At 72.0% G+C, this 210,155-nt stretch carries 194 protein-coding genes, 2 tRNA genes, 8 pseudogenes and 1 riboswitch; of the genes and pseudogenes, 81 read left to right on the forward strand and 123 right to left on the reverse strand.

Annotation, left to right across the window (positions count from 1 at the left end):
* Window positions 1-152: 152 nt before the first annotated feature.
* The 4 genes and pseudogenes from AB0M99_RS09995 to AB0M99_RS10010 all read right to left on the reverse strand — a co-directional run.
* A pseudogene (locus AB0M99_RS09995) lies at window positions 153-269 on the reverse strand (Clp protease N-terminal domain-containing protein); the annotation flags it as partial.
* The gene (locus tag AB0M99_RS10000; RefSeq protein ID WP_365918514.1) at window positions 269-478 is read right to left on the reverse strand and encodes a helix-turn-helix domain-containing protein; all 210 of its coding nucleotides are present in this window, start codon (window positions 476-478) and stop codon (window positions 269-271) included. The gene AB0M99_RS10000 and the pseudogene AB0M99_RS09995, both read right to left, overlap by 1 nt.
* A gap of 85 nt (window positions 479-563) precedes the next feature.
* Complete coding sequence (locus AB0M99_RS10005) at window positions 564-1,526, reverse strand: zinc-binding dehydrogenase (RefSeq protein WP_365918516.1); 963 nt, start codon at window positions 1,524-1,526, stop codon at window positions 564-566.
* Between the two features lie 395 nt (window positions 1,527-1,921).
* Complete coding sequence (locus tag AB0M99_RS10010) at window positions 1,922-3,124, reverse strand: NADP-dependent malic enzyme (protein ID WP_365918518.1); 1,203 nt, start codon at window positions 3,122-3,124, stop codon at window positions 1,922-1,924.
* A 524-nt stretch (window positions 3,125-3,648) separates the two neighbouring features.
* Between AB0M99_RS10010 and AB0M99_RS10015 the strand changes: the two genes are divergently transcribed.
* Genes AB0M99_RS10015 through AB0M99_RS10025 form a run of 3 tightly spaced genes read left to right on the forward strand, consistent with a single transcriptional unit; the run spans window position 3,649 to window position 6,337 of the window.
* Window positions 3,649-4,593, forward strand: a complete 945-nt coding sequence (locus tag AB0M99_RS10015; protein ID WP_365918520.1) for an ABC transporter substrate-binding protein — start codon at window positions 3,649-3,651, stop codon at window positions 4,591-4,593.
* A gap of 29 nt (window positions 4,594-4,622) precedes the next feature.
* Window positions 4,623-5,573, forward strand: a complete 951-nt coding sequence (locus tag AB0M99_RS10020; RefSeq protein ID WP_365918522.1) for an amino acid ABC transporter permease — start codon at window positions 4,623-4,625, stop codon at window positions 5,571-5,573.
* 11 nt (window positions 5,574-5,584) lie between these two features.
* Window positions 5,585-6,337 carry an amino acid ABC transporter ATP-binding protein gene (locus AB0M99_RS10025; protein WP_326593562.1) on the forward strand — a complete coding sequence of 251 codons (753 nt, stop codon included), beginning with the start codon at window positions 5,585-5,587 and terminating at the stop codon, window positions 6,335-6,337.
* Between the two features lie 115 nt (window positions 6,338-6,452).
* Here the strand turns inward: AB0M99_RS10025 and AB0M99_RS10030 are convergent.
* Window positions 6,453-6,569: pseudogene (locus AB0M99_RS10030) on the reverse strand (SAM-dependent methyltransferase); the annotation flags it as partial.
* 68 nt (window positions 6,570-6,637) lie between these two features.
* On the opposite strand from AB0M99_RS10030, the gene AB0M99_RS10035 reads away from it, so the two are divergent.
* Window positions 6,638-7,267 carry a CGNR zinc finger domain-containing protein gene (locus AB0M99_RS10035; RefSeq protein ID WP_365918524.1) on the forward strand — a complete coding sequence of 210 codons (630 nt, stop codon included), beginning with the start codon at window positions 6,638-6,640 and terminating at the stop codon, window positions 7,265-7,267.
* Here AB0M99_RS10035 and sodX read toward each other — a convergent pair.
* Window positions 7,171-7,590, reverse strand: a complete 420-nt coding sequence (sodX, locus tag AB0M99_RS10040; RefSeq protein WP_365918525.1) for a nickel-type superoxide dismutase maturation protease — start codon at window positions 7,588-7,590, stop codon at window positions 7,171-7,173. The two genes, AB0M99_RS10035 and sodX, sit on opposite strands and share 97 nt — an antisense overlap.
* Window positions 7,591-7,758: 168 nt before the next feature.
* Between sodX and sodN the strand changes: the two genes are divergently transcribed.
* Together sodN and AB0M99_RS10050 are read left to right on the forward strand one after the other, a co-directional pair.
* Window positions 7,759-8,154 carry a superoxide dismutase, Ni gene (sodN, locus tag AB0M99_RS10045; protein WP_030709803.1) on the forward strand — a complete coding sequence of 132 codons (396 nt, stop codon included), beginning with the start codon at window positions 7,759-7,761 and terminating at the stop codon, window positions 8,152-8,154.
* Window positions 8,155-8,599: 445 nt separating this feature from the next.
* Window positions 8,600-8,971 carry a hypothetical protein gene (locus AB0M99_RS10050; protein WP_365918527.1) on the forward strand — a complete coding sequence of 124 codons (372 nt, stop codon included), beginning with the start codon at window positions 8,600-8,602 and terminating at the stop codon, window positions 8,969-8,971.
* On the opposite strand, the pseudogene AB0M99_RS10055 reads toward AB0M99_RS10050, so the two are convergent.
* Window positions 8,952-9,110, reverse strand: a pseudogene (locus tag AB0M99_RS10055) (haloacid dehalogenase); the annotation flags it as partial. The gene AB0M99_RS10050 and the pseudogene AB0M99_RS10055 overlap by 20 nt on opposite strands.
* A 333-nt stretch (window positions 9,111-9,443) precedes the next feature.
* Between AB0M99_RS10055 and AB0M99_RS10060 the strand changes: the two are divergent.
* Window positions 9,444-9,587: pseudogene (locus AB0M99_RS10060) on the forward strand (NADP oxidoreductase); the annotation flags it as partial.
* 282 nt (window positions 9,588-9,869) lie between these two features.
* Here the strand turns inward: AB0M99_RS10060 and AB0M99_RS10065 are convergent.
* A pseudogene (locus tag AB0M99_RS10065) lies at window positions 9,870-10,769 on the reverse strand (LysR family transcriptional regulator); the annotation flags it as partial.
* A 210-nt stretch (window positions 10,770-10,979) separates the two neighbouring features.
* Between AB0M99_RS10065 and snpA the strand changes: the two are divergent.
* Window positions 10,980-11,636, forward strand: a complete 657-nt coding sequence (snpA, locus tag AB0M99_RS10070) for a snapalysin (RefSeq protein WP_365918529.1) — start codon at window positions 10,980-10,982, stop codon at window positions 11,634-11,636.
* Window positions 11,637-11,674: 38 nt separating this feature from the next.
* Here the strand turns inward: snpA and AB0M99_RS10075 are convergent, their stop codons facing one another.
* From AB0M99_RS10075 to AB0M99_RS10095, 5 genes are all read right to left on the reverse strand, one after another.
* Window positions 11,675-11,878 carry a hypothetical protein gene (locus tag AB0M99_RS10075; RefSeq protein ID WP_365918531.1) on the reverse strand — a complete coding sequence of 68 codons (204 nt, stop codon included), beginning with the start codon at window positions 11,876-11,878 and terminating at the stop codon, window positions 11,675-11,677.
* 45 nt (window positions 11,879-11,923) lie between these two features.
* Window positions 11,924-12,508 (reverse strand): dihydrofolate reductase family protein, encoded by a 585-nt coding sequence (locus AB0M99_RS10080; RefSeq protein ID WP_365918532.1) that lies wholly within the window; start codon window positions 12,506-12,508, stop codon window positions 11,924-11,926.
* Between the two features lie 110 nt (window positions 12,509-12,618).
* A complete protein-coding gene (locus tag AB0M99_RS10085) occupies window positions 12,619-13,212 on the reverse strand; it encodes a GNAT family N-acetyltransferase (RefSeq protein ID WP_365918534.1) in 594 nt (197 codons plus the stop codon).
* A 138-nt stretch (window positions 13,213-13,350) separates the two neighbouring features.
* Window positions 13,351-14,436, reverse strand: a complete 1,086-nt coding sequence (locus AB0M99_RS10090) for a family 2 encapsulin nanocompartment cargo protein polyprenyl transferase (protein WP_365918536.1) — start codon at window positions 14,434-14,436, stop codon at window positions 13,351-13,353.
* 38 nt (window positions 14,437-14,474) lie between these two features.
* Window positions 14,475-15,881 carry a family 2B encapsulin nanocompartment shell protein gene (locus tag AB0M99_RS10095; RefSeq protein WP_365918538.1) on the reverse strand — a complete coding sequence of 469 codons (1,407 nt, stop codon included), beginning with the start codon at window positions 15,879-15,881 and terminating at the stop codon, window positions 14,475-14,477.
* Between the two features lie 228 nt (window positions 15,882-16,109).
* Here AB0M99_RS10095 and AB0M99_RS10100 point away from each other — a divergent pair, with 228 nt between their 5' ends.
* The 4 genes from AB0M99_RS10100 to AB0M99_RS10115 all read left to right on the forward strand — a co-directional run bounded on the left by AB0M99_RS10100 (window position 16,110) and on the right by AB0M99_RS10115 (window position 19,566).
* A complete protein-coding gene (locus AB0M99_RS10100; protein WP_365918540.1) occupies window positions 16,110-16,574 on the forward strand; it encodes an Rrf2 family transcriptional regulator in 465 nt (154 codons plus the stop codon).
* Between the two features lie 160 nt (window positions 16,575-16,734).
* Window positions 16,735-17,931 (forward strand): globin domain-containing protein, encoded by a 1,197-nt coding sequence (locus tag AB0M99_RS10105; protein ID WP_365918542.1) that lies wholly within the window; start codon window positions 16,735-16,737, stop codon window positions 17,929-17,931.
* A gap of 131 nt (window positions 17,932-18,062) precedes the next feature.
* A complete protein-coding gene (locus tag AB0M99_RS10110; RefSeq protein WP_365918544.1) occupies window positions 18,063-18,653 on the forward strand; it encodes an N-acetylmuramoyl-L-alanine amidase in 591 nt (196 codons plus the stop codon).
* Between the two features lie 22 nt (window positions 18,654-18,675).
* Window positions 18,676-19,566, forward strand: a complete 891-nt coding sequence (locus AB0M99_RS10115) for a pyridoxal-phosphate dependent enzyme (protein WP_365918545.1) — start codon at window positions 18,676-18,678, stop codon at window positions 19,564-19,566.
* Between the two features lie 166 nt (window positions 19,567-19,732).
* On the opposite strand, the gene AB0M99_RS10120 is transcribed toward AB0M99_RS10115, so the two are convergent.
* Complete coding sequence (locus AB0M99_RS10120) at window positions 19,733-21,313, reverse strand: Na+/H+ antiporter (RefSeq protein ID WP_365918547.1); 1,581 nt, start codon at window positions 21,311-21,313, stop codon at window positions 19,733-19,735.
* Window positions 21,314-21,376: 63 nt separating this feature from the next.
* On the opposite strand from AB0M99_RS10120, the gene AB0M99_RS10125 reads away from it, so the two are divergent.
* From AB0M99_RS10125 to AB0M99_RS10135, 3 genes are all read left to right on the forward strand, one after another.
* Complete coding sequence (locus AB0M99_RS10125; protein ID WP_365918548.1) at window positions 21,377-21,637, forward strand: UBP-type zinc finger domain-containing protein; 261 nt, start codon at window positions 21,377-21,379, stop codon at window positions 21,635-21,637.
* A 215-nt stretch (window positions 21,638-21,852) separates the two neighbouring features.
* Window positions 21,853-22,266, forward strand: coding sequence for an anti-sigma regulatory factor (locus tag AB0M99_RS10130; RefSeq protein ID WP_214949331.1), 414 nt, complete (start codon window positions 21,853-21,855; stop codon window positions 22,264-22,266).
* Entirely contained in the window at window positions 22,263-23,309 is a 1,047-nt protein-coding gene (locus AB0M99_RS10135; protein WP_365918550.1) for an RNA polymerase sigma factor SigF, read from the forward strand. Before AB0M99_RS10130 ends, AB0M99_RS10135 begins: the two co-directional genes overlap by 4 nt.
* Window positions 23,310-23,322: 13 nt before the next feature.
* Here AB0M99_RS10135 and AB0M99_RS10140 read toward each other — a convergent pair whose 3' ends face one another.
* Entirely contained in the window at window positions 23,323-23,775 is a 453-nt protein-coding gene (locus AB0M99_RS10140) for a hypothetical protein (RefSeq protein ID WP_365918552.1), read from the reverse strand.
* Between the two features lie 84 nt (window positions 23,776-23,859).
* Between AB0M99_RS10140 and AB0M99_RS10145 the strand changes: the two genes are divergently transcribed.
* Window positions 23,860-24,825, forward strand: coding sequence for a diacylglycerol kinase family protein (locus tag AB0M99_RS10145; protein ID WP_365918554.1), 966 nt, complete (start codon window positions 23,860-23,862; stop codon window positions 24,823-24,825).
* A gap of 319 nt (window positions 24,826-25,144) precedes the next feature.
* The gene (locus AB0M99_RS10150) at window positions 25,145-25,402 is read left to right on the forward strand and encodes a WhiB family transcriptional regulator (RefSeq protein WP_003953983.1); all 258 of its coding nucleotides are present in this window, start codon (window positions 25,145-25,147) and stop codon (window positions 25,400-25,402) included.
* Between the two features lie 149 nt (window positions 25,403-25,551).
* Here the strand turns inward: AB0M99_RS10150 and AB0M99_RS10155 are convergent, their stop codons facing one another.
* Window positions 25,552-27,021, reverse strand: a complete 1,470-nt coding sequence (locus AB0M99_RS10155) for a PAS domain-containing sensor histidine kinase (protein ID WP_365918849.1) — start codon at window positions 27,019-27,021, stop codon at window positions 25,552-25,554.
* A 409-nt stretch (window positions 27,022-27,430) separates the two neighbouring features.
* Window positions 27,431-28,024, reverse strand: coding sequence for a TetR/AcrR family transcriptional regulator (locus AB0M99_RS10160; protein WP_365918556.1), 594 nt, complete (start codon window positions 28,022-28,024; stop codon window positions 27,431-27,433).
* A gap of 84 nt (window positions 28,025-28,108) precedes the next feature.
* Between AB0M99_RS10160 and AB0M99_RS10165 the strand changes: the two genes are divergently transcribed.
* Both AB0M99_RS10165 and nagB read left to right on the forward strand, forming a co-directional pair.
* Window positions 28,109-28,870: an SDR family oxidoreductase gene (locus AB0M99_RS10165; RefSeq protein ID WP_365918558.1), complete on the forward strand. Its 762-nt coding sequence runs from the start codon at window positions 28,109-28,111 to the stop codon at window positions 28,868-28,870.
* A gap of 111 nt (window positions 28,871-28,981) precedes the next feature.
* Window positions 28,982-29,767, forward strand: coding sequence for a glucosamine-6-phosphate deaminase (gene nagB / locus AB0M99_RS10170; RefSeq protein ID WP_365918560.1), 786 nt, complete (start codon window positions 28,982-28,984; stop codon window positions 29,765-29,767).
* Between the two features lie 76 nt (window positions 29,768-29,843).
* Here the strand turns inward: nagB and AB0M99_RS10175 are convergent, their stop codons facing one another.
* From AB0M99_RS10175 to AB0M99_RS10190, 4 genes are all read right to left on the reverse strand, one after another.
* Complete coding sequence (locus tag AB0M99_RS10175; RefSeq protein ID WP_365918562.1) at window positions 29,844-31,325, reverse strand: glycoside hydrolase family 3 protein; 1,482 nt, start codon at window positions 31,323-31,325, stop codon at window positions 29,844-29,846.
* A gap of 7 nt (window positions 31,326-31,332) precedes the next feature.
* Window positions 31,333-32,112, reverse strand: coding sequence for a carbohydrate ABC transporter permease (locus tag AB0M99_RS10180; protein ID WP_365918851.1), 780 nt, complete (start codon window positions 32,110-32,112; stop codon window positions 31,333-31,335).
* A gap of 107 nt (window positions 32,113-32,219) precedes the next feature.
* On the reverse strand, window positions 32,220-33,242 hold the full coding sequence (locus AB0M99_RS10185) for a sugar ABC transporter permease (protein WP_365918564.1): 1,023 nt from the start codon (window positions 33,240-33,242) through the stop codon (window positions 32,220-32,222).
* Window positions 33,243-33,386: 144 nt separating this feature from the next.
* On the reverse strand, window positions 33,387-34,673 hold the full coding sequence (locus AB0M99_RS10190; RefSeq protein ID WP_365918566.1) for an extracellular solute-binding protein: 1,287 nt from the start codon (window positions 34,671-34,673) through the stop codon (window positions 33,387-33,389).
* A 294-nt stretch (window positions 34,674-34,967) separates the two neighbouring features.
* Here AB0M99_RS10190 and AB0M99_RS10195 point away from each other — a divergent pair, with 294 nt between their 5' ends.
* The 3 genes from AB0M99_RS10195 (at window position 34,968) to AB0M99_RS10205 (ending at window position 38,298) form a co-directional block, all read left to right on the forward strand.
* Complete coding sequence (locus tag AB0M99_RS10195) at window positions 34,968-35,732, forward strand: GntR family transcriptional regulator (RefSeq protein ID WP_365918853.1); 765 nt, start codon at window positions 34,968-34,970, stop codon at window positions 35,730-35,732.
* A gap of 134 nt (window positions 35,733-35,866) precedes the next feature.
* Window positions 35,867-38,107 (forward strand): carbon starvation CstA family protein, encoded by a 2,241-nt coding sequence (locus tag AB0M99_RS10200; protein WP_365918568.1) that lies wholly within the window; start codon window positions 35,867-35,869, stop codon window positions 38,105-38,107.
* Complete coding sequence (locus AB0M99_RS10205) at window positions 38,104-38,298, forward strand: YbdD/YjiX family protein (RefSeq protein WP_365918570.1); 195 nt, start codon at window positions 38,104-38,106, stop codon at window positions 38,296-38,298. The genes AB0M99_RS10200 and AB0M99_RS10205 overlap by 4 nt, the downstream gene beginning before the upstream one ends.
* Before the next feature lie 63 nt (window positions 38,299-38,361).
* On the opposite strand, the gene AB0M99_RS10210 is transcribed toward AB0M99_RS10205, so the two are convergent.
* Window positions 38,362-38,946: a Uma2 family endonuclease gene (locus AB0M99_RS10210; RefSeq protein WP_365918572.1), complete on the reverse strand. Its 585-nt coding sequence runs from the start codon at window positions 38,944-38,946 to the stop codon at window positions 38,362-38,364.
* Window positions 38,947-39,057: 111 nt separating this feature from the next.
* Window positions 39,058-39,190: riboswitch (cobalamin riboswitch) on the forward strand.
* Between the two features lie 142 nt (window positions 39,191-39,332).
* Between AB0M99_RS10210 and AB0M99_RS10215 the strand changes: the two genes are divergently transcribed.
* The gene (locus AB0M99_RS10215) at window positions 39,333-41,726 is read left to right on the forward strand and encodes a ribonucleoside-diphosphate reductase subunit alpha (RefSeq protein ID WP_365918574.1); all 2,394 of its coding nucleotides are present in this window, start codon (window positions 39,333-39,335) and stop codon (window positions 41,724-41,726) included.
* On the forward strand, window positions 41,726-42,742 hold the full coding sequence (locus AB0M99_RS10220; protein WP_365918576.1) for a ribonucleotide-diphosphate reductase subunit beta: 1,017 nt from the start codon (window positions 41,726-41,728) through the stop codon (window positions 42,740-42,742). Before AB0M99_RS10215 ends, AB0M99_RS10220 begins: the two co-directional genes overlap by 1 nt.
* On the opposite strand, the gene AB0M99_RS10225 is transcribed toward AB0M99_RS10220, so the two are convergent.
* Window positions 42,694-42,903, reverse strand: coding sequence for a hypothetical protein (locus AB0M99_RS10225; protein ID WP_365918578.1), 210 nt, complete (start codon window positions 42,901-42,903; stop codon window positions 42,694-42,696). The two genes, AB0M99_RS10220 and AB0M99_RS10225, sit on opposite strands and share 49 nt — an antisense overlap.
* Window positions 42,904-42,984: 81 nt before the next feature.
* Here AB0M99_RS10225 and AB0M99_RS10230 point away from each other — a divergent pair, with 81 nt between their 5' ends.
* Complete coding sequence (locus tag AB0M99_RS10230; RefSeq protein ID WP_365918580.1) at window positions 42,985-43,953, forward strand: helix-turn-helix domain-containing protein; 969 nt, start codon at window positions 42,985-42,987, stop codon at window positions 43,951-43,953.
* Here AB0M99_RS10230 and def read toward each other — a convergent pair.
* The 8 genes from def to AB0M99_RS10270 form a co-directional block, all read right to left on the reverse strand.
* On the reverse strand, window positions 43,950-44,585 hold the full coding sequence (gene def / locus AB0M99_RS10235) for a peptide deformylase (RefSeq protein ID WP_365918582.1): 636 nt from the start codon (window positions 44,583-44,585) through the stop codon (window positions 43,950-43,952). The genes AB0M99_RS10230 and def overlap by 4 nt on opposite strands.
* Before the next feature lie 65 nt (window positions 44,586-44,650).
* Window positions 44,651-45,661: a hypothetical protein gene (locus AB0M99_RS10240; protein ID WP_365918584.1), complete on the reverse strand. Its 1,011-nt coding sequence runs from the start codon at window positions 45,659-45,661 to the stop codon at window positions 44,651-44,653.
* A 119-nt stretch (window positions 45,662-45,780) separates the two neighbouring features.
* Window positions 45,781-47,052 (reverse strand): HD domain-containing protein, encoded by a 1,272-nt coding sequence (locus AB0M99_RS10245; protein WP_365918586.1) that lies wholly within the window; start codon window positions 47,050-47,052, stop codon window positions 45,781-45,783.
* A complete protein-coding gene (locus AB0M99_RS10250; protein WP_365918588.1) occupies window positions 47,049-48,587 on the reverse strand; it encodes an HD-GYP domain-containing protein in 1,539 nt (512 codons plus the stop codon). The genes AB0M99_RS10245 and AB0M99_RS10250 overlap by 4 nt, the downstream gene beginning before the upstream one ends.
* Window positions 48,588-48,797: 210 nt before the next feature.
* Entirely contained in the window at window positions 48,798-49,115 is a 318-nt protein-coding gene (gene rsrA, locus AB0M99_RS10255) for a mycothiol system anti-sigma-R factor (RefSeq protein WP_365918590.1), read from the reverse strand.
* Entirely contained in the window at window positions 49,112-49,756 is a 645-nt protein-coding gene (locus AB0M99_RS10260) for a sigma-70 family RNA polymerase sigma factor (RefSeq protein WP_008741505.1), read from the reverse strand. Before AB0M99_RS10260 ends, rsrA begins: the two co-directional genes overlap by 4 nt.
* A 477-nt stretch (window positions 49,757-50,233) precedes the next feature.
* The gene (locus tag AB0M99_RS10265) at window positions 50,234-50,866 is read right to left on the reverse strand and encodes an alpha/beta family hydrolase (protein ID WP_365918592.1); all 633 of its coding nucleotides are present in this window, start codon (window positions 50,864-50,866) and stop codon (window positions 50,234-50,236) included.
* A 17-nt stretch (window positions 50,867-50,883) separates the two neighbouring features.
* Window positions 50,884-51,702 (reverse strand): SOS response-associated peptidase, encoded by an 819-nt coding sequence (locus AB0M99_RS10270; protein WP_365918594.1) that lies wholly within the window; start codon window positions 51,700-51,702, stop codon window positions 50,884-50,886.
* Window positions 51,703-51,755: 53 nt separating this feature from the next.
* On the opposite strand from AB0M99_RS10270, the gene AB0M99_RS10275 reads away from it, so the two are divergent.
* From AB0M99_RS10275 to AB0M99_RS10290, 4 genes are all read left to right on the forward strand, one after another.
* Window positions 51,756-52,469, forward strand: coding sequence for a M50 family metallopeptidase (locus AB0M99_RS10275; protein WP_365918596.1), 714 nt, complete (start codon window positions 51,756-51,758; stop codon window positions 52,467-52,469).
* 64 nt (window positions 52,470-52,533) lie between these two features.
* The gene (gene aroA, locus AB0M99_RS10280) at window positions 52,534-53,889 is read left to right on the forward strand and encodes a 3-phosphoshikimate 1-carboxyvinyltransferase (protein ID WP_365918598.1); all 1,356 of its coding nucleotides are present in this window, start codon (window positions 52,534-52,536) and stop codon (window positions 53,887-53,889) included.
* Between the two features lie 8 nt (window positions 53,890-53,897).
* Window positions 53,898-54,908: a ribosome small subunit-dependent GTPase A gene (gene rsgA / locus AB0M99_RS10285; protein ID WP_365918600.1), complete on the forward strand. Its 1,011-nt coding sequence runs from the start codon at window positions 53,898-53,900 to the stop codon at window positions 54,906-54,908.
* A 136-nt stretch (window positions 54,909-55,044) separates the two neighbouring features.
* A complete protein-coding gene (locus tag AB0M99_RS10290; protein ID WP_069921864.1) occupies window positions 55,045-55,368 on the forward strand; it encodes a multidrug efflux SMR transporter in 324 nt (107 codons plus the stop codon).
* On the opposite strand, the gene AB0M99_RS10295 is transcribed toward AB0M99_RS10290, so the two are convergent.
* Window positions 55,334-55,897 (reverse strand): TetR/AcrR family transcriptional regulator, encoded by a 564-nt coding sequence (locus AB0M99_RS10295; RefSeq protein ID WP_365918602.1) that lies wholly within the window; start codon window positions 55,895-55,897, stop codon window positions 55,334-55,336. The two genes, AB0M99_RS10290 and AB0M99_RS10295, sit on opposite strands and share 35 nt — an antisense overlap.
* A 123-nt stretch (window positions 55,898-56,020) precedes the next feature.
* On the opposite strand from AB0M99_RS10295, the gene hisN reads away from it, so the two are divergent.
* Window positions 56,021-56,824 carry a histidinol-phosphatase gene (gene hisN / locus AB0M99_RS10300; RefSeq protein ID WP_365918604.1) on the forward strand — a complete coding sequence of 268 codons (804 nt, stop codon included), beginning with the start codon at window positions 56,021-56,023 and terminating at the stop codon, window positions 56,822-56,824.
* A 140-nt stretch (window positions 56,825-56,964) separates the two neighbouring features.
* Complete coding sequence (locus AB0M99_RS10305) at window positions 56,965-57,360, forward strand: CBS domain-containing protein (protein ID WP_365918607.1); 396 nt, start codon at window positions 56,965-56,967, stop codon at window positions 57,358-57,360.
* Window positions 57,361-57,442: 82 nt separating this feature from the next.
* Here AB0M99_RS10305 and AB0M99_RS10310 read toward each other — a convergent pair whose 3' ends face one another.
* On the reverse strand, window positions 57,443-58,912 hold the full coding sequence (locus AB0M99_RS10310) for a catalase (protein ID WP_365918609.1): 1,470 nt from the start codon (window positions 58,910-58,912) through the stop codon (window positions 57,443-57,445).
* Between the two features lie 130 nt (window positions 58,913-59,042).
* Here AB0M99_RS10310 and AB0M99_RS10315 point away from each other — a divergent pair, with 130 nt between their 5' ends.
* Window positions 59,043-59,459: a Fur family transcriptional regulator gene (locus tag AB0M99_RS10315; RefSeq protein WP_365918611.1), complete on the forward strand. Its 417-nt coding sequence runs from the start codon at window positions 59,043-59,045 to the stop codon at window positions 59,457-59,459.
* A 114-nt stretch (window positions 59,460-59,573) separates the two neighbouring features.
* Here AB0M99_RS10315 and AB0M99_RS10320 read toward each other — a convergent pair.
* From AB0M99_RS10320 to AB0M99_RS10335, 4 genes are all read right to left on the reverse strand, one after another.
* Window positions 59,574-59,647, reverse strand: a tRNA-Met gene (locus AB0M99_RS10320).
* A gap of 107 nt (window positions 59,648-59,754) precedes the next feature.
* Window positions 59,755-61,611 carry a tetratricopeptide repeat protein gene (locus AB0M99_RS10325; protein ID WP_365918613.1) on the reverse strand — a complete coding sequence of 619 codons (1,857 nt, stop codon included), beginning with the start codon at window positions 61,609-61,611 and terminating at the stop codon, window positions 59,755-59,757.
* A 205-nt stretch (window positions 61,612-61,816) separates the two neighbouring features.
* Window positions 61,817-61,890: transfer RNA gene (locus AB0M99_RS10330), tRNA-Met, on the reverse strand.
* A gap of 63 nt (window positions 61,891-61,953) precedes the next feature.
* Window positions 61,954-64,863, reverse strand: a complete 2,910-nt coding sequence (locus AB0M99_RS10335) for a UPF0182 family protein (protein WP_365918615.1) — start codon at window positions 64,861-64,863, stop codon at window positions 61,954-61,956.
* A 114-nt stretch (window positions 64,864-64,977) separates the two neighbouring features.
* On the opposite strand from AB0M99_RS10335, the gene AB0M99_RS10340 reads away from it, so the two are divergent.
* A complete protein-coding gene (locus tag AB0M99_RS10340) occupies window positions 64,978-65,547 on the forward strand; it encodes a PPA1309 family protein (RefSeq protein WP_365918617.1) in 570 nt (189 codons plus the stop codon).
* A gap of 21 nt (window positions 65,548-65,568) precedes the next feature.
* On the opposite strand, the gene AB0M99_RS10345 is transcribed toward AB0M99_RS10340, so the two are convergent.
* The 4 genes from AB0M99_RS10345 to AB0M99_RS10360 form a co-directional block, all read right to left on the reverse strand.
* Window positions 65,569-66,657: a PDZ domain-containing protein gene (locus tag AB0M99_RS10345; protein WP_365918619.1), complete on the reverse strand. Its 1,089-nt coding sequence runs from the start codon at window positions 66,655-66,657 to the stop codon at window positions 65,569-65,571.
* Window positions 66,658-66,726: 69 nt separating this feature from the next.
* On the reverse strand, window positions 66,727-66,924 hold the full coding sequence (locus AB0M99_RS10350; RefSeq protein WP_365918621.1) for a hypothetical protein: 198 nt from the start codon (window positions 66,922-66,924) through the stop codon (window positions 66,727-66,729).
* Between the two features lie 147 nt (window positions 66,925-67,071).
* The gene (locus tag AB0M99_RS10355) at window positions 67,072-67,533 is read right to left on the reverse strand and encodes a molybdenum cofactor biosynthesis protein MoaE (protein ID WP_365918623.1); all 462 of its coding nucleotides are present in this window, start codon (window positions 67,531-67,533) and stop codon (window positions 67,072-67,074) included.
* Between the two features lie 197 nt (window positions 67,534-67,730).
* Complete coding sequence (locus AB0M99_RS10360; RefSeq protein WP_365918855.1) at window positions 67,731-68,795, reverse strand: SDR family oxidoreductase; 1,065 nt, start codon at window positions 68,793-68,795, stop codon at window positions 67,731-67,733.
* Between the two features lie 291 nt (window positions 68,796-69,086).
* On the opposite strand from AB0M99_RS10360, the gene AB0M99_RS10365 reads away from it, so the two are divergent.
* Together AB0M99_RS10365 and AB0M99_RS10370 are read left to right on the forward strand one after the other, a co-directional pair.
* On the forward strand, window positions 69,087-70,523 hold the full coding sequence (locus AB0M99_RS10365) for a zinc-dependent metalloprotease (RefSeq protein ID WP_365918624.1): 1,437 nt from the start codon (window positions 69,087-69,089) through the stop codon (window positions 70,521-70,523).
* Window positions 70,520-71,050, forward strand: a complete 531-nt coding sequence (locus AB0M99_RS10370; protein WP_365918626.1) for an NUDIX hydrolase — start codon at window positions 70,520-70,522, stop codon at window positions 71,048-71,050. Before AB0M99_RS10365 ends, AB0M99_RS10370 begins: the two co-directional genes overlap by 4 nt.
* Window positions 71,051-71,133: 83 nt before the next feature.
* Here AB0M99_RS10370 and AB0M99_RS10375 read toward each other — a convergent pair whose 3' ends face one another.
* The 4 genes from AB0M99_RS10375 to AB0M99_RS10390 form a co-directional block, all read right to left on the reverse strand.
* Window positions 71,134-71,889: an AIM24 family protein gene (locus AB0M99_RS10375; protein WP_365918628.1), complete on the reverse strand. Its 756-nt coding sequence runs from the start codon at window positions 71,887-71,889 to the stop codon at window positions 71,134-71,136.
* 17 nt (window positions 71,890-71,906) lie between these two features.
* Window positions 71,907-72,587 carry an AIM24 family protein gene (locus AB0M99_RS10380; protein WP_365918857.1) on the reverse strand — a complete coding sequence of 227 codons (681 nt, stop codon included), beginning with the start codon at window positions 72,585-72,587 and terminating at the stop codon, window positions 71,907-71,909.
* 29 nt (window positions 72,588-72,616) lie between these two features.
* A complete protein-coding gene (locus AB0M99_RS10385; RefSeq protein ID WP_365918630.1) occupies window positions 72,617-74,248 on the reverse strand; it encodes a TerD family protein in 1,632 nt (543 codons plus the stop codon).
* Window positions 74,249-74,388: 140 nt separating this feature from the next.
* Window positions 74,389-74,928 carry a M48 family metallopeptidase gene (locus tag AB0M99_RS10390; RefSeq protein ID WP_365918632.1) on the reverse strand — a complete coding sequence of 180 codons (540 nt, stop codon included), beginning with the start codon at window positions 74,926-74,928 and terminating at the stop codon, window positions 74,389-74,391.
* A gap of 231 nt (window positions 74,929-75,159) precedes the next feature.
* Between AB0M99_RS10390 and AB0M99_RS10395 the strand changes: the two genes are divergently transcribed.
* Window positions 75,160-76,296 carry a ThiF family adenylyltransferase gene (locus tag AB0M99_RS10395; RefSeq protein ID WP_365918634.1) on the forward strand — a complete coding sequence of 379 codons (1,137 nt, stop codon included), beginning with the start codon at window positions 75,160-75,162 and terminating at the stop codon, window positions 76,294-76,296.
* A 96-nt stretch (window positions 76,297-76,392) separates the two neighbouring features.
* Window positions 76,393-77,721, forward strand: coding sequence for an AarF/ABC1/UbiB kinase family protein (locus AB0M99_RS10400; RefSeq protein WP_365918636.1), 1,329 nt, complete (start codon window positions 76,393-76,395; stop codon window positions 77,719-77,721).
* Between the two features lie 47 nt (window positions 77,722-77,768).
* Here AB0M99_RS10400 and AB0M99_RS10405 read toward each other — a convergent pair whose 3' ends face one another.
* From AB0M99_RS10405 to AB0M99_RS10425, 5 genes are all read right to left on the reverse strand, one after another.
* Complete coding sequence (locus tag AB0M99_RS10405) at window positions 77,769-77,975, reverse strand: hypothetical protein (protein WP_365918638.1); 207 nt, start codon at window positions 77,973-77,975, stop codon at window positions 77,769-77,771.
* Between the two features lie 107 nt (window positions 77,976-78,082).
* The gene (locus AB0M99_RS10410; RefSeq protein WP_365918640.1) at window positions 78,083-78,415 is read right to left on the reverse strand and encodes a hypothetical protein; all 333 of its coding nucleotides are present in this window, start codon (window positions 78,413-78,415) and stop codon (window positions 78,083-78,085) included.
* Window positions 78,412-78,783: a WhiB family transcriptional regulator gene (locus AB0M99_RS10415; RefSeq protein ID WP_365918642.1), complete on the reverse strand. Its 372-nt coding sequence runs from the start codon at window positions 78,781-78,783 to the stop codon at window positions 78,412-78,414. The genes AB0M99_RS10410 and AB0M99_RS10415 overlap by 4 nt, the downstream gene beginning before the upstream one ends.
* A 181-nt stretch (window positions 78,784-78,964) precedes the next feature.
* Window positions 78,965-79,312 (reverse strand): hypothetical protein, encoded by a 348-nt coding sequence (locus tag AB0M99_RS10420; RefSeq protein WP_365918859.1) that lies wholly within the window; start codon window positions 79,310-79,312, stop codon window positions 78,965-78,967.
* A 179-nt stretch (window positions 79,313-79,491) separates the two neighbouring features.
* Window positions 79,492-81,657, reverse strand: coding sequence for an ATP-dependent DNA helicase UvrD2 (locus tag AB0M99_RS10425; protein WP_365918644.1), 2,166 nt, complete (start codon window positions 81,655-81,657; stop codon window positions 79,492-79,494).
* 158 nt (window positions 81,658-81,815) lie between these two features.
* On the opposite strand from AB0M99_RS10425, the gene AB0M99_RS10430 reads away from it, so the two are divergent.
* A complete protein-coding gene (locus AB0M99_RS10430) occupies window positions 81,816-82,076 on the forward strand; it encodes a mycoredoxin (protein ID WP_365918646.1) in 261 nt (86 codons plus the stop codon).
* A gap of 123 nt (window positions 82,077-82,199) precedes the next feature.
* Here the strand turns inward: AB0M99_RS10430 and nudC are convergent, their stop codons facing one another.
* From nudC to AB0M99_RS10455, 5 genes are all read right to left on the reverse strand, one after another.
* The gene (gene nudC, locus AB0M99_RS10435) at window positions 82,200-83,147 is read right to left on the reverse strand and encodes an NAD(+) diphosphatase (RefSeq protein ID WP_365918648.1); all 948 of its coding nucleotides are present in this window, start codon (window positions 83,145-83,147) and stop codon (window positions 82,200-82,202) included.
* A gap of 65 nt (window positions 83,148-83,212) precedes the next feature.
* Window positions 83,213-84,616 carry a dipeptidase gene (locus tag AB0M99_RS10440; RefSeq protein WP_365918650.1) on the reverse strand — a complete coding sequence of 468 codons (1,404 nt, stop codon included), beginning with the start codon at window positions 84,614-84,616 and terminating at the stop codon, window positions 83,213-83,215.
* 10 nt (window positions 84,617-84,626) lie between these two features.
* On the reverse strand, window positions 84,627-88,421 hold the full coding sequence (locus AB0M99_RS10445) for an ATP-dependent DNA helicase (RefSeq protein ID WP_365918651.1): 3,795 nt from the start codon (window positions 88,419-88,421) through the stop codon (window positions 84,627-84,629).
* Between the two features lie 59 nt (window positions 88,422-88,480).
* The gene (locus tag AB0M99_RS10450; RefSeq protein WP_365918653.1) at window positions 88,481-92,218 is read right to left on the reverse strand and encodes an ATP-dependent DNA helicase; all 3,738 of its coding nucleotides are present in this window, start codon (window positions 92,216-92,218) and stop codon (window positions 88,481-88,483) included.
* Window positions 92,219-92,467: 249 nt separating this feature from the next.
* A complete protein-coding gene (locus AB0M99_RS10455) occupies window positions 92,468-92,806 on the reverse strand; it encodes an MGMT family protein (protein ID WP_365918655.1) in 339 nt (112 codons plus the stop codon).
* 179 nt (window positions 92,807-92,985) lie between these two features.
* Here AB0M99_RS10455 and AB0M99_RS10460 point away from each other — a divergent pair, with 179 nt between their 5' ends.
* Window positions 92,986-95,802 (forward strand): lysylphosphatidylglycerol synthase transmembrane domain-containing protein, encoded by a 2,817-nt coding sequence (locus AB0M99_RS10460; protein ID WP_365918657.1) that lies wholly within the window; start codon window positions 92,986-92,988, stop codon window positions 95,800-95,802.
* Here AB0M99_RS10460 and AB0M99_RS10465 read toward each other — a convergent pair.
* Entirely contained in the window at window positions 95,799-96,521 is a 723-nt protein-coding gene (locus tag AB0M99_RS10465) for a YwiC-like family protein (RefSeq protein WP_365918659.1), read from the reverse strand. The genes AB0M99_RS10460 and AB0M99_RS10465 overlap by 4 nt on opposite strands.
* Before the next feature lie 187 nt (window positions 96,522-96,708).
* On the opposite strand from AB0M99_RS10465, the gene AB0M99_RS10470 reads away from it, so the two are divergent.
* The 7 genes from AB0M99_RS10470 to AB0M99_RS10500 all read left to right on the forward strand — a co-directional run bounded on the left by AB0M99_RS10470 (window position 96,709) and on the right by AB0M99_RS10500 (window position 107,578).
* Window positions 96,709-100,392, forward strand: coding sequence for a nitrate reductase subunit alpha (locus tag AB0M99_RS10470; RefSeq protein WP_365918661.1), 3,684 nt, complete (start codon window positions 96,709-96,711; stop codon window positions 100,390-100,392).
* Between the two features lie 4 nt (window positions 100,393-100,396).
* Window positions 100,397-101,920, forward strand: a complete 1,524-nt coding sequence (gene narH, locus AB0M99_RS10475; protein ID WP_365918663.1) for a nitrate reductase subunit beta — start codon at window positions 100,397-100,399, stop codon at window positions 101,918-101,920.
* Window positions 101,917-102,576, forward strand: a complete 660-nt coding sequence (gene narJ, locus AB0M99_RS10480) for a nitrate reductase molybdenum cofactor assembly chaperone (RefSeq protein ID WP_365918664.1) — start codon at window positions 101,917-101,919, stop codon at window positions 102,574-102,576. Before narH ends, narJ begins: the two co-directional genes overlap by 4 nt.
* Entirely contained in the window at window positions 102,576-103,301 is a 726-nt protein-coding gene (gene narI, locus AB0M99_RS10485) for a respiratory nitrate reductase subunit gamma (protein ID WP_365918666.1), read from the forward strand. The genes narJ and narI overlap by 1 nt, the downstream gene beginning before the upstream one ends.
* Complete coding sequence (locus AB0M99_RS10490; protein WP_365918668.1) at window positions 103,298-104,494, forward strand: TIGR04053 family radical SAM/SPASM domain-containing protein; 1,197 nt, start codon at window positions 103,298-103,300, stop codon at window positions 104,492-104,494. Before narI ends, AB0M99_RS10490 begins: the two co-directional genes overlap by 4 nt.
* Before the next feature lie 55 nt (window positions 104,495-104,549).
* The gene (gene hemG / locus AB0M99_RS10495; protein WP_365918670.1) at window positions 104,550-105,929 is read left to right on the forward strand and encodes a protoporphyrinogen oxidase; all 1,380 of its coding nucleotides are present in this window, start codon (window positions 104,550-104,552) and stop codon (window positions 105,927-105,929) included.
* A 98-nt stretch (window positions 105,930-106,027) separates the two neighbouring features.
* Entirely contained in the window at window positions 106,028-107,578 is a 1,551-nt protein-coding gene (locus AB0M99_RS10500) for an alpha/beta hydrolase (RefSeq protein WP_365918672.1), read from the forward strand.
* Window positions 107,579-107,627: 49 nt separating this feature from the next.
* Here AB0M99_RS10500 and moeZ read toward each other — a convergent pair whose 3' ends face one another.
* From moeZ to AB0M99_RS10550, 10 genes and pseudogenes are all read right to left on the reverse strand, one after another.
* Window positions 107,628-108,806 (reverse strand): adenylyltransferase/sulfurtransferase MoeZ, encoded by a 1,179-nt coding sequence (gene moeZ / locus AB0M99_RS10505; protein ID WP_365918674.1) that lies wholly within the window; start codon window positions 108,804-108,806, stop codon window positions 107,628-107,630.
* Window positions 108,807-108,867: 61 nt separating this feature from the next.
* Window positions 108,868-109,623 carry a spherulation-specific family 4 protein gene (locus tag AB0M99_RS10510; RefSeq protein ID WP_365918676.1) on the reverse strand — a complete coding sequence of 252 codons (756 nt, stop codon included), beginning with the start codon at window positions 109,621-109,623 and terminating at the stop codon, window positions 108,868-108,870.
* On the reverse strand, window positions 109,611-110,618 hold the full coding sequence (locus AB0M99_RS10515) for an NAD-dependent epimerase/dehydratase (protein ID WP_365918678.1): 1,008 nt from the start codon (window positions 110,616-110,618) through the stop codon (window positions 109,611-109,613). The genes AB0M99_RS10510 and AB0M99_RS10515 overlap by 13 nt, the downstream gene beginning before the upstream one ends.
* A gap of 108 nt (window positions 110,619-110,726) precedes the next feature.
* The gene (locus AB0M99_RS10520) at window positions 110,727-111,617 is read right to left on the reverse strand and encodes a hypothetical protein (protein ID WP_365918679.1); all 891 of its coding nucleotides are present in this window, start codon (window positions 111,615-111,617) and stop codon (window positions 110,727-110,729) included.
* Window positions 111,614-113,224, reverse strand: coding sequence for a GT4 family glycosyltransferase PelF (pelF, locus tag AB0M99_RS10525; protein ID WP_365918861.1), 1,611 nt, complete (start codon window positions 113,222-113,224; stop codon window positions 111,614-111,616). The genes AB0M99_RS10520 and pelF overlap by 4 nt, the downstream gene beginning before the upstream one ends.
* 193 nt (window positions 113,225-113,417) lie before the next feature.
* A pseudogene (locus AB0M99_RS10530) lies at window positions 113,418-113,837 on the reverse strand (ABC transporter ATP-binding protein); the annotation flags it as partial.
* Between the two features lie 21 nt (window positions 113,838-113,858).
* Window positions 113,859-114,134, reverse strand: a pseudogene (locus AB0M99_RS10535) (ABC transporter permease subunit); the annotation flags it as partial.
* 6 nt (window positions 114,135-114,140) lie between these two features.
* Complete coding sequence (locus AB0M99_RS10540; protein ID WP_365918681.1) at window positions 114,141-114,236, reverse strand: Ms4533A family Cys-rich leader peptide; 96 nt, start codon at window positions 114,234-114,236, stop codon at window positions 114,141-114,143.
* A 70-nt stretch (window positions 114,237-114,306) separates the two neighbouring features.
* Window positions 114,307-115,599 (reverse strand): DUF3152 domain-containing protein, encoded by a 1,293-nt coding sequence (locus AB0M99_RS10545; protein WP_365918683.1) that lies wholly within the window; start codon window positions 115,597-115,599, stop codon window positions 114,307-114,309.
* Between the two features lie 8 nt (window positions 115,600-115,607).
* Window positions 115,608-116,573 carry an alpha/beta hydrolase gene (locus AB0M99_RS10550; RefSeq protein ID WP_365918685.1) on the reverse strand — a complete coding sequence of 322 codons (966 nt, stop codon included), beginning with the start codon at window positions 116,571-116,573 and terminating at the stop codon, window positions 115,608-115,610.
* Between the two features lie 135 nt (window positions 116,574-116,708).
* On the opposite strand from AB0M99_RS10550, the gene AB0M99_RS10555 reads away from it, so the two are divergent.
* The 4 genes from AB0M99_RS10555 to AB0M99_RS10570 all read left to right on the forward strand — a co-directional run bounded on the left by AB0M99_RS10555 (window position 116,709) and on the right by AB0M99_RS10570 (window position 118,510).
* Window positions 116,709-116,924: a hypothetical protein gene (locus AB0M99_RS10555; RefSeq protein WP_365918687.1), complete on the forward strand. Its 216-nt coding sequence runs from the start codon at window positions 116,709-116,711 to the stop codon at window positions 116,922-116,924.
* Between the two features lie 147 nt (window positions 116,925-117,071).
* Window positions 117,072-117,710, forward strand: coding sequence for a TetR/AcrR family transcriptional regulator (locus tag AB0M99_RS10560; protein WP_365918689.1), 639 nt, complete (start codon window positions 117,072-117,074; stop codon window positions 117,708-117,710).
* A gap of 139 nt (window positions 117,711-117,849) precedes the next feature.
* Window positions 117,850-118,077, forward strand: coding sequence for a DUF3107 domain-containing protein (locus AB0M99_RS10565; RefSeq protein ID WP_365918691.1), 228 nt, complete (start codon window positions 117,850-117,852; stop codon window positions 118,075-118,077).
* Between the two features lie 130 nt (window positions 118,078-118,207).
* A complete protein-coding gene (locus AB0M99_RS10570; RefSeq protein WP_365918694.1) occupies window positions 118,208-118,510 on the forward strand; it encodes a hypothetical protein in 303 nt (100 codons plus the stop codon).
* A gap of 88 nt (window positions 118,511-118,598) precedes the next feature.
* Here the strand turns inward: AB0M99_RS10570 and AB0M99_RS10575 are convergent, their stop codons facing one another.
* Window positions 118,599-119,357, reverse strand: a complete 759-nt coding sequence (locus tag AB0M99_RS10575; RefSeq protein ID WP_365918696.1) for a ferritin-like fold-containing protein — start codon at window positions 119,355-119,357, stop codon at window positions 118,599-118,601.
* 467 nt (window positions 119,358-119,824) lie between these two features.
* Here AB0M99_RS10575 and AB0M99_RS10580 point away from each other — a divergent pair, with 467 nt between their 5' ends.
* The 3 genes from AB0M99_RS10580 (at window position 119,825) to AB0M99_RS10590 (ending at window position 122,889) form a co-directional block, all read left to right on the forward strand.
* Window positions 119,825-121,681 (forward strand): DEAD/DEAH box helicase, encoded by a 1,857-nt coding sequence (locus AB0M99_RS10580; protein ID WP_365918698.1) that lies wholly within the window; start codon window positions 119,825-119,827, stop codon window positions 121,679-121,681.
* A 95-nt stretch (window positions 121,682-121,776) separates the two neighbouring features.
* Window positions 121,777-122,637 (forward strand): alpha/beta fold hydrolase, encoded by an 861-nt coding sequence (locus AB0M99_RS10585; RefSeq protein ID WP_365918700.1) that lies wholly within the window; start codon window positions 121,777-121,779, stop codon window positions 122,635-122,637.
* Window positions 122,638-122,736: 99 nt separating this feature from the next.
* Window positions 122,737-122,889: a hypothetical protein gene (locus tag AB0M99_RS10590; protein ID WP_166663124.1), complete on the forward strand. Its 153-nt coding sequence runs from the start codon at window positions 122,737-122,739 to the stop codon at window positions 122,887-122,889.
* A gap of 82 nt (window positions 122,890-122,971) precedes the next feature.
* Here the strand turns inward: AB0M99_RS10590 and AB0M99_RS10595 are convergent, their stop codons facing one another.
* The 4 genes from AB0M99_RS10595 to AB0M99_RS10610 all read right to left on the reverse strand — a co-directional run bounded on the left by AB0M99_RS10595 (window position 122,972) and on the right by AB0M99_RS10610 (window position 125,988).
* Window positions 122,972-123,577, reverse strand: coding sequence for a MarC family protein (locus AB0M99_RS10595; RefSeq protein WP_365918702.1), 606 nt, complete (start codon window positions 123,575-123,577; stop codon window positions 122,972-122,974).
* A 63-nt stretch (window positions 123,578-123,640) separates the two neighbouring features.
* Entirely contained in the window at window positions 123,641-124,507 is an 867-nt protein-coding gene (locus AB0M99_RS10600) for a PHP domain-containing protein (RefSeq protein ID WP_365918704.1), read from the reverse strand.
* A gap of 181 nt (window positions 124,508-124,688) precedes the next feature.
* Complete coding sequence (locus tag AB0M99_RS10605) at window positions 124,689-125,333, reverse strand: DUF6758 family protein (protein WP_365918706.1); 645 nt, start codon at window positions 125,331-125,333, stop codon at window positions 124,689-124,691.
* Between the two features lie 70 nt (window positions 125,334-125,403).
* Window positions 125,404-125,988, reverse strand: coding sequence for a suppressor of fused domain protein (locus AB0M99_RS10610; protein WP_365918708.1), 585 nt, complete (start codon window positions 125,986-125,988; stop codon window positions 125,404-125,406).
* 367 nt (window positions 125,989-126,355) lie between these two features.
* Between AB0M99_RS10610 and AB0M99_RS10615 the strand changes: the two genes are divergently transcribed.
* Together AB0M99_RS10615 and AB0M99_RS10620 are read left to right on the forward strand one after the other, a co-directional pair.
* Window positions 126,356-127,480 carry a magnesium and cobalt transport protein CorA gene (locus AB0M99_RS10615; RefSeq protein WP_365918710.1) on the forward strand — a complete coding sequence of 375 codons (1,125 nt, stop codon included), beginning with the start codon at window positions 126,356-126,358 and terminating at the stop codon, window positions 127,478-127,480.
* 31 nt (window positions 127,481-127,511) lie between these two features.
* Window positions 127,512-128,024, forward strand: a complete 513-nt coding sequence (locus AB0M99_RS10620) for a hypothetical protein (protein WP_365918712.1) — start codon at window positions 127,512-127,514, stop codon at window positions 128,022-128,024.
* Between the two features lie 86 nt (window positions 128,025-128,110).
* Here the strand turns inward: AB0M99_RS10620 and AB0M99_RS10625 are convergent, their stop codons facing one another.
* Window positions 128,111-128,914 carry a hypothetical protein gene (locus tag AB0M99_RS10625; RefSeq protein ID WP_365918714.1) on the reverse strand — a complete coding sequence of 268 codons (804 nt, stop codon included), beginning with the start codon at window positions 128,912-128,914 and terminating at the stop codon, window positions 128,111-128,113.
* Between the two features lie 177 nt (window positions 128,915-129,091).
* Here AB0M99_RS10625 and AB0M99_RS10630 point away from each other — a divergent pair, with 177 nt between their 5' ends.
* The 3 genes from AB0M99_RS10630 to AB0M99_RS10640 all read left to right on the forward strand — a co-directional run bounded on the left by AB0M99_RS10630 (window position 129,092) and on the right by AB0M99_RS10640 (window position 132,263).
* Entirely contained in the window at window positions 129,092-130,363 is a 1,272-nt protein-coding gene (locus tag AB0M99_RS10630) for a CBS domain-containing protein (protein ID WP_365918716.1), read from the forward strand.
* Between the two features lie 160 nt (window positions 130,364-130,523).
* The gene (locus tag AB0M99_RS10635; RefSeq protein ID WP_365918863.1) at window positions 130,524-131,051 is read left to right on the forward strand and encodes a DUF1003 domain-containing protein; all 528 of its coding nucleotides are present in this window, start codon (window positions 130,524-130,526) and stop codon (window positions 131,049-131,051) included.
* A 96-nt stretch (window positions 131,052-131,147) separates the two neighbouring features.
* Window positions 131,148-132,263: an Mrp/NBP35 family ATP-binding protein gene (locus AB0M99_RS10640; protein ID WP_365918865.1), complete on the forward strand. Its 1,116-nt coding sequence runs from the start codon at window positions 131,148-131,150 to the stop codon at window positions 132,261-132,263.
* A gap of 69 nt (window positions 132,264-132,332) precedes the next feature.
* Here the strand turns inward: AB0M99_RS10640 and AB0M99_RS10645 are convergent, their stop codons facing one another.
* The 5 genes and pseudogenes from AB0M99_RS10645 to sigE form a co-directional block, all read right to left on the reverse strand.
* Window positions 132,333-133,052 carry a hypothetical protein gene (locus AB0M99_RS10645; RefSeq protein WP_365918718.1) on the reverse strand — a complete coding sequence of 240 codons (720 nt, stop codon included), beginning with the start codon at window positions 133,050-133,052 and terminating at the stop codon, window positions 132,333-132,335.
* A 138-nt stretch (window positions 133,053-133,190) separates the two neighbouring features.
* Window positions 133,191-133,646 carry a sec-independent translocase gene (locus AB0M99_RS10650; protein WP_365918720.1) on the reverse strand — a complete coding sequence of 152 codons (456 nt, stop codon included), beginning with the start codon at window positions 133,644-133,646 and terminating at the stop codon, window positions 133,191-133,193.
* 116 nt (window positions 133,647-133,762) lie between these two features.
* The gene (locus AB0M99_RS10655; protein ID WP_365918722.1) at window positions 133,763-135,085 is read right to left on the reverse strand and encodes a trypsin-like peptidase domain-containing protein; all 1,323 of its coding nucleotides are present in this window, start codon (window positions 135,083-135,085) and stop codon (window positions 133,763-133,765) included.
* Window positions 135,086-135,426: 341 nt separating this feature from the next.
* Window positions 135,427-135,864 (reverse strand): annotated as a pseudogene (locus tag AB0M99_RS10660) (zf-HC2 domain-containing protein); the annotation flags it as partial.
* On the reverse strand, window positions 135,861-136,640 hold the full coding sequence (gene sigE, locus AB0M99_RS10665) for an RNA polymerase sigma factor SigE (RefSeq protein WP_365918723.1): 780 nt from the start codon (window positions 136,638-136,640) through the stop codon (window positions 135,861-135,863). The gene sigE and the pseudogene AB0M99_RS10660, both read right to left, overlap by 4 nt.
* Window positions 136,641-136,829: 189 nt before the next feature.
* Here sigE and AB0M99_RS10670 point away from each other — a divergent pair, with 189 nt between their 5' ends.
* Window positions 136,830-137,492, forward strand: a complete 663-nt coding sequence (locus AB0M99_RS10670; RefSeq protein WP_030385883.1) for a class I SAM-dependent methyltransferase — start codon at window positions 136,830-136,832, stop codon at window positions 137,490-137,492.
* A gap of 101 nt (window positions 137,493-137,593) precedes the next feature.
* On the opposite strand, the gene AB0M99_RS10675 is transcribed toward AB0M99_RS10670, so the two are convergent.
* Window positions 137,594-137,761 carry a DUF3117 domain-containing protein gene (locus AB0M99_RS10675; RefSeq protein WP_003966491.1) on the reverse strand — a complete coding sequence of 56 codons (168 nt, stop codon included), beginning with the start codon at window positions 137,759-137,761 and terminating at the stop codon, window positions 137,594-137,596.
* A gap of 333 nt (window positions 137,762-138,094) precedes the next feature.
* Between AB0M99_RS10675 and AB0M99_RS10680 the strand changes: the two genes are divergently transcribed.
* The gene (locus AB0M99_RS10680) at window positions 138,095-138,898 is read left to right on the forward strand and encodes an enoyl-CoA hydratase-related protein (RefSeq protein ID WP_365918725.1); all 804 of its coding nucleotides are present in this window, start codon (window positions 138,095-138,097) and stop codon (window positions 138,896-138,898) included.
* A 13-nt stretch (window positions 138,899-138,911) separates the two neighbouring features.
* Here the strand turns inward: AB0M99_RS10680 and AB0M99_RS10685 are convergent, their stop codons facing one another.
* Together AB0M99_RS10685 and AB0M99_RS10690 are read right to left on the reverse strand one after the other, a co-directional pair.
* Entirely contained in the window at window positions 138,912-139,490 is a 579-nt protein-coding gene (locus AB0M99_RS10685) for a DNA-3-methyladenine glycosylase I (protein WP_365918727.1), read from the reverse strand.
* A complete protein-coding gene (locus AB0M99_RS10690) occupies window positions 139,487-139,804 on the reverse strand; it encodes a DivIVA domain-containing protein (protein WP_365918729.1) in 318 nt (105 codons plus the stop codon). Before AB0M99_RS10690 ends, AB0M99_RS10685 begins: the two co-directional genes overlap by 4 nt.
* Window positions 139,805-139,886: 82 nt before the next feature.
* Between AB0M99_RS10690 and folP the strand changes: the two genes are divergently transcribed.
* Window positions 139,887-140,747: a dihydropteroate synthase gene (gene folP / locus AB0M99_RS10695; RefSeq protein WP_365918731.1), complete on the forward strand. Its 861-nt coding sequence runs from the start codon at window positions 139,887-139,889 to the stop codon at window positions 140,745-140,747.
* A 67-nt stretch (window positions 140,748-140,814) separates the two neighbouring features.
* Here folP and AB0M99_RS10700 read toward each other — a convergent pair whose 3' ends face one another.
* Window positions 140,815-141,573: a TIGR00730 family Rossman fold protein gene (locus AB0M99_RS10700; protein WP_365918733.1), complete on the reverse strand. Its 759-nt coding sequence runs from the start codon at window positions 141,571-141,573 to the stop codon at window positions 140,815-140,817.
* 64 nt (window positions 141,574-141,637) lie between these two features.
* Window positions 141,638-142,717, reverse strand: coding sequence for a succinyl-diaminopimelate desuccinylase (gene dapE / locus AB0M99_RS10705; protein WP_365918735.1), 1,080 nt, complete (start codon window positions 142,715-142,717; stop codon window positions 141,638-141,640).
* Between the two features lie 87 nt (window positions 142,718-142,804).
* Between dapE and AB0M99_RS10710 the strand changes: the two genes are divergently transcribed.
* Both AB0M99_RS10710 and AB0M99_RS10715 read left to right on the forward strand, forming a co-directional pair.
* Window positions 142,805-143,779 (forward strand): hypothetical protein, encoded by a 975-nt coding sequence (locus AB0M99_RS10710; protein WP_365918737.1) that lies wholly within the window; start codon window positions 142,805-142,807, stop codon window positions 143,777-143,779.
* Window positions 143,780-144,053: 274 nt separating this feature from the next.
* Window positions 144,054-144,422 carry an ATP-binding protein gene (locus tag AB0M99_RS10715; RefSeq protein ID WP_365918739.1) on the forward strand — a complete coding sequence of 123 codons (369 nt, stop codon included), beginning with the start codon at window positions 144,054-144,056 and terminating at the stop codon, window positions 144,420-144,422.
* Between the two features lie 87 nt (window positions 144,423-144,509).
* On the opposite strand, the gene dapC is transcribed toward AB0M99_RS10715, so the two are convergent.
* Together dapC and fdxA are read right to left on the reverse strand one after the other, a co-directional pair.
* Window positions 144,510-145,607, reverse strand: coding sequence for a succinyldiaminopimelate transaminase (gene dapC / locus AB0M99_RS10720; RefSeq protein ID WP_365918741.1), 1,098 nt, complete (start codon window positions 145,605-145,607; stop codon window positions 144,510-144,512).
* Between the two features lie 118 nt (window positions 145,608-145,725).
* Window positions 145,726-146,061 carry a ferredoxin gene (gene fdxA / locus AB0M99_RS10725; RefSeq protein WP_365918743.1) on the reverse strand — a complete coding sequence of 112 codons (336 nt, stop codon included), beginning with the start codon at window positions 146,059-146,061 and terminating at the stop codon, window positions 145,726-145,728.
* A 117-nt stretch (window positions 146,062-146,178) separates the two neighbouring features.
* On the opposite strand from fdxA, the gene AB0M99_RS10730 reads away from it, so the two are divergent.
* Together AB0M99_RS10730 and AB0M99_RS10735 are read left to right on the forward strand one after the other, a co-directional pair.
* Window positions 146,179-147,168 carry a GNAT family N-acetyltransferase gene (locus AB0M99_RS10730; protein WP_365918745.1) on the forward strand — a complete coding sequence of 330 codons (990 nt, stop codon included), beginning with the start codon at window positions 146,179-146,181 and terminating at the stop codon, window positions 147,166-147,168.
* A gap of 8 nt (window positions 147,169-147,176) precedes the next feature.
* Window positions 147,177-147,956, forward strand: a complete 780-nt coding sequence (locus tag AB0M99_RS10735) for a transglutaminase-like domain-containing protein (RefSeq protein WP_365918747.1) — start codon at window positions 147,177-147,179, stop codon at window positions 147,954-147,956.
* 35 nt (window positions 147,957-147,991) lie between these two features.
* On the opposite strand, the gene AB0M99_RS10740 is transcribed toward AB0M99_RS10735, so the two are convergent.
* The 5 genes from AB0M99_RS10740 to AB0M99_RS10760 all read right to left on the reverse strand — a co-directional run bounded on the left by AB0M99_RS10740 (window position 147,992) and on the right by AB0M99_RS10760 (window position 153,100).
* Entirely contained in the window at window positions 147,992-148,609 is a 618-nt protein-coding gene (locus AB0M99_RS10740; RefSeq protein WP_365918749.1) for a response regulator transcription factor, read from the reverse strand.
* On the reverse strand, window positions 148,606-149,733 hold the full coding sequence (locus AB0M99_RS10745) for a histidine kinase (RefSeq protein WP_365918751.1): 1,128 nt from the start codon (window positions 149,731-149,733) through the stop codon (window positions 148,606-148,608). The genes AB0M99_RS10740 and AB0M99_RS10745 overlap by 4 nt, the downstream gene beginning before the upstream one ends.
* A 25-nt stretch (window positions 149,734-149,758) precedes the next feature.
* A complete protein-coding gene (locus AB0M99_RS10750) occupies window positions 149,759-150,514 on the reverse strand; it encodes an ABC transporter permease (RefSeq protein WP_365918753.1) in 756 nt (251 codons plus the stop codon).
* Complete coding sequence (locus tag AB0M99_RS10755) at window positions 150,511-151,470, reverse strand: ABC transporter ATP-binding protein (protein WP_365918755.1); 960 nt, start codon at window positions 151,468-151,470, stop codon at window positions 150,511-150,513. Before AB0M99_RS10755 ends, AB0M99_RS10750 begins: the two co-directional genes overlap by 4 nt.
* Window positions 151,471-151,609: 139 nt before the next feature.
* The gene (locus AB0M99_RS10760; protein ID WP_365918758.1) at window positions 151,610-153,100 is read right to left on the reverse strand and encodes a hypothetical protein; all 1,491 of its coding nucleotides are present in this window, start codon (window positions 153,098-153,100) and stop codon (window positions 151,610-151,612) included.
* A 403-nt stretch (window positions 153,101-153,503) separates the two neighbouring features.
* Between AB0M99_RS10760 and AB0M99_RS10765 the strand changes: the two genes are divergently transcribed.
* Window positions 153,504-153,935 (forward strand): hypothetical protein, encoded by a 432-nt coding sequence (locus tag AB0M99_RS10765; RefSeq protein ID WP_365918760.1) that lies wholly within the window; start codon window positions 153,504-153,506, stop codon window positions 153,933-153,935.
* A gap of 251 nt (window positions 153,936-154,186) precedes the next feature.
* On the opposite strand, the gene AB0M99_RS10770 is transcribed toward AB0M99_RS10765, so the two are convergent.
* The 16 genes from AB0M99_RS10770 to AB0M99_RS10845 all read right to left on the reverse strand — a co-directional run bounded on the left by AB0M99_RS10770 (window position 154,187) and on the right by AB0M99_RS10845 (window position 173,860).
* A complete protein-coding gene (locus tag AB0M99_RS10770; RefSeq protein ID WP_365918762.1) occupies window positions 154,187-154,570 on the reverse strand; it encodes a DUF6113 family protein in 384 nt (127 codons plus the stop codon).
* Entirely contained in the window at window positions 154,567-155,463 is an 897-nt protein-coding gene (gene mshB / locus AB0M99_RS10775; protein ID WP_365918764.1) for an N-acetyl-1-D-myo-inositol-2-amino-2-deoxy-alpha-D-glucopyranoside deacetylase, read from the reverse strand. Before mshB ends, AB0M99_RS10770 begins: the two co-directional genes overlap by 4 nt.
* Window positions 155,464-155,487: 24 nt before the next feature.
* Entirely contained in the window at window positions 155,488-155,682 is a 195-nt protein-coding gene (locus tag AB0M99_RS10780; protein ID WP_365918766.1) for a hypothetical protein, read from the reverse strand.
* A gap of 437 nt (window positions 155,683-156,119) precedes the next feature.
* Window positions 156,120-157,208 carry a dipeptide ABC transporter ATP-binding protein gene (locus tag AB0M99_RS10785; protein ID WP_365918768.1) on the reverse strand — a complete coding sequence of 363 codons (1,089 nt, stop codon included), beginning with the start codon at window positions 157,206-157,208 and terminating at the stop codon, window positions 156,120-156,122.
* Window positions 157,201-158,175, reverse strand: coding sequence for an ABC transporter ATP-binding protein (locus AB0M99_RS10790; protein WP_365918770.1), 975 nt, complete (start codon window positions 158,173-158,175; stop codon window positions 157,201-157,203). Before AB0M99_RS10790 ends, AB0M99_RS10785 begins: the two co-directional genes overlap by 8 nt.
* 12 nt (window positions 158,176-158,187) lie before the next feature.
* Window positions 158,188-159,204, reverse strand: a complete 1,017-nt coding sequence (locus AB0M99_RS10795; RefSeq protein ID WP_365918772.1) for an ABC transporter permease — start codon at window positions 159,202-159,204, stop codon at window positions 158,188-158,190.
* Entirely contained in the window at window positions 159,197-160,120 is a 924-nt protein-coding gene (locus AB0M99_RS10800) for an ABC transporter permease (RefSeq protein ID WP_365918774.1), read from the reverse strand. The genes AB0M99_RS10795 and AB0M99_RS10800 overlap by 8 nt, the downstream gene beginning before the upstream one ends.
* A gap of 30 nt (window positions 160,121-160,150) precedes the next feature.
* Window positions 160,151-161,779 (reverse strand): ABC transporter substrate-binding protein, encoded by a 1,629-nt coding sequence (locus AB0M99_RS10805; protein WP_365918776.1) that lies wholly within the window; start codon window positions 161,777-161,779, stop codon window positions 160,151-160,153.
* A 106-nt stretch (window positions 161,780-161,885) separates the two neighbouring features.
* Window positions 161,886-162,815 carry a GNAT family N-acetyltransferase gene (locus AB0M99_RS10810; protein WP_365918778.1) on the reverse strand — a complete coding sequence of 310 codons (930 nt, stop codon included), beginning with the start codon at window positions 162,813-162,815 and terminating at the stop codon, window positions 161,886-161,888.
* A 192-nt stretch (window positions 162,816-163,007) separates the two neighbouring features.
* Window positions 163,008-164,060 carry a dipeptide ABC transporter ATP-binding protein gene (locus tag AB0M99_RS10815; RefSeq protein ID WP_365918780.1) on the reverse strand — a complete coding sequence of 351 codons (1,053 nt, stop codon included), beginning with the start codon at window positions 164,058-164,060 and terminating at the stop codon, window positions 163,008-163,010.
* Entirely contained in the window at window positions 164,053-165,108 is a 1,056-nt protein-coding gene (locus AB0M99_RS10820; RefSeq protein WP_365918782.1) for an ABC transporter ATP-binding protein, read from the reverse strand. Before AB0M99_RS10820 ends, AB0M99_RS10815 begins: the two co-directional genes overlap by 8 nt.
* 13 nt (window positions 165,109-165,121) lie before the next feature.
* Window positions 165,122-166,084 (reverse strand): ABC transporter permease, encoded by a 963-nt coding sequence (locus AB0M99_RS10825; protein WP_365918784.1) that lies wholly within the window; start codon window positions 166,082-166,084, stop codon window positions 165,122-165,124.
* Window positions 166,077-167,021, reverse strand: coding sequence for an ABC transporter permease (locus AB0M99_RS10830; RefSeq protein WP_365918785.1), 945 nt, complete (start codon window positions 167,019-167,021; stop codon window positions 166,077-166,079). The genes AB0M99_RS10825 and AB0M99_RS10830 overlap by 8 nt, the downstream gene beginning before the upstream one ends.
* 93 nt (window positions 167,022-167,114) lie before the next feature.
* Complete coding sequence (locus AB0M99_RS10835) at window positions 167,115-168,734, reverse strand: ABC transporter substrate-binding protein (protein ID WP_365918786.1); 1,620 nt, start codon at window positions 168,732-168,734, stop codon at window positions 167,115-167,117.
* Between the two features lie 426 nt (window positions 168,735-169,160).
* Window positions 169,161-171,065 carry a translational GTPase TypA gene (typA, locus tag AB0M99_RS10840; RefSeq protein ID WP_365918787.1) on the reverse strand — a complete coding sequence of 635 codons (1,905 nt, stop codon included), beginning with the start codon at window positions 171,063-171,065 and terminating at the stop codon, window positions 169,161-169,163.
* Window positions 171,066-171,382: 317 nt separating this feature from the next.
* Window positions 171,383-173,860, reverse strand: a complete 2,478-nt coding sequence (locus AB0M99_RS10845) for an ABC transporter family substrate-binding protein (RefSeq protein ID WP_365918788.1) — start codon at window positions 173,858-173,860, stop codon at window positions 171,383-171,385.
* 346 nt (window positions 173,861-174,206) lie between these two features.
* Between AB0M99_RS10845 and AB0M99_RS10850 the strand changes: the two genes are divergently transcribed.
* The 7 genes from AB0M99_RS10850 (at window position 174,207) to AB0M99_RS10880 (ending at window position 184,317) form a co-directional block, all read left to right on the forward strand.
* Entirely contained in the window at window positions 174,207-174,425 is a 219-nt protein-coding gene (locus tag AB0M99_RS10850) for a hypothetical protein (protein WP_365918790.1), read from the forward strand.
* Window positions 174,426-174,580: 155 nt separating this feature from the next.
* Window positions 174,581-175,420 (forward strand): hypothetical protein, encoded by an 840-nt coding sequence (locus tag AB0M99_RS10855; RefSeq protein ID WP_365918792.1) that lies wholly within the window; start codon window positions 174,581-174,583, stop codon window positions 175,418-175,420.
* 1 nt (window position 175,421) lies between these two features.
* The gene (locus AB0M99_RS10860) at window positions 175,422-177,338 is read left to right on the forward strand and encodes a fumarate reductase/succinate dehydrogenase flavoprotein subunit (RefSeq protein ID WP_365918794.1); all 1,917 of its coding nucleotides are present in this window, start codon (window positions 175,422-175,424) and stop codon (window positions 177,336-177,338) included.
* Window positions 177,335-178,111 (forward strand): succinate dehydrogenase/fumarate reductase iron-sulfur subunit, encoded by a 777-nt coding sequence (locus AB0M99_RS10865; protein ID WP_365918796.1) that lies wholly within the window; start codon window positions 177,335-177,337, stop codon window positions 178,109-178,111. Before AB0M99_RS10860 ends, AB0M99_RS10865 begins: the two co-directional genes overlap by 4 nt.
* Window positions 178,112-178,156: 45 nt before the next feature.
* A complete protein-coding gene (locus tag AB0M99_RS10870; protein ID WP_365918798.1) occupies window positions 178,157-181,312 on the forward strand; it encodes a protein kinase in 3,156 nt (1,051 codons plus the stop codon).
* A gap of 142 nt (window positions 181,313-181,454) precedes the next feature.
* Window positions 181,455-183,515, forward strand: coding sequence for a TPM domain-containing protein (locus AB0M99_RS10875; protein WP_365918867.1), 2,061 nt, complete (start codon window positions 181,455-181,457; stop codon window positions 183,513-183,515).
* Window positions 183,516-183,597: 82 nt separating this feature from the next.
* Window positions 183,598-184,317, forward strand: a complete 720-nt coding sequence (locus tag AB0M99_RS10880; protein ID WP_365918800.1) for a PspA/IM30 family protein — start codon at window positions 183,598-183,600, stop codon at window positions 184,315-184,317.
* A 134-nt stretch (window positions 184,318-184,451) separates the two neighbouring features.
* Here the strand turns inward: AB0M99_RS10880 and AB0M99_RS10885 are convergent, their stop codons facing one another.
* From AB0M99_RS10885 to AB0M99_RS10915, 7 genes are all read right to left on the reverse strand, one after another.
* Window positions 184,452-187,046, reverse strand: a complete 2,595-nt coding sequence (locus tag AB0M99_RS10885; protein ID WP_365918869.1) for a SpoIIE family protein phosphatase — start codon at window positions 187,044-187,046, stop codon at window positions 184,452-184,454.
* Between the two features lie 185 nt (window positions 187,047-187,231).
* Window positions 187,232-187,660, reverse strand: coding sequence for an ATP-binding protein (locus tag AB0M99_RS10890; protein WP_365918802.1), 429 nt, complete (start codon window positions 187,658-187,660; stop codon window positions 187,232-187,234).
* A 291-nt stretch (window positions 187,661-187,951) separates the two neighbouring features.
* A complete protein-coding gene (locus AB0M99_RS10895) occupies window positions 187,952-188,344 on the reverse strand; it encodes a (deoxy)nucleoside triphosphate pyrophosphohydrolase (protein WP_365918804.1) in 393 nt (130 codons plus the stop codon).
* A gap of 74 nt (window positions 188,345-188,418) precedes the next feature.
* Window positions 188,419-188,604 carry an SPOR domain-containing protein gene (locus tag AB0M99_RS10900; protein ID WP_365918806.1) on the reverse strand — a complete coding sequence of 62 codons (186 nt, stop codon included), beginning with the start codon at window positions 188,602-188,604 and terminating at the stop codon, window positions 188,419-188,421.
* A gap of 261 nt (window positions 188,605-188,865) precedes the next feature.
* The gene (locus AB0M99_RS10905; RefSeq protein ID WP_365918808.1) at window positions 188,866-189,618 is read right to left on the reverse strand and encodes a GntR family transcriptional regulator; all 753 of its coding nucleotides are present in this window, start codon (window positions 189,616-189,618) and stop codon (window positions 188,866-188,868) included.
* A 138-nt stretch (window positions 189,619-189,756) separates the two neighbouring features.
* Window positions 189,757-190,899 carry a DUF4190 domain-containing protein gene (locus tag AB0M99_RS10910; protein WP_365918810.1) on the reverse strand — a complete coding sequence of 381 codons (1,143 nt, stop codon included), beginning with the start codon at window positions 190,897-190,899 and terminating at the stop codon, window positions 189,757-189,759.
* Window positions 190,900-191,533: 634 nt separating this feature from the next.
* Window positions 191,534-193,105: a S8 family peptidase gene (locus tag AB0M99_RS10915; protein WP_365918811.1), complete on the reverse strand. Its 1,572-nt coding sequence runs from the start codon at window positions 193,103-193,105 to the stop codon at window positions 191,534-191,536.
* Window positions 193,106-193,313: 208 nt separating this feature from the next.
* Between AB0M99_RS10915 and AB0M99_RS10920 the strand changes: the two genes are divergently transcribed.
* From AB0M99_RS10920 to AB0M99_RS10930, 3 genes are all read left to right on the forward strand, one after another.
* Window positions 193,314-194,423, forward strand: coding sequence for a pyridoxal-phosphate dependent enzyme (locus tag AB0M99_RS10920; RefSeq protein WP_365918813.1), 1,110 nt, complete (start codon window positions 193,314-193,316; stop codon window positions 194,421-194,423).
* A gap of 79 nt (window positions 194,424-194,502) precedes the next feature.
* A complete protein-coding gene (locus tag AB0M99_RS10925; protein WP_365918815.1) occupies window positions 194,503-195,312 on the forward strand; it encodes an isocitrate lyase/phosphoenolpyruvate mutase family protein in 810 nt (269 codons plus the stop codon).
* Window positions 195,313-195,354: 42 nt separating this feature from the next.
* A complete protein-coding gene (locus AB0M99_RS10930) occupies window positions 195,355-196,245 on the forward strand; it encodes an EamA family transporter (protein WP_365918817.1) in 891 nt (296 codons plus the stop codon).
* Between the two features lie 37 nt (window positions 196,246-196,282).
* Here the strand turns inward: AB0M99_RS10930 and AB0M99_RS10935 are convergent, their stop codons facing one another.
* The 4 genes from AB0M99_RS10935 to AB0M99_RS10950 all read right to left on the reverse strand — a co-directional run bounded on the left by AB0M99_RS10935 (window position 196,283) and on the right by AB0M99_RS10950 (window position 200,054).
* Complete coding sequence (locus AB0M99_RS10935; protein WP_365918819.1) at window positions 196,283-197,077, reverse strand: trypsin-like peptidase domain-containing protein; 795 nt, start codon at window positions 197,075-197,077, stop codon at window positions 196,283-196,285.
* Complete coding sequence (locus tag AB0M99_RS10940) at window positions 197,074-198,165, reverse strand: alpha/beta hydrolase-fold protein (protein WP_365918821.1); 1,092 nt, start codon at window positions 198,163-198,165, stop codon at window positions 197,074-197,076. The genes AB0M99_RS10935 and AB0M99_RS10940 overlap by 4 nt, the downstream gene beginning before the upstream one ends.
* Window positions 198,166-198,383: 218 nt before the next feature.
* Window positions 198,384-199,505 carry an alpha/beta hydrolase-fold protein gene (locus AB0M99_RS10945; protein ID WP_365918823.1) on the reverse strand — a complete coding sequence of 374 codons (1,122 nt, stop codon included), beginning with the start codon at window positions 199,503-199,505 and terminating at the stop codon, window positions 198,384-198,386.
* A 111-nt stretch (window positions 199,506-199,616) separates the two neighbouring features.
* Window positions 199,617-200,054 carry a MarR family transcriptional regulator gene (locus AB0M99_RS10950; protein WP_365918825.1) on the reverse strand — a complete coding sequence of 146 codons (438 nt, stop codon included), beginning with the start codon at window positions 200,052-200,054 and terminating at the stop codon, window positions 199,617-199,619.
* Between the two features lie 81 nt (window positions 200,055-200,135).
* Between AB0M99_RS10950 and AB0M99_RS10955 the strand changes: the two genes are divergently transcribed.
* A complete protein-coding gene (locus AB0M99_RS10955; RefSeq protein ID WP_365918827.1) occupies window positions 200,136-201,170 on the forward strand; it encodes a superoxide dismutase in 1,035 nt (344 codons plus the stop codon).
* 1 nt (window position 201,171) lies between these two features.
* On the opposite strand, the gene AB0M99_RS10960 is transcribed toward AB0M99_RS10955, so the two are convergent.
* On the reverse strand, window positions 201,172-201,579 hold the full coding sequence (locus tag AB0M99_RS10960; protein ID WP_365918829.1) for a MazG nucleotide pyrophosphohydrolase domain-containing protein: 408 nt from the start codon (window positions 201,577-201,579) through the stop codon (window positions 201,172-201,174).
* Window positions 201,580-201,765: 186 nt separating this feature from the next.
* On the opposite strand from AB0M99_RS10960, the gene AB0M99_RS10965 reads away from it, so the two are divergent.
* The gene (locus AB0M99_RS10965) at window positions 201,766-202,233 is read left to right on the forward strand and encodes a MarR family transcriptional regulator (protein WP_365918831.1); all 468 of its coding nucleotides are present in this window, start codon (window positions 201,766-201,768) and stop codon (window positions 202,231-202,233) included.
* Between the two features lie 96 nt (window positions 202,234-202,329).
* On the opposite strand, the gene AB0M99_RS10970 is transcribed toward AB0M99_RS10965, so the two are convergent.
* The 4 genes from AB0M99_RS10970 to AB0M99_RS10985 form a co-directional block, all read right to left on the reverse strand.
* Window positions 202,330-202,980, reverse strand: coding sequence for an MBL fold metallo-hydrolase (locus AB0M99_RS10970; protein WP_365918833.1), 651 nt, complete (start codon window positions 202,978-202,980; stop codon window positions 202,330-202,332).
* Window positions 202,981-202,986: 6 nt separating this feature from the next.
* Window positions 202,987-203,460 carry a zinc-binding dehydrogenase gene (locus AB0M99_RS10975; RefSeq protein ID WP_365918871.1) on the reverse strand — a complete coding sequence of 158 codons (474 nt, stop codon included), beginning with the start codon at window positions 203,458-203,460 and terminating at the stop codon, window positions 202,987-202,989.
* A complete protein-coding gene (locus AB0M99_RS10980) occupies window positions 203,358-203,972 on the reverse strand; it encodes an alcohol dehydrogenase catalytic domain-containing protein (RefSeq protein ID WP_365918835.1) in 615 nt (204 codons plus the stop codon). Before AB0M99_RS10980 ends, AB0M99_RS10975 begins: the two co-directional genes overlap by 103 nt.
* Window positions 203,973-204,060: 88 nt before the next feature.
* Window positions 204,061-206,004, reverse strand: a complete 1,944-nt coding sequence (locus AB0M99_RS10985; protein WP_365918836.1) for an HAD-IB family hydrolase — start codon at window positions 206,002-206,004, stop codon at window positions 204,061-204,063.
* A 559-nt stretch (window positions 206,005-206,563) separates the two neighbouring features.
* Between AB0M99_RS10985 and AB0M99_RS10990 the strand changes: the two genes are divergently transcribed.
* The gene (locus AB0M99_RS10990; RefSeq protein ID WP_365918838.1) at window positions 206,564-207,439 is read left to right on the forward strand and encodes an aldo/keto reductase; all 876 of its coding nucleotides are present in this window, start codon (window positions 206,564-206,566) and stop codon (window positions 207,437-207,439) included.
* Here AB0M99_RS10990 and AB0M99_RS10995 read toward each other — a convergent pair.
* Together AB0M99_RS10995 and AB0M99_RS11000 are read right to left on the reverse strand one after the other, a co-directional pair.
* Complete coding sequence (locus AB0M99_RS10995; RefSeq protein WP_365918840.1) at window positions 207,348-207,545, reverse strand: FAD-dependent monooxygenase; 198 nt, start codon at window positions 207,543-207,545, stop codon at window positions 207,348-207,350. The two genes, AB0M99_RS10990 and AB0M99_RS10995, sit on opposite strands and share 92 nt — an antisense overlap.
* Before the next feature lie 281 nt (window positions 207,546-207,826).
* A complete protein-coding gene (locus tag AB0M99_RS11000; protein WP_365918842.1) occupies window positions 207,827-207,976 on the reverse strand; it encodes a hypothetical protein in 150 nt (49 codons plus the stop codon).
* 245 nt (window positions 207,977-208,221) lie between these two features.
* On the opposite strand from AB0M99_RS11000, the gene AB0M99_RS11005 reads away from it, so the two are divergent.
* Together AB0M99_RS11005 and AB0M99_RS11010 are read left to right on the forward strand one after the other, a co-directional pair.
* Window positions 208,222-208,836 carry an antibiotic biosynthesis monooxygenase gene (locus AB0M99_RS11005; protein ID WP_365918844.1) on the forward strand — a complete coding sequence of 205 codons (615 nt, stop codon included), beginning with the start codon at window positions 208,222-208,224 and terminating at the stop codon, window positions 208,834-208,836.
* A gap of 314 nt (window positions 208,837-209,150) precedes the next feature.
* Window positions 209,151-209,732 (forward strand): Uma2 family endonuclease, encoded by a 582-nt coding sequence (locus tag AB0M99_RS11010; RefSeq protein WP_365918846.1) that lies wholly within the window; start codon window positions 209,151-209,153, stop codon window positions 209,730-209,732.
* Window positions 209,733-210,155: the final 423 nt, after the last annotated feature.

Consider the following 210,155-nt stretch of genomic DNA (forward strand, 5'->3'; position numbering starts at 1 on the left):
GCGCAACCCTTCCGCACCAGCGGCAGACAGAAACGAGAGACCGTACTCAAGCCGAAGCCCTCACGCTCTGGTGACGAGACGGACCTTCCGGGCCGAAATGCCCGGAATACTGAGACCTGACTACGGCCTCAGCAACGGCCCAGCGCGCCCGAGTCGAGCAGGGCGAGCAGCAGGTGCTCCTCGGTGACGGTGGCGGCCCCGGCCCGGCGGGCCTCGGCGACCGCGCCCGTCACGGCGTCGCGGGCAGCGGTGGTGAAGCGCTCGAACATCAAAGCCTCCCGTGCTTCTTGTGTACGGCCTGCCGGCTTACGCCCAGCTCGGCCGCGATGTCCTGCCAGGACCATCCCTGCGCGCGGGCACTGCGTACCTGAACGCCCTCCAACTGCTCCAGCAGTCTGCGGAGGGCGGCCACGGCACGCAGGCCCACGCGCGGGTCGCGGTCACCGGCCCGTTCTGCGAGATCGGTGGCTTCCGTCATGCATGTCAATGTAGGTTGACGCACGGGAGGGCGTCAACCTCGGTTGACATACCTGGAGGACCGGAGTCGCCAGACGGTCAGACGGTCAGACGGTCAGGACCACCTTGCCGAACAGGTCGCCCGACTCCAGCTTCTCGAAGCCCTCCCGGGCCCGGTCCAGGGGCAGCACCTCGTCGATCACCGGCCGTACGCCCGTCGCGGCGCAGAAGGACAGCAGGTCCTCCAGCTCATCCTTCGAACCCATCGTCGATCCGACCACCTTGAGCTCCAGGAAGAAGATCCGGGTCAGCTCGGCGTGCGCCGGGCGGTCGCCGCTGGTGGCGCCCGAGATGACCAGGGTGCCGCCCGGCCGCAGGGACTTGACCGAGTGCGACCAGGTGGCGGCGCCGACCGTCTCGATCACCGCGTCGACCCGCTGCGGCAGCCGCGCGCCCGGCTCGTACGCCTCCACGGCGCCCAGCTCCACGGCCCGCTTGCGCTTGGCCTCGTCCCGGCTGGTGGCGAAGACCCGCAGGCCGGCCGCCTTGCCCAGGACGATCGCGGCGGTCGCGACACCGCCGCCCGCGCCCTGGACGAGCACGGAGTCGCCGGGGCGGACGCCCGCGTTGGTGAAGAGCATCCGGTACGCCGTCAGCCAGGCGGTCGGCAGGCAGGCCGCCTGCTCGAACGACAGCTCGGCGGGCTTGCGCAGCACGTTCCAGGCGGGCACGGTCACCTGCTCGGCGAAGGTGCCCTGGTAGCGCTCGGTGAGGATCGAGCGGGGCTCGTCGGGGCCGACCCCGTGGCCGCTCTGGCCGATCACCGAGTGCAGGACGACCTCGTTGCCGTCCTGGTCGATCCCGGCGGCGTCGCAGCCGAGGATCATCGGGAGTTTCTCCTCGCCGAGGCCGACTCCGCGCAGCGACCACAGGTCGTGGTGGTTGAGCGAGGCGGCCTTGACGTTCACGGTCACCCAGCCGGGTCGGGCCTCGGGGGCCGGGCGCTCGCCCAGCTCAAGGCCGCGCAGCGGCTGGTCACGGTCGATTCGGGCGGCATAGGCAGCGAACATGCGGCCAGAGGCTACCGTCCAGTAGCCCCGATCGGCCAGAGGCGGCGACTCGGCGGGACGGCCGAGCGGAACCCATTGTTCGACCCTCAACCAACTGCCGTACCAGTCGGTTTGCCTACTCCCGAGTCACAAACGGAACGTCGAGAACCGTCCACGATCGAGGGTAATATTCAAGCCATGCGGCGCGCTCGTCATGAGCCTGTCATCTTTTCCGCATTCGTCATTCCCGCATTCCTCCGCGATGGCCGCCGGCTTCGGCCCGGCCCACGGTTCCGGACGGCGCGACCCCTCCCGGCTCGGGGGCGGGGAGGGTGCGCCACCCGTCCGAATGCGAAGGAGGCCCGGCCGGATCACTCCGGCCGGACCTCCCCCCGTACAGCTGCTCAGCCGGGCGCTCAGGCCAGGCGGGCCACCCCGTCCGCCTTCGCCGCCGCGGCGACGGCCGCGGCGACCGCCTCGGCCACGCGCGCGTCGAAGGGCGAGGGGATCACGTAGTCGGCGGCGAGCTCGTCACCCACGACACCGGCGATGGCGTCGGCGGCGGCGATCTTCATGCCCTCGGTGATCCGCGTGGCGCGGACCTTCAGGGCACCGGCGAAGATGCCCGGGAAGGCCAGCACGTTGTTGATCTGGTTCGGGAAGTCCGAGCGGCCCGTGGCCACGACCGCCGCGTACTTGTGCGCGACGTCCGGGTGGACCTCCGGGTTCGGGTTGGCCATGGCGAAGACGAACGCGTCCTTCGCCATCGAGGCCACCGCCTCCTCCGGGACCGTTCCGCCGGAGACGCCGATGAAGACGTCCGCGCCCGCGAGGGCCTTCTCCAGCGAACCGGTCTGGCCGGTCTTGTTCGTCAGGCCCGCGATCTCGGCCTTGACGTCCGTCAGGTCCGAGCGGTCGGCCGAGACGACGCCCTTGCGGTCGGTGACGCAGACGTCGCCGATGCCCGCGTCCACGAGGATCTTGGCGATGGCGATGCCCGCGGCGCCGGCGCCCGAGATGACGGCGCGCAGGTCGCCGAGCGTGCGCCCGGTGAGCTTCGCGGCGTTGCGCAGGGCGGCCAGCGTCACGATCGCCGTGCCGTGCTGGTCGTCGTGGAAGATCGGGATGTCCAGGGCTTCCTGGAGCCGGCGCTCGATCTCGAAGCAGCGGGGGGCGGAGATGTCCTCCAGGTTGACCCCGCCGAAGGACGGCGCGAGACGGATGACCGTCTCGACGATCTCGTCCGTGTCCTTGGTGGCGAGCGCGATGGGCACCGCGTCCACGCCGCCGAACTGCTTGAACAGAATGGCCTTGCCCTCCATCACGGGGAGGGAGGCTTCGGGTCCGATGTCACCGAGTCCGAGCACGGCCGTGCCGTCGGTGACGACGGCGACCACGTTGGACTTCCAGGTGTACTCGTTGACGAGCTCCGGCTGCTCCGCGATGGCGGTGCACACCTTCGCCACGCCGGGCGTGTACGCCAGGGACAGGTCGTCCGAGTTGTTGACCGGCACAGTGGCCTGGATTGCCATCTTGCCGCCCCGGTGCAGCGCGAACACCGCGTCCGGGTTGTTGTCCGTAACGCTGTCGCTGCGAGGGTTGACGATCTCCGCTGCCACTTTGTGTGACCCCTTAAGTCCTTTGAATCATTGAGGGTGGCCACTCCTGGTTAAGGGGTGGGCGGGCACCGCGTCCGTACTCCGCGTCGACGGTTGGCCCGTCTCCGCGAAGGGGAGGTTCGTACGCGCGGGCGCGCCGCACGCGCGCCCTGAGCCCCGGATGAGGGGTGTAAGGATCTGTTCTACCTGAAGAACGCTCACCCAGACGAGTCGATTCCTGCTCGACCATAGGCCGCTTGTCCTGGTTTTGGCTAAAAGTCCAAACCTCTGTGCCCAATGGGCGAGACGCGCCGCAAATAGTGAGCCCAAAAGGGCTGGTCACGGGGGTTTGTGCGGTCTGGAGGGGCCTTGTCCGCAGTCCTGTTGGGTGGCCGGGGGTGTCCGTTATCTGATTTTGACCTGATGGGCAGCCTGAATGCGTCAGTCCGAATGGCAAGATGCCGTAATCACACAAGGTCGCGACACTCGATGGTGCGTGCCCGACCCTTCTCGGATGCTTTTCCACCAGCCGGAGGAACCAGCTCATGACCGCAAGCACCACCCGTCGTACGACCGCCGCCCGGTCCCGGATCGCCGCGGTCGGCGCGATCGCGGTCGCCGGCGCCCTGATCCTCACCGGCTGCGGCGACCAGACCGACAGCGGTTCGGAGACGAAGGGCAAGACCAGCGACGCTCCGCTGTTCGCCAAGCTGCCCAAGAAGATCCAGGACGCCGGCGTCATCAAGGTCGGCTCGGACACCGCCTACCCCCCGATGGAGTTCATCGAGGGCGGCAAGACCGTCGGTGTCGACCCCGACATCGCCGAGGCGCTGGGCAAGCAGCTCGGTGTGAAGCTCGAATTCACCTCCGGCACCTTCGACGGTCTGCTCACCTCCCTGGAGACCGGCCGCCAGGACATCGCGATGTCCTCCATGACGGACAACAAGAAGCGTCAGGAAGGCCTCGACGACGACGGCAAGAAGATCGGCAAGGGCGTCGACTTCGTCGACTACTTCTCCTCCGGCGTCTCGCTCCTGGTCAAGAAGGGCAACCCGAGCAACATCAAGTCCCTCGACGACCTGTGCGGCAAGACGGTCGCCGTCCAGCGCGGCACCACGTACGAGGACACCTTCAAGGCGCAGGCCGAGAAGTGCGGTGACAAGAAGCTCACCATCGAGGCCTTCGACACCGACGCCGAGGCCCAGACCCGCGTCAAGGCCGGCGGCGCCGTGGCCGACCTGAACGACTTCCCGGTCACCGCCTACGCCGCGCAGAAGTCGGGCGGCGGCAACGACTTCGAGGTCGCCGGCGACCAGGCCGACGTCGGCCTCTTCGGCATCGCGGTCTCCAAGGACAACCCGCAGCTGCGCGACGCCCTCAAGGAAGCCCTCGACGCCATCATCAAGGACGGCTCCTACGCCAAGGTCCTGGAGAAGTGGAACGTCAAGGGCAGTGCCGTTCAGTCCGCCACGATCAACGCTGGCAAGTGATCCGAGCGCTTCACTGAAGGGCAGTCATTGTGACTGACAAGATCGACAAGGGTCCGGCCGCGACTCCGCCGGCCGGACCCGGCGCCTCGGGCATCCCCTATGAGGCCATCAAGGCAATCCCCGTACGTCACTACGGCCGCTGGATCAGCGCCGTGGTCGTCGCCGCACTGCTGGGCTGGCTGGTCTACGCCTTCTCCCAGGGCAAGATCATCTGGGCGACGGTCGGCGACAAGCTGTTCGACTCCTCGGTGCTCGCGGGCCTCGGCAACACCGTGATCATCAGCATCGCGTCGATGGCGCTGGGCCTCGTGCTCGGCATCCTCTTCGCCGTGATGCGGCTCTCGAACAACCCGGTCACGAGCTTCGTGTCCTGGCTCTACATCTGGTTCTTCCGCGGCACCCCGGTGTACGTCCAGCTGCTGGTCTGGTTCAGCCTCCCGCTGATCTTCCAGTACATCAACCTGGGTCCGATCTACAAGAACGAGACCGTCGACGTCATGACGCCGTTCATGGTCGCCCTGCTGGGCCTCGGCCTGAACGAGGGCGCCTACATGGCGGAGATCGTCCGGGCCGGCATCCAGTCCGTCGACGAGGGCCAGAGCGAGGCCTCGCACGCGCTCGGCATGACCCGGACGCAGACCATGCGCCGCGTGGTGCTCCCGCAGGCGATGCGCGTGATCATCCCGCCGACCGGCAACGAGTTCATCAACATGCTGAAGACCTCGTCCCTGGTCTCGGCCGTGCAGTACACCGAACTCCTGCGCGCCAGCTCCAACATCGGCTCCACGGCCGGCGCGGTGATCGAGATGTACTTCGTCGCCTCCATCTGGTACCTGGCACTGACCAGCGTGTTCAGCGTCGGCCAGTACTACCTGGAGCGCCGCTACGCCCGCGGTTCGCTGCGCAGCCTGCCGCCCACTCCGCTGCAGCGGCTGAAGGCAAACCTGAACATGTTCCGCCGTACGGAGGTGGCGAAGTGACCGCCCAGCCGATGGTCAAGGCAGAAGGCGTCCACAAGTCGTACGGCGCCGCCCACATCCTCCGGGGCATCGACCTGGAGGTCGCCCCCCGAGAGGTCTTCTGCCTGGTCGGCCCGTCCGGCTCCGGCAAGTCGACCTTCCTGCGGTGCATCAACCACCTGGAACGCATCAACGCCGGCCGGCTCTCGGTCGACGGCCAGCTGGTGGGGTACAAGCAGAAGGGCGACAAGCTCTACGAGCTGAAGGACAGCGAGGTCGCGGCCCAGCGCCGGGACATCGGCATGGTCTTCCAGCGCTTCAACCTCTTCCCGCACATGACGGCCATAGAGAACGTCATGGAAGCCCCCGTCATGGTCAAGGGCGAGTCCAAGGCGGTGGCGCGCGAGCGCGCCGTACGCCTCCTGGACCGCGTCGGCCTCGGCGACAAGGGCGGGAACTACCCCACCCAGCTCTCCGGCGGCCAGCAGCAGCGCGTGGCGATCGCCCGCGCGCTCGCCATGGAGCCGAAGCTGATGCTCTTCGACGAGCCCACCTCGGCGCTCGACCCGGAGCTGGTGGGTGACGTCCTGGACGTCATGCGGGACCTCGCCGAGTCGGGCATGACCATGATCGTGGTCACGCACGAGATGGGCTTCGCCCGCGAGGTCGGCGACAACCTCGTCTTCATGGACGGCGGCGTCGTCGTCGAGTCGGGCAACCCCCGCGACGTGCTGGGCAACCCGCAACACGACCGCACGAAGGCGTTCCTGTCCAAGGTGCTGTAGGCGCGATGCACGGCTGAGGGGCGGTACGGGACTCCCGTACCGCCCCTCACGCGTGCCCGGGGCTCGGTCGGCCCGCCCGGGGGCCGACCGGGTCGCCCGGCGCGCCCGGCGCGGTCAACAGCGCGGGAACGAGATCGGCTCCCGTACCGGTGGATTCCGGGAACCCTCGCGGGAGCCGGTCCGTAATACTTCCCGTACCGCACACGGGATCCAGCACCGGCGGCGCCCCTCCATGCGTAATACCCTCGAATACGACCCAGCCGTTACCGCGACACCCATCCGCAGCCGTAAGGACGACAAGTGGAACTGGCCCATTACTCGGACTACGCCGTGCGCCTGGTCAACACCGAGGAGCCGGCCCGCAACAAGGACTCGCTCACCTCGGTGGACGCCGTCCGCGCCCTGTTCGGCGCCAGCGTGCAGATGGCCCGCCGCGTCACCGACACGGACGTCACCCGCTTCCGCAACGTCCGGGGCCGGCTGCGCTCCATCTTCGAGGCCGCCGACGGCGGCGACCACGTCCTCGCCGTCGACCTGCTGAACTCCCTGCTCATGGAGTTCCCGGTCAGCCCCCAGGTCTCCGGCCACGAGACCATCGGCGAGCGCGGCGGCCCCAACTGGCACATCCACCTCGCCGACCACCCCTCCAACGCCTCCGCCGGCTACGCCGCCATCGCCTCCATGGGGCTGGCCTTCCACCTCACCGAGCACGGCCCCGACCGGCTCGGCCTCTGCCAGGCACCGCCCTGCCGCAACGCCTACGTCGACACCTCCACCAACCGCTCCCGGCGCTACTGCTCCGACCGCTGCGCCACCCGCGCCAACGTCGCCGCCTACCGCGCCCGCAAGCGGCTGGAGGCCGAGGCGTCCGCCCACAGCGGCCGCAGCGCCGACGCCGCCCAGGAGACCCGGGCCCTGAGCGAGCGCTGATCCGCCGCGCACGGCCGGAAGCGCAGCACCGCCGTCGCCAGCACCAGTTCCGCGGGGACCGCCCCGTAGACGGTGCTGTCGCCGGTCTCGTTGTACGGGTTGTCGCCCAGCACCCACCAGCCGCCCGGCCGGCGCTCCGCCGCCCGCTTGACCACGAGCAGGTCCTGCTGGAAGGGATGGCGCAGCACGACCACGTCCCCCGGCCGCACGGGGGCGCCGTAGCGCACCAGCAGCCGGTCCCCGTGGAGCAGCGTGGGCACCATGGAGGGGCCCGTCACCTCCAGCACCTCGAACCGTGACCGCGAGCGCCTGTTCTCCACCATCCGACCTCCTCCTCTCCCCCGCATGCTGCCGCACGCGCCCGTACATTCGCTCACCGCTCCCGACACGACCCTGGACTTTTGCCCTAAGCCCATGGGGCGGCCGCGAAATCGTCTTTCTCACGGAGTAATCTCCCCCTTGAGAAGACGATCACGAGGAGGACAAACTCCATGCTTTCCCGCCTCTTCGCCCCCAAGGCGAAGGTCTCCGCCCACTGCGATCTTCCGTGCGGCGTGTACGACCCTGCCCAGGCCCGCATCGAGGCCGAGTCCGTCAAGGCCGTGCAGGAGAAGTACCAGGCCAACGACGACGCCGACTTCCGTGCGCGCGCCATCACCATCAAGGAGCAGCGCGCCGAGCTCGCGAAGCACCACGTCTCGGTGCTCTGGAGCGACTACTTCAAGCCGCCGCACTTCGAGAAGTACCCGCAGCTGCACACCCTGGTCAACGACACCCTGAAGGCCCTCTCGGCCGCCAAGGCGTCCAACGACCCGGCGACCGGCGCGAAGGCCCTGGAGCTCATCGCCGAGATCGACCGCATCTTCTGGGAGACCAAGGCCGCCTGATCCGGGCGCCCGAGGAACCCCCTGCGCTGCTGGTCAGCGGGGCAGAAGAAGGGCCCGGTCGCAGTTGCGGCCGGGCCCTTCAAGATCAAGTGGGAGCCATTTGGGAAATGCTCATGCGGCAGCGAGTCTCCCCCACTCCTTCCAGGAGGAGACCGGGATCGCCTCACCGTGCACCGACGTCTCCCGCAGCCCCGCCCGGAAGGGGGCCCGACCGGGGCTCGATGGCACGCGTCAGGCCTCAAGCGAGGAGCAGCCGCCGCACTGGACGTTCCGAGGTGTACGCGCTCCCGGGTCCACCATGACGGTCACTCCCGCACCGTGAGGGCAGACGCGGCGCGGTCGCTTCCCGCGCGGACGCTCCACCCGGACCCGGTCCGCCCTCAACCTGATTGCCCACGGTGAGACCGTCGTCGACGACACCGAAGGCCAGCCCGCCCCAGAGTGGATGGACTGGTTCAGCCCGGTCCGACTGGCCGCGTTCAAGGGGAACGTGCAACTGACCGCGGGGCACCTGCCGCAAGCCCGCGAGACACTGCTCCACGTGCTGGACGAACTCCCGGGGGACGCCGACAAGCAGCGCACGGTCGTCCTCGGCGACCTCGGCGCGGTGGAGGCCGCCGCCGGGCACCCGGAGGGCGCATCCCAGTACGCCCTGCGCGCGCTGGAACTGCTGGAAACGCACTGGTATGCCACCGGGCTGGAGCGGGTCCGCGAGGTGCGGCGCGCACTCGGGCCGTGGGAACACGAGCAGTACGTCCGCGACCTCGATGACCGGCTCTACGGCTGGGGCGCCGTGGTCAGCGCGCTTGCTTGTTGAACTCGGCGATCAGGCCTGGCAGCTCGGCGAGGCTGTCGACGCGGAACGTCGGAAGCGTCCGGGCCTCGTCGGTGTTCCACTGGATCGTGGCCCACGGGCCGCGCCGCACGAGCACGGTGTGCATGCCGGCTGCCGGCCTTCAACACGGTGCCGGTACCGGAAGACACAGTCTGCGCCCACCGCAACCGGACCTGCCCGCCGGCCAGGACCTCGTCCGCCCAGCGGGCGGCCCAGGCGCCCATCCCGCGGATCGGGGCGAGCAGGGCGGTGCCGGCCGGGGGCCGCGCGCGGCAGTCCGCCGCGAAGTCGCCGCCTCCCAGGTCGGTGCTCCTCGACTGCGGCTGCCCTGCCCGGCCGATGCACACCCTGCGGTGCGTATCGGCGCGCGTAGCTTCGGCGGGACCGACACCCCCGAGGCACCGGCTCAACGGCCGCCGCACTCGGCGGCGCCTGGGCGCGCGCCGGACACGAGGTGTACGTCGGCGTGTACGTCGGCGGCCGGGGCACCGCTGCGGCCGCCCGGACCGCCCGGCGGATCGGGGCCTGCGACCACGGGACGCAGGCCGGGGCCGCCGCGCACGGCGAGGCCGTACTGGTCGCCGTGCCCGACGGTGCGGCGGCCGACGCGGTCCGGCCGCTCCACCTCGCCGGGCGGGTCCTGCTCGACCGCACCGTCCCCATGGCGATGGGGCCCGCCTTCGAGGGCGCCCCGCTCGCCGTGCCCTTCTGCGGCGGCCTCGACCGGGCGGTGCTCGTGGAGGCCGCCGCCGTCCTCGCCATCGGCGTGTGGTGGCAGGGCTCCGGGGCCCGGTACGCCTTCCCGGCCCCCGTCCTCGCCCCCGGCGCCACCGACGACGAGCCCCAGGCGCGCCGCCGCGGGCTCCCGCGCGTGCCGGTGCAGCCAGGCCCGGTACGGCGGGGTCCCGAGGGCGGCTTCGCGGTAGGCCGCGCGGAGGTCCTCGTACACCTCCGCGTGCGCGCCGGGCCGGGTCGCCAGGAGCAGCCGTACCGCGAGCGGGTCGCCCGAGAGCGGCCGGATCGCCATGTCGTCGCGCGGGCCGGAGGTGGGCTGGCAGGGGGCGACCGCCTCGCCGGAGACGATCAGCGAGGTCGCGGTGTGGTAGTCGGCGTGCAGTACGGGCGGGTCGAGCCCGGCTCCGGCGAACACCCGGCGCAGGCCGGCCCACTCCCCGTCCACCGACGGGTCGACGGCCCAGCGGTCGGCGGCGAGGTCCCGCAGCTCCACCACGGGCCGGGCCGCGGCCGGATGGTCCCGGGACATCGACACGAACTGCGGTTCGCGCTCCATGAGTACGTGCAGTTGCAGCCCGGCCGGGACCCGCAGCGGGCTGCCCTCCACCTCGTGCACGAAGGCGACGTCGAGCTGCCCCGAAGCCACCATCCTCAGCAGGGCGTTGGCGGAGACGTCCACGACCAGCGAGGTCTCCGTGTCGGGCATCCTGCGGTGCAGCCGCCGCAGCCACCCCGGCAGGGCCCGGCTGGCCGTCGAGCCGATCCGCAGCCGCGGTCCGCGGGCCAGCGCCCGCGCCTCCGCGACGAGGGCGGCCATCTCGGCCAGCAGCGGCCGGGCCCGGCCGAGTACGGTGCGGCCGAACGGGGTGGGCCGGCAGCCGGTGCGCTCGCGCAGGAACAGTTCGCCGTCCAGGGCCCGTTCGATGCGGCGCAGCTGCGTGGTCAGGGAGGGCTGGCTCACGCCGAGCTGCCGGGCAGCCTTGTGCAGACTCCCGGCGTCGGCGATGGCGCACAGGGCGCGCAGGTGCCTGACCTCAAGCTCCATGTCCCGAGGGTAGGCCGGGCCCGGCGGACCGCACCAGCCACTGGCATCCCCCCGAATCCCGCCATTCTCATGGCAGTTGCCCTGCCGAAAACTCCCCGATAACCCGGCACTATCGGGGGCTGACATCATCCGCCGGACGCTCGTGGTCCCGCAGACTCCGGTACCGAACGACCACCCCCCACCGCACCGGACGAGTAGGAGCTCCCCCACATGCGCCACTCCCGAAAGGCCTTATTGGCCACCACTGTCGGTCTCGGCCTCGCCGCCGCCCTCGCGGGCACCGTCCCCGCCGCGGCCGCGCCCGCCCCCGTAGGCGACGCCGCGAGCTACGCCGCGTACGAGGGCTCGCAGGAGAACCAGGCCGCCAACCGGGCCTTCTTCGAGGCCGTCCAGCGCTCGGTCGCCGAGCAGCGCGCCGCGAACCCGGGCGCCCTCGCCGTGACCGTCACGTACAACACCCGCAACGCGCCGAGCTTCCGTACCCAGATAGCCCGTTCCACTCAGATCTGGAACAGCTCGGTCAGCAACGTCAAGCTGCAGGAGGTGTCCTCGGGCGGGAACTTCTCGTACCGGGAGGGCAACGACCCGCGCGGTTCGTACGCGAGCACGGACGGTCACGGCCGGGGCTACATCTTCCTCGACTACCGCCAGAACCAGCAGTACAACTCGACCCGGGTGACCTCGCACGAGACCGGCCACGTGCTGGGGCTTCCGGACCACTACTCCGGGCCGTGCAGCGAGCTCATGTCGGGCGGCGGGCCTGGCACCTCGTGCACGAACGCCACCCCGAACTCGGCCGAGCGCTCGCGCGTGAACCAGCTCTGGGCGAACGGCCTCGTCGCCTCGGGCCTGGACTCGAAGGGCTAGGGCTCCGGAAGGGATGGGCCTCCGGGAGGGCGGGGCGGCTAGCCCTCCGGAGGTACGTACGCCGTGCAGTCCGGGTTCCGGCAGGGACCCGGGCTCCACTCCGGCACGAAGATCCCCAACGACTTGCGGCGCCTGACCAGCGTGTCGACGGGACGCCCGCAGGCCGGGCACGTCTGCTGCTCGTGCCCGGCCCGCGGGGCGACCGTCGCGTGTTCCGTCTCGTGCTGCTCTTTACCGGTCATGCCTCCACGGTAGGCCGGTTCCGAGCATCCGGCGGGGTGTGCGGGTCAGCGCAGGACGTCGTACGAGGTGATGACCTGACCGCCGCCGAGGACCTTGGTCCCGGTCAGCTCCAGCCGGCGGACCCCGAAGCCGGCCCGCGACATCGGCATGCCGGTGCCGGCGAAGACCGGGTAGGTCTTGACGACGAACTCGTCGATCTCGTCGACCAGCTGGCCGGCGAGGTCGGCCCCGCCGCACAGCCAGATGCCGAGCCCGTCCCGGGCCTTGAGCTCGCGGACCCGGGCCACGAGGTCCCCGCTGATCAGCTCCACCTCCGGGTCGGGCGTGACGGTGAGGGAGCGCGAGACGACGTACTGCTCGCGCATGTGGCCGTAGGGGCTGGTGGTGCCCGCCTTGACGCCCGGCTCGTAGGTGGCGCGTCCCATGAGGACGGCGTCGAAGCGCTTGGGCGGCGCGTCCCCGACCCCGAGCTGCTGGCGCCCCTGGGAGGCGATGGTCTCCGGGTACTCGGCCTTGAGGTGGTCGATGAACTCGGGGTCCAGGAACGTGTAGAAGAAGTCGCCGTCGCCGTCCGGGGCCCCGATGAAGCCGTCGATGGTCGTGGCGACGAAGTACGTGAGCTTGCGCAAGCCGGTCTCTTCCGTTAGACAGTGCCCCGCACCGGAGCACGCCAGTCAAAGTACTTCAGGTGAAGTGGTTCCGCAAGGGTTTACCGGTACGGAATACGCACCCCGTCCGGTCAGCCCCGCGGCTTCCTCCACATCGGCCACATCAGCGGCCCGTCCGGCAGCCGCACCGGCGTGCCCGTGTGCTCGAACCCCAGCCGCTCGTACAGCCGGCCGCTGCGCTCGCTGCTCGCCTCCAGGTACGCCGGCACGCCCTCGCGGTCGCAGCGCTCCAGCACCGGACGGATCAGCTCCCCGCCCAGCCCCTCGCCCTGCCGGCCCGGCGCGACCGCGATCATCAGCAGGTACTCGTGCTCCTCGGCCGTCGGGTGCACTGCGCCGGTCAGCCTGCCGACCAGCTCGCACCGCTCGTTGCCGGGGTCGGCCACCGCGCGCATCCTGGCCGGGACCTCGTCCTCCCCCTCCGGCTCGCCCGCGGGGATACGGAGCCACAGCGCGGCCGCCGAGCCGTCCGCGGCGTAGTCGATCCGGCCCTCGGCGAGCGCGACGTCCACGAAGACGCCGAGGAACTTCCCGTGCACCGCCGCCCGGTGCTCCGGGTCCGGGAAGACCCAGCTGCTCACCGGGTCGGTGCGGAAGGCCCGGTCGAGCAGCCCCGCCACCGCGTCCCGGTCCGACTGATCCGCCTGACGTATCTCCAGCGCCATGGGTCACACCCTTCACTTCACTCACACGTCAACAACCGTGAGTGATCCTAGAGTTGACCCCGGGACGCAGAAAGACCCGTTCCGGCACCCCGCGGTGCAGGAACAGGCCTCCCCGTCCGTCCGAGCGTGTCTACGCCCTCACTTCGTACGGCGCGTGACGAACTCCGCCAGCGCCAGCAGCCCGCCCGCCGCCCCGAGGTCCGGCACGGCCCGCGACAGCTGCTGCACCGCCCGGCCCATCCGGTCCGCGGCGTGGGCCTGCGCCCAGTCGCGGCCGCCGGCCCGGTCCACCGCCTCGGCGGCCCGGCGCACGTCGTCCCCGGTCATGGGGCCCGCGTACAGGGCGGCCAGCTCCTCCCCGGCCGCGGTGCCCGAGGTGAGGGCGGCCACGACCGGGAGGGACTTCTTGCGGACGAGCAGATCCGCGCCGGCGGGCTTGCCGGTGTGCCCCGGGTCCCCCCAGATGCCGATCAGGTCGTCGATGAGCTGGAAGGCCAGCCCGGCCTCCCGCCCGAAGGCGTCCATGGCGTCGACCTCGTCCGCCCCGGCCCCGGCGTACAGCGCGCCGAGCGCGCACGCGCAGCCGAGCAGGGCTCCGGTCTTGGCCGTGGCCATGGTCAGGCACTCGTCGAGGGAGACGTCCTCGCGCTGCTCGAAGGCGCAGTCCGCCTGCTGACCCCCGCACAGCTCGATGACGCAGGCCGTGAGCCGGGCCGAGGCCTCCGCCGAGGCCGGGTGCGGGTCCTCGGCGAGCAGGTTCAGCGCGAGCGACATCATGGCGTCGCCGGTGATGATCGCGTCCGGTATCCCGAAGACGGTCCAGGCGGTCTCCCGCCCGCGCCGCCGGACGTCCCGGTCGATGACGTCGTCGTGCAGCAGCGTGAAGTTGTGCGCCAGCTCCACGGCCACGGCCGCCCGTACGGGGTCCTCGCCCCCTCGCCCGGGCCCCTGGAGGGCCTGGGCCGAGGCGAGCACCAGGGCGGGCCGGATGGCCTTGCCCGCGTGGCCCGCGGCCGGCGTGCCGTCCGCGTGCTCCCAGCCGAAGTGGTACATCGCCACGCGCCGCATCGAGCCGGGCAGGCCCTCGACGGCACGGCGCAGTTCCGGGTTGACCGTTTCTCTGGTTCTCTCCAGCAGGGCGGCCGCTTCCTGGCCCTCGCCGGTGGCGGCCGTCTCCGCGGTCGTCCCTGCGGTCGTCCCCGCGGTCGTCTCTGTCGTCGTCATGGCGCGTGCGCGTCCCCGGGGCTCCGCGGCCGGCCGGCTCAGCGCCACCGGCCGATCTCGACGTTCTCCAGTACGCCCAGCGCGTCCGGCACCAGCACGGCGGCCGAGAAGTAGGCGGTGACCAGGTACGAGATGATCGCCTGCTCGCTGATGCCCATGAAGCGGACCGACAGGCTCGGCTCGATCTCGTCGGGGATGCCCGGCTGGTGCAGGCCGATCACGCCCTGGTCGTCCTCGCCGGTGCGCATGCACAGGATCGAGGTGGTGCGGGCGTCGCTGATCGGGATCTTGTTGCTCGGGAAGATCGGCACGCCGCGCCAGGCCGGGACCCGGGTGCCGGCGATGTCGACGGTCTCCGGGTAGAGGCCGCGCTTGTTGCACTCGCGGCCGAAGGCCGCGATGGCCTTGGGGTGGGCCAGGAAGAGGTTGGAGCCGCGCCGCATGCTGAGCAGCTGGTCCATGTCGTCGGGGCTGGGCGCGCCGTCGTGGGGCTGGATGCGCTGGTCGTAGTCGGCGTTGTGGAGCAGGCCGAAGTCGTGGTTGTTGAGCATCTCGTGCTCCTGGCGCTCGCGCAGCGCCTCGACCGTGAGCCGCAACTGCTGCTCGGTCTGGTTCATCGGCTGGTTGTACAGGTCCGCGACGCGCGTGTGCACCCGCAGGACCGTTTGCGCAATGGAGAGTTCGTACTCGCGCGGCCGGGCCTCGTAGTCCACGAAGGCGCCGGGCAGGACGGCCTCGCCCACGTGGCCGGCGGAGAGGTCGATCGCGGCCTCGCCGTAGTTGTTGGTGCGCTGGGCGGGCATGGCGCGGACCTGGTCCAGGTGGGCCCGCAGCGACTCGACCCGGTCGGCGAGGAGCTGGAAGTCCTGCCGGGAGAGCACGAGGGCGGTGCCGGAGGTGGCGGCGCGGGCGGTGTACTCCCAGATCGCCTCCTCGTCCACGAGGGAGTCCTCGCCGAAGTACGCGCCGTCGGCGACGGTCTGGAGGACGGCGTCGTCCCCGTAGGGGCCGGGGCCGATGTGGTCGATGCGGCCGTGGGCGAGCAGGAACACCCGGTCGGCGGCGCTGCCGAAGGAGGTGAGCTCCTGGCCGGCCTCGAAGTCGACCTGACGGCAGCGCTGGGCGAGTTCGACGAGGGCGTCCTCGTCCTCGTAGTCGCGCAGGAGCGGGAGCTCGCCGAGTTCGGCGGGGATGACCTGGATCTGGGTGCCGGTCTTGATGAACTCGACGATGCCGTTGCCCACCGAGTAGCTCAGCCGGCGGTTGACGCGGTACGTGCCGCCCTGGACCGAGACCCACGGGAGCATCTTGAGGAGCCACCGCGAGGTGATCTCCTGCATCTGCGGCGCGGACTTGGTCGTGGTTGCCAAGTTCCGCGCGGCCGAAGTCCCGAGACTGCGCTGCGGTGCCTGGGTCTCGGATTCGGAACCTGCCTGGACCGACATGTATTTCCCTCTCGATCACTCCATGGGTCTGCGGGACGGAAGCCTTCCAGTACGCAACGTGGTGGGACCATTACACAAAAGGGTGGGACTACTTCGACCGTGCGTGGGCACTCTTTGAAGCTCGCCCCCCGTCCCGGCGGCCACTCGGTTCCCACGAGTTCCGGCCACCTCGGGGTAGCCGGGGCGCTTAAATTTGCATCGCGGATGCCAGTTTTCTACGGTGGACCCATGCGCCTGACCCGATTCACCGACCTGGCACTGCGCGTCCTGATGCGCCTGGCCGTCGCGGAGACGGACCTCCCCACCACGCGCGAGGTGGCGGCGACCATGCAGGTCCCGTACACCCACACGGCCAAAGTGGTCGCCAGGCTGCAGCACCTCGGCCTGGTCGAGGCGCGCCGCGGGCGCGGCGGCGGCCTCGCCCTGACCTCCGCCGGGCGCGCCGCCTCGGTGGGCGGGGTGGTGCGGGACCTGGAGGGGGCGGGCGACGTCGTGGACTGCGACGGCACCACCCCGTGCCCGCTGCGCGGCGCCTGCGTCCTGCGCGGCGCGCTGCGCCGGGCCCAGGAGGCCTTCTTCGCCACGCTGGACCCGCTGACGGTGAACGACCTGGTCGCAGCGCCGACCGGCCCGCTCCTGCTGGGCATTTCGGGCGGCGGGGCGGACGCGCGGACCGGGGCCGAAAGACCCTGAACCGGGGGGTCGGATGGCCGATACGCACCGGCCGTCGCCCTGCCTAGGCTGAACCCGACCGGCCGTTCGAACAGGAGTCCGCACCGCGGCGGAGCCCTGCGAGGCCGTTTTTTCACCACCAAAACATGCATCTCAGATGCCAATTACGCGAGGAGACCCGATGCTTTCCGAGAAGTCGACCGAGACCGTACGCGCAACCCTGCCCGCCGTCGGCGCGGCGATCGGCGACATCACGGAGCTCTTCTACACGAAGCTGTTCACGGCCCACCCCGAGCTGATCCGCGACCTCTTCAACCGCGGCAACCAGAACGCCGGCCTCCAGAAGCAGGCCCTCGCCGGCTCCATAGCCGCCTTCGCGACCCACCTCGTGGCCCACCCGGACACCCGCCCCGACGTGATGCTGAACCGCATCGCCCACAAGCACGCCTCCCTCGGCGTCACCCGCGCGCAGTACCCGGTCGTCCACAAGCACCTCTTCGAGGCGATCGCCGAGATCCTCGGCGAGGCCGTCACCCCCGAGGTCGCCGCGGCCTGGGACGAGGTCTACTGGCTGATGGCGAACGCCCTCGCCACCATCGAGGAGCGCCTGTACGCCGAGCAGCAGGTGCTCGCCGGCGACGTCTGGCGGACGTGGACGGTCGCCGCCCGCGTCGAGGAGACCGCGGACTGCACCACCTTCCACCTCGTCCCGACCGACGGCGAGCCCGCGCCCGGCTTCAAGCCGGGCCAGTACGTCTCCGTACAGGTCGAACTCCCGGACGGCGCCCGCCAGATCCGCCAGTACAGCCTCTCCTCGGCGCCCGGCTCGCCGGTCCGCGCGATCACCGTCAAGCGGGTCCACGGCCCGGCCGCCGCGGGCCCCGACGGCGAGGTCTCCAACCACCTGCACGCCGAGATCCGCACCGGCGACACCCTGCGGGTCTCGGCCCCGTACGGCGACCTCGTGCTCCAGGACTCCGGCACCCCGGTGCTGCTCGCCTCGGCCGGCATCGGATGCACCCCGATGCTCTCGATGCTGGAGCACCTGGCCGACACCGGGCACACGGCGCCGGTGACCGTCCTGCACGCCGACCGGTCCCCCGCCGACCACGCCCTGGGCAACGACCACCGGGCGCTGGCCTCCAAGCTCGCCGACGCCTCGGCGCGGTTCTGGTACGAGCGGTCGGCCGGCCCCGGGGACGGCGAGGGCCGGATCGACCTGGCCGGCGTCACCGTCGCCCCGGGCACCAAGGCCTACCTGTGCGGGCCGCTCCCCTTCATGCGGTCCGTGCGCGAGCAGCTGATCGCCAAGGGCGTGCCGGCCTCGGACATCGCCTACGAGGTGTTCGGCCCCGACCTGTGGCTGGCCTCGGCGTAACGGCGCCTGTCCGGATCGGCTCGCTCGCCGTACGAACGCCCTAGCCTCGGAAGGGTCGCCTCCACTAAACCGGTGCGTGACGAGACGAGCACAAAGGGTGTCCGTCGCGCACCGCAACGAAGGAGGCGGCCATGGCCGCACCCATGTCCGCGGACCGGTTCATCGACGCACTGCGGGACGAGGGCCTGACCGTCGTCGAGGTGGGCGCCTGGCGCACCCACAACCGCAACCACAAGGGCCCCTGGGGCCCGGTCAACGGTGTGATGATCCACCACACCGTCAGCAACGGCACCGCGTTCACCGTCGGGCTCTGCCGCGAGGGCGACGAGGACCTCCCCGGCCCGCTCTGCCACGGCGTGATCACCAAGGACGGCCGCGTCCACCTGGTCGGCTACGGCCGCGCCAACCACGCGGGGTCCGGCGACTCCGGCGTCCTCGCGGCGGTGGTCGCGGAGAAGCGGCTGCCGCCGGACCTGCGCGCGAACACCGACGGCAACCGCCACTTCTACGGCTTCGAGTGCGAGAACCTCGGCGACGGCGAGGACCCGTGGCCTGCGGTCCAGCTCGACGCGATGGTCCGGGCGGCGGCCGCGGTGTGCCGGGTCCACGGCTGGACCTCGCGCTCGGTGATCGGCCACCTGGAGTGGAAGCCGGGCAAGATCGACCCCAAGGGCTTCACGATGGACTCCTTCCGCGACCGGGTCCACGACCGCCTGAAGTAGCCCCGCGGCGGACAATGGCCGGATGAACGACGTGCTGCTCCCCCGCCCGGCGTCCCCGCTGATCGAGGTGGCGGACGCCCGCTTCGCCGCACACGGCGTACGGCTGCTGCTCAAGCGGGACGACCTCGTGCATCCGGAGCTGCCGGGCAACAAGTGGCGCAAGCTCGCGCCGAACCTGCGGGCCGCCGTCGCCGCCGGCCGCCCGGGGCTGGTGACCTTCGGCGGGGCGTACTCGAACCACCTGCGCGCCACGGCCGCGGCGGGCCGGCTGCTGGGCCTGTCGACGGTCGGGGTGGTACGGGGCGAGGAACTGGCGGGGCGCCCGCTGAACGACTCCCTCGCCCGGTGCGCGGCGGACGGCATGCGGCTGCACTTCACCTCCCGGCAGGACTACCGCCGCAAGGCCGATCCGGAGGTCCTGGCCCGGCTGCTGGCCGAGGCCGGGGCGGCCGACGCGTACGTGATCCCCGAGGGCGGCAGCAACGCCCTCGCGCTCCACGGCTGCCGGGAACTGGGGCGCGAGCTGCGGGGCATGGGCGACGTGGTGGCCGTCGCCTGCGGAACGGGCGGCACGCTGGCGGGCCTGGCGGCCGGGCTCGCCCCCGGCCAGCGGGCGCTGGGCGTCCCGGTGCTCGCGGGCGGCTTCCTGGGGGCGGAGATACGTTCCCTCCAGGCGGCGGCCTTCGGCGGCCCGGCGGGCGACTGGACCCTGGCCGAGGGCTTCGCCCACGGCGGCTACGCGCGCGTCCCGGCCGAGCTGGACGACTTCGCCGCCGACTTCGAGGCCCGCCACGGCCTGCCGGTCGAGCGGATCTACGTGGCGAAGCTCCTGTGGGCCCTGGCCGCGCTCACGGAGTCCGGCGCGTTCGCCCGCGGCACCACCGTCACGGCGGTCGTCACGGGCCGGCCGTAACGGGCCCGGCCGGCGGCCCCGCACCCCGCCGCCCCCGCGCCCCCGCAGCGGCCGGAGGGCCCCGGCGCGGCCGAACCGCCGGTGCGGGGCCGCCGCGGTGCCGCCGGACCCCCGCGCCCCGAACTCCCCCGGCCGGATCCGGGAGCAGCGCCGCAGGCGTCAGGCGTTAGGCGGACTCCTCGCGGTAGGCCGCCGCCTCCTCCAGGTCCAGGCGCCGCAGCAGGGCGCGCATCATCTCGTCGTCGATCCGGCGCCGGTCGCGCAGGGAGACGAACACCTCGCGCTCCGCCTCGATCATCTCCCGCGACAGCCGCCGGTAGACGTCGTCCGCCGACTCCCCCGTCTCGGCGTTGACCTCGCCCAGCCGCTCCCACACCGCGTTGCGCCGCCGCTCCAGCACCGTCCTCAGCCGGTCCGCCAGCGGGCCGGGCAGGCTGTTCGCCGGAGCCGTGAGCAACTCGTCCAGCCGCTCCTCCGCGGCCCGCGAGGCCTCGCTCTGGGCCTGCGCCTCGGCCAGGGTCTCGGCGTGCAGGTCCCGCGGCGGCAGCCGCAGCAGGCGGATCAGCGACGGCAGGGTCAGCCCCTGCACCACCAGCGTGCCGATCACGGTCGTGAAGGTCAGGAACAGGATCAGGTTCCGGTGCGGCACGCTCATCGGCACCGAGAAGGCGATCGCCAGCGACACCACGCCGCGCATCCCGGCCCAGCCCACGATCACCGGCGCCTTCCAGTTCGTCTCCGGCTCGCGCGCCCTGATCCGCTCCGACAGCACCCTCGGCAGGAAGGTCGCGGGGAACACCCACACGAACCGGGCCGCCACCACCATCAGGAACACCACCAGCGCGTACCAGGCCGCGTGCAGCCCCTCGTACTCCCCCAGCCCCTTGAGCACCACCGGCAGCTGGAGCCCGATCAGCGCGAAGACCACCGATTCCAGCAGGAAGGCGACCATCTTCCACACCGCCTCCTCCTGGAGCCGGGTCGCGAAGTCGACCTGCCAGTTGCGGTGCCCGAGGTACAGCGCGACCACCACCACCGCCAGCACGCCCGAGGCGTGCACCCGCTCGGCGGCCGCGTACGCCACGAACGGGATCAGCAGCGACAGGGTGTTCTGCAGCAGCGGCTCCCGCAAGCGCTTGCGCAGGTGGTGGATCGGCACCATCAGCAGCAGGCCCACGCCGACGCCGCCCACCGACGCCAGCAGGAACTCCGCGATCCCGCCCGCCCAGCCGGAGCTCACGCCGACCGCCGCGGCCAGCGCCACCTTGTAGGCGGTGATCGCGGTGGCGTCGTTGACCAGGGACTCACCCTGCAGGATGGTCGTGATCCGGTTCGGCAGCCCCAGCTGCCGGGCGATGGCCGTCGCCGCCACCGCGTCCGGCGGCGCGATCACCGCGCCCAGCACCAGCGCCACCGGCAGCGACAGCCCCGGCACCACGAGGTAGGCGACGTACCCGACGGCGAGCGTCGCGAACAGCACGTAGCCCACCGACAGCAGCGCGATGGGCCGCGCGTTCGCCCGCAGGTCCAGGTACGAGCTGTCGACCGCGGCCGTGTGCAGCAGCGGCGGGAGCAGCAGCGGCAGCACGATGTGCGGGTCGAGGGCGTACGAGGGCACGCCCGGGACGTACGAGGCCCCGAGCCCGGCGGCGACCAGGAGCAGCGGCGCGGGCACCGGCGTCCGGCGGGCCAGCCCCGCGACGACCGCGCAACCCGCGACCAGTGCCACCAGGGGCAATACCTCCATCGAAGATCATCCTCGCTCGGTCGATCCGGCTTCGCGCGCCCGCACCTCAGTACGCTGGCCATCATGAGCGAGTGCACCCACGTTCCCGAACTGCCGCGCCCCGAGCCCATCCCTCTTGCCCAGACCTGCCCCGAATGTCTGGAGCTCGGCAGCCATCCCGTGCAGTTGCGGATGTGCCTCTGGTGCGGCCACGTTGCCTGCTGCGATTCCTCCCCGTACCGTCACGCCACGGCGCACCACCAGTCGACGGGCCATCCGGTCATGCGGAGCTACGAACCGGGCGAGACCTGGCGATGGTGTTTTGTCGACGGTTCGATCGTCTGAGGCGGGGTAGGTCAACCCTCCGCCGGTTCCCCTGATTTGGGCCCGCAGACCCCTAGCCACTGTGCGTACCCGTGGGCTTACCATCAGTCACCGGGCAGAGCCACGGTCGGCCCGGGGTGCTCAGGAGCGGGTGCCACGAGGGGTGCCGCGACACGATCGCCCGGATCGCGATAGCGTCACCGGCGAACAGAGCTCGTACCACCTTGGAGGTGAGGGTGTCCCAGATCGCAGGCGAGCCCGGGACCCAGGACTTCGTGGAAGTCCGGCTGCCCGCTGCGGGTGCCTACCTGTCGGTGCTGCGGACGGCCACGGCCGGCCTCGCGGCACGTTTGGACTTCACCCTCGACGAGATCGAGGACCTCCGCATCGCGGTGGACGAGGCCTGCGCGATCCTGCTCCAGCAGGCCGTGCCCGGCTCCGTCCTCAGCTGCGTCTTCCGGTTGGTCGACGACTCGCTGGAGGTGACCGTCTCGGCGCCCACGACGGACGGGCGTGCGCCGGAGCGCGACACGTTCGCCTGGACGGTGCTGTCGGCCCTGGCCGGCAAGGTCGAGGCCACGGTCGAGGAGAACAAGACGGTGAGCATCAGCCTCTACAAACAACGCGGCGCGGGACCAGGCCCGGCGTGAGCGGCGGGGAGATCCCGGTGCGGGGCGGGGATCGGCCCCGGGTACGGCACGAGGTCGACGGCGGCATCCCGGAACAGCAGCACGCCCGACCGCACCCGGCTGACGCGGATGCGGAAGACGGCTTTTTGGACTCGGCGGAGCGACGGGCGGGCCCTGTGAGCGAGAACCAGCACGAAGAACCACAGCCACCACAGCCGGCACGGCCACCGCTGGCCGCTGCCACGGCCCCGGAGGCACCGGCCGGACCGGCTGCGCCCGCCTTCCAGGCGCCCCCGGCACTGCCGGATCCGCGCGACCGCAGCGGCGCGCGGGCCCTTTTCATCGAGCTGCGGGCACTGCCCGACGGTTCGGTGGAGAAGGCCGAGCTGCGCAACCGGCTCGTACGGATGCACCTGCCGCTGGTCGAACATCTGGCACGGCGGTTCCGCAACCGCGGTGAGCCGCTGGACGACCTGACCCAGGTCGCCACGATCGGTCTGATCAAGTCGGTGGACCGCTTCGACCCGGACCGCGGGGTCGAGTTCTCCACCTATGCCACGCCCACGGTGGTCGGCGAGATCAAGCGCCACTTCCGCGACAAGGGCTGGGCGGTACGGGTCCCGCGGCGCCTTCAGGAGCTGAGGCTCTCCCTGACCACGGCGACGGCCGAGCTGTCCCAGCAGCACGGCCGCTCCCCCACGGTGCACGAGCTGGCCGAGCGGCTGGGGATCTCCGAGGAGGAGGTGCTGGAGGGGCTGGAATCGGCCAATGCCTACAGCACACTCTCGCTGGACGTCCCGGACACCGACGACGAGTCGCCGGCGGTCGCGGACACCCTGGGCGCGGAGGACGAGGCCCTGGAGGGCGTCGAGTACCGCGAGTCCCTCAAGCCGCTGCTGGAGGGCCTGCCCCCGCGGGAGAAGCGGATCCTGCTCCTTCGCTTCTTCGGCAACATGACGCAGTCGCAGATCGCCCAGGAGGTCGGCATCTCCCAGATGCACGTCTCCCGGCTGCTGGCCCGCACCCTCGCCCAGCTCCGCGAGAAGCTCCTCGTCGAGGAGTGACGCGTCGTACGGGTCAGCGGGCCTGCTCCGCGGGCCCGATCCCGAGCGCCTCGGTCGCCGTCGGATTCACCAGCAGTCCCACGACGGCCACCGCGGCCACCGCCAGGGCCACGGCGGCGGCGACCATCACGGCGCCGCCCCCGGTCCACAGCGTCCACGCCACCGGCAGCGACATCAGCTGCGTGATCAGCGCCGGGCCGCGGCTCCAGCGGCGGCCCAGCCGCAGCCCGCGCGCCGCGATCAGCGGCAGCGCGGCGAGGACGAGCAGGGTGACCCCTCCCGTCTCGGCCTGCTGCGGGGAGTCGGGGTCGCCGGCGATGCCCACGAACAGCATGTAGACGCCGAGGCCGGCCAGCGCCAGCCCCTCCAGCGCGGTGAGCGCGGCGGCCGCGGTCAGCCGGCGCGGCAGCGGGGCGGTCGGCCGGGCATCGGCGGCGGCGGGGCTGGGGGTGGGCTTCGTACTCACCCCAGCAGGGTAGCCGCGCCCGCGCACCCCCGGAGGGGACGGGCAGTATGGGCGCCGTATGAAGGGGTGGGTAGGCTGGCGTTCATGCGTGCACTTCTCGTGGCCAACCCAGCAGCGACGACCACCAGTGCGCGTACGCGCGACGTCCTCACCCACGCCTTGGCCAGCGAGATGAAGCTGGAGGCGGTGACGACCGAGTACCGCGGGCACGCCAGGGACCTGGCGCGCAGGGCGGCCGAGACCGGCGTCGACCTCGTGGTGGCGCTCGGCGGCGACGGCACCGTCAACGAAGTGGTCAACGGGCTGCTGCACAACGGACCCGATCCGGAGCGGCTGCCGGGCCTGGCGGTGGTCCCCGGCGGCTCCACCAACGTCTTCGCCCGCGCGCTCGGCCTGCCCAACGACGCGGTCGAGGCGACCGGCGCCCTGCTGGACGCGCTGCGCGAGCAGCGCGAGCGGACGGTGGGCCTGGGTCTCGCAGCCGGCAGCCCGGGCACGGAGGACGAATCGGTCCCGGCCCGCTGGTTCACCTTCTGTGCGGGCTTCGGCTTCGACGCGGGCGTGGTGGGCCGGGTCGAGCAGCAGCGGGAGCGCGGCAAGCGTTCGACGCACGCCCTGTACGTACGACAGCTGCTGCGCCAGTTCCTGGAGGAGCCCAACCGCAGGCACGGCACAGTCACGCTGGAGCGGCCCGGCGCGGATCCGGTGACGGACCTGGTGCTGTCGATAGTCTGCAACACCTCGCCCTGGACGTATCTGGGCAATCGCCCGCTTTACGCCTCCCCGGAGGCGTCGTTCGATACAGCGCTTGACGTATTGGCACTCAATCGTTTGTCAACTCCGGCGGTCGCCCGGTACGCGACACAGCTGCTGACCTCGACTCCTGAGCGCGGTCCGCACGGCAAGCACGCGGTGTCTCTGCACGATCTGACCGACTTCACCTTGCATTCGAAGGTCCCGCTTCCCTTCCAGATGGACGGCGACCACCTCGGCCTGCGTACCAGCGTTCGGTTCACAGGCGTACGCCGTGCACTGCGTGTGATTGTGTGAGTGGAAGGGCCCAAAGTCCTTTCACTCGAACGTTTACACGCCGGTCCACCCTCACGATGTAGGGCTGTGACCTAGTAGACACCGACGAATCAAAAAAAACTTTCCGGAAGGGGTTGTATCCCCGTCCGAGGTTTGCGAATCTCTACATGGCGATCGGGACAGCCCGCAGAACCCGGCACCCACACAGACCGCCAGAACCCCTCCACGAATCTCCGACTCACCCGGGAAACTGGGCGGTCACCCTTCCCTCGCGAAGGGATTCGTGAAAGCGTTCACATTCACAAGCAACCTGCCCGCAATACAAGGAGATGGAGCAGCCATGGACTGGCGTCACAACGCCGTTTGCCGCGAGGAAGACCCGGAACTCTTCTTCCCCATCGGCAACACCGGTCCTGCGCTGCTGCAGATCGAGGAAGCCAAGGCCGTCTGCCGCCGCTGCCCCGTCATGGAGCAGTGCCTGCAGTGGGCGCTCGAGTCCGGTCAGGACTCCGGCGTCTGGGGCGGTCTCAGCGAGGACGAGCGCCGCGCGATGAAGCGCCGCGCCGCTCGCAACCGGGCGCGCAACGCCAGCGCCTGATATCGACTTTCGAGCCTCGAGCCGCAGCGCGTAGTACCCCATATCAGCGCTCAGCAACGTGCTCTTGAGCCCCGGACCGATCACCATTCGGTCCGGGGCTCAGTGCTGTCCGGGCCACACTCCGTCACGCTGGGTGACGGGATGCCTGCTCACTTCTGGGGGCTGGCCGGTATGTCGAGGACGACCTTGGTGCCGCGCGGCACGGCCGGGACCATGTCGAAGGTGCCGCCGAGCTCGCCCTCGACGAGGGTCCGTACGATCTGCAGCCCGAGGTTCCCGGCCCGCTGGGCGTCGAAGCCCTCCGGCAGACCGCAGCCGTCGTCGAGCACCGTGATCAGCAGCCGGGCGTCGTCGCGGCCGATGCCGGAACGGGCCGCGCACACCTCCACGGTGCCGCCCTCGCCCTGGACGAAGGCGTGCTCCAGTGCGTTCTGCAGGATCTCGGTCAGCACCATCGACAGCGGCGTGGCGACCTCGGCGTCCAGGATCCCGAAGCGGCCGGTGCGCCGGCAGGCCACGTTGCCCGGGGAGATCTCCGCGACCATCGCGATCACGCGGTCGGCGATCTCGTCGAACTCGACCCGCTCGTCCAGGTTCTGAGACAGCGTCTCATGCACGATCGCGATCGACCCGACGCGGCGGACCGCCTCATTGAGGGCCTCGCGGCCGTTCTCCGAATCCATCCGGCGGGCCTGGAGCCGCAGCAGCGCGGCCACGGTCTGCAGATTGTTCTTCACCCGGTGGTGGATCTCCCGGATGGTCGCGTCCTTGGTGATCAATTCACGTTCGCGACGGCGCAGTTCCGTGACGTCCCGGCACAGGACGAGGGAGCCGATCCGGACGCCCTTGGGCTTGAGCGGGATGGCGCGCAGCTGGATGACCCCGCCGTTGCCCTCGACCTCGGTCTCGCGCGGGGCCCAGCCGCTGGCGAGTTTCACGAGCGCCTCGTCCACCGGCCCCCGGGAGGGTGCGAGTTCGGCCGTGGTGTCGCCCAGGTGCTGGCCGACCAGGTCGGAGGCGAGGCCGAGCCGGTGGTACGCGGAGAGCGCGTTCGGGGACGCGTACGTCACCACGCCGTCCGCGTCGAGCCGTATCAGTCCGTCCCCGACGCGCGGGGAGGCGTCCATGTCGACCTGCTGCCCGGGGAACGGGAAGGAGCCCGCCGCGATCATCTGCGCCAGGTCGGAGGCGGACTGGAGGTAGGTCAGCTCCAGCCGGCTCGGTGTACGCACAGTGAGCAGGTTGGTGTTGCGTGCGATGACGCCCAGCACCCGGCCCTCGCGGCGGACGGGGATCGACTCGACGCGGACCGGCACCTCCTCGCGCCACTCCGGGTCCCCCTCGCGCACGATGCGGCCCTCGTCGAGCGCGGCGTCGAGCAGCGGGCGGCGGCCGCGCGGAACCAGGTGGCCGACCATGTCGTCCTGGTACGAGGTGGGGCCGGTGTTCGGGCGCATCTGCGCGACCGATACGTACCGGCTGCCGTCGAGGGTGGGGACCCACAGCACGAGGTCGGCGAAGGAGAGGTCGGAGAGCAGCTGCCACTCCGAGACCAGCAGGTGGAGCCACTCCAGGTCGGTTTCACTGAGAGCGGTGTGCTGGCGTACGAGGTCGTTCATGGAGGGCACGTTGCGAGCGTACCCCGGGTACGACGGATGACTTTCCGCACCTCGACTACTCAGGAGTATCCAGGAGCCCCGTACTCCGCGTACTGTTGGAGGAAGTGACGGGTCCGATGGCCCTGTCATTGGATGGACAGAACAGATTGGTCTAGTCCACAATTGATTCAAGCTTCCGCCCTCCCCGCACAGGAGGACGGATCGAGGTAAGCGGCGCGCTCTGCCCTGACCGCGCAGGCTCCTCTCACCGGCCGCTGGGAACCGCACACCCGCCGGCCGTAAGTACTCCGGGCTACGGTGCCGGGCGGGCTGAGGGTCCCGTCAGGCACCGTGGCCCAGAGGAATGCGGCACCGTGGAATGCGGCACCGCGGAATCCGGCACCGCGGAATCCGGCACCGCGGAATCCGGCTACGCCGGCCAGGCCAGCATCGCGAGTGCGGCCACCGCCTCCAGCTCCTCCCGGCCCGCGCCGTCGCGCGACTGCTGGGACATCCCCTGAAGCACGGCCCCCGAATAGCGGGCCAGCGCCCGCGCGTCCGTGTCCGCGGGCAGCGCGCCGGCCGCCACGTCGGCGCGGATCCGGCTCTCGAACATCACCAGGTTGGCCTCGCGCCGCTCGCGCAGGGCCTCGGCGACCTCTTCCGAGGTGGTGTTGACGGCCGCGCAGAGCACCATGCAGCCCGGCGGGTGAGCCGGGTCGGTGTACACCTCGGCCGCCTCGCGCAGGATCCGCTCCACGGCCGCACGGGCCGTGGGCTCCTCGGCGAGCGCCACGGCCGCGAAGTCCCCGTACCGGCCGCCGTAGACCACCACCACCTCGCCGAAGAGCTTGCGCTTGTCCCCGAAGGCCGCGTACAGGCTGGGGGCGCTGATGCCGAGCGAGGCGGTCAGGTCGGAGATCGACGTCGCCTCGTAGCCACGCTCCCAGAAGGCGAACATCGCCTTGTCGAGGGCCGCTTCGCGGTCGAAGGAGCGGGGCCTGCCGCGCTGTCCGGTCACCATTCGCACATTCTATAGCGCGCATTACGGAATCTGATACGGTCCTTTCTGTAGCGACCACTATCGAATGCTGAAGGGGGGCGCGTCATGGGCGTGCTCAAGGGGAAGACGGCACTGGTCACGGGCGGCAGCCGGGGCATCGGCCGGGCGATCTCGCTGCGGCTGGCGCGGGACGGGGCGCTGGTCGCCGTGCACTACGGGTCCAACGAGGCGGCCGCCAAGGACGTCGTGGCGGCGGTCGAGGCGGCCGGGGGCCGGGCCTTCGCGATCGGGGCGGAGCTCGGGGTGGCCGGGGACGCGGAGGCCCTGTGGGCGGCGTACGCGGCCCATCCGCTGGCCACCGAGGAGGTCGACGTCCTGGTGAACAACGCCGGCGGCGCGGTCTTCGCGGGGATCGAGGGGACGGACGAGGAGGCGTACGACCGGACCCACGCACTCAACGCCAGGGCGCCGTTCTTCGTGATCAAGCACGGGCTGGGGCGGCTGCGCGACGGGGGCCGGATCGTGAACGTGACCGGCACCCCGGACATCGCCCTGCCGGCGATCCTCGCGACGGTCATGGCGAAGGGCGCGGTCAACGCCCTGACCCGGTCGCTGGCCGCGGAGCTCGCGCCGCGCGGGATCACGGTGAACTCGGTGGGCCCCGGCATCACCGAGACCGATCTGAACGCGGCCCTGCTCGCGGACCCGGCCGCTCGGGCCCACGTCGCCGGCCGGTCCGTCTTCCACCGGGTGGGCACCACCGAGGAGGTCGCCGACGTGGTGGCCTTCCTGGCCTCGCCGGACTCCCGCTGGGTCACGGGCCAGCACCTGGACGCGACGGGCGGGCTCCAGCTCGCGCTGCTGTAGCAGGGCCGCGCGGCGAGGATCACGATGGAGTTGGCGAAGTCCCGGCACGGGTGCCCCGCCTCTGCTAGATTGGTCTATACCACATAACCTCTCCAGATCGGCAGGCCCCGCGTGGAAGTTGTCATCGTCCCGGACGCCAAGGCAGGCGGCGAGCTCATCGCGGAGGCCATGGCCGCCTTGGTCCGCCGCAAGCCCGACGCCCTGCTCGGCGTGGCGACCGGCTCGACCCCGCTGCCCATCTACGAGGCCCTCGCCGCCAAGGTCAAGGCCGGTCAGGTCGACGCCTCCAAGGCCCGGATCTGCCAGCTCGACGAGTACGTCGGCCTGCCGGCCGGACACCCGGAGTCGTACCGCGCCGTCGTGCTGCGCGAGGTCGTCGAGCCGCTGGGCCTGTCCGAGGCCTCCTTCATGGGCCCCGACGGCTCCGCCGAGGACATCGTCGGCGCGTGCGACGCGTACGACCGCGCCCTCGCCGAGGCCGGAGGCGTCGACCTCCAGCTGCTGGGCATCGGCACCGACGGGCACATCGGCTTCAACGAGCCGTGCTCCTCGCTCGCCTCCCGCACCCGCATCAAGACGCTGACGGAGCAGACCCGCGTGGACAACGCGCGCTTCTTCGACAACGACATAGACCAGGTGCCGCACCACGTCATCACCCAGGGCATCGGCACCATCCTCGACGCCCGCCACCTGGTCCTGCTGGCCACGGGCGAGGGCAAGGCCGAGGCCGTCGCGCAGACCGTCGAGGGCCCGCTGTCGGCCCTCGTCCCGGCCTCCGCGCTCCAGCTGCACCGGCACGCCACGGTCGTGGTGGACGAGGCCGCCGCGTCGAAGCTCAAGCTGGCGGACTACTTCCGCCACACCCTGGCCAACAAGCCGGCCTGGCAGGGTCTGTAAGCGCTACGACGCGAAGGGCCGGGCTCCCCCCGAGGAGCCCGGCCCTTCGCCGTACGCGGGCGGCCGCCGCGCGGCACTAGCGGCCCGCGATGACCTCCGCCGCCGCGAGACCGCAGACGCGGGACGCGCCGTGCGTCGCGACGTGGAGCGCTCCGCGGGGCTCCGCCCGGGGCAGGCCCATCTCCACGACCACCGTGTCCGGGCGCGCGGCGACCAGCTCGTCCAGGGCCTGTGTCATCCACGGGTGCCGGTGCGCGTCGCGCACCACCGCGACCACGGTCCGGTCCCCCGCCGCGGCCAGGATCTCCGCCGCCGAGGCGCCCTCCGCGTAGACGCCCGCCACGGTGCCGGGAACCAGGGCCGCCAGTTCGGCGGCCACGCCCCACGGGGTCTCGTCCCCCACCGCGATGTTCGCGACGGGTGCGAGCGTGGCGACGTACGGGTCGGCCACCGCCGGGGCGCTGCCCCGTACCACCACCGCGCGGCGGGCCGCCTCCAGGCCGATGCCGGACGCGCGGCTCCCCTCCGGCCGCGCGTCCGTCCGGGTCCGGCGGGTCCACTCGGCCAGCGCCCGCACCCGCGCGGCCGCCTCGGCGAGCCGCTCCTCCGGGAGCGAGCCCTCGCGTACGGCCGCGACCAGCGCGTCGCGCAGCCGCAGCACGGTCGCCTCGTCGGCGAGTCCGCCGCCGACGCAGATCGCGTCGGCGCCGGCCGCGATGGCCAGGACCGAGCCGCGCTCGATGCCGTACGTCCCGGCGATGGCGTTCATCTCCATGCCGTCGGTGACGATGAGGCCCTCGTAGCCGAGCTCCTTGCGCAGCAGACCGGTCAGGATCTGCGGGCTGAGCGTGGCCGGGCGGGTCGGGTCGAGGGCGGGCACCAGGATGTGCGCGCTCATGACGGCCTTGGTGCCGGCCTCGATGGCCGCCTTGAACGGTACGAGTTCCCGCGCGACCAGGGTGTCGATGTCCGCGTCGATGCGCGGCAGCGCGTGGTGCGAGTCGACGTTCGTGTCGCCGTGGCCCGGGAAGTGCTTGGTGCACGCGGCGACGCCGGCGGCCTGCAGGCCTTCGACGTACGCGGCGGTGTGCCGGGCGGCGAGGTGGGTGTCGGCGCCGAAGGACCGTACGCCGATGACCGGGTTGTCCGGGTTGGAGTTGACGTCCGCGGAGGGGGCCCAGTTGAGGTTGACCCCGCACTCGGCGAGCCGGCGGCCCAGCTCGCGGGCGACGGCCCGGGTGAGGTCGGTGTCGTCGACGGCGCCGAGGGCCAGGTTGCCGGGGAAGGACGAGCCGCCCCGTACCTCCAGGCGCGTGACGTCGCCGCCCTCCTCGTCGATGGCGACGAGTACGTCATCCCGCTCGGTGCGCAGCTGCGCGGTCAGCGCGGCGAGCTGCTCGGGCGAGCTGATGTTGCGGCCGAACAGGCCGACGGCGGTGAGGCCCTCGCCGACCTGGCGCAGCAGCCAGGCGGGGGCGGTGGTGCCCTCGAAGCCGGGCTGGAGGACCGCGAGGGCGTCCCTCGTCAAGGTGTCTGTGCGGTGCGCAAGGACAGTCATGGGGCCGTTATCCCTTCACGGCGCCGGCGGTCATCCCGCCGACGGCCTTGCGCTGGAGGAAGACGAAGATGAGCAGGACCGGGACCGCGAACAGCGAGGAGGCGGCCATGGTGGCGCCCCAGTCGTTGCCGAAGGCGGTCATGAACTCGGTCAGCCACAGGGGCAGGGTCTGCGCGGTCTTGTCCTTGTTCAGGATCAGGACCATCGCGAACTCGTTCCAGGCGGTGATGAAGCCGAAGAGCGAGGTGGACATCAGGCCGGGGGCCAGCAGCGGGAAGATCACCTTGCGGAAGGCCTGGCCGCGGGTGCAGCCGTCGATCTGGGCGGCTTCCTCCAGCGTCACCGGGACCGCGGCGATGAAGCCGCGCAGGGTCCAGATGGTGAAGGGCAGGATCATCACGAAGTAGATCGCGGTCAGCAGCGGGAGGCTGTTCAGCAGCTCGCTGTCGCGGGCGATCATGTACATCGCGATGACCATGACCTCCCAGGGCGCCATCTGGGCCATCATCACGGTGAGGACCAGGCCCTTGCGGCCCTTGAACCTCATGCGGGCGATGGCGAAGCTCGCGGCGAGGGCGACGAGCAGGGCCAGCACGACGGCGCCGACGGTGACCAGGACGCTGTTGGTGACGTACGTCCAGAAGTTCTGGACCCCGGTGGCCTTGGTGAAGTTGTCCAGCGTCGGGGTGAAGAAGAAGACCGGGTCCTTGGTGAGCATCTGGTCGGCGGGCTTGAGGGCCGACGCGAACATCCAGTAGACCGGGAAGACGAATACGAGGGCCAGCAGGAGCGCGCCGAGGTTCTTGAAGACGGCTCCGGGGCGGACCGGGCGGCGCTTGCGGAGCTGCTGTGCGGGCTCGGCGGCCGGCGCGGGCTTCGGGGCGGTGGTCGTGCTCACTGCTCCTCCTCCTGCTTCAGGATCAGGCGGAAGTAGAAGGACATGACGATCACGAGGATCAGGATCGTCAGGACGGAGATCGCGGCGGCGAGGCCGTAGTGGGCCTGGCTCTGGCCCTCGACGTAGGCGAAGACCGGGAGGATCTCGGAGGCTCGGTCCGGGCCGCCCTTGTTCATCGCGTAGACCTGGGTGAAGGCCTTGAAGACCCAGATCACCTCAAGGAAGGTGGTGATGAGGAAGAAGGGCTTGAGGTTCGGGAAGACGATCTTCCAGAAGGTCTGCCAGCCGTTGGCCCCGTCCATCCGGGCGGCCTCGTACAGCTCGGCGCCGACGGTGGTCAGGCCGGCGTACATGTTGAGGGCGACGAAGGGGATGGAGCCCCAGACCACCAGGATCGTGACGATCACCAGGGTGGAGAGGCCGGTCTCCATCCAGTTGTGCTGCTCGTAGCCGGAGAAGCCGGCGGAGCGCATCACCCAGTTCATGACGCCGAACTGCTCGTCGAACAGCCACTTGAAGACCTGCACGGAGGCGACGATCGGCATGGCCCAGGCCATCACCAGGGCCATCGACAGGACCAGGCGCATCTTCTTGCCGAGCTTGTTCAGCAGGATGCCGATGAGGCTGCCGAGCACCATGATCAGTACGACGTTGGCCGCGGTGAAGGCGAAGGACCGGACGACGACGGTCCAGAACTTCGAATCGCCCAGCAGCTCGGTGTAGTTCTCGAACCCCGCGAAGGGGTACTTCCGCTGGATGAACTCGATCTTGTTGATGTCCTGGAAGGACAGGATCACGTTCTTGATCAGCGGATACAGCAGGAGGGTCGCCAGGCTCAGCACTGCGGGCCCGACCAGCAGGTAGGGCAGCCACCCCGAGGGGAGCGACTTCCTGCCCCCGCGAGGAGACTTGCGGCCGGTGCCGGCTTCCGTGGCGGGCGCCTTCGGCGGCTGTCCGGCGGACTTCGGTGGTGCGTCCTGTGGAGCGCTGGTCGCCGCTCCCTGGGAGTGCACGGTCATGTCTTGGCTTCCTCGCGGTTGACTGTGGAGTCAATTGCGCGACCGGGGGCACGACGGGCGCGTGGCGCCCGCCGCACCCCCCGGTGCGTTCACACTGCTGGGTCCTGCGGGTACTGCGGGTGGAGCGGGTACTGCCGGGTGGGACTACTTGTTGATGCGGTTCGCGATTTCCTTGTCCGCGTCCGCGCCCGCCTTGGCGGCGTCCTCACCCTTCAGGACCTTGGTCATGAACTCCTTGATCGGGTTGGGCTCGGTCTCGACGTTCGCCCAGCCCGGGGTGACCGGGGTGATCTTGCCGTTGAGGCCGGCCTTGCCCATCGCCTCGGCGAAGGAGCCCGCGGGGGCCGCGAAGTTCGCAGCGGCCTGGTTCGGGAGCAGCGCGCCCTCGGTGGCGGCGGCGTACTTGGTCATCTGGTCCTTGCCTGCGGCGATGGCCAGCCACTCCTTGGCGAGCTCCTTGTTCTTGGAGCGCTCGGCCACGGCGAGGTTCGAGCCGCCGAGGAACACGGTGCCCGGCTTGTCTGCCGTCTTGCCCGGGATCGGGAAGAAGCCGAAGTCGGCCTCCTTGCCCGCGGCCTTCAGGGCCTTCGCGGCGCCGCCGGCCTCCCAGCCGAGACCGATCCAGGAGGAGACGCCACCCTTGGGAACGATGTCGGTGGACTGCTGCGGGGTGGCCTCGTCCTTGTCCTTCGGGGCGGAGGAGAAGGACTGGAGCTTCTTGTAGAACTCCATGGCGGAGGCGGCCTGCGGGGTGCCGAGCTGGCCCTTCCACTTGGCGCCGTCCTTGACGGCGAGGTCGCCGCCCTCGTCCCACACGAAGCCGGCGAGGACGTACCAGCTCTGGCCGGGGAGGTAGATCGGCTGCGAGGCCGGGTCGGAGGCCTTCAGCTTCTCCAGGCCGGCGACCCACTCGTCGCGGGTCTTCGGCGGGGTGATGCCGGCCTTCTCGTAGGCCTTCTTGTCGTAGATGACGACGCGGTTGGCGGCGTACCACGGGGCGGAGTACAGCTTGCCGTCGATCTCGGCCGAGGCGAGCATGCTCTTCTGCCAGGCGTCGGCACCGAGCTTGGCCTTGTCCTTGGTCAGGTCGGCGAGGCCGCCGGTGACCGCGTAGCCGGCGGTCTGGGTGTTGCCGAGCTCAAGGACGTCCGGCGGGGTGTTCTCGGAGAGGGCCGTGGTGACCTTCTCCTGGATGCCGGTCCACTTCTGCTCCTCGACCTTGACCGTGACACCGGGGTGCTTGGCCGAGAACTCCTTGTTGACCTCTTCGATCCAGGCCTTCGGTGCGGAGCCGTCCATCACCCAGACGGTGATCTCCTTGGCCGCGCCACCCGACGCGTCGGCCTTCGGCTTGTCGTCGCCGTTGCCGCACGCCGCGACTCCGACCATCATTCCCACGACACCGACCGCCGCAATGAGCTTGCGCTTCACGCCACCCTCCTCAGGGATGCTGCCTGCAACTTCCCTCGCCCGCCGCGGTGACATAAGTACTCAAGTACTGCCCGTGGGGCCGGGATCTGATCCATATTGGTTTAGACCAGTAACCGGAGCTTGGCCTAGACCTTTAGGGGTGTCAAGGGTCTAATGAGCGGGTGATCGGTCCGTTACCGGACCGACACCTGGGGGAGGGAGAAGGCCTGTCCTCCCACCCGTGTCACGATGTGACCGCACATATCGGAGGAGCCGGTGACGGCAGCGAAACTGGAGTCGGGAAGGCGGGCGGCGATGGCCACCGAAGGGGCGACCACGGAGCCGGAAGGCGGGGCAGCCACTCGCACGGCGCGTGTGCCCAAGTACTACCGACTCAAGCGGCACTTGCTCGACATGACCGAAACCCTGCCCCCCGGCACCCCGGTCCCGCCCGAGCGCACGCTCGCGGCCGAATTCGACACATCCCGGACAACGGTCCGGCAGGCCCTGCAGGAGCTCGTCGTCGAGGGCCGGCTGGAACGCATCCAGGGCAAGGGCACCTTCGTGGCCAAGCCCAAGGTCTCCCAGCCGCTCCAACTCTCCTCGTACACCGAGGACATGAGGGCCCAAGGACTGGAACCCACGTCCCAGCTCCTGGACATCGGCTACGTGACGGCGGACGACACCCTCGCCGGACTCCTCAAGATCGCCACCGGCGGACGGGTCCTGCGCATCGAGCGGCTGCGGCTGGCCAGCGGCGAGCCGATGGCCATCGAGACCACCCACCTTTCGGCCAAGCGCTTTCCCGCGCTGCGCCGCTCGCTGGTGAAGTACACCTCCCTCTACACCGCACTCGCCGAGGTGTACGACGTCCGCCTCGCCGAGGCGGAGGAGACCATCGAGACCTCCCTGGCGACCCCCCGCGAGGCCGGACTGCTCGGCACCGACGTGGGCCTGCCGATGCTGATGCTCTCCCGCCACTCGCTGGACGCCGACGGAGAGCCCGTGGAGTGGGTCCGCTCGGTCTACCGCGGCGACCGCTACAAGTTCGTCGCGCGGCTCCAGCGCCCCGCCGTCTGATCCACCGGCGCCGCCCGGGCGGAAGTCCCCGTACCGGAATCTCGTACCGATATACGGACGGGGTCTTACGTTCAGCGCATGCCTCCCCCTAGATTCCCTGTGCTCACGCAGGTGATCGACGAGGGGACGAGGACATGGCGGAACCGGGATCAACAGGTACAGAGCGGAACACGGCGAGTCCGGGAACCACTCCGGACTCGCCTTCTGCGTCGGGGGGCCCGTCCCCGAAGTCGGTGGCCGCGTGGGTGCTGGTCGCACTCATCGGGGCCATCGGGTGGGGCGTGCTGGCGCTCTCGCGCGGCGAGGAGATCTCGGCCGCCTGGCTGCTCGCCGCCGCGCTGGGCTCGTACGCCATCGGCTACCGGTTCTACGCGCGCTTCATCGCGAACCGCGTCCTGAAGGTGGACAAGACCAGGGCCACCCCCGCCGAACGCCTTGACAACGGTGTCGACTTCCACCCGACCGACCGGCGGGTGCTCTTCGGCCACCACTTCGCCGCCGTCGCGGGCGCGGGCCCGCTGGTCGGCCCCGTGCTGGCCTCCCAGATGGGCTACCTGCCGGGCACCATCTGGATCGTCGCGGGCGTGATCTTCGCAGGCGCGGTCCAGGACATGGTCACGCTGTTCTTCTCGACCCGGCGCAACGGCCGTTCGCTCGGGCAGATGGCCCGTGACGAGATCGGCCCGGTCGGCGGCGCCGCCGCGCTGGTCGCCGTGTTCGCCATCATGATCATCCTGCTGGCGGTGCTGGCGCTGGTCATCGTCAACGCACTGGCCGACTCCCCCTGGGGCGTCTTCTCCATCGGCATGACCATCCCGATCGCCCTCTTCATGGGCTTCTACCTGCGCGTCCTGCGGCCGGGCCGGATCACCGAGGTCTCGGCGATCGGCGTCGCGCTGCTGCTGCTCGCCATCGTCTCGGGCGGCTGGGTCGCGGAGTCCTCCTTCGCCGACGTCTTCACGCTGGAGAAGGAGACGCTGGTCCTCTGGATGGTCGGGTACGGCTTCCTGGCCTCGGTGCTGCCGGTGTGGATGCTGCTGGCGCCGCGCGACTACCTCTCCACCTTCATGAAGATCGGCACCATCGCCCTGCTCGCGCTCGGCGTGGTCATCGCCATGCCGACGCTGAAGATGCCCGCGGTCACCGACTTCGCCTCCGGCGGCAACGGCCCGGTCTTCGCCGGCTCGATGTTCCCGTTCGTCTTCATCACCATCGCCTGCGGCGCGCTGTCCGGATTCCACTCCCTGGTCTCCTCGGGCACCACCCCGAAGATGATCCAGAAGGAGACCCAGGTCCGGGTCATCGGCTACGGCGCCATGCTGACCGAGTCCTTCGTCGCCGTCATGGCGGTCATCGCGGCCTGCATCATCGAGCCGGGCCTGTTCTTCGCGATCAACTCCCCCGGCGGCGTCGTCGGCAGCACCGTCGAGTCGGCCTCGCAGGCCGTGGGCAACTTCGGCTTCGCCATCTCCCCCGGGGACCTCGCCCAGGCCGCGAAGGACGTGGAGGAGACGAGCCTGCTCTCCCGCACGGGCGGCGCGCCGACCTTCGCGCTCGGGATGTCGGAGATCTTCTCGTCCGTGATCGGCGGCGCCTCGCTGAAGGCGTTCTGGTACCACTTCGCCATCATGTTCGAGGCCCTCTTCATCCTGACCACCGTGGACGCCGGCACCCGCGTCGGCCGGTTCATGCTCCAGGACACCCTCGGCAACGTCCACAAGTCCTTCAAGGACGTCAGCTGGAAGCCCGGCGTCTGGTTCGCGAGCGCGATCGTCGTCGGCGGCTGGGGCTACTTCCTGTGGGTCGGCGTCAAGGACCCGCTGGGCGGCATCAACCAGCTCTTCCCGCTGTTCGGCATCGCGAACCAGCTCCTCGCGGCGGTCGCGCTGGCCGTCTGCACCACGCTGCTGGTCAAGTCCGGCAGGCTCAAGTGGGCCTGGGTGACGGGTGTGCCGCTGGCCTGGGACGTGGCCGTCACGCTCACCGCGAGCTGGCAGAAGATCTTCTCCTCGGACGTGGCTGTCGGCTTCTTCGCCCGGCGCGACCAGTACCAGGACGCCATCGACGCGGGCAAGGTCCTCAAGCCCGCCAAGAACATGGACGAGATGCACACCGTGGTCACCAACGCCACCGTGGACGGGGTCCTGTCGGTGCTCTTCGCGGTCCTGATCGTCATCGTGCTGCTGGACGCCGCCCGCACCTGCCTGGCCGCCGTCCGCAACCCCGGCGCGGTCGCGCTCTCCGAGGTCCCGTGGACGGAGTCGAAGATCGTCGCCCCGGCCGGCCTGATCCCCACCGCCGAGGAGCGGGCGGAGCTCGCCGCCGCCGGGCTCGACTCGGGCGGCGGCCGGGTCAAGGAGCCGGCGGCGTCATGAGCCTGCGCAGCGTGCTCGCGAGGGTCCGGTACTACGTACGGGAGTTCTCGGGCGAGGCCGCCTACGACCGCTACGCGGCCCACGCCCGCTCCCACGACCCGCAGGCCCGGCCGATGACCCGCCGGGCCTTCGAACGCGCCCGTACGGACGCCCGCGAGGCCGACCCCCGCGAGGGGTTCCGCTGCTGCTGAGCCCACTTGGGTGCACGAAGGCCCCGCCGTCCCGCATCGGGACGGCGGGGCCCTTCGGCCTGATCAGCGCACCCAGTCCTTGAGGACCTCGGTCTGCAAGGTGATGCCGACGGGGTCGGGGAGCTCGACGTCCTTGCCGTATGCCACGACGTGGGTGCTCTCGTACCGCTGCCCGTTGGGCTGGCTGTAGACGGAGACCTCGCACTTGGCCCGGTCGATCAGCAGGTACACGGGGATGCCGGTCTCCGCGTAGGCACGAGGCTTCTCGACGTGGTCCCGCCGACGGGTATCGGAGTCCCACGATGTCACCTCGACGGCCATGAGGATCGGCCCTGGCTCGACCCAGTCGCCTTGTCCGACGAACGCTCCGGAGGGTGCCAGCGCCGCGTCCGGAATCGCCCGGCCTGCGCGGTACTCCTGCGCCTTGATCCCCTGCCCCGGGTGCAGCCAGAGTTCCGGCCGGTACTGCATACAGATCCGGGTGAGCCACTGGATGATCATCTGGTGGTCGCCGTCCGGCATGGCCTTACTCCTGATAACCCCGTCGATGAATTCCAGCCGCGTCCCCACTCGCTCGCGGGCCGCTATACGCGCCACGGCTTCGAAATCCTCGGTCAGCATGTGGGGCCGGTCAGTCATCACGGTCATGCCTCGCTCGCCTTCCTCGACGGTGCAGTCTCCGACGATAGCGGAGAGGTACGACACACGGACGGCACGTCGCAGCCGACACAACATGTGGGGGCTACCGCATGCAGCCGCCCCCACATGTATGCTCATGGCTGCTGTCGCCGCAGGGGAATCCGGTGCGAATCCGGAACTGTCCCGCAACGGTATGAAGTGTCCGGCTACCGGACACCAAGTCCGAGGACCTGCCGACAGCGCGCCCGGCTCGACCGAACCGGGTGCCGACACGTCCGGGCCTCGCGGTTGGGCCGGTGGACGCCATGCGGGGGACGCGATCCTGCCACGCCCGCATGCGCCCGCTCGCGCCCTGCCCCGCCGATGACCGGGCCGAGCGAGGGAGAGCTCCCCCCGTGACCATCGCGCCTGCCGCGCCGCGCGCCGAGTCCGACCAGCCCGCAGCTGAGGGTCCCGGGACCGCGTTGCTGCGTACTCTCACCGAGCTGACGGCCGACCTCCCCGACACCGACCCCGGCCGGGTCGCCGCCGCCGCGCTGCGCGGGCGCAGCTCCACCGCGGACGAGGCCGAGCTGCGGGGGCTCGCCACCGAGGCCGCCGCCGGTCTGATCTCCGAGGACCCGGCGTACTCCCGGCTGGCCGCGCGCCTGCTGACGTTCGCCGTCGCCGACGAGGCCGCGAGCCAGGGGGCCACCCCCTTCTCCGCCTCCGTCGAGGTCGGCCACCGCGAGGGCCTGATCGCCGACCGCACGGCCGAATTCGTACGCACCCATGCGAACCGCCTCGACGCGCTGGTCGAGCACGCGCTCGCCGAGGGCGCCGACGACCGCTTCGGCTTCTTCGGCCTGCGCACCCTGCACAGCCGCTACCTGCTGCGCCACCCGATCACCCGCCAGGTCATCGAGACCCCGCAGTACTTCATGCTGCGCGTGGCCTGCGGCCTGGCCGAGGACGAGAGCCTGCGCGCCGTCGAGGAAGTGGCCTCGCTCTACCGGCTGATGAGCCGCCTCGACTACCTGCCGTCCTCCCCCACGCTCTTCAACTCCGGCACCCGGCACCCGCAGATGTCCTCCTGCTACCTGCTGGACTCCCCGCTGGACGAGCTCGACTCGATCTACGACCGCTACCACCAGGTCGCGCGCCTCTCCAAGCACGCCGGCGGCATCGGTCTCTCGTACTCCCGCATCCGCGCCCGCGGTTCGCTGATCCGCGGTACGAACGGCCACTCCAACGGCATCGTGCCGTTCCTGAAGACCCTCGACGCCTCCGTCGCCGCCGTGAACCAGGGCGGCCGCCGCAAGGGCGCCGCCGCCGTGTACCTGGAGACCTGGCACGCGGACATCGAGGAGTTCCTGGAGCTCCGCGACAACACCGGCGAGGACCAGCGCCGCACCCACAACCTGAACCTCGCCCACTGGGTGCCGGACGAGTTCATGCGCCGCGTGAACGCCGACGCCGACTGGTCGCTGTTCTCCCCGGCCGATGTCCCCGAGCTGGTGGACCTGTGGGGCGACGAGTTCGACGCCGCCTACCGCAAGGCCGAGGCGGACGGCCTGGCCCGCAAGACCATGCCCGCGCGCGACCTGTACGGCCGGATGATGCGCACCCTCGCGCAGACCGGCCAGGGCTGGATGACCTTCAAGGACGCCTCCAACCGCACGGCGAACCAGACCGCCGAGCCGGGCTCGGTCGTCCACTCCTCCAACCTGTGCACCGAGATCATCGAGGTCACCAACGACGGCGAGACGGCCGTCTGCAACCTCGGCTCGGTCAACATGGGTGCCTTCGTGGTGGACGGCGAGATCGACTGGGAGCGCCTGGACGAGACCGTCCGCACCGCGGTGACCTTCCTCGACCGCGTGGTGGACATCAACTTCTACCCGACCGAGCAGGCCGGCCGCTCCAACTCCCGCTGGCGCCCGGTGGGCCTGGGCGCGATGGGCCTCCAGGACGTCTTCTTCAAGCTGAAGCTGCCCTTCGACTCCCCCGAGGCGAAGGCGCTGTCCACGAAGCTCTCCGAGCGCATCATGCTCGCCGCGTACGAGGCCTCCTGCGACCTCGCCGAGCGCAGCGGCCCGCTGCCGGCCTGGGAGCAGACCCGCACCGCCCGCGGTGTCCTGCACCCGGACCACTACGCGGGCATCGAGCTGAACTGGCCCGAGCGCTGGGACGCGCTGCGCGCCCGCGTCGCGAAGACCGGCATGCGCAACTCGCTGCTTCTCGCCATCGCCCCGACGGCGACGATCGCCTCGATCGCCGGCGTGTACGAGTGCATCGAGCCGCAGGTCTCCAACCTCTTCAAGCGCGAGACGCTCAGCGGTGAGTTCCTCCAGGTCAACGGCTACCTGGTGGAGGAGCTGAAGGAGCTCGGCGTCTGGGACGCGCAGACCCGCGAGGCGCTGCGCGAGTCCAGCGGCTCCGTGCAGGGCTTCGGCTGGATCCCGGCCGAGGTCCGCGAGCTGTACCGCACGGCGTGGGAGATCCCGCAGCGCGGCCTGATCGACATGGCGGCGGCCCGTACGCCGTTCCTCGACCAGTCGCAGTCGCTGAACCTGTTCCTGGAGACGCCGACCATCGGGAAGCTGTCCTCGATGTACGCGTACGCCTGGAAGCAGGGCCTGAAGACCACGTACTACCTGCGCTCGCGCCCGGCGACGAAGATCGCCCGCGCCGCGCAGGCCGCCACCCCCGCGGCGCTCCCGCCGGCCGACGCAGCCGCCGAGGCCGCGGCCGCGGAAGCGCTCGCCTGCTCCCTTGAGAACCCCGAGTCCTGCGAGGCCTGCCAGTAATGAGCTCCACCGACAAGAAGAACCTCCTGGACCCGGGCTTCGAGCTCACGCTCCGGCCCATGCGCTACCCGGACTTCTACGAGCGCTACCGGGACGCGATCAAGAACACGTGGACGGTCGAGGAGGTCGACCTCCACTCGGACGTGGCCGACCTCGCGAAGCTGACGCCCGCGGAGCAGCACATGATCGGCCGGCTGGTCGCGTTCTTCGCGACGGGCGACTCGATCGTCTCGAACAACCTCGTGCTGACCCTGTACAAGCACATCAACTCCCCGGAGGCGCGCCTGTACCTGTCGCGCCAGCTGTTCGAGGAGGCCGTGCACGTCCAGTTCTACTTGACGCTGCTGGACACCTACCTGCCCGACCCGGACGACCGGGCGGCCGCCTTCGACGCGGTCGAGGAGATCCCCTCCATCCGCGAGAAGGCGCAGTTCTGCTTCAAGTGGATGGACTCGGTCGAGAAGATCGAGCGGCTGGAGACGGCCGCCGACCGGCGCCGCTTCCTGCTGAACCTGATCTGCTTCGCCGCGTGCATCGAGGGCCTGTTCTTCTACGGCGCCTTCGCGTACGTCTACTGGTTCCGCTCGCGGGGTCTGCTGCACGGCCTGGCGACGGGCACCAACTGGGTGTTCCGCGACGAGACCATGCACATGAACTTCGCCTTCGAGGTCGTGGACACGGTCCGCAAGGAGGAGCCGGAGCTCTTCGACGACGCCCTCCAGCAGCAGGTCACCGACATGCTGAAGGAGGCCGTGGAGGCGGAGCTTCAGTTCGGCCGCGACCTGTGCGGTGACGGCCTGCCGGGCATGAACACCGAGTCGATGCGCGAGTACCTGGAGTGCGTCGCGGACCAGCGCCTGGTGCGCCTCGGCTTCCCGCCGGTGTACGGCTCGCAGAACCCGTTCTCGTTCATGGAGCTCCAGGGCGTCCAGGAGCTGACGAACTTCTTCGAGCGCCGGCCGTCGGCCTACCAGGTCGCGGTCGAGGGCACGGTCGACCTGGACGAGGACTTCTGAGCCGACCGGGTCACCGGGGTCGCGTGAACCGCTGATCGGCCGGCAGCCGCCTTGCGCAGCTGCCGGTCGATTCTGCGTTCCCGGGCCGTGCCGTACAGGGACGGCGCGAGGAGCAGGGCGGCGACGGCGAGGACGACGAGGTAGTCAAGGAAAGTGGTCATGCATCCACTCTCGTCAGAGCGGCGAGAACCGGACAGTGGCAGGACTGTCATGGATCATCGAATTACTGCCACACTGTAGGCATGCTGAAAAACGTGGCGGTGGCCCTCGTCGACGGAGTGGCCCCCTTCGAGTTCGGGATCTTCTGCGAGGTCTTCGGGATCGACCGCAGCGCGCAGGGCCTGCCGGTGTACGACTTCGCCGTGTGCGCGGCCGAGGAGGGCACCCTGACCATGGCCGACGTCGGCTTCGCCATCGCGCCCGCGTACGGCCTGGAGCGGCTCGACGAGGCCGACCTGATCTGCCTGCCCGCCGACCGGCAGGCGCCCGTACGGGACTACCCCGAGCCCTTCCTCGAAGCCCTGCGCCGGGCCGTGGACCGCGGGGCACGGGTGCTCAGCGTGTGCAGCGGGGCCTTCGTGCTCGGCGCGGCCGGACTGCTGGACGGGCGCCGCTGCACCACCCACTGGATGCACGCCCCGGCACTGGCACGCCGCTTCCCGCGGGCCGAGGTGGACCCGGACGTGCTCTACGTGGACGAGGGGCAGGTCATCACCTCCGCCGGCACCGCCTCGGGCATCGACGCCTGCCTGCACGTGGTCCGCCAGGAGCACGGGGCCGAGGTGGCCAACACCATCGCCCGGCGGATGGTCGTACCGCCCCACCGGGACGGCGGGCAGGCCCAGTACATCCAGCGCCCGCTCCCGCGGACCGCCTGCGACACGGTCGGGGAGGTCATCGCCTGGATGGCCCGCCACCTGGAGGACGAGATCACCGTCGAGCAGCTCGCGGAGCGCGCGCACATGTCCGCGCGCACCTTCGCCCGGCGCTTCCTCCAGGAGACCGGCACCACCCCGTACCAGTGGGTGCTGCGCCAGCGGGTGCTGCTGGCACAGGAGCTGCTGGAGTCCACGGACCAGACCGTCGACGCCATCGCGGGCCGCTGCGGCTTCGGCAACGCGGCCGCCCTGCGCCACCACTTCCTGCGGACCCTGGGCACCACGCCGAATTCCTTCAGGCGTGCCTTCCGGGGCCCGCAGGCCGTCGCTTAGGCGTTGGGGGCGGTCTCGTAGCGCGGGGTGCCCTCGTCCATCTGCCGCAGCGCGTCCTTGCGGTCGCGCTTGGAGAGCCGGTCGATGTACAGGTAGCCGTACAGGTGGTCGGTCTCGTGCTGCAGGCAGCGCGCGAAGTAGCCGGTGCCGCGCACCTTGATCGGGTTGCCCTGCGCGTCCTGGCCGGTGACCTCGGCGTAGTCCGGGCGGGCCAGCGAGGCGTACGCGGTGGGCACCGACAGGCAGCCCTCGTTGGAGTCGTCCAGCACGCGCGCGGTGGCCGGGAGCTCGACGAGCTTCGGGTTGATCACGACACCGGTGTGGCGGTTGCCGTCGTCGTCCGGGCAGTCGTAGACGAAGACCTTGGCGTCCACGCCGATCTGGTTCGCGGCCAGGCCGACGCCCTCGGCGGCCTTCTGGCTGGCGAACATGTCGTCGATCAGCTGCGCCAGCTCGTCGCCGAACTCGGTGACGTCCTTGCACTCCCGGTGCAGCACCGGATTGCCGACGACCGTGATCGGGCGGGCCGTGCCGCGCTCGCGGTGGGCGAGCTCGCGCGCCTCACAGTCCTCGGTGTCCACGACGTAACCGTCGTTGACGATCTCGACGACCTCGTTCTCCTGCTGCGCCATGTCCGCCGTACGCCTTCCGTAAGTCCACCCGTTCACAATGTGCCGGTACAGCCTACGGTGCCGGGTCAGCAGACCTCTTCGAGATCCCGCCATTCACGGGTGTCCGGGCTGTCCGCGACCCAGCCGTCGAGCAGACCCCGCACCAGACCGGCCGGTGCCGCGATCCCGCACTCGCGCTCGGGCACCCACAGGGATCCGGACCCCGCCGTACGGTGCCCCAGCGGGCCGGGGTGCCCCGGTTCGCTGTGGTCGTGCGGGTCCAGGTGCTCCCCGTCGCCCTCGCCGCTCGGCATCGCGCTCTCCGAGCAGGTCCGGCACAGCAGCCGCACCGAGGACGACCAGTCCTCGGCGGCGAAACCGGCGTCGGAGGCCAGCTGCTCCAGCGCGTTGCGGTCCGCCTCGGTGGCCGCCTCCAGCAGCACCACCCAGGTCGGCACCGGGGAGGGCGCCCACAGCTCGATCTCGTCGAAGACGGGGTAGGAGGGGCCGGCCGCGGTGACCCGCTCGCCGTGCGGGACCCCGTCGTGCAGGACGACCTCGCCCCAGCGCCGCCCCGAGGAGGGCAGCGGGATCGACAGGACCTCCATGCGGGCCGGGTCCAGCCGGCGGCCCCAGACCACCTCGGCCTCGCCCTCGGGCGACAGCCGCACGGCGGCGCTGCCGAGCTCCATGCCGACCGGTTCGCCGCTGTGCCGCCCGTTGTGGGCTCCGGCGCCGTGGGGGTCCCCGGGCACCTTCAGCCCGTACGCCTGCCAGGCGCGCCGGGCCAGCGGCCAGTCCTGCAGCGCGGTCGCGGCGATCCCGACGTTCCACCAGTCCGGGGCGCCGGTCTCACGGTCCAGCAGGGCCACGGCGCGCAGTCCGGCGGCCCGCGCCTGCTCCCAGTCGTGCCGGAACTTGTGCAGCAGGGCCAGGTTGAACCAGGACTCGGACAGCCAGGGCTCCAGGTCCGCGGCTCTGGTCAGGAGCGCGCCCGCGTCCTCGTACCGCCCGTCGCCGATCAGCGTGAACGCGCGGTCGGTGGCCTGCCGCCACGAAGCGGAGGGCCGATGCCGTACCTTCCCGAAGATCCTCACGATTCCCGCCTGCCTGGGGGCACCACCCGGCGGTAGCCGGGTGACAACGGTGCAGCCTTGCGGACACTCTCACTGGCATCCAACCATGCCCACTCGGACGGCCGCTCATTACCCATGGGTTACCCAGCCTGGACAGGAACAACGCTGCCCCGTCCGCCCCGGGCCAGAACCCTGGCCAGACACTCCACGACCTCTGGCTGATAGTCGTGCCCCGTGCCCAGGCGCAGCCGCTCCAGGGCCGCCAGTGAGCCGGTCGGGTGACGAGTCCCGCCCACCAGGTCCTCGTACGCGTTCACCGTGCGCACGATCCGGGCGGCGACGGGCTGCTCCCGGTACGGGTCTGCCTGGCGCTCCACCACCACCGCGACCTCGGCCGGCACCCCCGTCTGGCGGGCCACCTCCCCGCCCAGCTCGGCGATCCGCCGGGCCTCGGCGGCCGGCAGCTCCGCGGTGGCCCCGGCCGGGACCGGGTCGACGAGGGCGAGCTGGCCGATGTCGTGCATCAGGGCCGCGTACTCCAGCACCCCGAGCTCCCGCTCCGACAGGCCCAGCTCCCGGCCCACGGCGCAGCTCAGCGCGGCGACCCTGCGGGAGTGGCCGGGCCTGGTGTAGCCGGCGATCTCGGTGGCGCGGGCCAGGGAGGTGATGGTCTGGCGGTAGGTCGTGCGGATCGCGGTGATCCGGTGGAAGGACAGCTGGGTCAGCAGCAGCGGCACGCTGAAGACGGGCACCGCCCACAGGCCCGCACCGGCCACGCCGAGGGCCATCACGACCCCGGTGGCGCAGATCGCGGAGCCGATGCCGAGCTGGGCGCGCAGCTCGTCGCGCAGGAGCGGGCCGTACGGCCAGCCGGTGCGGGCCCCGGCGAGGGCGGCGGCGAGCACCGCGTCGCACAGCGCGGTGAGGCCGAGCAGGAAGAGCAGGAAGAGGACGAGGTACGGGCCCTGCCCCACCCGGTCCTCCAGCCGGCCCGAGTTGTACAGCGGCTGGAAGCAGACGGCGGCGAAGGCGACGGTGAGGACCCGGCGGGCCAGGTGGTCGAGGGCGGGCCCGCGGCCGCGGGCGATGTGCGGGACGATCCCCACGAGGGCCGCGGCGACGACGACCGCGACGATCTGCAGTACGCCGTGGTGGGTGGGCCGCCCGGCGGTCTCGCCGAGCAGCGCGTACGCGAGGGCCCCGGCGGAGGCGAGCGGGGCGGTGCGGTGCAGGGCGGTGTCGGCGGTGTCGCCGTCCGGGTCCCGGCGGGCGAGCTCGCCCACGACGATGAGCGCGCCGAAGGCGAGGGCGTTCCCCGGCTCGACGAGGCCGTTCCACAGGGTGTGCGCGAGGGCCACCGCGATCAGCAGCCCGGCGGTGGCGCGCACCGTCCACACGGTCCAGGCCCTCATGCGTTCCCCTCGGGTCCCCGGCCGCCGTCCCCGGGCGGGGCGGCCGGGCCGGTGCCGGAGCGCGCCTCGGCGGCGGCCGGTGCCGCCGCAGCCGCCCGCCGGTCCTCGCGCTGGCGGCCCAGCAGGCCCGCCGGTGACGCCGTCGCGGGCGGCCCGTCCGGCGTGGCCGTCGGACCTGCGGCGGCGGCAGCGATGACCTGGAGGTCTTCGTCCGAGGTGACCACCGGGTGCCAGCCCTGCCGCCCGATGGCGCTGACCAGGGCCCGGACCATCGCCGGGTCGAACTGTGCCCCGGCGCACCGCTCCAGCTCCGCCAGCGCGGTCGGCACGGGGCGGGCCCTGCTGTAGGAGCGGGTGGAGGTCATCGCGTCGAAGGCGTCGGCCACCGCCACCACCCGGGCCAGTACCGGGATCTGCTCGCCGGTCAGCCCGTACGGGTAGCCGGAGCCGTCGACCCGCTCGTGGTGGTGCAGGATCGCCGCCCTGGCCTCCCCGAGGAAGCCGATGCCGCGCACCATCTCGTGCCCGTACTCGGGGTGCAGCTCGATGATCCGGCGCTCCTCCGGTGTGAGCGGCCCGTCCTTGCGCAACAGCCTGGTGGGGACGCCGAGTTTGCCGACGTCGTGCAGGATCCCGGCGATGCGGACGACTTCGAGCCGGTCCTCGGCCATGCCCAGCTCGCGGGCGATCATCGCGGAGGCCTGGCCGACCCGCTCGCTGTGCCCGCGGGTGTAGCGGTCCTTGATGTCCACGGCCTGCACCAGCGCCCGGATCGTGGCCCGGTGGGCGGCGCGCTCGCGGTGGTACTGGGCGAAGACCCAGCAGGAGATGTACATCGGCAGCAGGACGAGCAGCGCTGCCGGGAGTCCGTACGGGCTGCGCCACATGACGGCCATCATCAGCCCGGCGAGGCCGTGCACGCAGTGCGGGGCGAGGGACCGGGTGAGCAGTCCGCGCCAGGCGGTGGCGGCGGGCCGGCGTTCGGCGGTGGCCAGGATGCCCCCGTCGAGGGCGGTGAGCACCAGGCAGAAGGCGGCGGCCGCGGCGGCCGCGGGGAGCATCACGTACGGGAAGTCGGCGACCCAGGCGGCCGGATCGGGCGGGCCCGGCGGCCCGGACCCCCCGGGGGAGTCCCCGCCGAGCGCGGCCGGGCCGCGCAGCAGCCCGTAGGCCTGCCCGGCGGCCCAGGCGGCTATGGACTGCTGCGCGGCGTGCCACACGCGGCGCACCCGGGCGGGCCGCTGGACCACCGTCCCGGCCAGCCCGCCCGGCAGCGCGACGAGCGCGGCGGCGGCGGGCGGCAGCAGGAAGACGGCGGCGAGCACCACGGGGAAGAAGGAGCCGAGCCCCTCGGGCACCCGACGGCCCAGCAGCGGGCAGGTCTTGACGAGTTCGCAGCCGAGGTAGAGCACGGTCAGCATGCCCACGGCCGGCCACGGGGTGGCGGGATCCGCGAGGGCGGGTGCGGCGCAGAGGACCGCGGCGAGGACGGCGCACAGGATGTAGGCGCGCGCCATCGGCGGAAGTGCCCGCATGGCGCTCTCCTCCCCCTGTGCGGTGCATGCCAGGTACCGAATCAAACCAGTACCGATTGGGGAGAATAAGTGGGGCCACGAGCGAGGTGGGCCACATTTCCGCGTTGCGCCATGCGGAGGCCCCCGGATTACCACCTTCGGGTGAAGGAAGTGACCTTCCGGGGGCGGTCGTTCGCGTTCGTTCAATAAGAAACCAACAAGGGTCCGGACTTATCCGGTCGCGGGCCCCGCGGCGGCCGGACCGGCCGTGATGTCGTGATCCGGCACGGCCTGCCCCGAACGGATCAGTTCGATCCGCCCCATCACCTTCGACCGCAGGTCGCTCGGTACGTCGTCCGACCCGCAGCAGCGCTTGACCAGCTTCTTGACGGCCTGTTCCAGGCCGTACTTCTCCAGACAGGGATTGCACTCGCCGAAGTGCGTCTCGAACTTCGTGCAGTCCGTGTCCGGCATCTCGTGGTCCAGGAACTCGTAAAGGTGATCCAGGACCTCAGCGCACTCCGTCTCGTGCGGCTCTCCGCAGCTCATGAGCCCGAGCCTTTCAGGTCGTTCGACTCTCCCGCGCCCGCGGGGACCAGCCCGCGCTCACGGGCGTAGTCCTCCAGCATTCCGCGGAGTTGACGGCGGCCACGGTGCAGTCGCGACATGACCGTACCGATGGGTGTACCCATGATGTCCGCGATCTCCTTGTACGCAAAGCCCTCTACGTCGGCAAGATAGACCGCGATGCGGAACTCCTCCGGAATGGCCTGCAAGGCTTCCTTCACATCCGAATCGGGCAGGTGATCGAGCGCCTGCGACTCGGCGGAGCGGAGCCCGGTCGACATGTGCGACTCGGCGCGCGCCAACTGCCAGTCCTCGATCTCCTCCGCGGCGCTGCGCTGGGGTTCGCGCTGCTTCTTGCGGTAGGAGTTGATGAAGGTATTGGTCAGAATGCGGTACAGCCACGCCTTCAGGTTGGTGCCCTCGCGGAACTGGTGGAAGGACGCGTATGCCTTCGCGTACGTCTCCTGGACCAGGTCCTCGGCGTCGGCCGGATTGCGCGTCATGCGCAGCGCGGCCGAGTACATCTGGTCGAGGTAGCCGAGGGCATCCCTCTCGAAGCGCGCATTGCGCTCCGGTGTGGTTTCCTCCGCGTGGCCTTCGTCGGTCCCAGCGACAGGACCCACCTCCTCCGACTGCGTGGCGACTCCGAAAGCGGACCCGCTCGAATCGGAGAATAGTCGACCATCCCGGTCCGCCGCCGCCCGGAGCGAGCCGCGCTTGGGCCCGGGCAGCACCGTCCAGTCCAGGTCAGCGGCCTGCGGACGGTTCTGGCTGATGACCTGGATCATGCGCTCCCACTCCTCCGACGATTTCCCTTGCGTACCGACATCCGGGACAACAGAAGGGCCCTGCCGCGCATTCCCCGGCGGGAGACGGGTTTCGGCCCTTTCCCGGCGCTTTCCCGGCCGGTCCGCGCGGGGGTGAGGGGGATCACCCCGGAGCCCGCCGGATCCGCGGCCGCCCTGCGGCCGTTCCGGGGCCGTTCTCCGACTGCCCTGCGGCCGGTCTCCGGCCGTCCTCCACCCGGCCGCCGTCCATCCGGGCACCGTCGTAGACACACGTCGTACGCACACGCCGTACGCGCACGTCATACGCGGGCGTCACACGGGCAGCCGCGCCAGCCAGTCCCGGACCGCCGCCGTGATCCGGTCGAGGGCCTCCTCCTGGGTCAGCTCGGCCTTCTTGGGCACCGCGAACCCGTGGTCCGCGTACGGGACCTCCACGAGCTCGTGGCCGCCCCCGGGGAACTCCTCCGGGCGCCCGAAGGGGTCGCGGCCGCCCTGCACCACCAGGGTCGGGCGCCCGGCGTCGAGCAGCTCCCCGGCGCGGGACTTCTCTGGCCGGCCCGGCGGGTGCAGCGGGAAGGCCAGGGCCAGCACGGCGGCCGCGCCCAGTTCGACCGCGGTCCGGCAGGCCACCCGGGCCCCGGCGCTGCGGCCGCCCGCGACCACCGGCAGGCCGGGGCCCGCCAGCACCGGCCACAGGCCCCGCCAGCCCTCGTCGAGCACCTTGGGCGCGGCGGCGACCTTCTTCCCGGCGACCCGCCAGGGCTGTTCCACCAGGGCCACGGTGACCCCGCGCGCGGGCAGGGCCCCGGCCAGGGCCTTCAGGTCCCGGGCCTCGATGCCGCCGCCCGCGCCGTGGCCGACGGCGAGCACGAGCCGCGCCTCGCGGGCGGGGTACCAGGTGACGCGGGCCTCGCCCGCCGGGGTGTCGACGCTCTCGGTGGTCATGGGCCGATCATGCCGGGTCAGAACAGCGTGCCCTCTTCCGGCGCGGCCAGCTCCTCCAGAAGCTCCGGCCCGCCGTTGCGCACGTTGCTGACGGCGGTGGACACCGGGTAGGCCCGCATCAGCCCGCCCGGCGGCGGCGCGAGCAGCCCCCGCAGCTCCCCCTCGGTGTCGGTGTTCGCCGGATCCAGCCAGGCGTCCCAGCGGTCCGGGGTCAGCATCAGCGGCATCCGGGGGTGGATCTCGGACAGCGAGCGCGGCCCCTCGGCCGGGGCAGCGGCCAGCGGTCCCGTCTCGGCCTCCGTGGTGATCACCGAGCAGGTCGCCCACCAGGCGAGCGGGTGCGCGTCGGGCAGGGTGCGGTCGCGCCAGAACTCGTATATCCCGGCCATCGCGAAGACGGAGCCGTCGGAGGGCAGGACGAAGTACGGCTGCTTGCGGGCCCTCTTCTTCCTGCCTTCGACCTCCAGCCGGCGCTCGTCGTGGGCGGTGACCCACTCGTAGTACCCGTCGGCGGGGACGATGCAGCGGCGCTGGGCGAAGGGGCGCCGGAAGGACGGCTTCTCGTGCAGCGTCTCGGCCCGGGCGTTGATCATCCGGGCGGCGCCGTCGGGGTTCTTGGCCCAGGACGGGACCAGCCCCCACTTCAGTGCGCGCAACTGCCGAACCGGACGCGGGCTCGGCGCGTCTTTCAGTGGACGGTCCAGGACGACGTGGACCTGCTTCGTCGGAGCCACGTTCCAGTCGGGGGCCAGCGTCTCCGTCGGCTCCCACTTCTCGACCCCGAAGATCCGCACCAGATCCTCGGGCCCACGGCTCGCTGCATACCTTCCGCACATGGCTGCCACACTGCCATGGCAGCCGACCACCACCGCAAGGAGTCCGCCAGATCATGTACGTCAGCACCACCGCCGGTCTGTGGGACCGGCTCACGGGCATACAGGCAGCGCCCGAGCGGTGGCTGGTGATCGCGACGGGGCTGGCCGCACTGGCCGCCGTGGGTCCGCGCCCGCTGTGGCGGCTCTCGCGCAACGCCGTGACCATCGCCCACGAGGGCGGGCACGGGCTGCTGGCGCTGCTGACCGGGCGCAAGCTCGACGGGATCCGGCTGCACTCGGACACCAGCGGGGTCACCGTCAGCCGGGGCAAGCCCTACGGCCTCGGGATGATCCTGACCGCCGCCGCCGGTTACACGGCGCCCTCGCTGCTCGGCCTCGGCGGGGCGGCGCTGCTGTCGGCGCACCGGATCACGCTGCTGCTGTGGGCGGCCACGGCGCTGCTCGCGGCCATGCTGGTGATGATCCGGAACGCGTACGGGGCGCTGACGGTGGTGCTGACGGGCGCCGCGTTCGTGCTCGTGTCCTGGCTGGCTCCGGCCGACGTGCAGTCGGTGTTCGCGTACGCGGTGGTGTGGTTCCTGCTGCTCGGCGGCGTCCGGCCGGTCTTCGAGCTGGGTGCGAAGCGGAGGCACGGGGGCGCACCGGATTCCGACGCGGACCAGTTGGGGCGGCTCACCCATCTGCACCCGGTGGTCTGGCTCCTGCTCTTCCACGTCGTCGCGCTCTGCTCGCTGGTCGGCGGCGGACGCTGGCTGCTCGACCTCTGACCGACCCCTGAGACGGCTCCGCGATCAAGATCTGCCATCGTGGGTAGCCACTAAAGTGGGGGCCATGACCGAGACCTCCGCGCTCCCCGCCCTCTGGCCCGCCCCGCTCGCCGACGCCGCCGTCCACGCCACCGTCGCCGTGCCCGGGTCCAAGTCGGTCACCAACCGCGCCCTCGTGCTCGCGGCCCTCGCCTCCGAGCCCGGCTGGGTGCGCCGCCCGCTGCGCTCGCGCGACTCCCAGCTGATGTCGGACGCCCTGCGCGCGATGGGCGTCGGCATCGAGGAGACCGTCTCCTCCGCCTCCGCCGGTGACGGCGCGGGCGGCGAGGCCTGGCGGATCATCCCGGCCCCCCTGCGCGGACCGGCCACCGTCGACGTCGGCAACGCGGGCACGGTCATGCGCTTCCTGCCGCCGGTCGCCACCCTCGCCGCCGGTGACATCCGCTTCGACGGCGACCCGCGGTCCTACGAGCGCCCGCTCGGCCAGGTCATCAACGCGCTGCGCGCCCTCGGCGCCCGGATCGACGACGACGGCCGGGGCGCGCTGCCCCTGACCGTCCAGGGCGGCGGGGCCCTGGAGGGCGGCACGGTCGAGATCGACGCCACCAACTCCTCGCAGTTCGTCTCCGCCCTGCTGCTCTCCGGCCCGCGCTTCAACCAGGGCGTCGAGGTCCGGCACGTGGGCTCCAACCTGCCCTCGATGCCGCACATCCGGATGACCGTGGAGATGCTGCGCGCGGCGGGCGCCCAGGTGGACACCCCCGAGGCCGGCGGCGAGAAGGACGTCTGGCGGGTCGCGCCCGGCGCGCTGCTCGGCCGCGACATGGTCGTCGAGCCCGACCTCTCCAACGCGCAGCCCTTCATGGCGGCGGCCCTGATCACCGGCGGCACGGTCACCATCCCGGACTGGCCGCGCCGCACCACGCAGCCCGGTGACGCGCTGCGCCGGATCTTCACGGAGATGGGCGGCTCCTGCGAGCTGACCGACGCGGGCCTGGTCTTCACCGGCACCGGCAAGATCCACGGCATCGACGTGGACCTCGGCGAGGTCGGTGAGCTGACCCCGGGCATCGCCGCGGTCGCCGCCCTGGCCGACTCCCCCTCCACCCTGCGCGGGGTGGCGCACCTGCGGCTGCACGAGACGGACCGGCTGGCGGCGCTCACCAAGGAGATCAACGAGCTCGGCGGCGACGTCACCGAGACGGCCGACGGTCTGCACATCCGGCCGCGCCCGCTGCACGGCGGCGTGTTCCACACGTACGACGACCACCGGATGGCCACCGCGGGTGCGGTGATCGGCCTGGCCGTGGAGGGCGTGCGCATCGAGAACGTGGCGACGACCGCGAAGACCCTGCCCGACTTCCCGAGGATGTGGTCCGACATGCTCGCCGGCCAGGCGCCGACGGGTGCGGGAGCGTAGGGCACGTCATGCGCAGGTACGGGAAGCACACCGACGAGGACGACATCCGCCAGCGGCCCAACCCCAAGGGCAACCGGCCGCGGACGAGCATCCGGCCCAAGCACGAGGACGCCTCCGAGGGTTTCGTCCTGACCGTCGACCGGGGGCGGCTCACCTGTCTGGTCGAGGACCGCACGGTCCACGCGATGAAGTCCAGGGAGCTGGGCCGCAAGGCCGCGGTGGTCGGTGACCGGGTCTGGATCGTCGGCGACCTGTCCGGCAAGAAGGACACCCTCGCCCGGATCGTGCGGATCGAGGAGCGCAAGTCGGTGCTGCGGCGCACCGCCGACGACGACGACCCGTACGAGCGCGTCGTGGTCGCCAACGCCGACCAGCTGGCCATCGTCACGGCGCTGGCCGACCCCGAGCCGCGGCCCCGGATGATCGACCGCTGCCTGGTGGCCGCGTACGACGCCGGGCTGGAGCCGCTGCTGGTGCTCACCAAGTCCGACCTGACCTCCGCGGACAAGATCCTGGAGATCTACTCGACGCTCGGCGTGAACTACGTCGTCACCAACCGCGAGGAGCTCGCGACGGGCGATGCGGCCGCCAGGGTGCGCGAGCGCCTGGAGGGCCGGATCACCGCGTTCGTGGGGCACTCCGGCGTCGGCAAGACCACCCTGGTCAACTCGCTGGTGGCACCGGACCGCAAGCGGGCGACCGGTGTGGTCAACGCGGTCACCGGGCGGGGCCGGCACACCACCACCTCGGCGCTGGCGCTGCCGCTGCCCGGGATGGAGGGCTGGGTCATCGACACCCCGGGCGTGCGCTCCTTCGGCCTGCACCACGTGGACCCGTCCCGGGTGATCCTGGCCTTCCCGGACCTGGTGCCGGGTACGGAGGACTGTCCGCGCGCGTGCAGCCACGACGAGCAGGACTGCGCGCTCGACAAGTGGGTGGAGGACGGCCACGCGGACCCGGCGCGGCTCTACTCGCTGCGCCGGCTGCTGGAGACGCGGGAGCGCCGCGAAGGCGACTGACCCGGCGGGCGACCGGCGACTGATCGGCGATTGATCGCCCCGCGGGGTTTGACCGGGATTGCCGAAGGTCATGTCTGGATGAGCGCACAATCCCACCAAGTGACGTGAGGTCACGTGACGCGGGGAGGCATTCGACATGGCGTGGCTGCTCGTCGTGGTCGCGGGAATCCTGGAGACCGGCTTCGCGGTCTGCCTCAAGCTGTCCCACGGTTTCACCCGGCTGTGGCCGACCGTCGCCTTCGCGTGCTTCGCGCTCGGCAGTTTCGGCCTGCTGACGCTGGCGCTCAAGAAACTGGACGTCGGCCCGGCGTACGCGGTGTGGACGGGCATCGGGGCGGCCGGGACCGCGATCTACGGCATGGTCTTCCTCGGCGACCTCGTGTCGACCCTCAAACTCGTCTCGATCTCGCTGGTCATCCTCGGGGTCATCGGCCTCCAGCTGTCCGGTTCGGCCCACTGAGCAGCCGCAGCAGCTCCCCCGTGCCCGGCTGCACGGCCGGGGCTATCAGGTAGGAGACCGCGAGGCGTACGGCGAGCTCGCACCGCTGCGCCGCCTCCCCCGGCCCGAAGGCCCCGTCAGCCCGCTCGCGCACGCACCGCACCAGCTCCGCGGGACCCAGCGCCGGCACTCCCGGCCGGACTCCTTGCCCGGCCGGGACCGGTAAGTTCCCGTTCCAGCAGCCCGTCAGCAGGGCCCGTACGAGGGGCCGCGCACGGGCCGCCCGTACGGTCCACTCCGCGACCGCGGCCAGCCGCTCGGCGGTCGCGGCCGGCGCCACGAGGGCCCGGTCCACCCCGTCGAGGTACCAGGCGGCCTCGCGCCGGACGAGGGCGTGGCCGAGGCCCGCCTTGCCGGCGAACTCGTTGTAGAGGGTCTGCCGCGACACCCCCGCGGCGGCCGCCACGTCGACCATCCGCACGGCGGGCCAGGGGCGCGCCGAGAGCGCCGCTCCCGCCGCTTCGAGCAAGGATTCCCGGGCTGTCGGCATCGTCGCCTCCCCGCTTGACGTCACCGCCAGAGTTGACGGACCGCCAGATCCTGTCAAGGGCGCATCCCGGTCGCACTGTGGACGCCGTTCGCCGGTCCGCGGCGGTCTCGATACTGTTCGGACATGCCCGAGTATGACGATGACCTGCGCCTTGCCCTTGAGCTCGCCGACGCGGCGGACGCCGCCACGATGGAGCGCTTCCGCGCCCTCGACCTGAGGGTCGAGACGAAGCCGGACATGACGCCGGTGAGCGAGGCGGACACGGCCACCGAGGAGATCGTCCGGGCCGGGATCGCGGCGGCCCGGCCCGAGGACGCGATCCTCGGCGAGGAGTACGGCCTCCAGGGCAGCGGCCCGCGCCGCTGGGTCGTGGACCCGATCGACGGCACCAAGAACTACGTGCGCGGCGTCCCGGTGTGGGCGACGCTGATCTCGCTGATGGCCGAGGACCCCGACGGGGTCTTCCGTCCCGTGGTCGGCGTGGTGTCCGCGCCGGCGCTGGGCCGCCGCTGGTGGGCGGCGCGCGGCCAGGGCGCGTACGCGGGCGGTGCGCTGGGCGGGGCGACGGCGATCGGCGTCTCGAAGGTGGGCGCCCTGGGCGACGCCTCGTTCGCGTACTCCTCGCTGAGCGGCTGGGAGGAGCAGGGCCGGCTTCCGGGGTTCCTGGACCTGACCCGTGCGTGCTGGCGTACGCGGGGCTACGGGGACTTCTGGCCGTACATGATGGTCGCCGAGGGCTCGCTCGACCTGTGCGCCGAGCCGGAGCTGAACCTGTGGGACATGGCGGCCGTCGCGGTCGTGGTCGAGGAGGCGGGCGGCCGCTTCACCGACCTGGACGGGGTGGCCGGCGTACACGGCGGGAACGCCGCGGCCTCCAACGGGCTGCTGCACGAGGAGATGCTGGGTCGCCTGCGGCCGCGCGACTGACGCGCGGATGCGCCGAGCGCGCCCCCTTGTTGGCCCCCGGCACCCGTGGGAATCTGAGAATCCCCCCGCTTGTGCGCTTGTGAATGTCTTCTCAAGTGCACCCCCCAGGCGGGGGGTCTCACCAGGAGGTGGCTCTCTTCATGCTCGTCCGTGACGCCATGAGCACCGTGATCCTCACCCTCGGACCCACTCACACCTTGCGTCAGGCGGCCAGCCTGATGTCCGGAAGGCGCGTCGGCGCGGCCGTCGTCCTCGACCCCGAACACAGCGGCATCGGCATTCTGACCGAGCGCGACATCCTCAACTCGATCGGTGCGGGCCACGACCCCGACCGGGAGTCCGTGGGCGCGCACACCACCAACAACGTGGTGTTCTGCACCCCTGACGCCACCTTGCAGGAAGCCGCCGAGGCCATGGCCCACGGCGGATTCCGTCACCTGATCGTGCTGGAGGACGGCGGCCCGGTGGGCATCGTGTCCGTACGCGACGTCATCCGCTGCTGGGCGCCGGTGCGGCGCCGCGCCGTACCGGCGTAGCGGACGGCGCCCGGCCCACGACGGCGGGCCGGAACCCCCGGGGGAGTTCCGGCCCGCCGTGTCGCTACGACAAGCGATCCGGTCAGCCGCGAAGGGCCTGGACCGCGGCTTCGAGCCGCTTGCCGAAGTCGCCGTCCGCCTGGCGGAAGTTGTTGATCGCGCGCTCGGCGATGTCGTCACGGGAGACCTTGGCGATGAAGCCGGCCAGGTTCTCGAGCAGACGGGACTTCTCGTCCTCGGAGTACAGGCGGTAGAGGTTGCCCGCCTGGACGAAGTCGTTGTCCTCGCTGTGCACGGCCGCGGGGTGGTTGCCCGTGCCGCCGGTCACCGGGGTGGACACCCAGAGCGGACGGTCCGTCTGGTGCGGGCCGCCGAAGCTGTTCGGCTCGTAGTTCTTCGCACCCTTGTGGCGGCCGTCGTACAGGTAGCCGTCACGGGAGTTGGTGCGCGCCTCGGTGGCGTGCGGGCGGTTCACCGGCAGGTGGTCGGCGTTGATGCCGACGCGGTAGCGGTGGGCGTCGCCGTAGCCGAAGAGGCGGCCCTGGAGCATCTTGTCCGGGGACGGACCGATGCCGGGGACGAAGTGGGCCGGGCTGAAGATGCTCTGCTCGACCTCGGCGAAGACGTTCTCCGGGTTGCGGTTGAGCTCCAGCTTGCCGATCTCGATCGCCGGGTAGTCCTCGTGCGGCCACACCTTGGTGAGGTCGAACGGGTTGAAGCGGTACTCGGCCGCCTCGGCCGCGGGCATGATCTGGACCTGCACGGTCCAGGTCGGAAAGTCGCCGCGCTCGATGGACTCGCGCAGGTCGCGCTGGTGGGAGTCGGGGTCCTCACCGGCGAGCTGGTTGGCCTCGGCCTGGGTGAGGTTCTTGATGCCCTGGTCGGTCTTGAAGTGGTACTTGACCCAGAAGACCTCGCCGGCCTCGTTGTTCCACTGGAACGTGTGCGAGCCGTAGCCGTTCATGTGGCGGTAGGACGCCGGGATGCCGCGGTCACCGAACAGCCAGGTCACCTGGTGGGTGGACTCGGGCGACAGACCCCAGAAGTCCCAGACGTTGTCCGCCTCCTGCGAGCCGGTGTACGGGTCGCGCTTCTGGGTGTGAATGAAGTCGGGGAACTTGATGGCGTCCTTGATGAAGAACACCGGGGTGTTGTTGCCGACGAGGTCGTAGTTGCCCTCTTCGGTGTAGAACTTCAGCGCCCAGCCGCGGGGGTCGCGGACCGCGTCGGCCGAGCCGAGGTTGCCGGCGACGGTGGAGAAGCGCAGGAAGGTCTCGGTCTGCTTGCCGACCTCGGACAGGAACTTCGCCCGGGTCCACTGCGAGACGTCGCGGGTCAGCGTGAAGGTGCCGTAGGCGCCGGCGCCGCGGGCGTGCACCACGCGCTCCGGGATGCGCTCGCGGTTGAAGTGCGCGAGCTTCTCCAGCAGGAGCTGGTCCTGGACGAGCACGGGACCGCCGACGCCAGCGGTCTCGCTGTTCTGGTTGTCGGCGACCGGAGCCCCGGCCTCCGTGGTGAGCGGTCCCTGCGTCACGTGCGCCTCCTGCGTCATTCCTGCATGTCCTGTCCTTGGCCTTTGCCGTAACCGATCCTACGATGGACTTTGTCTAAGTCAAGTAAGCATCCAAGTCCGCACCGGTTCGGGAGTTACACCGAATCCCCTCACTGTTAGGCTGACGCCCATGAGTGACCTGCTGGAACGACTTCGCGGACGCGGATGGCGCATGACCGCACAGCGGCGTGTCGTGGCCGAGGTGCTCGACGGTGACCACGTTCACCTGACGGCCGACGAGGTGCACGCGCGTGCGGTGGCCAAGCTGCCCGAGATCTCGCGCGCCACCGTCTACAACACGCTGGGCGAGCTCGTGACCCTCGGCGAGGTGCTGGAGGTCTCCACGGACCGGCGCGCCAAGCGGTACGACCCGAACGCCCACCGGCCCCACCAGCACCTGGTGTGCGCCCAGTGCGGGGCGATACGCGACGTCCACCCGGCGGGCAACCCGCTGGCCGACCTGCCCGACGCGGAGCGCTTCGGCTTCGTGGTGTCGGCGGTCGAGGTGACCTACCGCGGGGTGTGCCCGAACTGCGCGGGGGCGTAGCCGACAACGCAGAAGGGGCCCGGGAGCAGCGCTCCCGGGCCCCTTCTCTTCGTTCTTTTGTCCGGCAAACGGCCGAAGGCCCGGATCCATGGGATCCGGGCCTTCGGCCTTCAGTAGCGGGGACAGGATTTGAACCTGCGACCTCTGGGTTATGAGCCCAGCGAGCTACCGAGCTGCTCCACCCCGCGTCGGTAAACCCAACTCTACGTGGGCACGGACGGCAGATGCAAATCGGTTAACGGGCCGGTCAGGCGCGGGCCGGGGACCGGGTCGGGGACCGGTTCGGGCGGACAGTTCAGGCGGACAGTTCCTCGGCCAGTGCGTCGCGCAGCCGCGCCGCGCGGGCCGAGACCTCCGCCGGGCCCAGTTCCATGGCGCGCATGCACCACTTCTGGCCCTCGGCGAGGTCGCCGTGGCGCGCCGCGAGCAGCCCGAGCCGCAGCGCGGCGCGGCCGTGGCCCGCCACCGCGGCGCGGGTCCACCACAGCGCCGCCTCCGGCTCGCTCCCCTCGCGGGCCAGCAGCAGCCCCAGGTTGAACGCGCCGTTGCGGGAGCCGGCCTCCGCCGCCTCCCGGTACCAGCGCGCGGCCACGGCCAGCTCGCCCCGGGCCGCGGCCAGCATGCCCACCCGTACCTGCGCCCGCCGGTGCCCCAGCTCGGCGGCGCGCTCGTACCACTCCTCGCTCTCGGTGCGCTCCACGCCGCCCGCGGGCTCGCCCAGCGCCACCGGCTCCGGCGGCGGGGCGAGCGACTCCAGCAGCGAAGCCAGCCGGAAGGCCGCCTCGGCGCTGCCGCCGCCGGCCGCGCAGCGCAGGTGCCGCTCGGCCGCGCGGTCCTCGCCGTCCCGCACCAGCGCGATGCCGACCTGGAGCGCCGCGTCCGTGTGCCCGGCCGAGGCGGCCCGCTCGTACCACTTCAGGGCGGTGCGGTCCTCGTCCCGGCTGGCGAAGAGGATCCCGAGGTTGAAGGCGGCGTCCACGCTGCCCGCCTCGGCCGCCTTCGAGAACCACGGCTCCGCGCCCGCCGCGTCCCCGCCCTGCAGCAGCAGGATGGCCAGCGCGTTGGCCGCCTCGCGGTGTCCCGCGTAGGCCGCGCGCCGGTACCACTGCTCGGCCTGGGCCGTGCGCTCCTGCGCCGCGCACAGCAACGCCAGGTTGTACGCCCCGTTCTGGTCGCCCGCGTCCATCGCGGCCCGGTACCACTTCTCCGCCGTCTGGGTCTCGCCGCGCGCCGCGTGCATGGCGCCGAGCGCGTTGGCCGCGTTGCCGTCGCCGTCCTGCGCCGCCCGCAGCCACCACGCGGCCGCGCTCTCCTCGTCCCCGGCGTCCCGCAGCAGGAAGCCGAGCGCGCACGCCGCCCGTGCCTCGCCCTGCTTGGCGGAGGTCAGGTACCAGCGCCCGGCCTCCTTCAGCTCCCCGCGCGCCTCCAGCAGCGTGCCCAGGTGCAGCGCCGCGCGCCGGTGTCCGCGCGCGGAGGCCTGGCGGTACCACTGCTCGGCCTCGGCGGGGTCGCCCTTGCGCAGGTGCCGCGCCAGCCGGTACGCGGCCTCGCGGTGCCCCTGTTCGGCGGCGGCGCGGAACCACCGCTCCACGCCCTTGTCCCCGCGGTGCTCCAGCAGGTCCGCCAGGCCGTACGCCCCCAGCGCGTGGCCCGACTCCGCCGCCTGGCGCAGCCAGTACTCCGCCGCGGGCTCGTCCCCGCGCTCGCGGAAGTACCGGCCGAGCGCGTGCGCGGCCGGAGCAGATCCGGCCACGGCGGCGACCCGCCACCAGCCCGCGGCCTCTTCCGGGTATCCCCGCTGGTGGAGCAGTACGCCGAGGTTGTTCGCGGCGGCGCGGTCGCCCTCGCCGGTGGCGCCGCGCAGGTACGGCTCGGCCCCGGCCAGGTCGCCCCGGCGCAGCAGCAGCGCCCCGAGCACGCTCATCGCACCGGGGTCGCCCTTGTCGGCGGCCACCCGGTGGCGCGCCTCCAGCTCCGCGTCGCTGGCCGTGTCGGCGTCCACGAACGCTTCTTCCTCAAACACCGCATCGATCGGTGCGGTCTGCGCGTTGACAGCCTGAGCCGCCTCATCGACCTCCACGTCCGATTCGGCCCCCGCCCTCGCAAACCGCCCTGTCTCCAGCAGAGTTGACCTGTCCCCCATAAATCCCATCGTCGCATCACCTGCTACCCGCGTACACCTGGTATGTCGCAGCCAGTGAGGTCACTACAGCGTTTTGTCGACATGCCCACAGAGAGATAAGTCAAACACGGTCCCACCCCAACTCACCCGCCCCAGTGACCCCATGTCGCAACAAGCCGGTCGCCCCGGACATGACGAAGGCCCGGATCCCATGGATCCGGGCCTTCGTCTTCAGTAGCGGGGACAGGATTTGAACCTGCGACCTCTGGGTTATGAGCCCAGCGAGCTACCGAGCTGCTCCACCCCGCGTCGGTGAAACCACAGTATCACGGACGCGGGACGGAGCCGTACCGACGGTGTCGCCGCCGGCTGCTAGCCGCCCGGCTTGGGCGCCGTCAGCTTCGCCTCCGCGTCGATCGCCCGCTTCAGCGCCGCCTGCAGGTCGCTCTGCGCCTTGCCGTACGCCGCCCAGTCGCCCGCCTTGAGCGCCTTGTCGGCGTCCTCCACGGCCTTCTGCGCGTCGGCGAGAGCCGCCTTGACCGTCGGGTCCTGGCTGGTCGGCGGCGTGGTGCTGCCGTCCGGCGGGGTCGTCGGGCTGGTCGGCGGGGTGGGCGTGGTCGGCGCCTCTGCCCCGAAGACCACGTTCAGCGCCTTCTCCAGGGTGTCCTCGAACGCGGTCTGCCCGCCGTAGGTCACCAGCACCTTGCGCAGCAGCGGGTACTTCAGCCCCGAACTGCGCACGTACACCGGCTCCACGTAGAGCATTCCGCCGTCGAGCGGCACCGCCAGCAGGTTGCCGTACTCGACCTCGGAGTCGCCGCCGCGCAGCAGGCGGATGGATTCGGCGATCTTCGGTTCGGACTGGAACTTGCTCTGGACCTGCTTGGGGCCGTCGACCGGCTTGCTGGTCGGCAGCTTCAGGATTCTGATCTTGCCGTAGCCCGGGGTTCCCGGATCGGCGTTGACCGACATGAAGGCGCTCAGGTTGTCCCGCTCGTTCGGCGTGAACGTCGTGGTGAGCGAGAAGACCTGGTCCTTCTCCTTCTGGCCCGGCATCTTCATCGACAGGTAGTACGGCGGAACGGCCGTACCGGCCTTGGTCGTCGGGTCGTCCGGAACGGCCCAGGCCTCACTGCCGCTGAGGAAGGTCTGCGGGTCCGTGACGTGGTACCGGGTCAGCAGCTCCCGCTGGACCTTGAAGAGGTCCTGCGGGTAGCGGATGTGGTCCATGAGCGCCTTGGAGATCTCGCTCTTGGCCTTGACCGTCCCCGGGAACGCCTTCATCCAGGTCTTGAGGACCGGGTCCTGGGTGTCCCACTGGTACAGGCTGACCGTGCCGTCGTACGCGTCGACGGTCGCCTTCACCGAGTTGCGGATGTAGTTGACCTGGTTCTCCTGCGCCACGACCGCGCGCTGGCTGTTGGTCAGCGAGTCCGCGGTGCTCTGGCCCAGCGTGGTCCGCGAGGCGTACGGGTAGCCGTTGGTGGTCGTGTACGCGTCGACGATCCACTTGATCCGGCCGTCGATGACCGCCGGGTACGGGGCGCCGTCGATGGTCAGCCACGGCGCGACGGCCTCGACGCGCTCCTTGGGCGTGCGGTTGTACAGGATCCGCGAGCCGTCGCCGATGGCGCCGGAGTACATGATCTGCGGCTCGCTGAAGGCGAGCGCGTACGCGGCCCGGTTGATCGGGTTGTCCAGGTTGACGCCGGAGTCGCCCTTGTAGCTCGTCTCCTTCTCGCCCTTGTCGTCCGAGTAGTCGAGCTCCTTCTGCGGTCCACCGACGATCGAGTACTGCTTCGTCTGCTCGCCGTAGTAGATGCGCTGCTCGAAGTCCGTCCCGAACATCCCCTTGGAGGGGAGGTCGGACTGCGTGAAGTCCGGGGCGCCCTGGTCGCCGACGGTGGTTCCCTTGGCCGCGACCACGCCGTAGCCGTGCGTGTACTTGAAGTGGTCGTTGATCCAGTTGTTCTTCGGGATGCCGCCGATGTTCAGCTCGCGAAGGCCGATGACGGTGTCCTGGCCGCTGTACCGGTCCACGGCGAGCGTGGACGGGAAGGCGTAGTAGCCCTTGACCTGCTGGAGCTGCTGGAACGCCGGGGAGACGATGTTCGGGTCGAGCAGGCGGATGCTGGCCGTGGTGTCGGCCGCCTTGCGCAGCTGGCCCTTGTCCGTGCCCGCGGCGGGCACGCCCGCGTAGTCCGAGACCTCCGCGCCGCCGATCCCGTACGCGTCGCGCGTCGCCTTGATGTTCTTCTCGACGTACGGGGATTCCTTGGCCTGCTCGTTCGGCTGGACCTGGAACTTCTGGACGATCGCCGGGTACAGCCCGCCGATCAGGATCGCCGAGAGCACCATCAGGCCGAAGCCGATGACCGGGAGCTGCCAGGTGCGGCGCCACAGCGTCGCGAAGAACAGCACGGCGCAGATCGCGGCGATGGCGACGAGGATCGTCTTCGCCGGCAGGTAGGCGTTGGCATCGACGTACCGCAGGCCGGTCCAGTTGTCCGCCGCCTTGAAGTCACTGGACTTCACGGCGAGGCCGTACCGGTCGAGCCAGTACGCGACCGCCTTGAGCGAGACGAAGAGGCCGAGCAGCACCGACAGGTGGCCGGTCGCCGCGGCGGTGGCCCGGGCGCCCGGGCTGGTCACGCGCAGTCCGCCGTACAGGTAGTGCACGACGGCCGCGGCGATCACCGACAGCACGACCGCGGCGAAGCCGAAGCCGAGCAGGAAGCGGTACCAGGGCAGGTCGAAGGTGTAGAACGACACGTCCTTGTGGAACTGGGGGTCCTTCTGTCCGAAGGCCACCCCGTTCACATACATCAGCCAGGTCTTCCACTGGCCGGCCGCCGAGGCGCCCGCGATCAGGCCCACCAGCGCGGCGATGCCCAGGAGCAGCCACCTCCGGTACGGCGCGACGCTCATCCGGTAGCGGTCGAGGCTCTGCTGCTCCATCGACATCGCGCTGAGCGGCGGCCGCAGCCGGTGGGCGAGCCAGATGTTCAGCCCGACGGCACCGGCCATCAGCAGGCCGAAGACGGCGAAGAGGCCGATCTTGGTCCACAGGGTGGTGGTGAAGACGGTGGAGTACTTGACGGAGCGGAACCAGAGCCAGTCGGTCCAGAAGCCCGCGAACATGATGAACGCCATGGCCAGCACGGCCAGGACGCCCAAGGTCATCAGAAGAGTTCGGGCGCGCCTGGACGGGCGGCCGACTCTCATCCGTGGCCCGGAGGGGCCTCCGCCGCGGTCCGGCATCTGGAAAGCCAAGGTGCGCACCTCGAAAGTCGCTGTGTTGTGTCAGGTGTTGAACGGGCCCCCGATCGTAGAGCCCACTCATGCAACTTACTGAGCCTTTAGTCAGTTCCCGGTATCCGGGGGAAAGGAGGCAGGATGTTTCCCATGTCCAACCTTTCGCCTTCCCCCGGCACTCCCATGGCGGCCGGCCCGCTGACCCGTGCCTGCCTCGAGATCGACGAGTACGCGGCCGGTCTCGGCTGGGACCAGCCCGCCAGGCTGTTCGCCCTCGTCGACACCGCCAAGCTCAAGAAGCAGGAGCCGCGCCTGGCCGGCCAGCTCGGCCTCGACCAGGACGACGCCGGCAAGAGCTCCCTCACCCCGATCGAGCAGGACGAGCTGCCCGCGGGAACCGCCCTCGACAAGTTCCTGGGCACCATCGCCTGGCCCGATGCCGTCGTCGGCTGCGCGCTGACCGTGGAGCGGCTGATGCTGCCGCCGTCCGCGGAGGCCTCCGTACCGGAGGGGCTCAGCGACAAGCAGCTGTCGAAGTGGGTCGCCGGGCACCCCGAGCGCCAGGAGGTGCGGCTGACCGTGGCCGTGCTGCGCGACGGCTCGCGCGAGTCGGCCGTACGGCTGCGGGAGAAGGACTCCTCGACCGAGGTGCTCACCGGCGGGGGCCTGGTGCCCGGGCTGGCGGAGGCGCTGGCGGCGACCTTCAAGTAGGGGGCGGCGGGGCGGACGCGGTCAGGACCTGCTGCACTGCGGCAGTCCGGCCGTGTCCCCCTTGCTGATCTTCTGCAGGGCCTTCACGGCGTCGTCGATGGTGGAGACCTTCACCAGGGTCAGCCCGTCGGGCACGTCGCCCGAGGCCGCGGCGCAGTTCTCGGCCGGGGTGAGGAAGTACCGGGCGCCGGCCTGGCGGGCGCCGATGGTCTTCATCTGGATGCCGCCGATCGGTCCGACCTTGCCCGTGTCGTCGATGGTGCCGGTGCCGGCGATGAACTTCCCGCCGGTCAGGTCCTCGGGCGTGAGCTTGTCGACGATGCCGAGGGCGAACATCAGGCCCGCGCTCGGGCCGCCGACGTCGGCGAGCTTGATGTCGATCGTGAACGGGAAGGTGTGGTCGGTGCCGGCCCGGATGCCGACGATGGCGTGACCGTCGCCCTCCGCCTTGCCCGCGGTGATCGTGACCTTGGCGGAGCCGGTGGGCTCGCGGTGCGCCTTCGCCGCCTCGGCCGCCTCCGCGGCGGGGATGATCGTGAACTCGACGGGCTCGCCGGGCTTGTGCTTGGTGACGAGCTTGGCCACGTCGTCGGGGGCGTTGACGGGGGTGCCGTCCACGGCCTTGATCACGTCGCCGGCGTGCAGCCTGCCCTCGGAGGGGCTGCCCTTGACGACGGAGGAAACGATCACGCGCGCGGAGACCGGGATGCCGAGCTGCTTGAGGGCCGCCACCTTGGCGCTCTGCTGCGACTGGCTGAACTCCTCGGCGTTCTCCTGGGTGGACTCCTGGTCCGTCTTGCCGTTCGGGTACAGGTTCTCGTGCGGTACGACGATGTTGTCGCCCGCCAGCCAGCCGTACACCGCTTCCAGCAGGTTCATGTCGTAGTCCGCGCCCGTGACGCGGACCGTCGTCATGTTCAGGTGCCCGGTGGTCGGATACGTCTTGCGCCCCGACACGTTCAGGACGGGCTCGCCGTGCGAGTCCCCGAGCGTGTTCACCGTGGGGCCCGGGCTCATCTCGGAGTACGGGACCTTGATGAACACCCCTGCGCAGAGCAGCGCGAACAGCATGAGGGTGGAGGCGAGCATCGTCGCAGTGCGGCGTGGCATGGATCGACAGTACGGGACCGTCCTGACACGCGGCCGCCCGGGCCGGGCCGTACGGGGCTCCGGGACGCCTCAGACGGCGTCGGAACCGGAGTGCGCGTCGGCCTTCGTCCTGGCCTGCTCGGCCTTGCCCATGGCTTCACGGAACCTCGCGTAGCCCGCGAGCTCGGATATGTCGCCGGATGTACGGTCGCGTGCCGCCCAGCTGCCCCATATCGCCGCTCCGATCGCGGCGAACAGCGGAATCAGCAACCACGCCAGAGACGCCATGGGCGTGCCTCCCTACCCCGAAAAGTACGTGTCGTCGTGTGGCTTCAACGCTCGTGCCCGGGAGGGGGTTACGCAAATCGAGGGCGTGTTGCGCGGCCGAACGGGTGCGACGCTACCCCCTTCCGGGGGGCGCGCCGCAGCCGGGGTTCAGCAGGCGCCGACCCACTCCTCCGTGCCGTCGGAGAAGGTCTGGTGCTTCCAGATCGGAACCTCGTGCTTGAGGTCGTCGATCAGCATCCGGCAGGCCTCGAAGGCCTCGCCGCGGTGCGGGCAGGACACGGCGACGACGACCGCGAGGTCGCCGACCGAGAGGTCGCCCACGCGGTGCACGGCGGCCAGGGCGCGGACGGGGTACTTCTCCACGACGCGCTCGGCGACGCGGCGCATCTCCGCCTCGGCCGTCGGGTGGCAGGAGTAGCCGAGGGAGTCGACGTCGGCCCCGCCGTCGTGGTTGCGCACCGTGCCGACGAACAGGGTCGTGCCGCCCGTCGCATCGTCGCCGACGGCCTGGAAGACCTCGTCGAGCGAGAGCGGGGTCTCGCGGATCTCGAGCAGCCGGATCGGATCCGGAGCGGGCTGCTCGCCGGGGTGGTCGAAGTGCGGTGCCATAGCTTCCATCGTGCCCTAGCCGCCGGTGCGGCGGAATAGCCCTTTCACCCGGGCCGGACCCGCACCCTTGGGAGCCTCCTACAGAAACCCGCTGGTGGCGGCCGCGTCCCCCGCTCCCCGGCCGCGCTCCGGGGCCATCGGGCGCGCCCGGCCGTACGGGGGGCGCCCGGGCGCGGGCTCCGGCTCCGCGGGGCCGGTCAGATGCCCCGGCGCCTGCGGGCCGCGCGGACCACGGCGGCGGCGCCCAGCAGCGCGACCGTCGCGCCCGCGGCGCCGGCGGCGGTGGCGTCCTTGCGGCCGAGCCGGCGGCCCGCGACCGTGTGGCGGCCCGCGACCTCCTGGAGGAGCTCCGCCAGCACCTCCTCGTTCGTCCAGCGCGGCCGCCAGCCCGCCGCGTGCAGGGCGCTGATGCTGACCACCCAGGGGTGCATCGTGTACGCGAGGTCGCCTGCCGGGGAGGGCGTCAGGCCGATCCGGTGCAGCCGGGCCGCCGCGCCCAGCGCGACCGCGGACGGCAGCTCCATGCGGCGGATGCCGCTGAGCTCCTCGACCTCCTCCTGCTCCAGCCAGCCCTCGCAGCCCACCGCGAGCTCGCCCTCGACCTTCTCCAGGGCGGCGTACTCCAGCGCGCTGACCAGGTCCTCCACGTGGCAGAACTGCCAGGTGGGCCGGGATCCGGCCACCACGAGCAGGCGCGGCGACTCGAAGTACCGGGTCAGAGCGGTGTCCGTGCCCCCGACGAGGACGGCAGGGCGGACCACGGTGACGTTCAGGCCGGGGTGCGCGCGGGGGGCCCGGCGGCCCAGGCGCTCGATCTCCAGCAGGTCCCCGACGCCGGTCGCCTCGGCGGTGGCGCGCAGCTCCGCGTCCTCCGAGAGCGGGATGTCGTTGTCCGGCAGCGCCCCGTAGACCATGGCGGAGGTGCACAGCACGACCCGGTGCACCCCGGCCGCGGCGGCGGCGGTGAGCACGGTCTGGGTTCCGCGTACGTTGTACGCAGTGCGGGCGGCCGGGTCCGTCTCCAGGTCGAGGTCGAGCGCCAGGTGGACCACCACGTCCGCGCCGCGCAGCTTCTCCGCGATCGCGGGGTCCCGTACGTCCAGCACGTGCCACAGCGCGGCCGCGCAGTCCCCGCGCCGCTCGTCGATCGCGACGACCTGCTTGACCTCGTCGGAGGCGGCGAGCCGGCTCACCAGGGCCGCGCCGACGCCCGAGGCGGCGCCGGTCACGGCGATCACCGGGCTGTTCTTGCGGGGCACCACCGGGTTTCGCGGCTGGCGAACGCCGGGGGCGCCGTCACCGTGCTCGGGGTGGTCTTCGGGATCGGGCGTCGCGCGAACCTGTGGATCTGGGGAACTCACCGGGCGTCTCCAGCGGTTGTCTTCAGTAGGGACGCGCCGTGACGCGTACCCACCAGGTGATGTCCATCCTGCCGCAGCCCAGGAGTCGGCGGAGCACCGAGCCCGGAAGCGGGTGTGGTGTCTACGCTGGGTGGTGTTGTCGGACCATTGCCCGTCGGCTCCCGCCGGCGGCCCTACGAGCCGAGGAAACCCGTGAGCGACACCCCATTCGGATTCGGCCTTCCGCCGGAGGAGCCGGACAACGGCGACGAGGGCAAGAAGAAGGGCAATCAGGGCGGTCAGGGCGGCCCGGCGAATCCGTTCGGGTTCCCGGGCATGGGCCTGCCGGGCGGCGCCGGCGGTCCGGGCGGTGCGGACAATCCCTTCGCCGCGATGTTCGGCTCCATGAACCCGAACGACCTCGGTGCGGCCTTCCAGCAGCTCGGCCAGATGCTGAGCTACGAGGGCGGCCCGGTCAACTGGGACATGGCCAAGGACATCGCCCGCCAGACCGTGGCACAGGGCACCGCGGACGGGGTGAAGGACGCCAGCGTCGGCCTCGCCGAGAAGTCCGCGGTCGAGGAGGCCGTGCGCCTCGCCGACCACTGGCTGGACGGCGTGACCTCGCTGCCCTCGGGCGCCGCGACCGCCGTGGCGTGGAGCCGCGCCGAGTGGGTCGAGGCGACCCTCCCGGTGTGGAAGGAGCTCGTGGACCCGGTCGCCGAGCGCGTCGGTGCGGCCATGGGCGGCGTCCTGCCGGAGGAGATGCAGGCCATGGCGGGCCCGCTGCTCGGCATGATGCGCTCCATGGGCGGGGCCATGTTCGGCCAGCAGATCGGCCAGGCCGTGGGCGTCCTGGCGGGCGAGGTCGTCGGCTCGACCGACGTCGGCCTGCCCCTGGGCCCGGCCGGCAAGGCCGCGCTGCTCCCGCTGAACATCGAGGCCTTCGGCAAGGACCTGGGCGTCGCCTCCGACGAGGTGCGGCTGTACCTGGCGCTGCGCGAGGCCGCGCACGCCCGGCTCTTCGCGCACGTGCCGTGGCTGCGCTCGCACCTGTTCGGCGCGGTCGAGGGTTACGCCCGCGGCATCAAGGTCGACACCTCGAAGCTGGAGGACGTGGTCGGCCAGCTCGACCCGTCCAACCCCGAGCAGCTTCAGGAGGCCCTGCAGGGCGGCATGTTCCAGCCGCAGGACACCCCCGAGCAGAAGGCCGCCCTGGCCCGGCTGGAGACGGCGCTCGCGCTGGTCGAGGGCTGGGTGGACGCGGTCGTGCACGAGGCGGCCAAGCCCCGGCTGACCTCGGCCGACGCCATGCGCGAGACCATGCGCAGGCGGCGCGCCTCGGGCGGCCCGGCGGAGCAGACCTTCGCGACGCTGATCGGGCTGGAGCTGCGCCCGCGCCGGCTGCGCGACGCCTCGCGGCTGTGGGCCTCGCTCACCGACGCGCGCGGTGTCGACGGCCGCGACGGGCTGTGGGAGCACCCGGACATGCTGCCGACGGCCTCCGACCTGGACGACCCGGACGGCTTCGTGCACCGCGAGCAGCTGGACTTCTCGGAGATCGACAAGATGCTCGGCGAGGCCGCGCAGCAGCAGGACCGCAAGCGTGAGCAGGGCGACGGCGAGAGCGAAGGCGAAGAGAAGAAGTGAGTCTGTACGACGACACGGTCCTGGTGCTCAAGGGCTACGAGGACCAGCCCGAGCTGCGCGATCTGTACCTGGAGCACCTGGCCGCTCACCCCGACGGGGTCTACAAGCCCTGCCGCGCCGGGCACATCACCGCCAGTGCGCTGGTGGTCGACCAGGCGGGCGGGCGCGTGCTGCTCACCCTGCACAAGAAGCTCGGCATGTGGCTGCAGATGGGCGGCCACTGCGAGCCCGGTGACACCACGATCGCCGGGGCCGCGCTGCGCGAGGCCCGGGAGGAGTCGGGCATCTCCGCCGGGCTGACCCTGCTGCCGGGCGGGCCCCTGCGGCTGGACCGGCATCCGATCCCGGAGCCGTGCAACTGGCACCTGGACGTCCAGTACGCGGCGCTGGCCCCGGCCGACGCGGTGGCGGAGATCAGCGAGGAGTCGCTGGACCTGCGCTGGTTCCCGTACGCGGAGGTGGCGGCGGTGGCCGACGCCTCGGTCGTGCGGCTGGTCGAGGCGACCCGGGCGCGACTGGGCGCGTAGGTACTCATGAGGTGTGCGTGAGGTACGCGTGAGGGGCGGCCCCGGGATCCGGGGCCGCCCCTCACGCATGTGGTGCTCCGCCGTCAGTTCCAGGCGTTGTTCTGGTTCTGGGCGTGCGAGCCGTGCTGGCCCGCGCCGAACTGCGCCGCGAGGCCCTGGCCGAGCTGCGCGTTCTGCGGCGGCAGCACCTCGCTGGGCTGGACCAGCGCGAAGCCGGTACCGAGGAAGCTGAGCTCCCAGCCCTCGCCGGTGTTGCCGCGGCGCCGCCAGACTCCGCTGGAGTGCGTCTGGGCCTGCATCTGCACCCGCAGCGAGGTGGACCAGGCGACGATGGCGTCCGCGTCGGCGTTGACGTACTTGTCCGGGGTGACCTGCATCATCAGCGGCTGTCCGGAGGTCATCAGCGCGACCTTGCCGCGGCCGGTGATGTTGAGCTGGTACTTGCCCGAGCCGGAGATCCCGTACTGGCTGTCCACCGCGATGACCTCGGTGTGCAGGGTGGAGTCCAGCGCGAGGACGTAGCTGCTGTCGACGGTCAGGCCGTCCTGGTCCACGTCCACGACGTGGACGTACTGGGCCAGGTTTGCCAGGTAGACCGTGCCCTGCCCGGAGCAGCGCATGAGGTCGAGGCCCTCGCCGGTGCGGCGGCGGGCGCCGCGCTGGTTGGCGCTCTGGTACTCGCCGTCGAAGTCGATGATCCCCTGGTAGGCGACCATGGCGCCCTTGCGGGCCAGCACGTCGTCGGAGCCGCTCAGCGAGACCCGCAGCAGCTGCGGGTTCTGGACGGCGTACCGCTCCTGGGACTGTGCCTCGGAGTGGGCGAAAAGTGAACTCTGCATGATGTGCCTTCTCCCCCTCAGCCCCGGGCCCGGAGCCGGTCGGTGCTGTCCTCGCTGGGCTGGACGACGACGATGCCCTGGCCCGAGAAGGCCATCTGGTAGGCCTCCCCGCTGCCCCGGCCGATCATCGACGAGGCCTTGAAGCTGCGCTTGCCCTTGACCTTGAGGTTCGGCGACCACGCGACGAGCGCGTCGGGGTCGACGTACGTCTCGTCCTCGCCTCGGCCGCAGTCGACCACGATCGGCGTGCCGCGCGAGGTGATCGCGACCCAGCCGGTGCCGGCGACCGACACGTTGAACAGGCCCTGGCCGGCGAACTTGGCCATGCCCTTGACCCGCTCGACGCCCCACTGGAGGTGGGCGTCGAAGGCCAGCAGGTTGGTGCCGTTGACGGACAGGGAGTCGTTGTTGAGGTTGATCACGACGACGTCGGCGCCGTAGTCGGCGAGGTAGAGCAGGCCGTCGCCGGTGCACTTCATCAGCGGGGCGCCCTCGCCGGTGAGCCACTGCGAGGCCATCTGGCGCACGGCCGGCGGGTTGGGCTCGTACTGGACGAAGCCCTCGTACGCCACCATCGAGCCGGTGCGGGCGAAGAGGTCCTGGCCGCTCTGCATGGCGACCTTGAGCATGGAACGGCCGTGGTTCTCCATGCGGGCCGTGACGGGGGTGGGGGCGTAGCCCGCGAGCTGCTGGTTCATTGCGTTCATGGCATTCATGTGGGGCTCCCTCAGACCTCGTACGGCTGGACGACGATGAAGTTGCCGGGCGCGCCGCGGAACTGGAGGTTCACGGTCTCCCCGCTGTGGCCGGGATAGGCGTTGCGGCGCAGCCGGACCTGGCTGGAGATGATCACCTGGGAGGCGGAGGACCACGCGACGATGGCGTTGCTGTCCGCGAAGGTGGTCGGGGTGACGGGCAGGACGACGGGGACGCCGTGCGTCTTGACGATCACCGTGCCGGTGCCCTGGAACTGCATCGTGAAGAGGGCGCCGCCCGGGATGCCGTGGCCCTCGATGCGCCGGACCTCGTGCTGGAGGGACTCGTCGAAGGCGAGGACGTTCTCGGCGGAGACGCAGATCCCGTCGCCCTGGAGCTCGATGGCGTGCAGGTGGGCGCCGTTCTCGGCGAGGAAGACCTGGCCGCGGCCGGTGCAGCGCATCAGCTGCATCTCCTGGCCGGTGGCGTTGCCGACGATGCGGCCGGCGAAGCCCGCGCCCTTGTAGCTGAATTCGACCTTGCCCTGGTACAGGACCATGCTGCCCTGACGGGCGAGGACGGCCTGGCCGCCCATGGCCAGGTCCACCCGCATGAGCTGCTGGTTCTGCGGGGTCCAGCGGGCGCCGGTCGGGGCCTCCTTGTACGGCTGGAGGGCGGCGGCGAGGCCCGCGCCCGCGGCCTGCGGGTACTGGCCGGGGGGCTGCTGGCCGTACGCGGGCGGCTGCTGGCCGGGGACCTGGCCCGGGACCTGGCCGTACGCGGGGGGCTGCTGCCCGTAGGGCGCGGGGGCCGGGGCCGGCGGCGGGACCTGGCCGTACGAGGGCTGCGGGACCTGGCCGTACGGGGCGGGGGCCGGGGCCGGGGGTGCCAGCGGGGCCGCCATGGTCGGGGCCGCGTGGACCGGCTGCTGGTACGGGGCCGGGGCGGGCGGCGGCGGTTGCACGGGGGCAGGCGCCGGTGCCGGTGCCGGTGCCGGGGCACCGAAGGACGGCGCGGGGGCCGGGTTCTGCGCGGGTGCGGCGGGTCCGGCGGGCGCGCCGAAGGCCGGCGGGGCGAACCCGGGCGCGGCCGCGGCGGCCTGGGGCGGGACCTGGGGCTCGGGCTGCGGCTCCTCGTCGGCGACCTCGCCGCCGAAGTTCCTCAGCAGCGCGGCGAGCCCGCCGTCGAAGCCCTGGCCGACGGCGGCGAAGCGCCACACGTCCTTGAGGTAGAAGTCGCCGATCATCAGGGCGCGCTCGGTGGTGAACTCGGCGCCGGTGAAGGCGTACCGGACGACCTCCTCGCCGCCGGCCACGATCCGGATGTAGCCGGGGCCGATCTGCGACATCTGCCCGCCGCCGTCGATGGACGCGGCGAAGGAGAGCTTGTGGATGCCCGCCGGGATGCGGTCGAGCGTCACCCGGAAGGATTCGGTGTCACCGGCCTGCGCACCGAGCTGCTGAATGGACTCTTCCGGCGACTTCGGCTGGTTGAAGAAGATGAAGTACCGGTCGTCCGACAGTTGCTCGTCGGCGTCGAGGCCGAAGCAGCTGATGTCGAAGGTGAGTCCGGGCCCGGCGATCTGGATGCCCACGTACAGGTCCGTGCCCGCCGTCAGATCACTGATCTTGGCCTTGTGACCGCGTTGGAATTCCCTGGCCATACGTAACGACCGTCCCCCATCCCGACTGTGAATGCGTGGCGCTCAGGCTAGCCGCAACTGCCGACATCCGGCCAAGTCGGTACCGACCCGGGACAATTCACGGAGTGCGACATCCCGGTGTTTCCCGGGGCATTCCCGGGCTATTCGTCGCGGGCGGCCGGCACCTTCGGAAGTCGCTCCGCGGCGACCACTCCCTCCAGGTAGCCGCGGGCGCGCTCGGTGCGCGGGTAGGCCTCCAGCAGCTCCCAGAAGCGGGGGCCGTGGCCGGGGACCAGGAGGTGGGCGAGCTCGTGCAGCAGCACGTAGTCGACCACGTACTCGGGCATGCCCTGGAGGCGGTGCGAGAGCCGGATGCTGCCCTCCGCAGGGGTGCAGGAGCCCCAGCGGGTGTTCTGGTTGGTGACCCAGCGGACGGAGCGGGGGCGGGCGCGAGCGCTGAAGTACTGCTCGGACAAACGCTCGGCGCGCTCGGTGAGTTCCGCGTCCCCGAGGGTGCGCCTGCTCTCCTGGGCGGCCAGCTTGTCGAGCATCACGCCCACCCAGCGCTGCTCCTCGGCCTCGGACATCCGGGCAGGGATGAGGACGACCGTACGGTCACCCTCGCGATAGGCGGATACGGTCCTGCGGCGGCGCGCGCTCCGGCGGACTTCGACGGCGCGCTGCGGTGGATCGGCGGACACGGCACGACCGTACCCGGTCGTCGTGGCGGAAGTCCCGCCCGTCCGGGGTTCGAACAAGATCGATTCGCGGTCGGCGCGCGGAACACACCCTTTCTCCATCTCATATGACCGATACCCCTCACCTGTGGACAAATTTCTGCGGGCAATTCGGCGGGCGGGCAATCTTGGCGAAGAGCGGAGAGGGCGGGCCGGAAAGCGGCACGCGAATCGCATCGAATCGAGGAGGCGGCGATGTATCCGAAGGTGAAGCCCGCGCTGGCACGGGCCTGGCGGGACCGGGAGACGGTGCAGTTCGGGGTGACCCCCGCGCACGCGGTGGTGGTCGGGCCGGTGGACACCGCGACCGGCGCGCTCATCGACCGGATCGACGGGACCCGGGGCATGGAGCTGCTGCGGGCGGAGGGCGGTGCGATGGGCCTGCCCGACGGGCAGGTGGACGGGCTGGTGCGGAGCCTGGCGGCGGCCGGGCTGCTCGATGACGCCACCGCGGGCGGCCCCCGCGCCCAGGCGGTGCGGTCGCGGCCGCAGGCCCTGGAGCGGTTGGGTCCCGACCTGGGGTCGCTGTCGCTGGTCCACCGCGAGCCGGGCGGGGACTTACGGGGTGTCGCGGCCCGGCGTGCTATACGGGTCCAGGTGCGCGGGAGCGGCCGGGTGGGCGGGGTGATCGCCGCGGTCCTGGCGGGAGCGGGCGTGGGCCGGGTCGAGGTGCTCGACGGGGGCCGGGTCGAGCCGGCCGATGTTGCCCCGGGCGGAATGGCGCCCGGGAGCGTGGGCCGGCTGCGGGCCGAAGCCGCCCGGAGCCTGGTGCGCGAGGCGGCCCCGGCGCACGGCCCCCGGACCGGGGAGGGCGGTGGCCCCGAGCCCGGACTGGCCCTGGTGGTGGTCGCGCCCCGGGACGGGTTGCAGTCCTGGGCCCCCGATCCGCAGTCCGCGGCCGACTGGGTCGCCACCGGGACCCCGCACCTGTACGCGGGGGTGCTGGAGGGGACCGGCCTGGTGGGGCCTCTGGTGCTGCCCGGGGCGACGGCGTGCGCGGGATGCATGGAGCGCGACCGGGTGGCCCGGGACCCGGCCTGGCCGCGGATGCTGGTCCAGTGGCGCTCGGCCCACCGCCGCCGGGCGGCCGCCGCCTGCGATTTGGGACTGGCCACGGCGGTGGCCGGCCTCGCCGCGGCTCACGCGCTGTCCTTCCTCGACGGGGAACTGCCCGCCTCCACCGGCACCCGGTGGGAAGCCGCCCTGCCCGCCCTCCACTGGCAGCCCACCGCGGTCCGTGCGGATCCCGACTGCCCCTGTGGTGCCGCCGCCCGGCCCGAGCCGGTCGCGGCAGGGGTGGGATCGGCCTCGGACCGGCCGGGAGGGCCATGACAGGATGCTTTTTGGCCGAGGGGTCACCAATGGCTCACCGCGGGGGCATGCCGAAGTGCCGCGTGCGGAACAGCCGTCTGGGAATTGGAGGGGCGCATGTCTGATCTTCCCCGGAAGGCGGTCACCCGTACCGTCAAGCTGGCTGCGCTGCCGCTCGGCATCGCAGGTCGGGCAACGTGGGGGCTGGGCAAGCGGATCGGCGGCAAGTCGGCGGAGATCGTCGCCCGCGAGCTCCAGCAGCGCACCGCGGAGCAGTTGTTCCGGACGCTCGGGGAGCTGAAGGGCGGTGCCATGAAGTTCGGCCAGGCCCTCTCGGTCTTCGAGTCGGCCCTGCCCGAGGAGGTCGCCGGGCCCTACCGGGCGGCGCTGACCAAGCTTCAGGAGGCGGCCCCGCCGCTGCCGGCCGCGACGGTGCACCAGGTGCTGGCCGACCGGCTCGGTGCCGACTGGCGGGATCTGTTCCAGGAGTTCGAGGACAAGCCGGCCGCGGCGGCCTCGATCGGGCAGGTGCACCGGGCGGTGTGGCACGACGGCCGCGAGGTCGCGGTCAAGGTCCAGTACCCGGGGGCCGGTGAGGCACTGCTCTCGGACCTGAAGCAGCTGAGCCGGTTCGCGGGGTTGTTGGGGCCGCTGATACCCGGCATGGACATCAAGCCGCTGATCAAGGAGTTGCGGGACCGGGTGTCCGAGGAGCTCGACTACGAGCTGGAGGCCGAGGCGCAGCGGACGCACGCGGACGCGTTCGACGGCGACGAGGACGTGGTCGTACCGGACGTCGTGCACCAGGGCGACCAGGTGCTGGTGACCGAGTGGATGGAGGGGACCCCGCTGTCGGAAGTCATAGCCGACGGCACGCAGGAGGAGCGCGACCGCGCCGGACAGCTGCTGGCCCGGTTCCTCTTCTCCGGCCCCGCCCGTACCGGACTGCTGCATGCCGACACGCACCCGGGCAACTTCCGGCTCATATCGGGGGCGGACGGCCGGATGCGGCTGGGCGTACTGGACTTCGGCACGGTGGACCGGCTGCCCGGCGGCTGGCCCAAGCCCATCGGCAGGTCCCTGCGGATGACGCTGGACGGTGACGCCGAGGGGGTCTACGGGCACCTGTGCGCAGAGGGGTTCGTCAAGGAGTCCATCGAACTCGACCCCGAGGCGGTTCTCGACTACCTCAGGCCCATCATCGAGCCCGCCGAGGCCGAGGAGTTCACCTTCACCAGGCCGTGGCTGCGCGGCCAGGCGGCGCGGATCGCCGATCCCCGCTCCCCCGCCCACCAGTTGGGCCGGCAGATCAATCTGCCGCCCTCGTACCTGCTGATCCACCGGGTGACGCTGAGCACGATCGGTGTGCTGTGCCAGCTGGGCGCGACGGTCCGCCTCCGGGACGAACTGGAGTCCTGGCTCCCGGGGTTCCTGTCCGAGGACTAGCGTCGCGACGGGCGGATGTTGCCTGACGAGGCGCTAGGCGGTCGGGTTCACCACCAGGAGGAGTCGAGGCGGCCCTCGATGGCCCGGATGTTGGCCCGGGCGCAGTCGTGGCAGAAGTATTGCCTGCTGCCGTTCTCCATGGAGCAGGTCCAGGTGGGCGGGGCGCCGTCCGGGGACTTGGCGCCGCAGCGTGCGCAGACGACTGGCTGGGCCTCGGGGCCCGGCGCGGCGGGGTGGGGATTCGGCTGGTCCACCTCCAGACGATATCCCCGCGGAGGGGGGCAGGGCTCCGCAACGCACCGGGGGGACCGGTCCGTTCGGACCGGTCCCCCCGGGGTGGTTGCCGAGCCTTCTTCAGCTCTTAGTGCATGACGGCCATGGCCAGGGCGCGCCGGGCGCGCATGGAGACGCGCTCGGCCCGTCGCTGCATGCGCCGGGCGGCGACCAGGCGCAGGGCGTGACGCTCGGCGTCCACCTCACGCATGCGGTCGTCCATATGGGCACGAGCCATGGCTTCTGGGATGAGTTGCATTTCGCGGGTCCTGTTCTGACGCGAGGTGATCGCGCCTGCGGTGATGAAGTCTGCGGTGGCGGAGCCGTGCGGCTGCTCGCTCGTGGTTGCGTGGGGGGACATGAGGGCCTGCTTCAGGGGGTCGCGCGTCAGGGGGCGGTCGATGGTTCCGTTGGCGGTCATGCCGCTGCAACCGGGTTCTTGCGCGGACGGCCACGGGGCCGCTTGCGGGCTACGACGACACCCTGGACGAAGAGCTCGCCACCCCAGACGCCCCAGGGCTCGCGGCGCTCCAGCGCACCGGCGAGGCAGGCCTCGACCAGCGGGCAGGTGCCGCAGAGGGACTTGGCGTACTCGACGTCCGCCGGGGACTCCGCGAAGAAGACCTCCGGGTCGTAGGTACGGCAGGCGACGGGGACGCCGAGGTTCTCGATGGCGTCGTCGAGCGCGGTCAGCGCGGTGAGCGGGGTCAAGGTGGATTCCTCCGGAGCGGGGGGCGGGGTGATCGTTCGGGTCTGAGTTACGGACGGGGCGTGCGCTTCGAGTTGCACGGTGGTTTCTTCCTCGTCTTGTTCGACTAGTCGTACCGGCCGGTTGGCCGGGGTCGGCTGGTACCTGTTCTGCCAGTCCCGAGGCCCCTTCGCTCCGTCGTCCCCGTTCGGGGACAAACAGAAGGGCCGCGGATCCCGGGTGGGGTTCCGCGGCCCTGAAGGCGCCGGCCTGATCGTCGGATCAGGCTGGATCACTCCAGGGTTCGAGCCCGCGGAAGGCCCACATCAGGTGGTGCTGCTGCTTCTTCGTCTGCTGCGTCTGCGTCTTGAATCCGGCCCTGGCGGCACCGGCGGCGGCGGCGAAGCCATAGACGCCGTGCGCCTTCGCTTCTGCTGCCAGTACTGCCACCGGTGCCTGGGTCGGTCGCTCATTGCGCTCACTGACGAGCAGCGCGGCGGGCGCGGCCGTCAGGGCAGGACCGTCTGCGCAAATCGCGGACAGACCGGTACCCAGGAGCGGAAGGAGCGAGGAGGAGCCGAGCGTGCAGGAAGCGGCGACCGAGCGATCGGTCATTTTGGTGAAGGTCATGAAGCTGGTCACTGGTCTCGCCTCCTCTCGGCGTCTCGGGGACTCGGCCCGGAGGCCTGTCCCATGCGTATTCGGATAAGTACAGCACGGATCCGGGGCTTCGGAGAAGCCACCGTTTCCGTTGCTAAGAACCTATGGGTCTTCGCTGGGCATGTGCAAACTATTTTTCCGACGAGTTTCTACGCGTCGTCAGAATCCTCGGCCCCGGGGTCCTCACCTGCACAGATGGCCAGGACGTCGGCTCCGTACCGCTCAAGCTTGCGTCCACCCACTCCGGAGATCATCGAGAGCTCGCCCGCCTCGGTGGGCGCGGCCTCCGCGATCGCCATCAGGGTCTTGTCGGTGAAGACGCAGTACCCGGGCAGCCCCTGCTGCTTCGACTGGACCGCGCGCCACTCGCGCAACCGCTCGTAGAGCCCCTCGTCCATGTCGGACGGGCAGTCCTCGCAGCGCATCAGCTTGAGCTCGCCGGCCTCGGTCAGGGTCTTCCCGCAGACCCGGCACAGCACCGGCCCGCGGCGGCCGCGCTTGCGCGCCCCGCCCTCGGCCGCGCCGCCCGGCCGGCTTCCCGGGGCCGCGGAGCCCGGCCGCAGGCCGTTCAGGAAGCGGCTGGGGCGTCGGGAGGCCCGGCCGCCCGGAGCGCGGGAGAGGGCCCAGGAGAGCGTCAGGTGCAGCCGCGCCCGGGTGACGCCGACATACAGCAGCCGGCGCTCCTCCTCGATCTGTTCGTCGGTCTTGGCGTAGGTGATCGGCATCATGCCGTCGGTGAGGCCCACGAGGAACACGGAGTCCCACTCCAGGCCCTTCGCGGCGTGCAGCGAGGCGAGGGTGACGCCCTGGACCGTCGGCGCGTGCTGGGCGGCCTTGCGCTCGTCCAGCTCGACGGTGAGGTCCGCGAGGGTGGCGCCGGGCCGGGTCCTGGCGAAGTCCTCCGCGAGGCGGACCAGCGCGGCCACGGATTCCCACTGGTCGCGGACGGCGCCGGAGCCGGCGGGCGGCTCGCTGGTCCAGCCGGTGGAGCTGAGCACGGCCCGGACCTGGGGGCCCAGCTCCACGACGTCGTCGAGCAGCGGGTCGTTCCCGCCGGAGCGGGCGGCTCCGCGCAGGGCGAGGATCGCCTTCTGCACCTCGCCCCGCTCGAAGAAGCGCTCGGCGCCGCGCAGCTGGTACGGGACCCCGGCGTCGGCGAGGGCCTGTTCGTAGACCTCGGACTGGGCGTTGATGCGGTAGAGCACCGCGATCTCGCCCGCCGGGACGCCCGCCGCGATCAGGTCCCGGATCCGGCGCGCGACGCCCTCGGCCTCGGCGGGCTCGTCCGGGTACTCGGCATAGACGGGGTCGGGGCCGGTCTCGCGCTGGGAGACCAGCTCCAGGCGGTGCTCGGCGGCGCGGCCCTTGGCCTGGGCGAGGAGGCCGTTGGCGAGGTGGACCACCTGGGGGGTGGAGCGGTAGTCGCGGACCAGCTTGACCAGGGTGGCCTGCGGGTAGCGGTTGCGGAAGTTCAGCAGGTGGTCGGGGGTGGCGCCGGTGAAGGAGTAGATCGTCTGGCTGGCGTCCCCGACGACGCAGAGGCTGTCGCGCTCGCCGAGCCACAGGTCCAGCAGCCGCTGCTGGAGCGGGCTGACGTCCTGGTACTCGTCGACCACGAAGTGCTGGTACTGGGCGCGGATCTGCTCGGCGATGTCGTGGCGGTCCTGGAGGATGCCGACCGTGAGCAGCAGCACGTCCTCGAAGTCGATCATGCCGCGGTCGCGCTTGAGCTGTTCGTACGTCCCGTAGATCTGGGCGATCTCGGCCATGTCCCGGGGGGCCTCGCGGCCCGCCTTGCGGGCGGCCGCCGGGTAGTCGGCGGGCACGGTCTGGGTGACCTTCGCCCATTCGATCTCACCGGTGACATCGCGCAGCTCATTGCGGTCGAGCCGGATGCGGCAGCGCGCGCCGGCCTCGGCCACGAACTGGATCTTGCGCTCCAGCAGCCTGGGCACCTCCCCGCCGACCGCCCTGGGCCAGAAGTACTGGAGCTGGCGCAGAGCGGCCGAGTGGAAGGTACGGGCCTGGACCCCGCCCGCGCCCAGGGCGCGCAGGCGTCCGCGCATCTCGCCCGCGGCGCGGTTGGTGAAGGTGACCGCCAGCACGCTGGCCGGCATCAGCTGGCCGGAGCGGACGCCGTAGGCGATGCGGTGGGTGATCGCCCGGGTCTTGCCCGTACCGGCGCCGGCGAGCACGCACACCGGCCCGCGCAGGGTCGTCGCGACCTCGCGCTGCTCCGGGTCCAGGCCCAGGAGCACCGCGTCGGCCGAGTCGGCGCCTGCCGAGAAGGATGGGGAGTGCGTTGCTGCTGTCACCCCGCCATGCTGCCAGGTCTCGTGGGCCGGGCGGGAAAGTTGTCCACAGGCAGCCGGTATCCGTCGTACTGGTACGCCGGACCGGCGCCGGGAATGGCGGCGCGGTCCCGTACGTTCGAGTACTCGGACCACCGAGGCCCCACGAAGGAGAGCGCAGCATGCAGGACACGGGCACCGTCACGATGTACAGCACGACCTGGTGCGGCTACTGCCGTCGGCTGAAGAGCCAGATGGACCGGGAAGGCATCGCGTACAACGAGATCAACATCGAGCTCGACCCGGAGTCCGCGGCGTTCGTGGAGAAGGCGAACGGCGGCAACCAGACGGTTCCCACCGTGCTCGTGAAGTCCGCCGCCGGCAGCGAGTCCGTGATGACGAACCCGAGCCTGGCCCAGGTCAAGCAGGCCCTCGCCGTCTGAGCCCCGGCGACGCCGGCGGCATCGGCGGCATCGGCGGCATCGGCGGCATCGGCGGCATCGGCGGAGCACCAGAAAGGCCCCCGCCTCGGCGGGGGCCTTCTGCGTCCGCGGGTGTGACGAGTATTACGCCGACTTCGGGCGCGGCAGCGGCTCGCCGTACCAGAGCTCGACCAGCCGGGCCGCGATGGAGATGCCGCCCGCCGGAGGGTGCACCTCGCCGGCCTCGATGGCCGCGCGCAGGTCCTCGCGGGAGAACCAGCGGGCCTCCTCGATCTCCTCGCCGTCGACCGTGATCTCCGAGGTGAGGGCGCGGGCGGTGAAGCCCAGCATCAGGCTGTACGGGAAGGGCCAGGGCTGGCTGGCGACGTACTCGACCTCGCCGACCCTGACGCCCGCCTCCTCCCACACCTCGCGGACCACGGACTGCTCGATCGACTCGCCGGGCTCCACGAAGCCCGCGAGGGTCGAGAAGCGCCCCTCCGGCCAGTGCACCTGGCGGCCGAGCAGCGCCCGGTCGTGCTCGTCGGTGACCAGCATGATCACCGCCGGGTCGGTGCGCGGGTAGTGCTCGGCGCCGCAGCCCGGGCAGCGCCGGATGTGCCCGGCGGCCGCGACCACGGTGCGCTCGCCGCAGCGGGAGCAGAAGCGGTGCATGCGCTGCCAGTTCTCCAGCGCGACCGCGTGCACCATCAGCCCGGCGTCGCGCGGGGACAGCAGCAGACCGGCCTCGCGCAGGCCGGCGGGGCGGGCCGACTGGTCCATGCGGCCCGGCAGCGAGTCCTTCTGCAGCGCGAAGTACCGTACGCCGTCCTCGTCCGTGCCCAGGAAGTAGCGGTGCGTCTCGGTGACGGGCGCCTCGAACGCCGGGGTCATCACGATGCCGGTGCCCCCGTCGGGGGCGTCGTCGATCAGGACCTGGCCGCCGGAGACGACGAACACACGGGTCGTCGGGTGGCTCCAGGCCGCGGCGAGCCACGCCTCGTCGAGGCGGTGGTGCGCGGCGCGGTCGAGTCCGCTGGGTGCGGCAAGCGAGATCGGACGCTCGGTATGGGTGCTCACGTTACTTTCCAACTCCCCCGGTGGGTGGGACAGGCAGGCTCGGCAAGGCGGGTGTGCGCGTCAGGCGGGTGCGTGCATCAGGCGGGTGTCCAGTGGGCGGCCAGGTCGCCCCAGAGGTAGGCGGTGGTCTCGACGCCCTTGAGCAGCAGGTCGAGCTCCACCTTCTCGTTCGGCGAGTGCCAGCCGTCCGAGGGCACGGAGATGCCGAGGAACAGGACCGGCGCCTCCAGCACGTCCTGGAGGTCCGCGGCCGGTCCCGAGCCGCCCTCGCGGGTGAAGCGGACCTTCTCGCCGAACGCGCGCCCCATGGCCCGTACGACGGACTGCAGCGCCGGGTGGTCCAGCGGCGTCAGGCACGGGCGGGTCGGGGCGCCGAAGGTGATGGCGTGCCGGATCCCGGCCGGGATCCGTGCGGCGACCCAGTCCCTGACTGCGGCCTCGACCTCGTACGGGTCCTGCCCGGACACCAGGCGGAACGACAGCTTCAGGTGGGCGGAGGCGGGCACGATGGTCTTGCCGCCGGGGCCCTGGTAGCCGCCGCCGATGCCGTTGACCTCGGCGGTCGGGCGGGCCCAGACGCGCTCCAGGGTGGAGTAGCCCGCCTCGCCGGCCGCCGCGTGCGACTTGGCCGTGCGGAGCCACTCGGACTCGTCGAACGGCAGCTCGGCGATGAGCGCCCGCTCCTCGTCCGTGAGCTCGGCGATGTTGTCGTAGAAGCCCGGGATCGTGACCCGCTCGTCGGCGTCGTGCAGGGCCGCCACGAGGCGGGCGGCGGCGGTGGCCGGGTTGGGCACGGCACCGCCGAAGGCGCCCGAGTGGATGTCCTGGTCGGGGCCGTACAGGTCGATCTCGCAGTCGGCCACGCCGCGCATGCCGGTGCAGACGGTCGGGGTGGTCTCGGACCACATGCCGGTGTCGGAGACGATCACGATGTCGGCGGCGAGCTCGTCCGCGCGCTCCTCGACGAGGGCCCGGAAGTGGGGGGAGCCGGACTCCTCCTCGCCCTCGACGAGGAGCTTGAGGTTCACTGCGGGCGCGGCCGCGCCGGTGGCCGCCAGGTGCGCCCGCAGGCCCAGGGTGTGGAAGAACACCTGGCCCTTGTCGTCGGCGGCGCCGCGCGCGTACATCCGGCCGTCCTTGACGACCGGCTCGAACGGGTCGGTGTGCCAGCCGTCGGCGAGCGCGGCGGGCTGCACGTCGTGGTGCCCGTACACGAGGACGGTGGGGGCGGCCGGGTCCTCGCTCGGCCAGTGCGCGAACACGGCGGGGGCGCCGGCGGTCTCCCAGACCTCGGCCACCGGGAAACCGGTCTCCTTGAACTTCGCGGCGAGCCAGTCGGCGCTGCGGCGTACGTCGTCCGCGTGCTCCGGCTGGGCCGAGACGGACGGGATGCGCAGCCAGTCGGCGAGGTCCTCGAGGAACGCGGCGCGGTGGGTGTCGATGTACGTGCGGACCACGCTGTCCGCCGGGGAGTCGCTCATGCACACGAGACTAGCCGTCCGTTTCGGGGTCACTTTCCGTGTCCGGTTCTACTTGGAGGATCCGCTCAAGGCGGGCCCGGCCGGGGAGGTTGCGGGGGCGGATGACGCGGCCGCTGCGGACGTGGAGGAAGGCGGCGGTGACCCGGTCGAGGGGCGTGCCGGTGGCTTCCGCCCAGGCCAGGCGGTACACGGCGAGCTGGAGGGGATCGGCCTCGGTGGTGCGGCCGGTCTTCCAGTCGACGATCTCGTACGAGTCACCGGACTCGTCGGTGTGCTTGTACACGGCATCGATCCGGCCGCGGATCACGCGGCCGGCCAGGGTCAGCTGGACCGGGGCCTCCATGCGGTGCGGTGGCCGGTCGGCGTACGGGCTGCGCTCGAAGGCCGCCTTGAGGGCTTCGAGGTCGGCCTCGTCGGCGATCTCCTGGTCGGAGCCGGGGAGTTCGGTGGCGGGGTCGAGGACGTCGAGGAGGGGCAGCGGGAGCTCGTCGAAGCGGGACTCGACCCAGGCGTGGAAGCGCGTGCCCTGGCGCGCCGCGGGTTGCGGGGGTTTGGGCATGGGGCGGGCGAGATCGCGTACGAAGCCCTGCTCGTCGGCGGCGAGCCGCAGCAGTTGGCTGGCGGAGAGGGCGGCGGGGAGCTCGACGTCCCGTACGGCCTGCCGGGCGCGGCGGAGCTCGCCCTCCAGGGCGTCGAGGTCCCGGTCCCAGGACGCGATGGCCCGGGCCTCTTCGGGGGTGAGACCGTCCCTCCGGGCGGGGGCCCGGTCGTGGGCCGGCGGGCGGGCGGGTGCGGGTGCGGTGGGGCCCGGCCCGGCGGGGGCCCAGGCGTCGGGCTCCGGCCACAGGTCGTCGCCGCCGACCGGGGTGCCGGGTCCCACGGGGGTGGGGGCCCAGGCGTCGGGCTCCGGCCACAGGTCGTCGCCGCCCGGGGCGGTGGGGGCGGGTTCTTCCCCCGCCCCGCCCCTTCCCGAAACCGGGGCTCCGCCCCGGACCCCGTCGAGGGTCGGACCCCCGGCCCCGGGCGCGGCTGCGCCGCCGGCCGGGTCCCGAGGCTCCTCCGGGCGCGGGTCGGACCCGGCGCGGGCCCAGCCGTCGGCCTCCGGCCACAGGTCGTCGCCGGGACGCCCGGGTGCGCCCGAACCGCCCGGGAACCGGGCGCGGGGCGCCGTCGGGTCGGGGTCGGTGGGGGGCCAGTCGTCGGTCTCCGGCCAGAGGTCGTCGGCGGGGGGCGGGGCCGCGGGGTCCAGCCAGGGGTCCTCGCAGTGCGGGGGCCAGAGGTAGGGGTCGTCCGGCGGGGTGGAGAGGTGGGACTCGACCAGGGCGGCCGCGGCTCGGCGGAGGGTCAGGGAGTCCGGGTCCAGGGGGAGCGGCCAGGAGTGGTCCGCGGTGGACTCGGCGGCGAGGGCCGGGTTCTCCGCATCCGGGGCCGGGGCGTCCGCCCAGACCTCGATCTCGCCGTGGCCGGCGGCGCAGTGGGCGTACAGCGCGTCGAGGAACGCGGAGGGCCCGCGGCGCTTCTTCTGGGTCGGGCCCCACCAGTGGCCCGACGCCAGCAGGAGGGAGCGGGGCCGGGTGAAGGTCACGTACCCGAGGCGGAGCTCCTCCGTCGACTTGTGGTCCTTCAGGGCCGTCTTGAAGGACTTCAGGCCGGCCGAGGTCCATGCGGGATCCGCCGGCAGGGTCTCCGAGTCGCCGCGCAGCGCGTACGGGAGGACCTTCGCGTACGAGGTCCAGGCCTCCGGCGCCTTCTCCTTCGGGAACGCGCCCGCGCACAGGTCCGGGACCACGACCACGTCCCACTCCAGCCCCTTGGACTTGTGGGCGGTGAGGACCTTGACCGTGTTCTCGCCGCCGGGCAGCGCGTGGTCGAGGCCCTTCTCGTACTGGGCGGCCGTGCGCAGGAAGGCCAGGAAGGCGAGCAGGGACGCCTCGCCGTCCAGCGCCGCGAAGCCGGCCGCCACGTCCAGGAAGCCGGAGAGGGTCTCCCGGCGGCGGGCCGCCAGCGCGTGCGGGGACGCGGACAGTTCGACATCGAGCCCGGTCGCCGACAGGACCCGGTGCAGGACGTCCATCAGCGGATCGGCGAGCGAGCGCCGCAGGTCGCGCAGTTCCTGCGCGAGGTGCGCGAAGCGGACCCGCGCGTCGGCCGAGAAGGGCAGGTGGTCGTCCGGGGCGGAGCCGCCGCCGTCCAGGAACGTCTCCAGCGCGTCGGCCAGCGACACGATCTCCGCGGGGTCCACGCCCTCCACCGCCGCCGCGAGGCGCCCGTCCGGGTCGTCCCCCGGGGCGGGCGCGCGGCCGACCAGCAGCCGGGCGCGGCGGCCCAGCAGCGCCAGGTCCCGGGCACCGATCCGCCAGCGCGGGCCGATGAGCAGGCGTACGAGGGCGGCATTGGCTCCGGGGTCCTGGAGGACCTCGCAGACCGCGACCAGGTCCGCGACCTCCGGGAGGTGCAGCAGGCCGGAGAGGCCGACGACCTCGACGGGTACGTCCCGGGCCACCAGGACGGCCTGGATCCGCGCGAAGTCCCCGGCCGAGCGGCACAGTACGGCGATCTCGCGCGGCTCCGTACCCGTACGGACCAGGTGCGCGACGGAGTCCCCGAGCCAGTCGAGCTCCTCGGCGTGGGTCTCCAGCAGGGCGCAGCGGACCTGCCCGTCGTACTCGGCGCCGGGCGCGGGCCGCAGTGCCTCGACGCCCTCGTGCATGGAGCGCAGCGGCGCGGCGAGGCCGTTGGCCAGGTCGAGCAGGCGGCCGCCGCTGCGCCGGTTCTCGCTCAGCGAGAGGCGGGTGGCGGGGCGGCCGTCGGCGTGCGGGAAGTGTTCGGGGAAGTCGTCGAGGTTGGCCACCGAGGCCCCGCGCCAGCCGTAGATCGCCTGGCAGGGGTCACCGACGGCGGTCACGGGGTGGCCGGTCCCCCCGCCGAAGAGGCCGGACAGCAGCAGCCGCTGCGCCACCGAGGTGTCCTGGTACTCGTCCAGCAGCACCACGCGGAACTCCTCGCGCAGCAGCGCCCCCACCTCGGGCCGGGTGGTGGCGAGCTGCGCGGAGAGGGCTATCTGGTCGCTGAAGTCGAGCAGGTCGCGGGAGCGCTTGGCGGCGCGGTAGCGCTCGGTCAGCTCCAGCAGTTCGAGGCGGCCGCGCACCGCCTCGGGGATCTTGCGCAGGTCGTCGTTGGTGAGCTTGGCGTCCGCGAGGCCGGCGAGGAGCCCGGTGTCGTACGCGCGCAGCTCGGCCGGTTCGACCAGGTGCTCGGACAGTTCCCCGTCGAGCGCGAGCAGGTCGCTGACCAGGTCGGGGATCGACTTCGTCAGGGCCGGGTACGGGCCGGGGGCCTCGCGCAGCACGCGCGCGGCGAGCTGGAAGCGGGTGGCGTCGGCGAGCAGCCGGGCGCTGGGCTCCAGGCCGATGCGCAGGCCGTGGTCCTTCAGGAGCTGTCCGGCGAAGGCGTGGTACGTGGAGATGCGCGGCTCGCCGCCGGCCGTGTCGGCCTCGGCCGGGGAGGGGTCCGGGTCGCTGATGCCGGCCCGCGCGAGGGCCACCCGTACCCGCTCGGCGAGCTCGCCCGCGGCCTTGTTGGTGAAGGTCAGGCCGAGGACCTGCTCGGGCGCGACGGCGCCGGTGCCGACCAGCCAGACCACTCGGGCGGCCATGACGGTGGTCTTGCCGGATCCGGCGCCCGCCACGATGACCTGTGGGGCGGGCGGGGCGGTGACGCAGGCCATCTGTTCGGGCGTGAAGGGGATGCCGAGGAGCTCCTTGAGCTGCTCGGGGTCGGTGAGGACGGACGGACGCGCGGACACGTAAAGAGGCTAGCCGCCCCCACCGACACCCCGGCTCACCCGGCGGCTCTCCCGGCCGCTCACTCGACCGTCTGACGGCCTTCCGGGCGGGCGCTGCACGAGCTGCGGAAGGAGCAGTGGTCGCAGTGCTTGCCGGCGGCGGGCGCGAAGCGCTCGTCGAGGACCCGGCCGGCGGCGGTGGCGAGGAGGTCGCCGACCCACTCCCCGGCGAGCGGCTGCTGGGCCTGGATCTTCGGCACCGTGTCGCCGCCGTCGCGCTGGGCGGCGCCCTGGCGCAGCTGGACGAGTTCGGCCCCGCCCGGTTCGGGGCGCAGCCCGTCGAAGACCTCGTCGACGGCGCCCTCGCGGACGGCGAGCTGGTACACCGCGAGCTGGGGGTGGCGGGCGACCTCGTCGCGCGTCGGGGCGGACTTGCCGGTCTTGAAGTCGACGACGTACGCCCGCCCCTGCGGGTCGGCCTCGACCCGGTCCATGGAGCCGCGGATGCGGACGGCGTACTCGCCCGCTTCGAGCGTGACGTCGAAGTCGTGCTCCGTGGCCACGGCCTCGCGGCCGCCGCGGTCGGTGGTGTGCCAGCGCAGGAACCGTTCCAGGGCGGCGCGGGCATTGTCCTTCTCCTGGCGGGACTTCCAGGGCGCGTCGAAGGCGAGGGAGTCCCAGACCGAGTCGAGGCGCTCCATCAGCACGGCGAGGTCGGCGGGGGTGCGCCCGGAGGCGACCTCGTCGGCGAGGACGTGGACGACGTTGCCGAAGCCCTGGGCGGCGGTGGAGGGGGTGTCGGCCTTGACCTCGCGGCCCAGGAACCACTGGAGGGAGCAGGTGTTGGCGAGCTGGTCCAGGGCGCTGCCGGAGAGGGCGAGGGGCCGCTCGCGGTCGCGCAGCGGGACGCTGCTGCGGGTCGGCTCGTACAGGCCCCACCAGCGCTGCGGGTGGGCGGCGGGCACCAGCGGGCGGTCCTCGTCGTCGGTGAGCACGGCGAGGCGGGCGAGGCGCCGGGCGGCGGCCTCGCGCAGGGCGGGCGAGGCGTCGGGGTCGACGGTGGTGGCGCGGAGCTCGGCGACGAGCGCCGGGACGGCGAGGGGGCGGCGGGGGCGGCCGGTGACGTCCTTGGGGGTGACGCCGAGCTCGGAGAGGAAGCGGGAGGGCTGGTCGCCGTCCTCGGCGGGGGCCTTGACGGCGGTGACGACGAGGCGGTCGCGGGCGCGGGTGGCGGCGACGTAGAACAGGCGGCGCTCCTCGGCGAGGAGCGCGCCGGGGGTGAGGGGCTCGGCGAGGCCGTCGCCGCCGATGCGGTCGGCCTCCAGGAGGGAGCCCCGGCGGCGCAGGTCGGGCCAGAGCCCGTCCTGTACGCCGGCGACGACGACGAGGGACCACTCCAGGCCCTTGGAGCGGTGGGCGGTCATGAGCCGTACGGCGTCGGAGCGGGTGGCGCGGGTGGTGAGGGTGTCGGCCGCGATGTCCTCGGCCTCCAGCTGTTCGAGGAGGTTGAGCGCACCGCGGCCGCCGGTACGTTCCTCCGCGCGGGCGGCGGTGTCGAAGAGCGCGCAGACCGCGTCGAGGTCGCGGTCGGCGTTGCGGCCGGCGGCGCCGCCGCGGCGGGCGCTGCGTTCGAGGCGCTGGGGCCAGGGGGTGCCGTCCCACAGGGTCCAGAGGGCCTCTTCGGCGGTGCCGCCGCCCTGGAGGAGCTCGCGGGCCTTGCGCAGGAGCAGGCCGAGGCGTTGCGCTCCGCGGGCGTGGGCGGGGTCGTGCGCGACGAGCCGCTCGGGCTCGGCGAGGGCGCGGGCGAGCAGTACGTCGGAGGGCGCGGGCGTCTTGACCCCGGCGGCCCGCTCCTCGTCGCGCAGGGCCCGCCCGAGCCGCCGCAGGTCGGCGGCGTCCATCCCGCCGAGCGGCGAGGCGAGCAGCGTCAGCGCGGCCTCGACCCCGATCCACCCCTCGCCTCCGGCGGTGCCGGGATCGACGGCCCCGGGCTCGGCGGCGCCCGCGTCCGCGGGGCCCTCCCCCTCACCGGGGGCCGGCTCGGGAACGCCCTCGCCCGTGTGGCCCAGAACCCCGTCGGCAGAGCCGAACCCCGCCGGACGACCGCCCGGTGCGGCGCCCACGCCACCGGCTCCGCCGACGGCCGGGCCGGAGTCGGCCCCGGCGTGGGTGGCGCCGCCAGTGGCCACCGCGGCGGGGCCGGAGTCCGGCCCTCCCGGCTCGGCCGCCCCGGAAGCGGGATCACCCACGCGGGCGGCCGCCACCGCGGCGGGCTCGCCTGCGGCGGGGACGGGCGCGGGAAGGCCCGCGGCGGCCCCGGCGGTAGCGGTGTTCGCCGCCGCCGCGGGGGTGAACTCGGGGGCGGCCGGGGCCGCCTCGGCCGGGCCAGGGGCGGTTGCCGCGGCCGCCGTTGCGCCGGGGGCGGACGGGTCCGCGGCCGGGTCCGCGGACGGGGGGTCCTCCGGGAGGGTGGCGGCGGCGGTGGCTGTGATGCGGAGGGCCGTCAGGAGGGGGGAGACGGCGGGCTCGTGGCGCAGGGGGGTGTCCGCGCCGTCCGTCTCGGCCGGGACTCCCGCCGAGATCAGGGCGCGGCGCATCGCCGGGAGCGTACGCCCGCCGGCGCGGACCAGGACGGCCATGTCGCCCCACGGCACGCCGTCCTCCAGGTGGGCCCGGCGCAGGACGTCGGCGATGTTGTCCAGTTCGGCGCCGGCCGTGGGGTACGTGAAGACCTCGACCCGGCCCCCGTCCCGCGTGGGCCGCAGGTCGCGGTGGGCCCGTACGGCCGCTGCCGGCAGGCGCGGCACCGGCATCCGGGCCGTCAGCAGGCGGGTGGCCGCGAGCAGGCCGGCGGACTGGCGGCGGGAGACGGTCAGCGCACGCACGGCGGCGCCCGGGAACGCGCTCTCGAAGTCGAGGACGTTGTTGATGTCCGCGCCCCGGAAGGCGTAGATCGACTGGTCGGGGTCGCCGAAGGCGACCAGCGTGCCCCCGGGTCCGGACAGGGCGCGCAGCAGGCGCAGCTGCGCGGCGTCGGTGTCCTGGAACTCGTCCACGAAGATCGCGTCGTACGAGGAGGAGAGCGCCGGCGTGCGCTCCGCCAGCAGGACGGCGCGGTGCACGAGTTCCGCGTAGTCGAGCGTGCCCTGGAGGTCCAGGACGTCGAGGTACTCGGAGAGGAAGGCCGCGGCCGCCTTCCAGTCCGGGCGGCCGATCCGGTGTGCGAAGTCGGACAGCGCCGCGGGTCCCAGGCCCAGCTCGCGCGCGCGGGCCAGCACGGCGCGCACCTCGTCCGCGAAGCCGCGGGTCGTCAGCGCGGCGCGCAGGTCGTCGGGCCAGCGGATCGAGCGGAGCCGGCGCTGGCCCTCCAGGAGGGTGCGGACCATCACGTCCTGCTCGGGCCCGGACAGCAGCCGCAGCGGGTCGGCGAACAGGTCGGTGTCCTGGTGGGCGCGGACCAGCCCGTAGCAGAACGAGTGGAAGGTGGTGGCCTGCGGGGCGCGCGCGCCGCCGAGGCGCAGGGCGGCCCGGTCGCGCAGTTCCACGGCCGCCTTGCGGCTGAAGGTGAGGATCAGGATGCGGGCGGGGTCGGTCCCGGCCTCCACGCGGGCCGCGGCCGCCTCGACCAGCGTGGTCGTCTTTCCGGTGCCCGGTCCGGCCAGGACGAGCAGCGGTCCGCGGGTGTGGTCAACCACGGCGCGCTGCGCTGCGTCCAGCACAGGGGGATCCACCCGTTCCGGCCCGGTGCGCACGAGGCGGTACGCGTCAGAGGTCCGCGTACGCCGCCGCTCGGTGCGGTCGGAGGAAGAGGTGTTCACGTGGGGTGCCGGTCCTGGTGGGTCTGCGGTTGCTGGCGTTGCTGGCGTTGCTCGTGTGGCTGGCGTTGCCTCGACGGCCCGAGCCGAGCCCGGAGCCGAGCCCGAAGCCGGAGCCGAAGGGGCAACGCTACGCCAACCGCCGCGTCCGGCGCAGTTCCCTCAGGAGCGCCGTCCCGCCCCGCGGGTCCCTCGTACGGGCCTTCGCACTCTCCTTCGACCGCCCGTTCGGGCCGCGCATGGCGGAAGCTGTCAGGTGTGACCTTCGTCCTGCCCGGCGACCCCGTCCCAGCGGGCCCGCCGCATGTCCAGCCGCGGTTCGCCGGCGCCGGTGAGCCGCAGCGGGGTGGCCTCGGCGCGGTAGTTCTCCAGCGCGCGCCGCTCGCTGCCGGGCAGGGGGCGGCCGTCCGCCCGCACCACGCGCCACCAGGGCACGGCTCCCCCGTACAGGGCCATGACGCGGCCGACCTGGCGGGGTCCGCCCTCGCCGATCCACTCCGCGACGTCGCCGTACGTCATCACCCGGCCGGGCGGAATCCGCTCGGCCGCCTCCAGTACCCGCTCCGCGTAGGCGGGCAGTTCCTCGCTCATTCAGCACAGGGTGCCGCAACTCCCCGGACAAGCAAACGACAACCTCTCGGAAGCCCTGGTTCCGCACCGGCGCGCACCCTGATGCCCCGCTCGCCCGCCGGTCCGTGCCACCATCTTCCGGGCGGTGACTGGTGATACGTGATCAAGAAGAGACGGAAGTGACGGCGAAGGAGCAGGGTGTGAGCCCTCCGAACGGCGCGGCGACGGACGACGGCGCCGGGCGCCCGGGTCCCGACGGCGACCCGTACCCGGACGCGGTCCGGGACTCCGGCACGGAGCCGCACCCCGACGCCGCCCAGGCCCGGCCCCCGTCGACGGCGCCCCCGTCGACGGCGAAGCCCCCGGTACCGAACGTCTCCGCCGAGGCCGCCGAGGCCGCGGCGGAGACGCACCCCGACGACCCGCCCGGCCACACCCCGACGGCGGCCGACCGGGTCGCGGTGGACGAGCCGCTGCTCGCCGCCCGCGTGCACCGCCCCTCGGACCTCGTACGCCTCCTCGCCGGCATCCTCGGCATCGCGATCGTGCTCGGCATCTCCGCCTTCGCCCACGGCACCACGGCGGGCCTGGAGCAGGACATCAGCAAGGGCACCGGGCAGGCGCCGGACGTGCTGATCAAGGTCGCCGGGCTGGTGTCGAGCATCGCCGTGCTCCTCGTACCGGTCGCCTTCGCCGTCGAGCGGCTGATCAAGCGCGACGGACTGCGGATCGCGGACGGGGTCCTCGCCGCCGTCCTCGCGCACGGGGTCACCCTCGCCACCGACCTGTGGGTCTCCCAGGCCGCCCCCGAGACCATCCAGGACGCGCTCACCCGTCCCACCGGACTCGGCGGGGCCCTCACCGATCCGGTGCACGGCTACCTCGCGCCCGTGATCGCGTACATGACGGCCGTCGGGATGACCCGGCGGCCGCGCTGGCGGGTCGCCCTGTGGGTGGTGCTGCTGCTGGACGCCTTCGCGATGCTGGTCAGCGGCTACACCACACCCTTCTCGATCATCCTGACGGTGCTGATCGGCTGGAGCGTCGCGTACGGAACCCTGTACGCCGTCGGCTCGCCGAACGTCCGGCCCACCGGACAGAACCTCCTCGCCGGGCTGCGCCGGGTCGGCTTCCAGCCGGTCAGCGCGATGCGCGCGGAGGCCTCCGAGGGGGACGGCGGCGACACCGGCGACCGGGGGCGGCGCTACCACGTCACCCTGGAGGACGGGCCCGCGCTGGACGTCACCGTCGTGGACCGCGAACAGCAGGCCCAGGGCTTCTTCTACCGGGTCTGGCGCCGGCTGACCCTGCGCGGGATCACCACCCGGCGCAGCATCCAGTCGCTGCGGCAGGCCCTGGAGCAGGAGGCCCTCCTGGCCTACGCGGCCATCGCGGCCGGGGCGAACGCGCAGAAGCTGATCGCCACCTCCGAGCTGGGTCCGGACGCCGTGATGCTCGTCTACGAGCACCTGGGCGGGCGGAGCCTGGACGCGCTGCCCGACGAGGAGATCACCGACGAGCTGGCCCACAACGCCTGGGAGCAGGTACGGGCCCTCCAGTCGCGCCGGATCGCGCACCGCAGGCTCACCGGTGACGCCCTCGTGGTGGATCGTTCCGGCAAAGTCATCCTCACCGACCTGCGCGGCGGCGAGATCGCGGCCGGCGACCTGGTGCTGCGGATGGACATCGCGCAGCTGCTGACCACGCTCGGCCTGCGGGTCGGCGCGGAGCGGTCGGTGGCCGCGGCGGTGGCGGTGCTGGGGCCCGACGCGGTGGCGGACTGCCTGCCGATGCTCCAGCCGATCGCCCTGAGCCGCTCCACCCGGGCGACCCTGCGCAAGCTCGCGCGGGAGCGGGCGGACCGCGAGCGGGAGGCCGTACTGGAGTCCTCCCGGGCGGAGAAGGCGGCGCGCGAGGCGGGGGCGTCCTCGACCGGCTCCGCGACCAGCCCCGCGGCCGGGCGCAAGGCCGAGAAGCGTGCGCTGGACGACGCCCTGGAAGGGGCGCGGGAGGAGGACCTGCTCAGCCAGATCCGCCGCCAGGTGCTGCTCATCCGCCCGCAGGCCCCGGTGGAACCGGCGCGGCTGGAACGGATCCGGCCCCGCACCCTGGTGTCCTTCATCGCGGGCGCCTTCGCCGCGTACTTCCTGCTCACGCAGGTGGCCGACGTGAAGTTCGGGACCATCATCGGCGAGGCCCAGTGGGGCTGGGTCGGGGCGGCGCTCGCCTTCTCGGCGCTCAGCTACTTCGCCGCCGCGATGAGCCTGCTGGGCTTCGTACCGGAGCGGGTCTCGTTCCCTCGGACGGTGCTCGCGCAGGTCGCGGGGTCCTTCGTGAAGCTGGTGGCCCCTGCCGCGGTCGGCGGCGTCGCGCTGAACACCCGCTTCCTCCAGCGGTCCGGGGTGCGGCCGGGACTCGCGGTGGCGAGCGTGGGGGCCTCGCAGCTCTTCGGGCTGGCCAGCCACATCCTGCTGCTGCTGTCCTTCGGCTACCTGACCGGGACCGAGAAGACCCCGGAGATGACCCCGTCCCGGACGGTCATCGCCGGTCTGCTGACGGTGGCGGTGCTGGTCCTGGTGGTGACGGCGGTGCCGTTCCTGCGGAAGTTCGTCGCGACCCGGGTACGGGCCCTGTTCGCGGGGGTCGTCCCGCGCATGCTGGACGTCCTCCAGCGGCCGCAGAAGCTGCTGACCGGCATCGGCGGGATGCTGCTGCTGACCGGCTGCTTCGTGATGTGCCTCGACGCCTCGATCCGTGCCTTCGGGGGCGGCCAGGCCATCAGCTACGCGAGCATCGCGGTGGTCTTCCTCGCGGGCAACGCGCTGGGGTCGGCCGCGCCTACGCCGGGCGGCATCGGGGCGGTGGAGACCACGCTGACGCTGGGTCTGGTCGCGGCGGGTCTGGACAAGGAGATCGCGATCTCGGCGGTGCTCCTGTTCCGCACGATGACCTTCTGGCTGCCGGTGCTGCCGGGGTGGCTCTCGTTCAACTTCCTGACCCGCAAGGGAGCCATCTAGAAGACCAGGAGCAGCGCCGCCAGCAGGGCCGCGCAGCAGGCGACCTCGACCGCGCCGATGACGGGGGCCTTCAGGGCGCGGCCGGGGAGGGCGGCGGCCCGGGCCAGGTAGGCCGCGAAGGGGAGCGCCAGCCACGGCGAGAGGCAGCAGGCCGCCGCCAGGGCCGCGGCGTGGTGGGCCACCGACCCCCGGTAGTACGCACGGGAGTTCCGCTCCCGGATCATCGTCTTCACGTACGGGACCGTGCCCGCGAAGTACAGCAGGCAGGCGAGCGCCGGCGCCCACAGCGGTCCCGCCCCGCCGAGGCGGCCCGCCACCAGGAGCATGCCGCAGGCCGGGACCACCGCCGCGAGCCCGTTGACCAGCGCGCGCTCGCGGCCCCGCCACGCGAAGTACGTGTTCACCGCCACGAACGGCGAGGCGGTCAGCGCCGCCACCACCAGCCACGGGTGCAGCGCCGCCACCGGTCCGCCCGCCGCCGCGAAGGCCGCGCCGAAGACCACCGCCGGGCGCCCGTGCCGCCCGGCCGACCGCAGCCCGCGCCGGTGCAGCCGCAGCCACTGCTGGGCGTGGAACACGGCGACGTACCCGAGCAGCCAGGCCGCGAAGAGCAGCGCGTGCGCCCACCTCGGCCGGGGGGCGAGCAGGGTCCCCGCGAGGAACGGCACCGCCAGCATCGCCCAGGCCCCGTGCTGGTCCGGTATCCACCTGTACTTCATTAATTGGCATTTCTCCGCGTAATTTGCCTCCGCCTTCGCGGAGTTGGACTTCCTCCAGCCTGACATCCGACCGGCCCGCGAAAGACCGGAAAGAGGTCATGCCCCGACGGGACCTTTGTCATCGGGTTCGCCTTTTCCGCAGGCGTAGCGTCGAAAGCACCATCGTTTTCCGGCCTGGAGGGTCGCTTTGCACCAGCGTCAGGGGCGTCAGGGCCATCAGGCGGCCGCCGATTCGCTCATCAAGGCGGGCAGCTTCTTCACCCGCGCCGAGGTGTCCGACGACCTGCGCACCGTCCACCGCACCGGCGGGCGGGCCGCGGAGGCGTTCTACCGGGACCGGTGGAGCCACGACAAGGTCGTGTACTCCACCCACGGCGTGAACTGCACCGGTTCCTGCCGCTGGAAGGTGTACGTCAAGGACGGGATCATCACCTGGGAGACCCAGTCGACGGACTACCCCTCCGTCGGCCCGGACAGCCCGGAGTACGAGCCCCGCGGCTGCCCGCGCGGGGCCTCCTTCTCCTGGTACTCCTACTCCCCCACCCGCGTCCGCTACCCGTACGTGCGCGGCGCCCTCCTGGAGATGTACCGCGAGGCCAAGCAGCGCCTGGGCGACCCCGTCGAGGCGTGGGCCGACATCCAGGGCGACCCCGAGCGCCGGCGTGCGTACCAGCGGGCCCGCGGCAAGGGCGGGCTGGTGCGCGCGACCTGGGAGGAGGCGACCGAGATCGTCGCCGCGGCGCACGTGCACACCATCAAGGAGCACGGCCCGGACCGGGTCGCCGGCTTCTCGCCGATCCCGGCGATGTCGATGGCCTCGCACGCCGCCGGGGCCCGCTTCCACTCCCTCATCGGTGCGCCGATGCTGTCCTTCTACGACTGGTACGCCGATCTCCCGGTCGCCTCGCCGCAGGTGTTCGGGGACCAGACCGACGTGCCCGAGTCGGGGGACTGGTGGGACGCCGCGTACCTGATGATGTGGGGCTCCAACGTCCCCGTCACCCGCACCCCGGACGCGCACTGGATGACCGAGGCCCGCTACCGCGGCCAGAAGGTCGTCACCGTCTCGCCCGATTTCGCGGACAACACCAAGTTCGCCGACGAATGGATGCATCCGCACCCCGGGACGGACGGTGCGCTGGCCCTGGCGATGGGCCATGTCATCCTCAAGGAATTCTTCGTCGAGAAGCAGACCCCGTTCTTCACGGATTACGTCCGGAAATACACCGACCTGCCGTTCCTGGTATCGCTGCGCGAAACCGATCAGGGGCTGGTCCCGGGGAAGTTCGTCACCGCCGCCGATCTGGGCCGGACGGATGGTTCGGACGCGGGCGAGAACGCGCAGTGGAAGACCGTTCTCATCGACGACGCGAGCGGTGAGCCCGTCGTCCCGAACGGCACCCTCGGGCACCGCTGGGGCAAGAACGAGAAGCCGGAGTGGAACCTCGACCTCGGGGACACCGTTCCGCGCCTGACCCTGCTGGCCGAGGGCGAGAGCGCCGAGGTCACCCTCCCCCGCTTCGAGGACGACGAGCGCGGCGGCACCGTCCGCCGCGGTGTGCCCGTGCGCCGGCTCGGCGGCCGGCTCGTCACCACCGTCTTCGACCTGATGCTCGCCCAGTACGGGGTGGGCCGCGACGGCCTGCCCGGGGAGTGGCCCACCGGCTACGAGGACGCGAGTGCGCCCGGCACCCCCGGCTGGCAGGAGTCGCTGACCTCCGTCCCGGCGGCCCAGGCCGCGCGCGTGGCGCGGGAGTTCGCGAAGACGGCCGAGCAGTCGCAGGGCCGCTGCATGATCCTGATGGGTGCGGGGACGAACCACTGGTTCCACTCCGAGACCATCTACCGCGCCTTCCTCGCCCTGCTCACCCTCACCGGCTGCCAGGGCCGCAACGGCGGCGGCTGGGGCCACTACGTCGGCCAGGAGAAGTGCCGTCCGGTCACCGGCTGGGCCACCCTCGCCGCCGCCTCCGACTGGTCGCGCCCGCCTCGCCAGATGATCGGCGCGGCCTGGTTCTACCTGCACACCGACCAGTGGCGCTACGACACCCTGCCGGCGGAGGCGCTCGCGTCCCCGCTCGCCGAGGGCGCCTTCGAGGGCATGACCGGGGCCGACTGCCTGGCGGCGAGCACCCGCATGGGGTGGATGCCGTCCTACCCGACCTTCGACCGCAATCCGCTGGAGCTCGGCGAGGCTGCGGACCCGGTCGCCGCCGCCGTCGAGCAGCTCAAGGACGGCACGCTCGGCTTCGCCGGCGAGGACCCGGACGCGCCGCGCAACTGGCCGCGCGTGCTCAACGTATGGCGGGCCAACCTCCTCGGGTCCAGTTCCAAGGGCAACGAGTACTTCCTCAAGCACCTCCTCGGCACGCACTCCAACCTCCCCGAGGACGGGCCGCGTTGCGAGCCGAGGGACGTGACGTACCGGGAGGCGGACGTCGAGGGCAAGCTCGACCTCCTCATGAGCATGGACTTCCGGATGACGTCCACGACGCTCCTGTCGGACGTGGTCCTCCCGGCGGCCACCTGGTACGAGAAGCACGACCTGTCCTCCACGGACATGCACCCCTTCCTGCACGCCTTCACCCCGGCCGTGGACCCGCCGTGGCAGGCCCGGTCCGACTACGACGCCTTCCTCGGCCTCGCCGAGCGCTTCGGCGAGCTCGCCGGAACCCATCTGGGCGTACGCAAGGACCTGGTGGCGACCGCGCTCCAGCACGACACCCCGGGCGGCGAGATGGCCCAGCCGGGCGGGGTCGCGCTGGACTGGTCGAAGGGCGAGTGCGAGCCCGTACCCGGCAGGACGATGTACAACCTGGCCGTCGTCGAGCGCGACTACGGCGCGGTCGGGAGCAAGTTCGCCGCGCTCGGCCCGCTCGTCGACGAGCTCGGGGTGACGACGAAGGCCATCACCTTCGACGTGGCCGAGGAGGTCGCCTACCTGGGGCGGAAGAACGGCCTGGTCCGCGGCGGCGTCGCCGACGGCCGCCCGCGCCTGGACACGGCGCAGCGCGCCTGCGAGGCGATCCTCTCGCTCTCGGGCACCTCCAACGGCCGTCTGGCGACGCAGGGTTTCGAGACCCTGGAGAAGAAGGTCGGCACGCACATGGCCCACCTGGCCGCCGAGGCCGAGGGCAAGCGGATCACCTTCGCCGACACCCAGGCCCGCCCGGTCCCGGTGATCACGTCGCCCGAGTGGTCCGGGTCGGAGGCCGGCGGGCGGCGCTACACGGCCTTCACCGTGAACACCGAGCACCTCAAGCCCTGGCACACCCTCACCGGCCGCCAGCACTTCTTCATCGACCACGACTGGCTGCACGAGGTCGGGGAGTCCCTCCCGGTCTACAAGCCGCCGCTGAACATGCACACCCTGTACGGGGAGCCCGAGCTCGGCACGGTCGACGAGAAGGCGAGGTCGGTGGCGGTCCGCTACCTGACCCCGCACAACAAGTGGGCCATCCACAGCCAGTACCAGGACAACCTCTACATGATGACGCTGGGCCGCGGCGGCCAGACGGTGTGGATGTCCCCGCAGGACGCCGATGCCATCGGGGTCGCGGACAACGACTGGATCGAGGCGGTCAACCGCAACGGCGTGGTCACCGCCCGCGCGATCGTCTCCCACAAGATGCCGCCCGGCACGGTCTACATGAACCACGCGCAGGAGCGCACGGTCGGCGTCCCGAAGACGGAGAAGACGGGCCGCCGCGGCGGCATCCACAACTCGCTGACCCGGGTGATGCTCAAGCCCACCCATCTCATCGGCGGCTACGCCCAGCTGACCTGGGCCTTCAACTACCTCGGCCCGACCGGCAACCAGCGCGACGAGGTGACGGTCATCCGCCGCCGCGACCAGAATGTGGAGTACTGACAGCATGCGCGTGATGGCACAGGTCGCGATGGTCATGAACCTCGACAAGTGCATCGGCTGCCACACCTGTTCGGTCACCTGCAAGCAGGCGTGGACCAACCGGCAGGGCACCGAGTACGTCTGGTTCAACAACGTCGAGACCCTCCCCGGCCAGGGCTACCCGCGCCGCTGGGAGGACCAGGAGAAGTGGAAGGGCGGCTGGGAGCGGACCCGCTCCGGCAAGCTCCGCCTCCGGGCGGGCGGCCGTCTGGCCAAGCTGGGGCAGATCTTCGCCATCCCCCGCCTGCCGGAGATCGACGACTACTACCAGCCCTGGACGTACGAGTACAAGAACCTCACCGAGGCCCCGGCGGGCGACGACCTGCCCACCGCCCGGCCCGTCTCCCAGGTCACCGGCGAGCCGATCGACAAGATCGAGTGGGGTCCGAACTGGGACGACAACCTCGGCGGCGCCCCCGCCAACGCACCCGGGGACCCGATCGTCGAGAAGATCCGCGACGAGGTCGGCGAGAAGATCCGCTTCGAGTTCGAGCAGAGCTTCATGTTCTACCTCCCCCGGGTCTGCGAGCACTGCCTCAACCCCGCGTGCGTCTCGTCCTGCCCCTCGGGCGCGATGTACAAGCGCGAGGAGGACGGCATCGTCCTGGTCGACCAGGACCAGTGCCGGGGCTGGCGCATGTGCGTGACCGGCTGCCCGTACAAGAAGGTGTACTTCAACCACCGCACCGGCAAGGCCGAGAAGTGCACCTTCTGCTTCCCGCGCATCGAGGTCGGCATGCCGACGGTGTGCTCGGAGACCTGCGTGGGCCGGATGCGCTACCTCGGCGTGATGCTCTACGACGCCGACAAGGTCGCCGAGGCCGCCGCCGTGGAGGACGAGCACGACCTCTACCCCTCCCAGGTCGAGTGTTTCCTGGACCCGCACGACCCGGCCGTCGCCGCGGCCGCGCGCGCGGCCGGCATCACCGACGAGTGGATCGACGCCGCGCGCAACTCCCCCGTCTACGACCTGATCGCCACCTACCAGGTCGCCCTCCCGCTCCACCCGGAGTACCGGACGATGCCGATGGTCTGGTACGTCCCCCCGCTCTCCCCCGTGGTCGAGGCGGTCGCCGCCACCGGCAGCGACGGCGAGGACGCGGGCAACCTCTTCGGCGCCATCGACGCCATGCGCATCCCGGTCGAGTACCTCGCGCAGATCCTCACCGCCGGTGACACCTTCCCGGTGGAGGCGGTCCTGCGCCGGATGGCCGCGATGCGCGCGTACATGCGGCGCGTCAACCTCGGCGAGGAGCGGGACGAGTCGATCGCCGCGGCGGTCGGGCTGACCGGGCAGGAGGTGGAGGACATGTTCCGGCTCCTGGCCATCGCCAAGATCGAGGACCGTTTCGTGATCCCGTCGGCGGCCCGCGCCGACGCCGAGGCGCTCGCCGAGACGCACCCGCTGGACGACGCCGAGTGCCCGGTGGGCGCGCTGCCCGAGCCGCGCGTGCTGCTCAACCTCAGCCCGACAAGGAGGAGTTCGTGAACCCGGATGCCCTGGTACGCCTGGTGGCGGGCTGCGCCCTGCAGTACCCCGGCGACCACTTCCACGACGAGTTCCCCCGGCTCCGTGCGGCCCTCGCCGGGGCGCCCGCCGAACCGGCCGCGCTGCTCGGCGCGTTCCTCGACCACGCCGGGTCCCTGAGCCCGATCGAGCTGTGCGCCGAATACACCGCCACCTTCGACACCCGCAACCGGCGCTGCCTGTACCTGACCTGGTGGGTGGACGGCGACACCCGCCGGCGCGGGCTGTCCCTGGTCCGGCTGAAGCGGATCTACCGGGACTTCGGGCTGGAGTTCGCGGGCGAGGAGCTGCCCGACTTCCTGCCCGTGGCCCTGGAGTTCGCCGCCCTGCGCGAGGAGCCCGGCACCGAGCTGCTCCAGGAGCACCGGGCGGGGCTGGAGCTGCTGCGGATCGCGCTCACCGAGTCGGGCTCCCCGTACGCGGGCGTGCTGCGAGCCGTCTGCGCGACCCTGCCCGGGCCCTCCCCCGAGACCAAGGCCGAGGCGAAGGCCCTCGCGCGGAACGGGCCGCCGCAGGAGCTGGTGGGCGCGGGCTCGCCGCTCGAACCCTTCGGTCCGGGCATCGACATGCCCGTCGACCTCCCCTGGCCCACCGCACCCGAAAGGCAGAGCGCCTGATGGACCTCCTCCTGTGGGGCGTGCTCCCGTACGTCTCCGTCGCGCTGCTGATCGCGGGCACGGTCTGGCGGGCCCGGTTCGACAAGTTCGGCTGGACCACCCACTCCTCGCAGCTGCACGAGTCGCGGCTGCTGCGGATCGGCTCGCCGCTCTTCCACTTCGGCATGCTGTTCGTGGTCCTGGGCCATGTCGTGGGCCTGCTGATCCCGATGAGCTGGACCGACGCGGTGGGGCTGAGCGACCACGCGTACCACCTGCTCGCCGTCTCCACCGGCGCGGTGGCGGGCCTCGCGGCCGCCGTGGGCATCGGCATCCTGGTCCACCGGCGCTTCACCCTCCCGGCCGTCCGCAGGGCCACGCTGAAGAGCGACCACCTGATGTACACGTTCCTGCTGGGCGCGATGGTGCTCGGTCTGACGGCCACGGTCCTCAACTCCACCGGGCAGACGAACGGTTACAGCTACCGCGAGGGCATCTCGGTCTGGTTCCGCAGCCTGTTCACCTTCGATCCGGACTACCACCTGATGGCGAGCGCCCCGCTCGCCTTCCAGCTGCACATCCTCTTCGGGTTCACGCTCTTCGCGCTGATCCCGTACTCGCGGCTGGTGCACATGTTCTCGGCGCCGCTGAAGTACGTGTTCCGGCCGTACGTGGTCTACCGCAAGCGGGACCCGGAGCAGCTGGCCAACCGCCCGCAGAAGCGCGGCTGGGAGCGCGTGTCGTGAGCCGCCCCGCGCCCACCGTCGTGCGCCGGCCCCGGCACGCCGTCTCCGAGCGGCCCTTCATCGTGATCTGGGAGGCGACGCGGGCCTGCCCGCTGGCCTGCCTGCACTGCCGGGCCGAGGCGCAGACCGCCCGCCATCCGCAGGAGCTCGACGGGGCGGACGCCCGCCGGGTGATGGACCAGATCGCCGCCTTCGGCCGGCCGAGCCCGCTGTTCGTGATCACCGGCGGGGACCCCTTCCAGCGCGCCGACCTCACCGACCTGGTCGCCTACGGGACGTCGCTCGGCCTGCGGGTCGCGGTCTCCCCGTCCGGTACGCCCACGCTGACGCGGGAGAACCTGGTGGCGGTCCGCGACGCGGGAGCCGTCGCCCTGTCCCTGTCCCTGGACGGCTCGACCGCCGAGCGGCACGACGCCTTCCGGGGCGTGCCCGGGGTGTACGACTGGACCCTGGACGGCTGGCGGGCGGCCCGCGAGCTCGGGCTCAAGGTGCAGATCAACACGACGGTCACCCGGGACGGCCTGGAGGACCTCGCCGACGTCGCGGCGCTGGTCAGGCGCGAGGGCGCGATGCTGTGGTCGGGGTTCGTCCTGGTGCCGACGGGACGCGGGGAGCAGTTGGACGCGCTCACCGCCGGCGAGGTCGAGGACGTGCTGCACTTCCTCTACGACTGCGGCGCGGTGATGGCGACCAAGACCACGGAGGGCCACCATTTCCGGCGGGTCGCGCTCCAGCGGACGGTGCTCGACGCGCGCGGCGAGCGGCCCGTGCTCGGCGAGCTGTACGGGCGCCTGTCGGCCCGCGCCCGGGATCTGGGGCTCTTCGACGGGGAGCGGCGGTCGGTGCGGCGGCCGCCCATGGACGTCTCCTCGGGGCGCGGCTTCGTCTTCATCTCGCACACGGGCGAGGTCCATCCCAGCGGCTTCCTGCCCGTCTCGGCGGGCAACGTGAAGAACCATCCGCTGACCGACATCTACCGGGGCTCGGCGCTGTTCACCAAGCTCCGGGATCCCTCGCTGCTGCGCGGGAAGTGCGGGGCCTGCGAGTTCAAGACGGTGTGCGGGGGGTCGCGCTCGCGGGCGTACGGCTTCACGCGCGACGTGCTGGAGGCGGACCCGTACTGCGCGTACGAGCCGGGCAGCTTCCCGTACCCGGAGGAGCTGGCGGCTCTGGCCGAAAGCATGAGGCGCTGACACAGGACAGCCCCATATGTTTTGTATGGGAACAAATCGGTCGCGGGAGAAGACAATGCGTTCAGTGATCGTCATCGGCGGCGGCATCAGCGGTCTGGCCGCCGCATGGCAGTTGCGCGGCCGGGCCGACGTCACCGTCCTGGAGAGCCTCGCCAAGGTCGGCGGCAAGCTCCGCACCGGCACCATCGCCGGAATCGCCGTGGACGAGGGAGCCGAGTCCCTCATGGCCCTGCGGCCGGAGGCCGTGGAACTGGCCGCCGCGGTCGGCCTCGGCGACGCCCTGTGCGACCCCGCGAAGGCCCCCACCACCGTCTGGACCAACGGCGCCCTGCGTCCGCTGCCCGCCGGCCACGTGATGGGCGTCCCCACCGACCCCGCCGCCCTCGCCGGCACCGGCCTGCTCTCGCCCGAGGGCGTGGCGCGGGTGGCCGCCGAGGAAAAGCTGCCCGCCTCCCCCCTGACCGAGGACTGCTCGGTCGCCGACTACCTCGCGGCCCGCTTCGGCCGGGAGGCCGTGGCCCGGCTGATCGAACCCCTGCTGGGGGGCGTCTACGCCGGCCGCGCCGACCGGCTCTCGCTGCGCGCCGCCATGCCGCGCATCGCCGCCCTGGCGGAAGCGGGCACTCCCCTGCTGCCCGCCCTGCGCCGGATGCGGGCGGCCGGCGCCCCGCGCTCGGCGGCGGTGGCCGTCCAGGGCGTGGTCGGCGGCACGGGCCGCTTCCCGCAGGCCGTCGCGGAAGCCTGCGGAGCCCGCATCCTCACCGGTACGACCGCCCGCTCGCTCCAGCGAATCACGGGTGACCGCTGGCGGGTGCAGGCCATGACCGACGACGGGCCCCTGACCATGGAGGCGGACGGCGTGATCCTGGCGCTCCCCGCCTACGCGGCGGCGAAGCTGCTGCGCTCGCACTCCCCGATGGCGGAGTACGAGCTGTCGGCCATCCCGCACGCGTCCACCGCCGTGATCACGATGGCGTTCTCCCGCGCCCGGGCCCACTTCCTCCCGGAGGGCAACGGCTTCCTGGTCCCGCCGGTGGACGGGCACACCCTCAAGGCCGCCTCCTTCCTCTCCAACAAGTGGTCCTGGCTGGACTCCTCGGCCCCCGACACCTTCGTCCTGCGGGCCTCCGTCGGCCGGATCGGCGAGGAGGAGCTGCTGGGCCGCCCCGACCGCCACCTGGTCCGCTCGGCCATCGCCGAACTGCACCACGCGGTCGGGCCGATGGGAGAACCCCTGGCCGCCCGCGTGACCCGCTGGGACCGGGGCCTGCCCCAGTACGGCGTGGGCCACCGCGACCGCGTCGCCCGCATCCGCGAGGCCGCCGCCAAGCTCCCGGGCCTGGCCCTGTGCGGAGCGGCGTACGAGGGCGTGGGCGTCGCCGCCTGCGTGGCCACCGGCCGGAACGCGGCGAAGCAGATCCTGGCCGCGGCCTGACGACCCGCCCCCCGGCACCCGGCCCCGCGGGCCCGCCCGCCAGACCCGTTCGGCTCACGGCGCGGGCGGCCGGAGCGGCGGGCCCACAGGATGGGGGCATGCCGCGAAACGCCCTTCGGATCACCGCTGCCGCCGCCGTCGCCACCGCGCTGCTGACCACCGGCGCCTGTTCCGACGGCGGGGAGAAGGACACCAGGACGAAGGACGGCGGCGCCCGGGAATCCAAACCCCTCAAGTGGGGGGACTGCGAGGCACCCACCGTCGACGAGGGCGGCGGGCAGACTCCCGGCAAGGACTGGAAGTGCGCCACCCTCGACGTCCCCCTCGACTACGCCAAGCCCGAGGGCGAGACGATCCCGCTCGCCCTGATCCGCGCCCAGGCCCGCGACAAGGACAGGCGCATCGGCTCCCTCGTCTTCAACTTCGGCGGCCCGGGCGGCTCCGGCATCAGCACCCTCCCCGGGGCGGCCACCGAGTACGCGGCCCTGCGCGAGCGGTACGACCTGGTCAGCTTCGACCCCCGCGGAGTGGGCCGCAGCGCCCCCGTCCGCTGTGAGGACGACAAACAGCTCGACGCCTACTACGCCGCCGACTCCACCCCCTCCACACCGGAGCAGGAGAAGGTGTTCGTCGACAACATCAACAAGTACCAGCAGGCCTGCGAGCAGAACTCCGGCAAGCTGCTCCCCCACGTCGGCACGCCCAACGCGGCCCGCGACCTGGACCGGATCCGCCGGGCCCTCGGCGACGACAGGCTCCACTACTTCGGCATCTCCTACGGCACCGAGCTCGGCGGGGTATACGCCCACCTCTTCCCCAAGAACGTCGGCCGGGCCGTGTTCGACGCCGTCGTCGACCCCACCAAGACCTCCGAGGAGGGGGCGCTGGGCCAGGCCAAGGGCTTCCAGCTGGCCCTCGGCAACTTCGCCCAGGACTGCGTGAACCGCGGCGACGCCTGCAAGCTCCAGGGCAGCACCGCCAAGGAGATCGAGGACAACGTCATCAAGCTCCAGAAGGACCTGGCGGCCAAGCCGATCCCCGGCATCGGCGGCCGGCAGCTCACCGAGACCTCGGCCACCAACGGCATCGCCCAGGCCCTGTACTCGAAGGAGCTGTGGCCGCTGCTGGAACAGGGGCTCGACGAGGCCGACGGCGGCCAGGGGCAGTTGCTCCTCGCCCTCTCCGACGCGCTCAACGGCCGGGACCAGCAGGGGAGGTACAGCAACATCGGCGCCGCGAACACCGCGATCAACTGCGCCGACTCCAAGGAGCGCTACTCCCTGGCGCAGACCAAGTCCAGGCTCCCGGGCTTCCGTTCGGCCTCGCCCGTCTTCGGGGACTTCCTCGGCTGGGGCATGATGAGCTGCACCGGCTGGCCGGTCGCGGGCGTCTGGGACACCCCGGACGTCTCCGCCCCCGGGGCCGCCCCGATCCTGGTGATCGGCAACACCGGCGACCCGGCGACCCCGTACGAGGGCGCGCGCAAGATGGTGGAGCGGCTCGGCCCCGGCGTCGGCGTGGAGCTGACCTACAAGGGCGAGGGGCACGGCGCGTACAACAGCGGCGACAAGTGCGTGCAGGAGGCGGTGAACTCCTACCTGCTGGACGGGAAGGTGCCGGGCGCGAACACGGTCTGCACCGCCGCCTGAACACGCGGAAGGGGCCGCACCCGGTGGGTGCGGCCCCTTCCTGCTGCTGCTAGTAGACCGGCTTTTCCGGCTCGATCTGGTGGACCCAGCCGATCACGCCGCCGCCGACGTGGACCGCGTCGGAGAAGCCCGCGGACTTCAGGACCGCGAGGACCTCCGCACTGCGGACACCCGTCTTGCAGTGCAGGACGATGCGCTTGTCCTGCGGCAGGTCCTGGAGGGCGGTGCCCATCAGGAACTCGCCCTTGGGGATCAGCTTCGCGCCGGGGATCGAGACGATCTCGTACTCGTTGACCTCGCGGACGTCGATGATCTCGATCGGCTCGTCGTTGTCGATCCACTCCTTGAGCTGCTTGGGAGTGATCGTGGAGCCGAGCGCCGCCTCCTGGGCCTCCTCAGACACGACGCCGCAGAAGGCCTCGTAGTCGATGAGCTCGGTGACGGTCGCGTTCGGACCGCAGACCGCGCAGTCGGGGTCCTTGCGGACCTTGACCTGGCGGTACTGCATCTCCAGGGCGTCGTAGATCATCAGACGGCCGACCAACGGCTCGCCCACGCCCGTGAGGACCTTGATGGCCTCGGTGACCTGGATGGACCCGATGGACGCGCAGAGCACGCCCAGCACGCCGCCCTCGGCGCAGCTCGGGACCATGCCCGGCGGCGGGGGCTCCGGGTACAGGCAGCGGTAGCACGGGCCGTGCTCGGACCAGAAGACCGAGGCCTGGCCGTCGAAGCGGTAGATCGAACCCCACACGTACGGCTTGTTCAGCAGCACGCAGGCGTCGTTGACCAGGTAGCGCGTGGCGAAGTTGTCCGTGCCGTCGACGATGAGGTCGTACTGGCTGAAGATCTCCATCACGTTCTCGGCTTCGAGCCGCTCTTCGTGAAGGACCACGTTCACGTACGGGTTGATGCCCAGCACGCTGTCACGGGCCGACTCGGCCTTGGAACGGCCGATGTCCGCCTGGCTGTGGATGATCTGGCGCTGGAGGTTCGACTCGTCGACCTCGTCGAACTCCACGATGCCCAGCGTGCCGACGCCGGCCGCGGCCAGGTACATGAGGGCGGGCGAGCCGAGGCCGCCCGCGCCCACGGCCAGCACCTTGGCGTTCTTCAGGCGCTTCTGGCCGTCCATCCCGACATCCGGGATGATCAGGTGGCGGGAGTACCGACGGACCTCGTCAACGGTGAGCTCAGCAGCTGGCTCTACCAGGGGTGGCAGCGACACGGGGACTCCGGATGGTTAAGTCTTAACGGTAGTTCTTCCCGTAACACTGCCACGCCCTTCTTCATTCCGAGACACCCGGTCCGATCCGCGAGACGATTTCGTCCCAGTACCCGGGCATCGAGGCCCACGGGTCCCGGTCCCCGGCCCCCTGCCGGTCCGTGAACCAGATGGTCCCGGCGCCCTGCCAGCGGGCGATCCGGACGGCCTCCTCCAGGTGCGTGCGCGGCACTCCGTGGACGAGGTGGCAGAACCGCTCCGCCGGGTACTCCGCGGTCCACTCCGCCACCTGGGACCAGCGGTAGTCGGCCCAGGCCCCGGAGAACGTGACCAGTTGGTCGGCGGCCTCCGCGTAGCCCTCGTACGGGTGGGTGCCGTGCCCGAGCACGATCCGTACGTCCTCGCCCAGCCCGCGCAGGGTCTCGGTCACCCGGCGCACCGCGGCCAGCTCCGCCCGGCCCGCCGGCGCCCCGGCCAGGTAGAAGCCGCCGACCCCGTACCAGTCCCGGAAGCGGTGGGCGTCGGAGACCAGCTCACCGAAGGACCGCTCGCCGTCTCGCATGGCGAGATGGCCGAGCACCGTGCCGCCCGCGCCGCGCAGCTTCGCGACGGCCTCCGTGCAGTGCTGGTCGGGACGCCCGCCCGGGCCGTCCGTGACGTTGAGCACGGCCCAGTGCAGCGGGGTCCCGGGACGGGTCAGCTCCGCCCACTCCACCGGTGCCAGCAGCGGGTGCGCGTACCCGGGGATGCCGAGGCCGAGCCGGCCGGCCTCGGTCGCGGCCGCCGCGGCGATCCCCGGCGGGGTGGTCAGATACGGCACGCCGCCTCCATCCAGATGTCCGCGAGGGACTCCTCCAGGTTGATCCGGGGCCGCCAGCCGAGCCGGTCGCGGGCGGTGCGCACGTCGGCCTGCTGCCAGGCGCCGCAGCCGTCCGGGTAGGGGTACGGCGGCGGGGCCGCGGCGGCGAGCTGCTCGGGCGTCGCCTCGGAGCGCGGGGATCCGATGGCGGCCAGTCCCGCCGGGCGGCCGGGGTGCGCGTGCTGCTGCGGTCCGCCGTGCGGTACGTCCAGCTCGTGCAGGGAGCCTCCGTACCCGGCGACCCGGGCCAGCACGGCCGCCGCGTCGCGCAGCCGGACCGCGCGCCCGGTGCCGATGTTGACGACCCCCTGGGCGGCCGACAGCGAGGCGGCGTGCACGGCCCGCGCCACGTCCCGTACGTCCACGAAGTCGCGCTGCACCCCGAGCCCGCTGAGCTTGAGCTCGCCGTCCCCGGACTGCATGGCGCGCCGCATGGCCTCGGCGAGCCGGCCGAGCGGGGAGCCGGCCGGGGTGCCGGGGCCGACGGGCGAGAAGACCCGCAGGACGACGGCGTCGAGTCCCGAGCCGAGCACCAGCTCGGTGGCGGCCAGTTTGCTCACCCCGTACGGTCCGCCGGGTCTCGGCACGGCGTCCTCGGCCGTGGAGGACCCGGGCTGGCTGGGCCCGTACTCGGCGGCGCAGCCGAGCTGGACGAGCCGGGCCCCGCAGCCGCTGCGGCGCAGCGACTCGCAGATGGTGGCGACGGCGACGGTGTTGTGCCGGGTGAGCTCGCGGGCGCCGCCGCGGGTGGCGCCGGCGCAGTTGATGACGACGCCCGGGTGGACGGCGTCGAGGAACCGGGTGAGCGCGCCGGGGCTTCCGGTGGCGAGGTCGAAGCGCACGTCGGCGTCGTCCCCGCGGCCGAGCGCGGTGAGCTGGACGGCGGGGTCGGCGAGGAGCCGGTCCGCGACGTAGCGGCCGAGGTACCCGTTGGCTCCGATCAGCAGCACCCTCATCGCGCGGCCCCTTGGTTGGTTGGCTGGCCGGTCATGTCCTGTTTCTCCTTGCTGGATGGGTGGATAGGGGTACGGCGGGCGCTTCGGCGTCGGCTCCGAAGGGCGGTCCTACGGCCGGGTCGCGTGTGCCGACGCCCTGGAGAGCGCGAGCACCGCGTGTACGAGGAGCCCTGCCGCGGCGGCGAGCGGGCCCGCCGGGGTCGGGAGCAGGGCGAGGGCCAGTGCGGCGGCGACGGGGCCGCGGGCGGCGCCGTGCGCGAGCAGCAGCCGGGTCAGGAACAGCAGCACCGCGAGCGGTACGGCCTCGGCGAGCGGTGCGCCGACGAGCGCGGCGGCCCCCGCGGCCGCCGCGGTGAAGAGCAGGGCCGCGCCGAGCAGCAGCGGCCGTACCCCGTCGGCGAACTCCTCCAGGGCCCGGCTCCCGGCGAGCCTGCGCCGCGCGCGGTGCGCGAACACGGCGGCGGCCAGGTGTCCGGGGGCGACGGCCAGGGCGAGGGCGACGGCGAGCGGGACCCCGTGGCGGTGCCCGGCCCACCCGACGGCGGCCGCGGCGAGCAGGTACGGCAGCGCCGGGAAGCGGCCCCCGCCGGGCCCGCTCCGGCCGGGCCACACCAGGGCCGCGACGGTGACGAGCGCGGCGACGGCTCCGGCCCGGGGCACCCCGGCGGCGGCCGCGCCGAGCGCGAGGGCCCCGGGCAGCAGCGAGTACCCGAAGCCCCGTAGCGCGCGGGGCCCGGCGGCGGGACCGGCGGGCGCGGCGGGCGGCGCCTCGCCGCGCGGGGTCCGCGCGTACAGCTCCTCCGCGAGGGAGAAGACGTCCCGGTGCCGGAAGCGTGCGGCGGTGCGGTCGGTGATGCCGTGCGCCTCCAGTCCGGCGGCGACCTCCAGCGGGTCGACGGCCCGCTCGCACAGCTCCCGGTGCCGGTGGAGCAGCGCCTTGACGGGGTCCCCGCCGGCCCGGCGCCGCCTGGCGGTGTCGGTCTCGCCCGCGGTGGTCATACGGTCACCTCCGGGGCGGCGGCCCAGGTCGGGCTGGTCCAGTGCCCCGGCACCCGCGCCTCCGGGGGCTGGGCGAAGGGGACCTCCCCGTCCGGCCGGGCGGATCCGCGGGCGAGGAGGCGGAGGTAGCTCTCCTGGAAGGCGTTCACGTTCTGCTCGACGGTGAAGAGCTCCTGGGCACGCGCCCGGGCGGCCGCCCCGAGCCGCTGCGCCCGCTCGGGGTCCCGCAACAGGGTGAGGCAGGCGTCGGCGAGCGCCCGGGGGTTGCGCGGCGGGACCACGAGCCCCGTACCGCCGATCACCTCGCACACCGCGCCGACGTCCGTGGACACGGTGGCGCGGCCGCAGAACATCGCCTCGGCCAGGGTGATCGGGAAGCCCTCGATGACGGAGGACAGCACGACCACCCGGCCGGCGCCGTAGGCATCGGCGGGCGAGGGGGCCTCGGGTCCGCCGATCTCCTCGAAGGTGACGGGGTTCTCCCCGACGGTGCGGGCGTCGGCGGCCTCGTCGGGGAACAGCTGCGCGGCCAGCGAGCGGCAGTCGGCGGCGTAGTGCGCCGACTCGGCGCCCGGTGCCGCGGCCGTCGCGAAGATCCGCAGCCGGGTCCGGGGCTCGGCGCGGCGCACCTCGGCGAAGGCGTGCAGCAGGCCGATCAGGTCCTTGGCCGGCTCCATCCGGCCGACCCACACCAGCGTGTCCGGGTCCCCGCAGTCGGGGTCCTCCCCGACGGTGGCGAATCGGTCCGCCTCCATACCCGGGTAGACCGTCCGCAGCCGCTCCCGCGGCGCCCCGCACCGCTCCTGCCAGCGCCGGGCGTGGGCGTTGCCGGGGGTGAGGAGGTCGGCCCCGGCGTAGATCTCGCCGGCCAGCCGGAGGTGGAAGGCGGCGAGCAGGGCCCGTACCGCGGGCCGCTCGCCGGGGCCGTCCGCCGCGAGGTGGTGCGCCAGGTACTGGGCCCGGACCTGGACCCCGTACTCGGTGACCAGCAGCGGCACCCCGAAGAAGCGTTTGGCCAGCAGTCCGGGGAGCGCCGCCACGCCGCCCGCCGCTGCGTGGCACACGTCGACCGCGCCCAGGCCTTTCTCCTGGTGCCAGTCGAGGGACAACGGCCGGAGTCTGCGCTCCAGTTCGTCCACGAAGGCCAGCAGGTCCGGCACCTGCGCCGCCTGTACGGAGCGGCTCGCGCCCGGGGCCCGGCAGGCGGACTCCACGGCGCGGACGGCCGTCTCGGAGCGCAGGGCCGCGTACAGCCCGCCCTGTTCGCCGGCGAGTTCGGCCAGGCCGTACAGCCCGGCCGCGAAGGGCTCGGCCTCGCCCGCGCAGATCCCCCGGACCAGGGCGGTGAAGCAGTCGGCGAAGCGCCGCCGCTCGCGCCGCGAGTAGCTGCGCCCGTCGTCGGCGGGGGCCCACAGGGGGGCGGTGCGGACCCGGGTCACGTGGTCCGGCAGCGGCACCCGGCCGCGCTCCTCCTGTTCGGCGCTGCGGCTCAGCGCGTAGAGCTCGAACTCGTGCTGCGGGAGCCCGCGCACGAGCCGGTCGCACCAGAGCCTCGCCTCTCCCGTCGCATACGGATAACCACCTTCCGTGAGCAGTCCGATCCGCACGAGTGGCACCCCCGATCTCCCGTTTGGGCGGTCGCCGTCGGTCCGGCGACCCGCCGCGGGAGAACTCAAGCGGATATGCCGAAGGCGCGACGGACGGTTGTCCGTCGCGCCACCGGAAGGGGTGAAGAGTCGTAACTTTCCCGTACGGTTCGCGTTCGAGCACGCTAGAAAGGGCGCTGCCCGGGGCACAGCACTAGGCGAAGACCTCCTGTCGCGAGGCCCGGCGCTCACCCGCCAGGGCCGGGTCGAGGGCGGGTACGGCGGCCAGGAGCCGGCGGGTGTAGGCGTGCGCCGGGCGGTCGTACACCTCGTCCACCGGGCCCTCCTCCACGATCTCCCCGCCGCGCATGACGGCGACCCGGTCGCTGACCCGGCGGACCACCGCGAGGTCGTGCGCGATGAAGACCAGGGCGATGCCCAGCTCCCGCTGGAGCTCTGCCAGCAGCGCGGTGACCTGCGCCTGCGTGGTCACGTCCAGGGCGGAGACCGGCTCGTCGCAGACGATCAGCCGGGGCCGGGGCGCGAGCGCCCGCGCGATGCCGACGCGCCGGCGCTGGCCGCCGCTGAACTCGTGCGGGTACCGGTCGTCGTGCGCGGCCTCCAGCCCGACGCGGACGACGCCGACCACGACCGGCAGGTCCACCATCCCCACGCCGTCGATCAGCGTCTTGCCCAGTCCGGGGATCCCGAACAGCGACTCGGTCAGCACCGCGCCGCCGATCATCGTGCCGAAGTCCACGGCGCTCAGCGCGATGACCGGCGCCACGGCGCCGCGCAGTGCGTGCCGGGTGACGACGGCCCGTTCCCCCCACTCCGTAGGCGCGGAAATACCCGGGCGCGGCGAGGCAGCGGAGAGAGCGGAGTCGCGCGCGATCGGGTCCGGGGGTACCTCCCGGGCCGCCAGGCCCAGGGGGAGTCAGCGACAGAAGATGTCGGACACGCTGTGCGCGGCCACACCGAGGAGCGCCAGCTCAATGGCGGCGCTCGCGGCGGTGGTGTGGCGGTGCGACATGCGGAGAGCAATTACCGATCACCGGACGGCTTGTCAACGACGGATCCCGGCACCCGGTGCCCGTCTCCGCTCAACTTCCGGGGAACACCCAGGGGTTGGGCTTGCACTGGATTCCGCCGATGTCCAGGGACTTCGTCTGCTGCTGCATGATCGGCGCGAGCGCGCCGGGCGTCTGGCAGTTCACGTGGCCGTGCCCCAGCCGGTGCCCGACCTCGTGGTTGATGAGCATCTGGCGGTAGGCGAACATCTGGTCCGCGCCGTACGTCGCCGAGCCCTGCGCCCAGCGGTACGCGTTGATCATCACCCGGTCCGTGGACGCCGAGTCGCAGGAGACGTTGTCGACGGTGGTGTCCAGGCTGGACTTGGCACACCAGACACCGGTGGTCCCGGGGCTGGCGAGCGTGATCACGAAGTCGGCCTCGCCGCCCGGCACCCGCTCGAAGGTCTTACTGCCCCCGTGGCCCCAGCTGCGCGGGTCGTTGAGGGTGCGGTGGACGGCCTCGGCGAAGAGCTGCCCGTCCAGGCCGAGCCCCTGCTCCACGTCGACGCGGTAGCGGATCAGCTTGCCCTTGCCGGGCGCCGGAGCCACCCCGGGCACCGTGTCGAAGGTGCCGGGCCCCTTCAGCTTCTCGTCGATCGGGAGCTGCTGCGCCATCCGCTGCTCGTACGTCAGCTCGGGCGCGGCCGGCGCCGCCGGGGCGTTCGCGACCCCCGACGCGCTCGGCGTCGGTCGGCCGTCGGACCGGGAGGCGGCGGAATTGCCCTGGGCGGCCCGGACCCGGCCGTCGTCGGCGGCGCGCGCGTCGGCCTTGCCCGAGTCGCCCTCGGTGGTGACCTGGCCGGCCACGACGACGGCGAGCACGGTGGTGACGGCCGCGGCCGCCATGCCGGTGTACGTACGGACCTTGGCGCCGCGGCCGGAGCCGGGCCGCTGCGCGGCGTCGTCGGCCGGCTTGCGGGGTGCGGGCACCCGCCGGTGCGAGCCGGTGGAGGTGAGGGCGTCGGACGCGGGCCGGGGCGCCGCCGGGGCGGGCCGCGGCGGGTCCAGGGTGACCTGCGGGAAGCCGACCGCGGGGGTGCCGTAGGCCGGGGTGTCGCTGTCGCGCGGCACTCCGCGCCAGTCCCCGTACACCGCGCCGGACCCGGTGCCCGGACCGGCGCCCCAGGCGCCGCCCGGTTCGCGGTGCTGGGGGTGGCCGCCGCGCGCGCCGTACGCAACGCGCGCCGGGGGCACGTACCCCTGGTGGGTGACGGTGGGTTCGGGGTGCTGGCGCCCGCGGGGCTCCTCGTACGGGAAGACCGGCGCCGGCGCCGCCGCGGGGGCAGGGGCAGGAGCGGGGTCCTTGCGACTATGTCGTCCCACGGTCGTCCTCAGCCCTTGCCGTTCTCGTCGTCGAGCAGTCCCCGGAAGGCGGCCGCGACCACCTCGGGGTACTCCATCATCGCCACATGCCCGGCCTCGGGCAGGCACAGCAGCCGCGAACCCCGGAAGGCCGACGCGGCCTTGCGGGCCATGCGGTACGAGACCAGTTGGTCCCGGCCACCGTAGACCAAGAGGGTGGGGGCGAGAACCCGTTGGGCCTGGCGCCACAGCCCGTGCTGCCCGCCGAGGGTGTACGCGTCGACGATGCCGCGCGAGGAACGGGTCATCGCGTCCCAGAAGTACGGGAGGGCGAGCCGCCGCTCCATCTCCTCGACCGCGTACCGGAAGGCCTCCGGCGTCACCTGGGAGGGGTCCCCGTAGCAGAGGCCCATCACCCCCCGGGTGCGCTGCTCGGCGGTCAGGTCGCGGGTCAGGCGGCCGAAGAGCGCGGCGACCCCGGGCACCGCGAGCAGTGCGGTCGGCACGGCCGACTTCTGCACGCGCAGCTCGGGCAGGGCGGGCGAGATCAGCGTCAGGGTGCGCACGAGGTCGGGCCGGACGGCCGCGACGCGGGTGGAGACGGCCCCGCCGAGGGAGTTGCCGAACAGGTGCACCGGTCCGCGCTCGGCGGCGTCGAGGTGGCGGATGACCGCGCGGGCGAGCCCGGTGACGGAGTAGTCCCGGTCGGCGGGCGGCGGGGACCAGCCGAAGCCCGGCAGGTCCAGGGCCTCGCCGTCGACGCTGTCGGCGAGCCGCGCCATGAGTGCGGACCAGTTCTGCGAGGACCCGCCGAGCCCGTGTACGAATAGCGCCGGCGGCAGGCCGGTGCGCAGCGGCGCGCGCACGCGGACGGTCAGGTCGAGTCCGGGCAGCCGGTCGGTGCGCAGCTGCTCCCCCTCGGCCATCCGAACGGCTCCCACCTGGGAGGACGGCTCGGCGGTGGACCGCACACCCGGCAGCTCGGTCGAAGACATGGGGCAATGTTACGAGACGATCACGCCGGGGCTCTTGTGTTCGCCGTCACAGCCGCATCACGGAGGCATGCGGACCCGCGTAGCGGGGTACTCGCGATCCTCCTACGCTCGTTATGAGAGAAGAAGGGGAGCCCCATGACTGTCGACCCCGCAGAACCGGCAACCTTCCAGGAACAGCTCCGGGAGGCACCCGACGTCGAGGCACCCGAGGCTGATGCGGCCGAGCAGCGGACCGACCTGCAGCAGAGCGAGGACGACCCGGTCGCCGCACCGGAGCGGGGCGAGGCCGCGGACGGTGACGCCGCGGAGCAGGCCCGGGTGGTTCCCCTGGACGAGGACGACTACCGATGACCCGCGCCGACTACCCCCTGACCAGCAGGTCCGACCGGTCCGTACCGCGAGAAAACTCGGCTTGAACCCTCCAGATTCGGTTACCGAAAAGTACGATGGCGGCGCGGCGCAGAGCGCACTGTGTTCTTAGAGAAAGTGGGAGGCGGCGTGACAGCCATCGAGCAGACCGAGGCAGCGCGTCCGCGGGGCACGCGACTGCCGCGCCGAGCCCGGCGCAACCAGCTGCTGGGCGCGGCCCAGGAGGTCTTCGTCGCGCAGGGTTACCACGCCGCGGCGATGGACGACATCGCCGAGCGCGCCGGGGTCAGCAAGCCGGTTCTGTACCAGCACTTCCCGGGGAAGCTCGACCTCTACCTGGCGCTGCTGGACCAGCACTGCGAGGCCCTGCTGCTCGCCGTGCGCACCGCGCTCGCGTCGACGACCGACAACAAGCTGCGCGTGGCGGCGACCATGGACGCCTACTTCGCGTACGTGGAGGACGAGGGCGGCGCCTTCCGGCTGGTCTTCGAGTCCGACCTGACGAACGAGCCGGCCGTGCGCGAGCGCGTGGACCGCGTGTCGCTCCAGTGCGCCGAGGCCATCTCCGACGTCATCGCCGAGGACACCGGCCTGTCGAAGGACGAGTCGATGCTGCTGGCCGTGGGCCTGGGCGGCGTCTCGCAGGTCGTCGCCCGGTACTGGCTCTCCAGCGAGAGCCCGGTCGCCCGGGACACCGCGGTGGGGCTGCTGACCTCGCTGGCATGGCGCGGAATCGCCGGTTTCCCGCTGCACCCGACGGACGTCTGAGTCGCTGACCGGCCCTGACGGGCCCCTGTTCGCTGCGAGCGTGTCCGCCGTGCGGCGGACACGTCCTCTCTCCGGGCTAATGTGGACCGGGTAACGGCGCGGCTGATCGCGCGAACCGGACCGTCGGAGGGACAAGGCCGTGGAGGTCAAGATCGGCGTGCAGCACGCACCCCGGGAGATCGTTCTGGAGAGCGACCTGAGCGCCGAGGAGCTGGAGAGCATCGTCGCTGCCGCTCTGTCCGGCCAGGCGCCGCTGCTGAGCCTGACCGACGTCAAGGGCCGCAAGGTGCTGGTTCCGTCCGACCGTCTGTCGTACGTGGACCTGGGCGAGCCCAGCGCGCGCAAGGTCGGTTTCGGCGCTCTCTGAGCGCTCGACCGGACTTCCGAGAAGTCGAAGAGAACGGCCCGGTGGTTGATCCCACCGGGCCGTTTCTCGTTCCTCCGCTTCGGGTAGGACCGCAGTGACCCGGTTTGCCCCGACGTATGGGAGGAACCCCATGCTGCTGATCGAAGCGCTCGGCTCTGCTCTGGTGGGCCTGGCCCTGTCGGGAGCGGCCGTGCGAGTGGTCGGGCAGCGGCTGCCCTCCCCGCGGGTGGTGCTGGTCAGCGGGGTGCTGGGGGCGCTGTTCGGGGCCTACCTGACGCACACCGCGCTGGGCCCGGGGCACAACACCCTCTTCGCGACCTTCGGCGGCGGGCTGCTGGTGGCGGCGGTGGTCCTGTCGCTGCTGCTGCGCCCCGGCCGCCGCACCGGGAGGCCGTCCCCCCGGACTCCGTTTTCGATCCCGACGCGGGGCTGAGCAGCCCCCCTCCGGACACACCTCGGCCCCGGCGCGGTCACTTCCGCGGCCGGGGCCGACGTACGGGCGCCGGGGCCCGCGGGCGGAGCTAGGCGGCCAGGCCCAGCGCGGCCATGCGCTTGGTGTGGGCCTTGGTGATGCGGGTGAACATCTCGCCGACGGCCGCGAGGTCGAAGCCCGCCGCCATTCCGTCGACGCCGCCGACCAGCATGGTCGAGAGCGCGTCGCGCTCGGCGACCACCCGCTGGGCCTGCGAGAGCGCCTCGCCCATCAGCCGGCGGGCCCACAGCGCGAGCCGGCCGCCGCAGCGCGGGTCGGCCTCGATGGCGGCGCGGACCTTCTCGACGGCGAAGCCGCCGTGGCCCGTGTCGTCCAGCACGCTCACGACGAGCGCGCGGGTGTCGGTGTCCAGGTGCGTGGCGACCTCGCGGTAGAAGTCGCTGGCGATCGAGTCGCCGACGTACGCCTTGACCAGGCCCTCCAGCCAGTCGGACGGCGCGGTCTGGCGGTGGAAGTCGTCGACGCCCTTCGCGAAGGGCTGCATGGCGGCGGTGGGCTCGGCGTCGATCGCCGCGAGCCGGTCGCGCAGGCGCTCGAAGTGGTGGAACTCGGCGGAGGCCATCTTCGCGAGCTCGGCCTTGTCGTCGAGGGAGGGCGCGAGCTTCGCGTCCTCCGCGAGGCGCTCGAAGGCCGCGAGCTCTCCGTACGCCAGCGCGCCGAGCAGGTCCACCACGGCGGCCCGGTACTGGGGCGAGGCGGAGGCGGTGGCCCAGTCCTGGGCGGCGATACCGGCCGCCTCGACGGGGGAGCTGTCATCGGCGGGCGATGCGTTTTCTACGGTCGACATGCTCCGCACAATAGCCCGCCGAAAGGGACGGCGAACCACCTGGTCAGTCCACCTAAACGCGCCTACCTGGTGAATTCACCCGACACACCTGCGCGATTCCGGGGTACAGTGGTAATGCGCCTGCCGAATACTCGGCGGGCCATCCGAATGAGGATGCCCGGTCGGTGGCCCGATCGGCTCCAACCCGACCGCCCTCGGCGTGATGCGTACGTTCATGCGTACCGCCTCCCACGAGGGGCCCCCTCAGCGGCACAAGCGCTTGAGCGAAGGCTCGTGGTCCCGCGCAGCTTTGTCAGTACGTCGCAGTACTGCAAGCCAGGCACGGTACGACCCCCCTTTCGCCGCCTCGCGCCGCGTCTCACAGAAGAGGCAGCACCCTGACTACGTTCCGAGACCTCGGGATCTTTCCCGAGACGGCCGAAGCCCTTGAGGCCGTCGGCATTGTGTCCCCCTTCCCGATCCAGGAGATGACCCTCCCCGTCGCCCTTTCCGGCACGGACGTCATCGGCCAGGCGAAGACCGGAACCGGCAAGACGCTCGGTTTCGGCCTTCCGCTGCTGGAGCGGGTCGTCGTCCCCGCGGACGTCGAGGCCGGCCGGGCCACGCCCGAGCAGCTGACCGACGCCCCGCAGGCCCTCGTGGTGGTTCCGACCCGCGAGCTGTGCACCCAGGTCACCAACGACCTCCTGACCGCGGGCAAGGTCCGCAACGTCCGCGTCCTCGCCATATACGGCGGCCGCGCGTACGAGCCCCAGGTCGAGGCGCTCAAGAAGGGCGTCGACGTCATCGTCGGCACCCCGGGCCGCCTGCTCGACCTGGCCGGTCAGAAGAAGCTCGACCTCTCGCACGTCAAGGCGCTCGTCCTGGACGAGGCCGACGAGATGCTCGACCTGGGCTTCCTGCCCGACGTCGAGAAGATCATGAACCACCTGCCCGCGAAGCGTCAGACGATGCTGTTCTCGGCGACCATGCCGGGCGCGGTCATCGGCCTGGCCCGCCGGTACATGACGCAGCCGACCCACATCCGCGCCGTCTCCGAGGACGGCGAGGGCGCGACGGTCGCCAACATCGCGCAGCACGTCTTCCGCGCGCACAACATGGACAAGCCGGAGCTCGTCTCCCGCATCCTGCAGGCCGAGGGCCGCGGGCTCGCCATGATCTTCTGCCGCACCAAGCGCACGGCGGCCGACATCGCCGAGCAGCTGGAGAAGCGCGGCTTCGCGTCCGGCGCCGTCCACGGCGACCTGGGCCAGGGCGCCCGCGAGCAGGCGCTGCGCGCCTTCCGCAACGGCAAGGTCGACGTGCTGGTCTGCACCGACGTCGCCGCGCGCGGCATCGACGTCGAGGGCGTGACCCACGTCATCAACTACCAGACGCCCGAGGACGAGAAGACCTTCCTGCACCGCGTGGGCCGCACCGGCCGCGCGGGCAACAAGGGCACGGCCGTCACCCTGGTCGACTGGGACGACATCCCGCGCTGGCAGCTGATCAACAAGGCGCTGGAGCTCGACTTCCACGAGCCCGAGGAGACGTACTCCACGTCCCCGCACCTGTTCGAGCAGCTGAACATCCCGGCCGGCACCAAGGGCATCCTGCCGCGCGCCGAGCGCACGCGGGCCGGCCTGAAGGCCGAGGAGCTGGAGGACCTGGGCGAGACCGGCGGCCGCGGTGGCCGTGGCGGTCGCGGCCCGGCCGCCGCTGCCGCGGTGGTCGAGGAGCGTCCGGCCCGCACCCGTACGCCGCGCCAGCGCCGCCGTACGCGCGGCGGTTCGGAGCTGGGCTCCGAGGTCGCGTCCGCGCCGGTGACCCCGGTGGCCGAGGCCCCCGAGGCTGCGGCCGCCGACGAGCCGCGCAAGCCGCGCCGTCGCCGGACCCGCGCGGCCTCCGGTGCCGCGGCCGCCGCCGCGGTGGCCGAGGCCGCCGTGGTCGAGGCTCCGGTCGCCGCCGCTCCGGTCGCCGTCGCCGCCCCGGCCGCTGTCGCGGTCGTCGAGGAGGCTCCGGTCAAGCCGAAGCGCACCCGTACCCGCAAGGCCGTCGCCGCTGTCGCCGAGGCCCCCGTGGCTCCGGCCCCGGTCGCCGAGGCCGAGGAGGCCCCGCTCAGGCCGAGGCGTCCGCGGATCCGCAAGGTCGCCGAGACCGCCCCGGAGCCGGACTTCCAGATGGCCCCGCCCGTGGAGCCGGTCAAGGCCCGCCGGGCCGCCCGGCCCCGCAAGGCCGCCGAGGCTGCTCCGGCCGCCGCGCCGTCCGCCCCCGCGGCCGAGGAGGCTCCGGTCAAGCCGAAGCGCACCCGTACCCGCAAGGCCGCGGCGGCGCCCGAGGCGTAACCGCTCCGAGCACGTCCCGATGGCCCGGCTCCCCCTCCAGGGAGCCGGGCCTTCGGCGTTTCCGGACCCCCCGACCGGCCAGTAACGTGAGCGGCATGAGCAAGCCGCCGCGCCTCACCCTGCCGCCCGACGCCCGCACGTACCGCCTGGGCACGGCCCGCGGCGAGTTCGCCGTACAGGAGGCCGGTGAGCCGGTGCGCGGCACCGCTCTGCTGGTCCCCGGGTACACCGGCAGCAAGGAGGACTTCATCGGCCTCCTGGAGCCGCTGGCCGCCGCCGGGTACCGGGTGGTCGCCGTCGACGGGCGCGGGCAGTTCGAGACCCCCGGCGCGCGTGCGGAGGCCCCGTACGCGCTGGAGGAGCTGGGGCGCGACGTGCTGGCCCAGGCGGTCGCGCTGGGCAGCGGCCCGCTCCACCTGCTCGGGCATTCGCTCGGCGGGCTGATCGTGCGGGCGGCCGTGGTGCGCGAGCCGGGCCCGTTCGCGAGCCTCACCCTGATGAGCACCGGCCCCGGCGCCGTCTGCGAGGAGCAGCAGGCCCGTACGAAGCTGCTGGTCGCCGCGCTGGAGGCGATGCGCGACGACATGCCGGGCATCTGGGCGGCCATGCGCGCCCAGGACCCGCGCGACGCGCCGCCCGAGTCGCCCGAGCTCATGGACTTCCTGCGCAGGCGCTGGCTGGGCACCGTGCCCGAGCAGCTGATCGCCACCGGGCGGGCGCTGATCGGCGAGCCCGACCGGATCGACGACCTGGTGCTCGCGGCGCCCGGGCTGGCGAAGCTGGTGCTGTCCGGGGTCTCGGACCCGGTGTGGCCGGTCTCGGTGATGGACTCCATGGCCCATCGGCTCGGCGCCGACCGGGTGGTCATCCCGGGTACGGAGCACTCCCCCAACGCCGAGGATCCGGCGGCCACGGCCGCTGCGCTGGCGGCGTTCTGGGACTCCTCTACCCGGTAGTAGTTAGCCAGTGAAAAAATTTCCTTAGCGTAGGGAATGTTTGCGGCTTACACTTCGTTAACCCTGTGCAAGGAGAACACTGACGAAGGGAGAAGCCCCGTGCGCTTCGAGATTCTGCGCCTGGACGACGTCGACGGATCCGCCGTGGACAGCACCGTCGTGGACGCGGCCTCCGTCAACCGGATCGTGCAGCAGGCCGCAGCCGTCGGCCAGCGCATTCTGATCCGACCGGCCGAGAGTGCGTCCTCCTGACGCTTGGCACACGACGACGAACGCCCCCGCACCGATCCGGTGCGGGGGCGTTCGCATGCGTGGCGCGCTAGCTAGTGCCGCACTAGGACGTGCGGATGACCTGGAGCACGCCGTTGATGATCTGCTGGACGGCGATGGCGGAGAGCATCATGCCGGCCAGCCGGGTCACGAGGACGACACCGCCGTCCTTGATGACGCGGATGATGACGAGCGAGTACCGCATGACCACCCACAGCACCACGTGCATGGCGACGATCGCGGTCCAGACGGAGACCTGGCCGCTGAACCCCTCGGCCTTCTGCACTGCCAGGATGACCGACACGATCGCGCCGGGCCCGGCCAGCAGGGGCATGCCGAGGGGGACGAGGGCGACGTTCACGTCCTTGGTCTGCTTCGGCTCGTCGGTCTTGCCGGTGAGCAGGTCTAGCGCGATGAGCAGGAGCAGCAGACCACCGGCGATCATCAGGGCCGGCACGGAGACGTGCAGGTAGTTCAGGATCTGCTGGCCGCAGAGGCCGAAGACCGCGATGACCCCGAAGGCCACGCACACGGCCTGCCAGGCCATGCGGCGCTGCACCTTGGCCGGACGGCCCGAGGTCAGGGCGAGGAAGATGGGCGTGATCCCCGGAGGGTCCATAATCACAAAAAGCGTGAGAAATAGGGATCCGAAGACGGCGAAATCGAACACAGTGATGCCTTGCAGGAGAGGGGTGTTACGAAGAAAAGGGCGGGTCGGGGCGGCGGCGCTCGCTCAGGCGCCGGTGCGTCCGCCCGCGCCGGGAACGGGGAAGGCCCCGGTGGCGCGGCGCGTGATCTCGCCGTAGATCTCGGGGTCGGTCGTGTACTCCCCGAGACGGCAGGACTTGCGGCTGCCGTGGTAGTCGCTGGACCCGGTGGTCAGCAGGCCGACCTCGCCGGCCAGTCCGCGCAGCCGGGCGCGGGTGGCGGCGTCGTGGTCCATGTGGTCGACCTCGATGCCGTCGAGACCGGCCGCGGCGAGGGCGGCTATCGCGTCCTCGGGGACGCACTGGCCGCGCTTGACGGCGGCCGGGTGCGCGAAGACGGTGACGCCGCCGGCCGCCTTGACCAGGCGGATGGCGTCGAAGGGGTCGAGTTCGTGCTTCTCCGCGTAGGCGCGGCCGCCGTCGGCGAGCCAGTCGGGGGTGAAGGCGTCCGAGACGGTGGGTACGACGCCGAGCTCCACGAGCGCGGTGGCGATGTGCGGGCGGCCCACGGAGCCGTCACCGGCGATCCGGGCCACCTGCTCCCAGGTGATGCCGACGCCCAGCGCCTGCAGCTTGCCGACCATGGCCTGCGCGCGGGGCGTGCGGTCGTCCCGTACGAGCTCCCGCTCGGCCGCGAACTCGGGCTCCTCGGGGTCGAAGAGGTACGCGAGCATGTGCAGCCCGACGCCGTCGAGCCGGCAGGACAGCTCCGCGCCGGTCACCAGCGTCAGCCCGGCGGGCACCGCGGCGATGGCCTCGGCGTACCCGCGCACGGTGTCGTGGTCGGTCAGCGCGACGACGTCCAGCCCGGCCCCGGCGGCATTGCGCACCAGCTCGGCGGGGCTGTCGGTCCCGTCGGAAGCCGTGGAGTGGGCGTGCAGGTCGATGCGCACAGCCGAGCTCCAGGGTGTTTCGGTCGAACGGGGGGACACTCCAGGATAACCGGGCCCAAGGTCCTCAAGGTCCCCTACGCAACGCGCCCACCCTGCCCGGGCCCACCTGGCCCGCGCCCACCTGGCCCGCGCCCACCCTGCCCGGGCCCACCCTGCCCGGGCCCGCCCGGCCCGGGCCCGGCTAGCTCGGGCCCAGCACCCGCGGGCTCAGCGCCCCGCACGGAAGGAGCTCGACCTCGGCTCCCGCGTCGCGCAGGTCGGTGAGGACGAGCTCGTCGTACATCAGCAGGCCGGACTGCTCCGGCCAGAGGATGGCCCAGAGCCACAGCCCGCGTGCCTCGCCCGCGAAGACGGCCCGGTCGTCGGGGGCCCCCTTGACGTGCCACAGCGGCGTCGGCCGGCCTGCCGCGACCACCTTGGCGTGCGGCGGCGTCGATACGTCCATGTAGGTGCCGGGATCCGGGCCGTCGATGCCCGCGTACCGCGCGCCGAGGCCGACGCCCAGCTCCTCCGCGATCAGCAGGAGCTCGCCGATGCCGCCCAGCGGCCCGGGTCCGGAGCAGGCCACGGCCGTGGCCCGGCCCCCGCTGCGGTCGTCACCGGCCGACGCGACCCCGGTGAACAGCCACCCGACCGGCAGTGGCCACGGCATCCAGACCGGCACCTGGGCCCGGTGCACCACCACGCCCAGGCCTTCGACGCTCGGTGGGATGACGGGTTGCAAGGGGTGCACGGAACCGTGCACCGCGCACTGCCAGGAGTCGGCGAAGAGCCCGGGCGCCCTGACCCGGCCACCGCACTTCGGGCAACTTGGTTCGCCCCTCATAAGAAGCCACGTTCCTCCCCGCCCGGCGCCCCGTCAAGACGCGATCACCCGTCCGGGGGCCGGACACCGCTCAGTCCAGAGCGACCGCGCTGCGCAGAGGGTCCCGCAGATCCGTGCCGCGCGCGAGCCAGCGCTCCTGGAGGGCGGCCGCGCCGTGCACGCGCTTCCAGGCCGCCTCGTTGGCCGTCATGGGGAGCAGGGGCAGGAAGCGCACCGGGTCCATCGGGTCGTCGAGTTCCAGGTCCTCCACCAGCCCGCCCGGCTCCGCCACGAGCACCGAGCTGAACGGCGCCCCTTCCCACAGCGGTTCGCCCACGTCGAGGGAGGCCCCCGGGGCGACGATCAGCCCCTCGACCATCGGCGAGGCGGCCAGGACCGCGAGCGGCCGCAGCAGTTTGTCGGTGGCCGCCAGCCCCGCCCGTACGGTCAGCACGAGCTCGGCGCGCGGTCCGCGCACCGGGTCGGCGACCACGGCCGTCGGGTCGGTCATCGGGTGCGCGGACATGCCGAGCGTCGCGTACCGCACGAGGTCTCCCTCGGCGAAGCGGAGGACTTCGATGCGGTCGGTGCCCAGGAAGGTGACGGCGGCGCGGGCGTCGGGTTCACCGAACGCGGTGCGCAGCCGGGCCTCGACGAGAGCCAGAATTTCTGCCATGGAGCGAGCATAGAACTCGTATCAGCCGGGTAAAGGGCGGGTCTTGACCATCCGTCGGCTGTTAGTGTTGACAGCTGGCCGGGGCCGCACGCAGCGGGGCCCGCGGCAACAGGACGTCCTCCACGGGGGACCGGCCGGAGGAGGTGGGGCTGCGGTGGATCGAAGTCGATCGTGCAGTACCAATCGCTCTTCCACTTCCCTGTCGGGCGATTCACGCCCCTTGTGATCTTCTGATCAGTAGAAGAGCGACGGCAGAACTTTGTCCTCCCGTCCTGCTTCCCTCCCGGCTGACCAGGCCTGCCCGCCGGCGGCCCAGGAGGGTCTCCCACCCGTACGGTCCGCAGCCGTGCGTGCGAAGGAGCCTGCCATGTCGATGCTGCCCTACCTCCGTGCCGCCGTCCGCCCGGCGCTGCGCAGGTCCACCCCCGTACAGCCCGGCTACGACACCACCCGCGACCCGTCGGCCAGCAGCGCCGTGGTCGACTGCGCCGTGTACCGCGACGGCCGGCGCGACGCGCGGGAGCCGGCCGCGGCCTGCCTGACGCCCCGTGAGGCGATGCGCCGGGTACGCGAGTACGGCGGTTTCGCGTGGATCGGCCTGCACGAGCCGACCGAGGCCGAGTTCGCCGGGATCGCCGCCACCTTCGGGCTGCACCCGCTCGCCGTCGAGGACGCGGTGCACGCGCACCAGCGGCCGAAGCTGGAGCGCTACGACGAGACCCTGTTCACCGTCTTCAAGACGATCCACTACGTCGAGCACGCCGAACTGACCTCCACCAGCGAGGTGGTGGAGACCGGCGAGGTGATGTGCTTCACGGGCCCCGACTTCGTCATCACCGTCCGGCACGGCGGCCAGGGCTCCCTCAAGAGCCTGCGCCACCGCCTCCAGGACGACCCCGAACTGCTCTCGCGGGGCCCCTCGGCCGTACTGCACTCCATCGCCGACCACGTCGTCGACGGGTACATCGCGGTGGCCGCGGCCGTGCAGGACGACATCGACGAGGTGGAGAGCGAGGTCTTCGCCGCTCCCGCCAAGGGCGCCGCGCGCGGCGGTGACGCGGGGCGCATCTACCAGCTCAAGCGCGAGGTGCTGGAGTTCAAGCGGGCTGTCGCCCCGCTGCTGCGGCCGATGGAGCTGCTCAGCGAGCGGCCGATGCGGCTGGTGGACCCGGCCATCCAGAAGTACTTCCGCGACGTCGCCGACCACCTGGCGCGGGTGCACGAGCAGGTCGTCGGCTTCGACGAGCTGCTGAACTCGATCCTCCAGGCCAACCTGGCGCAGGCGACGGTCGCGCAGAACGAGGACATGCGCAAGATCACCTCCTGGGCGGCGATCATCGCCGTGCCCACGATGATCTGCGGCGTGTACGGGATGAACTTCGAGCACATGCCGGAGCTCCAATGGCGGTACGGCTATCCGATGGTGATGGCCTCGATCGTCGGCATCTGCTTCACGATCCACCGCACCCTGCGGCGCCACGGCTGGCTGTAGGGAGTCGAGGGGGACCCCCTACCCTGTGCGCATGACTCTCAGCGCGCTCGACCTCGCCCTCGTCGAGGAGGCCACCAAGAAGTCCGGTCTCATCTGGGTCCGCGGCAGCGGGGCCGACCGTGCCCTGTGGCACGCCTGGGTGGACGGCGCGGCCCACGTGCTGGGCGACGGCCCCGGCGAGCAGCCGTTCCCGGAACTGGCGGACGGGGCGCCCGCCGAGGTGACCGTGCGCAGCAAGGACAAGGGCGGGCGGCTCGTCGCCTGGACCGCGACCGTACGGCAGCTCGTGCCCGGCGGTGAGCAGTGGGAGGCCGCGGTCGCCGAGCTCAAGGGCAAGCGGCTGAACGCGCCCGACTCGGACGAGATGACCGCGCGCTGGGCGCGGGAGTGCCGGCTGCTGCGCCTGGAGCCGGAGTCGGTGCGCACGGAGCTGCCGGGCGGGTCGCTGGCCGCGGCCCCGCTGCCTTCCCCGGCGACGACCCGCAAGCCGGTCCCGGCGGGCGTGCCGAAGCTGCTGCTCAAGCGCAAGAAGGCGGCCCGCTAGGGGGTGCCGGGCGGGCCGGGCCGGCCATGATCCGCCAGACACCCCCAGCCGTCGGGGACCCGCCACGTCCGCCGATCCCGCTCTTCCTACCGCTTCGGGGAGGCTCCCTGGCCACCCGAGGCCTTGGGGGTGGCGGAGGGCTTGGGCCCGCCGTCCTGGTCCTGCTGCTCCTTGGTGGTGGGCAGCTGGGAGCCGTAGTCCACCGTCTGGTCCTGCGCGGGCGGGGCGAGCGGGAAGGCCTTGCCCCACTCGGCGAGGACCACCCGGCCGGCGCCGCCCGCGCGTTCCATGAGCAGCGGGTAGGGCGTGCCCTCCAGGGAGACCGACAGCTTGCCGCCCTTGCCCTCGTCGGCCGTGACCTGGACCGCGCGGGTGGGCCCGACCTTGGTGTAGTCGCCCTTGGCGAGCTTCCCGTCGAGTCCGAGGAGACCGTCCAGCAGGACGTCCATGTCGGTGAAGCCGCGGAACTGCTTGTAGGAGGGGTCGCCCTCGGGCACCTTCACGTACTTGTCGCCGAGCTTGCCGGCGGCCTCGGACTGGCCCCAGAACGCGGCGCTCGCCTTGAGGTAGAGCTGCTCCCCCACCCGCAGCAGCTGGAAGGTGTCGTCCTGCGACTTCACCTCGCCGGAGCCGCCGTCTGACTTCAGCCGCATGTCGAGGGTGAAGGACTTGCCGCCGCTGACGAGCGTGCCGGACAGGTGCACCGATTCGGCCCCGGTGGCCGCCTCCTTGGCCTTGCCCTCGATCTGCTCGGCGGAGAGTTTGCCGACCCCGTTCGTACCCTCGTCGGGGTCCGCCCCGCAGCCCGTGCCGACGACGGCCAGACCCGCGCACAGGGCGCCCACGAAGGCGGCCCTGCGCAGCCGGGCGGCAGGGAAGTAGGCGGTCACGGGCGGGTGCCTCTCGTCGGTCGTCTGCGGGCAGCAGGCAGCGTACCCGCACGTACGGGGGCGGCCGCGCCCGCGTGGGGACACCTGAGCGGACCGCCCCACCAGCGCAGCCTCGTGCGCCAAGGGCTAGCCTGAGGGGCGGCACGACTGTTGATTGACGCTCTAGGAGGCGCTCGGATGGCTGCAGGCGCCCCGCGGATCTTCGTCTCGCATCTGTCGGGTGTGCCCGTGTTCGACCCCAACGGCGATCAGGTCGGCCGCGTCCGCGACCTCGTCGCGATGCTCCGGGTCGGCGGCCGCCCGCCGCGGCTGCTGGGCCTGGTGGTCGAGGTCGTCAGCCGCCGGCGCATCTTCCTCCCCATGACCCGGGTGACGGGCGTCGAGTCCGGCCAGGTCATCACCACCGGCGTGGTCAACATGCGCCGCTTCGAGCAGCGGCCCACCGAGCGGCTGATCCTCGGCGAACTGCTGGACCGCCGGGTGCGGCTGGTCGCGGACGACGAGGAGGTCACCGTCCTCGACGTGGCCATCCAGCAGCTGCCGGCCCGCCGGGACTGGGAGATCGACCGGATCTTCGTACGGAAGGGCAAGTCGGGGGCGCTGCGCCGACGGGGCGAGACCCTGACCGTGGAGTGGTCGGCGGTGACGGGCTTCTCCCTGGAGGAGCACGGGCAGGGCGCCGAGAACCTGGTGGCCACCTTCGAGCAGATGCGCCCGGCCGACGTGGCGAACGTACTGCACCACCTGACGCCCAAGCGGCGCGCCGAGGTGGCCAACGCCCTCGACGACGACCGGCTCGCGGACGTCATGGAGGAGCTCCCCGAGGACGAGCAGGTGGAGATCCTCGGCAAGCTGAAGGAGGAGCGCGCCGCCGACGTCCTGGAGGCGATGGACCCGGACGATGCGGCCGACCTGCTCTCGGAGCTGCCGGAGGACGACAAGGAGCGGCTGCTGACGCTGATGCAGCCGGACGACGCGGCCGACGTGCGCCGCCTGCTGTCGTACGAGGAGCGGACGGCGGGCGGTCTGATGACCACCGAGCCGATCGTGCTGCGGCCCGACGCGACCGTCGCGGACGCGCTGGCCCGCGTACGGCAGTCGGACCTGTCGCCGGCGCTGGCCGCGCAGGTGTACGTGTGCCGGCCGCCGGACGAGACGCCGACGGGCAAGTACCTGGGCACGGTGCACTTCCAGCGGCTGCTGCGCGACCCGCCGTTCACCCTGGTCAGCTCGATCGTGGACACGGACCTGCCGCCGCTGCGGCCGGACGCCTCGCTCCCGGTGGTGACCAGCTACCTCGCCGCGTACAACATGGTCGCGGTGCCCGTGGTCGACGAGAGCGGCTCCCTGCTGGGCGCGGTCACCGTCGACGACGTGCTGGACCACCTGCTGCCGGACGACTGGCGGGAGACGGACTTCCATTCCGAGGAGGCCGTGCGTGGCCACTGAACGGGGGCGCGGCGACCAGTCGCGCGAGCGGCGCCGGGAGCAGATCCGGGAGCGCCGCGAGCAGGCGCGGGCGCAGGCGCGCGAGGCGGGGCTGGCGGAGGCGGCAGCGGAGCGGGCGGAACGTTCCTCCTTCGAGCGCAGCGAGCGGGCGAAGGCCGGCCTGTCCACCGGGGCGAGCGCGCTGACGCGCTCGCGGGTCCGCCTCGACCAGCCGCGCCCGGCGCGCCGTCGGCTGCTGCCCGAGTACGACCCGGAGGCGTTCGGGCGGCTGTCGGAGCGGGTGGCGCGGTTCCTCGGCACGGGCCGGTTCATCGTCTGGATGACGTTCGTCATCATCGTCTGGGTGCTGTGGAACATCTTCGCGCCGGAGCACCTGAAGTTCGACCGGTACCCGTTCATCTTCCTGACGCTGATGCTGTCGCTGCAGGCCTCGTACGCCGCTCCGCTGATCCTGCTCGCGCAGAACCGGCAGGACGACCGCGACCGGGTCAACCTGGAGCAGGACCGCAAGCAGAACGAGCGCTCGCTGGCCGACACCGAGTACCTGACGCGGGAGATCGCGGCCCTGCGGATGGGCCTGGGCGAGGTCGCCACGCGCGACTGGATCAGGTCGGAGTTCCAGGACCTGATCAAGGAGATGGACGAGCGTCGTCTATTCCCGCTCGAGAGTGACGAAGGCGACCGCTAGCGGCCTTTCCTGCGGCACGCTACCGAGCCGTACCATCGGGGCATGGCTATCGACACAAGCTCCGCCGACGCCGCCGCAGTGCCCGAGCAGGATGCGATCCTGGACGCGCTGGCGACGGTGAACGACCCCGAGATCCACCGGCCCATCACCGAGCTCGGCATGGTCAAATCGGTCGAGATCGGCGACAGCGGCTCGGTCGCCGTCACCGTCTACCTGACGGTGTCGGGCTGTCCCATGCGCGAGACCATCACCAGGAACGTCACCGAGGCCGTCGAGCGCGTCGCCGGTGTCACCTCGGTCTCCGTCACCCTCGACGTGATGAGCGACGAACAGCGCAAGGACCTGGCGGCGACCCTGCGCGGCGGCACCGCCGAGCGCGAGGTCCCCTTCGCCAAGCCGGGCTCGCTGACCCGCGTCTACGCGGTCGCGTCCGGCAAGGGCGGTGTCGGCAAGTCCTCCGTCACCGTCAACCTGGCGGCGGCGATGGCCGCCGACGGCCTGAAGGTCGGCGTCGTGGACGCGGACATCTACGGCCACAGCGTGCCGCGCATGCTGGGCGTCGAGGGCCGCCCGACGCAGGTCGAGAACATGATCATGCCGCCGTCCTCGCACGGCGTGAAGGTCATCTCCATCGGCATGTTCACCCCGGGCAACGCGCCGGTGGTGTGGCGCGGACCGATGCTGCACCGCGCGCTCCAGCAGTTCCTCGCCGACGTCTTCTGGGGCGACCTGGACGTGCTGCTGCTGGACCTCCCGCCGGGCACCGGCGACATCGCGATCTCCGTGGCGCAGCTGGTGCCCAATGCCGAGATCCTCGTCGTGACCACCCCCCAGCAGGCCGCGGCCGAGGTCGCGGAGCGGGCCGGCTCGATCGCCGTGCAGACGCACCAGAAGATCGTCGGCGTGGTCGAGAACATGTCGGGGCTGCCCTGCCCGCACTGCGACGAGATGGTCGACGTGTTCGGCTCCGGCGGTGGCCAGAAGGTCGCCGACGGCCTGACCAAGACGGTCGGCGCGACGGTGCCGGTGCTGGGCTCGATCCCGATCGACGTCCGGCTGCGCGAGGGCGGCGACGACGGCAAGCCGGTCGTCCTGTCCGACCCCGACTCCCCGGCCGGCGCCGCACTGCGCGCCATCGCGGGCAAGCTCGGCGGCCGCGCGCGCGGCCTGGCGGGCATGTCGCTCGGCATCACGCCGCGCAACAAGTTCTGAGGCAGTAGCGCGAAGGGCCCCGCCGATGCGTCGGCGGGGCCCTTCGCGCTGCTGCTCACGCGCGGCTCGTCACTCGTACGAGGTCAGGTCCCCGATGACCGAGAAGCCGAGCCCGTACGCGCTCATGCCCCGCCCGTACGCGCCCAGGTGGACCCCGCCCCGGGTGGACCCGGCGAGGACCCAGCCGAACTCGGACTCGCGGTAGTGGAACGGCGTCGGCTCGCCGTCGACCGGCAGGGACAGCGTCGACCAGTCCTCGCCGTCGAGCGCGTCGGCGAGCTCCCAGGCGGCCTCGGTCTGCTGGTCGAGCCAGTCGTCGCGCAGGGTGTGGTCCATCTGCCCGGGCCAGCTGTAGGCCAGCAGCCCCGAGCCCGCCAGCCAGGCGGCCGAGGAGACCGACGTGGCCTCCAGGACGCCCGTACCGTCGCCGCTGCGGCGCAGCGGGTTGCTCGCCACCGTGACGACCACCGCGAAGCGCTCCTTCTCGCCCGTGGCGATCTCGCCGCGCGCGGAGGGCTCGTCCCCGTGGCCGGTGGAGCCGTGCTCCACGGTGCCGTCCGCGCCGGTGCCGACCTGCATGAGCCAGCGGGGGCCGGTGAAGGCCCCGTCCAGCCCGTACCAGGGGAAATCGGCCCGCAGGTACCCCTCGACCGCCCGGCGGGCCGCCGGGACGGGCGCGGCGGCCTCCTGGGGCGGCGGGGGCGCCGGTTCTGCTTGCGGGGGTGCGGCGGCGGGGGCCGGGGCTTCGGGGGCTTGTGCCCCTACCCGGCTACTGCTCGTCGTCTCCATCTGAGCGGCCTCTCGTTCCGTGGGGTCCGGAGCGGCCCTCCCCCTCGCTGCGCTGGGGGGACCCCCTCCCTCGGGCGTCCTGCGTCCGGACAGATGGAGGATAGCCATCCGACCCCGGATCCCCGGGCAGGCTGGAACTCAGGTGGCGTCGGCGTCGAAGGGAGAGCGCTGGTCAGCGGCCGGAGCGGCGGGCTTCTTCAGCATGTCCGGGCCGGTACCGGCGGGCGTGGCGGACGCACCGGCGGAGGCGGGGGCGGCGGGCGCGGCGTCGCTCTCGCGGCCGTTGACGGCGTCGGTGACGTCGTTCAGCTCCTTGCGGAGATCGAAGCTGTTGCGGATCTCCTTGACGTCCTCGTTCTCGGAGAGCTGCTTGCGGATGAAGGTCTTCGGGTTCAGGTCCTCGAACTCGAAGTCCTTGAACTCGGGGCCCAGTTCGGAGCGGATGTCCTGCTTGGCATTGTCCGAGAACGCGCGGACCTTCCGGATGAAGCCCGTGACGTCCTGGATGACCTTGGGCAGCTTGTCCGGGCCGAAGATGAGAATGGCGAGCACCACGATCGTGACCAGCTCGAGTGCGCCTATGTCGTTGAACACCTTGCCGCTCCTCGGCTCTCTTCACTTCAGGCCCGACACACGGTACCCGGGGTTGTCCGCAGGCCAATACACCAGTACCGGCTCAATGGCGGCTCAGCTCTGCTTTCACCCGCTCGTCATGATCCGTTCGCCGAACCGAGGACCAGTTCCAGGGTGCGCTCCCGGCCGTCCCGGAGCACGGTGAGGCGCAGCGGGTCGCCGGGCCGGTGGGCCCTGATCTTGATGATCAGCTCGTCGCCGCCGTGCACCCGCTGTCCGTCGACCTTGGTGATCACGTCGCCCGGCTGGATGCCCGCCTTGGCGCCGGGCCCGTCGGGCGTGACGGCCGGCTTGCCGCCCTCGCCCTTCTCCTCGACGCGGGCCCCGTCGCCTTCGTAGCGCATGTCGAGGGTGACGCCGATGACGGGGTGCGTGGCGCGGCCGGTGCGGATGAGCTCCTCGGCCACGCGCTTGCCCTGGTTGACCGGGATGGCGAAGCCGAGGCCGATGCTGCCGCTCTGGCGGGCCCCGTCGCCGCTGTCGCCGCCCTTGTCGGCGCCGCGGATGGCGCTGTTGATGCCGATCACCCGGGCAGCGGAGTCGAGGAGCGGACCGCCGGAGTTGCCGGGATTGATGGGGGCGTCCGTCTGCAGGGCGTCGACGTAGCTGATGTCGCTTCCGTCGCCCTTGTCGCCGCCGGCCGTGATGGGGCGGCCGGTGGCGCTGATGATGCCGGCGGTGACGGTGTTGGAGAGGTCGAACGGGGCGCCGATGGCCACGACCGGGTCGCCGACCTTGACGTTCTCGGAGTTGCCGAGGCTCAGGGGCTGCAGGCCCCGTACGCCGCTCACCTTGACCACGGCCAGGTCGTAGCCGCTGTCGCGGCCCACCAGCTCGGCCGTGACGCTGTCGCCGGTGCTGAAGGTGACGGTTATCTGCTTGGCGCCGGCGACGACGTGGTTGTTGGTGAGGATGTGCCCCTGCTGGTCGAGTACGAAGCCGGTACCCGTGCCGCTGCTCTCCCCGCCGTTGACGTGCAGGGTCACCACGCCGGGCAGGGCGGTGGCGGCGATCCCGGCCACGCTCTCGGGGGCCCGGCCCTTGTCGGCGACGGCGGCCGCCTGCGGGAGCTCCAGGCGGGTGTTGGCCTCCCGCTCGGCGAGGACCCCGGCGTATCCGCCGATGCCGCCGGCGAGGAGGGCCGTACCGAGGGCGAGGGCCAGGACCTGCCAGAGGCGGAAGCCGCGGTGCGGCCGGCCGGTGTCCACCACCTGGAGCGGCCGGTCGGCCCAGGGGTCGTAGCGCGGCGCGGTCCGCGGGGCGGGGAGGTCCGGCGACAGCGGCCGGTCCCGGTCCGGTGCGGGTGCCGGGGGCGCGTCCACGGGCTCGTCGGGGCGGCTCCACCACCGAGGGCCCGGAACCTGAGCCGGAGCCGGGTCGGTCTGCTGACTGTCGGACATGGCCGCTCCCCGCGTGCGTATCGCTTCTGCCCGCCGATTCAATCAGGTCCGGCACCGCCGTCGCCCGGAGCCTTCCGGTCCGGGCCACGAGGGGGCTGCGGCGGGCGGCGCCGCCTGAGTCAGCGCGAGAGGGACACCGGACGGGCCGACGTGGACGGCGACGGCTGTACGGGCGGGAGCGCCTCAGCGGAGCGTACGAGGGTCGGCACGACCCCGGGGCTCGGCAGCCGGTCCCGGGCCACGGCATCGGTCACCGGCACCGACAGGGGCACCGCCGGACCGGGCCGCGAGGCCGGGGCCTCTCCCCGTACGTTCGGGTCGAGCGTGTCCGGCGGCAGCGAGCCGCCCAGGGCGATGGCGGCCAGCGACACGGCCCCGGCCGCCACGAAGGCGAAGCGGCGCCGCGGGCGGCCCACCTCATGGATCCGGAAGCCCTGCTGCTGCGGGGTGATCGGCACGGGGTACCGGAAGGAGGCGAACGGATCCGCTCCCGGGGACACGGGGGGACCGGGCGGGCCGGAAGGGCCGTCGAGACCGCCGCCGGGCAGCCCCTGAAGGCGTGCCAGAAGTCCCGCCGACAGCGGGGGCGGCGCGCTCTCCACGAACATGGTCTTCAGCCGGCGCTGCGCATCGGCCTCGGCCTTGCACTTGGCACACGTGGCCAGGTGGGCCAGCACCCGCTCGCGCGCGTCATGGCTCAGCTCTCCGTCCACCAGGGCGGCGAGACGGTCGCCGAGGTGCTGTTCGGCGGGCGACGGGGACGCACTGGCTCCGCTCACTCGGCTCCGCCCTCTCCCCCGGCGCCCGGCGCGCCCACCGCCACTCCCGCCAGCGCGCGCTGCTCCGCACGGGCTTCGGGGGACCGGTGCTTGAGCGCCTTGCGCAGGTGCGAGCGGCCCCGGTGGATACGGCTGCGCACGGTGCCGAGCTTCACGCCGAGCGTCGCGGCGATCTCCTCGTACGACAGTCCCTCGATGTCGCACAGCACGACGGCTGCGCGGAACTCGGGAGCGAGGGTGTCCAGCGCCTGCTGCACGTCCGCGTCGAAGTGGGTGTCGTGCAGCACCTGCTGGGGGGACGGCTCACGGCTCGGCAGCCGCTCGGCGGCGTCGTCGGCGAGCGCGTCGAAGCGGATGCGCTGCTTGCGGCGGACCATGTCCAGGAACAGGTTCGTGGTGATCCGGTGCAGCCAGCCCTCGAACGTCCCGGGCGTGTACGTGGACAGCGAGCGGAACACGCGGACGAAGACTTCCTGCGTCAGGTCCTCGGCGTCGTGCTGGTTACCCGTCAGCCGGTAGGCGAGACGGTAGACCCGCGCACTGTGCGTGCTGACGATCTCCTCCCATGAAGGAGGGGTCCACGCCTGGGAGCCCGCATCGGCGGCAAAGGTCGCGGTGGTTGCGGTGTCTGCGGTGTGGAAGCGGTCAGCAATGTAGGTCACGGATTTCGGCTCACCCGCCGACCAGAAGAGACGTCTGAAGACGCCCCCACGATCCACAGGCGCAGCCGCACCTCCCCTGTCGGCTCTGGTGGTGTCCAGTGGAGTCCCTACCATAGCCACCCCCTCCGTCAGCTCTGGATAAGCATTTTTGCATTAACTTTGCACGGGTCCGAGGCCCAGGAACGGCCCCCGGCCGTCGATCTGCCCGGCAGCGTCCTGTCTATCCCGCCTCGATCGTCTCTCTACTGCTCACAACGCCCGGTCCCATCTGCGGGTTCCCGACTCCAGCGGATACAGTCACCGTTGCGCCAACTATGGGGACAGGAGAGGGTCATTACCGGCAACCGGCAGACGAGCTGGGCGTTCGCCGACGCGTTTGTCGCCGAGGACGACGCTCTGCGGTGGGCCCGCGACCGGTCCAGGGAGGCGGGCCTGCGCTCGGTCTCCCCCGGCACCGGGGCCGCGCTGCGCCTGCTCGCCGCCACCGCGGACGCCAAGGCGGTCGCGGAGATCGGCACCGGAACCGGAGTCTCCGGCATCCACCTCCTCCACGGCATGCGCCCCGACGGGGTGCTGACCACCGTCGATCCCGAGGCCGACCGGCAGGCCTTCGCGCGCCAGGCCTTCCGCGCCGCCGGCTTCGCGGGCAACCGGGCCCGCTTCATCCCGGGCCGCGCCCTCGACGTGCTCCCCCGGCTCGCCGACGGCGGGTACGACCTCGTCTTCTGCGACGGAGACCCGTCCGAGTCCCTCGACTACCTCGCTGAATCGTTGCGCCTGCTGCGCCCCGGCGGGCTGGTGTGCTTCGAGGGGGTCTTCTCCGACGGCCGTACGGTCGACTCCGCGGCCCAGCCGGTGGAGGTGCTCCGCGTCCGCGAGCTGCTCCGCAGCGTCCGCGAGAGCCCGGCCCTGGAGGCCGCGCTGCTGCCGGTGGGCGACGGCCTGCTGTGCGCGGTCCGGCGCTAGGGGTACCGCGCCGCGTCGGATCGCCCGCACGCGGAAACAACACTGCCCCGGGCGCCATGGGCGACCGGGGCAGTGCAGAGATTCCAGCTGGCGCCGACTGATCAGCCGACGACCTTCTTCAGGGCGTCACCCAGGGCGTCCGCCTCGTCAGGAGTCAGCTCGACGACGAGCCGACCGCCGCCCTCGAGCGGTACGCGCATGACGATGCCCCGCCCCTCCTTGGTGACCTCGAGCGGGCCGTCGCCCGTCCGCGGCTTCATGGCCGCCATGCTCGTTCCCCTTCCTGAAACCAGTTCATCGTCAGCCGACGGCCCCATTCAGGCGCCTAGTGCCCGGCATCGAACACATTGCTTCTTGGCCATTATCCCGCATGTCAGGACCCGATGACCAACATCGGCCGGGAACGCTTGCGCAACGCGCTCGGCCAAAACCACTCATTTCGGGGACGGGCCTGCGATACTTCGCCGCTGCTCCCGGAGAACGGCGTCCGGTTTCTTTGACGCACATCACATGTGCGGGCCCGCTCCGGTCCGCCATGCTGACCCTTGTACCGGCCAGTACCGGCCGGTAGCCAAGCCCGCGACGAAGGGGGACCCCCTGCCATGGCCGACAGCGTGCTCTACGAAGTGACCGACGGACTCGCGATCATCACGATCAACCGTCCCGACGCCATGAACGCCATGAACACCGAGGCGAAGGTCGCCCTGCGCGACGCGGTCCAGGCCGCGGCCGGCGACCCCGCGGTACGGGCCGTCCTGCTGACGGCGGCGGGCGACCGGGCCTTCTGCGTCGGCCAGGACCTCAAGGAGCACATCGGGAACCTGGCGGCGGACCGCGAGAGCGGCTCCGAGCTGACCATGAGCACGGTCTCCGAGCACTACAACCCCATCGTGCGGGCGCTCACCGAGATGCCGAAGCCCGTCGTGGCGGGCGTGAACGGCGTCGCGGCCGGGGCCGGCTTCGGCTTCGCGCTGGCGGCGGACTTCCGCGTCGTCGCGGACACCGCGTCCTTCAACACCTCGTTCGCCGGCGTCGCCCTGACCGCCGACTCCGGCGTCTCCTGGACGCTGCCCCGCCTGATCGGCGCCTCGCGCGCCTCCGACCTGCTGCTCTTCCCCCGCTCGGTCAAGGCGCAGGAGGCCTACGACCTGGGCATCGTCAACCGCCTGGTCCCCGCGGACTCCCTGCGCGCCGAGGCCGAGGCCGTGGCCCGCCGCCTCGCCGAGGGCCCGACGGTCGCCTACGCGGCCCTGAAGGAGTCCCTGGCGTACGGCGCGGACCACTCCCTGCGCGAGGCCCTGGAGCACGAGGACACCCTCCAGACCCGCGCGGGCGCCTCCGAGGACCACTCCATCGCCGTCCAGGCCTTCCTCGCGAAGCAGCCCCCGCGCTACCTGGGCCGCTGAGACCCCCGTACGGTCACGCCGGCCCGCGGGACACGCAGCGGGCCAGGTGGTCGTTGACCAGGCCGCAGGCCTGCATCAGTGCGTAGGCCGTCGTCGGGCCGACGAAGCGGATGCCGGCCTTCTTCAGGGCCTTGGCCAGGGCCGTGGACTCCGGGGTCACCGCCGGGATCTCGGTGGTGCTCCTCGGGGCCCGGCCCGGCTCCGGGGCGTGGGACCAGACCAGCGTGTCCAGCTCGCCCGGCTCCCAGCCCGCCAGGACCTTCGCGTTCGCCAGCGTCGCCTCGACCTTGGCGCGGTTGCGGATGATGCCCTCGTCCGCCAGCAGCCGCTCCACGTCGCCGTCGCCGAACTCCGCGACCTCCGCGATCAGGAAACCGGCGAAGGCCTTCCTGAAGCCCTCCCGGCGCCGCAGGATCGTCAGCCACGACAGCCCCGACTGGAACGCCTCCAGGCACAGCCGCTCGTACAGGGCGTCGTCCCCGTGGACCGGACGCCCCCACTCCGTGTCGTGGTACGCGATGTAGTCCTCGGTGGACAGCGCCCACGGGCACCGCAGCCCGCCGTCCGGACCCGCGAGCGCTCCGCCGGTCACTGCCCGGCCTTGCCCAGGTCCACGCCCCGGGCCGGGCCCGCCGTCAGCTCGGCGATCCGGGCGTCGCGCTCCGCCAGCTCCGCCGCGAGGCGCTCCAGTACGTCGTCCACCTCGGCCATCCGGTACCCGCGCGGTGCGACCGGGAGCCGCAGCGCGTCGATGTCCGCCCGGACGACGGGGCGGTTCTCCGGCAGCCCGTCGGCCACCCGGTCCGGGTCGGACTCCGGGAGCACGGCCTCCGAGCCGCCGCCGACCACCGCGAGGGTGACCGCGGCGACGACCACGACCAGCGCGATCAGCAAGAACCAGAACACGATCAACTCCCCTGAGAGACTCCGGCCACCAGGTTAAGGTCGCAGGCGAGGCGCAAGGGCCGCCGAAGGAGGAAAGAGCAGGATGCTGCGACTGGGCAGGCGCGAGTTCGACACCCACGAGCCGGTGATCATGGCCATCGTGAACCGGACCCCTGACTCCTTCTACGACCAGGGCGCGACGTTCCGCGACGCCCCCGCGCTGGACCGGGTGGAGCTGGCGGTCGCCGAGGGCGCCGCGATCATCGACATCGGCGGTGTCAAGGCGGGCCCCGGCGAGCACGTGGACGCGGCCGAGGAGGTCCGGCGTACGGTCGGCTTCGTCGCGGAGGTGCGCCGCCGCCACCCGGACGTGGTGATCAGCGTCGACACCTGGCGGCACGAGGTCGGCGAGGCGGTCTGCGAGGCGGGGGCCGACGTGCTGAACGACGCGTGGGGCGGGGTGGACCCCCGGCTGGCCGAGGTCGCCGCGCGCTACGGCGCCGGCATCGTCTGCACCCACGCGGGCGGCGTGGAACCGCGCACCCGGCCGCACCGGATCGAGTACGACGACGTGATGGCGGACATCCTGCGGGTCACGGTCGGGCTGGCGGAGCGCGCGGCCGCGCTCGGCGTCCGGCGCGACGCGATCATGATCGACCCGGGTCACGACTTCGGGAAGAACACCCGCCACTCCCTGGAGGCCACGCGCCGGCTCGGCGAGATGGCGGAGACGGGCTGGCCGGTCCTGGTCTCCCTGTCCAACAAGGACTTCGTCGGCGAGACCCTCGACAAGCCGGTCAAGGAGCGGCTGCTGGGCACCCTGGCCACGACGGCCGTCTCGGCCATGCTGGGCGCCCAGGTCTACCGCGTCCACGAGGTCGCGGAGACGAAGCAGATCGTCGACATGGTCGCGTCCATCCAGGGCCACCGCCCCCCGGCGGTCGCCCGCCGGGGTCTGGCCTAGGAGGCCGCGCCGGCTCGCGGCCCGGGCCTGGGCCCGGGCCGGCCGGGGCCGCCCGGGCTTGCGCCTCCTACTTCCCGACTTCCTTCGTGACGAGCGCGATGGCCTCGTCCACGTCGTCCGTGACGTGGAAGAGGTAGAGGTCCTTCTCCGAGGCCTTGCCCTGCGCGATCACCGTGTTGCGGAGCCAGTCGACGAGCCCGCTCCAGTACTCCGTGCCGAAGAGCACGATCGGGAAGCGGGTGATCTTCTGCGTCTGGACCAGGGTCAGCGCCTCGAACAGCTCGTCCAAGGTGCCGAGACCGCCCGGCAGCACCACGAACCCCTGGCTGTACTTCACGAACATCGTCTTGCGGACGAAGAAGTACCGGAAGTTCAGCCCGAGGTCCACGTGCTGGTTGAGCCCCTGCTCGAAGGGGAGCTCGATGCCCAGGCCCACCGAGATGCCGTTGGCCTCCCGCGCGCCCTTGTTGGCCGCCTCCATCGCGCCCGGACCGCCACCGGTGATCACCGCGAAGCCCGCGTCCACCAGGGCGTGCCCGATCCGTACGCCGGCCTCGTAGTCCGGCGAGTCCGCCGGGGTCCGCGCCGAGCCGAACACGCTGATCGCCGGCGGCAGCTCCGCGAGCGTGCCGAAGCCCTCGATGAACTCCGACTGGATGCGCAGGACCCGCCAGGGATCGGTGTGCACCCACTCGGAGGGCCCGGCGGAATCCAGCAGCCGCTGGTCCGTCGTACTGCCCGCCTGTACCTGGCTCCGCCTGCGCAGCACCGGCCCGAGCTGCTGCTCCTCGGGCCGACGGCGAGCCGAACCTTCAGGGTTGCCCATGACGTGCTCCCTCCTGCTGATCGTTGGATCAGGTTAGGCGCACAAAGGTGACGGCAAGCGGAATTCAGGAGGTCAGCCAGGCGCGGAGTCGTTCCTCGCAGTGCAGGATCGCCTTCGTCTCGACCCGTTCGTCGACCTTGTGGGCCAGCAGGGCGTCGCCCGGGCCGTAGTTGACCGCCGGGACGCCCAGGGCGCTGAAGCGGGAGACGTCCGTCCAGCCGAACTTGGGCATGGCGCGGCCGCCCACGGCCTCCATGAAGGCGGCGGCCGCCGGGTGCGAGAGGCCGGGGAGGGCGCCGCCGGAGGAGTCGTCGACCACGAACTCGGCGATGTCGCAGTCCGCGAACACCTCCCGTACGTGGGCCAGTGCCTCGGCCTCGCTGCGGTCCGGGGCGTAGCGGAAGTTCACGGTGACCGTGCACGTGTCGGGGATGACGTTGTTGGCGACTCCGCCCTCGATGCGCACCGCGTTGAGGCCCTCGTGGTACTCCAGGCCGTCGATGACCGGCTTGCGCGGTTCGTACGCCGCGAGTTTGGCGAGAATCGGGCTCGCCGAGTGGATGGCGTTGGAGCCCATCCAGCTGCGCGCGGAGTGGGCGCGCTCGCCGGCCGTGCGCAGCAGCACGCGCAGGGTGCCCTGGCAGCCGCCCTCGACCTCGGCGTTGGACGGCTCCAGCAGTACGGCGAAGTCGCCGGTCAGCCAGTCGGGGTGGGCCTCGGCGACCTTGCCGAGGCCGTTGAGGTCGGCGGCGACCTCTTCCCGGTCGTAGAAGACGAAGGTGAGGTCCCGGTTGGGCTCCGGCACGGTCGCGGCGATGCGCAGCTGCACGGCGACGCCGGACTTCATGTCGGTGGTGCCGCAGCCCCACAGGACGTCGTTCTCGTCGAGGCGCGAGGGCACGTTGTCGGCGATGGGCACGGTGTCCAGGTGGCCTGCGAGTACGACCCGCTCGGCGCGTCCGAGGTCCGTGCGGGCAACCACGTTGTTGCCGTACCGGTCCACGGTGAGGTGTGGCAGGTTGCGCAGCGCGTGTTCCACCAGGTCGGCGAGTACCTTCTCGTCGCCGCTCACGGACGGAATGTCGACGAGCCGGGCGGTCAGCTCGGCGGCGTCCAGGGTGAGGTCCAGCTCGGATTCGGACATGCTCCTGACCCTAATGCCCCGGGCTGTGGCACCGGGCCGTACGTCCGGCCGGTGGACGCGCCGGATGGCTCAAGTACGGTGGGCCGCGTGTCCGAGATCCCCCGCCCCCGCCCCCGCCGCCGCAGGCCGATGCGCTCGGCCGCGGGTCTGCTCGTGCTGCTCGCGCTCGCCGGCTACTTCATCGTGCAACGCGAGTCGACCGGCGGTGGCGGTGCGCCGTACTGCACGGCCTCGGTGCGGGAGGGCGCGGACCCGGGCCGCGAGGGGGCCCTGCGGACCTACGAGATGACCCCTGAGCAGGCCGGATACGCGGCGACGATAGCGGCCGTGGGCGTCGCCAAGGGCCTGCCGGACCGGGCGGTGACCATCGCGCTCGCGACCGCGATGCAGGAGTCCTCGCTGCGCAACCTCGACCACGGCGACCGGGATTCGCTCGGGCTGTTCCAGCAGCGGCCCTCGCAGGGCTGGGGCACGCCGGAGCAGATCATGGACCCGGTGTACTCGGCCGGGATCTTCTACGACCGTCTGGCGGAGATCAAGGGGTATTCGAGGCTCCCCCTGACGGTCGCCGCGCAGAAGGTCCAGCGCAGCGGCTTCCCGCAGGCGTACGCGAAGCACGAGCCGGACGCGATCGTGCTGACCGGCGCCCTCGCGGGCAGCGGCGAGGTGAGCTGCGGCGGGCCGCCGCCCACCGGGCCGGGCGATCCGCAGAAGGTACGGGCGGACCTGGCCCGGATCTTCGGCCAGAGCGGGCTGCACACGATGCCGCCGGAGCCGGGCCCCGCGCAGGACGGGGGCGGCCGCGTCAAGGAGGCCGAGATCTCCCTGGTGGAGAAGCAGGACGCCGGCGAGGCCGCGCAGCGCACCACCCGGGTGATGGCCCAGTGGGCGGTGGCCAATGCCCGCGGGATGAACATCTCCCGGGTCTCGTACGGGTGGAAGGGCTGGATCGCCGGCGAGGCCAAGGGCCGGTGGCAGGACAAGGGCGGCCCGGGCAAGTCCGGTGACGGCGATCCGCACAACGCGGTCCCGGCCGAGGTACGGATCTTCGTGAACCGCTGATCCGCTGATCCGCCGGCCCGCCGGCCCGCCGACCCGCACCCCGGGCGGCCGCCCGCTCAGGCGTGCGGACCGTCCCCCGTACGGGGGTGACCCGGGAGGCGGGCCGCGGGGGTCCGGAGAGGGTACAAGCGCAGGTCGGCGCGCATCCAATGAGCTTGTCGCGGAAGCCGATTAAACGATGCGTTACTGATCCTTTACCCACCGGCTCCGCAACTCCACCCGCCCCGTGAGCGGTTGTACACGGCGTACTCAGCCGCTACCGCTTAGGAGCATCATGTCCCTCCCCCTGACCCGCCGGATCGCCCGTACCGCGCTGCTGCTCGCAGCCGGGGCAGCTCCCGTGGTCGGTGCGGCCGGCGCGGCCAGCGCCGCGGGCCTGGAGTCCGTGCCGCAGCTGCCGCAGCTGGGCGCGCTCACCTCCCCGGACGCCACGGGTGCCGCGACCGCCACCACGGACTCGGCGACGAACACCGCCGGCGACACGGCCTCGGACGCCACCGGCACCGCCGCCAAGGCCGCCGACCCCGCCGCGGCCCTGCTCGGCGGGCTGCCGCCGGCCGGGTCCGCGCTGCAGGCCGCGCAGGCGCTGCCGGTCGGCAGCCTGCCGGTGAGCACGCTGCCCGTGGGGCCGCTGGGCGGCTGACCGCCGCGGGAACGCCGAGGGGCCGGGAGCACGAACTCCCGGCCCCTCGGGCGTTCTCGCGCGGTGTGTGACGCGGCGCGCGCCGGCTCAGCCTGCCAGGCGCTTGACCGCCGCCTCGACCCGCTCGTCGGTGGCCGTGAAGGCGACGCGCACGAACTTCGCGCCCGCCTCGCCGTAGAAGTCGCCGGGGGCCACCAGGATGCCCAGTCCGGCCAGGTGGGCGACGGTGTCCCAGCAGGGCTCGTCGCGGGTCACCCACAGGTAGAGGCTGGCCTCGCTGTGCTCGACGCGGAAGCCGTGCGCCTCCAGTGCCGTGCGCAGGGCCGCGCGCCGGGCGGCGTAGCGCCCCCGCTGCTCCTCGACGTGCGCGTCGTCGCCGAGCGCCGCCACCGTGGCCGCCTGGACCGGGGCCGGGGTCATCATGCCGCCGTGCTTGCGGATCTGGAGCAGTTCGCCGAGCACGTCCGCGTCACCAGCGACGAAGGCCGCCCGGTAGCCCGCCAGGTTGGACCGCTTGGACAGGGAGTGGACGGCGACGATGCCCTCGTACGAACCGCCGCACACGTCGTCGTGGAGGACGGAGACGGGCTCGGCCTCCCAGCCCAGTTCCAGGTAGCACTCGTCGCTGAAGAGCAGGATCCCGTGCTCGCGCGCCCAGGCCACGATCCGGACGAGGTCTTCCTTGGGGATGACCTTCCCGGTGGGGTTGGACGGGGAGTTGAGCCACAGCAGCTTCACGCCGGCCGGGTCGAGCTCCGTCGGGTCGTCGTAGACGACGGCCTCGGCGCCGCACAGCCGTGCGCCGACCTCGTACGTCGGGTAGGCGAGCCGGGGGTAGGCGACCTTGTCCCCGGCGCCGAGGCCGAGCTGGGTCGGCAGCCAGGCCACCAGCTCCTTGGAGCCGACGACCGGCAGGACGTTGCGGTGCCCGGCGGCGCTCGCGCCGAGGCGGCCCCGCACCCACCCGGTGATCGCGTCGCGCAGGGCGGCCGTGCCCCACACGGTGGGGTAGCCCGGGGAGTCCGCGGCCTCGACGAGGGCGCGCTGGATCAGCTGGGGCACCGGGTCCACGGGGGTGCCGACCGACAGGTCGACGATGCCGTCCGCGTGGGCCGCCGCCGTCGCCTTGTACGGCTCCAGCTTGTCCCAGGGGAAGACGGGAAGGCGGGCGGATACTGCGGCCACGAGGTTCTCTGCTCTCTCTGGGTGCCGGTCCGAAGACGGGTTGGCGGTTCGGAAAACGCCTCGGTCCCGTGCGGCGGGAAGGCCGGACGGGACCGAGGGGCGCTCATGCCGTAGACCCTCAGTGCTCAGCAGCGGGGTTGATGTCGGCGGGAAGCGCGGCGATGAAGGGGTGGTCGCGCTCGATCAGGCCGAGCTTGGAGGCACCACCGGGCGAACCGAGCTCGTCGAAGAACTCGACGTTCGCCTTGTAGTAGTCCTTCCACTCCTCCGGGGTGTCGTCCTCGTAGAAGATGGCCTCGACCGGGCAGACCGGCTCACACGCACCACAGTCGACGCACTCGTCCGGGTGGATGTACAAGGACCGCTGGCCCTCGTAGATGCAGTCGACGGGGCACTCTTCGATGCATGCCTTGTCCTTGACGTCGACACAAGGCTCCGCGATGACGTAGGTCACGCTCTCGTTCCTCCTCGGTAGGGCTTTCCATATCGCGCGGGAGCGCGGCGTCGTCGATGCCCGCACCTAGTATCTCCGTTCCCGGGCACGATCCGAACAGGAGGGGCGGACAGAGCTGTGGAAATCACTGCCGGCGGGCTGCTGGAGATTCGTATTACCCCTGCTGACGTGGGTAAACGAGTGTCTGTACGACGGGTGGAGAGCGGGCGGAGCGGGTCCCCCGCGTTCACGGACACGGTAGGCGTTCTCACATCCTGGAACGAGGGTGTGCTGACGATCACACGAAAGACCGGCGAGTCCGTCCGCATCGCGGAATCGGCGCTGGTCGCGGGCAAGACCGTACCGGCGGCACCGGCCCGCCGGAGGGGGCCTGCGGCCTCCTTCGAGGAGCTTTCGAGGGTCGCCGCGCGGTCCTGGCAGCCGCTGGAGAGCGAGCCCCTGGGCGACTGGACGCTGCGCGCGGCGCGGGGATTCACCCGCCGGGCCAATTCCGTGCTCCCGCTCGGCGACCCGGGGGTCCCGCTGGACGAAGCACTCGCGCGAGTGACCTCCTGGTACGCGGAAAGAGGACTTCCGGCCTACGTCCAGGCCGCGACGGGGGCCGCGGGCACCCAGGAGCTGCTGTGCGCGGAGCTGGAGGCCCGGGGCTGGGCGGCCGAGGTGTCCGCCGAGGTGCGGGTCGCCGCCCTGGCCCCGCTGGCGGACGCGGACTCTCCCGCCGCACCGGAGGTACGCCTGACCCGCGCCCCGGACGCGGACTGGCTCGGCCGTTACGGGCGGGTCCGGGACCCGGAGCTGGCCCGGCGCATGCTGGTGGAGGGCCCGTCGGTGTGGTTCGCGAACCTGGCCGGCGGCCGGGCCGTCGGGCGGTGCGTGGTGGACGGCCGCTGGGCGGGGTTCGCGGCGGTCGCGGTGGATCCCGCGTACCGGCGGCGCGGCCTGGCGACGGCGGTGATGGCCGCGCTGGCGGCGCGGGCGCTGGAGGAGGGCGCGTCGGCGGCGTGGCTCCAGGTCGAGACGGACAACGCGGGGGCGCGGGGGCTGTACGACGGGATGGGCTTCGCGACGCACCACTCGTACCACCACTACCGCCCGGCGGCGGGGTGAGCTCCGGGGTGCGCGAGCAGTTCGCGCGGGAGGCGCGGTCCGAGCGGCCCGACCTGGCGGTGCTGTGCCTGCTGCTCGCCGCGGAGGCGGATCCGGACCTGGACGAACGGGCCATGGACTGGGCGCAGATCGAGCTGGACCGGCTGGCCGGGATGCTGCCGTACGGGCTGCGCGACGGGCGGGCCTGGGCCTCGGCGGTGACGGAGCTGCTGGGCGGGCGGCTCGGCTTCCACGGCACCCCGGCGGACTACGACCGGCTCTCCTCCTCGCTGCTGCACGAGGTGCTGCGGCGCCGGCGGGGGCTGCCGATCCTGTTGTCGGTGGTCTGGCTGGAGGTGGCCCGGCGGGCGGGGGCGCCGGTGTACGGGCTGGCCCTGCCCGGGCACTTCGTGGTCGGCTTCGGGGACCCGGAGGACGGGGTGGTGGTGGACCCGTTCGCGGGCGGCGCCTCCCTGGGGGCCGGCCCGGCGGAGCTGGCGCAGGGGCCTCGGTCGCCCGCGCGGACGCTGGACATCGTGCTGCGGATCCTGAACAACATCCGCGCGTGGGCGCAGACCCGGCCGGAGCAGTCGGCGGTCGCGCTGTGGGCACTGGACCTGTCCCTGCTGCTGCCTTCGCATCCGGCGTCGCTGCGGTACGAGCGGGCCCGGCTGCTGGTGGAGCGGGGGTCGTTCGTCGAGGGCGCGACGGAGCTCGACGCGTACGCCGAGGTCGTGGCGGCGGTGGACACCGCCGCGGCGTCCCGCCTGCGCGCCGAGGCCTCCGCGGCCCGGGCCCTCCTGAACTGACCCCTCGGGCAGAGCTCGGGCTCCGCCCGGGTCGGTCAGAGCCAGCCCTTTTCGCGGGCCGTGCGGACGGCTTCGGCGCGGTTGCGGGAGGCCAGTTTCTGGATCGCGGTCGAGAGGTAGTTGCGGACCGTGCCCCGGGACAGGTGCAGGAGGTCCGCCAGCTCGGCGTTGGTCGCGCCGCTCTCCGCCGCGCGCAGCACTTCCCGCTCCCGGTCCGTCAGCGGGTTCGCGCCCTCGGCGAGGGCCGCCGCGGCCAGGGTGGGGTCGATGACGCGCTCGCCCGCCAGGACCTTGCGCACCGCCTGCGCGAGCTGGGCGGCCGGCGCGTCCTTGACCAGGAAGGCCGAGGCCCCCGCCTCCATCGCGCCGCGCAGGTAGCCGGGGCGGCCGAAGGTCGTCAGGATCACGATCCGCAGCGACGGCAGGGCCTTGCGCAGGGCCGCGGCCGCCTCGATGCCGGTCATGCCCGGCATCTCGATGTCCAGCAGCGCGACGTTCACGTCGTGCGCCCGCGCGGCCGCCACCACCTCGTCCCCGCGGGCGACTTGGGCCAGCACTTCGATGTCCGGCTCCAGGCCGAGCAGCGCCGCCAGGGCCTCCCGGACCATCGCCTGGTCCTCGGCCAGGAGGATCCTGATGGGTCGTGGGGTCATGTGCCCGATCCTAGGGGGACGCTGGCGAGGAGGCGGAAGCCCGTCTTGCCCGCGGGGCCTGCCGACAGGGTGCCTCCGACCGCCTCCAGGCGTTCCGTGAGGCCCGTCAGGCCGTTGCCGGCGGCGGCCGGGCCGCCCGCTCCGTCGTCCGTGACGGCCAGCTCCACGACCGGCCCCGCCAGGGTGTGGCGGGTCTCCAGGGTGACGGTGCAGCGCCTGGCCCCGCTGTGCCGGACCACGTTCGTCACAGCCTCGCGCAGGGACCAGGCCAGGGCGCTCTCCTGCTCCTCCGTCAGCTCCGCCGTGAGCTCGGCCGGCAGGGCGGCCTGCACGCCGGCCGCGGTCAACGCGGTCCGCGCGCCCGCCAGTTCGCCGGGCAGGGTCGGCCGGCGGTAGCCGCTCACGGCCTCCCGTACGTCGACCAGGGCCTGGCGGCTGACCCGCTCGATGTCCGCGACCTGCTGGGCCGCCGCCCCGGGGTCCGCGGGCAGCATCCGCCCCGCCAGCTCGCTCTTGAGCGTGATCAGCGACAGGGAGTGCCCCAGCAGGTCGTGCAGGTCCCGGGCCATCCGCAGCCGCTCCTCGTTGGCGGCGAGCTGCGCCACCGTGGCGCGCGCCTCGCTCAGTTCCAGGGTGGTCCGGATCATCGCGCGGACGCCGACCATCGCGAAGCCGCCCATCAGGGCCGGGATGAGCAGTCCGGCCAGGTACTCGTCGCCGCCCGGCACCGCGAAGGCCGTCGCCGTCAGCAGCGCGGTCGCGCCGGGGACCGTCCAGCGGGAGATCTCCCCGGGCAGCGCGGCGCCGGAGGAGATGGACACGTAGACGAAGAGCACGAGCCACTCGCGGCCCAGCGTCAGGGAGAGGACCGTGGCCTGGGCGGAGAGCACCGCCACGGAGGCCAGGACCCTCCCCTCCGGCATCCGCCGGGCGGTGCGGAAGACGAGGACCAGGTACCAGGCGACGAAGGCCGCGAGGCCCAGGCCGCCGAGCAGCCGGACCCCGGGGCTGTGTCCGCCGCTGATCAGGTCGGTGACGGGTGCGCTGAGGTAGAAGAGCCACAGGCCGATCCACAGCGATTTCACGATCCGGTGCCGGCGGGTCTGCGGCGGGACTCCGATCATCGTCTTCTCGCCCCACTCACGGCCGTCATGCCTTCAACGAGTCCTTGCGGTACAGCCAGGCGGCGGCACCAGTGAACAGTACGAAGTACACCGCGAGGATCGCGACGTCCTTGGCGTGCGGCGCGCCGCCCTGCTCGATGGCCATGCCGAGGCCGGCGTAGGCGTGGGTCGGCAGCCATGCGCAGATGTCGCGCAGCCACTGCGGGAAGTTCGTCGTGGGCATCCACAGGCCGCCGAGGATCGAGAGGCCGAAGTAGCACAGCATGGTGATCGGGCGTACGTTGTCGCCGGACGCCAGGTATCCGATGGCCACGCCGAGGGCGGCGAAGACGAGGCTGCCGGCCCAGATGGAGCCGGTCAGGGCGAGCCACTGCCAGGCCTCGAACCGTACGCCCTTCACGGCCGCGGCGACGCCGAAGACGACCAGGATCGAGGGCAGGGAGAGAACGGCGGCGCTGGCGGTCTTCGCAAGGACGTACCCGCGTCCGGGCAGGGCGGTGAGCCGCAGCTGGCGGACCCAGCCCTTCTCCCGCTCCTTGGCGATGCGCTCGCTGTTGCCCATCAGGACGGCCGTCAGGGCGCCGAAGGAGGCCATCGCCACCATGTAGAAGGCGGGCATGGTCAGGTCCGTGCCCATGACCTTCGTCGTGCCGTCCAGGGTGCCGCCGAGCATCAGGAAGAGGGCCGCCGGGTAGAGGACGGTGAAGAAGAGGTACTTCTTGTTGCGCAGGGCCCGGGTGACTTCGAGCCGGACGAGCCTGGCGGTGCCGTTGTCGATCATGATGCGTCGGCCTCCTCGGCCTCGGTGAGGGCGATGAAGGCCTGTTCCAGGCCCAGGCCGGCGACCTCCAGGTTGCGGGGGCGCAGCCCCAGGGCGTAGACGGCGTGGACCGTGGCGTCGGCGTCGGCGGACTGGAGGCGTACGGTCTCGCCGTGCCGCTCGTAGCCGGTCAGGTACGGGAGCGCGCGCAGGGCGCCCTCGTCGAAGGAGCCCTCCGCGAGGTCGAAGGCGATCCGGCGGGCGCCGGCCCTGGCCTTGATCTCGGCCGCGGTGCCGTCCGCGAGCACGCGACCCCTGTGCAGCACGATGACCCGGTCGGCGATGGCGTCGGCCTCTTCCAGGTAGTGCGTGGCGAAGAGGACGGTGCGGCCCTCGGCGGCCTGCTGGCGCATCGTGGCCCAGAAGGCCTGGCGGGAGGTCACGTCCATGCCGGTGGTCGGCTCGTCGAGCACGATCAGGTCGCCCCGGCCGGCGGTGGCGAGCGCGAAGCGCACGCGCTGCTCCTGGCCGCCGGAGAGCTTGTTGACCATGCGGCCGGCGATCTCGGCGACACCGGCGAGGCCGAGCACCTGGTCGACCGGGTGGGGGCGGGGGTGCAGGGCGCAGGCGAGCGCGACGAGTTCCCGTACGGTCACGTCCTCCATCAGGCCGCCGGTCTGGAGCATGGCTCCGACCCGGCCGGCCGCGACGGCCTCGCGCGGGGTGGCGCCGAAGAGGCTGACGGAGCCGGAGTCGGCGGGACGCAGGCCGAGCAGGAGGTCGAGGGTGGAGGACTTGCCGGCCCCGTTCGGGCCGAGCAGTGCGACGGTCTCGCCCGGGTGGAGTTCGAAGGAGAGGCCGTCGACCGCCCGGACCGGGCCGTAGCTCTTGGTCACGTTGCGGAAGCTCACCACGGTCCCGCAGCCGGTGCCGGTGTCCGTGGCGGCCGTGGAGTACTTCGCGGTCGTCGTCGTCATGGCTCAAGATTCGCTCGTACGTGGGTACGCGCGGCAGTGTCGGCCGTCGTCGAGGGCGGATGACGGATGTCATGCGGGAGACGTGACGGAGCCCCTCCCCGGGGGTCCGGGAAGGGGCTCCGACCTGCTGGCGCGAGCGTCAGCTCGGGTTCGTGTCGATGGTGACGATGCGCTCCGCGGGGGTCTTGCCGCGCAGGGCCTTGCCGAGGGCGCCGACGACGTCCTGCGGGGTGACGGCCGTCTTCTGGCCGTTGCCGCGCATGATCAGCACGCCGTCGAAGGTGCTCCCGTAGGTCGCCTTGAGGGCTTCGAGGTCGTACTTCTCGACGAGGTGGCCGTCCACCGCCTGCATGCTGAGGATCTTGGGCAGGGACTTGGCGCCGAAGGGGATGGACTTGACGCCCGCCTTGACGGTGGCGGTCGCCGACATCGCGGGCTCGGCGAAGTCCTTCATGGCCCGGTCCAGTTCGGCCTGGTCGATGACCGGCTGCTTGGTGGCGACCGGGAGTTCGACCGGGGCGGCCTGGCCGGTGGCGACCATGTCGCGGAAGGCCTTCTTGACCAGGCTGACGGAGCCGTCCACGTCCAGCGTGGAGCCGGCCTTGCCGGGTACGGCGACGGCCTTGCCGGTGTCGAAGGTGATGGTGCCCTCGGTGGCGGAGCCGGCGGCGCCGGCGAGCTCCTGGAGGGCGACCTGGAGCTTCTCCTCGTCGACCGGCATCACGGGGTCGGCGACGCGCTCGTTGCCGAGGAGCGAGCCGATGACCGTGACGGGGTTGTAGTCGCTGCCCGCCGCATTGCGCACGGTGGTCTGGCTGTCCAGGACCAGGCCGGCCTTGTCGGGCTTCAGCTCGACCTGCTTGCCGCCGACGCTGAGCTGCAGGGGGGCCGCGGCGCGGTTGCCGAAGGCCGTCTGGAGTTTGGACACGGCCTCGTCGCGGCTGCCGCTGATGTCGACGCCGAGGACGGTGGTGCCCTTGGGGACGTCGGAGTGGTTCAGGAGCAGGCCGGCTCCGTAGGCCAGGCCGATGACGGCGACGACCGCGCCGCCGAGCAGGACGAGCTTGTTGCGGCCCTTCTTGGCGGGCTTGGCGGTGGCGGCCGCCTTGGCCGGGGCCTTGGCCGGGGCCGGGGCCTGGTCGGCCGGTTCCGGGGCGGCGGTGATCCGGGTGGGCACCGGCCGCGGGGTCGGGGCGGGGCCCGGGCCCGGGCCCGGGCGTCCCGGGGTGTCCAGCTCGGGGCCGGGCCAGCGGGGCGGCTGCTCGTCGACGGGGAAGGTGCCGAGCGCGGGGCCGCCGGTGGGGCCGGTCGGGGCGTCGCCCGGGCGGCCGTTCCCGTACGCGGGGAAGCCCTGGGTGGTGCCGACCCCGGGCCCGCCGACCGGCCGGACCCCGGGCGCGGCGGGGGCCGCGAACCCCTGGGCGGGAGTGTCGAAGACGGGTCCGGCTGGGCCGGGGCCATAGCCCGGGTCGCCGCCGGCCGGAGCCGAGGTGAAACCGGGGCCGGAGGGGCCCGCCGGGTCGAACCGGGGGCCGGGGGCGGGGCCGGGACCCGCCGGTGCACCCGGACGCGGACCCGCGGGACCTGCACCGGGACCGCGCCCCGGCCCACCCATGGCGGGAGCGCCCATGGCGGGAGCACCCGCAGCCGGAGCACCCATGCTCGGGGCACCCATCGCCGGAGCACCCACGCCGGGAGCACCCATGCTCGGAGCGCCCGCGCTCGGAGCACCCATCACGGGGGCACCCGTAGCCGGAGCACCCATGCCGGGAGCACCCATACTCGGGGCACCCATGGCAGGGCCACCCATCGGGGGAGCACTCGTCGTGGGAGCACCCGTCGCGGGGCCACCCATTGAGGGGGCACCAATGGCGGGGGCACCCATGGCGGGAGCGCCCATACTCGGAGCACCCATCGAGGGAGCGCCCATCGAGGGGCCACCCATGGCGGGAGCGCCCATCGAGGGGCCACCCATGGCGGGAGCGCCCATGCCCGGGGCGCCCATCGAGGGAGCACCCGCAGTCGGAGCGCCCATGCTCGGGCCGCCCATCGCCGGAGCGCCCGGGCGCGGGCCCGCGGGAGCACCCGCGCCCGCACCCCCACCCGGCGGCGGGGGCGGCGGCGTGGCCGCCTTGCGCGGGGCGAACCAGTTGCTGGCCGCCTCCTCCTGCGCGGCCTGCGCCGGCGCCGGCGCCGGCTCGGGCTCCGCGACGGGTTCGGGCGCGGGCTCGGGGGCCGGCTCGGCGGCCGCCGCCGCGACCGGAGTGCGTACGACCACGGGCGGAATCGGCCGCGAACCCGGGATGTTGATCCGGATCCGGGTCGTCAGGGTGGTCTCGGTCTTCGGCCCGTCGGAATCGGGCGTGGACGGCTTGGCAGTCACAGAGTTCCCCTCCGGGGCGGTCGCGGTAGCGTCCGTGGACGGATACTGGCCGGTTCCATACGGCGGCGTCCCCGAGGGGTAAGCGGCTCCACCGTGCCCCTTGGGCCCGGAGGACGAACTGTCAGTTTCACGACTCAAGGCAGGTTCTCCCGGTTGGCTCCGCCGCCCGTCATACCGTGCGCGGGCAGCTCGGCGGCCCGTCCACCATACTGGCCGCCGCCCGCCCGCAACTGACCCCCGGGAATGAAGGGTTCCCCTTGACCCCTTCCAAGTGCCTCCCGAGCCGCCCCCGACCCTCCGTCAACGCGCACTCCGGCGGAGTTCAACGGCACGTCACCTGCCGGGCCGCGCGGCCGAAACCGGCCTGTCCCCCGCACCGCGCATCGTGGCGCAGATCACAGCGAGCACGGCCCCGCCCAAAAGATAGGCATACATGCCGATTCCGGCGGAACTGAGCAGGAAGTCGCCTTCCGGCCTCGGCACGCTGAGGATCACGTACGCGAGGAACCAGCCGATCACCCCCACGCCCACCCCGAGCCCGGTCCCCACGGCGATCCGGCCGCCCAGGAACAGCCCGAAGAGGGCCAGCAGCGCCAGCACCAGCCCGCCGGGGAACCACAGGTCCACCACGAGCCAGCCGGCCGTCCCGGTGAGCACGCCCGCGACCAACAAGCCCAGCAGGACGGCGATCCGGCCCGGTGTCAGCGTCCCGTTCATGCCTGCACCCCCGCGAAGAGGTCCCGCTCGCGCTCGCCCGCCGGGGCGCCCGGCCGGCCCTCGACCAGCTCGTAGTACTCGCGGGCGAACAGCGGCTGCGCCAGGTCGTTGGAGAGCGCGAAGAAGGGGCCGTCCACGGCGATCTGGGTCTCGTGGGCGCGCATCGCGGCCGCCTTGGCCGCCACGGCGGTCTCGTCCGCCTCGATTTCGGCGGTGATCCGCTCGTCGGCCACCACCCCGGGCACGTCGTCCGGAGCCGCCAGCCCCGGGAAGGGCACCTTCGCCCCGGCCTCGCGCAGCCGCTCGAAGCCCTCCTCGACGACCGAGCGCGGGACGCGGTTCCAGTAGACCTTCCCGATCGCGTGCGGGGCTCCGAGGTCGCGGCGGTACGTCGGCTCCGCCGCCAGCTCGGCCGCCCGCATGGCGACGCGGTGGGCCTGGATGTGGTCGGGGTGCCCGTAACCGCCGTCCGGGTCGTAGGTGACCAGGACCTGCGGGCGCAGCTCGCGGATCACCTCCACGAGGTACGCCGCGGCCTCGTCCACGTCGGCGGACCAGAAGGCGCCCGGCCGGCGGTTCTGCTCGGCGCCCATCATCCCGGAGTCCCGGAAGCGGCCGGGGCCGCCGAGGAACCGGTGGTCGGTGACCCCGAGTTCGGCCATCGCCGCGGCGAGCTCGCCGATGCGGTGCGCGCCGAGGGCGTCGTCGCGGTCGGCCGCCAGGTGGGCGAGGCCGGGCGGGATGACCTCGCCCTCCTCGCCGAGGGTGCAGGTCACCAGGGCGACGTGGGCACCCTCGGCCGCGTACTTGGCCATGGTGACGCCGTTGTTGATCGACTCGTCGTCCGGGTGCGCGTGCACGAGGAGGAGGCGCCGGGCGGGAAGACCGTTCATGGGGCCAAGACTACGAGGCGAGTCCTACAACTTGAGGCCACTGATCATGCTGGCCACGTTCGTGGTGAGCTGGTCGAGCGTCGGGGCCATCGTCGAGCTCGCCAGATAGAAGCCGAGCAATACACAGACCACCGCGTGTCCCGCCTTCAGGCCCGACCTGCGGACCAGTAGGAAGACGATGACCGCCAGCAGCACCACGGCCGAGATCGAGAGTGCCACGGCGTTTCACCTCCACGTCGAGCGGATATCGGTACGCGTACTCGGTGCTCGGCAGACTCATACCCACCGTGCGCTACGGATCATAACTATCCGTACCAGCGCATCGATCGAATTCCGGCAGCACGAGGGGCGCATGCCGCGCACGCCCGGGGGCACGAAAACGCCGACCGGGGAGTCTGTACGCCTCCCCGGCCGGCTGTCGGCACCCGCACGGCCGCACTGCCCTCAGGCTGCCCGCCCCAGATCTCGGGGCGAAAACGGTCAAGTTGCCTACGTGTTAACCGCGTTGCGGTGGTGTCGGTGGCGTTCGGGACGGGTTCGCAGGGGTGGCGAGAAATGAGCGGCGGCCCGGGTCGGGCATTGTCGCGGTTCCGGCCGGTACGGGATGAAACCACCCGTATGGCCGACATGAGCCTCAAGGCCCGGCGCCCTGCTCCCTATTCCTTGGTCAGCGGAGTCGGGGGCGGCGGGGGCGGCGGGGGCGGAGGCGGGGGCGCGTCCGGACCGGTCTGCGGGACCACCTGCTTCTCGGCCGCGAAGTGGCAGGCCGAGGGGTGGGCCGCCGGCCCCGACGGGAAGACCTCCGGTACCGCCAGCAGCGGCACCTCCACGGTGCAGCGCTCCTGGGCCTTCCAGCAGCGGGTGCGGAAGCGGCAGCCCGAGGGCGGGTTGGCCGGGGAGGGCACGTCGCCGGTCAGGATGATCCGCTCGCGGTGCGCGCGGGCCTGCGGGTCCGGGACCGGAACGGCGGAGAGCAGCGCCTGGGTGTACGGGTGGGTCGGGTGGTCGTAGATCTGGGTGTCGGTGCCGATCTCGACGATCCGCCCCAGGTACATCACGCCGACCCGGTCGGAGATGTGCCGCACGATCGAGAGGTCGTGGGCGATGAACACGTAGGAGAGGTCGAACTCGTTCTGCAGCCGTTCCAGCAGGTTGACGACCTGGGCCTGGACGGACACGTCGAGGGCCGAGACGGGTTCGTCCGCGACGATGATCTCCGGTTGCAGGGCGAGGCCGCGGGCGATGCCGATGCGCTGGCGCTGGCCGCCGGAGAACTGGTGCGGGTAGCGGTTGATGTACTCCGGGTTCAGGCCGACCACGTCCAGCAGGTCCTGGACCTTGCGGCGCCGGTCGCCCTTGGGAGCCACCTCGGGGTGGATCTCGTACGGCTCGCCGATGATGTCGCCGACCGTCATGCGCGGGTTCAGCGAGGTGTACGGGTCCTGGAACACCATCTGGATGTTGCGGCGGACGGCCTTCAGGGCGCGGCCCGAGAGCTTGGTGAGGTCCTCGCCCTTGTAGCGGATCGCGCCGGCGGTCGGGCGCTCCAGGTTGACCAGCATCTTGGCGACGGTGGACTTGCCGCAGCCGGACTCGCCGACGATGCCGAGGGTCTCGCCGGCCCCCAGGTCGAAGGAGACCCCGTCCACGGCCTTGACCGCGCCGACGTGCTTCTTGAAGAGGATGCCCCGGGTCAGCGGGTAGTGCTTGACCAGGTCCCGGACTTCGAGGATGGCTTCAGGCACCGAGGCAGTCCTTCCAGAAGAAGCAGGCGCTGCTGCGGTCCCGCGCGACCGGCGCCAGCGGCGGGACGTCGCTGCGGCAGACGTCCTGCGCCATCGGGCAGCGCGGGTTGAAGGCGCAGCCGGGCGGGATGGCCAGCAGGTTCGGCGGGAGCCCCTTGATGGCGTACAGCTCCTGGCCCTTCTGGTCCAGGCGCGGGATGGAGTCCAGCAGGCCCCGGGTGTACGGGTGGGCGGGCGCCTTGTAGATCTCGTGGACCGGGGCCGCCTCGACGATCCGGCCGGCGTACATGACGGCGATCTTGTCGGCGACGTCGGCGACCACGCCCAGGTCGTGGGTGATCAGGATGAGCCCCATGTTGAGCTCGCGCTGGAGCTCGGCGAGCAGGTCCATGACCTGGGCCTGCACGGTGACGTCCAGCGCCGTCGTCGGCTCGTCCGCGATGATCAGCGAGGGCTCAAGGGCCATCGCCATGGCGATCATGATGCGCTGGCGCATGCCGCCGGAGAACTGGTGCGGGTAGTCGCCCACCCGTTCCTTGGCGGCCGGGATCTTCACCCGGTCCATCAGCTCGACGGCCTTGGCCCGGGCGTCCTTGCGGGACATCCCGCGGTGGACCTCGTACATCTCGCCGAGCTGCGCGCCCACGCTGAGCACGGGGTTGAGGGAGGACAGGGCGTCCTGGAAGATCATCGCCATGTCGGCGCCGCGGATCTTCCGGCGTTCCTCCTCCTTCATCTTCAGGAGGTCCTTGCCCTTGAACAGGATCTCGCCGCCCGCGATCCGGCCCGGCGGCACGTCCAGGATGCCCATCACGGCCTGCGCGGTCACCGACTTGCCCGAGCCGGATTCGCCGAGCACCGCGAGCGTCTCGCCCTCGTCCACCGAGTAGTTGACGCCGTTGACGGCCTTGGCGACTCCGTCCCGCGTGCGGAACTCCACATGGAGGTCGCGGACTTCGAGCAGCATGTGCGGGGCTCCTCAGCGCAGCTTGGGGTCGAGGGCGTCGCGCACCGCGTCGCCGAGCATGATGAAGGCGAGCACGGTCAGACTCAGCGCGCCCGCCGGGTAGAGCAGCATGTGCGGGGCGTTGCGGATCTGCGAGGCCGCGTTCGAGATGTCGATGCCCCAGGAGACCGTGGGCGGGCGCAGGCCCACGCCGAGGAAGGACAGCGTGGCCTCCAGGGCGATGTACGTGCCCAGCGCGATGGTGGCGACGACGATGACGGGCGCGACGGCGTTGGGCGCCACGTGCCGCAGCATCATCCGGCCGTTGCCGGCGCCGAGCGCCCGCGCGGCCTGGACGTAGTCGTTCTGTTTGGCGGTGATCACCGAGCCGCGGGCGATGCGGGCCAGCTGCGGCCAGCCCAGCAGCACGATGAAGCCGACCACGGGCCAGACGGTGGTGCTCGTGACGACGGACAGGAACACCAGGCCGCCCAGGACGACCGGGATGCCGAAGAAGATGTCCGCGACCCGGGACAGCAGCGCGTCGCCCCAGCCGCCGAAGAACCCGGCGAGCCCGCCGAGCACCGAGCCGAGCAGGGCGGCCCCCAGGGTGGCGCAGATGCCCACGGTGATGGAGGCGCGGGCGCCGTAGACGGTACGGGTGTACACGTCGCAGCCCTGGGTGTCGTAGCCGAAGGGGTGGCCGGGGGCGGAGCCCTGCTGGGACTTGGACAGGTCGCACTTGAGGGGGTCGCCGCTCGCGATGAGCTGCGGCCAGATCGCGAGGACGACGAGGAAGAGGATCAGCAGGGCGGAGACGATGAAGACGGGGTTGCGGCGCAGCTGGTGCCAGGCGTCGGACCACAGGGACCGGGCCTTCTCCGTCCGGGCGTCCGGCCCGGGGCCCTTCGCGATGCCCTCGATGCTTTCGGCCTCTTCCAGGGCGAGGTCCATGGCCCCGCCCTGTCCGGTCGGGGACATCGCCTCGTTCGGGCGGGGGCCGACGGGGTCGTAGCCGCCGCGGTCTTCGGGGCGCTCGGGCTCAGGCATAACGGATCCTCGGGTCCAGGACCGCGTAGAGCAGGTCGACGAGCAGGTTCGCCAGTAGGAAGACGATGACGAGGATGGTCACGAAGCCGACCACGGTCGGGGCGTTGTTGCGCAGGATGCCCTGGTAGAGCTGGTAGCCGACGCCGTGGATGTTGAAGATCCGCTCGGTGACGATCGCGCCGCCCATCAGGGCGCCGATGTCGGTTCCGATGAAGGTGACCACGGGGATCAGCGAGTTGCGCAGCAGGTGCCGGGTGATGACCCGGCGCCGCGGCAGGCCCTTGGCGACGGCGGTGCGCACGTAGTCGGCTTTCACGTTCTCGGCGATCGAGGTGCGGGAGAGCCGGGTGACGTACGCGAGGGAGACCAGTGCGAGGACGATGCCGGGCAGGATCAGCTCGTCGAAGGGGGCGTCCGGGGAGACGGTGGGCCGCACCCAGCCCCACTTGACCCCGAAGAGGAACTGGAGCAGGTAGCCGGTGACGAAGGTGGGCACCGAGATGACGACGAGGGTGAGCACCAGCAGGGTGGTGTCGATGGCCTTGCCGCGGCGCAGGCCGCTGACCACGCCCAGGGTGATGCCGACGATGATCTCGATGACGATCGCGACGATGGTCAGACGCAGGGTGACGGGGAAGGCCGTGGACATCAGGGAGGTGACCTTCTGTCCGTTGAAGGCCGTGCCGAAGTCGCCCTTGAAGATCTGGCCCATGTAGTGGAGGTACTGCTCCCACAGGGGCCGGTCGAGGTAGAGGTCCTTGCGGATGCGCGCGGCGGTGGCGGGGTCGGGGGCCTTGTCCCCGAAGAGGGCCGCGACCGGGTCGCCGAGCGCGTACACCATGAAGAAGATCAGGAACGTGCTGCCGATGAACACCGGGATCATCTGGAGCAGCCGCCGGATCACATAACGTCCCATGGACTGCTCCAGGATCGATCCGTCGGTGGGTCAGCTGACCTTGATCTGGTCGTAGACCGGAACGCTGAACTGGTTGAGCGCCACGTCCGAGATCCGCTCGGAGTGGCCGGCGCTGCCGTTCTGGTACCAGAGCGGGATGGACGGCATCTGCTCGGCGAGGATCTTCTCGGCGTCGCGGAACTTGCCAGTGGCCTTGGCCGCGTCGCTCTCCCGGTTCGCCTCGTCGACGAGGGCGTCGAAGTCCTTGTTGTTGAACTTCCCGTAGTTGGAGGAGGCGTTGGTGTAGTAGAGCGGCTCCAGGAAGTTCTGGATCAGCGGGTAGTCGGCCTGCCAGCCGGAGCGGAACGGGCCGGTCAGCTTGAAGCTGCTCTGCTGGTTGCGGAAGTCGGCGAAGGTGCCGACCGGGTTGACCGTGCAGACGGGTCCCTCGCCCAGCGCGTTGTTGATGCTGTTGCAGACGGCGTCCATCCAGTCGCGGTGCGATCCGGTGTCGACGTTCGAGGTCAGCGTGACCTTGCCGCCGGGCAGTCCGCCGCCCTCCTGGATGAGCTTCTTGGCCTCGGCCGGGTCGTAGGCGCAGGCGTCGCCGCAGGCCGTGGCGGAGAAGCCGCCCTTGTCGCCGAGGGCCGGCGAGGTCCAGTCCTTGGCCGGGGTTCGGGTCTCGCGGAAGATCTGCTTGGTGATCTCGTCTCGGTTGATGGCCCGCGAGATGCCCTGGCGGACCTTCTCCATGCCCGGCTTGCTCCACTGGGCGTCGTACAGCGGGAAGGTGAGGGTCTGGATGATCAGGGCGGGCTGGTTGATGTAGCGGTCGCCGAGGTCGTTCTTGACGTTCTTCAGCTGCTGCGCCGGGACGTCGTCGACGAGGTCGAGGTTGCCGGAGATCAGGTCGGTGTAGGCGGTGTTGTTGTCGGTGTAGACCTTCAGGTCCACGCCGCCGTTCTGCGCCTTGTCCTCGCCGGTGTACGCCTCCCACTTGCGCAGCTTCATGCCGGTGCCCTTGGTGTACGAGTCCACCGTGTACGGGCCGTTGCCGACGGGCTTGTTCAGCCAGCCGGCGTGGTCGGTGAAGAAGCTCTGGGGCAGCGGGGAGAACGCCTGGTAGCCGAGGGTCTCGGGCCAGGTGGAGAACTTCTCCTTGAGGGCGACCGTGAAGGTCTTGTCGTCCTTGACGACCAGACCGGACATGGTCTTGGTCTTGGGGTCGCCGGAGGCGGGGTGCAGGTCGTCGTAGCCGACGATGTCGGAGAAGAACGGCGAGTTGTTCTGCTTGTTGCGCACGTCCGCCGCGTAGTTCCACGCGTCCACGAAGGACTTGGCGGTCACCGGCTCGTCGTTGCTGAACTTCCAGCCGTCCTTCAATGTGATCGTGAAGTTCTGGCTGTCGGTCGTCTCGATCTTCTCGGCGACCATGTTCTTGGCCTCGCCGGTCTTGGGGTCGTACCGCTTCAGGCCCCGGAAGAGCATGTCGAGGACCTTGCCGCCCTGCACCTCGTTGGTGTTGGCCGGCTCCAGCGGGTTCTGCGGGTCACCCCACGAGGAGCTGATGATTCCCGCGCCACCGCCCCCGCCGCTGTCGCTTCCGCCGCCGCAGGCCGTCGCCGCGAGGGCGACGGCCACCGCACATGCGGCCCACTTGGCGTGGGTGGCTCCGCGCATGGAGTGCCTCCTATGGATCCCAAGACTCACTTGGGGCCAATGTCACCCCATATGGGGTTCCGTGCACTCCCGGTTGGACCGATTGCACCCGCGCGCCGAGCGCCTGTCACCCCTGCGAGTGCAAAGGGAGCTCCCAGGTGTCGACCGCGAAGTGCACGGCCATGCCGTGCGCCTCGTACAGCGCGAGTGCGCCGGTTTCGTTGTCGGTGTCCACGCCGAGGCCCAGGGTGTCGCGGCCGCGCGCCGCGTAGGCGGCGAAGCCGTGGCGCAGCAGGTACGAGCCGATGCCCCGGCCGCGCAGGTGCTCGGCGACGCCGATGTGGCTCACCCACCCCATGCTGGTGCGGTCGTCCCGGGTCAGCAGGACCCCGACGTCGCCGTGGCCGGGCAGGCCGGCGATCCAGACCAGCGACCAGTCCAGGCCGCGTCCGTCGATGTGGTCCAGCCAGGCCTCGTACGGGCGGTCCACGTGGCCGAAGTGCCGGGCGAAGGTCTCCTCGACCAGGGCGTGGGCCCGTTTCCGGTCGGCCTCGTCGGCGGCGCAGTCGCGCAGGGTGAGCCCGGGGGGCGCCGCCGGGGCGGTGGCGGCGGCCTCGTCGAGGGCCCGGGTCATCACCTGGTAGTGGCGGACGGTGCGGTAGCCGCGGGCGGTGAGCAGGCCGAGGTCGAGGGTGGGCTTCGCGTTGAGCTGGAGGCGCAGCCGGCCCTCCCGCTCGCCGCCGTTCATCTCGTGGGCCCGGGCCTCCATCAGCTCCAGCAGCCGGACGGCGGCCTCGTCGTGGCCGGGCAGTACGTAGTGGTCGCAGTCGATGCGGCCGGGACCGGAGTCGGCCCAGACCAGGCCGTAGGCGACGAGCCGCCCGTCGGCGAAGGCGAGCCAGGAGTCGGTGGCGAGGTCGACGCCGGGGTGCAGGAGGTCGGCCTCGACGGTGCCCAGGTCGGTCTCGGGGCGGCCGATCTCGATCACGTCGACGGCGTTGAGGAGGGCGCACACGTCCGCGGCGTCCCCGGGCCCGGCGGGCCTCACGGTCAGCATGCGAACCCCCGCTGGTCGTGCTGGGTCTCGGTCATCCGGCCACTGTCGGCCGGGGTGCCGGGCGGACGCAACCGGCTTTTTCAGGCCGTCGCCGTCACCATCACCGTCGCCGTCGCCCCGGGGCGGACGCCGGAGCGCCCGGGCCGGAGGGATCCGGCCCGGGCGCCCGGGAGTGCGTACCGCTGTGCGGGATCAGACGGCCAGGATGGCCTTCTCCTCCGCGAAGTGGCAGGCCGACTCGTGCGCGGCCGGGGTGTCCACACCCTGGAAGCGCGTCGGGATCGCCAGCAGCGGCTCCTCCGTGGAGCAGCGCTCCTCGGCCTTCCAGCAGCGGGTGCGGAAGCGGCAGCCCGACGGCGGGTTGGCCGGGGAGGGCACGTCGCCGGTCAGGATGATCCGATCGCGGCCCTCGCGGGCGTCCGGGTCCGGGACCGGGACGGCGGAGAGCAGCGCCTGCGTGTACGGGTGGGTCGGGTGGTCGTAGATCTGCGCGTCGGTGCCGATCTCGGCCATCTTGCCGAGGTACATGACGCCCACGCGGTCCGAGATGTGCCGGACGATCGACAGGTCGTGCGCGATGAAGACGTAGGACAGGTTGAACTCGTCCTGGAGCTTCTCCATCAGGTTGATGACCTGTGCCTGCACCGACACGTCGAGCGCGGAGACCGGCTCGTCGCAGATGATGATCTCCGGGTTGAGCGCGAGGCCGCGGGCGATGCCGATGCGCTGGCGCTGGCCGCCGGAGAACTGGTGCGGGTACCGGTTGATGTACTCCGGGTTCAGGCCCACGACGTCCAGGAGCTCCTGGACCTTGCGGCGCCGGTCGCCCTTGGGAGCCACCTCGGGGTGGATCTCGTACGGCTCGCCGATGATGTCGCCGACCGTCATACGCGGGTTCAGCGAGGTGTACGGGTCCTGGAACACCATCTGGATGTTGCGGCGGACGGCCTTCAGGGCCTTGCCGGACAGCTTGGTGATGTCCTGGCCCTTGTAGAAGACCTCGCCTGCGGTGGCCTTCTCCAGGCTCATCAGCAGCTTGGCGACGGTGGACTTGCCACAGCCGGACTCGCCGACGATGCCGAGGGTCTCGCCCCGGTAGAGGTCGAAGGAGACGCCGTCGACGGCCTTGACCGCTCCGACCTGCTTCTTGAACAGGATGCCCTGGGTCAGCGGGAAGTGCTTGACCAGGTTGCGGACCTGGAGGATCGGCTCGCGCTCAAGGGCGTTCTTGGTGAGCTCAGCCATGGATCTGCTCCTTCCAGAAGTGGCACGCGCTGGTGCGGCCGGCCATTTCGGTGCCGTCCTGCTCGGACACCGGGTGCAGGACCGGAACGTCGGTACGGCAGATGTCCTGCGCCTTCGGGCAGCGCGGGTTGAAGGCGCAGCCCGAGGGGATGTTCAGCAGGTTGGGCGGCAGGCCCTTGATCGCGTAGAGCTCCTGGCCCTTCTGGTCCAGGCGCGGGATCGAGTCCAGCAGACCGCGGGTGTACGGGTGCGCCGGGCGCTTGTAGATCTCGTGGACCGGGGCGTTCTCGACGATCCGGCCGCCGTACATGACGGCGATCTTGTCCGCGACGTCGGCGACGACGCCGAGGTCGTGGGTGATCAGGATCAGACCCATGTTCATCTCGCGCTGGAGCTCCGCGAGCAGGTCCATGACCTGGGCCTGGACCGTCACGTCGAGAGCCGTGGTGGGCTCGTCGGCGATGATCAGGTCGGGCTCCAGGGCCATCGCCATGGCGATCATGATGCGCTGGCGCATACCGCCGGAGAACTGGTGCGGGTAGTCCCCCACGCGCGCCTTGGCGGCGGGGATCTTCACGCGGTCCATGAGCTCGACGGCCTTGGCCGTGGCGTCCTTCTTGGACATCCCGCGGTGGACGCGGAACATCTCGCCGAGCTGGGCGCCCACGCTGTGCACCGGGTTCAGCGAGGAGAGCGCGTCCTGGAAGATCATGGCGATCTTCTGGCCGCGGATCTTGCGGAAGTCCTCGGCCGGGAGCTTCAGCAGGTCCGTGCCCTGGAAGAGGATCTCGCCGGACGGGATCTTGCCGGGGGGCATGTCGAGGATGCCCATGATGGCCTGCGCCGTCACGGACTTGCCCGAGCCGGACTCGCCGAGGACGGCGAGGGTCTCGCCGGCGTTCACGGAGTACGAGACTCCGTTGACGGCCTTGGCGACACCGTCGCGGGTGTGGAACTCGACGTGCAGGTCGCGCACTTCGAGCAGGGGGGTCCCCTCCGGCGCCGAGCGCGGCGCGGGGACGTTCGAGGTCTTGTCGATGATGGTCAACGTACGCCCTTCCTCAGCGCAGCTTCGGGTCGAGGGCGTCGCGCACCGCGTCGCCGACCATGATGAACGCGAGCACGGTGACGCTCAGCGCGGCGGCCGGGAAGAGGAGCACGTGCGGAGCCTGCAGCCAGCGGTCCTTCGCATCGCTGACCATCAGACCCCAGGAGATCTCCGGGGACTGCACACCGATGCCGAGGAACGACAGGGCCGCCTCGGAGGAGATGTAGACACCCAGGCTGATCGCACCGACCACGATGACGGGGGCGATGGCGTTCGGCAGGATGTGCCGCATCGTGATGCGCATGGTGCCGGCACCGAGGGCACGGGCGGCGACCACGTAGTCGTTGTTCTTGTTCTGCAGCACCGAGGAACGCATGATGCGGAAGATCTGCGGCCAGCCGAGGGTGGCGAGCACGACCGACACGGTCCAGGCGTTGCCCTTGCCGAGACCCGACATGATCAGCATGCCGCCGAGCAGCAGCGGGATCGCGAAGAAGATCTCGGTGAAGCGGGACAGCAGGCTGTCGATGATGCCGCCGACCCAGCCGGCCAGCAGGCCGAGCAGACCGCCGACGATGAGCACCAGGGTGGTGCTCACGACACCGACGATGACGGAGTTGCGGGCGGCCCACACGGTACGCGTGTAGACGTCGCAGCCCTGGACGTCGAAGCCGAACCAGTGGTCCGAGCTCGGCTTCTTGAGCGAGTCCTGGAGCTTGCACGCAGTGGCCTCGAAGGGGCTGCCGGGGGTGAACCACTGCGGCGCGATCGACAGCACCAGCATGAAGAGCACCAGCACGGCGCCGACCAGGAAGATCGGGTTGCGGCGCAGGTCGGAGATGGCGTCGGACCAGAGGCTGGCCTCGCGCGCCTTCTTCTGCTTGCCGCGCTTGCCGGGCTGGGCGGCCGGGCCGGCGGGGGCTTCGGTGGTCTGGGTGCCGGTCAACTCGTCCCCCACCGTTGTTGTGTCACGCATAGCGGATCCTCGGGTCAAGCACTGCGTAGAGCAGGTCCACGGCCAGGTTGGCGACGAGGTACACGATGATCAGGAGCGAGACGACGCCCACGATCACGGTGCCCTCCTTCCGGTACACCGACTCGGCCAGCAGGCCGCCGATCCCGTGGATGTTGAAGATCTTCTCGGTGATGACCGCGCCACCCATCAGGGAGCCGAGGTCGGCGCCGAGGAAGGTGACGATCGGGATCAGGGCGTTGCGCAGCGCGTGGCGTCCGACGACGCGGCGGCGGGGCAGTCCCTTGGCCGTGGCGGTGCGCACGTAGTCCGCGCGCATCGTCTCCATCAGAGAGGTACGGGTCAGTCGGGCCACGTACGCCAGCGAGGTCGAGGCGAGTACCAGCGCCGGGAGGAGGTAGGCGCGGATGCCGTAGTTCTCGTTGAAGGAGACGGGGAAGAAGTCGATGCCCCAGCTGTTCTTGAGCTGTACGCCCAGCGTCAGCTGGAGGATGAAGCCGCTCACGAAGACCGGGATCGAGATGACCAGCAGGGTGGACAGGAGCACCAGCTGGTCGAGGAACTTGCCACGGCGCAGGGCGGCCATGATGCCCGCGAGGACGCCGACGGCGGCTTCGATGGCGAAGGCGATGAAGGCCAGGTTCACCGTGTACGGGAAGGCCTCGGTGATCTTGTCCCAGACGGAGCGTCCCGTCAGGGTCTCGCCGAAGTTGCCCGTCGCGAGGTTGGAAATGTAGTTCCAGTACTGCGACAGGAACGAGTCGTTGAGGTGGTACTTCTCGCGAAGCATCGCCGCAACGAGCGGGTCTGCCTTCTTCTCTCCGGCCAGTGCCTGAATCGGGTCACCGGGGAGCTTGAAAGACAGCCAGTAGATGAGGAACGTGGCACCGATCAGAACAGGGATCGCCTGTATGAGTCGGCGGATGAGGTAGCGGCCCATCAGACCTCCAACGAAGAGCAGGGGGAAGGGGCAGGCAGACGGAAACCTGATTCCGTCTGCCCGCCCCCGGTGTCCCCTTGGTGAAGAGGGGTGTTAGTTGAGCTCGACGTTCGCCAGGTCCATGCGGCCCTGTGCGTCGACCTCGACGTTCTTCACGGTCTTGGAGTAGGCCGAAGAAGACATGTACGTGAAGACCGGGATGTACGGCAGGTCCTTGATGATGATGTCATCGGCTTCCTGGTACAGCTTCTGGCCCTGAGCGGCGTCGGTGGCCTTGTCGGCCTCGGCGAGCTTCGCCTCGAACGCCTCGTTCACGTAGTGGCCGTAGTTGGAGCCGTTCTCGATCGCGACCTTCGAGAAGATCGGACGCAGGTAGTTCTCCGCGGCCGGGTAGTCCATGGACCACGCCATGCGGAAGCCGCCCTTGTACTTCGAAGCGCCCAGGTCGTCCAGCATGTCGCCGAACTTGGTGAACGGCTTGGCGGTGACCTCGATGCCGAGGTTCGCCTTCAGCTGGTTGGCGACGGCCTCGATCCACTCCTTGTGGCCGCCGTCGGCGTTGTAGCCGAGCTCGATCTTGTTGCCCGGGATGCCGCCGGCCTGGGTGTAGAGCTCCTTGGCCTTGGTCGGGTTGTAGGTCCCGGCCTCGCCCAGCGCGCCCTTGCGGTAGCCCGGGATGATCGGGCTGATGAAGTCGTCGGCCGGCTTGCGGGTGCCGTTGAAGATGGTCTTCGTGATGGCGTCCCGGTCGATGGCCATGGAGATCGCCTTGCGGATCTCCACCTTGCCGAAGGCCTCGGGGTTCTGCTCGAGCGGGAGGCCGATGTAGCCGACGCCGGACTCGGGCTTGTAGATGTAGCGGTCGCCGAACTCCTGGGAGACGGTGGCCATCGCCGAGATCGGGAGCTTGTCGACGATCTGGAGGGTGTCGGCGCGCAGGTCGTTGTACGCCGTGTCCAGGTTGTCGTAGATCTTGAAGGTGACGCCCTCGAGCTTCGCCTTGTCGCCGGCGAACTTGTCGTAGCGCTTGATCTTGATCTGCTTGTTGTGCTCCCAGGCGCCGTCCATCTGGAACGGGCCGTTGCCGATCGGAGCCTCGCCGAACTTCTTCGGGTCGGCCTCGAACGCCTTGGGCAGCGGGTAGAAGGCGTTGTAGCCCAGCATCGTCTTGAACTGGGAGAACGGGTCCTTCAGGGTGACGGTGAAGGTCTTCTCGTCGACGACCTTCAGGCCCTTGAGCTCCTTGGCGGTGGGCTTCTTGTCCTTGCCCGGCGCCAGCTCCTCGGAGCCTTCGATCTTCGAGAAGAACGGCAGGCCCTCGGCCGCGTTGTCCTGGTTGGCGCCCCAGTTCCAGGCACGGACGAAGGACGCAGCGTCGACCTTCTCACCGTTGTGGAAGGTGTAGCCGTCCTTGATCTTGATCGTCCAGGTCTTCGAGTCCGTGGTGTCGATGGCCTCGGCGACCGCGAGCTTCGGCTCGTTGGTCTTGTTGTCGTAGTCGACCAGGCCGACGAAGAGGGCGTTGAGAACCTCGGCACCCTCGGACTCGGCGGTGTTCTGACCCACCAGGCCGTGCTGCGGCTCGCCGAGCACCACGGTGATGTTTCCGCCGGACTTGCCGGCGTTCGAGTCCTTGCTGGTGCTGCATGCGGTGGCGGCCATCGCCACGATGACGGCACCCGCGACCCACTTGGCGCTCGTTGCTCCGCGCATGGGTAATTGCCTCCTCAGGAGTCACTGTCGATACGTGAAGGAACCGGCATCGCTGACACCCCTGACAGCGAAATCCGGACCCGTCGTGTGTGCTCGTGAGTCGACGCTCCCCACAGCGTGTGACCCATTGACCCGAGCTCAATGGAGCCATCCTCAGGGACACCCAGACCGTAAACCACACTTAAGTGGTCTCGTTTTCACAACATCGCCGCAGGTCGAAAACCCGAAATCCGGACAAACGGATAGGAGACAGACACGTGCGAAACGGACGGTTAGCTCATCTTCCGGAGTGTCACGGTCGGAATGCGGACACCAGAACGCAGCAATCCGGTTGACAAACGCGAACAGCCCCTCCCGCCACAGACAACTGTGGGGAAGGGGCTGCTCGTTGGAGCCGTGCCCTAGCGGCGTACGGGAACTACCGCACTACTTGGCGGACTTGGCGCGCGACGCGGTGCGCGAGCGCTCCTTCTGGTCCAGGACGACCTTGCGGATGCGGACGGCCTCCGGGGTCACCTCGACGCACTCGTCGTCGCGGCAGAACTCCAGGGACTGCTCCAGGGAGAGCTTGCGGGGCGGCACCACGTTCTCGGTGTTGTCCGCGGAAGCCGCACGCATGTTGGTGAGCTTCTTCTCCTTGGTGATGTTCACGTCCATGTCGTCGGAGCGCGAGTTCTCACCGACGATCATGCCCTCGTAGACCTCGGTGCCGGGCTCGGTGAACAGGACACCGCGCTCCTGGAGGTTGATCATCGCGAACGGGGTGACCGCACCGGCGCGGTCGGCGACCAGCGAACCGTTGTTACGGGTGACCAGCTGGCCGAACCACGGCTCGTGGCCCTCGTGGATCGAGTGGGCGATGCCCGTACCGCGGGTGTTCGTCAGGAACTCCGTACGGAAGCCGATGAGACCGCGCGACGGGACGACGAACTCCATGCGGACCCAGCCGGAGCCGTGGTTCGACATGTTGTCCATGCGGCCCTTGCGGACGCCCATGAGCTGCGTGACCGCGCCCATGTGCTCCTCGGGGACGTCGACCGTCATACGCTCGACCGGCTCGTGCACCTTGCCGTCGATCTCCTGCGTGACGACCTGCGGCTTGCCGATGGTCAGCTCGAAGCCCTCGCGGCGCATCTGCTCGACCAGGATGGCGAGCGCGAGCTCACCGCGGCCCTGGACCTCCCAGGCGTCGGGACGCTCGGTGTCGAGCACGCGCAGCGAGACGTTACCGATCAGCTCGCGGTCGAGGCGGTCCTTGACCTGGCGCGCGGTGACCTTGCGGTCCTTGACCGCGGACTTGGCGTCCGCGCCCTTGCCCGTGCCGCCGCGGCCGACCATCGGGGAGGTGTTCGTACCGATGGTCATGGAGATCGCCGGCTCGTCGACCGAGATCAGCGGGAGCGCGATCGGGTTCTCCGGGTCGGCCAGGGTCTCGCCGATCATGATGTCGGGGATACCGGCGACCGCGCAGATGTCACCCGGGCCCGCCACCTCGGCCGGCTTGCGGGTGAGCGCCTCGGTCATCATCAGCTCGGTGATGCGGACGTTCGACTGGCTGCCGTCGCGCTTGATCCAGGTGACGGTCTGGCCCTTGCGCAGCTCGCCCTGCTCGACGCGCAGGAGCGCGATGCGGCCGAGGAAGTTGTCGGCGTCCAGGTTGGTGACGTGGGCCTGGAGGGGCGCCTCGTCGTCGTAGACCGGGGCGGGGACGTGCTCCAGGATCGTGGAGAAGAACGGCTCCAGGCTGTCGCTGTCCGCGGGGACGGTGCCGTCCTCCGGCTTGGTCAGCGAGGCGATGCCGTCGCGGCCGCACGCGTAGACGATCGGGAACTCGATCTGGTCCTCGGTGGCGTCCAGGTCCAGGAAGAGGTCGTACGTGTCGTTGACGACCTCGTCGATCCGGGAGTCCGGGCGGTCGGTCTTGTTGATGCAGAGGATGACCGGCATGTTCGCCTGCAGAGCCTTGCGCAGGACGAAGCGGGTCTGGGGCAGCGGACCCTCGGAGGCGTCCACCAGCAGAACGACGGCGTCCACCATCGACAGACCGCGCTCGACCTCACCACCGAAGTCGGCGTGGCCGGGGGTGTCGATGATGTTGATCGTGATCGGGGCCCCGCCGTCCTTGGGGTGATACTTCACCGCCGTGTTCTTGGCGAGGATCGTGATGCCCTTCTCACGCTCCAGGTCGTTCGAGTCCATCATGCGGTCGTCGAGCTGCTGGTGGGCGGCGAAGGCACCGGCCTGCTTGAGCATGGCATCGACGATGGTCGTCTTGCCATGGTCGACGTGGGCGACGATGGCGACGTTACGGATGTCGTGGCGCGTGGGCACTTCGGCGCTTCTCCCGGGATCGTGGATGGCGTCGCGTACGGCCTGGCACGCGCGCCTCGACCGGGCGAAAACCTGCCACGGCCTTACCCCATCGTACGTCGCGTGGCGGGAACCGCCTGCCGGGGGGTCTGTCAAGAGGCCGGACGAATGAGCACGGCCGGATACGGGGTGGGGAGTCCCGGCCTGTGCGAACGCTGCGAAACATGCGGGTCAACGGGTATCCATGACCTTGCCCGCCGGAGATCCGGCGGGCAAGGGACTTGAGTCACATCTGAGGTTCTGCGCCGAAGCTCAATCTTCCCGGCACCTGTTTGTCGCTACTTCTTCTTCTTTGCGTCCTTCGCTGCCGTCGGCGGCTTCTTCCATCCGATGTCCTGGAAACGGGGGGTGCCGAGGCCGAAGGCGCCGGCATTGGCCAGGGCGGGCTTGGCGGCGACCAGCTCGGGGCGCTGGTAGAGCGGGATGGAGCCGGCCGCGGCCCAGATCCTGGCGTCGGCCTTGCGCATCAGCTCGCGGGCCTCGTCCTCGTCCAGTTCGCCGACCGCCTCGTCGAACAGCTGGTCGATGTGGTCGGTGCCGACGCGGGTGTAGTTCTGTTCGACGAGCAGCGACCCGTCCGCGGCCGGCTCCGGCTTGGCGAAGATGGGCCGGGCGTCGGTGGCGGGGTAGGCGGTCGCCGGCCAGGAGTAGAGGGCCAGGTCGTACTGGCCCGAGGCGATGTGGTCCTTGAAGAAGCTCTCGTCGGCCACCTTGGTCAGCTCGGTGTTCACCCCGACCTTCTGGAGCATCTGCGAGATCCGCTCGGCGACCGTGCGCAGCGGCTCCGAGCCGGGGCCGGCCGGCAGGACGAACCGCAGGGTGAGCGGCTTGCCGTCCTTGGCGAGCATGGAGCCCGAGGTGCGGACCGCCTGCTTGGCCGGGGTCGGGGCGGCCGGGGAGGCCTCGGCCGCCGCTTCGCCGTCGCGGGCCGGGCTGCGCTTGCCGTCGTCGACCGCGTCGGCGGCGCCGTCCGCCGCGGCCTCGGCCGCCGTCTCGGCCTGGGTGAGGATCAGGGCCTGCTGCTGGGCCGCCAGCGGAGCGGGGGCCAGCACCGGGGAGGGCCGGGCGCCGTGGGCGAAGCGGTCCGCGTCGACGATCTCCCCGTCGGGGAGGTAGAGCCCCTCGGGCAGCTCCGAGCCGACCAGGCTCTCCGGGCCCCCGTGGTCGCCGATGTGGACGCGCCGCGCGGCGAGCGGCCCGGCGACGGGTCCTGCGACCGGCCGGGCGAGGGGCCCGGCGGCGGGCTTGGTGCCCGGCTTGGCGCCCGGCTTCGTGCCCGGCTTCGCCGCCGGCGGCTTGTCGTCCTGGCCGACGATGTACAGGCCGTCGTTGCCGGTTCCCGGCCCCGCCGGGGTCTTCGAGTCGTCCGTCGCCTCCTCGCCCTCCGGGCCCGCCTTCGCGCCGGCCGGCTCCGTGAGCTTGCCGCCCCGGCGCCAGCCCGCGTCCGCGAGGAGCGCCTGGGCAGCCTGGGTGTCCTGGCCGCCGAGGGCGTCGCTGTTGTCGGCGTACGCCTGCTGCCCGGCCAGCGCCACGTGGCTGCCGACGGGCTTCGCGGGCAGGCCCAGGGGCTTCAGTACGATCTCGGCCAGCGTGCGGCGGTCCAGCGCCCGGGCCACCGCCCGGCGCACCCGCTCGTCCGCGAGCGGCCCGGAGGCTCCGTTCATGGCGAGCTGCGTGTAGGCCGGCTCCAGGGACTTGCGCACGGTGAAGGCGCGCAGGGCCTTCTGCTCGTCGGCGTACTTCTTCACCGCCTCGGCGTTCTTCTGGCGGGTCTCCTGTTCCGTCTTGGCCAGGGCCTCGTCCGCGCCGAAGGCGCGCGCCCAGGACAGCGTGGCCTGCGCCGCCGTCACGGAGGCGGCCGGGCCGTGCGAGCCGCTCCCCTGGGCGACGTCCCGGTGGGCCAGTGCGATCCGGTCGGCGCCCGAGCGGTCGATCTCCGCCAGGTCCACCTTCCCGGCCGCCAGCGCGGCCGCCCGTTCGGCCCGGGGCACGGCCGTCAGGACCAGGGTGTCCAGCTTGGCCGGCTGGCCCCACCAGCGGGGGTTGCGGGTCAGGGCCGCGGTGCCGGTCTTCTTGTCGATGGCCCCGAGGCCGAAGGGCCCGGCGGTGACCTTGAGGGTGCCGCGCGCCCCCTCGTTGAAGGCGTCCGGGGTGCCGGTGACCTGCTTGGGGTAGAGCGGGCTGAAGAGGGAGCGCCAGTCGGCGTACGGCTTGACGAAGGTGACCTTGACCTCCAGGTCGGTCTTGCCGCGCTCGATCTTCTCGATCCGGTCGTATCCGGCGTTGCGCGCCGTCCAGTACGCCGAGTCCTTGCCGTTCAGGGCCCGCCACTGCGCCACGAAGTCGGCCGCGCCGATCTCTCGGCCGTCGCTCCACACGGCCTGCTGGTTCAGCTTGTACACGACGACCTGCTTGGGCTCCCGCTCGGCGACCTCCGCCTTCTCCAGGTAGTCGGGATTGGCCACCGGCCGCCCCTTGGCGTCGAGCACGAACAGCTGGGGCAGCACCGCCCCGGCGATGCGGGTGGTGGTGGCGTCCGCGTCGGCCTGGAAGGTGTTCAGGGTGTCCGGGAGGCTGTCCACGGCCCAGCGCACCACACCGCCGTCGGCTACCTTCTCGCGGACCGTCGTCGCGATGTCCTGGCCCGCGGCGGCCGGGCCGCCCTCGTCTTCGCCCGCACCGCAGCCCGCGAGCAGCGGCAGTGCGAGGACTCCCGAGGTGAGGAGCGCCAAGGACCTGCGCCTTCTCTGGGACATGGGTGGTACCTCCGGGGCAGGGCAAAGGGGGAGTTTGATCACGTTCGGCGGTATATGGAGCTGATCACACTGGGTGCGGAAACCCACTGAAATCGACACCCCGCCGCACCCCTCGCAGCGGCCCCGCGCCACGCCGCGAACCCCACCCGTGCGGACCAATCCCACTTGCGCCACGAGCGGGCGTTCCCCCGGGAGAGGGATGAGAATGGGGTGCAGGGAGGGGCGCACGATTCACGCCTGCGCGCCCGCAATTGCTGCACGTCCCTTCACAACCGGGGACGGGAAGCGCGACACTCGCAGGCGCACATGAGCGTTGCCACCGCACCTGCGGAAGTGAGGGCAAATCATGTCCCTGCAAGACGATCTGAGTGCCGTACGGCGCAACCTGGACGAGCTGACGCGCAAGGTCGAGCAGCTGGAACAGCGGGCCGAACGGCAGAAGCCGCCGGCGGCCGCGCCGGATCCGTCCCGGATGGTGACGGTGCCGGACACCCCGTACGACAGCTCGCTGTGGACGGACTCCGACGACGAGGGCCTCGGCGCCCGCGACCGCCGCGCCCCCTGACCCGGGCAGCACGGCGGGCCGCACGCCCCGTACCCCCGGCACCCGCAACCCGTAACCCGTAACCCGACCGAACAACCCCCATCAGGCCCGTCAGGCCCCGCCGTCCGCGGCGGGGTCTCCCGGTCCACCCCTCATCACTCCACCCGGAGTCCCTCTTGGCCACAGGCACGGACTTGCCACCCTCCAACCGGCCCCGGCAGCGGCCCGCGGGCGTCCACGACGCCTCCCGGGCCGCCATCGCGGCCCGGCACCTGCGGACCGACAGGTGGTGGCTGGCCCCCGCCGGCACCGCTGCCGGCCTGCTCGCCTTCATCGTCTACTCGACCTGGCGGGCCTTCGCGAACGCCGACTACTACGCCGCCCCGTACGTCTCGCCCTTCTACTCCCCGTGCCTCGCGGAGAACTGCGAGACGATGCGCGGCGGACCGAACCTCGACCTGTTCGGCAGCTGGTGGGGCCTGTCCCCCGCCCTGCTGATCCTGATCTTCCCGCTCGGCTTCCGGCTGACCTGCTACTACTACCGCAAGGCCTACTACCGGGGCTTCTGGGCCTCGCCGCCGGCCTGCGCGGTCGCCGAGCCGCACTCCTCGTACACCGGTGAGACCCGCTTCCCGCTGATCTTCCAGAACATGCACCGGTACTTCTTCTACGCGGCGCTGCCGGTCGCGGGCATCCTCACCTACGACACCGTGCTGACCTTCCGCAACGACCGGTACGAGTGGGGCCACATGGGCCTCGGCACCCTGCTGTTCATCACCAACATCGTGCTGATCTGGGCGTACACGCTGTCCTGCCACTCCTGCCGGCACATCATGGGCGGCCGCCTGAAGCACTTCTCCGAGCACCCGGTGCGCTACCGGCTGTGGGGCTGGGTCAGCCGGCTCAACTCCCGCCACATGCTGCTGGCCTGGGCCTCGCTGATCAGCGTCGCCCTGTGCGATCTGTACGTGTACCTGCTGGCGAGCGGCGCCTTCACCGACCCGAGGATCTTCTGAGATGGCTCAAGTGGAACGGCAGCAGTGGGACGTGGTCGTCGTCGGCGCGGGCGGCGCCGGCCTGCGGGCCGCGATCGAGGCCCGGGAGCGGGGCGCCCGTACGGCCGTGATCTGCAAGTCCCTCTTCGGCAAGGCCCACACGGTGATGGCGGAGGGCGGGATCGCCGCCTCCATGGGCAACGTCAACGAGGGCGACAACTGGCAGGTGCACTTCCGCGACACCATGCGCGGCGGGAAGTTCCTCAACCAGTGGCGGATGGCCGAGCTGCACGCCAAGGAGGCCCCGGACCGGGTCTGGGAGCTGGAGACCTGGGGCGCGCTCTTCGACCGCACGCCCGACGGGAAGATCTCCCAGCGCAACTTCGGCGGGCACGAGTACCCGCGCCTCGCGCACGTCGGCGACCGGACCGGCCTGGAGCTGATCCGCACCCTCCAGCAGAAGATCGTCCAGCTCCAGCAGGAGGACTTCAAGGAGTACGGGGACTACGAGGCCCGGCTCAAGGTCTTCCAGGAGTGCACGGTCACGAGGGTTCTGCAGGACCGCGGTCCCCAGGAGGGCCGGAAGGTCTCGGGGGCCTTCTGCTACGAGCGCGAGTCCGGCCGGTTCTTCGTCCTGGAGGCCCCCGCCGTCGTGCTGGCCACGGGCGGGATCGGTAAGTCCTTCAAGACGACGTCCAACTCGTGGGAGTACACGGGCGACGGCCACGCGCTGGCGCTGCTCGCGGGGGCTCCCCTGCTGAACATGGAGTTCGTGCAGTTCCACCCGACCGGCATGGTCTGGCCGCCCTCCGTGAAGGGCATCCTCGTCACCGAGTCGGTGCGCGGTGACGGCGGGGTGCTGCGCAACAGCGAGGGCAAGCGGTTCATGTTCGACTACGTCCCGGACGTCTTCAAGGAGAAGTACGCCGAGTCGGAGGAGGAGGGCGACCGCTGGTACGAGGACCCGGACCACAACCGGCGCCCGCCCGAGCTGCTCCCCCGCGACGAGGTGGCCCGCGCGATCAACTCCGAGGTCAAGGCGGGCCGCGGCTCCCCGCACGGCGGGGTGTTCCTGGACGTGTCCACCCGGATGCCGGCGGAGCGGATCAAGCGGCGGCTGCCCTCCATGTACCACCAGTTCAAGGAGCTGGCGGACGTGGACATCACCGCCGAGCCCATGGAGGTGGGCCCGACCTGCCACTACGTCATGGGCGGGATCGCGGTCGACTCGGACACCGCGGCGACGGTCGGGGTCCCGGGGCTGTTCGCCGCGGGCGAGGTCGCGGGCGGCATGCACGGATCGAACCGCCTGGGCGGCAACTCCCTCTCCGACCTGCTGGTCTTCGGCCGCCGGGCCGGTCTGCACGCGGCGCAGTACGCGGCCTCGGACACCGCCCGTACCCCGGTGGACCAGTCCCTGGTGGACGAGGCGGCGGCGGAGGCGCTGGCCCCCTTCCACGCCGCCGAGGGCGCGGAGAACCCGTACAGCCTCCACCAGGAACTCCAGACGACCATGAACGACCTCGTCGGGATCATCCGGCGCGAGGGCGAGATGGCCGAGGCGCTGGAGAAGCTCGCGACCCTGCGCCGGCGGGCCTCCCGGGCCGGGGTCGAGGGGCACCGGCAGTTCAACCCCGGCTGGCACCTGGCGCTGGACCTGCGGAACATGCTGCTGGTCAGCGAGTGCGTGGCCCGCGCGGCCCTGGAGCGCACCGAGAGCCGGGGCGGCCACACCCGGGAGGACTGCCCGTCGATGGAGCGGTCCTGGCGCCCGGTGAACCTGCTGTGCCGGCCGGTGCTCCCGGCGCCCGCGGACCCGGAGGCCGACCGGATCGAGCTGACCCGGGTCCGCACCGACCCCATCCGACCCGACCTGCTCGCGCTCTTCGAGAAGGAAGAGCTGGTCAAGTACCTCGCCGAAGAGGAGCTCTACGGGTGACTACCTACGATGCCGCGTTCCGGATCTGGCGGGGCGACGCGGAGGGCGGGGAACTGCGGGACTTCACCGTCGAGGTGCACGACGGCGAGGTGGTCCTGGACATCGTCCACCGGCTCCAGGCCACCCAGGCCTCGGACCTCGCGGTGCGCTGGAACTGCAAGGCGGGCAAGTGCGGTTCGTGCAGCGCGGAGGTCAACGGCCGGCCGCGGCTGATGTGCATGACGCGCATGTCCACCTTCGACCGGGCCGAGACGATCACCGTCACGCCGCTGCGCGCCTTCCCGGTCGTACGGGACCTGGTCACGGATGTGTCGTTCAACTACCAGAAGGCCCGGGAGGTCCCGGCCTTCGTGCCCCCGGCGGGGGTGGCGCCGGGCGCGTACCGGATGCAGCAGGTGGACGTGGACCGCTCGCAGGAGTTCAGGAAGTGCATCGAGTGCTTCCTGTGCCAGGACACCTGCCACGTGGTGCGCGACCACGAGGAGAACAAGACGGCCTTCGCCGGCCCCCGCTTCCTGATGCGGGTGGCGGAGCTGGACATGCACCCCCTGGACGCGGCGGCGGAGAGCGGTCTGGACCGCAAGCGCACGGCCCAGGAGGAGCACGGGCTGGGCTACTGCAACATCACCAAGTGCTGTACCGAGGTCTGTCCCGAAGGCATCAAGATCACCGACAACGCCCTGATCCCGCTGAAGGAGCGGGCCGTGGACCGCAAGTACGACCCGCTCGTCTGGCTGGGCAGCAGGATCCGGCGGCGTAACGACCCCCTGTAGTTCACTTCGCGGTGGACAATGCCCCCTGGATACGTCATTGACGTGATGTCAGGGGGCTTCGCGGTGCGGGTGGGGGATCAACTGGCCGGGCGCTACCGGCTGGACCAGCGGCTCGGGCAGGGCGGCATGGGCGAGGTGTGGCGCGCGCACGACACCGCGCTGGACCGGGCCGTGGCGGTCAAGGTGCTGCTGGAGGCGGCCACGAACGACGAGTTGGTCGCCCGCTTCAGACGGGAGGCCACCATCGGGGCGCGGCTCCAGCACCCCGGCATCACGGTGGTGCACGACGTGGGGCAGCAGGACGGGCGGCTGTTCATCGTGATGGAGCTGCTGGCGGGCGAGGACCTGGCGTCGGTGCTGGCGCGGGTGCCGGGCGGGCTGCCGCAGGACGTCGCGGTCGAGCTGGCGGCGCAGACCGCCGAGGCGCTGGCCGCCGCCCATGAGCAGGCCGTCATCCACCGGGATCTGAAGCCCGCCAACCTCTTCCTGCTGCCCGGGGGGCGGCTGAAGATCTGCGACTTCGGCATCGCGCACTCCTCGGACGCGACGGCGGGCTGGACGGTGACCGGCCGGATCTTCGGCAGCCCCCCGTACATGGCACCCGAGCAGTGGCGGGGCGAGCGGGTGGACGCCCGGTGCGACCTGTACGCGCTGGGGGGCGTGCTGTACGCGCTGCTGACCGGGGAGCCGCCGTACGGGCAGGCCGAGGGGCCGTACGTACTGATGCGCCGGCACATCGAGGAGGCTCCGCTGCCGCTGCGCGAGGCGGGTGCGCCGGTGGCCCCGGAGCTGGAGCGGCTGGTGCTGGAACTGCTCGCGAAGGACCCGGCGGACCGGCCGGAGTCGGCGCTGGCGGTCGGCAAGGTCCTGCGGGCGCTGTCCGGGGCGCCCGCTCCCGGCGGGCCGGTGCCGGTGCCGACGCCGGCTCCCCCGCCGGCTCCCCCGCTGGCTTCGCCGACGGCATCGGAGGCCGGGGTGGGGGCCGCCCCCGCCGATCCGGCGCCCACCGGCGGCAGCGGGATACCGGCCCCGGTACGGGAGTTCGTGCGGGACCTCCTCCAGGAGGCGGAGGAGGAGCTGCGGGGCCTGCCGCCCGCCGCGGACGCCCGCGTGGAGGTGCTGGCCGTGGCCGCGGACGCCGCGGCCCGCTTCGACACGGGCCTCGCGCGCCGGCTGCTCGCGGACGCCGAACTCACCGCCTGGACCGGCGGCGAGGGCGACGGGGCCCGGGTGGCCCGGCTGCTGACCGCCCTGGCCAAAGACACCGCCCCGCACTCCCGGGCCCGGTCCGTGCGGCTGCTGACCGACGCGCAGCAGGCGCTGTTCACGGTGTTCGGCTCCGACCGGCGCGGCCCGCTGCTCGCGGTGGCGCAGGAACTGGCCGGACCCGCGCCGGAGCAGGCCGCGCAGATCCTCGGGCACCACCACCTCGGCGGCCCCGTCGCGGGCAGGCTCCTGGCTCAGGTCAACATGGCCCTCGCGGTGGCCCACGGGCGGGCCGAACGGGAGCTGTCGCTGATCGAGGACGCGGGTCGGCGCGCGACCGCGACGTACGACACCGTGCTGGCCCTGGCCGCCCGGGACCTGCCCGCCGCGCTGCGGCTCAGCGAGCGGATCGGCTCCGCGGGGGCCCGGCTGCTGGCCCTGTGCCAGATCACGCAGGACCGCAGCGCCGTCGGGGACTTCGCGGGCGCGGCTCAGGCGCTCGCGCACGCCGAGGAGGAGCTCCCCCGGGTACTGGAGGAGCGGGCCGCGTGGCTCCGGGAGGAGGCCGCCCGGCTGGACGCGCGCGGGCAGCTCGTCGAGTCGGAGCAGCTGCGCACCAGGGCCGCGGGCCTGATCGACGGCCGGCTGGAGGCGGCCGCCGACGAGAAGGCCGACCACGCGCTGGCCTCGGTCGCGGCGGCCCGGGCGGCCGTCGGGCAGGAGACCCGGCCGCCTCTGGACCCGGCGCGGGCGCGGGAGCGCGCCGAGCGGGCCAGGAGCCTGCCCGACGCGGCGGAACGGGCCGGGGCGCTGGCGCGGATCGCCCTGGAGTGCGCGGCCTCGGGCAGCACGCCGTGGCTGCCCGGGGCGGCGACCGACCCGGGGACCCCGCCGCCGCACGGTACGGCGGTCGCGACGAGCGCCGAGTCCCGGGTCCGGCCGCCCACTTGGGCCACGGGCACACCGGGCGCACGCGTATGGAGCGCCGATGGCCGGGCGGACGCCCTGTACGCCGCCGGGGACGGGGTGGTGTGGCGGTCGGGGTCCGAGGTGGGCTGCCTGGGGGCCGACACGGGGGCGAAGCGCTGGACGGCGTTCGCCGACGAGGGCACCTCCGCCCTGCCGCCCGGCCGGCCGACGAGGGTGTCCTGCCGGGCCGATGCCGGGACGGTGTACGTGGCCGTGTGGCGGGGGGCCGACCCCCAGGTGCGGCTGGTGGCACGGGACCCGCGGGACGGGCGGGTGCGCTGGTGGCGGGACCTGCCGGACGCGCGGCTGCTGCGGGCGGCCGGGAGCATGGTGCTCCACAGCGGGCCCGAGCGGCTGACCGCCCTGAGCGCGGCGACGGGCGAGAGCCTGTGGACGCGCGAGGCTCCGCACGATCCGGCCCGGGTGCTGACGGTCGGCGGCGAGTGCGTGGTCGTCGTGGACGGCCCGCTGCGGCAGGGGCTGCGCCTGTCGGACGGGGAGCCGCTGTGGTCCTGGCCGCGGGGCAGGGGCTTCACGCAGGAGGCCGGGTACTCCTCCGGCCCATCGGCGCTCGTACTGGACGGGGACACCGTCCGGGCCCTGGAGCAGTCGACCGGCCGGGAGCAGTGGCACGTGGAGATCGGCACCCCGGCGGCGCGGGTTCTGACGTGGCACGACACCGTGTACGTGTCCGCGTACCGCCCGGAACAGGGATGGGACGTGGTGTTCGCGCTGGACGCGGATACGGGCGGGGTGCGCTGGAAGCGCCCGCTGATCCGGCGGGACGGGCCGGACTGCGCCCTCGAACTCCTCGGTGTCCGGCCGGGCGGGCTGTACGTGAGGGCCGCGCGCCCGGGCCGCAGAGGGCTCCTCGGCAAGGTCGCCGAGCCGTTCGTCGCGGCGCTGGACCTGGCGACGGGCAGACCTCGCTGGCAGTACCCGGCCTCCGGCGAGCGCGGGGCGGTACTGATCGGGGACCACGTGGTCCTCCCCGGCCTGCTGCCGGTGGCCATCGCGGTGCCCTGACGGGCGACCCGGCGGGGGCGATCTCCGGGTGCGGGGGTGCAGAACCACCCATACGCTCCCAAATGTGATTCCGCCGAGAAGCAGGCCGAAGAGACCGACCACCGCCGGGATAGCCGTTCGGTCCGCACGGGCCGGGCTCGCCCTGGCCGCCGCGCTGCTGGCGCTCGGCGGCTGGGGCGCGGCCGGGGCGCCGCCCGCGCGGGCCGACGACCCGGTCACCCTGTCGAAGCAGGGGCAGATCACCGACCGCGTGGGGGCGCTGGGCGATCGCGAGGCCGCCGTCGCCGCCGCGCTGGACAAGCTGTACGCCGACCGGAAGGTCCAGCTGTTCGTCGCGTACGTACGCGACTTCTCCGACCGCTCCGCGCAGAGCTGGGCCGACGCGACCGCGCAGAAGAACGGCCTCGGCCAGAACGACGTCCTGCTGGCCGTCGGGACCGGCGCCCGGCAGTACGCCTATTCGGCCGATGTCGACTCCGGTTTCACCAGCGAGCAGCTCGCGGCCGTCGCGCGGACGGCCATCGAGCCCGCGCTGAAACAGAACGACTGGGCGGGCGCCGCGATCGGCGCGGCCAACGGGTACGACGCCGTGCTCGGCGGGCAGCCGGTCCCCGTGCCCGCCATCACCCCCGGCGAGGCCGATCCCGGCGGCGGGGCGAGCGGCGAGAGCGGCGCCGGGGACTTCGTGCTCCCGGTGGTCGCGGTCGGCGCGGCCGGCGCCCTCGGGGTGTACGCGTACACCCGCCGCAAGCGCAGGGGCGCGGGGACCGGGGGCACCACGGGCTGGGGCGAGCCGGGCGGGGCGCCCGCCCCGCTCCCGCTGCCCGAGCTGGACGCCAAGGCCAAGGCGCTGCTGGTGGAGACCGACGACGCGATCCGCACCAGCACCGAGGAACTCGGCTTCGCCTCCGCCCAGTTCGGCGACGAGGCGATCGGGACCTTCACGGCGGCGGTGGCGTACGCGAAGGGCGAGCTGACGGCCGCGTTCCGGCTGCGCCAGCAGCTCGACGACGCGTACCCGGAGGACGACGCCACCCGGCGGCGGATGCTGGACGAGATCGTGGCCCGCTGCACCGAGGCCAACCGGCGGCTCGACGCCGAGTCGGCCGACTTCGACCGGCTGCGGGACCTGGAGAAGAACGCCCCGCAGGCCCTCGCCACGGTCGAGCAGCACTTCCGGTCCCTGACGGGCCGTACGACGACGGCGCAGGCGACGCTGACCGCGCTGGCCGGGCGGTACGCGGACTCGGCGTCGGCGCCGGTGGCCTCCAACCCCGAACAGGCCGGGGACCGGCTGCTGTTCGCGACGACCAACCTGGGCGAGGCCAGGGCCGCGATCGACGGCGGGGACAACGGCAAGGCGGCCGTGCACGTCCGGGCCGCGGAGGGCGCGGTGGACCAGGCCGCGACCCTGGTCGACGCGGTGGAGCGGCGGGCGCAGGAACTGGCGGAGGCGGCCGGGAAGCTGACCGGCGCGCTGAACGAGACGGACACGGACCTCGCGGACGCCCGCGGGCTGCTGAGCGGCACCGCGGAGGGCACCTCGACGGCGGACCTGCGCGGCCGGATCAGCCGGGCGGAGTCGGTCCTGGCCGACGTACGGCAGGAGCAGGCGGCCGGCCGGTACGACCCGATCGACGCGCTGCGCCGGGTCGAGGAGGCCGACGCGGCCCTGGACGAGGCCCTGGCGGGGGCGCGCGAGCGCGAGACGGGCCGGCAGCGGGCGGCGGCCCTCCTCGACCAGGCCCTGCTCTCGGCCCGCAGCGCGATCGGCGCGGCGACGGACTACGTCACCACCAGCCGGGGCGCGGTCGGCAGCCAGGCCCGCACCCGGCTGGCCGAGGCGCAGCGCCACCTGGAGCGGTCGGCGGCCCTGGCGGCGACGGACCCGCCGGGCGCGCTCTCCGAGGCGCAGCAGGCGGACTCGCTGGCCCGGCAGGCGCAGCAGCTCGCGGAGCAGGACGTACGGGCGTACCAGGACCCCTACGGCGGCCGGCGCACCGGCGGCGGCCGGGGCGGCGCCGTGCTCGGCGGGATCATCCTCGGCGAGATCCTCCGGGGCGGGGGCGGCTTCGGCGGCGGCTTCGGCGGCGGGGGCGGAGGCCGAGGCGGCTTCGGCGGCGGAGGCGGCGGGGGCAGCGGCCCGGGCTCCTTCGGCGGCGGCGGCACCCGCGGCCGGATGGGCGGCGGCGGCCGCTTCTGAACCCCCGGCCCGGGGCACCGGCAGGGCCCCGAGAGCACCTGCACAGCACCCTCACCCCGTACTCACTCCAGGGAGATCGACCATGAGCAAGCAGACCGTCCTCGGCCGGGTCACCCAGCTCGCCAAGGCCAACATCAACGCGCTGCTGGACCAGGCGGAGGACCCGCAGAAGATGCTGGACCAGCTGATCCGCGACTACACGAACAACATCGCGGAGGCGGAGCAGGCCGTCGCCACCACCATCGGCAACCTGCGGATGCTGGAGGCGGACCACAAGGAGGACGTGGAGGCGGCCGCGGAATGGGGCGGCAAGGCCCTCGCGGCGAGCAGGAAGGCCGACGAGCTGCGCACGTCCGGTGCCGCGGCGGACGCGGACAAGTTCGACAACCTGGCGAAGGTCGCGCTGGGCCGCCAGATGCAGTCGGAGAAGGAGGCGACGACGGCCGAGCCGACGATCGCCGCGCAGACCGAGGTCGTCGACAAGCTCAAGTCCGGGCTAGACTCGATGAAGAACAAGCTGACGGAGCTCCAGGCCAAGCGCGACGAGCTGGTGGCCCGCGCCAAGACGGCCCGGGCGCAGAACACCATGCTGGACGCGGTGAAGAACATCGACGTCATGGACCCCACGAGCGACCTGAACCGCTTCGAGGAGAAGGTCCGCCGCGAGGAGGCCATGGCGATGGGCAAGCAGGAGCTGGCGGCGTCCTCCCTGGACGCACAGTTCGAGTCCCTGGACGACCTCGGCAAGACCTCGGAGATCGAGGCGAGGCTCGCCGCGCTGAAGGCGGGCAAGGCCGCCTGACCCTCCCGGGCTGCCGCGCCGCACCGCTTCGCGGGGCCCCCGCGGGCCCCGGTGTGCGGGTGGTCCGGGCCGCGGCGCTCGATGCGGGTGAGTGCCCGCAGATGGGCGGGCACTCGGTTGAGCCGGTGTGCCGGTCAGCCGTACATGTTCAGCAGCTGCTCCGCCGACAGTTCGGAGACGGCCTCCGCCGCCGCGCCCGGCAGCGGGAGCTCGAACCAGACCGTCTTGCCCCGGTGGGTGCGGCGGGTGCCCCACCCGGCGGACAGCAGGCCGACCAGCTGGAGGCCCCGCCCGCCCTCGTCGGTGTCGCGGGCGCGCCGGCGCCGGGGCTGGACGAGGTTGGCGTCCCAGACCTCGCAGACCAGGGTCCGGTCCAGCAGCAGGCGGAGCCGGATCTCGCCCTCCCCGTACCGCAGGGCGTTGGTGACGAGCTCGCTGACCAGGAGTTCCGTGGTGTCCAGCAGACCCTCCAGGCCCCAGGCGGGCAGCTTCGCCCGGGCCAGCTCCCGGGCCCTGCCCACCGACCGGGCCTCGCGCGGCAGCTGCCAGTCGCCGACCGCGTCCACCGGGAGCCCCTGCACCCGGGCCATCAGCAGTGCGATGTCGTCCTCGCCGTGCCGGGTGTCCAGCGTGTTCAGGACGTGGTCGCAGACGTCCTCCAGCGGGCGGACCGGATCCGCGAGGGCCTCGCGCAGTCCGCGCAGCCCCTCCTCCAGCGGATGGTCGCGGGATTCGACCAGGCCGTCGGTGTACAGGGCGAGCAGCGCGCCCTCGGGGAGTTCCACCTCGACCTCCTCGAAGGGCTCCCCGCCCACCCCGAGCGGCATCCCGGGCGGTACCTCCAGCAGCAGCGCGGGCCGCGGCCGCCCGCCCTCGTCCGGGGGTTCCACCAGCACCGGCGGCATGTGGCCCGCGTTGGCGATGGTGCAGCGCCGGGTGACCGGGTCGTAGACGGCGTACACGCAGGTGGCGAGGTACACCTCCGACCGGTCGGCGTCGCGCGAGTGCAGCGCGGCCCGCGACGCCTGCTGGGAGCCGCCGGGCGCGCCCAGTCCCCGGGCGATCTCGTCCAGCGCGGTGAGCACCTCCGCCGGTTCGAGGTCCAGCAGCGCCAGGGTCCGTACGGCGGTGCGCAGTTCGCCCATGGCCACGGCCGCCCGCAGTCCGCGGCCCATCACGTCGCCGACGACGAGCGCGGTGCGGTGGCCGGGCAGTTCGATGACGTCGAACCAGTCGCCGCCCACCTCGGTCGCCGCGTTGCCCGGCAGGTACCGGCAGGCGATGTCGAGGCCGGCGGCCTCGGGGTCGCCGGGGGGCAGCAGGCTGCGCTGGAGTATCAGCGCCCGCTCGTGCTCGCGCCGGTACAGCCGTGCGTTGTCGATGCACACGGCGGCCCGGGCGGCCAGCTCCACCGCCACCGCCCGGTCGCGTTCGCCGAAGGGTTCGCTGCCCTTGGTGCGGGAGAACTGGGCGAGTCCGACGACGGTGTCGTGGGCCACCATCGGTACGACGAGCGTGGACTGCACGAGGTCGTCGGTCCCGCCGCCCTCGATCAGCCGCGGCCGTGCCGTCCGCAGCGCCAGCGCGCCGGGCGAGGCGGCCGGGTACCGGTGGACATCGCCTACGGAGACCAGTGCGCCGGGACCCGACAGGGGGGCGTCCGAGACCGCCGAGGCGAAGGCCACCCGCCGCAGCGGCGCGGAGGGCGCCCGCCCGGCACCGAGGCCGGGCGGCAGGGAAGGTACGCCCGGCCCCTGGGGCCTGGCGGGCCGGTCGTCGTCGCCGAGCAGCAGCCCCTGGTAGAGGTCGACGGCGGCCAGGTCGCAGAAGCCGGGGACGGTGACGTCGAGCAGTTCGCGTGCGGTGGTCTCCAGGTCGAGGGAGTTCCCGATGCGGTGGCCGGCCGCGTTGAGCAGGGCGAGGTTGCGCCGGACCCCGGCGGCCTCGCGGGCGGCGAGGTGGCGGCGGGTGACGTCGGTGCCGAGCCCGGCCACGCCGATGGGCCGGCCGGTGCCGCCGTGCACGCGGTAGAGGTTGATGGACCAGTGGCGGTGTTCGCGGCTGCCGGGGGCGGCCCCGGTGATCTGGAGGTCGGTGACGGATTCGCCGGTCTCCAGGACCCGGCGCAGGGCCTCGGCCATGCGGTCGGCCTCGTGCGGCGGGAGGTAGTCGTGGACGGTGCGGCCGCGGTGTTCCTCCGCGGCGCCGCCGAAGACGGTCGCGAAGCGGCGGTTGGCGCGCTGCACGGTGAGGTCCGTACCAAAGAGCAGGAAGCCGAAGGGAGATTGGCCGAATATGGCCTGTGAGGCGGCCAGATCGGATTCGATCCGCCGCAGGGCGCGGACGTCGACCACGACGCACAGCGCGGCCCGCTCGGCGGCCTCGGTCTGGGTGGGCATCACATAGATCTCGGCCAGCCCGTGCGCATCGCCGCCGCCGTCGCCTCCGGGGATCCGGAAGGGGATCAGGCCCGTCCATTCCTTGCCGTCGAGGATCTCGGCGACCCGGCGGTGCCCGTCGGCGCGGATCTCGGGCGGCATGAAGGCGTCGACGGGGTCGCGGCCGACGGCCTGTGCGGCGGTCAGCCCGAACAGTTCCTCCGCGCGCAGGCTCCACTGGTCGATGAGCCCGTCGGGGCCGATCGAGAACGAAGCGACCTTTATGTAGTCATATATCGAGCCAGGCGGGCTGCTGTGCCACAGGGAGTCGTGCCATGTCTCCCCGGGCACACGGGCCTGATGTGCCTGCGCAGGTATCTCGCTCACGCGACCGTCCCCTCCAGCTCACCGCAACCGGACCGGCCATGACCGAAGTATTCAGCATCACGGCCCCTGACGGCACGGCGCTCACGATCACGAAAAGGTCCCGTTAGTTTCCGGCCATGCCGTGTGATCGGTGGCACCCCTTCACCTTGTTACTCACCAGGAAGAGCCAACTCGAACCACACCGTCTTGCCCGACTTGCCGCGCCGGGTCCCCCAGCGCTGCGCCGAGACGGCCACGAGGTGCAGTCCCCGGCCGCCCTCGTCGTCCGGCATCGCGATGCGCTCGCGGGGCGGATCCGGAAGCGGATCGGAAACCTCCACGAGAAGCGCCGGACCCCCCGACGGGCCTCCGGCGGCCGGATTCCGCCGTACCAGGCGGACTCCGATCGGGCCGGAGGCGTAACGGAGTGAATTGGTGACCAGCTCGCTGACCAGCAGGACGGTGACGTCGCCGACGGAGTCCAGGCCCCAGGAGCGGAGTTTGCCGCGCACGGCGTGGCGGGCGGTGCGGACCGCACCCGGTTCGGCGGGGAAGGCCCATTCGGCGCATTCACCGTCTGTGTCGATCACGCCGATCACTTCCCGGGCCAGCAGCGACCCCAGTCCGGTTCGCCCGAGGCGAGAGGGGGACGAGATAGGGATTAATAGCGACATACCCGATATTCGCGGCGTCGTACCACTCGGTCCCCCACGCACCGGCGCACTGAGGCGCATACGGCCTACAGCGCGAGCGTCACGCGCCCCCGTGCGCCGGGCCGTGCGGCCCCCACGGGTGCGGCGGTCGGCGGCCCCGGCGTTCGGCGGCTGCCCGTTCTCCGCGGTCAGCGCCTCGGGCCCGGCCACCCCGACTCGGCCACCCGGGCCCGGTGGTCAGCCGCCCAGCCTGCGCCCGGCCTCGGCGACGGCCGGGCGGTCCTGGTCGAGCCAGTCGACGGAGTCCAGCTCGTGCGGCCCGAGCCAGCGCAGCTCGTCGTGGTCCTCCAGCGGGGCCGGCTCCCCGGACAGCAGCCGGGCCGTCCACACGTGCAGGACTAGGCCGGGCCGCAGCGGCCACTCGCCCGGGATCCGCTCCAGCGCCTCGGTCTCCACGCCGAGTTCCTCGCGCAGTTCGCGCACGAGCGCCTCGGGTACGGTCTCGCCGGGCTCGGCCTTGCCTCCGGGCAGCTCCCAGCGGCCGGCCAGCTCCGGGGGTGCGCTGCGGCGGGCGGCCAGCAGGCGCCCCTCATGACAAAGGGCTCCGCCCACGACCACTCGTACAGTCATGGGCGGAGCCTAGTGGCAGCGTCGCGAGCGCTGCGACGTTCGGTCGTCGCTCAGTTCGTCGCTCAGTTCGTCGCTCAGTTCGTAGTGGCGGTCTGGCCGATCCGCTCGACCCAGTAGAGCTGCTTGTGTCCTCGGTCGTCGAGCTTGTCGACGACCTTCTGGGCCTCGGCCCGGGTGGAGTACCGGCCCACCCGGTAGCGGTTGCCGTTGTCGTCCTGCCGTATGACAAGCCACTGGAGCAGGGCACCGCTGTCGTTCATCGCGTTTCACCCTCCGCCGACGTACCTGCCCGGGAAACCGCATTGCGCATATGCCCGAGCTTACGCCCGACCTTTACACAGCGGATACGGTTTTTCACGAAGAGGTACCTCCCAGGCGTACGCATCCGGCCATGCGTACGAGCGGGCCGTGCGCGCCGGTTCAGCCCCGGCGCGACGCGGGCATCGCGATCACGGGCCCGCGACGTGACGGCCCGTCACTCCAGGGCGCTGACCGGGGGTTGCACCCCCGGGGGCACCCCGTCAGCGCACCGGGAGGTGGTACGAGAGGCGGTAGCGGTCCGCGGGGACCACCACGTCGGCCGTTTCCACGGCGCGGCCGGAGGCGAAGTAGGTGCGGCCGATCACCAGGACCACATGGCCCGGGACCCCGCCGAGAAGGCCGATCTCCTCCGCCAGGCCGGGCCGGGCGCCGACCTCCTCCACGACGTTGTCCACGACCACGTCGATGGCGGCCATCCGGTCCACCACCCCCGAACCGCCGAGCGGGCCCTCCTCCGGCAGCATCACCGGGGTCCGGCCGGTCACGGCGAGCGGCTCCCAGGAGGTCGACAGCATCATGGCCTCCCCCGCGTCGCGGAAGACGTACCGCGTCCGCATGACGCGCTCGCCGGGCTCGATGCCGAGCCGCTGCGCGATCTCCGCGGGCGCGGCCGCCTGCTCGCTGCTCGACTCCCACGTGCCGCGCGCGGCGGCGTCCGCCTGCTCCTGGCGGAAGGGGGTCGAGGCGCCGCCCGTGCGGTACCCGGAGCGGGCGACCCGCCGGGGCACCGGCTGCTCGCGTACGTATGTACCCGAGCCGGACCGGCCCTCGACCAGCCCCTCCGCCATGAGGACCTTGCGCGCCTCCAGCGCCACGGTGTCGGAGACCCCGTACTCCTCGCGGATCCGGGCCTGCGAGGGGAGCCGGGCGTGCGGGGGCAGGGACCCATCGACGATCTTCCGTCGCAGATCCCCGGCGACGCGCAGATAGGCCGGCTGCTCACCGAAAGTCACTGGCCACTCCCATCAGGTTGACAGACAGCTACACCCTGGCAACCGACGGTTGTGCATAGCAAGCAAGGGCCAGAGTTTCACCCGAAGTGATGAAGCCAGGTCACTCAAACCCGTTACCGCGCGTCACACCAGAGCCGCTCAAGCCGCGCCGGACGACGGCCCCCCGCCCGAGTCGCCGCCCGAACCGCCGTCCGGGTCCTCCGAGTCACCGGGATACTCCGCCAGCCACTCCGGAACCGTGGTCGCCAGCCCGTACGCACCGCGCAGCGCCTTCTCCGTCTCCACCGGCATCGCGTCCAGCGCCCGGCTCCACGCCCGGTCGAACCCCTCGGCCGTCACCTCCCGGGCCGCCCGCTGCCACTCCTTGCGCGCCGCCTCGACCTCCTTGAGCCGGGCCCCGGCCTGCGCGGCCACGTCCGGGCGCTGCGCGGCCTCGCCCAGGACCCGCGCCTCGGCCTCCAGCGCCCGGTCGACCTCCCGCGCCCACTCCCGGTACTCCGGGAAAGCGTCCTCGACGTCCGGGTCGGGCACGCGGCCCATCGCCAGGTCGACGTCGTTCACCGCGCGCAGGAACGCCACCTGCTCCGGCGTCAGCATCCCGGCGTCCTTGCGCAGGCTCCCGCTGTGCTCCTGCGCGGCCGTGCCGATGACGCACAGCAGCCGCCGGTCGCCGTCGCGCCACGAGGCGCGCGAGGGCGAGAAGTAGAACATCTCCGCGTAGTCCGGCAGCGCCCACGTGTCCATCGCGTACGCGTCCTGCGCCTTCCAGCAGTCGTCCGCGGAGGACTTGCGCAGCGGCTCCGCGCCCGGATAGCCCGGCTGGGTCAGCAGCGCGGAGGAGGTGACCTCCGCGTCGTGCACCTGCGCGCAGTCGATCCGGTACACGAAGGGGTCCTCATCCAGCAGGTCCCCGCCCGGGACGTTGAAGCAGTCGCCCACCCGCAGTTCGTCGATGTCGGTCAGGTCGCCCTCGACGTTCTCGAACTGCTCCAGCGCGCTGACCCGGTCGAAGAAGCCCTCCGCGAGCCGGTCCGTGACGGAGACGAGGGCCACGGTCATCACCAGGGAGAGCGCGAGGCCCGCGACCGCCAACGGCCGTCCCCGCTCCCGCCTCTTCGCGATCTGTACGAGTGCCACGATGCCGAAGACCACACCCAGCGGCGGCAGGCACAGCAGCCCGACGAGCAGGGAGGCCAGCGCGAACCCGTTGAGCGGGGGCTGCCCGTACGCCTGCGGCTGCTGCGGCGGAACGGGCCAGGAGGGGGGCGGCTGGGTGCTCACGGGGTGAGGTGCTCCATCGAGGACATGGCGGCGGCAAACGGCGCGAACGAATGCGCGAATAGTACGCAGCGGGGGCGACCGCCCAGTCGGTCGCCCCCGCGGTTCGCCGCTCGGTCAAGCTCCAGCGGAACGACGGCTCGACACCGCCCGGCGCCGACATCCTCGCCGCCGGACCCGCGGTCCGCCCGTCCGTCCGACCCGTGGTCAGCGGGACCCCCGGGAACGCTGCAACGCGACCCCGACCACCATCCGGACCAGATCGTGGATGCCCCTGACCAGCATCACGTGAACGACAGTGCCCCCTCCCGGCCTTCGGGCTGGGAGGGGACGATTTCGCGCTTCCGGGCCCTGCCTCCGTACGCTGGCCACATGACCGGATGCCGGCCCCGATCGCCTTCAGGTTCGGCGGCCCGATGGCCGACTGCCGGGTGTGCGGCTACGCCTGGGCCGTGCGGCACGACCCCGCGCACTGCCGGCAGCGCTAGAACATCACCCGCGGCGGGCCGGGCGCCGCCTGCGCCGTCAGCAAGCAGCGGGTGGGCCCCGGCTCCCCAGCCAGAACCCACCCGCTCCATGTTCATGCTTCGATTCGGGCTTTCGTCGATCGGTTCATCGCGCCTTCAGGCCCTGCGGGTCAGAACTGCAGCGCCCAGGAGTCGATCTTGCCGGTGTCGATGTTCGCGTTGTCGTTGACGCGGAGCTTCCAGACGCCGTTGGCCGCCTCGGACGAGGCGTTGACCGTGAAGGTCCGGATGATGTTGTCCGCGCTGCCGCCGGAGCGGTTGTGCAGGTTGTAGACCGAGCCGTCGGGGGCGATCAGGTCGACCTTCAGGTCACCGGTGTAGGTGTGCTTGATGTCGACCGGCACGCTCAGCGCCGCCGGGGCATTGCCCGAGATCCCGCTGACGGTGATCGGCGACTCGACGGTGGAGTTGTCGCTGATCGCGTAGTCCGCGGTGTTCTCGAACCGCGGGCCGGGCGGGACGGTTCCGCCGGCGCCCACGTTCAGCAGGCGGTTCGGGGAGCCGGTGCCGGGGCTGGTCACCACGTTCGGGGTCGAGGCGGCCACCAGGCCGTCGCGGATCTGGGCCGGGGTGCTGCCCGGGTTCTGCGAGAGGTAGAGCGCGGCCGCGCCCGCGACGTGCGGCGAGGCCATCGAGGTGCCGGAGATGGTGTTGGTGGCGGTGTCGCCCGTGCCCCACGAGGAGGTGATGGAGGAGCCCGGCGCGAAGATGTCCAGGATGGAGCCGTAGTTGGAGTAGCTCGCCTTGGCGTCGGTGTTGGTGGTGGCGCCGACGGTGATGGCCTCGGCCACGCGGGCCGGGGACTTGGTCGAGGCGTCCGTGGACTCGTTGCCCGCCGCGACCGCGTAGGTGATGCCGGAGGCTATGGAGTTGCGCACGGCGGTGTCGAGCGCGGAGTCCGCGCCGCCGCCGAGCGACATGTTGGCCACGGCCGGCTTGACGGCGTTCCGGGTGACCCAGTCGATGCCGGCGACGACCTGGGCGGTCGTGCCCGAGCCCTGGTTGTTGAGCACGCGGACACCGACGATCTTGACCTTCTTGGCCACGCCGTACGCGCCGCCGCCGACGGTGCCGGCGACGTGCGTGCCGTGGCCGTGGCCGTCCTGGGCGGTGTTGTCGTTGTCGATCGCGTCGTAGCCGTCGACGGCACGGCCGCCGAAGTCCTGGTGCGTCTTGCGGACGCCGGTGTCGATGATGTAAGCGGTGACGCCCTCACCGGCCTTGTCCGGGTAGGTGTAGCTCTGGTTCAGCGGGAGCGCGCGCTGGTCGATGCGGTCCAGGCCCCACGACGGCGGGTTGGGCTGGGTGGCGTCGACGGTGAAGGTCCGGTTCTGCACGACCGACTTGACCGCCGGGTCGGCCGCGAGCTTCTTGGCCTGCGCCTCGGAGACCTCGACGGAGTAGCCGTTGAGGGCGGCGCTGTAGGTCCGGTCGATCCTCGCGCCGTACCGCTTGGCCACGGCCTTGCCGCTGTCCGCGGTGGAGCGGGCGGCGGAGTCGTTCAGGGTCACGATGTAGCTGCCGGAGACGGCGCCGGCGGCGCCGGCGTTCTCGATGACGCCCTGCGGGGCGGACTCGGCCGCCGAGGCGGGCAACGCGGCGGCCGCGCCGAGCGCGAGGGCCGCGACGGCGGTCGCGCTCAGGCCGGCGAGCTTCCGGCGGGTGTGACGCATCACGGACATGTGGGGGTCCTTCTCATAGGTGGTGCGCTGCGGGGGGTGAGCGGCGACGCACGGCCACGGGTATGGCCATGCTCATGACAAACCATTCGGCCCAACGGACCATCGCCTCCGAAAGGTTGACCCACCCCCTCGGCTCCCGACAAGAGGACAACGGACGCGTAACATCCGTGCCATACACCGGCCATGAACGAGCAAAGGCGCTCCGCACATGACGCACGCACTCCCCGGTTACGTCTGCCCCGAGGACGGCACGGGCGCCGACGCCCGGACGGCGCCGTGGTGCTGCCCGGTCTGCGGCGGGCCCTGGGACCTCGACTTCGCACCCGATCCGGCCAGCCCCCTGGAGCCGACCGCCGGCCCCAACTCGCTGTGGCGGTACGGGTCCGCGCTGCCGCTGCCGGGGGCGTTCTCGGTGACGCTGGCGGAGGGGAACACTCCGCTGGTGCCGCTCGCGGAGCGGGTTCACGCCAAACTCGACTTCCTCATGCCGACGCTGTCGTTCAAGGACCGGGGCGCGGTGATGCTCGCGGAACTGGCCCGGCGGCTGGGCCCGAAACGGGTCGTGGCGGACAGCAGCGGGAACGCGGGGACCGCCTTCGCGGCGTACTGCGCGCGGGCCGGGCTGAATTGTGAAGTCTTTGTGCCCGAGGGCACCTCGGAGAAGAAGACCGAGCAGATGCGGGCGCACGGCGCAACGGTCCGGGTGGTCCCGGGCGGCCGGGAGGCGGCGGCGCGGGCCGCGCGCACGGCGGCGGACCTGCCCGGGGTGTTCTACGCGAGCCACGTGTTCAACCCGTACTTCCTGCACGGCACGAAGACGTACGTGTACGAGATCTGGGAGGCGCTGGGCGGCCACCTCCCCGAGGCGCTGGTCGTCCCGGTGGGCAACGGCACCCTGCTGCTCGGGGCCGCGCTGGCCGTGGAGGAGCTGGCCCGGCGCGGGGTCAGGCCCCCCGCGCTGATCGCGGTCCAGTCGGCCGCGGTGGCCCCGCTGGCCTCGGCCTTCGCGGCGGGCGCCGAGGACGCGGAGCCGGCGCCCGCGCTCCCCACCCTGGCCGAGGGCATCGCGATCCCGGCCCCGCCGCGGGCCCGGCAGATCCTGTCGGCGGTCCGCAAGTCGGGCGGCACCTTCCTGACGGTTCCGGACGACCGGCTGCGCGCGGCCCAGCACGACCTGGCCCGCCGGGGCCTGTTCGTGGAGCCGACGGCCGCCGCCTGCTGGGCCGCGGTGGGCCCCGCCGCTCCCGGGGACCCGCTGCAGGGCCGCACGGCGGTGGTCCCCCTCTGCGGAGCGGGCGCCAAGACGGGCCTGGCGTAGCGCCCGGCCGCCGGCCGGGCCGGGGCAGACGTCGGAAAATCGCCAGCCCACCGGTGCGGACGTCTGGTGAACTGGCCCCATGACCAGTCACCTTGACCTTGCCCGCCAGTTCGCCGCACTGCACGACCCGTCCGCTCCGCTGGCCCTCGCCAATGCCTGGGACGTGGCCAGTGCCCGTCTCGTCGAGGCCGCGGGGGCGCCCGCCGTCGCCACCACCAGCGCCGGAGTCGCCTGGTCGCTCGGGGCGCCCGACGGGGACGCCCTGGCCCGGGACCGCGCGCTCGACCTCGTCGGCCGGGTGGCCGGGGCCGTCTCCGTGCCCGTCACCGCCGACATCGAGGGCGGCTTCGGCGCCGACCCCGCCGGGGTCGGCGAGACCGTGGCCGGGGTGCTGGCCGCCGGCGCCGTCGGCATCAACATCGAGGACGGCACCCGCGCCCCCGGCGACCACGCCGAGCGCCTGGCCGCGGCCCGCGCCGCCGCCTCGGCCGCGGGGATCCCGCTCTACATCAACGCCCGTATCGACACCTACCTCTTCGGCCTCGGCGCCGAGGAGACCCGCCTCGACGAGACCCTGGCCCGCGCAGCCGCCTACCTCGACGCCGGAGCCACCGGCGTCTTCGTCCCCGGCGTCACCGACCCCGCCACCATCGCCGAGCTCGTCAAGGGCATCGACGCCCCGCTCAACATCCTCGTCGGCCCCGGCGCCCCGACCGTCGCCGAGCTCGGCGCCCTGGGCGTGGCCCGCGTCAGCCTCGGTTCCTGGGTCGCCGAAGCCGCGTACGCCGTGGTCCGCCGCGCCGCCGAGGAACTGATCTCCGGCGGCACGTACGGCTCGCTCGCGGGCTCCCTCCCGTACGGCGACCTCAACGGCCTGCTCAAGGGCTGAGACGTGCCAAAGATGTAGACCACAGCGATCTAGGCTCGGATCATGTCCCGCTCATCGGCCCGCATCTGGACCGCCCTCGCCCTCGTCTACGTCCTGTGGGGCTCGACCTACCTCGGCATCCGGATCGTCGTCGAGACCATGCCGCCGTTCCTGTCCGCCGGCGCCCGCTTCATCACCGCCGGCCTCCTGCTGGCGGCCGTCGTCGCCTGGCGCGCGGGCCCGGCGGCGCTCAGGGCGAGCCGCCGGCAGCTCGGCTCGGCGGTCCTGGTCGGGCTGCTGCTGATCCTCGGCGGCAACGGCCTGGTGGTACTCGCCGAGACCTCGGTGCCCTCGGGCCTGGCCGCGCTGCTGGTGGCGGCCGTGCCGATGTGGCTGGTGCTGCTGCGGGCCGGCACCGGGGACCGGCCGCCGCTGCGCACGCTCGGCGGGGTGCTCCTCGGCCTCGCCGGGCTCGCCGTCCTGACCGTTCCGGGCATCAGCGGCGAGGTCGGGCTGGGCGGGGTACTGCTGGTGGTGGGCGCCTCGGCCCTCTGGTCGCTCGGCTCCTTCTCCGCGGCGCGGCTGACCCTCCCGGACAACCCCTTCACCGGCAGTGCGTACCAGATGCTCGCGGGCGGGGTGGGCGGCATCATCGTCGGCCTGTGCCGCGGCGAGCAGCACGGCCTCGACCCGGGCGGCTTCTCCACCGCGTCCTGGCTGGCGCTGGGGTACCTGGTCGTCTTCGGCTCGCTCATCGGCTTCACCGCGTACGTGTGGCTGCTGCGGGCGGCGCCGCTGTCGCTGGTCTCCACGTACGCGTACGTCAATCCGGTCGTCGCCGTAGTCCTCGGCCGGCTCATCCTCGACGAGGCGCTGACCTGGCCGATCCTGCTCGGCGGCGCGATCGTCGTCGCGGCGGTGTGCGTGATCGTGAGCACCGAGCGCCGGCCCTAGTGCTGTGGCCGGGCGCGGGGCCGGGCGGGCCGGGGGCTCAGGACTTCGAGGCCCGCTCGTACAGGGCCTTCGCCCGCTCGTCGAACAGCGCGGCCGTCGAGTCCACGTCGGTGTCCCCGCCGCTCAGCACCCCGATCAGCCGCCCCGGCTGGTTCGGGCCGCCCCGGTCCGCGACCCAGGGGCTGCCGCTGGTGCCGGTCCAGAACCCCGCGCAGCTGATGTAGAGCATGTCGGGGTCGTTCTCGTCGTGGCGGGACTGGGTGGTGCAGGCGACGGGCTTGTTCTCCGGGTTGTGCTGCGACTCCGGGTAGCCGACCACCGTCACGTCGCGCTCGTAGCCGGAGGTCCAGTCGGGCCTGGGGGCCTCGCCGCTGCCGACGGCGGCCTGCACGCTGCGACCGTCCCCGTCCGGCTCCACGGTCAGGAAGGCGAAGTCGGCGGTGTCCTCGCCCCACTTCGTCCAGCGCTCGTCCACCTGGATGGAGCGCACCTTCCACACCCCGAGGGGCCGGCGCCCCGAGCCCTCGCCGGAGAAGGCGGGGGCGAAGGCGAGCTCGCCGATGGCCATGCCGTCGTGCGCGACCTCGCCCGGCAGGCCGTCCTCGCCCGCCGGGGCCACGCAGTGCGCCGCCGTGGCGACGACGTTGCCCGCGGGGCTGTCGACGACACTCGCCGTGCACCAGTGCTCGCCGTTGGCCATGAGCACGCCGACGGTGGGGAAGGGGAGCGCCTGCCTGTCTCCCGAGGCCGAGGTCTTGAGGAACACCACGGCGAGCACCGCGGCGACCCCGGCGACGGCCGCGGAGGCGACCCCCTTCACCGCCGGGCTCATCGCACGACGGGTTCGGGGGTCGGCGCCGACATCACCTTGCTGATCCACTCCAGCGAGCCCTCCCTCATGCCACGCACGTACGACTTCCCGTTGTGCTCACCATCCTGAATCACTTGCAGCGTGGTGTGCACGGGGCCCTTGCCGTAGTCGTTCATGAACTTCTCGGCCTTGTCGCGGCCGCCCTCCTTGGTGCCGATCTGGAAGTTGATGTAGACGTCCGGGCCGCCGTCCTTGATCAGCTTCTCGGCGAGCCTCTCGGGGTTGTTCTCGTCCATGGCCTGCGTGTTCCCCTTCCACAAAGGGGAGTCGGGGACGATGTCGACCCCGCTCGCGATGGCCGCCTTGAACCGGTCGGGGTACTTCAGGACGTGCTTGAAGGCACCGAATCCGCCCGCGGAGGAGCCCATGAAGGCCCAGCCGTCGCGGGAGGTGAAGGTCCGGAAATTGGCCTTCGTGAAATCCGGGACGTCCTCGGCCATCCAGGTGCCCATCCTGGGCTCACCGGGGATGTCCGAGGCGTCGAAGTGGTGCTGGGTGTCGGCGTTGTGCACCGGCATGATGAGGATGAAGGGCAGGCTGGTGCCGGCCTTCACCCCGTCGCTCACGGCCTGCTGGAGGCCGAGGCCGGGGCCGGTCCCCCAGTAGTTCGTGGGGTAGCCGCGGCCGCCCGGCAGGGAGATCAGGACCGGGAAGGCGCTCTTGGCGTACTTCGGATCGTCGTACTCCTTGGGCACCCACACCCACACGTCACCCGTGAAGCCGGACTTCTTGCCCGTGAGCGTGGTCCTGCCGATCTGCGTGCCGTCCGGCATCCGGTGCGTGCGGATGAACTTGGCGGCCGGTCCGGAGGGCATGCGTACCCCCGGCCGGGTGTCGTCGGAGGCCTTGGAGGCCTTCTGCTGCTGGACCTTCCCGAAGGAGACCGGATCCCCTATGTCCGAGAAGAGGTCGTACTTGTACACGGCGGCCGCACCCCCGGCGGCCAGGGCGAACGCGAGTCCACCGCTGATCAGAATCAGGCGCAGGTGCTTGGGTCGACGGCGGGCCTTGGTCGTGGCGCTGCCGTCGCCCGGCTGGTCATGCTGCACGGAATGTGTCCCGTTCCTTCTCCGGCGCTCGTCAGAGGAGCGCGGGCCGGACCGATTGGTCCCCCTTACATCCTTAACAGAGGTGTGAACGACCGGATGGGTTGCCTGGGACGGGTGGGACGTGGCGCGAACCACGCGGACGACCGGGCACGCCGGCGCCGGGCGCCCGCCCGGCCACCGCCGCGCGGACCGCCGTACCGCCGCCCGCGCCCCGCTGATCAGCCGGTTTCGGGCTTGGGGCCCTTGAGCACCTTGCTGACCCACTCCAGCGAGCTCTCCTTCATGCCGCGCACGTAGTGCCAGCCGTTGTGCTCGCCGTTCTGGATGTCGTGGATGGTCGTCTTCACGGGACCCTTGCCGTACTGCTGCTGGAACTTCAGCATCCGGTCCTTGCCGGACTCCTTCGTACCGACCTGGAAGTTGATGAAGACCTCGGGGCCGTTGGTGTCGATCAGCTTCTGCGCCAGCGTCTCGGGGTTGTTCGCCGCCATCTCCGCCTGGTGGCCCTTCCAGAGCGGGGAGTCCGGGACGATCTCGCCGCCGCTGGCGATCACGGCCTTGAACTTGTCCGGGTGCTCCAGGAGGGTCTTCATGCCGACGAAGGCGCCGGAGGAGGACCCCATGAAGGCCCAGCCGTCACGGGATTTGTACGTACGGAAATTGGCCCGGGTGAAGTCCGGGACGTCCTCGGCGATCCAGGTGCCCATCTTCGGCTGACCGGGTATGTCCGAGCCGTCGTAGTAGTACTTGTTGTCGGGGTTGAGCACCGGCATGATCACGACGAACGGCAGGCTGGTGCCGGCCCGGACGCCCTCGCTGATGGCCTTCTGGAGGCCGAGGCTGCGGTCGGACCAGTAGTTGGCCGGGAAACCGTTGCCGCCGGGGAGCGCGATGAGCACCGGGAAGGCGCTCTTGGCGTACTTCGGGTCGTCGTACTCCTTGGGCGCCCACACCCAGACGTCACCCTCGAAGCCGGACTTCGCACCCGCGAGGCGGGTCTTGGCTATCACCGTGCCGTCGTCGAGCTTGGTCGTCTGCTTGAAGTCGGACTTCGGACCGGACGGCATGAGCACGTCGGGGTCGCCGCTCGGCGCCGGGGTGGGCTGCGGGGCGCCGGGGGACGGCGTCCCCGTGGCCGGGCCCGTCGGCGGCTGGGGCTGCGGCTGCGGCTGTGAGGGGGCCTTGCCGAAGCTCACGGACTCGCCGTTGCCGGAGAACCAGTCCAGCTTCCAGGCGGCGAACCCGCCGGATATGAGGAGCACGAGCGCGACCACGGCGCTGATCCACACCGCGCGCCGGGGGCGCCGGGGCGGGGCCGGGGGCTGCGAGTACTGGTTCACGAACTTCGCTCCGAACGGTCACGACTGCCCCGGGCTGGACAGCACGGCGGGCAATCCCGGCAAAAACCCGAACAAGATCTCATATGTCATACGCGGGGACCGGCTCCGGACTCACGTCCGCGCGTCGAGCCGCTCCACGCACCGGCCCAGCAGCCGGACGAGCAGCTCCCGCTCCTCCCCCGTGAACTCCTGCGCGAGCGACCGCTCCACGGCCACGGCCCCCGCGTCCGCCACTTCCATCACGGCGCGCCCCTCGTCCGTGAGCCGGGTCTCCAGCACGTTGCCGTGCAGCTCGTGCGGGGTCCGCTCGATGAGCCCGCGCTCCTGGAGGTTCTTCAGCACGGTGTTCATCGTCGGCGGCGTCACCCCGCACAGGCGGGCGAGCCCGGCCGCGGAGATGCCGGGCTTCTCGGAGAGCCAGAGCAGCGCGGTGTACTGCGGAACCGTTACCGCGGCCGACTTCACGGCGGCGTTCTTGGCCGCGAGGAGCGCCTGTTCAGCGCGCTTGATGTGGGAGCCGATGCGCTCCTCGACGGGCATGGAGGTCATTGCGGCATCCTACGGGGCCCTTGTACGAATTAGAGCTCTAACTTACATTCGTAGTCACCTACCTGGAAGGGGACGTCCGACGTGAAGCTCCTGCCCGCCGCACCGCCCGCCGCCCTGCCCGCCACCTTCCTGACCCTGACCCTGGCCGCAACCCTCACGCTCGGCGCGGCGCCCGCCGCCCGGGCCGCGGACGCCCGCATCACGACGGCGTTCACCCTGCCCGGCGCGAAGGTCTTCCCGGAGGGCATAGCCGCCGACCCCCGCACCCGCACCGTGTACGTCGGCTCGTACACGGACGGCACGATCTACCGGGCCCGCCCGGGCCGGACCACGGCCGAGGTCTTCCTGCCGTCCGGCACCGACGGCAGGCGCACGGCGAACGGCCTGCGCATCGACGCCCGCGGCCGGCTGTGGGTGATCGACTCCACCTCGGGGGTCTCCGTCTACGACCAGGCGTCCGGCGCCCGGCTGGCCCGCTTCGAGGTGACCGGGGACTCGCCGTTCTTCGTCAACGACCTGACCATCACCCCCGACGGCACGGCGTACCTGACGGACAGCGTCCGCGCCGTGGTCTACCGCGTCACCCCCGACCTCCTCGCGGCCGGCTCCGGGCCGCTGCTCCCCGCGTACGACCTGAGCGGGCACCTCACCCCGTCCCCGGCGGGCGGCTTCAGCCTCAACGGGATCACCTCGGACCGGGCCGGCCGGTACCTGCTGACGGTGGACATGACGGCGGGCGACCTGCACCGCATCGACCTCGGCACGGGCGCGATCACCCGCGTCGCCCTCGAAGCCGGTCCCGGCGGCCGGGCCGGAGGCGGCCCCGGGGCCCGGCTCGTCCACGCCGACGGTCTGGACCTGGCTCCCGACGGCACCTTGCGCGTGGCCCTGAACACGGTCAACACCGTGTCGAGCTGGCGGCTCTCCGGGGACGGGACCCGCGCCCGGCTGATCCGTACGATCACGGACCCCTCGCTCCAGATCCCGACCACGCTCGTGCGCACCCCGGGCCGCACCCTGGTGGTCCGCTCCCAGTTCGACCGCGAGGGCGGCCCGATGCCTCCCGGCACCGGGGCTCCGACCGCCTTCACGGTCGCCGCGGTCCACGGCCTCTAGGTCACGGGGCCGGCCGGCTCCCGCCGAGGACCGAGGCGACGTCCGGCGGGACGTACGAGTCGCCCTTGAGTACCTTGCCGTCGGCGCGGAACTCGGGGCGGCCGTCCGGCCCCAGCTTGCTCATGTTGGCGCGGTGGACCTCGGCGATCACCGCGTCGAGGTCGATGCCGTACGCCGCGGCGGTGCCGTAGGCGATGTACACCACGTCGGCCAACTCGTGGGCGATGTGGGCGAGTTCCCCCGCGGCCGTCGCCTCGGCGAGCTCCGCGACCTCTTCGTGGAGCAGGTCCTGCCGGTGCAGGGCCAGTTCGGGCGAGGGCTGCGTGGGGACGGCGGGGCAGCCGAGTCCGAAGGCGCGGTGGAAGGCGCGGACTCGCTCGGCGGTCGACTCGGTCGGGTCCTGGTTCATCGGCAGATCGTATCGGCGTCGGATTCCTCGACCGGGGGCGCCTCCCACCGAGTTAACAGAACCCTGTCACTGGACAGGATATTGCCCTCTATGAGATGCATGGTAGCGTTGGCATGAGGCTCAGCTCGGCACATTCATATGCGCCTCAGCGGGGGGATTACCCGTCTCTGTAAATAAAGGAGCGGCATGAGCCGGTCGTCCAGAGTGGCCGAATTCGAACAGGAAGTGGCTGCTCGAGTAGGACACGTCATCAAGCGTGCCGAACAGGCATTGATCGGAGAGAAGAGCAGAGTTCTCCGTGATCTCGGCCTGACAGTTCCACAGTATGCGGCACTGATGGCGCTCTCCTATTCGCCGGGCATGTCAGGTGCCCAGCTGGCGCGCGTCTGCCTGGTGACACCGCAGAGCATGGCCACCGTGCTGGCCAATCTCGAGTCGAAGCGCTTGATCGAGCGACAGACTTCCGATCTTCATCAAAAGGTGCTCGTCACCAAGTTGACGCCGGCCGGACGCGCTCTCGTCAAGAAAGCCGACACCGTCGCCCGCAAGGTGGAAGCGAAGCTCTCCAATGCCTTGTCGGCCGATGAGCAGAAGCAATTGCGGAACCTTCTGGAGCGGTGCATCACCGCTCTCACGGAAGAGGAAACCCCGTAACCTTCCGGTAGAGATTCAGGATTCCGGCCCCGCCCCGCCAAGGGCCGGGGCCGGACTGATTTCCCGGACCCCGGCCCAGCGCCCCGGCAGCCCTGCTCAGGGAAGCGGGAGGAACCCGCGCACCGCGCCCACCGTGGTCGTGCCCCCGTGACCCGGCAGCACCGTCGTCCGGTCCCGCCGCGGGCCGCAGACCCCGGACATCGAGCCGGCCAGTACGTCCGGGTCCCCGACCGGCGGGAACGTCCGGCCGAGGCCGTCCGCGAGCAGGCTGTCCCCGGTCAGCAGCAGCGAGTCCTCGCCGGACTCCAGCGAGTACGCCACCGATCCCGGGGTGTGGCCCGGGGCGTGGTGCACCTCGATGTCCAGGCCCGCGAGGCTGAACACCCCCTCGTCGGGCAGCGGGCGCACCAGCTCGGGCTCCGAGCGCGGGAAGCCCCGCAGCACCGCGGCGGGGAAGTCCGCGGGCAGCCCCGCCTCGGGGCGGACCAGCATCTCCCGGTCCAGGGGGTGGATGTACGCGGGCACGCCGAGCTCCTCGCACAGCGGCGCCACGGACCAGGTGTGGTCCATGTGCCCGTGGGTCAGCAGGACCGCCTCCAGTTGGAGACCGTGCTGCCCCAGGGCGGCGCGTACCGCAGCGGTCGCGTCCTGCCCGGGGTCCACGACGACGCACGGGCCGTCGGGGCCCGCCGCCAGCACGTAGCAGTTCGTACCGAAGGAGCCTGCCGGGAATCCGAGGACCAGCACGTCACGTCACCGGCCGTCGACGGTGACGACGTACTTGCCGACGGAGGCGCGGGACTCCAGCAGCTCGTGGGCCTTGGCCACGTCCGCGAGCGGCAGTTCGGTGACCTCGATGCGGACCGAGCCGTCGGCCACCGCGCGCAGGGCGCTGCGCAGGTGGTCGCCGAGGACCGCCGGGCGGCTGTTGGCCAGGCCGCCGAGGTTGTAGCCCACCAGGGCGGTGCCGGTGAACCAGACGTGGTTGGCCCGGTAGGAGGTGTCCTGGGCGGCCGCGTCGCCGAACACGACGTGCCGGCCGAGCGTCGCGAGCAGCCCGTTGGCCGTGCCGCGGGTGTCGCCGCCGATGGAGTCGAGGACGACGTCGACCCCGGCGCCGTCGGTCAGCCGCCGGACCTCCTCCTCCAGCCGGTCGTACGTGACGACCGCGTCGTAGCCGAACTCCAGGGCCTGCGCGGCCTTCTCCTGCGAGCTGGTGGCGCCGATGACGCGGGCGGCGCCCGCCGCCCGGCGAGCTGGGCCGCCGCGGTGCCGACGCCCCCGGCCGCGGCCAGGACGAGTACGGTGTCGCCCTGCTCGACGCGGGCCGCGGCGTGCACGACGCCCCAGGCGGTCGCGCCGTTGCACAGGGCGGCCGCCGCCAGGGCGGACGGCAGCTCGGCGAGCTCGCCCTCCAGCGGTACGGTCAGCTCCGCGCGGGCCGAGACGAACTCGGCGTTGCCGCCGCCGTCGAGGGTGAGCGCGGCGACCCGCTGGCCGGGACGCAGGCCGGTCACGCCCTCGCCCACGGAGCGGACGGTGCCGACGGCCTCCAGGCCCGGCACGTGCGGCAGGCCGACGGGGAACTGGCCGCGGCGGAACATCACTTCGGCGAAGTTCACACCGGCGTGGGTGACCTCGACGACCACGCGGCCGGGCGCGGCCTCGGGCTCGGGGGCGTCGTGGACGACGGTCAGGACGTTGTGGTCGCCGAATTCGGCGAAGGTTGCGGCGCGCATGGCCACCTCCGGGGGAGATCGATGGTGTGAGGGAGAAGAGGGGGGACGAGCTGGAAGTCAGGAGCAGGGGGTGGGGGGTGTCGCGGGCTCAGGCCGGCCGCAGGTGCTGCCGGGCGCTGCGGCGCGCCTTGATCCCGAGGACCCCGTCGCGGACGAGTTCCTCCAGGAGCGGCGCTACGTCGAGCTCCGAGCCGCCCGGGCCGCGCCGCAGCCCCTGCTGTACCGCGAGCGCGACGTCGGTGCCGACCACGTCGAGCAGGCGGAACGGGCCGTGGGGGAAGCCGCAGCCGCCTGTGACGGCCGCGTCGACCTCCTCCACCGTGCCGCGGCCCTCGCCGACGACTCGGGCGGCGTCGTTGAGGAGCGGGAACAGCAGGGCGTTGACGATGGATCCGGCCCGGTCGGTGCAGTGCACCGGGGTCCGGCCCAGGCTGCGGCACAGGGCGTCGGCGGTGGCGATGACCTCGGCCGCGGTGGTGTCGGTCCGGACGACCTCGACGAGGTTCATCGCGGGGGCCGGGTTGAAGAAGTGGAGGCCGATGACGTCGGCCGGGCGGCTCACGGCCGTGGCGAGCCGGGCCACGGGCAGGCTGGAGGTGGTCGTGGCCAGGATCGTGCCCGGTCCGCAGGCGCGGTCGAGCCGCGTCATGACGTCGAGCTTCGCGTCGAGGTCCTCGGCGATCGCCTCGACGACGAGGTCGCAGCCGGCGAGCGCATCGGCCGACAGGACGGTGGCGCACTCCTCCAGGACCCGGTCGGCCTCGTCGCGGGGCATCCGCGTGGACAGCAGGGCCCGGTGGACGGCGAGACGGGCCGCCTCCGCGCGCTGCTCGGAGCGCGCGAGGAGGCGTACCGGGTGGCCGGAGGCCAGGAACACGGCCGCGATGCCGGTCGCCATGGTGCCGGAGCCGACCACGCCGACCTCGCGTACGGTACGGGGCCCGGCCCCCGCGGCGAGCGACGCCGGGGCCGCGGCCACGGGTGCCCGGTCCAGGCGCGCGAAGGCCCCGGCGGGCAGGCCCAGGGCTTCGGAGGCAGCCTGCGCGGTGTGCGGGCCGATCGAGGCGAGCAGTTCCAGCGGGCCGCCGCGCATCCCGCAGCCGAGCCGCATGGCGGTGTCGATGTCCTCGGGGGCGGCGTAGCCGTCGGCGACCATGGCGGCCGCGCGGCCCAGGTAGCGCAGCAGCAGCTCGGCCCCGGTGCGCCAGTGGGGCTCCTGCGGGGTGCCGGGCAGGCCGCTGCGGCGGGCGAGTTCGCCGAGCGGGTCGCCTGCCGGGGCGGCAGCGGCGGCAGGCACGGCAGGCACGGCAGGCACGGCAACGCCGGTGGTCGGGCGGGCCGTGGCCGTCGCCGGGGGGTGGCCGGCGATGCCCTTCATCCGGTGCCAGCCGCTGTCGGCGCCGCGCTCCGCGAGGACGGGGTCGTCGCCGATGACGTGCGGGTGGCCGACGGCGGTCAGCAGCGGGAGGTCGGAGGCGTGGTCGCCGTACGCGTGGCAGTGCGCGGGGTCGGCGCCGGTGGCGCGCATGTCGGCCTCGGCCGCGACGGCCTTGGCGTCGCCGATGACGGCGACCGTCAACTCGCCGGTGTAGCGGCCGTCCTTGATCTCGGGCCGGGAGCACAGCACCACGTCCGCGCCGATGTGGGCGGCCACCGGGTCGAGGCAGGCGGGGAAGGAGCCGGAGACGAGCACCGTACGGTCGCCCGCGCGCCGGTGCTCGCGCAGGGCGTCGAGCACGGGCGGGTGGAACAGTCCGCCGGCCGCCAGTTCCTGCGCGAACCAGGCGCGGCCCTCCCGGGCGACCTCCTCGACGGAGCAGCCCGCGTACAGGCCGTAGTACTCGCGGTTGGTCACCTCGCGCGGTATGCCCTCGGCGGCGCGCCGGCGCAGGTTCGCGGCGGCCTCCTCGTACGCGAAGTCGGGCGCGCCCTGGGCCCGCAGGTGGAAGCGCAGGAAGCGGAACATGCTCTTGACGGTGATGAGGGTCTCGTCGACGTCGAAGAAGGCCGTGCGCCGGGCCTGGTCGTTCATGCGGTACTCCGGGAGCTGTGTTCGGTGGTGACGGCGGGTTCCGGGGACTCAGTCTCCGTGCCCGGGGCGGTCGCCTCCGGGGCGACCTCCTCGGAAATGACACTTGCGTTCGACTCGAAGCGATCGATCCCCACCCTGACACCACCCGGAGCATGAGGGGCGACGGCCCGCCCGTACGGCGGCCCTCACCCGGAAGACAGGTCCTGTTCGCGGCCGTATCGGCCGGTCGGATCCTCGGCGGCCCGGCGGCGCTGCACGGGCGGTGCCACGACGAACGTTCGACCCCGGACGAGTGTCAGGGTCCTGGCACGAGGCAGGACGCTATGTGCCATCAACCCCACCGTCAAGGGGGTTTGACCAATCATTTGAACGACACGCACCGTTAACCGGCTGAGGGCATCATCACAGGTCACATTGGATGCGACGCATGGCAGGACGCGCAGTAGTGTCAGACATCTGCGATAACCTTCGATCCGACGTGAATCCGCATCTACCGCTAGCAGCAAGCCCCTTGGAGGCCACCGTGCACACCCTCACTTTGGGAACCGAAGGACCTTCCGTGGGTCGGGTGGGACTGGGCTGCATGGGCATGTCCTGGGGCTATGACCAGGAGGGATGGGACGACGCGACCTCGGTGGGCGTGATCCACCGGGCCATCGACATGGGCGTCCGCTTCTTCGACACCGCCGACCAGTACGGCCCGTTCACGAACGAGCGGCTCGTCGGGAAGGCGCTGCGGGACCGCCGCGACGAGGTCGTGCTCGCCACCAAGGGCGGCCTCATCGTCGACGGGGCCCGCCGCACCCACCGCAACGGCCGCCCCGAGCACTTGCGCGCCGCGTGCGAGGCGAGCCTGCTGCGGCTCGGTACCGACCAGGTGGACCTGTACCAGCTCCACCGCGTCGACCCGGCCGTCCCCGTGGAGGAGAGCTGGGGCGCCATGGCCGAGCTCGTCGAGGCGGGCCTGACCAAGGCGATCGGCCTCTCCGAGGCCTCCGTCGACGAGATCTCCCGCGCCCACGCGATCCACCCCGTGGCCTCGGTCCAGTCCGAGCTCTCCCTGTGGAGCCCGGACGCCACCGGGGACGTCGTCCCGTACTGCGCGGAGCAGGGCATCACCTTCATCGCCTTCGCCCCGCTGGGCCGCGGCTTCCTCTCCGGCCGGATCACCACGGTCGAGGACCTGCCGCGCGTCGACGCCCGACGCGGGATCCCCCGGTTCCAGCCGGAGGCCATCGCCGCAAACCGGGCCATCACCGAGACCACCGGCAGGATCGCGGCCCGCCTGGGGATCAGCGTGCCGCAGCTGGCCATCGCCTGGGTGCTGGCCCAGGGCCCGGGGGTCATGGCGCTGCCCGGCACCTCATCTCCCGCTCGTAGGCGGCCAGTCCGGCGCGGTGGTCACCGCGCGCCGCCGCCAGCTCGCCGGCCATGACGTACGCGCCGACCAGCGCGAGACTCGTACCCTGCCCGGACGCCGGCGAGGCGCAGTGGTCGGCGTCGCCGAGCAGCGCCTCCCGGCCGGCCGACCAGCGGTCCATACGGACCTGGCTGAGCGAGTCGTACGAGGCCGCTCTCGAAGGTCACCGTCACCCGGTCGGCGGTGTCGGCGGTGTCGGCGACGGCGTCGTCGAAGAGGTACTCCACCTCTCGGCGCCCTCGTCCTGCCGCCCGCCGAAGGTGTCCCCGTCCATGCGGCCACCCGCTTGCCGGCGCCGTTGACGATCGACCCGCCGCCCACGTCCGTACGCCGGGCGCGGATCTCCTCCCGCAGCCCCATGCGCGTGACGACCTCCAGCACCGCTCCCCGGATGTCGACCTTCTACCCGCCGTCCCGGATCTCGCGGGCCCGCTCCACGACGGTCGGCCGGAACCCGTACTCGCGCAGCCAGTGGGCCGGCGCGGCACCGGCGACCCCGGCCCCGGATATCAGGACCGTTGCGTTCGTCCTCGCGGCGGCACTCCCCTTCACGCCTTCGGGACACCCGACGCCGCGATCTCGCCAACCCCCGCCCGGCCCCGACGGACGTACGGTCAAGCAACGTGCAGACAAAGCCGGTTGAGGGTCACCGGGACCGCCCGGGCGGCCTCACGATCAAGACCGTCCGCCTCTTCACCTGAATGCCCCTGCCACGTTGACCTCCATCCGGCCCGGCCATCACATGGAGTGGGAAACACGAGCCCGCGCGGGGCCATCGGAAGGCAGGAAAGGACGCTATGTACGTTCGCAGCATCTACGCAACGGGTGATCCGGCCGAGCTCGACGGGGTCGTCGAGGCCCTCCGGACCGACGGCCGGGCGCTGCTGTCGACGCAGCCGGGGTTTCGCGGGATGGGGCTGTTCGCCGACCGCGAGCTCGGCAAGCTCCTGGTGGGATCGTGGTGGGAGGACGAGGCCTCCCGGCAGGCCAGCTACGAGAACCTGCGCAAGCGGCGGGCGGAGATGATGGCGCCCTTCGCGCAGACCGTGACGGTCGACAACTGGGAGGCGGCGGTCGCCCGGCGCGCGGAGGAACTCGGGCCCGGGGCGGGGTTCCGGCTGGTCCGCATGGACGTCGAGCCGTCCGACATCGACCTGCTGGTGGACACGTTCCGCGACACCTCACTGCCCAAGGTCCAGAAGATCCCCGGCATGGCCGGCATCTCCCTGCTCATCGACCGTGACCGGGGCAGAGCCGCTGTCGGCGCGCTCTACACCGACCACGACGCACTCGTGGCATCCCGTCGCGCCGTCGCGGCGGTCCGCGGAGAGGCCACGGCCACGGCCCGCGCGACCACCCGCAGCCTGGAGGAATTCGAGGTGGTCCTCGCCACGGCGGTCCCCCACGCCTGACCCGGCCAGGTCAGCACGGGAAGGCGGAAGGGGGCGGACTCGCCGGAGTCCGACCCCTTCCGACCTGCACGTTCGACGCGACCACACGTTGAGGCGGAACATTCGGAGGGGTCCAAGTCAGCACAGAATCAGAACGGATTTCGCCGGTGCCCTCCACCCGAGACGAGACCGTGACGGAGCGGGACTGCTCCCGATGAGTCACTCATGGCCGGATGCCAGGCGCGTGGCCGGGCATGGCGCGGCAAGTTGCCGAAAGCCACCGGACCGGGTTCGTTGGCTCTCCGGCCTGAGGCGCGGGCCGCTACCGTGAAGCCATGACCGCACTGCCCGACTGGATGCGCCCGCCGCGCGCGGAAGGCTGGTTCGCGGAGGACCTGGACAGCCTCCCCGAGGCACCCCGCCACACCGAGCTGATCGACGGAGCCCTCGTCTTCATGATGTCGCCCCAGAGGTGGTGGCACGGCCACCTCGTCACCATGCTCACGGTCGCCCTCATGGAACAGGTGCCCGCCGACACCAGAGTCGGCCGCGAGATGACCATCAAACTCGACCCGCGCAACCGTCCCGAACCGGACCTGCTGGTGACGACGGCCGACTTCGACGGTGACCGCACCTGGTTCGCGCCAGAGGACGTCCAGCTCGTCATCGAAGTCGTCTCCCCCGAGTCCGCCCATCGCGATCGCACAGTCAAGCTCCGCAAGTACGCGGAGGCCGGCATCCCGCACTACTGGTGCATCGAGGACGAAGACGGGGCACCCGTCGTCCACGTCTACGAGCTCGACGAACCCACCGGCGCCTACGCACCCGCCGGGATCTTCCGGGGCACCCTTCAGCGCCCGGTGCCCTTCGAGATCAGCCTGGACCTCGACAAGCTCACGCCACCCCGAAGCAGCTGAAAAGTCAGCACGGGAATGCAGAAGGGGTCGGACTCGCCAGAGTCCAACCCCTTCTGACCTGCATGTTTGACGAAACTATCTAACATGCGGTAGCCAGACGGTTACACGTTGAAGCGGAACATTCAGCACAGAGCTGTGACCTGCGGAAACGCGATTTCCGGAGCCCTCATCCAGCACCGATCCAGCACCGTGCACCTTCATCCAGCACATCCAGCACCACCAGGCCGTGACGGGAACCCTAAGCCCAGGCCCGGCCTTACGTCGAAATCCGGTGACGCCCGCCATCCCTCGCTCTAACCTGACCGCCATGACTGGAATCCTCGCCCTCCCCTCTCTGACAGTCTCGGCTGAGACACCCGGTTTGCCGGGTTAGTCTGGATGGGCGAGACAGGAGATCCCTTCAGCATGGCCAGCACCACCCCG

It is taken from the genome of Streptomyces sp. NPDC051183 (assembly GCF_040682455.1).
In the GTDB taxonomy this organism is placed as follows: Bacteria; Actinomycetota; Actinomycetes; order Streptomycetales; family Streptomycetaceae; genus Streptomyces.

Coding starts and splice junctions, on each gene's coding strand:
- AB0M99_RS10000 (WP_365918514.1), bottom strand. CDS start 478: ATGACGGAAGCCACCGATCTCGCAGAACGGGCCGGTGACCGCGACCCG.
- AB0M99_RS10005 (WP_365918516.1), bottom strand. CDS start 1,526: ATGTTCGCTGCCTATGCCGCCCGAATCGACCGTGACCAGCCGCTGCGC.
- AB0M99_RS10015 (WP_365918520.1), top strand. CDS start 3,649: ATGACCGCAAGCACCACCCGTCGTACGACCGCCGCCCGGTCCCGGATC.
- AB0M99_RS10025 (WP_326593562.1), top strand. CDS start 5,585: ATGGTCAAGGCAGAAGGCGTCCACAAGTCGTACGGCGCCGCCCACATC.
- sodX (WP_365918525.1), bottom strand. CDS start 7,590: ATGGTGGAGAACAGGCGCTCGCGGTCACGGTTCGAGGTGCTGGAGGTG.
- sodN (WP_030709803.1), top strand. CDS start 7,759: ATGCTTTCCCGCCTCTTCGCCCCCAAGGCGAAGGTCTCCGCCCACTGC.
- AB0M99_RS10050 (WP_365918527.1), top strand. CDS start 8,600: ATGGACTGGTTCAGCCCGGTCCGACTGGCCGCGTTCAAGGGGAACGTG.
- snpA (WP_365918529.1), top strand. CDS start 10,980: ATGCGCCACTCCCGAAAGGCCTTATTGGCCACCACTGTCGGTCTCGGC.
- AB0M99_RS10075 (WP_365918531.1), bottom strand. CDS start 11,878: ATGACCGGTAAAGAGCAGCACGAGACGGAACACGCGACGGTCGCCCCG.
- AB0M99_RS10085 (WP_365918534.1), bottom strand. CDS start 13,212: ATGGCGCTGGAGATACGTCAGGCGGATCAGTCGGACCGGGACGCGGTG.
- AB0M99_RS10090 (WP_365918536.1), bottom strand. CDS start 14,436: ATGACGACGACAGAGACGACCGCGGGGACGACCGCAGGGACGACCGCG.
- AB0M99_RS10095 (WP_365918538.1), bottom strand. CDS start 15,881: ATGTCGGTCCAGGCAGGTTCCGAATCCGAGACCCAGGCACCGCAGCGC.
- AB0M99_RS10100 (WP_365918540.1), top strand. CDS start 16,110: ATGCGCCTGACCCGATTCACCGACCTGGCACTGCGCGTCCTGATGCGC.
- AB0M99_RS10105 (WP_365918542.1), top strand. CDS start 16,735: ATGCTTTCCGAGAAGTCGACCGAGACCGTACGCGCAACCCTGCCCGCC.
- AB0M99_RS10110 (WP_365918544.1), top strand. CDS start 18,063: ATGGCCGCACCCATGTCCGCGGACCGGTTCATCGACGCACTGCGGGAC.
- AB0M99_RS10115 (WP_365918545.1), top strand. CDS start 18,676: ATGAACGACGTGCTGCTCCCCCGCCCGGCGTCCCCGCTGATCGAGGTG.
- AB0M99_RS10120 (WP_365918547.1), bottom strand. CDS start 21,313: ATGGAGGTATTGCCCCTGGTGGCACTGGTCGCGGGTTGCGCGGTCGTC.
- AB0M99_RS10125 (WP_365918548.1), top strand. CDS start 21,377: ATGAGCGAGTGCACCCACGTTCCCGAACTGCCGCGCCCCGAGCCCATC.
- AB0M99_RS10145 (WP_365918554.1), top strand. CDS start 23,860: ATGCGTGCACTTCTCGTGGCCAACCCAGCAGCGACGACCACCAGTGCG.
- AB0M99_RS10150 (WP_003953983.1), top strand. CDS start 25,145: ATGGACTGGCGTCACAACGCCGTTTGCCGCGAGGAAGACCCGGAACTC.
- AB0M99_RS10155 (WP_365918849.1), bottom strand. CDS start 27,021: ATGAACGACCTCGTACGCCAGCACACCGCTCTCAGTGAAACCGACCTG.
- AB0M99_RS10160 (WP_365918556.1), bottom strand. CDS start 28,024: ATGGTGACCGGACAGCGCGGCAGGCCCCGCTCCTTCGACCGCGAAGCG.
- AB0M99_RS10165 (WP_365918558.1), top strand. CDS start 28,109: ATGGGCGTGCTCAAGGGGAAGACGGCACTGGTCACGGGCGGCAGCCGG.
- AB0M99_RS10175 (WP_365918562.1), bottom strand. CDS start 31,325: ATGACTGTCCTTGCGCACCGCACAGACACCTTGACGAGGGACGCCCTC.
- AB0M99_RS10185 (WP_365918564.1), bottom strand. CDS start 33,242: ATGACCGTGCACTCCCAGGGAGCGGCGACCAGCGCTCCACAGGACGCA.
- AB0M99_RS10195 (WP_365918853.1), top strand. CDS start 34,968: ATGGCCACCGAAGGGGCGACCACGGAGCCGGAAGGCGGGGCAGCCACT.
- AB0M99_RS10200 (WP_365918568.1), top strand. CDS start 35,867: ATGGCGGAACCGGGATCAACAGGTACAGAGCGGAACACGGCGAGTCCG.
- AB0M99_RS10205 (WP_365918570.1), top strand. CDS start 38,104: ATGAGCCTGCGCAGCGTGCTCGCGAGGGTCCGGTACTACGTACGGGAG.
- AB0M99_RS10210 (WP_365918572.1), bottom strand. CDS start 38,946: ATGACCGTGATGACTGACCGGCCCCACATGCTGACCGAGGATTTCGAA.
- AB0M99_RS10220 (WP_365918576.1), top strand. CDS start 41,726: ATGAGCTCCACCGACAAGAAGAACCTCCTGGACCCGGGCTTCGAGCTC.
- AB0M99_RS10225 (WP_365918578.1), bottom strand. CDS start 42,903: ATGACCACTTTCCTTGACTACCTCGTCGTCCTCGCCGTCGCCGCCCTG.
- AB0M99_RS10230 (WP_365918580.1), top strand. CDS start 42,985: ATGCTGAAAAACGTGGCGGTGGCCCTCGTCGACGGAGTGGCCCCCTTC.
- def (WP_365918582.1), bottom strand. CDS start 44,585: ATGGCGCAGCAGGAGAACGAGGTCGTCGAGATCGTCAACGACGGTTAC.
- AB0M99_RS10245 (WP_365918586.1), bottom strand. CDS start 47,052: ATGAGGGCCTGGACCGTGTGGACGGTGCGCGCCACCGCCGGGCTGCTG.
- AB0M99_RS10250 (WP_365918588.1), bottom strand. CDS start 48,587: ATGCGGGCACTTCCGCCGATGGCGCGCGCCTACATCCTGTGCGCCGTC.
- rsrA (WP_365918590.1), bottom strand. CDS start 49,115: ATGAGCTGCGGAGAGCCGCACGAGACGGAGTGCGCTGAGGTCCTGGAT.
- AB0M99_RS10265 (WP_365918592.1), bottom strand. CDS start 50,866: ATGACCACCGAGAGCGTCGACACCCCGGCGGGCGAGGCCCGCGTCACC.
- AB0M99_RS10270 (WP_365918594.1), bottom strand. CDS start 51,702: ATGTGCGGAAGGTATGCAGCGAGCCGTGGGCCCGAGGATCTGGTGCGG.
- AB0M99_RS10275 (WP_365918596.1), top strand. CDS start 51,756: ATGTACGTCAGCACCACCGCCGGTCTGTGGGACCGGCTCACGGGCATA.
- aroA (WP_365918598.1), top strand. CDS start 52,534: ATGACCGAGACCTCCGCGCTCCCCGCCCTCTGGCCCGCCCCGCTCGCC.
- rsgA (WP_365918600.1), top strand. CDS start 53,898: ATGCGCAGGTACGGGAAGCACACCGACGAGGACGACATCCGCCAGCGG.
- AB0M99_RS10290 (WP_069921864.1), top strand. CDS start 55,045: ATGGCGTGGCTGCTCGTCGTGGTCGCGGGAATCCTGGAGACCGGCTTC.
- AB0M99_RS10295 (WP_365918602.1), bottom strand. CDS start 55,897: ATGCCGACAGCCCGGGAATCCTTGCTCGAAGCGGCGGGAGCGGCGCTC.
- hisN (WP_365918604.1), top strand. CDS start 56,021: ATGCCCGAGTATGACGATGACCTGCGCCTTGCCCTTGAGCTCGCCGAC.
- AB0M99_RS10305 (WP_365918607.1), top strand. CDS start 56,965: ATGCTCGTCCGTGACGCCATGAGCACCGTGATCCTCACCCTCGGACCC.
- AB0M99_RS10310 (WP_365918609.1), bottom strand. CDS start 58,912: ATGACGCAGGAGGCGCACGTGACGCAGGGACCGCTCACCACGGAGGCC.
- AB0M99_RS10315 (WP_365918611.1), top strand. CDS start 59,043: ATGAGTGACCTGCTGGAACGACTTCGCGGACGCGGATGGCGCATGACC.
- AB0M99_RS10325 (WP_365918613.1), bottom strand. CDS start 61,611: ATGGGATTTATGGGGGACAGGTCAACTCTGCTGGAGACAGGGCGGTTT.
- AB0M99_RS10340 (WP_365918617.1), top strand. CDS start 64,978: ATGTTTCCCATGTCCAACCTTTCGCCTTCCCCCGGCACTCCCATGGCG.
- AB0M99_RS10345 (WP_365918619.1), bottom strand. CDS start 66,657: ATGCCACGCCGCACTGCGACGATGCTCGCCTCCACCCTCATGCTGTTC.
- AB0M99_RS10350 (WP_365918621.1), bottom strand. CDS start 66,924: ATGGCGTCTCTGGCGTGGTTGCTGATTCCGCTGTTCGCCGCGATCGGA.
- AB0M99_RS10355 (WP_365918623.1), bottom strand. CDS start 67,533: ATGGCACCGCACTTCGACCACCCCGGCGAGCAGCCCGCTCCGGATCCG.
- AB0M99_RS10375 (WP_365918628.1), bottom strand. CDS start 71,889: ATGCAGAGTTCACTTTTCGCCCACTCCGAGGCACAGTCCCAGGAGCGG.
- AB0M99_RS10380 (WP_365918857.1), bottom strand. CDS start 72,587: ATGAACCAGCAGCTCGCGGGCTACGCCCCCACCCCCGTCACGGCCCGC.
- AB0M99_RS10385 (WP_365918630.1), bottom strand. CDS start 74,248: ATGGCCAGGGAATTCCAACGCGGTCACAAGGCCAAGATCAGTGATCTG.
- AB0M99_RS10395 (WP_365918634.1), top strand. CDS start 75,160: ATGTATCCGAAGGTGAAGCCCGCGCTGGCACGGGCCTGGCGGGACCGG.
- AB0M99_RS10400 (WP_365918636.1), top strand. CDS start 76,393: ATGTCTGATCTTCCCCGGAAGGCGGTCACCCGTACCGTCAAGCTGGCT.
- AB0M99_RS10410 (WP_365918640.1), bottom strand. CDS start 78,415: ATGACCGCCAACGGAACCATCGACCGCCCCCTGACGCGCGACCCCCTG.
- AB0M99_RS10420 (WP_365918859.1), bottom strand. CDS start 79,312: ATGACCTTCACCAAAATGACCGATCGCTCGGTCGCCGCTTCCTGCACG.
- AB0M99_RS10430 (WP_365918646.1), top strand. CDS start 81,816: ATGCAGGACACGGGCACCGTCACGATGTACAGCACGACCTGGTGCGGC.
- AB0M99_RS10440 (WP_365918650.1), bottom strand. CDS start 84,616: ATGAGCGACTCCCCGGCGGACAGCGTGGTCCGCACGTACATCGACACC.
- AB0M99_RS10455 (WP_365918655.1), bottom strand. CDS start 92,806: ATGAGCGAGGAACTGCCCGCCTACGCGGAGCGGGTACTGGAGGCGGCC.
- AB0M99_RS10465 (WP_365918659.1), bottom strand. CDS start 96,521: ATGAAGTACAGGTGGATACCGGACCAGCACGGGGCCTGGGCGATGCTG.
- narH (WP_365918663.1), top strand. CDS start 100,397: ATGCGCGTGATGGCACAGGTCGCGATGGTCATGAACCTCGACAAGTGC.
- narI (WP_365918666.1), top strand. CDS start 102,576: ATGGACCTCCTCCTGTGGGGCGTGCTCCCGTACGTCTCCGTCGCGCTG.
- hemG (WP_365918670.1), top strand. CDS start 104,550: ATGCGTTCAGTGATCGTCATCGGCGGCGGCATCAGCGGTCTGGCCGCC.
- AB0M99_RS10500 (WP_365918672.1), top strand. CDS start 106,028: ATGCCGCGAAACGCCCTTCGGATCACCGCTGCCGCCGCCGTCGCCACC.
- AB0M99_RS10515 (WP_365918678.1), bottom strand. CDS start 110,618: ATGAGGGTGCTGCTGATCGGAGCCAACGGGTACCTCGGCCGCTACGTC.
- AB0M99_RS10520 (WP_365918679.1), bottom strand. CDS start 111,617: ATGACCACCGCGGGCGAGACCGACACCGCCAGGCGGCGCCGGGCCGGC.
- AB0M99_RS10540 (WP_365918681.1), bottom strand. CDS start 114,236: ATGTCGCACCGCCACACCACCGCCGCGAGCGCCGCCATTGAGCTGGCG.
- AB0M99_RS10550 (WP_365918685.1), bottom strand. CDS start 116,573: ATGTCTTCGACCGAGCTGCCGGGTGTGCGGTCCACCGCCGAGCCGTCC.
- AB0M99_RS10555 (WP_365918687.1), top strand. CDS start 116,709: ATGACTGTCGACCCCGCAGAACCGGCAACCTTCCAGGAACAGCTCCGG.
- AB0M99_RS10570 (WP_365918694.1), top strand. CDS start 118,208: ATGCTGCTGATCGAAGCGCTCGGCTCTGCTCTGGTGGGCCTGGCCCTG.
- AB0M99_RS10575 (WP_365918696.1), bottom strand. CDS start 119,357: ATGTCGACCGTAGAAAACGCATCGCCCGCCGATGACAGCTCCCCCGTC.
- AB0M99_RS10580 (WP_365918698.1), top strand. CDS start 119,825: ATGACCCTCCCCGTCGCCCTTTCCGGCACGGACGTCATCGGCCAGGCG.
- AB0M99_RS10585 (WP_365918700.1), top strand. CDS start 121,777: ATGAGCAAGCCGCCGCGCCTCACCCTGCCGCCCGACGCCCGCACGTAC.
- AB0M99_RS10605 (WP_365918706.1), bottom strand. CDS start 125,333: ATGAGGGGCGAACCAAGTTGCCCGAAGTGCGGTGGCCGGGTCAGGGCG.
- AB0M99_RS10610 (WP_365918708.1), bottom strand. CDS start 125,988: ATGGCAGAAATTCTGGCTCTCGTCGAGGCCCGGCTGCGCACCGCGTTC.
- AB0M99_RS10615 (WP_365918710.1), top strand. CDS start 126,356: ATGTCGATGCTGCCCTACCTCCGTGCCGCCGTCCGCCCGGCGCTGCGC.
- AB0M99_RS10620 (WP_365918712.1), top strand. CDS start 127,512: ATGACTCTCAGCGCGCTCGACCTCGCCCTCGTCGAGGAGGCCACCAAG.
- AB0M99_RS10630 (WP_365918716.1), top strand. CDS start 129,092: ATGGCTGCAGGCGCCCCGCGGATCTTCGTCTCGCATCTGTCGGGTGTG.
- AB0M99_RS10645 (WP_365918718.1), bottom strand. CDS start 133,052: ATGGAGACGACGAGCAGTAGCCGGGTAGGGGCACAAGCCCCCGAAGCC.
- AB0M99_RS10655 (WP_365918722.1), bottom strand. CDS start 135,085: ATGTCCGACAGTCAGCAGACCGACCCGGCTCCGGCTCAGGTTCCGGGC.
- sigE (WP_365918723.1), bottom strand. CDS start 136,640: ATGGTAGGGACTCCACTGGACACCACCAGAGCCGACAGGGGAGGTGCG.
- AB0M99_RS10675 (WP_003966491.1), bottom strand. CDS start 137,761: ATGGCGGCCATGAAGCCGCGGACGGGCGACGGCCCGCTCGAGGTCACC.
- AB0M99_RS10680 (WP_365918725.1), top strand. CDS start 138,095: ATGGCCGACAGCGTGCTCTACGAAGTGACCGACGGACTCGCGATCATC.
- folP (WP_365918731.1), top strand. CDS start 139,887: ATGCTGCGACTGGGCAGGCGCGAGTTCGACACCCACGAGCCGGTGATC.
- AB0M99_RS10700 (WP_365918733.1), bottom strand. CDS start 141,573: ATGGGCAACCCTGAAGGTTCGGCTCGCCGTCGGCCCGAGGAGCAGCAG.
- dapE (WP_365918735.1), bottom strand. CDS start 142,717: ATGTCCGAATCCGAGCTGGACCTCACCCTGGACGCCGCCGAGCTGACC.
- AB0M99_RS10715 (WP_365918739.1), top strand. CDS start 144,054: ATGTCCCTCCCCCTGACCCGCCGGATCGCCCGTACCGCGCTGCTGCTC.
- AB0M99_RS10740 (WP_365918749.1), bottom strand. CDS start 148,609: ATGACCCCACGACCCATCAGGATCCTCCTGGCCGAGGACCAGGCGATG.
- AB0M99_RS10745 (WP_365918751.1), bottom strand. CDS start 149,733: ATGATCGGAGTCCCGCCGCAGACCCGCCGGCACCGGATCGTGAAATCG.
- AB0M99_RS10750 (WP_365918753.1), bottom strand. CDS start 150,514: ATGATCGACAACGGCACCGCCAGGCTCGTCCGGCTCGAAGTCACCCGG.
- AB0M99_RS10755 (WP_365918755.1), bottom strand. CDS start 151,470: ATGACGACGACGACCGCGAAGTACTCCACGGCCGCCACGGACACCGGC.
- AB0M99_RS10760 (WP_365918758.1), bottom strand. CDS start 153,100: ATGGGCGCTCCCGCCATGGGTGGGCCGGGGCGCGGTCCCGGTGCAGGT.
- AB0M99_RS10765 (WP_365918760.1), top strand. CDS start 153,504: ATGCTCGGGCCGCCCATCGCCGGAGCGCCCGGGCGCGGGCCCGCGGGA.
- AB0M99_RS10770 (WP_365918762.1), bottom strand. CDS start 154,570: ATGAACGGGACGCTGACACCGGGCCGGATCGCCGTCCTGCTGGGCTTG.
- mshB (WP_365918764.1), bottom strand. CDS start 155,463: ATGAACGGTCTTCCCGCCCGGCGCCTCCTCCTCGTGCACGCGCACCCG.
- AB0M99_RS10790 (WP_365918770.1), bottom strand. CDS start 158,175: ATGCTGCTCGAAGTCCGCGACCTCCATGTGGAGTTCCGCACGCGGGAC.
- AB0M99_RS10795 (WP_365918772.1), bottom strand. CDS start 159,204: ATGCCTGAGCCCGAGCGCCCCGAAGACCGCGGCGGCTACGACCCCGTC.
- AB0M99_RS10800 (WP_365918774.1), bottom strand. CDS start 160,120: ATGGGACGTTATGTGATCCGGCGGCTGCTCCAGATGATCCCGGTGTTC.
- AB0M99_RS10805 (WP_365918776.1), bottom strand. CDS start 161,779: ATGCGCGGAGCCACCCACGCCAAGTGGGCCGCATGTGCGGTGGCCGTC.
- AB0M99_RS10810 (WP_365918778.1), bottom strand. CDS start 162,815: ATGCTGACCGTGAGGCCCGCCGGGCCCGGGGACGCCGCGGACGTGTGC.
- AB0M99_RS10815 (WP_365918780.1), bottom strand. CDS start 164,060: ATGGCTGAGCTCACCAAGAACGCCCTTGAGCGCGAGCCGATCCTCCAG.
- AB0M99_RS10825 (WP_365918784.1), bottom strand. CDS start 166,084: ATGCGTGACACAACAACGGTGGGGGACGAGTTGACCGGCACCCAGACC.
- AB0M99_RS10830 (WP_365918785.1), bottom strand. CDS start 167,021: ATGGGCCGCTACCTCATCCGCCGACTCATACAGGCGATCCCTGTTCTG.
- AB0M99_RS10835 (WP_365918786.1), bottom strand. CDS start 168,734: ATGCGCGGAGCAACGAGCGCCAAGTGGGTCGCGGGTGCCGTCATCGTG.
- AB0M99_RS10845 (WP_365918788.1), bottom strand. CDS start 173,860: ATGTCCCAGAGAAGGCGCAGGTCCTTGGCGCTCCTCACCTCGGGAGTC.
- AB0M99_RS10850 (WP_365918790.1), top strand. CDS start 174,207: ATGTCCCTGCAAGACGATCTGAGTGCCGTACGGCGCAACCTGGACGAG.
- AB0M99_RS10860 (WP_365918794.1), top strand. CDS start 175,422: ATGGCTCAAGTGGAACGGCAGCAGTGGGACGTGGTCGTCGTCGGCGCG.
- AB0M99_RS10870 (WP_365918798.1), top strand. CDS start 178,157: ATGTCAGGGGGCTTCGCGGTGCGGGTGGGGGATCAACTGGCCGGGCGC.
- AB0M99_RS10880 (WP_365918800.1), top strand. CDS start 183,598: ATGAGCAAGCAGACCGTCCTCGGCCGGGTCACCCAGCTCGCCAAGGCC.
- AB0M99_RS10895 (WP_365918804.1), bottom strand. CDS start 188,344: ATGACTGTACGAGTGGTCGTGGGCGGAGCCCTTTGTCATGAGGGGCGC.
- AB0M99_RS10900 (WP_365918806.1), bottom strand. CDS start 188,604: ATGAACGACAGCGGTGCCCTGCTCCAGTGGCTTGTCATACGGCAGGAC.
- AB0M99_RS10915 (WP_365918811.1), bottom strand. CDS start 193,105: ATGTCCGTGATGCGTCACACCCGCCGGAAGCTCGCCGGCCTGAGCGCG.
- AB0M99_RS10920 (WP_365918813.1), top strand. CDS start 193,314: ATGACGCACGCACTCCCCGGTTACGTCTGCCCCGAGGACGGCACGGGC.
- AB0M99_RS10925 (WP_365918815.1), top strand. CDS start 194,503: ATGACCAGTCACCTTGACCTTGCCCGCCAGTTCGCCGCACTGCACGAC.
- AB0M99_RS10930 (WP_365918817.1), top strand. CDS start 195,355: ATGTCCCGCTCATCGGCCCGCATCTGGACCGCCCTCGCCCTCGTCTAC.
- AB0M99_RS10935 (WP_365918819.1), bottom strand. CDS start 197,077: ATGAGCCCGGCGGTGAAGGGGGTCGCCTCCGCGGCCGTCGCCGGGGTC.
- AB0M99_RS10950 (WP_365918825.1), bottom strand. CDS start 200,054: ATGACCTCCATGCCCGTCGAGGAGCGCATCGGCTCCCACATCAAGCGC.
- AB0M99_RS10960 (WP_365918829.1), bottom strand. CDS start 201,579: ATGAACCAGGACCCGACCGAGTCGACCGCCGAGCGAGTCCGCGCCTTC.
- AB0M99_RS10965 (WP_365918831.1), top strand. CDS start 201,766: ATGAGCCGGTCGTCCAGAGTGGCCGAATTCGAACAGGAAGTGGCTGCT.
- AB0M99_RS10980 (WP_365918835.1), bottom strand. CDS start 203,972: ATGCGCGCCGCAACCTTCGCCGAATTCGGCGACCACAACGTCCTGACC.
- AB0M99_RS10985 (WP_365918836.1), bottom strand. CDS start 206,004: ATGAACGACCAGGCCCGGCGCACGGCCTTCTTCGACGTCGACGAGACC.
- AB0M99_RS10995 (WP_365918840.1), bottom strand. CDS start 207,545: ATGGACCGCTGGTCGGCCGGCCGGGAGGCGCTGCTCGGCGACGCCGAC.
- AB0M99_RS11005 (WP_365918844.1), top strand. CDS start 208,222: ATGTACGTTCGCAGCATCTACGCAACGGGTGATCCGGCCGAGCTCGAC.
- AB0M99_RS11010 (WP_365918846.1), top strand. CDS start 209,151: ATGACCGCACTGCCCGACTGGATGCGCCCGCCGCGCGCGGAAGGCTGG.